General features: G+C 45.2%; 158 protein-coding genes, 2 tRNA genes and 8 pseudogenes (1 of these 168 cut by a window edge). 23 read left to right on the forward strand and 145 right to left on the reverse strand.

Translation table 11 applies throughout. The features are described from left to right. The 4 genes in view from ilvD to ilvB are tightly spaced (at most 21 nt apart) and all read right to left on the reverse strand, a layout consistent with a single transcriptional unit that may run on beyond the window. Positions 1–1,404, reverse strand: the 5' portion of a protein-coding gene (gene ilvD / locus D1151_RS02890; protein ID WP_161907871.1) for a dihydroxy-acid dehydratase. 267 nt of this gene lie to the left of the window's left edge; 1,404 of the gene's 1,671 nt are visible here — the first part of the coding sequence; its start codon is at positions 1,402–1,404; its stop codon lies off the left edge, out of view. Between the two features lie 18 nt (positions 1,405–1,422). Continuing rightward, on the reverse strand, positions 1,423–2,418 hold the full coding sequence (gene ilvC, locus D1151_RS02895; RefSeq protein ID WP_161907872.1) for a ketol-acid reductoisomerase: 996 nt from the start codon (positions 2,416–2,418) through the stop codon (positions 1,423–1,425). Between the two features lie 21 nt (positions 2,419–2,439). Further along, positions 2,440–2,946, reverse strand: coding sequence for an acetolactate synthase small subunit (gene ilvN, locus D1151_RS02900; RefSeq protein WP_160201118.1), 507 nt, complete (start codon positions 2,944–2,946; stop codon positions 2,440–2,442). A gap of 12 nt (positions 2,947–2,958) precedes the next feature. Further along, the gene (ilvB, locus tag D1151_RS02905; RefSeq protein ID WP_160201119.1) at positions 2,959–4,620 is read right to left on the reverse strand and encodes a biosynthetic-type acetolactate synthase large subunit; all 1,662 of its coding nucleotides are present in this window, start codon (positions 4,618–4,620) and stop codon (positions 2,959–2,961) included. Positions 4,621–5,131: 511 nt separating this feature from the next. Between ilvB and D1151_RS02910 the strand changes: the two genes are divergently transcribed. The 8 genes from D1151_RS02910 to D1151_RS02945 all read left to right on the forward strand — a co-directional run bounded on the left by D1151_RS02910 (position 5,132) and on the right by D1151_RS02945 (position 14,368). Further along, entirely contained in the window at positions 5,132–6,841 is a 1,710-nt protein-coding gene (locus tag D1151_RS02910; RefSeq protein WP_161907873.1) for a 2-isopropylmalate synthase, read from the forward strand. A 395-nt stretch (positions 6,842–7,236) separates the two neighbouring features. Further along, positions 7,237–8,517: a 3-isopropylmalate dehydratase large subunit gene (gene leuC / locus D1151_RS02915; RefSeq protein WP_161907874.1), complete on the forward strand. Its 1,281-nt coding sequence runs from the start codon at positions 7,237–7,239 to the stop codon at positions 8,515–8,517. Next, positions 8,517–9,005, forward strand: a complete 489-nt coding sequence (gene leuD / locus D1151_RS02920; protein WP_161907875.1) for a 3-isopropylmalate dehydratase small subunit — start codon at positions 8,517–8,519, stop codon at positions 9,003–9,005. The genes leuC and leuD overlap by 1 nt, the downstream gene beginning before the upstream one ends. 15 nt (positions 9,006–9,020) lie before the next feature. Beyond that, on the forward strand, positions 9,021–10,091 hold the full coding sequence (gene leuB / locus D1151_RS02925; RefSeq protein WP_160201123.1) for a 3-isopropylmalate dehydrogenase: 1,071 nt from the start codon (positions 9,021–9,023) through the stop codon (positions 10,089–10,091). A gap of 266 nt (positions 10,092–10,357) precedes the next feature. After that, the gene (locus D1151_RS02930) at positions 10,358–11,065 is read left to right on the forward strand and encodes a GDSL-type esterase/lipase family protein (RefSeq protein ID WP_160201124.1); all 708 of its coding nucleotides are present in this window, start codon (positions 10,358–10,360) and stop codon (positions 11,063–11,065) included. Then, a complete protein-coding gene (locus D1151_RS02935; RefSeq protein WP_160201125.1) occupies positions 11,065–11,526 on the forward strand; it encodes a DUF4358 domain-containing protein in 462 nt (153 codons plus the stop codon). Before D1151_RS02930 ends, D1151_RS02935 begins: the two co-directional genes overlap by 1 nt. Further along, a complete protein-coding gene (locus D1151_RS02940; RefSeq protein WP_161907876.1) occupies positions 11,513–12,907 on the forward strand; it encodes an MBOAT family protein in 1,395 nt (464 codons plus the stop codon). Before D1151_RS02935 ends, D1151_RS02940 begins: the two co-directional genes overlap by 14 nt. A 312-nt stretch (positions 12,908–13,219) precedes the next feature. Next, positions 13,220–14,368 (forward strand): DHHW family protein, encoded by a 1,149-nt coding sequence (locus D1151_RS02945; protein ID WP_161907877.1) that lies wholly within the window; start codon positions 13,220–13,222, stop codon positions 14,366–14,368. 56 nt (positions 14,369–14,424) lie between these two features. Here D1151_RS02945 and D1151_RS02950 read toward each other — a convergent pair whose 3' ends face one another. The 50 genes and pseudogenes from D1151_RS02950 to D1151_RS03195 form a co-directional block, all read right to left on the reverse strand. Further along, the gene (locus D1151_RS02950) at positions 14,425–15,999 is read right to left on the reverse strand and encodes an amidohydrolase (protein ID WP_161907878.1); all 1,575 of its coding nucleotides are present in this window, start codon (positions 15,997–15,999) and stop codon (positions 14,425–14,427) included. A gap of 93 nt (positions 16,000–16,092) precedes the next feature. After that, on the reverse strand, positions 16,093–16,869 hold the full coding sequence (locus D1151_RS02955) for an enoyl-CoA hydratase/isomerase family protein (protein ID WP_161907879.1): 777 nt from the start codon (positions 16,867–16,869) through the stop codon (positions 16,093–16,095). Further along, entirely contained in the window at positions 16,869–18,065 is a 1,197-nt protein-coding gene (locus tag D1151_RS02960) for a CaiB/BaiF CoA-transferase family protein (RefSeq protein ID WP_202620371.1), read from the reverse strand. The genes D1151_RS02955 and D1151_RS02960 overlap by 1 nt, the downstream gene beginning before the upstream one ends. A gap of 119 nt (positions 18,066–18,184) precedes the next feature. Continuing rightward, positions 18,185–19,588: a sodium:alanine symporter family protein gene (locus D1151_RS02965; protein WP_160201131.1), complete on the reverse strand. Its 1,404-nt coding sequence runs from the start codon at positions 19,586–19,588 to the stop codon at positions 18,185–18,187. Between the two features lie 69 nt (positions 19,589–19,657). Beyond that, positions 19,658–21,262, reverse strand: a complete 1,605-nt coding sequence (locus tag D1151_RS02970) for an amidohydrolase (RefSeq protein ID WP_243151149.1) — start codon at positions 21,260–21,262, stop codon at positions 19,658–19,660. A gap of 1 nt (position 21,263) precedes the next feature. Further along, positions 21,264–22,541 carry a hydroxymethylglutaryl-CoA reductase, degradative gene (locus D1151_RS02975; RefSeq protein WP_161907882.1) on the reverse strand — a complete coding sequence of 426 codons (1,278 nt, stop codon included), beginning with the start codon at positions 22,539–22,541 and terminating at the stop codon, positions 21,264–21,266. A gap of 16 nt (positions 22,542–22,557) precedes the next feature. Further along, positions 22,558–23,526 (reverse strand): hydroxymethylglutaryl-CoA lyase, encoded by a 969-nt coding sequence (locus tag D1151_RS02980; protein WP_161907883.1) that lies wholly within the window; start codon positions 23,524–23,526, stop codon positions 22,558–22,560. A gap of 182 nt (positions 23,527–23,708) precedes the next feature. Continuing rightward, the gene (locus D1151_RS02985) at positions 23,709–25,127 is read right to left on the reverse strand and encodes a sigma-54-dependent Fis family transcriptional regulator (protein WP_161907884.1); all 1,419 of its coding nucleotides are present in this window, start codon (positions 25,125–25,127) and stop codon (positions 23,709–23,711) included. A gap of 24 nt (positions 25,128–25,151) precedes the next feature. Then, positions 25,152–26,000, reverse strand: a complete 849-nt coding sequence (locus D1151_RS02990; protein ID WP_161907885.1) for a bifunctional 5,10-methylenetetrahydrofolate dehydrogenase/5,10-methenyltetrahydrofolate cyclohydrolase — start codon at positions 25,998–26,000, stop codon at positions 25,152–25,154. A gap of 9 nt (positions 26,001–26,009) precedes the next feature. Beyond that, entirely contained in the window at positions 26,010–26,642 is a 633-nt protein-coding gene (locus D1151_RS02995; RefSeq protein ID WP_161907886.1) for a cyclodeaminase/cyclohydrolase family protein, read from the reverse strand. Positions 26,643–27,029: 387 nt separating this feature from the next. After that, positions 27,030–27,596, reverse strand: a complete 567-nt coding sequence (locus D1151_RS03000) for a DNA-3-methyladenine glycosylase I (protein WP_160201138.1) — start codon at positions 27,594–27,596, stop codon at positions 27,030–27,032. Between the two features lie 122 nt (positions 27,597–27,718). Further along, positions 27,719–28,882 (reverse strand): pyridoxal phosphate-dependent aminotransferase, encoded by a 1,164-nt coding sequence (locus D1151_RS03005; protein ID WP_161907887.1) that lies wholly within the window; start codon positions 28,880–28,882, stop codon positions 27,719–27,721. 13 nt (positions 28,883–28,895) lie between these two features. After that, positions 28,896–30,338, reverse strand: coding sequence for a sigma-54-dependent Fis family transcriptional regulator (locus D1151_RS03010; protein WP_160201140.1), 1,443 nt, complete (start codon positions 30,336–30,338; stop codon positions 28,896–28,898). A gap of 115 nt (positions 30,339–30,453) precedes the next feature. Then, the gene (locus D1151_RS03015) at positions 30,454–31,470 is read right to left on the reverse strand and encodes an ornithine cyclodeaminase family protein (RefSeq protein ID WP_161907888.1); all 1,017 of its coding nucleotides are present in this window, start codon (positions 31,468–31,470) and stop codon (positions 30,454–30,456) included. Positions 31,471–31,497: 27 nt separating this feature from the next. Next, positions 31,498–32,901, reverse strand: coding sequence for a YfcC family protein (locus D1151_RS03020; RefSeq protein ID WP_161907889.1), 1,404 nt, complete (start codon positions 32,899–32,901; stop codon positions 31,498–31,500). A gap of 138 nt (positions 32,902–33,039) precedes the next feature. Further along, on the reverse strand, positions 33,040–34,149 hold the full coding sequence (locus D1151_RS03025) for an NAD/NADP-dependent octopine/nopaline dehydrogenase family protein (RefSeq protein ID WP_161907890.1): 1,110 nt from the start codon (positions 34,147–34,149) through the stop codon (positions 33,040–33,042). Positions 34,150–34,492: 343 nt separating this feature from the next. After that, on the reverse strand, positions 34,493–36,169 hold the full coding sequence (locus D1151_RS03030; protein ID WP_202620372.1) for a formate--tetrahydrofolate ligase: 1,677 nt from the start codon (positions 36,167–36,169) through the stop codon (positions 34,493–34,495). A 24-nt stretch (positions 36,170–36,193) separates the two neighbouring features. Continuing rightward, positions 36,194–36,856 carry a ribonuclease HII gene (locus tag D1151_RS03035; protein ID WP_161907891.1) on the reverse strand — a complete coding sequence of 221 codons (663 nt, stop codon included), beginning with the start codon at positions 36,854–36,856 and terminating at the stop codon, positions 36,194–36,196. Continuing rightward, positions 36,853–37,689: a ribosome biogenesis GTPase YlqF gene (gene ylqF / locus D1151_RS03040; protein ID WP_160201145.1), complete on the reverse strand. Its 837-nt coding sequence runs from the start codon at positions 37,687–37,689 to the stop codon at positions 36,853–36,855. The genes D1151_RS03035 and ylqF overlap by 4 nt, the downstream gene beginning before the upstream one ends. A gap of 119 nt (positions 37,690–37,808) precedes the next feature. Then, positions 37,809–38,153, reverse strand: a complete 345-nt coding sequence (gene rplS / locus D1151_RS03045) for a 50S ribosomal protein L19 (RefSeq protein ID WP_160201146.1) — start codon at positions 38,151–38,153, stop codon at positions 37,809–37,811. Positions 38,154–38,540: 387 nt separating this feature from the next. Continuing rightward, positions 38,541–39,593, reverse strand: coding sequence for an IS30 family transposase (locus D1151_RS03050; protein WP_161907892.1), 1,053 nt, complete (start codon positions 39,591–39,593; stop codon positions 38,541–38,543). A gap of 88 nt (positions 39,594–39,681) precedes the next feature. Beyond that, positions 39,682–40,017, reverse strand: coding sequence for a hypothetical protein (locus D1151_RS03055; RefSeq protein ID WP_161907893.1), 336 nt, complete (start codon positions 40,015–40,017; stop codon positions 39,682–39,684). Between the two features lie 3 nt (positions 40,018–40,020). Beyond that, positions 40,021–43,608, reverse strand: coding sequence for a MobP2 family relaxase (gene mobP2, locus D1151_RS03060; RefSeq protein ID WP_161907894.1), 3,588 nt, complete (start codon positions 43,606–43,608; stop codon positions 40,021–40,023). 42 nt (positions 43,609–43,650) lie between these two features. After that, positions 43,651–43,923 carry a hypothetical protein gene (locus D1151_RS03065; protein WP_161907895.1) on the reverse strand — a complete coding sequence of 91 codons (273 nt, stop codon included), beginning with the start codon at positions 43,921–43,923 and terminating at the stop codon, positions 43,651–43,653. Beyond that, on the reverse strand, positions 43,920–44,315 hold the full coding sequence (locus D1151_RS03070; RefSeq protein WP_161907896.1) for a hypothetical protein: 396 nt from the start codon (positions 44,313–44,315) through the stop codon (positions 43,920–43,922). Before D1151_RS03070 ends, D1151_RS03065 begins: the two co-directional genes overlap by 4 nt. Before the next feature lie 48 nt (positions 44,316–44,363). After that, a complete protein-coding gene (locus D1151_RS03075) occupies positions 44,364–44,534 on the reverse strand; it encodes a hypothetical protein (protein WP_161907897.1) in 171 nt (56 codons plus the stop codon). Then, positions 44,531–44,962 (reverse strand): hypothetical protein, encoded by a 432-nt coding sequence (locus D1151_RS03080; protein WP_161907898.1) that lies wholly within the window; start codon positions 44,960–44,962, stop codon positions 44,531–44,533. The genes D1151_RS03075 and D1151_RS03080 overlap by 4 nt, the downstream gene beginning before the upstream one ends. 70 nt (positions 44,963–45,032) lie before the next feature. Further along, positions 45,033–45,341 (reverse strand): hypothetical protein, encoded by a 309-nt coding sequence (locus tag D1151_RS03085; protein WP_161907899.1) that lies wholly within the window; start codon positions 45,339–45,341, stop codon positions 45,033–45,035. A gap of 54 nt (positions 45,342–45,395) precedes the next feature. Further along, complete coding sequence (locus D1151_RS03090; protein ID WP_161907900.1) at positions 45,396–45,635, reverse strand: hypothetical protein; 240 nt, start codon at positions 45,633–45,635, stop codon at positions 45,396–45,398. Between the two features lie 10 nt (positions 45,636–45,645). Then, on the reverse strand, positions 45,646–46,089 hold the full coding sequence (locus D1151_RS03095; RefSeq protein WP_161907901.1) for a hypothetical protein: 444 nt from the start codon (positions 46,087–46,089) through the stop codon (positions 45,646–45,648). A gap of 124 nt (positions 46,090–46,213) precedes the next feature. Next, on the reverse strand, positions 46,214–46,690 hold the full coding sequence (locus D1151_RS17125) for a PC4/YdbC family ssDNA-binding protein (RefSeq protein WP_161907902.1): 477 nt from the start codon (positions 46,688–46,690) through the stop codon (positions 46,214–46,216). Beyond that, the gene (locus tag D1151_RS03105) at positions 46,683–46,829 is read right to left on the reverse strand and encodes a hypothetical protein (protein ID WP_161907903.1); all 147 of its coding nucleotides are present in this window, start codon (positions 46,827–46,829) and stop codon (positions 46,683–46,685) included. Before D1151_RS03105 ends, D1151_RS17125 begins: the two co-directional genes overlap by 8 nt. Before the next feature lie 319 nt (positions 46,830–47,148). Beyond that, complete coding sequence (locus D1151_RS03110) at positions 47,149–47,607, reverse strand: hypothetical protein (protein ID WP_161907904.1); 459 nt, start codon at positions 47,605–47,607, stop codon at positions 47,149–47,151. 101 nt (positions 47,608–47,708) lie between these two features. Next, entirely contained in the window at positions 47,709–48,269 is a 561-nt protein-coding gene (locus D1151_RS03115) for a hypothetical protein (RefSeq protein WP_161907905.1), read from the reverse strand. 47 nt (positions 48,270–48,316) lie between these two features. Continuing rightward, positions 48,317–48,610 (reverse strand): LPD16 domain-containing protein, encoded by a 294-nt coding sequence (locus tag D1151_RS03120; RefSeq protein ID WP_161907906.1) that lies wholly within the window; start codon positions 48,608–48,610, stop codon positions 48,317–48,319. 297 nt (positions 48,611–48,907) lie between these two features. Next, on the reverse strand, positions 48,908–49,411 hold the full coding sequence (locus D1151_RS03125; protein ID WP_161907907.1) for a hypothetical protein: 504 nt from the start codon (positions 49,409–49,411) through the stop codon (positions 48,908–48,910). 9 nt (positions 49,412–49,420) lie between these two features. Further along, complete coding sequence (locus D1151_RS03130) at positions 49,421–50,992, reverse strand: DNA topoisomerase (RefSeq protein ID WP_161907908.1); 1,572 nt, start codon at positions 50,990–50,992, stop codon at positions 49,421–49,423. 8 nt (positions 50,993–51,000) lie between these two features. Then, positions 51,001–51,276: a hypothetical protein gene (locus D1151_RS03135; protein WP_161907909.1), complete on the reverse strand. Its 276-nt coding sequence runs from the start codon at positions 51,274–51,276 to the stop codon at positions 51,001–51,003. Next, complete coding sequence (locus D1151_RS03140; RefSeq protein WP_161907910.1) at positions 51,276–52,448, reverse strand: hypothetical protein; 1,173 nt, start codon at positions 52,446–52,448, stop codon at positions 51,276–51,278. Before D1151_RS03140 ends, D1151_RS03135 begins: the two co-directional genes overlap by 1 nt. A 12-nt stretch (positions 52,449–52,460) precedes the next feature. Then, the gene (locus D1151_RS03145; protein WP_161907911.1) at positions 52,461–53,297 is read right to left on the reverse strand and encodes a hypothetical protein; all 837 of its coding nucleotides are present in this window, start codon (positions 53,295–53,297) and stop codon (positions 52,461–52,463) included. Then, positions 53,297–53,572 carry a hypothetical protein gene (locus tag D1151_RS03150; protein ID WP_161907912.1) on the reverse strand — a complete coding sequence of 92 codons (276 nt, stop codon included), beginning with the start codon at positions 53,570–53,572 and terminating at the stop codon, positions 53,297–53,299. Before D1151_RS03150 ends, D1151_RS03145 begins: the two co-directional genes overlap by 1 nt. A 16-nt stretch (positions 53,573–53,588) precedes the next feature. Beyond that, on the reverse strand, positions 53,589–54,623 hold the full coding sequence (locus D1151_RS03155; RefSeq protein ID WP_161907913.1) for a peptidoglycan DD-metalloendopeptidase family protein: 1,035 nt from the start codon (positions 54,621–54,623) through the stop codon (positions 53,589–53,591). Continuing rightward, positions 54,623–57,145: a VirB4 family type IV secretion system protein gene (locus D1151_RS03160; protein WP_161907914.1), complete on the reverse strand. Its 2,523-nt coding sequence runs from the start codon at positions 57,143–57,145 to the stop codon at positions 54,623–54,625. Before D1151_RS03160 ends, D1151_RS03155 begins: the two co-directional genes overlap by 1 nt. After that, positions 57,114–57,431, reverse strand: coding sequence for a DUF5592 family protein (locus D1151_RS03165; protein ID WP_161907915.1), 318 nt, complete (start codon positions 57,429–57,431; stop codon positions 57,114–57,116). The genes D1151_RS03160 and D1151_RS03165 overlap by 32 nt, the downstream gene beginning before the upstream one ends. Beyond that, positions 57,428–59,431, reverse strand: coding sequence for a pLS20_p028 family conjugation system transmembrane protein (locus D1151_RS03170; protein WP_161907916.1), 2,004 nt, complete (start codon positions 59,429–59,431; stop codon positions 57,428–57,430). Before D1151_RS03170 ends, D1151_RS03165 begins: the two co-directional genes overlap by 4 nt. 7 nt (positions 59,432–59,438) lie before the next feature. Further along, positions 59,439–61,958, reverse strand: coding sequence for a type IV secretory system conjugative DNA transfer family protein (locus tag D1151_RS03175; protein WP_161907917.1), 2,520 nt, complete (start codon positions 61,956–61,958; stop codon positions 59,439–59,441). Next, positions 61,948–62,469 (reverse strand): hypothetical protein, encoded by a 522-nt coding sequence (locus D1151_RS03180; RefSeq protein WP_161907918.1) that lies wholly within the window; start codon positions 62,467–62,469, stop codon positions 61,948–61,950. The genes D1151_RS03175 and D1151_RS03180 overlap by 11 nt, the downstream gene beginning before the upstream one ends. Positions 62,470–62,497: 28 nt before the next feature. Next, complete coding sequence (locus tag D1151_RS03185) at positions 62,498–64,936, reverse strand: JAB domain-containing protein (RefSeq protein ID WP_161907919.1); 2,439 nt, start codon at positions 64,934–64,936, stop codon at positions 62,498–62,500. Positions 64,937–65,028: 92 nt separating this feature from the next. Next, the gene (locus D1151_RS03190; protein ID WP_161907920.1) at positions 65,029–65,895 is read right to left on the reverse strand and encodes a hypothetical protein; all 867 of its coding nucleotides are present in this window, start codon (positions 65,893–65,895) and stop codon (positions 65,029–65,031) included. 139 nt (positions 65,896–66,034) lie between these two features. Next, positions 66,035–67,702: pseudogene (locus tag D1151_RS03195) on the reverse strand (recombinase family protein); the annotation flags it as partial. Between the two features lie 300 nt (positions 67,703–68,002). Here D1151_RS03195 and D1151_RS03200 point away from each other — a divergent pair. The 3 genes and pseudogenes from D1151_RS03200 to D1151_RS03210 all read left to right on the forward strand — a co-directional run. Beyond that, the gene (locus tag D1151_RS03200) at positions 68,003–68,986 is read left to right on the forward strand and encodes a DUF6017 domain-containing protein (protein ID WP_161907921.1); all 984 of its coding nucleotides are present in this window, start codon (positions 68,003–68,005) and stop codon (positions 68,984–68,986) included. Positions 68,987–69,009: 23 nt separating this feature from the next. Continuing rightward, a complete protein-coding gene (locus tag D1151_RS03205) occupies positions 69,010–69,231 on the forward strand; it encodes a DUF5348 domain-containing protein (protein ID WP_002569164.1) in 222 nt (73 codons plus the stop codon). A 637-nt stretch (positions 69,232–69,868) separates the two neighbouring features. After that, positions 69,869–70,273 (forward strand): annotated as a pseudogene (locus D1151_RS03210) (antirestriction protein ArdA); the annotation flags it as partial. Between the two features lie 161 nt (positions 70,274–70,434). Here the strand turns inward: D1151_RS03210 and D1151_RS03215 are convergent. From D1151_RS03215 to D1151_RS03230, 4 genes are all read right to left on the reverse strand, one after another. Continuing rightward, complete coding sequence (locus D1151_RS03215; RefSeq protein ID WP_002585088.1) at positions 70,435–70,686, reverse strand: helix-turn-helix domain-containing protein; 252 nt, start codon at positions 70,684–70,686, stop codon at positions 70,435–70,437. Between the two features lie 63 nt (positions 70,687–70,749). After that, positions 70,750–72,096: a relaxase/mobilization nuclease domain-containing protein gene (locus D1151_RS03220; RefSeq protein WP_161907922.1), complete on the reverse strand. Its 1,347-nt coding sequence runs from the start codon at positions 72,094–72,096 to the stop codon at positions 70,750–70,752. Further along, positions 72,057–72,386: a plasmid mobilization relaxosome protein MobC gene (gene mobC, locus D1151_RS03225; RefSeq protein ID WP_004081247.1), complete on the reverse strand. Its 330-nt coding sequence runs from the start codon at positions 72,384–72,386 to the stop codon at positions 72,057–72,059. The genes D1151_RS03220 and mobC overlap by 40 nt, the downstream gene beginning before the upstream one ends. A gap of 268 nt (positions 72,387–72,654) precedes the next feature. Continuing rightward, complete coding sequence (locus tag D1151_RS03230; protein ID WP_120409699.1) at positions 72,655–73,017, reverse strand: helix-turn-helix transcriptional regulator; 363 nt, start codon at positions 73,015–73,017, stop codon at positions 72,655–72,657. A 179-nt stretch (positions 73,018–73,196) separates the two neighbouring features. On the opposite strand from D1151_RS03230, the gene D1151_RS03235 reads away from it, so the two are divergent. From D1151_RS03235 to D1151_RS03270, 6 genes are all read left to right on the forward strand, one after another. Further along, on the forward strand, positions 73,197–73,844 hold the full coding sequence (locus D1151_RS03235; RefSeq protein WP_120409698.1) for a TetR/AcrR family transcriptional regulator: 648 nt from the start codon (positions 73,197–73,199) through the stop codon (positions 73,842–73,844). 109 nt (positions 73,845–73,953) lie between these two features. Further along, positions 73,954–74,193: a hypothetical protein gene (locus tag D1151_RS03240; protein ID WP_161907923.1), complete on the forward strand. Its 240-nt coding sequence runs from the start codon at positions 73,954–73,956 to the stop codon at positions 74,191–74,193. 14 nt (positions 74,194–74,207) lie between these two features. Then, on the forward strand, positions 74,208–75,893 hold the full coding sequence (locus D1151_RS03245) for an ABC transporter ATP-binding protein (protein WP_161907924.1): 1,686 nt from the start codon (positions 74,208–74,210) through the stop codon (positions 75,891–75,893). Between the two features lie 521 nt (positions 75,894–76,414). Continuing rightward, positions 76,415–76,855: an RNA polymerase sigma factor gene (locus tag D1151_RS03255; protein ID WP_161907925.1), complete on the forward strand. Its 441-nt coding sequence runs from the start codon at positions 76,415–76,417 to the stop codon at positions 76,853–76,855. Continuing rightward, the gene (locus D1151_RS03260) at positions 76,836–77,096 is read left to right on the forward strand and encodes a helix-turn-helix domain-containing protein (RefSeq protein ID WP_161907926.1); all 261 of its coding nucleotides are present in this window, start codon (positions 76,836–76,838) and stop codon (positions 77,094–77,096) included. The genes D1151_RS03255 and D1151_RS03260 overlap by 20 nt, the downstream gene beginning before the upstream one ends. Before the next feature lie 417 nt (positions 77,097–77,513). Next, positions 77,514–77,741, forward strand: a complete 228-nt coding sequence (locus D1151_RS03270) for a transposon-encoded TnpW family protein (RefSeq protein WP_161907927.1) — start codon at positions 77,514–77,516, stop codon at positions 77,739–77,741. Positions 77,742–78,093: 352 nt separating this feature from the next. Here D1151_RS03270 and D1151_RS03275 read toward each other — a convergent pair whose 3' ends face one another. The 9 genes from D1151_RS03275 to D1151_RS03310 all read right to left on the reverse strand — a co-directional run bounded on the left by D1151_RS03275 (position 78,094) and on the right by D1151_RS03310 (position 86,229). Further along, complete coding sequence (locus D1151_RS03275) at positions 78,094–79,722, reverse strand: recombinase family protein (RefSeq protein WP_016221098.1); 1,629 nt, start codon at positions 79,720–79,722, stop codon at positions 78,094–78,096. Between the two features lie 102 nt (positions 79,723–79,824). Continuing rightward, positions 79,825–80,025 (reverse strand): hypothetical protein, encoded by a 201-nt coding sequence (locus D1151_RS16615; RefSeq protein WP_016221097.1) that lies wholly within the window; start codon positions 80,023–80,025, stop codon positions 79,825–79,827. A 26-nt stretch (positions 80,026–80,051) separates the two neighbouring features. Next, positions 80,052–80,585, reverse strand: coding sequence for a type II toxin-antitoxin system PemK/MazF family toxin (locus D1151_RS03280; protein WP_161907928.1), 534 nt, complete (start codon positions 80,583–80,585; stop codon positions 80,052–80,054). 587 nt (positions 80,586–81,172) lie between these two features. Further along, positions 81,173–81,598 carry a sigma-70 family RNA polymerase sigma factor gene (locus tag D1151_RS03285; protein ID WP_016297406.1) on the reverse strand — a complete coding sequence of 142 codons (426 nt, stop codon included), beginning with the start codon at positions 81,596–81,598 and terminating at the stop codon, positions 81,173–81,175. A 474-nt stretch (positions 81,599–82,072) separates the two neighbouring features. Further along, positions 82,073–82,243 (reverse strand): cysteine-rich KTR domain-containing protein, encoded by a 171-nt coding sequence (locus D1151_RS03290; RefSeq protein ID WP_016221094.1) that lies wholly within the window; start codon positions 82,241–82,243, stop codon positions 82,073–82,075. After that, positions 82,240–82,869 (reverse strand): ABC transporter ATP-binding protein, encoded by a 630-nt coding sequence (locus D1151_RS03295; protein ID WP_016297405.1) that lies wholly within the window; start codon positions 82,867–82,869, stop codon positions 82,240–82,242. The genes D1151_RS03290 and D1151_RS03295 overlap by 4 nt, the downstream gene beginning before the upstream one ends. Positions 82,870–82,881: 12 nt before the next feature. Then, a complete protein-coding gene (locus tag D1151_RS03300) occupies positions 82,882–84,315 on the reverse strand; it encodes an ABC transporter permease (protein ID WP_016297404.1) in 1,434 nt (477 codons plus the stop codon). A gap of 128 nt (positions 84,316–84,443) precedes the next feature. Beyond that, positions 84,444–85,565, reverse strand: a complete 1,122-nt coding sequence (locus D1151_RS03305) for a HAMP domain-containing sensor histidine kinase (RefSeq protein ID WP_016221091.1) — start codon at positions 85,563–85,565, stop codon at positions 84,444–84,446. 1 nt (position 85,566) lies between these two features. After that, a complete protein-coding gene (locus D1151_RS03310; protein WP_016221090.1) occupies positions 85,567–86,229 on the reverse strand; it encodes a response regulator transcription factor in 663 nt (220 codons plus the stop codon). Positions 86,230–86,440: 211 nt separating this feature from the next. On the opposite strand from D1151_RS03310, the gene D1151_RS03315 reads away from it, so the two are divergent. Continuing rightward, positions 86,441–86,800 (forward strand): helix-turn-helix transcriptional regulator, encoded by a 360-nt coding sequence (locus D1151_RS03315; protein WP_016221089.1) that lies wholly within the window; start codon positions 86,441–86,443, stop codon positions 86,798–86,800. 27 nt (positions 86,801–86,827) lie between these two features. On the opposite strand, the gene D1151_RS03320 is transcribed toward D1151_RS03315, so the two are convergent. From D1151_RS03320 to D1151_RS03485, 36 genes and pseudogenes are all read right to left on the reverse strand, one after another. Beyond that, positions 86,828–88,654, reverse strand: coding sequence for a lysozyme family protein (locus D1151_RS03320; protein ID WP_161907929.1), 1,827 nt, complete (start codon positions 88,652–88,654; stop codon positions 86,828–86,830). Between the two features lie 38 nt (positions 88,655–88,692). Next, complete coding sequence (gene srtB / locus D1151_RS03325) at positions 88,693–89,478, reverse strand: class B sortase (RefSeq protein ID WP_161907930.1); 786 nt, start codon at positions 89,476–89,478, stop codon at positions 88,693–88,695. Between the two features lie 25 nt (positions 89,479–89,503). Next, positions 89,504–89,908: a DUF6075 family protein gene (locus D1151_RS03330; protein WP_161907931.1), complete on the reverse strand. Its 405-nt coding sequence runs from the start codon at positions 89,906–89,908 to the stop codon at positions 89,504–89,506. Positions 89,909–89,924: 16 nt separating this feature from the next. Further along, positions 89,925–92,258 carry a VirB4-like conjugal transfer ATPase, CD1110 family gene (locus D1151_RS03335; RefSeq protein WP_161907932.1) on the reverse strand — a complete coding sequence of 778 codons (2,334 nt, stop codon included), beginning with the start codon at positions 92,256–92,258 and terminating at the stop codon, positions 89,925–89,927. After that, positions 92,251–92,736, reverse strand: coding sequence for a PrgI family protein (locus D1151_RS03340; RefSeq protein ID WP_161907933.1), 486 nt, complete (start codon positions 92,734–92,736; stop codon positions 92,251–92,253). The genes D1151_RS03335 and D1151_RS03340 overlap by 8 nt, the downstream gene beginning before the upstream one ends. Position 92,737: 1 nt before the next feature. After that, positions 92,738–92,974, reverse strand: a complete 237-nt coding sequence (locus D1151_RS03345) for a hypothetical protein (protein WP_161907934.1) — start codon at positions 92,972–92,974, stop codon at positions 92,738–92,740. A 26-nt stretch (positions 92,975–93,000) separates the two neighbouring features. Next, positions 93,001–93,837, reverse strand: a complete 837-nt coding sequence (locus D1151_RS03350) for a hypothetical protein (protein WP_161907935.1) — start codon at positions 93,835–93,837, stop codon at positions 93,001–93,003. Between the two features lie 105 nt (positions 93,838–93,942). Next, entirely contained in the window at positions 93,943–94,299 is a 357-nt protein-coding gene (locus tag D1151_RS03355) for a glutamyl-tRNA amidotransferase (RefSeq protein WP_120391757.1), read from the reverse strand. A 14-nt stretch (positions 94,300–94,313) separates the two neighbouring features. Then, positions 94,314–94,895, reverse strand: a pseudogene (locus D1151_RS03360) (type IV secretory system conjugative DNA transfer family protein); the annotation flags it as partial. A gap of 116 nt (positions 94,896–95,011) precedes the next feature. Continuing rightward, positions 95,012–96,823, reverse strand: coding sequence for a reverse transcriptase domain-containing protein (locus D1151_RS03365; protein ID WP_161907936.1), 1,812 nt, complete (start codon positions 96,821–96,823; stop codon positions 95,012–95,014). A 607-nt stretch (positions 96,824–97,430) separates the two neighbouring features. Beyond that, a pseudogene (locus D1151_RS03370) lies at positions 97,431–98,642 on the reverse strand (VirD4-like conjugal transfer protein, CD1115 family); the annotation flags it as partial. After that, positions 98,629–98,826, reverse strand: a complete 198-nt coding sequence (locus tag D1151_RS03375) for a hypothetical protein (protein ID WP_016221079.1) — start codon at positions 98,824–98,826, stop codon at positions 98,629–98,631. The pseudogene D1151_RS03370 and the gene D1151_RS03375, both read right to left, overlap by 14 nt. Before the next feature lie 15 nt (positions 98,827–98,841). Further along, positions 98,842–99,705 carry a hypothetical protein gene (locus tag D1151_RS03380; protein WP_161907937.1) on the reverse strand — a complete coding sequence of 288 codons (864 nt, stop codon included), beginning with the start codon at positions 99,703–99,705 and terminating at the stop codon, positions 98,842–98,844. Positions 99,706–99,707: 2 nt separating this feature from the next. Next, positions 99,708–100,574, reverse strand: coding sequence for a PcfB family protein (locus D1151_RS03385; RefSeq protein ID WP_161907938.1), 867 nt, complete (start codon positions 100,572–100,574; stop codon positions 99,708–99,710). Beyond that, entirely contained in the window at positions 100,516–101,928 is a 1,413-nt protein-coding gene (locus D1151_RS03390) for a relaxase/mobilization nuclease domain-containing protein (protein WP_161907939.1), read from the reverse strand. Before D1151_RS03390 ends, D1151_RS03385 begins: the two co-directional genes overlap by 59 nt. Then, entirely contained in the window at positions 101,928–102,260 is a 333-nt protein-coding gene (locus D1151_RS03395) for a hypothetical protein (RefSeq protein ID WP_016297389.1), read from the reverse strand. The genes D1151_RS03390 and D1151_RS03395 overlap by 1 nt, the downstream gene beginning before the upstream one ends. Beyond that, positions 102,208–102,372 carry a DUF3789 domain-containing protein gene (locus tag D1151_RS03400; protein ID WP_161907940.1) on the reverse strand — a complete coding sequence of 55 codons (165 nt, stop codon included), beginning with the start codon at positions 102,370–102,372 and terminating at the stop codon, positions 102,208–102,210. Before D1151_RS03400 ends, D1151_RS03395 begins: the two co-directional genes overlap by 53 nt. Positions 102,373–102,532: 160 nt before the next feature. Next, entirely contained in the window at positions 102,533–102,823 is a 291-nt protein-coding gene (locus tag D1151_RS03405; RefSeq protein WP_161907941.1) for a hypothetical protein, read from the reverse strand. 73 nt (positions 102,824–102,896) lie between these two features. Continuing rightward, the gene (locus D1151_RS03410) at positions 102,897–103,886 is read right to left on the reverse strand and encodes a DUF3991 and TOPRIM domain-containing protein (protein WP_161907942.1); all 990 of its coding nucleotides are present in this window, start codon (positions 103,884–103,886) and stop codon (positions 102,897–102,899) included. Between the two features lie 89 nt (positions 103,887–103,975). Then, on the reverse strand, positions 103,976–104,839 hold the full coding sequence (locus D1151_RS03415) for a hypothetical protein (RefSeq protein WP_016221071.1): 864 nt from the start codon (positions 104,837–104,839) through the stop codon (positions 103,976–103,978). Positions 104,840–105,253: 414 nt separating this feature from the next. Then, positions 105,254–105,583 carry a DUF6664 family protein gene (locus tag D1151_RS03420; protein ID WP_016221070.1) on the reverse strand — a complete coding sequence of 110 codons (330 nt, stop codon included), beginning with the start codon at positions 105,581–105,583 and terminating at the stop codon, positions 105,254–105,256. Positions 105,584–105,662: 79 nt separating this feature from the next. After that, positions 105,663–112,355: an LPD25 domain-containing protein gene (locus D1151_RS03425; protein ID WP_306770843.1), complete on the reverse strand. Its 6,693-nt coding sequence runs from the start codon at positions 112,353–112,355 to the stop codon at positions 105,663–105,665. A gap of 740 nt (positions 112,356–113,095) precedes the next feature. After that, positions 113,096–113,548, reverse strand: coding sequence for a TnpV protein (locus D1151_RS17290; RefSeq protein ID WP_306770841.1), 453 nt, complete (start codon positions 113,546–113,548; stop codon positions 113,096–113,098). Between the two features lie 753 nt (positions 113,549–114,301). Continuing rightward, the gene (locus D1151_RS03430) at positions 114,302–114,760 is read right to left on the reverse strand and encodes a hypothetical protein (protein ID WP_161907944.1); all 459 of its coding nucleotides are present in this window, start codon (positions 114,758–114,760) and stop codon (positions 114,302–114,304) included. Between the two features lie 71 nt (positions 114,761–114,831). Then, positions 114,832–115,056, reverse strand: coding sequence for a hypothetical protein (locus D1151_RS03435; RefSeq protein WP_161907945.1), 225 nt, complete (start codon positions 115,054–115,056; stop codon positions 114,832–114,834). Continuing rightward, the gene (locus tag D1151_RS03440) at positions 115,053–115,259 is read right to left on the reverse strand and encodes a hypothetical protein (protein ID WP_016297380.1); all 207 of its coding nucleotides are present in this window, start codon (positions 115,257–115,259) and stop codon (positions 115,053–115,055) included. The genes D1151_RS03435 and D1151_RS03440 overlap by 4 nt, the downstream gene beginning before the upstream one ends. Positions 115,260–115,270: 11 nt before the next feature. Continuing rightward, positions 115,271–115,969 carry a hypothetical protein gene (locus tag D1151_RS03445; RefSeq protein ID WP_161907946.1) on the reverse strand — a complete coding sequence of 233 codons (699 nt, stop codon included), beginning with the start codon at positions 115,967–115,969 and terminating at the stop codon, positions 115,271–115,273. Next, entirely contained in the window at positions 115,969–116,574 is a 606-nt protein-coding gene (locus tag D1151_RS03450; RefSeq protein WP_161907947.1) for a hypothetical protein, read from the reverse strand. Before D1151_RS03450 ends, D1151_RS03445 begins: the two co-directional genes overlap by 1 nt. Next, positions 116,564–116,740: a hypothetical protein gene (locus D1151_RS16620; protein WP_016221063.1), complete on the reverse strand. Its 177-nt coding sequence runs from the start codon at positions 116,738–116,740 to the stop codon at positions 116,564–116,566. Before D1151_RS16620 ends, D1151_RS03450 begins: the two co-directional genes overlap by 11 nt. Continuing rightward, positions 116,724–116,999 carry a hypothetical protein gene (locus D1151_RS03455; RefSeq protein WP_159751694.1) on the reverse strand — a complete coding sequence of 92 codons (276 nt, stop codon included), beginning with the start codon at positions 116,997–116,999 and terminating at the stop codon, positions 116,724–116,726. The genes D1151_RS16620 and D1151_RS03455 overlap by 17 nt, the downstream gene beginning before the upstream one ends. Further along, complete coding sequence (locus D1151_RS03460; protein ID WP_120438316.1) at positions 116,989–117,309, reverse strand: hypothetical protein; 321 nt, start codon at positions 117,307–117,309, stop codon at positions 116,989–116,991. The genes D1151_RS03455 and D1151_RS03460 overlap by 11 nt, the downstream gene beginning before the upstream one ends. 8 nt (positions 117,310–117,317) lie before the next feature. Then, the gene (locus D1151_RS03465) at positions 117,318–117,623 is read right to left on the reverse strand and encodes a hypothetical protein (RefSeq protein WP_161907948.1); all 306 of its coding nucleotides are present in this window, start codon (positions 117,621–117,623) and stop codon (positions 117,318–117,320) included. Between the two features lie 195 nt (positions 117,624–117,818). Continuing rightward, a complete protein-coding gene (locus D1151_RS03470) occupies positions 117,819–121,967 on the reverse strand; it encodes a SpaA isopeptide-forming pilin-related protein (RefSeq protein ID WP_161907949.1) in 4,149 nt (1,382 codons plus the stop codon). 317 nt (positions 121,968–122,284) lie between these two features. Further along, entirely contained in the window at positions 122,285–123,229 is a 945-nt protein-coding gene (locus D1151_RS03475) for a ParB/RepB/Spo0J family partition protein (RefSeq protein WP_161907950.1), read from the reverse strand. After that, positions 123,183–124,010 (reverse strand): ParA family protein, encoded by an 828-nt coding sequence (locus D1151_RS03480; protein WP_016221056.1) that lies wholly within the window; start codon positions 124,008–124,010, stop codon positions 123,183–123,185. Before D1151_RS03480 ends, D1151_RS03475 begins: the two co-directional genes overlap by 47 nt. A gap of 126 nt (positions 124,011–124,136) precedes the next feature. Next, entirely contained in the window at positions 124,137–124,316 is a 180-nt protein-coding gene (locus D1151_RS03485; protein ID WP_016221055.1) for a hypothetical protein, read from the reverse strand. Between the two features lie 166 nt (positions 124,317–124,482). On the opposite strand from D1151_RS03485, the gene D1151_RS03490 reads away from it, so the two are divergent. Continuing rightward, positions 124,483–126,105, forward strand: coding sequence for a recombinase family protein (locus tag D1151_RS03490; protein ID WP_161907951.1), 1,623 nt, complete (start codon positions 124,483–124,485; stop codon positions 126,103–126,105). A 63-nt stretch (positions 126,106–126,168) separates the two neighbouring features. On the opposite strand, the pseudogene D1151_RS03495 reads toward D1151_RS03490, so the two are convergent. The 33 genes and pseudogenes from D1151_RS03495 to D1151_RS03660 all read right to left on the reverse strand — a co-directional run. Continuing rightward, positions 126,169–126,360, reverse strand: a pseudogene (locus D1151_RS03495) (recombinase family protein); the annotation flags it as partial. Between the two features lie 24 nt (positions 126,361–126,384). Next, positions 126,385–126,906, reverse strand: a pseudogene (gene mobV / locus D1151_RS03500) (MobV family relaxase); the annotation flags it as partial. A gap of 524 nt (positions 126,907–127,430) precedes the next feature. After that, on the reverse strand, positions 127,431–128,456 hold the full coding sequence (locus tag D1151_RS03505; protein ID WP_001170964.1) for an AAA family ATPase: 1,026 nt from the start codon (positions 128,454–128,456) through the stop codon (positions 127,431–127,433). Between the two features lie 154 nt (positions 128,457–128,610). Next, positions 128,611–129,085, reverse strand: a pseudogene (locus D1151_RS03510) (RNA polymerase sigma factor). Between the two features lie 83 nt (positions 129,086–129,168). After that, positions 129,169–129,594 (reverse strand): sigma-70 family RNA polymerase sigma factor, encoded by a 426-nt coding sequence (locus D1151_RS03515; protein ID WP_000323895.1) that lies wholly within the window; start codon positions 129,592–129,594, stop codon positions 129,169–129,171. A gap of 94 nt (positions 129,595–129,688) precedes the next feature. Then, positions 129,689–130,198, reverse strand: a complete 510-nt coding sequence (locus tag D1151_RS03520; RefSeq protein ID WP_105116765.1) for a sigma-70 family RNA polymerase sigma factor — start codon at positions 130,196–130,198, stop codon at positions 129,689–129,691. A gap of 490 nt (positions 130,199–130,688) precedes the next feature. Further along, the gene (locus tag D1151_RS03535; protein ID WP_002779755.1) at positions 130,689–130,862 is read right to left on the reverse strand and encodes a cysteine-rich KTR domain-containing protein; all 174 of its coding nucleotides are present in this window, start codon (positions 130,860–130,862) and stop codon (positions 130,689–130,691) included. 51 nt (positions 130,863–130,913) lie between these two features. Next, positions 130,914–132,833, reverse strand: a complete 1,920-nt coding sequence (tet(O), locus tag D1151_RS03540) for a tetracycline resistance ribosomal protection protein Tet(O) (protein ID WP_000691758.1) — start codon at positions 132,831–132,833, stop codon at positions 130,914–130,916. Positions 132,834–133,199: 366 nt separating this feature from the next. Beyond that, on the reverse strand, positions 133,200–133,574 hold the full coding sequence (locus tag D1151_RS03545) for a TnpV protein (RefSeq protein ID WP_001129922.1): 375 nt from the start codon (positions 133,572–133,574) through the stop codon (positions 133,200–133,202). Beyond that, positions 133,555–138,978 carry an SNF2-related protein gene (locus tag D1151_RS03550; protein ID WP_161907952.1) on the reverse strand — a complete coding sequence of 1,808 codons (5,424 nt, stop codon included), beginning with the start codon at positions 138,976–138,978 and terminating at the stop codon, positions 133,555–133,557. The genes D1151_RS03545 and D1151_RS03550 overlap by 20 nt, the downstream gene beginning before the upstream one ends. Beyond that, entirely contained in the window at positions 138,906–139,259 is a 354-nt protein-coding gene (locus D1151_RS17295; protein ID WP_161907953.1) for a TnpV protein, read from the reverse strand. Before D1151_RS17295 ends, D1151_RS03550 begins: the two co-directional genes overlap by 73 nt. A gap of 562 nt (positions 139,260–139,821) precedes the next feature. Then, positions 139,822–140,007 (reverse strand): annotated as a pseudogene (locus D1151_RS17310) (ArdC-like ssDNA-binding domain-containing protein); the annotation flags it as partial. Between the two features lie 84 nt (positions 140,008–140,091). Continuing rightward, on the reverse strand, positions 140,092–141,531 hold the full coding sequence (locus tag D1151_RS03560; protein WP_161907954.1) for an ArdC family protein: 1,440 nt from the start codon (positions 141,529–141,531) through the stop codon (positions 140,092–140,094). Between the two features lie 181 nt (positions 141,532–141,712). After that, positions 141,713–141,940: a hypothetical protein gene (locus tag D1151_RS03565; protein ID WP_161907955.1), complete on the reverse strand. Its 228-nt coding sequence runs from the start codon at positions 141,938–141,940 to the stop codon at positions 141,713–141,715. Positions 141,941–142,040: 100 nt separating this feature from the next. After that, complete coding sequence (locus D1151_RS03570; protein ID WP_161907956.1) at positions 142,041–143,072, reverse strand: hypothetical protein; 1,032 nt, start codon at positions 143,070–143,072, stop codon at positions 142,041–142,043. A 68-nt stretch (positions 143,073–143,140) separates the two neighbouring features. After that, positions 143,141–149,896, reverse strand: coding sequence for a SpaA isopeptide-forming pilin-related protein (locus D1151_RS03575; protein ID WP_161907957.1), 6,756 nt, complete (start codon positions 149,894–149,896; stop codon positions 143,141–143,143). 155 nt (positions 149,897–150,051) lie between these two features. After that, the gene (locus D1151_RS03580; protein ID WP_161907958.1) at positions 150,052–151,257 is read right to left on the reverse strand and encodes a fibronectin type III domain-containing protein; all 1,206 of its coding nucleotides are present in this window, start codon (positions 151,255–151,257) and stop codon (positions 150,052–150,054) included. Positions 151,258–151,926: 669 nt separating this feature from the next. Continuing rightward, positions 151,927–152,772, reverse strand: coding sequence for a ParB/RepB/Spo0J family partition protein (locus tag D1151_RS03585; protein ID WP_161907959.1), 846 nt, complete (start codon positions 152,770–152,772; stop codon positions 151,927–151,929). Between the two features lie 20 nt (positions 152,773–152,792). Further along, positions 152,793–153,095, reverse strand: a complete 303-nt coding sequence (locus tag D1151_RS03590) for a hypothetical protein (protein WP_161907960.1) — start codon at positions 153,093–153,095, stop codon at positions 152,793–152,795. Between the two features lie 198 nt (positions 153,096–153,293). Continuing rightward, positions 153,294–153,824, reverse strand: coding sequence for a hypothetical protein (locus D1151_RS03595; RefSeq protein ID WP_161907961.1), 531 nt, complete (start codon positions 153,822–153,824; stop codon positions 153,294–153,296). 31 nt (positions 153,825–153,855) lie between these two features. Continuing rightward, a complete protein-coding gene (locus D1151_RS03600; RefSeq protein ID WP_161907962.1) occupies positions 153,856–154,275 on the reverse strand; it encodes a hypothetical protein in 420 nt (139 codons plus the stop codon). A gap of 9 nt (positions 154,276–154,284) precedes the next feature. Then, on the reverse strand, positions 154,285–155,313 hold the full coding sequence (locus D1151_RS03605) for a ParB/RepB/Spo0J family partition protein (RefSeq protein ID WP_161907963.1): 1,029 nt from the start codon (positions 155,311–155,313) through the stop codon (positions 154,285–154,287). 15 nt (positions 155,314–155,328) lie between these two features. Next, the gene (locus D1151_RS03610) at positions 155,329–155,673 is read right to left on the reverse strand and encodes a ParB N-terminal domain-containing protein (protein ID WP_161907964.1); all 345 of its coding nucleotides are present in this window, start codon (positions 155,671–155,673) and stop codon (positions 155,329–155,331) included. Between the two features lie 22 nt (positions 155,674–155,695). Continuing rightward, a complete protein-coding gene (locus tag D1151_RS03615; protein WP_161907965.1) occupies positions 155,696–156,460 on the reverse strand; it encodes a ParA family protein in 765 nt (254 codons plus the stop codon). Positions 156,461–156,475: 15 nt separating this feature from the next. After that, entirely contained in the window at positions 156,476–156,652 is a 177-nt protein-coding gene (locus D1151_RS03620) for a hypothetical protein (RefSeq protein WP_161907966.1), read from the reverse strand. Positions 156,653–156,664: 12 nt separating this feature from the next. Continuing rightward, a complete protein-coding gene (locus tag D1151_RS03625) occupies positions 156,665–157,105 on the reverse strand; it encodes a hypothetical protein (protein WP_161907967.1) in 441 nt (146 codons plus the stop codon). Positions 157,106–157,130: 25 nt separating this feature from the next. Beyond that, a complete protein-coding gene (locus D1151_RS03630) occupies positions 157,131–157,814 on the reverse strand; it encodes a DUF2786 domain-containing protein (protein ID WP_161907968.1) in 684 nt (227 codons plus the stop codon). 38 nt (positions 157,815–157,852) lie between these two features. Beyond that, positions 157,853–158,200 carry a ParB N-terminal domain-containing protein gene (locus D1151_RS03635; RefSeq protein ID WP_243151152.1) on the reverse strand — a complete coding sequence of 116 codons (348 nt, stop codon included), beginning with the start codon at positions 158,198–158,200 and terminating at the stop codon, positions 157,853–157,855. A gap of 4 nt (positions 158,201–158,204) precedes the next feature. Next, positions 158,205–159,035: a phage replisome organizer N-terminal domain-containing protein gene (locus tag D1151_RS03640; RefSeq protein WP_161907969.1), complete on the reverse strand. Its 831-nt coding sequence runs from the start codon at positions 159,033–159,035 to the stop codon at positions 158,205–158,207. Further along, positions 159,035–159,262 (reverse strand): hypothetical protein, encoded by a 228-nt coding sequence (locus D1151_RS03645; RefSeq protein WP_161907970.1) that lies wholly within the window; start codon positions 159,260–159,262, stop codon positions 159,035–159,037. The genes D1151_RS03640 and D1151_RS03645 overlap by 1 nt, the downstream gene beginning before the upstream one ends. Beyond that, positions 159,255–159,398, reverse strand: coding sequence for a hypothetical protein (locus tag D1151_RS03650; protein ID WP_161907971.1), 144 nt, complete (start codon positions 159,396–159,398; stop codon positions 159,255–159,257). The genes D1151_RS03645 and D1151_RS03650 overlap by 8 nt, the downstream gene beginning before the upstream one ends. A 120-nt stretch (positions 159,399–159,518) precedes the next feature. After that, the gene (locus D1151_RS03655; RefSeq protein ID WP_161907972.1) at positions 159,519–160,310 is read right to left on the reverse strand and encodes a zinc ribbon domain-containing protein; all 792 of its coding nucleotides are present in this window, start codon (positions 160,308–160,310) and stop codon (positions 159,519–159,521) included. Positions 160,311–160,393: 83 nt separating this feature from the next. Continuing rightward, positions 160,394–161,284 carry a tyrosine recombinase gene (locus D1151_RS03660; RefSeq protein WP_161907973.1) on the reverse strand — a complete coding sequence of 297 codons (891 nt, stop codon included), beginning with the start codon at positions 161,282–161,284 and terminating at the stop codon, positions 160,394–160,396. A gap of 84 nt (positions 161,285–161,368) precedes the next feature. Here D1151_RS03660 and D1151_RS03665 point away from each other — a divergent pair, with 84 nt between their 5' ends. Further along, positions 161,369–161,899, forward strand: a complete 531-nt coding sequence (locus D1151_RS03665; RefSeq protein WP_161907974.1) for a stage II sporulation protein M — start codon at positions 161,369–161,371, stop codon at positions 161,897–161,899. Here D1151_RS03665 and D1151_RS03670 read toward each other — a convergent pair. Together D1151_RS03670 and D1151_RS03675 are read right to left on the reverse strand one after the other, a co-directional pair. Next, the gene (locus D1151_RS03670; RefSeq protein WP_161907975.1) at positions 161,853–162,407 is read right to left on the reverse strand and encodes an NUDIX hydrolase; all 555 of its coding nucleotides are present in this window, start codon (positions 162,405–162,407) and stop codon (positions 161,853–161,855) included. The two genes, D1151_RS03665 and D1151_RS03670, sit on opposite strands and share 47 nt — an antisense overlap. A 119-nt stretch (positions 162,408–162,526) precedes the next feature. Further along, positions 162,527–162,787: a stage V sporulation protein S gene (locus D1151_RS03675; RefSeq protein WP_160203255.1), complete on the reverse strand. Its 261-nt coding sequence runs from the start codon at positions 162,785–162,787 to the stop codon at positions 162,527–162,529. Positions 162,788–163,058: 271 nt separating this feature from the next. Here D1151_RS03675 and D1151_RS03680 point away from each other — a divergent pair, with 271 nt between their 5' ends. After that, positions 163,059–164,051, forward strand: a complete 993-nt coding sequence (locus D1151_RS03680; RefSeq protein WP_160203256.1) for a ribonuclease H-like domain-containing protein — start codon at positions 163,059–163,061, stop codon at positions 164,049–164,051. On the opposite strand, the gene D1151_RS03685 is transcribed toward D1151_RS03680, so the two are convergent. Genes D1151_RS03685 through D1151_RS03695 form a run of 3 tightly spaced genes read right to left on the reverse strand, consistent with a single transcriptional unit; the run spans position 164,048 to position 166,477 of the window. Beyond that, positions 164,048–165,514 carry a PH domain-containing protein gene (locus D1151_RS03685; RefSeq protein ID WP_161907976.1) on the reverse strand — a complete coding sequence of 489 codons (1,467 nt, stop codon included), beginning with the start codon at positions 165,512–165,514 and terminating at the stop codon, positions 164,048–164,050. The genes D1151_RS03680 and D1151_RS03685 overlap by 4 nt on opposite strands. Continuing rightward, positions 165,514–166,014 carry a PH domain-containing protein gene (locus tag D1151_RS03690; protein WP_161907977.1) on the reverse strand — a complete coding sequence of 167 codons (501 nt, stop codon included), beginning with the start codon at positions 166,012–166,014 and terminating at the stop codon, positions 165,514–165,516. Before D1151_RS03690 ends, D1151_RS03685 begins: the two co-directional genes overlap by 1 nt. After that, positions 166,004–166,477 (reverse strand): HD domain-containing protein, encoded by a 474-nt coding sequence (locus D1151_RS03695; protein WP_161907978.1) that lies wholly within the window; start codon positions 166,475–166,477, stop codon positions 166,004–166,006. Before D1151_RS03695 ends, D1151_RS03690 begins: the two co-directional genes overlap by 11 nt. A 232-nt stretch (positions 166,478–166,709) precedes the next feature. Between D1151_RS03695 and D1151_RS03700 the strand changes: the two genes are divergently transcribed. Next, positions 166,710–167,819 carry a hypothetical protein gene (locus D1151_RS03700; RefSeq protein ID WP_161907979.1) on the forward strand — a complete coding sequence of 370 codons (1,110 nt, stop codon included), beginning with the start codon at positions 166,710–166,712 and terminating at the stop codon, positions 167,817–167,819. A 119-nt stretch (positions 167,820–167,938) separates the two neighbouring features. Here D1151_RS03700 and D1151_RS03705 read toward each other — a convergent pair whose 3' ends face one another. Together D1151_RS03705 and D1151_RS03710 are read right to left on the reverse strand one after the other, a co-directional pair. After that, entirely contained in the window at positions 167,939–174,082 is a 6,144-nt protein-coding gene (locus tag D1151_RS03705; protein ID WP_161907980.1) for a SpaA isopeptide-forming pilin-related protein, read from the reverse strand. A 329-nt stretch (positions 174,083–174,411) separates the two neighbouring features. Beyond that, a complete protein-coding gene (locus D1151_RS03710) occupies positions 174,412–175,197 on the reverse strand; it encodes a hypothetical protein (protein WP_160203262.1) in 786 nt (261 codons plus the stop codon). A gap of 261 nt (positions 175,198–175,458) precedes the next feature. Between D1151_RS03710 and D1151_RS03715 the strand changes: the two genes are divergently transcribed. Continuing rightward, a complete protein-coding gene (locus tag D1151_RS03715) occupies positions 175,459–175,788 on the forward strand; it encodes a hypothetical protein (protein WP_160203263.1) in 330 nt (109 codons plus the stop codon). A gap of 663 nt (positions 175,789–176,451) precedes the next feature. On the opposite strand, the gene D1151_RS03720 is transcribed toward D1151_RS03715, so the two are convergent. Continuing rightward, positions 176,452–176,534, reverse strand: a tRNA-Leu gene (locus D1151_RS03720). Between the two features lie 8 nt (positions 176,535–176,542). Continuing rightward, positions 176,543–176,617, reverse strand: a tRNA-Gly gene (locus D1151_RS03725). Between the last annotated feature and the right edge of the window lie 2 nt (positions 176,618–176,619).

The following is a 176,619-nucleotide window of genomic DNA, read 5'->3' on the forward strand; positions in this document are numbered from 1 at the left end:
TCTACCGTCTGTAATCAGTGCTACGGTTTTATCCAGCTTCATCCCGGCAAGGGCACTGGTCGGATTGAGCATTTCTCGCATGCCCGGACCGCCCTTTGGACCCTCATAGCGGATTACGACTACGTCGCCGTCTACAATCTTTCCGTTGTAAATTGCATCAATGGCGTCTTCTTCACAGTCAAAAACTCTTGCCGGACCACTGTGGGTCAGCATTTCCGGTGCGACTGCACTTTTCTTAACAACACAGCCGTCCTTTGCGATGTTGCCCCAAAGAATAGCAAGTCCGCCTGTTTCGCTGTACGGATTGTCAGAAGGACGCATTGCGCCCGAATCCAGCGAACCTTTTCCTTCAATATTTTCACCTACGGTTTTTCCGTTTGCGGTCAAAAGTGTCGTATCGATGAGACCTTTTTTGGAAAGTTCAGCAAGAACACCCTGCACACCGCCTGCGTTATTCAGGTCATGCATGTGTGTGCCGCCAGCAGGCGCCAGATGACACAGATTCGGTGTCTTTGCACTCATTTCGTTGAACAACTCCAGATTCAGTTCTACCCCTGCTTCGTGAGCAATTGCCAAAAGGTGCAATACGCTGTTTGAAGAACAGCCCAGCGCCATATCGCAGGCAAGAGCGTTTCTGATTGCCTTTTCGTTTACAATATCTCTGGCCTTAATATCTTTTTCAACCAGGTTCATGATTGCCATACCTGCGTGCTTTGCAATCATCATTCTGCCGCTGTGTACAGCCGGAACTGTGCCGTTGCCCGGCAGTGCGATGCCCAGCGCTTCGCATAGACAGTTCATGCTGTTTGCCGTATACATACCGGAGCAGGAACCGCAGCCCGGACAGGTATTCTGTTCAAATTCCAGCAGCCCTTCATCATCGATGATATCCGCTTTGCGAGCGCCGACTGCCTCAAACATCTTGGAAAGAGATGTCTCTACACCGCCTACAAGTCCGCTCATCATAGGACCTCCGGAGCAAACCACAGTTGGAATGTTCAGACGCAGTGCGCCCATCAGCATGCCTGGTACGATTTTGTCGCAGTTCGGAACCAAAACCAGACCATCAAACTGATGCGCATTTGCCATAGTTTCTACGCTGTCTGCAATCAGTTCCCGGCTTGCCAGAGAATATTTCATACCGATATGCCCCATAGCAATACCATCACAAACACCGATAGCAGGCACCATAATCGGTGTGCCACCTGCCATTCTGACACCAGCTTTTACTGCTTCGGTCACTTTATCTAAATGCATATGTCCGGGAACTATCTCACTGTGTGCAGAAACCACACCAATCAGCGGACGTTCCAGTTCTTCTTTCGTGTAACCCATAGCATAAAAAAGGCTTCGCATCGGAGCCTTTTCTACGCCTCTGGTTACGTTATCACTTCTTCTTGACATAATAACTGTAACCTTTCTTTATTTCTTTAACCAGCTCATCATAGCACGGAGTTCAGCGCCAACCTTGCACAGCAGGTGGGAAGCCTCCATCTTTCTGGTTGCAAGGAATCTCGCTTTTCCACCAGCGTTGAATTCCTGAATAAATTCACTTGCGAAAGTACCGTCCTGAATTTCTCTGAGAACGTTTTTCATTTCTTTTCTGGTTTCGTCTGTAATCAGTCTTCTGCCGGTTCTGTAATCACCGTATTCAGCAGTGTTGGAGATGGAATATCTCATCTTATCGAAACCACCTTCGTTAATCAGGTCAACGATCAGCTTCATTTCGTGGATACATTCAAAGTAAGCCATTTCCGGTTCATATCCTGCTTCTACCAAAGTGTCAAAGCCAGCCTTCATCAGCTCAGTTACACCGCCGCACAGAACTGCCTGTTCACCAAAGAGGTCAGTTTCAGTTTCTTCTTTAAATGTAGTTTCCAAAATACCTGCTCTGCCGGCACCAATACCGCTTGCATAAGCCAGCGCATAATCTTTCGCTTTGCCGGAAGCATCCTGATAAACAGCAATCAGAGAAGGAACGCCCTTGCCTTCTACATACTGACTTCTTACAGTGTGTCCAGGTCCTTTTGGTGCAATCATGATAACATCGATGTCCTTAGCAGGAACAATCTGGTTAAAATGAATATTAAAGCCGTGAGCAAATGCGAGTACATTGCCTTCCTTCATGTGCTTTTCAACCTGTTCCTTATAAATCTTTGCCTGCAATTCGTCCGGTGTCAGCATCATAACGATATCGCCTGCTTCTGCAGCTTCTTCGATACCCAAAACTTTGATTCCAGCAGCTTCAGCCTTTGCAGCATGAGCGGAACCCGGTCTCAAACCTACTACTACGTTCACACCGCTTTCGGCAAGGTTCATTGCATGTGCATGGCCTTGGCTTCCGAATCCGATAATGGCAACAGTTTTGCCGTCTAACAAACCTAAGTTACAATCCTGGTCATAATACTTCGTAATCATTTTTATCTATCTCCTTTAAAATTAATTATCTTTTTTTGCGGTATTGCCTTCAATGCCGGTAATACCAGTTCTGCAGACTTCCAGCACATTGTATTCAGCAATAACCTTCATAAACCCGTCGATTTTCTCCGGTGTTCCGGTCAACTCGATAATCATACTGTCTCTGGAAAGATCTACAATCTTGCCTCTGTAAATATCTACGATTTCCTTGATTCCAGCACGCTGTGCCGGTGCTGCTTCAACTTTCAGCAGCAGCAGTTCTCTATAAAGGCTGTATTCCTGATCTAAAATATAGATTTCTTTTACTACCTCCAGCTTTTCAGTCTGGGTGATAATCTGCTGCATAGACTGTTCAGTCGCACTGAATACGATGGTAATTCTGGACAGGGTCGGATCATTGGTTGCAGACACTGTCAAAGAATCAATATTAAATCCTCTTCTGCCGAAAAGGCTGACAACTTTCGTCAATACGTTTGCCTGATTCAGGACAAGAACGCTGACGATTTCTCTCTTTAATGGTTTATGCATTGCGTTCCCTCCCTAGTCAATAATCATATCTTCAACGGTTTTACCGTTTGGAATCATCGGAAGCACTCTTTCCTCTCTGGAAATGGTGCAGTCAATCCAAACCGGGCCTTCTTCCTTCAGAGCCTGCTCCATTGCGGCCTTCAGTTCTTCTACAGAATCCGCACGGAATCCCTTTGCGCCAAAGGCTTCTGCCAGTTTTACAAAGTCGGTCTTCCTTTCCGGTGTGGTGTTGGAATAACGCTTATCATAGAATAGAGTCTGCCACTGGTAAACCATACCCAGCACCTTGTTGTTCATGATTATGGTGATAATTGGCAAGTTCTGACTTACTGCAGTACATGCCTCATTCAGGTTCATATGGAAAGAACCGTCGCCTGTAATATGTATCACTCTGTCATTAGGACAAGCCAGCTTTGCACCGATTGCTGCGCCATAGCCAAAGCCCATGGTGCCCAGTCCGCCGCTTGTTAGGAACTTCTTCGCCTTATTATGTCTGATATACTGCGCTGACCACATCTGATGCTGACCTACGTCAGTTACATAAATGGTGTTTTCATCGGTCATATCGCAGAGAGTATCGATAATATCTTTCGGGTGCAGCTCGCATTCGCCGGATCTGACCACTTTTGCGGTATTTCTCCAAGTGAGAACCTCCTGGTGCCAGGACTCATGTTTCTGTGCCTTTACTTCAGGCAGTGCGCGAATCAAAAATTCCTTTACATCGCCGACACAGCACTTATCAATCATAACGTTCTTGTTGATTTCACTGCGGTCGATGTCAACCTGTACAATCTTTGCTCTGCGGCCGAATTTCTCTGGTGTCAAAGCTACACGGTCAGAGAATCTTGCTCCCAGTGTAATAACCAAATCAGCCTGGTCGATTGCTCTGTTTGCTGCTGCGGTTCCGTGCATACCTACAAGACCAAGATTCAGCTCATGGTCGTAGCCGATTACACCAGCCGCCATCAAGGTGTATGTCGCAGGAATATCTGCTTTCTCCAAAAATTCAACTACTTCCTTCTCTGCGCCTGAAGCAACTACACCGCCGCCAATATATGCAACCGGTCTTTCTGCCTCATTAACCATAGCAACAATTGCATCAATGTCTTCCTTGTCCATCTGCGGCACCGGTTTCAGCTGAAGCGGTGGTTTATTTGTATATTCAATGCTCGCAGCAGTTACGTCCTTCGTAATGTCCACGAGGACAGGACCCTTTCTCCCGCTGTTTGCAATCTTGAAAGCTTCTCGAAGTGCTGGTTCAAGATCTTCTATCCTGTTTACGAAGAAATTGTGCTTCGTAATAGGAAGCGTGACACCGGTAATACTGATTTCCTGGAATGCGTCTCTTCCGATTAAGGAATCGGCAACATTGGCTGTAATGGCAACCATTGGAATACTGTCCATAAATGCTGTCGCTATGCCGGTGACCAGATTGGTTGCCCCCGGTCCGCTAGTGGAAAAAACTACACCAGTTTTGCCTGTGGCTCTGGCATAGCCATCAGCCGCATGGGAAGCACCCTGTTCGTGGGCAGTGAGTACATGCTTAACCCTGTCGCTATACTTATAAAGTTCATCAAAGATATTCAGTGCAGTGCCGCCTGGATATCCAAATACAGTATCAACGCCATGATCGAGCAATACTTCTATCACCACTTGTGATCCTGTCAATTTCATACTCTCTCTCCTTTTCTTTAGAATCTTATGGGCATTCTTTCGCCCTTATATTATTATAGCCGCAAGTATGTAAATGTCAACACTTTTTTTCAATATTTTTTGTTGTAATCCAACAAAAAATATTTTCAATTATTTTGTGAAAACACAAATTTTACTGTTGACAATTATGACTTTATCCTTTATATTATTAAATAGCTGAAATTTACGTCTGCCAAGACGGGAATAAGCTATAATGTTGGTTTTGCAGAGAGCGGCGTTTGGTGAAAGTCCGTAAACCTTTTATAGTGTCTCACCCCCGAGCAGCGTTCAAAGAGTGGGCGCGCACTTTTCTACATTATATATAGAAAAAGCGTGTCAAAAAGAGTGGTACCGCGGAAACAAGGTTCTTACATCAATGTAACAAGTTTTCGTCTCTTTTGCGGTTTGGAAAAATCGTCAAAAGAGACGATTTTTTATGCCCTAACCGCTAAGCTACTTTCCTACACTGATATACAAACGGAGGTATTACAACATGAAAAACTTTGAAAAGTACAGACCCGGCTACTTTACGCCGCCGATGGACATTTCTCAGATGGAATGGCCGAAAAAAGATCACATTGAAAAAGCGCCGATGTGGTGCAGCGTTGACCTACGCGATGGAAACCAGGCGCTGGTCGTTCCCATGAGCCTGGAAGAAAAATTGGATTTTTTCCAGTATTTGGTTTCCCTCGGCTTTAAAGAAATCGAAATTGGCTTCCCTGCCGCGTCCGAAACTGAATATGAATTCACCCGTACTCTGATTGAAAAGAATTTGATTCCCGACGACGTGACCGTACAGGTGCTGACTCAGTCCAGAAAGCACATCATCGACAAAACCTTTGAAGCCCTCCGCGGCGCAAAGAAAGCGATTGTACATTTATATAACTCCACTTCCTTTGCCCAAAGGCAGCAGGTGTTCCGGGCTTCCGAAGAAGAGATTATTCAAATTGCCAAAGATGGTGCAGTGCTGATGAATGAATACGCGACAAAATTCCCAGAGACGAAATTCCAATTCGAGTATTCTCCGGAAAGTTTTACAGGAACGGAAATTGAGTTCGCAGAACGAATCTGCAACGAAGTCATCGACATCTGGCAGCCGACAGCGGATAATAAAGTCATCATCAACCTGCCAGCTACTGTGCAGATGTCTATGCCGCACGTTTATGCGAACCAGATTGAATACATGAGCAAACATTTACATAACAGAGAAAACGTTCTCATCTCCCTGCACCCACACAACGACAGAGGCACCGGCGTTGCCGATGCTGAACTGGGGCTTTTGGCAGGCGGTGACAGAATTGAGGGTACCCTCTTCGGAAACGGTGAACGCACCGGCAATGTAGATATTATCACCATTGCCATGAATATGTTTACCCACGGTATCGATCCTTGTCTGGACTTTTCCAATATGCCAGAAGTTGTAGAGAAGTACGAAGAATATACCGGCATGCACGTTGATCCGCGTCAGCCTTACGGCGGCGAACTGGTCTTCGCGGCGTTCTCCGGCTCTCACCAGGATGCGATTTCCAAGGGCATGAAATGGAGAGAAGAAACAGATCCAAACAGATGGACGGTACCTTATCTGCCAATTGACCCCCATGATGTAGGCAGAGCCTACGACGGCGACGTCATCAGAATCAACAGCCAGTCCGGCAAAGGCGGCGTTGCCTATATTCTGGAACATAACTTCGGGTACGCAATTCCAAAGAATATGATGAGCGAAGTCGGCTACATGATGAAGGATATTTCCGACAAAAGCCACGAAGAACTTTCACCCGAAGAAATCTTTGAAGCGTTCAAGGCAGAATACATCAATGACTTTTCGCCGATCGACATTACAGATGCATCCTTCAGCCACTTCTCCTCTACTAAGGATGACAATGAAGTGTACGGCGTAAGAATGCGTGCTGTGATCGACGGACAAAGCTACAATCTGGAAGCAGAAGGAAACGGTCGTCTGGACGCGGTGAGCAATGCGCTTCGAAAGACCGAATATCACTTTGACTATAAGTTCATCACCTATTCAGAACATGCCATCAGCGCGGATTCCAATTCCAAAGCAGCTGCCTATGTCTGCATCGCTGATGAAAAAGACAACTACTACTGGGGCGTCGGTACCCATGCCGATATCATTCTCGCTTCCGTCAATGCACTGGTCAGCGCACTGAACCGAATGAACAAGCGAATTCATTTCGTGAAGTAATGAACAAGCGATGTAATTAACGATACAGTTCTTGAAGTTGTGCAGATTTGCGAAATACAAGCCATTTTGCACAACTATGAGGCTTACAAAGTTTCAAAAGTTGTGCATATCCCGCAAAATCAGAGCTATCTGCACAACCCAGACGAATCAAAACCCTCAAAAGTTGTGCATTTCATGCAAATACAAGCCATTTTGCACAACTATAAGGCTTACAAAGTTTCAAAAGTTGTGCATATCCCGCAAAATCAGAGCTATCTGCACAACCCAAACGAATCAAAGCGCTCAAAGGTTGTGCATTTCATGCAAATATAAGGCATTTTGCACAACGCAGCAAGAACCTGCACTTCACATCCGAAACCCCAACCCCATCAATTCCACAGGAGGTAATCAGAACAATGGGAATGACAATGACACAGAAAATTTTAGCAGCCCATGCCGGTCTCGACACTGTCGCGGCCGGTCAGCTGATCGAATGTAATCTGGACGTGGTAATGGCAAACGACATTACCGGTCCTATGGCGCTGCCGATCTTCCGGCAAATGGCGGATAAAGTCTTCGACAAGGACAAAGTCGTACTGGTTCCAGACCATTTCACGCCGAACAAAGATATCAAGTCCGCACAGAACGCCAGAGATATTCAGGACTTTTCCAGAGAACAAGGTCTCACCCACCACATGGTTCAGGGAAAATGCGGCGTAGAACACGGTATTCTGCCTGAACAGGGTATCGTTTATGCCGGTCAATGTATTATTGGCGCTGACTCTCACACCTGCACCTACGGCGCGCTAGGCGCATTCGGCACCGGCGTCGGCACCACCGACATCGCAAGAGGTATGGCGACCGGTCAGGCATGGTTCAAAGTGCCTACCGCGATCAAATTCGAACTGAAAAATAAACCATCCCGCTATGTAACAGGCAAAGACATCATCCTACACATCATCGGAAAAATCGGCGTAGACGGCGCTCTATATCAATCCATGGAATTTGTCGGCGACGGCACCTGCTACTTAACCATGGACGATCGTTTCACCATCTGCAACATGGCAATCGAAGCCGGCGCTAAAAACGGTATCTTCCCGGTCGACGAACAGACCATCGCTTACATGGAAGAACACGCACCGGGAAAAGACTACCAGATTTTCACAGCAGATGACGACGCAATCTATGAACAAACCATCGAAATCGACCTTGCTGAGATTAGACCAACCGTAGCATTTCCGCACCTGCCGGGCAACGCCCACACCATCGACGAAGTCGAAGCCGGTGAAAAAATCATGATTGACCAGGTTGTCATCGGCTCCTGCACCAACGGTCGCATGAGCGATATGAGAAAAGCAGCCGCAATCCTGAAAGGCAAAACCGTACATCCAGAGGTTCGTGTCATGGTCATCCCTGCTACTCAGAAAATCTTCCTGCAGTGTATGGAAGAAGGACTTGCGAAAATTTTCGTAGAAGCAGGATGCGCCTTCAACACTCCTAGCTGCGGCGCCTGCATGGGCGGTCACATGGGTGTCATGTGCAAAGGCGAAAAATGCGTATCCACATCCAACAGAAACTTTGTGGGTCGTATGGGCGATGTGGAATCCCTGATTTACCTGGCTTCCCCAGAAGTTGCTGCAGCCAGCGCTCTGGCAGGCTATATCGCAAATCCTGAAAAGATTGGAGGAGAAAAATAATGGACGCAAAAGGCAAAGTTTTGAAATATGGTGATAACGTAGACACTGACGTCATCATTCCCGCAAGATACTTAAATTCCTTTGACGCAAAGGAACTGGCAACCCACGCGATGGTCGACATTGATCCAACCTTTGTGGAACGACTGGAACCTGGCGACATCATGGTCGCCGGTAAAAACTTCGGCTGCGGTTCTTCCAGAGAGCACGCCCCACTGGTACTGAAAACAGCGGGCGTCAGCTGCTTAATCGCAGAGAGTTTTGCAAGAATTTTCTATAGAAACGCCATCAACATCGGCTTTCCAATTCTGGAATGTGAAGAAGCCGCCAAAGACATCGCGGAAGGCGACGCCGTGGAAGTAGACTTTCAGACCGGCGTCATCTATAACCGGACCAAAGGCGCTGAGTATCAGGCACAGCCATTCCCGGAATTTTTGCAGAAAATGATTGGCGCAGGTGGTCTGGTTAATTATGTCAATTCCAACAAATAACAAGGAGAAAGATCAATGAATTATAAAATTGCTGTAGTCAAAGGCGACGGCATCGGACCTGAAGTCATCGCCGAGACGATAAAAGTATTAGATAAAATCGGAGAAAAGTTCGGTCACACCTTCGAATACACTTATGTCCTTGCCGGTGGAAACGCCATCGACGAAGCGGGTCAGTGCCTGCCCCCGGAAACCATTGAGATCTGCAAAAAATCCGACGCCGTTTTGCTGGGCGCTGTAGGCGGTCCTAAATGGGATCACCTGCCGGGTGACGAACGCCCGGAGCGAGCGCTTCTGGGACTTCGCAAAGCCCTGGGGCTCTTTGCCAACCTGCGCCCTGCCATGGTCTTTGATGAATTGGCTGATGCTTCCCCGCTGAAACCGGAGCTTTTGGCGGGCGGTCTTGATATCGCCGTGGTCAGAGAATTGACCGGCGGCATCTACTTTGGAAAAAAAGGCATCATCGAAAACACCGATTTAGGTCCTGCCGCCTACGACGTGGAACAGTACGCAGAAGAAGAAGTACGCCGCATCGCGAAAGTCGCTTTTGATATGGCGATGAAGCGGGACAAAAAGGTAACCAGCGTCGACAAAGCCAACGTTCTAGAAAGCTCTCGCCTCTGGAGACGGATTGTAGGTGAAGTCGCAAAAGAATATCCGGAAGTAGAACTGGAAAATTTCTATGTAGACAATGCCGCTATGCAGCTCGTGCGAAATCCGAAGCAGTTTGACGTCATCGTCACCAGCAACATCTTCGGCGATATTCTCTCCGACGAGGCAAGCCAGATCACCGGCTCCATCGGTATGCTGCCGTCGGCAAGTCTGGCGGAAGGCAATTTCGGCATGTACGAACCAGTCCACGGCTCTGCACCTGACATCGCAGGACAGAATCTGGCAAACCCGATTGCCACGATTCTCTCTGCCGCCATGATGCTGCGTTATACCTTCGGACTGACTGCCGAATCAGACACCATTGAAAACGCTGTCAAAAAATTCTTAGCCAAAGGATACAGAACACCGGACATTGCGGCAGGCGGTTCTTCTATCGGCACAAAAGAAGCCGGGGATTTGATTGCGCAACTGCTCTAGTTCACCCTTTTCGAAACTATCTATTTCTAAAAAGTCTCCTGGTGCAAGTCCCGCACTGCGGGACTTTTTTTTTCGTTTCACCAGGCTTAAGAATTATTAAGAAAAAATCCAACAAATTCCTATTGATTTTCCCTCCGGTTTTGCTATCATTATATATACATCTAATAATAAGGGGACTACACATCATGACAAAAGAAAAGAAAACAAATAGCAAAAAATTTTTGATTTTTATCATAGTCTTACTCCTTTTGGTAAGCCTATTTTTTATGCAATATTTTAAAAGCAACGAAAACGCTGCATACAGCGAAAAGAAAATCAGGACAAATATCTCTACCATTGCAACCTTTGATTATTCCAAGGTTACGACCATCGAGGCACAGATTAAAAATCTGGAAATTACAGAAGCCCACGGTACTTTTGATGTAACGGAAACACTTTCCAAAGACCAGTATAGAAAAATCTTCTCCACAAGCGCCATTCTCGGCGATTCTATCACTGAGGGGCTTGCTGACTACGGCTGGCTAGGAAATGAGCAGGTTTTCTGTAAAATCGGCGCGTCCATTATCAGCGGCGACGACCTATTCACGTCTGCCGCAAATACTTATCCAGGATTTGCATTCTGCTCTTTCGGCATGAATGACATGGGAAATTATAACGGCAATGCGGATGCATTTATTGAGAAATATACCACTCTGATTCAGGAATTTAAAAAAATCTCTCCAAATACAATCATTCTGGTTAATGGGATTACACCGCCGACCAAAAACGCAATTGCCTCTAATCCAATCCTGGGCAATTACAAGAAATTTAACAACGCTCTGAAACAGATGTGCAAGGATTTAAAATTAACCTATATTGACAATACTTATATCATAGAAGAACATCCTGAGTTTTATGCCGGCGACGGTATCCATGTCACAGCCGATTACTACCCGCTCTGGATGAACAATATGATTCTGAAGGCAGGCATATAATGATTAAAAAAGCAGTTTTCGTCCTAATTTTGATTTTATTTCTTGCCGGTGTCTATGAGAGCGCCGGTGCAAACGATATTCCCATGGAGGATATTGAAACACAACTGACCACAGCATGCGATATGACCCACATGACAAAGTGTGATAACCGAAATCTGATGCAGTTTTTTGGTCTGGATTATGAACAGTACGATTCTCACCTCTACTATAAAGGAAAAGAGGCGCTCAGCGTCGATGAAGTACTGATTGTAAAAGCCCATGAAAAATCTGATTTAGATGGGGTCAAAGATGCCGTCGAAAAACGCATCGCATCGCAAACCGCAACCTTTGATGGATACGGTCCTGCGCAGGTTGCGCTGCTTTCAGATGCCGTGATTATCACAAAAGGAAATTATTTATTTTACTGCACTGATCAACATGCAGAAAAATTTGGGGAGGTGTTCTGCGATGCTGTTCAGTAGTATCCTGTTTTTATTTTACTTTCTGCCGGTGACGTTGTTCATCTACACCATCGTCCCCCGCAGACTAAAAAATCCGGTTCTGCTCATTGCCAGCATTTTCTTCTATAGCTGGGGAGAGCCGATTTATGTGATCCTGATGCTGTTCAGCGCTGTCTTCAATTATCTTATGGCAATCGATATCAGGCGTGAACAGATTCATAACAAAACCGGAAAAAGCACACTGATTTTTACAGTTATCGTCAATCTGTTTATCCTGTGCTTTTTTAAATACTACGGCTTCCTCATGGACACCATAAACGACCTGCTTGGTACTGAAATCAAATATACAGCGCTAGCACTGCCCATCGGTATTTCTTTTTATACCTTTCAGGCACTTTCCTATATTTTCGATGTATACAGAGGCAACGTGCACGTACAGCGAAACCTGCTGCATTTTGCACTCTATCTTGCCCTCTTCCCGCAGCTGATTGCAGGTCCTATTGTCAAATACAAAGACATCGCACTACAGCTCGAGGAAAGAACCCTCACATTGGAAAAATTTGGAGAAGGTACACGCCGCTTTCTGATCGGACTTGGCAAAAAAGTCATTCTCGCCAATAATCTGGGGGCAATTCACGCTGCTGTGACTGCACTGCCCGACCAGCAAGTTTCTGTACTCACCTATTGGATCGGCATCATCTGTTATACTCTGCAGATTTACTTCGATTTCAGCGGCTATTCCGATATGGCAATCGGTCTTGGCAAAATGTTCGGATTTGAATTCTTAGAAAACTTCAATTACCCGTATATTTCCAAAACCGTTACCGAATTCTGGCGCAGATGGCATATGTCCCTATCGACCTGGTTCAGAGAGTATGTCTATATCCCGCTGGGCGGCAATCGTGTTTCCACAAAGCGGCATATTCTCAACTTGCTGATTGTATGGTCATTGACTGGACTCTGGCACGGCGCCAGCTGGAATTTCGTTGCATGGGGTCTTTACTATGGCATCCTGCTGATTCTTGAGAAATATTTCCTGGGAAATCATTTAGAAAAATGTCCCGCCTCTGTCCAGCATATCTATACGATGCTCATCGTCGCCATCGGCTGGGTCTTCTTCAGCAGTGAAACCTTAACCGGCGCACTGCAGTATCTGCAAGTGCTCTTCTGCGCAGGCGGCGTTCCCCTTGCAGATACTATGACGCTATACCTGCTGCGCACCAACTGGGTATTCCTGCTGCTTGGAATTCTCATTGCGACCCCAGAACCAATGAAGCAGTTTGAAATCCTGCGCAAACGAAATGGACTGCTCAGTACCCTGCTATTACTGGGACTCCTTGCCCTGTGCACTGCTTACCTAGTATTCAGCAGCTATAACCCGTTTCTGTATTTTAGGTTCTAATGGTTCCGTCCCAAGAGGACGAGCAATGGCGAAGTTCGATTGGTCTGACGGACCTTATGCTTTAAATCCCCAAGAAAGCAAGCCCACGGCGAAGCTTGATTGGCAGGATTTAGTCGTATAATGGTTCCGTCCCAAGAGGACGAGCAATGGCGAAGTTCGATTGGTCTGACGGACCTTATGCCTTAAATCCCCAAGAAAGCAAGCCCACAGCGAAGCTTGATTGGCAGGATTTAGTCGTATAATGGTTCCGTCCCAAGAGGACGAGCAAACTGCCAAACGGTAATATAAATTGCAAAAAAAGGATTATCAATTATGAACAAAAAATCAACCGATACAATATTAGGGCTTTGTTTCATCGCTGTTCTTGCGGGGGTCTTCCTCTGCAATCTGTTCAGCAGTGATCAAAGTTTTTCAGAAGAAGAAAACAGAGTACTACAGGATAAACCGACTTTCACCTTTTCTTCTTATGTAGAAGGTCGCTATGAAAAAAAACTGGAATCCTATGTCAACGACCAATTTCCTGCCAGAAATACGTTCATAAAAATCAAAACAGCATCTGACGTGACCTGCGGCAAGCTGGAATCAGGCGGCGTCTACCGCTGCAAAGATAACTACTTGATGGAATCTATCACGGAACCTTCAGAGCACTGGATGAAATCCACCCTCTCCAGTCTGACCCAGTTCAAACGTCAGTACAAAAAACTGAACATGTACTTTATGCTGGCGCCAAATGCCGCCAATATTCTGTGCGACAAATTGCCTGCAACCGTAATCACTGCAGATCAAAACCAATCTATTAATCAGTTTAATAAAGGAGTCGAAGACTGCGGCATCAAGCCTATTGATGTGCGTTCCATCTTAACCAAAAACGCAAAGCAAAATACACAGCTCTACTATAGAACCGACCATCACTGGACCACCGACGGTGCGTTTCTCGCATATAAAGAAGCTGTTTCCATTATGAAACTGACCGATAATGTAAGCTATAAACGCTATGTCGTAAAAAACGATTTTCGCGGCACCCTGGCTTCCAAAAGCGGTTTCACCAACGGTCAAAATGACCCGCTAACCATTTACTTGCCAAATAAAGACAAAGATTACCATAATTCCGTCATTTACTATGCGGATACCAAAACGAAGACAACGGAGTTTTACCAGCTTGACAATCTGGATACCAAAGACGCTTATACCGTATTCGGCGGCAGCAACCATCCGATGTACACCATCAAAACCCCTACTGCCTCCGAAAAAAAATTACTGCTGGTCAAGGATTCTTACGCTAACAGCATGATTCCGTTCCTTGCACAGAATTTCCGCGAAATCGTCGTCGTCGATCCTCGCTATTTCTTTGATGATATCAACGATATCATTAAATCAGAAGGCATCACGGATGTACTGTTTCTCTACAATGCTAATACCTTCTTTGCAGACAACTCGCTGGAAATGATGCTGACAGCGTAAATACGATAAATAAAAAGAACGCCCTGCATGTATGAACCACAGGGCGTTCTTTTTGTTTATGATATAGCGCGATAAGTCACCTTCCCGCCTGTCATAGTTAGAACAACTTTTGCTTCGGAAATTTCCTCCGCGGGAATTTCAAACAGATTTCTGTCAAGCACGGTCAAATCCGCATACTTGCTGACGGAAATCGTGCCCCGAACGCCTTCGCTGAATCCTGCATACGCCCCTTCATAGGTAAACGCCCGCAGCGCTTCTTCTAAGGTCAACCCGTACTGGGGATACCAGGTCTTGCCGGAAACCGGATCTTTACGGGTTACCGCATACTGCAGATTGGGCAGGATATCAAATTTCTCCACCGGGCAGTCAGAGCCTGCGCACTGGTGCACGCCCAGCTCAGCAAACCTTCGCCAGTTATAACTGGTAGCCTCCAGTTCTTCCCCTACGCAGTCTTCTACGATATGCATATCATAGCGAACAAAAATCGGCTGAATATATGCCAGCAAATTCAGTTTCTGAAACCAATCCTGCTGCTTTTCGCTCATGATCTGGCAATGGACAATCCCGTGGCGAAGATTCGCCTTTGGATTCTCATAATGCGCCCTGCGCAGCGCATTCAGCGTCTGTTCCAGTGCACCGTCGCCGATACAATGAATCGCCATCTGCATTCCGTACTCCTGCGCCAAGGATATCATCTCCTGCAGTTTCTCATCGGTATAATTCAGCACGCCACAGGTTTCCGGCGCGTTGCAATACGGCGCAAGCATAGCCGCCGTATGGGCGCCGAGAGATCCGTCTGTAATAATCTTCAGCGGTCCGATTCTGAAAAAACCGTAATCATCGCCGGTTCTGTGCCCTGCTGCAAGAAATTGTTTCAGCTCCGGCAGGGTTTCCAGATTGCACTGTTCATAAATCCGCACATCCAGCTTTCCTGCTTCGGAAAGCTCTCTGTACGCCTGTAAAATCAGCTTCCCGCAGGTGCCCGGCAGCACCGTAAAATCATCGGTATGAACTTCCGTAATACCGGCTCTTGCGGCAGCGCGCGCCGCATCCTGAATCAGTTCCTTCAGTTCATCTAAATCCGGCAGCGGCTCCGCCTCAGAAATGGCGTTTTGCATCTGTTCTCTGACGATACCGTCCGGACAGCTTTCCAAAAGTCCCGAAAGCGCCAGCGCTTTTGTATTGCAAACGGAAATATGCAGACAAGCTCTCTGCAATACCACCGGCACCTCTTCTGAAATCGCATCTAGATCCGTCCTGGTAGGCATGGTTTTTTCTATCCAGTCGTCCTGGTTGAAACCGCCTGCCAGGAGCCATCCACCCTTCTCGCTGATTTCAGAAACTCTGCCGCGGCAAAGCTCCATCGCTTCTGACAGTGACTTAGTCTCTGACAGATCGATGGTTCTCCGAACCATGGCGTCGTAAATAAAATGCAGGTGACTGTCGATAAATCCCGGCACCACGAATCTTCCGGCAAGGTCAATCCGCTCCGTCCTGCTGCTTGCCAGCGCCAGCATCTCCTGGTCACTACCCAGCGCTGCAATCACGCCGTTTTTCACTGCTATAGCGCTGCATGCAGGATATGCCTGATCCTGCGTATAAATTGTTCCGTTGTAGAAAATGGTATCCATAAATGCAATCTCCTTCTGTGATAATACATTTATTATATCAGCTTCCTTTTCCCACTGTAAACAATAAATTCCAGCAAAATCAGCACAATTTATTTACCACTTCTTCGACGGAAAGTCCGGTTTCCGTTTCTCATAGAAGGCTGCCAATCCTTCTTTTGCGTCTTCACTGGTAAAGGCTTTATACCCCAGCAGCGCCTCCGTCTCAAAAGCCTGTTCAGCCGGCATTTCTCTCAGCTTCAGCACAGATTCCTTTGCCGTCTGCACTGCCCTTGTACTGCAGGCGCAGAGCTTCTTTGCCATCTCCATGGCTTTCCCCATCACCTGTTCAGGCGGTACCACCGCATTTAAAAGTCCATAGTCTAACGCCTTTTGCGCATCGATCCTCTCGCCGCTTAAAATCAGTTCCATTGCTCTGACATAAGGAATCTGTCTTGCCAATCTTACCAGCGTGCCGCCGGCAGGCACGATTCCCAGAGAAACTTCCGGAAGGGCAAATACTGCCTGACTGGAAGCCACTCTGATGTCCGACGCCAGCATAATTTCAAAACCGCCGCCCATGCAAAGTCCATTAACTGCGCAAATAAGCGGTTTAAATAGCCTGCTGTGCTTTAAATGTGCTGCGTCCCACTCGTCGATATAATGTCCCTGTCCCAAATACGGAATGGATTCCGTCAGATCCGCCCCGACACAGAAAGCCTTCTCTCCTGTTCCTGTCAAAATGCATACTGCTACATGGTCATCCTTCTGCGCTTTTTCAAAAGCCTCTCCTAAGTCCTGATACATCTGCAGCGTCAGGGTATTCAGCTTTTCCGGTCTGTTAAACCAAATCACTGCAATCCCATCTTTCACCTCATAAGAAATATGCGTCATCACAAAACTCCTTCCTCTGAAAGCACACGGATTTCTTCTTCCGAATATCCCAAAAACTCTTGATAAATTCGGGCGTTGCCTTCTCCGGTCTCCGGCGCGCGGCCCGAAGTATCACACGGCGTTTCACTCAATTTAATCGGTGTTCCGAACAGCTTGCCGTGAGCATTTCCGTAAGCATAGTCGATAAACATGTCCCTGTGATTCAGCTGCGGATCTAAAAGCACCTGATCTATCGTATGAATCGCTGTCAGCGGTAATTTTTCCGCCAGCGCGTCCTGCAGCTCCTGACAGGTATACGCAGAAAACCACTGATTGATTTTCGGCAAAATTCTCCTATTGTAAACTTCTTCGTCAAAGCGCTTTGCCATGGTATCAATTTCAGGATCCTGCAAAAGCCCCGGTTCGCCAAAGAACTCGCAGGTCGTCTTCCAAAAACGATCTGTATAGCCGCCGAAGAAGACTTCGCCGTCCTTTGCTCTGAATTTCCCATAAGGCCTGCAGAGGGGATGATCATTTCCAAGAGGCTGCTGCACCTGGTCTCCCACCGTATAATTGGAAACGGCATTTTCTGTCAGCGCCAGAGAGGCGTCCAGCTGCGCCACGTCCACCAGCTGTCCCTGTCCCGTTTTCTGCGCGTGAATGTACGCAGAAAGAGTTCCAATCGCGCCGAAAAAAGTTGCCGCCAAATCCCCGATAATCGTACCGATTCTGGTCGGTTCACCGGGCATACCGTTCATGGACCAAAGCCCGCTGAGCGCCTGCCCGCTGTTATCATATGCAGGCCATGTCGAATACGGTCCCGTCTGTCCAAATCCCGAAATTGCCGTATAAACCAGCTTCGGATTGTACGTTTTCAAATTTTCATAACCAACACCCAGCTTATCCATTACGCCGGCGCGATAATTTTCCACAACAATATCCGCTTTTTGAACCATCTGCCGGAAAATATCCTTTGCCCGCGGCTCTTTCAAGTTCAACGTGATTGCCTCTTTATTCCTGTTATACTGGGCGAAGAAAGCGCTCTGCCGCTTATCTCCATCTACAAGATATGGCTCAAAATCCCGTGTATAGTCCGGATCACCGGGATTTTCAATCTTAATCACTCTAGCGCCAAGATCGGCTAATATCATCGTTGCATAAGGTCCTGCAACAACTCTTGTTAAATCCAGTATCGTTACACCTTCAAGTGGTTTCATTTTCTTTTTCCTCCAAAAACTCATACCGGAAAGCCTGACTTTTCAGTGACTTTCCGGTATGGATCCAAAACAAGACAGGTCTTTATTTTACAGAATTCATTTCACTTGTGTTATAATCGTTATTTCGTTTCTTTCTTGGCTCTCTTTGCTTCCATATCAGCAAGATAATATTTACCCGGTGTATGGAAGAATTCATCCTGCAGTTTTACAACCTGTGGTACAAGCCAGATAATCGCGATCATATTTGGTATGATGAACAAAGCATTGACAAAATCGTTGAGCTGATATACAACCGTCAGTTCCATACCGAAGGTTACGATGATCATGGTCGCAATGGCGATAAATCTCCATGCAACGCCGGCCTTTGGCGTTTTAAACAGGAACTCCGCCTGTCTCTCATCGTAGAAAATGACTACGGTAATCGTTGTAATAACAAAGAGCAGTACGCAGATTGCCACAAAATAGTCTCCAGCCGCGCCAAATACTGTATGGAACGCCGCCTGTCCCAAAGCGCCGGCATCTACACCCGGCTGCTTCCATACGCCAGTCGTCAGTACAGAAAGCGCCGTCGCTGTGCAGACTAAAATCGTATCTACGCCTACTTCAAAGACGCCCCACATCGCCTGCCGGATCGGATGGTCAACATCGGCTGCCGCATGGGCTGACGGTGCAGAACCAAAGCCCGCTTCGTTGGAATATACACCTCTTGCGGAACCCCAGCGCAGCGCCAGCGCAACGGTAGAACCGGCAAAGCCACCAACTGCGGCGTGCGGTGTAAACGCATAGACAAAGATACTGCCCAGGGAAGGAAGAATCTCACCAGCGTTGCACACTAAAATGATGATAACGCCCAGCAAATAGATCGCTGCCATGATTGGCACTGCCTTTTCCATAACACTGGCAATTCTCTTAATACCGCCGAAGACAATCAGCGCAACAATTGCCGCAACAATGATACCGAATACCGTACCATTAATGCCAAATACCGCAACCTGTGCGCTGGCGGACAGCGTCTGTGAAGCCACCGACGGAATTCCCGCAATCATGGTAAAAAACGCACAGAAAATCGCAATAGCGCGTCCTGCCTTTTTCCCACCGAACAGTTCCTTGACATAGCTGAAAGCGCCGCCGACCCATTCGCCGTTTTCGTTTTTCGTTCTGTATTTCATACAAAGAGCAATTTCAACATATTTGGTACAGCAGCCGACAATAGCGATAATCCACATCCAGAAGATTGCCCCCGGTCCGCCCAGCGCAATGGCTACCGGAACGCCCACGATATTGGACGCGCCGATGGAAGATCCCAGTGCAGAGCATGTTGCTGCAAAAGGAGATATTTTACCGGCTTCTGCTTTCACAAACATCTTGCCAAAGGTCTGGGAACAGATGTAACGGAGCCTTGTAATCTGTGGAAAGCCTAATCGAAGGCTCATATATAATCCGCCGCCAACGATTAAAATCAGAATGGGAAGTCCCCAAAACCAGTTGGCGCACGCAATACAAAAATTCATAATAGCTAGCATCGTTTTTTCCTTTCTATGTTTCTATGTTTGGAAAAGATATTCTGTAAGGATAAAAATCGGATCTGTGCTTTATTGATCCTTTGTCCTGTCATACACACATTCGCCGTCCATATAGGTTTGCATCACCTGAATTTCAGGAAAACGTTCTGGCGGTACATGCAGAATATCCTCTGACAATACCGCAAAATTTGCCCGGAAGCCTTCTGCCAGCTGACCGATATCAGAAAACCCCGCAATCTCAGCCCCCTCTTTCGTATAGAGTCTGATGGCTGTTTCTATATCGATGCTGCCTTTCTCACCGCAGTCCGTTCCATCGTACGCCGTTCTTGATACCGCGCACTTGAGATTCGGAAACGGATCGGACGGATGCGCCCAGGAGGTTGCCGGCGCGTCCGTTGACAGCGCCACTTTCACGCCGCAGTCCAGCATATGGGAAATGGGATAGGTCTCCTTAATCCAGTCCATACCCAAATTGTTTCGATAACTCTCAATTTCAGCATACAGGAAAATCATCTGCGTTGCAAAGGCAATTTTTCCTGCTGCCGCCTTTTCAATGGCATTCTGGGACGGGTCTGTAATATGCTCCATGCGAACAGACGGCATATCACAAAGCCACGGTCCGGTCTGATATGCAAGATCCACAATCCGGTCGATTGCCCGTTTTCCCATAGTGTGTACAGCCAGCTGGCACTGATGTTTCTGACAAAATTCCATGGCGCTTTCGATTTCCTCGTCGCTGCACACAGAAATGCCACATTCGTCACAGGACCCCAAATAGGGTCTGTCCATCCATGCCGTTCTGCCGCCGATACTGCCGTCTGCAATCAGCTTAATTCCATTTCTGTGAATCTGCCTGGATTTGTCTGCTTTCTCAGCGTCCCACCGGAAATCAGGATTTTTACGAATCAAATCCCAAATATAGTACATGCCTACATCCTGCCGGAATCCTTTTTCTGCCGCTTCCTGATAATAATCGAAATAATCCACTGCATCCAGGTTTCCCATATCCGTCACCGCTACAATCCCCTGAGAAAGCAGCAGCTTTCCCAGATCCACTAGACCATCCACGATAACCTCTCTGGATTTGTCCGGCAAAACCGCGCCGACCAGATGGCGGGCATTTTCTTTGAGAATCCCCGTCGGCACGCCTTCCGCATCCCGTTCAATTTCTCCGCCTGGCGGATCAGGGGTATCCTTCGTAATCCCTGCAAGTTCCAGCGCTTTACTGTTGACACTCCGAATATGAGAGCAGGAACGAAGCAGTTCGATGGGATAATCCGCTGACGCCTTGTCCAGATCATACCGGTTTGGCGCGCGATGTTCCGCAAACTTTTCTTCATCATAGCCCCAGCCGCAAATCCATTCTCCTGGCTTTTTCTCTAACGCTGCGCGGCGAATTTCCTCCTGCAGTTCCTCGATGGAGTGAACCACCGGTGGCAGGCAGGATATCTTCGCCGCGCAGTCTGCCAAAATGACCGGGTGCATATGGGTATCCACAAAGCCGGGAATGACGCGCTTTCCTTTCAAATCCTCAGCTTCACAATCATATTCCGGCAAATCGCTTCTGTCTCCAATAAAAGTAATTCTTCCGTCCTCCACTACAAAGCACTCCGCATAGGCTTGCTTCGGATTTGCGGTGAATATCTTACCATTGATAAATACTTTCTGTTTCAATTCAGCCTTCATCTCCTTGCTTTTTATACTGTTCGAAAAGCTCTGCCGCATATTCCATGCGTACTTTTTTCTCTGCCACCATCTGTTTCACGATTTTCTCCAGCGTTTCACCCTTTGCGCCTACGGTGCTTGCCAGATTTCTCGCATGCAGAGACATATGTCCTCGCTGGATGCCCTCCGTCGCAAGCGCTTTCATCGCCGCCAGATTATTTGCAAGACCTGCAGATGCGATAATCTGTCCCAGCTCCGCAGCAGTTTTTACATCTAAAATTTTCACGGCTGTTTGTGCCGCTGGATGGATTTTTGTAGTGCCGCCCACAAGTCCGACCGCCATAGGCATCTCAATACAGCCGACTAAATCTCCCTCTGCATTCTTTTCCCAGGTGGTTAGCGATGTATATCTTCCGTTTCTTGCCGCATAAGCATGGGCGCCGGACTCAATGGCCCTGGTATCATTTCCCGTGGCCAGCACCACCGGAATAATTCCGTTCATAATCCCTTTGTTATGGGTTGCTGCCCGGTAAGGGTCTGCCGCCGCAAAGGCATAAGCGCTGAGAATTTTTTCCACCACCTCTGCGCCGCCGACTGCTTCCTTTTTCCAAGTTGCTCTTGCCCGCACCACACGCCTGTCCGCCAGATTGGACAAAATCCGCAGCTCCGCAATGCCGCCGGTCAGTTCCTCTATGTAAGGGGAAACCGTTTCTGCCATGGTATTTACCGCATTTGCGCCCATGGCGTCCAGGGTGTCCACCAGAAGATGCACAATCACCATAGGGCCTTCCGCAGAATCTATGATTCTGACCTCCACATCCTTTGCGCCTCCGCCAAAGCTGACCAGTACCGGGTCTTTTTCGTTGCAGATTCGCAAAATTTCCTCTTTTTTCTCTAAAATCATACTCTTTGCTGCAAAAGGCGCAGGTACGCGCAGCATCTGAATCTGCGCAATCATGATATTGCCGGAGGTACTTGCTGTAAAGCCGCCTGCCGCTCTTGCCATCTTTGCCGCATTGCTGCATGCCGCAATGACAGACGGTTCTTCTGTCACCATGGGAATTACCACGTCTTTACCGTTTATGATAAAGTTAATGGCAACACCCATCGGCAGCGCGAATCTGCCGATTACATTTTCTACCATGTGATCCGCCTTGTCCATGTCCAAAGAATCCGCGCTTCTGAGAACTTCCTGTTCTGCGATAGAAAGTCCCGCGAATTCGGCAACCTCCCGCATTCTTGCCTCTGTATCCAGCTTGAAAAAGCCGGAATAGCTACTTGTTTTCATCTTATCATCTCCTCTGTTATTTGATTGCTGCTGTAAAGGAATGCAGCGTGCGTCCTAAAATTCGTTCCATCATCTGCGTAATAACGCCGCATTTTTTCTCATCGATTCCGGTATCAATCCCCATGGCATTTACCATGGAGACAAAGTCGCAGGTTTCCACCAGCCCGGTTCTCTCCGTATCAAAGTAATATGCGCCGATCCCCTTGACAGGTACGCTGTCGACAATATTCGCAACTTGTCCGCCAATGCCGCCCAGGCTGCAGTCAAAGGTTCTGACACCTGCCTCCATCGCTGCACAGTAAGATGCCATCCCCATGCCGCGTATATCATGGACATGGAAGGAATGCATCGATGCATCTGGATACTTCTGTAGGATATGCGAAAAATAGCGGTATACGGTTTCCGGATCTGCGATGCCGTCAGGATCAGAATGTTCAATCTCGTCAAATCCAATGTCAAAAGCCCGATCTACAAATTCGTAAGCCTTTTCGATTGGTATTTCTCCCTGGATCGGACATCCGAAAATCGTTCCAATATTGCCGAAAACCTTCTTGATGCCCAGACTGTGAAGAAATTTTATATTTTTTTCTGCTTCATTAAAAAGTTCTTCATGGGTTCTGTTCATATTCTTGCGGGCATACGCCTCGCTGGTTGCCAGCTGTCCGCACAGTACGCGGTCAATCTGAACGCCTTCTTCAAGGGCTGCAGCCACACGTTCGCAGGCTTTCGTGTTGAGCGCAAGGACGGTATACTCTACGTCCTCTCTTTTCGGAAGCCCTTTCAATACCTCCAGGATATCCTTAAACTGGGGTACATATTTGATACGACTGAACGTGCCGACCTCAATGCGCCGAAATCCTGCTTCCATCAGCCGCTCTGCGATCCAGAGCTTCGCCTCTGTGGGCACGAACATTTCCTCGTGCTGAAATCCATCTCGCAGGGTCACGTCGATGATGTTCACTTTGCCCGGTAATGGTCTTTTCAAATTCTTTCACTCCCTCCTTCAGTCTTTGCACTATACTATCGCAAAGGGCGTGCCAATCCGTTCATTTGAAAAAGAGCAACAAAAAAACGCCTGAATTTCAAGCGTTTTCAGTATTCATCAAAAATTGCGGCCGCACTTTTTTTGATGAAAAAATCTTTATTTAAAAAAATATTTTTATTTATTCAAAATTTTTTATTGGTAATCCCCAGCTTCTTCAGTCTGTACTGCAGCTTCTGCGGAGAGATGGAAAGCCTCCTGGCAACATCAATTAACTTGGTTTCCTGCTCCATCACAGTCTGAATCAACTGGCGCTCATAAGCCGCCAGCATCTGTTCCAAATCAACATGCATTCCCGGCTCTATGGCTGCTGCTTCAGAAAGTAAATCTGCCCGCTGTGATACATTCCGTTCTTCCCTGCTGACCGTCTTTACAAGCTGTGTTCTTCGGAACAGCGCGTCCACACTTTCCAAACTGATATATTCCTTCTTTTCTATATTAAACGCGCTTTCGATGATATTGCGAAGTTCCCTCACATTGCCGGGCCAGTCCCACTTTACAAAAACCTGCTCCGTCAAAGGGCTGATTCCCTTGATATTTCGCTGCATACGTTCATTATAATAGCGAATGAAGTGTTCCGTCAAAAGCAGAATGTCGTCGACACGTTCTCGAAGCGGTGGAATTTCGATCTGTAAAACACAAATTCTATAGTACAAATCCTCCCGAATTCGCTTTTCTGAAAGCAGCTTTTCAAGTGGTTCGTTGGTCGCGCAAATCAGACGTACATCAAAATGAATATCCTGATTACCGCCAATCCGGCGTATTTTCTGTTCTTCAATTGCCTTCAGAAGCTTCGCTTGCATGCCTAAATCCATCGAATTGATTTCATCCAGGAAGAGGGTGCCTCCATTAGCCATTTCAAAAAGACCCTCTCTGGATTCCGCACCGGTAAAGCCTCCCTTTTCTGTACCAAAAAACATGCTTTCAAGAAGATGGGATGGAATTGCAGCACAGTTCTGTGTAATAAAATTTCCGGTACGCCGCTTTCCCTCTGCATGAATTGATTCCGCAACCAGCTCTTTGCCTGTTCCTGTTTCGCCATAAATCAGCACCGGCGAATCACTGTTGCTGGCCTCCAGTATCATCGCTTTCATTTCCAGCATTTTCTTGTTCTGCGTGATGATATCATCTGTGACATAAAGCTTCTGTTTCAGATATTCTGAGGTCTTCAAATTCTGCAGATAAAGAAGCTGCGCAACATTGGCCGCGCCCAAAATCACCCCGTTCTCCACAATGGGATACGTGATGCCGCGCAGTACCATCTGATAGTTTTTCCAGGTCAGCTTCTGGGGTTCATCGATGGACATCTTTCCTGTCTTTAGTGTTTGAAAAACGGTACTGTTTTCCTCTGACAGATCCTCATAAAAATTCGTCAGATGCTCTCCGACAATCGATCTGGTCCAGTCCGGAATGACTGCATTAGACATTCTGCCAAACCACGTGCTGTACTCCACAATGCCATGTTTATTTACAATCAGTACACCATCATATTTGGTATTGTCGATTTGCATAATCTGGTTCAGTTTATCAATCAATCCACTCATTGCACAAAGGTTCCTCCTGCAGAACTAAAGCATGCTTTGTTCTGCCGCTTCCACGACATGTTTCATCAAAAGACTGGTTGTCACACTGCCCACACCGCCCGGTACCGGGGTCAGCCAAAGGTTCTGTTCTTCGCTAATCGCTGCGTCTCCAGTCATTTTGCCGTCTTCATCAAAGTTAATGCCTACATCTACAATGACTTGTCCAGGACTGACCATTTCATCAGTCACCGTGCCCTTGGTGCCTGCGGCAGCCACAATAATATCCGCGTCCTTGCAAAGATACAGCAAATCTTCCTTTCTGGTCTTCGTATGGCAGACAGTAACTGTGGCATTTTCTTTCATCAACATGAGACTGACAGGCTTTCCGATGACCATGCTCCTGCCGATGACCACCGCCCGTTTTCCGCACAATTCCACGTCGTAGTGCTTTAAAATTTCGATGCAGCTTTCCGCTGTGCACGGCGCGAAAGCGCTCTCCCTGGTAAAAAATCTGCCCAAAGCGCCATCCGAAACGCAGTCCATATCCTTTTCCGACGCGATGGCATTTCGTACCTTCTCGCTGTCGATGTGCCTTGGCAAAGGCTGCAGCAGCAGCACACCATGAATTTCCGGATTCTGATTGATGGATTCTATAACCGCAATGAGATCCGCTTCCTCTATCTTCCCATCACAGATGAATTTTTCTGTCTGTACGCCAATCTTCTTTGCCTTTTTCACAGCGCCGTTTTCATAGGCGATATCGCTGCCGTTTTCCCCCACACGAACGATTGCAAGGGTCGGCACGACGCCTTTCTCATAAAACCCTGCCATCTTTGCAATCAACCCTTCGTCAATGGCGTCCGCCACTGGTTTTCCTTTTAGTAATTTTTCCATCTTGTCCCCCTATTTCTTTAGCTGACTGTACACTTTCGCGTACACCTCGTCGGCGGCTACTGTATATTCCATCAGCATCTTCTCAGCTTTCTCATTGAGCGTTTCGGCGTATGCTCTGTCCTGCATCGAGCCTGTATTAATAAAGACGTTCAGTGACGCGCCCTGCAGGGCTGCTTTGGCAAAAATTACGCCGACACCGGCATCACTGACTGCAAGAACGCTGCCCTTTTCCGCAAATTCCCTGTGCAGATCAATCGCCTGGCAACATTTTTCCATAATTTCCAGAGGTACGCTACATGCATCCTTCAGCACAAGCTCCATGACTCGCGCCTTCTCCGCCTTTTCTTCCTTCGTTTCTTTCGGCATGCCATAAGCCGCCGCAAGGGGCGCGAAAACTTCCGCGTCTTTTTCTACCAAGGAAAGAAGTTCTGTCTGCAGCATTTCTGCCTGTTCCATCAGTCCCTTGATTTCTTCTTCCACAGCAGCATATTTCTTCTTTCCTACCGTTAACGCACCCACCATACTGCCAAGGGCTGTCCCGAGCGCGCCCACCAGCGCCGACGCGCCGCCGCCGCCCGGCACAGGCGCTTTGCTCGCCAGCACTTCTGTAAATGCTCTCAAGCTTTGATCAATCCATTGCATAGCTTGTACCTCTCTTTTCTTTTTAAACTGGTATTAGTATAGCACGGGTGCCGCTATTTTTGCAAGCCGCACCCTTTTCTTTCGCGCGGCAAACGCGTGAAAAAGCGATACCCTTTTACACTGCTGACAAAACTGACAATTTCTCAGATTTTTGTCAGTCTTGTCGGTGTTTTATGTAAAAATCCTAACAAAACAGACAGAATCGAAAAAAATTGTCAGTTTTGTCAGGATTTCAGGGGCATACGATGTGATTTCGACACGATTTACTGACAAAATCTTTCAAAATCCAGAATTTTGTCAGTACTATCGTCGAAGACTCCTTTCATGGGTTTGCCATGTTTTCTTTCACTCTCACCTTTTCTTTGATTTACTAGAACACGCAGCCTTTTATTCTTTTGTGCCGCGCGCTTTGAAACAGCCTTCTTCATGAGAATCAATGACGCCAACCGCCTGCAAGTACGAATAAATAATCACCGTTCCGACAAACTTCATTCCTCGTTTTTGCAAATCCTTTGAGATTTGATCGGAAAGTGGAGAACTTACCACATCTGTTTCGTGCAAAACAGTTTCGCAGGTCCAATGCCAGAGATAGTTGGAAAAACTTCCGTATTCCTTTTGGATTTCGCGAAAAATCCGCGCATTATTTACTGCCGCTCGAATTTTCAATTTGTTGCGGATGATGCCTGGATTTTCGCGAAGTGCTGCCATTTTTTCCTCGTCATAATCACAGACTTTGGCAAGATCAAACCCATCAAAAGCAGCTCGAAAGGCTTCTCTCTTATTGAGCACGCACTCCCAGGACAAACCCGCCTGAAAGCTTTCCAAAATCAGCATTTCGAAAAGCTGATGATCGTCATGCACCGGCACACCCCATTCTTCGTCATGATAACGCAGATAGATTTCATTCTTGGGATTCACCCACCTGCACCGTTTTTTTCCATCTTTCCATTCCATTCCGTTTCTCCTTTTCAAACATAAAACGGCAAAAGCGTGCACATTTCTATACGCACGCTTTTCGTCTCTCACAATTTCTTATTGTGTGCATAGGAGCTTTAGCTCCGTCATGCACACTTTTTTTACTGAAACGCCTCGATCTTTTCAATCCGGTCAAATGCTTCTTTCAGGGTATCCACATTGACGGTGCAGGCAATACGCACATAACCTTCACCACAGGCGCCAAAGGCATTTCCCGGCAGCATCAGCACATGTGCCTCCTTTAGGATCAGTTCCGCCGCCTCAGCACTGGTCAGCCCACTTTCCTTAATGTTCATAAACAGATAGAAGCTGCCCTTAGGCGGATCAATCACAGAAAGCTTTGGAATCTTGTTAATTCTCTCCGCTGCATAGAACATTCTCTTCCTGTATTCGGAAATCATCGGCGGCTGAATCTCCGCTCTGTGGCGAAGTGCATAGATTGCAGCACGCTGAGATACTGACGGCGCAGTAAAGACCACATTTTCGTTAATCTGCTGAATCACCTTAATGATGTAGTCTGGTGCGATAATGTTACCCACTCTCCATCCCGTCATGGTAAAGTTCTTGGAGAATGAATTGAGAATAATCGTTCTTTCTTTCATACCCGGAAGTGTCGCAAACGGCACAAACGGATTCTGGTAACTGAACGAGGTATAAATATCATCAGAAATTACAATTAAATCATACTTTACAGCGATTTCTGCGATTTTTTCCATAGTCTCTACAGTCAGGCAGTTTCCGGTCGGATTGCTCGGCGAGTTGATGACCAGCGCCTTTGTACGCTCTGTAATCAGAGATTCCAGACGTTCAATGTTAATCTGAAAATCTTCTTCTTCGTAAGTCGGCAGTTCCACAGGAATCCCTCTTGCCAGCTCCACCTGCTGTGGATACGGGGTAAAGTACGGCGCCTGTAAAATAACTTCATCTCCATCGTCTACGATGGCTTCCAGAGCCAGATACATGCCCAGGCATGCAGATGCACAGACAAAAACTTCTTCATCAGCCACATCCATCTGATACTCTTCCTTGTAGTACTTGCAGATTTCCGTTCTAAGCTCCGGATCTCCTCTGAAGTCCGTGTACTTGGTATGTCCGGCTTTTGCATCTGCAAAGGCATTGTCGATAATAATATCATGAGTGATTAAATCCGGGTCCCCCAAACTCAGATTGATCACGTCATTGAAAGACTTTGCCATTACATCGGACTGTCCCATAGCGGTACTCTGGTCTTTCCAGTACCGCTTTGCAATAAACTTGTGCTTCATTTTTTCTACCTCTCTATACATTAAGTTCTTTTAATCTGCGATACAACGTAGCTTTGCTGATGCCCAGCACCTCCGCTGCTTTCAGCTTGCCTGAAAGTGTATCGCCATAAATTCTGATGGCCTCTAAAATATATTCATCTTCCACATCTCTAAGCGGTTTCAAACAAATTCCGCTTTCAGAAGGTGGTTCCGTGGCGTTGCCCAAAATTCTTTGCGGCAAATCTTCAACCGTAATATAGGAACCAGAAGAAATATTGACTGCATACTCGATGGCATTCTGCAGCTGTCTGATGTTGCCCGGCCACGCATACTCGTACAGCCTGTCCATGGCCGCCTTGTCTATGCCAAAAATATCTTTGTGCAGCGCCTTTGCATAAATCCTGAGAAAATGCTCTGCCAATTCTCCAATATCACTTCGTCGCTGTCTTAGCGGCGGTAATGTAATAGGGATGACACTGAGGCGATAATACAAATCCTCCCGAAACTGTCCGTTGCGCGAAAGCTCCTCTAAATCCTGATTGGTGGCTGCGATAATCCGTACCGACACCTCTATCTCCTTGCTGCCGCCTACTCGCTGAATTTTTTTCTCCTGAAGGGCTCGCAAAAGTTTCGCCTGCAGATGGATTGGAAATTCACCGATTTCATCGAGAAACAAAGTACCGTGATTGGCAAGCTCAAACTTTCCCAGCTTTCCGCCCTTCAACGCACCGGTAAATGCCCCCTCCTCATAGCCGAACAGCTCGCTTTCGATTAAGTTCTCCGGTAGCGCCGCACAGTTAATGGCAACAAAAGGACCATCCGCATTTCTGCTGGCGGTATGAATGGCTCTAGCAAAAACCTCCTTGCCAGTTCCACTTTCTCCTTGGATCAGAATCCCTGAATTCCCCTGTGCAAAACGCCTCGCCTCTTCTTTTACCTTCCGAAACGCGGGACTGCTTCCTACAATGTCTTCAAAAGGCAAATTGCAACTGTTATTTTTCAACTGCTTGACAGTTTCTTTTAATTTCTTCGTTTCAGAAGTCTCTTTTAGTTTCATCACCAAAAGTTCTGACATTCTGTGAATAAACTCCAGAAAATCCTTGTTCTTTTCCATCAGTCTCTTTACATCTTCTTTTCCATGGGCATAAAGACCAATGGCGCCGTAAATATCCTCTCCATCGATAATTGGAATGGAAATCATTGCGTTAACGTCGCACGCATTCTTCTCCGGACAATTTTTGCATCCTGCAAAATCCTTCTTGCTGTCTTCGATCACCATCATTTTTCGTAGGCGAACGGTCTCCACCAGCATGGAATTACCGGTCAACTTATTCAGCGCCCGCTGATTGGTGATGCCGTCTTTGCTGTCCCCAATAATCTGAAACTGCATATCACAGACCAACACCTGCATGTCCGCTACTGTGCTGATAATTTCTGTGGTCTTCTGTGCATATTCTCTGATACTACCTAAATTCATAATTACCTCTGGGAACGAATCACAGCGCAAAGGCTGCCAGTGGCAGCCTCTACTTCACGTATATTTTCATTTTAACAGAAGATTGCACTTATTTCAATACTTTCATTTTCTGTGTCTATTTATCATAGGTTCTGAAAGCAAATACCGGCAGGCTGTCGTCTTCTGCAAAATAATCTTTGTACAGCTGTCCCGCTGTGCCAATGTCGGTGGAACCCATACCGATAATACTTGCACAGATGATTTCATCATCGTTTTCTCTTCCGCTCTTACGCCCCACTACGATATCCGGCATTTCAGCATGGATGTTTTCTTCTGTGATTCTTCCGTCATGAACCAGTTTCAAAAGTTCACCCCTGTGGGCGTTCTGTGCCCAGCTGTCGACAATCAGCTTGTCACAGTGAAGCGGAATGTTTTCATCCAATTCCTGGAAGGAACCCAGAGACATCACAGTACAGCCCTTTTTCAGCCACGCACCCATTACCAGCGGCTCATTGGCGATGGTTACCGTAATGATCAGGTCAGAGCCTTCACAGCATTCCTGATTGGTCTTTACCGGCGTCACCTTTACCGCAAGTTCCTGATTGAGTTCTTCTGCACATTTTACCGCTGCTTCCCAGTATAAGTCAGAAATCTTGATTTCTTCCAGATTTTCACAGGATTCTGCGATGGCTCTTGCATTCATTCTGCCCTGCACACCTGCGCCGATGATGCCGGCAACCTTGGCATCTTTGCGAACCAGATACTTAGAAGCAACGCCAGCAGAAGCGCCGGTTCTGATGTCCGTAATAAAGCTGCCATCCATGATAGCAAGGATTTCACCAGTTCTGGCTTCGTTTAAAATAATTACGCCGCCGATGTATGGAATACCCTTCTTTGCATTATCATTGAATCCCCATACCCATTTGATACCGGAGATATCCACGTCTTGTCCGATATATGCAGGCATTGCATTGTAGGAGCCGCCATATGGCGGCCAGTCGTTGCTTTCGCCGGTATCCAGCGTAATTTTTGCCGGCATATTCACTTCGTTGTGTCCATGGGCTTCATATACCTTTTCAACAAGTTCGATGGATTTTTTCATGTCCAGCACTTTCTGTACATCTGCCTTTGAGATCATCTTTACATTATTCATTTTCATTTCCTCCTATTTTTAGGTTCCTTAAAATGGACCGTAATTTGTCAAAACTGCTGCCGCAAGGATAATGCAAACCCATGCGGACCATTTCATTACCAGTGAGAATGCAAACTTAAACCACTGCTTAAAAGATACGCCTGCAAGTCCCAGTGACGCCATCAGAATCGGATGTACCGGCGTAATCATATTCCAGAATCCATCGCCGCTTTGAAATGCTAATACTGCGGTCTGTCGAGTAATACCAAGCACGTCAGCTAGTGAACTCATAATCGGCATCACCACAACCGCTTGTCCCGAAGACGACGGAATCAGGAAGTTGACAACCCCCTGTGACAAGTACATGCCCCATGCTGCTACCACGCTTGGAAGTTTCGCAAGCGGTACAGAAGTCGCATAGACGATGGTATCCAAAATATTTCCGTCCTGCAAAACAATCAAAATCGCTCTGCCAAGACATACCAGAATGACCGCTGTCGCAATATCTCTGCAGCCAATCATAAACTCGTTGATCGTGTCGTTAAAGCTGCCCTTAAAGTGAATCAGTCCTACGATGATTCCCATAAGGAAAAACAGCGCAGCCATTTCGCCCAGGTACCAGTCAAATTTGATAATGCCGTATACCAGTACCGCAACAGTCAGAACCAGAACCAGCAAAATCACCTTGTCTCTGCCGTTAAATTCGCGTTCCTCTACAGTCTGCAGGTTTTCCGGCAGTTCGTTTAAGTTCACCACCTGACCGCTGTCCTTGAACTTCTTTCCGTGGCGAATGGTGTGATGAATCGCAATGAGAAGTGCACCTACGCCCAGCGCAATGCGAAGTCCTATACCGGAAAACATCGGCAGGTCGCAGATGCCCTGTGCCACGCCGGTGTTAAAGGGATTCAGCGCACCTGCTGAATATCCGCTGTAAAGTCCCACAATTGCCATAGATACGCCTACAATCGGGTCAAATCCCATCTTAATTGCAATTGGCACTAAAATTGCTACCAGTGGAATGACCTCTTCGCCCATGCCATAGGACATGCCGCCAAGGAAAAATGCGCTCATGATGATAATCACCAGCAGACTTTCCTTTCCTTCATATTTGCGAATCAATTTGTTCAGTCCTGCCGCAATAGCGCCCGACTTGGTTACAATGCCAAAGGCGCCACCTATGACAAAGATAAACCAGGCAATATCAGAAGCGTCCACCATACCGTTATAAATAGACATGATAAGCTGCATAAAGGTCGTCGGATTGGACTCTGCGCTGGCATAGGTACCCGCTACTACCAATGTTCTTCCTGTCGCCTCATCCAGCTGCCGCTCAAAGAGTCCTGCGGGAACGATATACGTTAAAATTGCAGATAAAACCACTAAAATAATCAAAAGAGTTCCCGTATCCGGAAAGCGCAGTTTGAACTTCTTTTCTTCTAATTTCGGTTCCATGATATTTCCTCCTATATTTTTTCTGCTGTTATATAAAGCATAAAACGTGCCAACTTAATTTCCATTGAAATTTAAACAATTTCTTGATTCAATGCAATGAAGCTTCTCAAAATGAGAACCTTCGACTGCTATTTGTTCTCATTTTGAGATTTTCTCTTTGATTGCCTCCGCTGACAGACCACCAAGTCCCATCTTTTTAAGCGTTCGTCCGCTCTCAAAATAGTTATCTTCATTATATGCCGATGCTAGCGTTATGCAAGCAAGAATAATCGGCGTATCAACACCGCAAAGTTTTGCCAGTTCATAGCACGGCACCAACACATAAGGCACATCTTCACTGATATATCTGGCTTTCGAGCTATCTGGTGCACCGTTGATTTTTCCGTGTGAAACAGATTTTCTGTTAAAGTCATAAACGCTTTCTTCCTCCATACCATACAGCGCATTCATCGCCTCAAGTTCCGTCCGTAGTGAAAAGCCCAAAGCACTGCCCACCGCCAGCCGCTCTAAGTCCATCTTAGCGGCCGCTCTTGCTGTTGCCGGACTGCAGCAGTCCTTATAGTAATTAAACGCCCCGTTAAAATTCTCCAAAAGTCCTATGTTAATGGTTGTCATCAGTGGATGTCCGCCAAAGTTGATATTCTCAAGGCCTGCAACCAGCGGATTATTCAGAATCTCCACCGGAATCGGTAGCAAATCTCTCACCGCATCCTCTACCTTGCCGCTTTCATCTGACGGATAGATGGACAGCGGCAGGAACTTCTTAATTCCCATGATTCCAGTTACACCCGGCGATAGCAGTCTGCATGCCCAAGGAATGCTGATTGTATCTGCAAAATGTACATCAAGGTCAATTTTTCCCGCATTTTTCAGCATTTCAGTAAATACAAGACTTGCGTAATTTGCCGGCATAGTCACTATAATACTGCCATCCTTTAAATGCGGTATCATCTGTGCAAAGAAAATCTCCTGTGCAAAGGACGGACATAGAATCACATACAGCTGACAGAACTCCATCGCTTCCTTGATATCGCAGGTGGCAAGCTCTATCGGCTCAAATCCTTCCAGGATCATAGAGCAGCCGTGTGTCTCTCCCGCCGCACTGATTCCTCCGCGTTCTGCAATATTTTCTATCTGCGTAGGAAACTGCGAAAAATCGCAGATGCAAACCTGATATCCTGCTCTTGCAAAGTGATAAGCTGCAGTAACACCACCGTTTCCTGCACCAAATACAGTAACTCTTTTCATAAAATTAACCTCCTTTGGTATCTTTTTCTTGCCTGTATAAATCGCATAAATCATGCCAACGTAGAAACACTGCAATTGCAAGGATACAAAAACAGCATTTCTCAAATTGAGAAATGCTGTGCCTTATGTTAAGGTTCTTCTTATGCATCGAATTTTGGTTAGTCGCTACATAGGCAAATGGCTGGGTGGTCGCAACGGAAAATAGCAGCAGTCATTCTAAAAACATAAAGAAAAACCAGGACCCACACGCCCTGGCTTTTCTTCACGGTAAATACCATAAATTTAACTTCTTGTTTTCTGTCGGGCATTATACAATCTCCAGCATCGATTGTCAATGTCAATCTTAGAATAGTCCTGTAATCTTTCCTGTGTTATCTACATCTATTCTTTCTGCTGCAGGTACTTTCGGCAATCCCGGCATCGTCATAATATTGCCGGTCTTTGCAACGATAAAGCCTGCGCCCGCATCGATTTTCAAATCTGTTACTGTAATGTTGAACCCTCTCGGTGCGCCAAGGAGCGCCGGATTATCAGAGAAGCTGAACTGAGTTTTCGCCATACACACAGGCACATCATTAAAGCCCAGTGATTCCAACTGCGCCATCTGCTTCTTAGCGTTGCCCTCAAAGATAACGCCGTCAGCTCTGTAAATCTTCTTTGCAATCATTTCAATTTTTTCCGCAATGGAAACATTCAGCGGATATACAAACTGGAAGTGATTTTCCTGTTCGCACAGACGCAAAACTTCGTCAGCCAGCGCCAGACCGCCTTCACCGCCCTTTGCCCATACCTGAGAAAGCACTACGTTTACGCCCAGCTCTTTGCACTTATCCTCTACCATTTTCAGCTCAGCAGCAGTATCTGTCGGAAATTCGTTGATAGCAACTACAGCTGGAAGACCGAAGTTCTTTGTTACGTTTTCTACATGCTGTAAAAGGTTTGGAAGACCTTTTTCCAGTGCTTTTAGATTTTCAGCAGCAAGGTCTGCTTTTGCAACGCCGCCGTGGTATTTTAGAGCCTTTACGGTTGCTACGATAACACATGCAGACGGAGTTAATCCAGCCTTTCGGCACTTGATATCTACAAACTTCTCTGCACCCAGGTCAGCCGCAAAACCAGCTTCGGTTACGACATAATCGGCAAGCTTCAGCGCCATCTTAGTTGCCATAATGGAGTTGCAGCCGTGAGCAATATTTGCAAATGGTCCGCAGTGTACAAATGCCGGCGTCTTTTCCAGCGTCTGTACCAGGTTTGGCTTCAGAGCATCCTTCAGAAGGGCTGCAGCAGCGCCCTGTGCCTTGATATCTCTAACGGTAACCGGTTTGTCATCATAGGTGTAGCCTACGATAATGCTTGCCAGTTTTTCTTTCAGGTCGTCGATATCCTTTGCCAGACACATGATCGCCATAACCTCGCTGGCTACAGTGATTTCAAAGCCGTCTTCTCTTGGCACGCCGTTGACCTTGCCGCCCATACCATCTAAGATATAGCGCAGCTGTCTGTCGTTCATATCTACAGCTCTCTTCCAGGTAATTCTTCTAGGATCAATTCCCAGCGCATTACCCTGCTGAATGTGATTATCAAGCATAGCGGCGATCAGATTGTTTGCTGCGCCGATTGCATGGAAATCGCCTGTGAAGTGAAGGTTGATATCTTCCATCGGTACAACCTGCGCATAGCCGCCGCCGGCAGCACCGCCTTTTACGCCGAAAACAGGTCCAAGAGATGGTTCTCTCAACGCTGCCATAACGTTAACGCCTTTTTTGTGCAGCGCATCGGCAAGACCTACAGAAGTAGTAGTCTTACCTTCTCCTGCCGGGGTCGGTGAAATTGCAGTTACTAAAATCAATTTACCATCCGGCGTATCCTGCTTTTCCTGTAAAAGATTATAATCAATCTTTGCCTTGTAGTTTCCATACTGCTCAACATACTTTTCATCAATTCCAGCGGATTTAGCAATCTCTTTTATATTTGCCATTTCCACTTCCTGTGCAATCTGAATATCACTTTTGATTTCCATAGGTCCTTCTCCTTTTCATACGCTTTATATAAAATTCTTTAAAAAACTTTTTCTGTGTATCGGTGTCATACCGCATCGGGTAAGGCCTTCGTAGTGGGCTTTAGTGCCGTAGCCTTTGTTTTTCTCAAAAGCATAATCCGGATATGTCTTGCTCCATTCCGCCATCTGCCTGTCACGGGTTACTTTTGCTATAATCGAAGCCGCCGCAATAGACACACTCTTTGCATCACCTTTAATCAGGGACATCTGGGGCTTTTCCACAGCGTCGATTTTCATAGCGTCAAAGATCACGTAATCAATGTCCGCACCGAAGCGCTCTCTGAGCATGATCTCCGCATTTTCGATGGCCTGCGCCATAGCAAGTTTGGTTGCCTCCAAAATATTGATTTCATCTATAACCTGATTGTCTCTGCTGCCGATTCCCACCGCCAGCGCCTTCTCCAAAATCACCTCATAAAGCTGCTCCCGCTTTTTTTCTGATAGCTTTTTAGAGTCGTCTACGCCAATGACGTCAAAGTCTTCAGGCAACACCACCGCTGCAGCAACTACAGGTCCCGCAAGAGGCCCTCTTCCCACTTCGTCAACGCCTGCAATATATCTGTAACCTTCCCCGTAAAGCTGCCGCTCGTAGCTCAGCATTTCCTCCAGCCTGGCTTTCAGATATGCTTCTCGTTCTGCTTTTTTCATATTTGCTCCAATGTAATATTTCCAATTTTTCCGCTTCTAAATTCATCTAACACGGTCCTTGCGCACCGCTCATAGTCGATTCGCTTGCCAGGCAGGATAAAGCCCCGCTTTCTTGCGATTTCTTCCATGGTTTCAAGAGGCATGTCGCACACCGCATCCAACTTATAACGCTCTGCCAATAAGTCCGGATAGGCGTCCTGCAGCACAGTAATCAATTCCAGTGCAAGGTCTGCCACATCCAAAATTTCATCTTTGATAGAGCCGCAAAACGCCAGATTCAAACCTGCCTTGGGATCCTCAAACTTAGGCCACAAAATTCCTGGCGTATCCAAAAGCTGCATGCCATTTTTTAATGAAAGCCACTGTTTGCCTCGGGTTACCCCCGGTCTGTCACCGGTCTGAGCGCTTTTGCGTCCTGTCATTCTGTTAATTAGAGAGGATTTGCCTACGTTAGGCACACCTACAATCATCATGCGGAGAGGCTTGTTTCGCATCTGCCCTGCGTTCTTTGCCGCCTGTTCCTTGTCCAGCATTTTAAAAAGCTGGTTTACACCGCCGCCGCTCATGCAGTTCATAGCAAGGGTCAAATTGCCCTCTGCCGCAAAATGCGCTGCCCACTTGTCGTTCTCCCTTCGATCTGAAAGATCACTCTTGTTCAAAACGATAATCCGCTTCTTGTCCTTTACCAACTCATCGATAATGGGATTTCGGCTAGATATAGGAATCCTAGCATCAATGACTTCTATAACCAGATCCACAAGCTTCAGATTTTCCTGAATCAGTTCTCTGGTCTTCTTCATATGTCCGGGATACCAGTTTATATTTTCAATCATGTTTTACCTCATCTGTGTGTATTTACGCATATACAAATAGTATATCATTTCTTAGCCGTCCCGTCCACACTTTCATTTGCTAAAGAAAAAAAGGGAACCTAACGGTTCCCTTAGAAAGTTTATCTTTCTTTGCTCTTGATTTTAGCAGCTTTACCGGTTCTACCACGCATGTAGTGCAGTCTGGCTCTTCTAACATCACCTTTTCTAATCACTTCGATTTTTTCAACCCATGGTGAATGTACAGGGAATGTCTTCTCAACGCCAACGCCGGAAGCAATTCTTCTAACGGTAAAAGTCTCAGCAATTCCGCCGTTCTGTCTCTTCAGTACAAAACCTTCGAAAATCTGGATTCTTTCTCTGTTACCTTCTTTAATTTTAACGTGAACCTTTACAGTATCTCCCACGTTAAATGCAGGGACTTCTTTCTTTAAGTAATCCTGTGCAACTGAATCTAAAATATTCATTGTATAGTATCCTCCTTCCCTCCAAGACGTTCTTGTCGCTCATTTTCCTTGCGTACAGAGGACCGCCCGTAATTACAACATGAGCATTATACCATATGGGACATGGAATTGCAAGCAATTTTTGTCTATTATTAATCCACCTTGAATGTCAACAGTAAATTTGAATGGTTTCTAAAAAAAAATTACTGCATTAAAAATGCTGTAAACTGTATTAAATTGGTTCTTAAACTCTGTAAATGCACAGGAAAAATGTTTCACACAAGTGTGTAAATCCCTGCAGATTCGTTTCATTGCATGACAAAATAGGGTAAAACATTTTCTTTAATTTACTATATTCTACCCCTAATCCAACTTTTACGCATCAATAATTTTTAATTGCGTATCCCTTTATCCATAGCCCTGTCTTAAAAGTTCTTCTTGATAGCACTGTGCTGCGGTTTTTCCACCAAGGCACTTTCTCGGATAGTTATTTATCCAGTCCTCTGCCTCTTTTGCATTTTTCTTTTCCAGCTCTTTGTCAAAATCCATGCCTTTAGGAAAGAATCGTCTAATCATCTTGTTCGCAACCTCGTTAGAGCCACGCTCATGCGGTGCATGAGGATGGCAATAATACACCGAGGTTCTCTTGCCTTTTCGGTACAGTGCCTTTTCCATAGATTCAAAATCAGCAAACTCGCTGCCGTTATCTACAGTTATCGTCTGAAAAACATTATAAAATGCTGCGCCCATGCGTTTTTCAATTCGGTTTATAGCTTTCCGTACTTCATCAGTAGTATCGGCTTTCAGCACTTCTATAATCTCATAGCGAGTTTTCCGCTCTGTAAGTGCCAGTATACTCTTCCGGTTCGTCTGCTTACCTATGACCGAATCCATTTCCCAGTGTCCGAATTCCTCCCGATCGTCAACAACATCTGGGCGCTTTTCTATAGATGTACCCTTTGATGCTTTCTTTGCCTTTGTTACCTTTTTCTTTTTCTTCTTTTTTCGGCGCCGGTTTGCATCCGGCAGCTGTTCAAGGGTGAGGTTCGGGAATAAACCTTTTTCAATCCCTTTATAAACAGTATTAACAGTCACGCTTTCGCTGAACTTAAGGTTCTGATTTTTTATTTCCATCAAAACTGCTGCAGGAGAATAGGATTCTTCTACAATCTTATGTTCGATATGCTCTCTTAAAGCTTTATCCTTTTTTAACTTTGGTGTTACCCCTTTACGAGAAAGGGCAGCTCTGTATTTTTCTTCTGCCTGATCTGGACAGTATCTTGTTTCTTCTGTTAAATCAGAATTTCTATGTAGATAGGTCGCTCTCTTTATTTCGTTATAGATTGTTGCCGGACAGCAGCCTATCGCCTCTGCAATCATTTTTTTGCTGTGTCCTTTCAGCAACATTCGTTCAATTACAAGCCTATCATTCCATGTCAAATGTTCCCCTTTTTTCCGCATACTATTACTCCAATCCTTACCGCTTCTATACCCAACTATATTGCACTAGAAAAAACATTATATAATAGGTGCGCTGCATTCTCAATCTTCAATCCTTGATGCCGTAATATTCCTTAAAAGCCTCAATCACGCATTTATTTCTATCTCCTATGGGGATATTTAATAAATATCGTTTTGGCATTTCAATAAGAACGACTTCCTCATTTTTATCCCTTGTTTCCATCTGCTCTGCCGGCAGGAAAGAAATTTCGATTTGTTCCTCTTGCATCTCTTGAAAATGAGATGCAAAACATTCCTGAAGTAAATCTTTTTCATAATTCTGAAAGACTTCTTCCGCTGCAGCTGCCAGAGTTTTATTATCCATTCCTCTTTCTTTATAAAAATGAATGAATTCATTTACAATCTCCTTTTTTATATTTTTCATTAGTTACTCCATTTCTATCTCTCCATTACTTTGAATTGCCTGTTGCAGCCGTTCATATTCTCTCAAGTTGTTATATCGTTCATGCTCACGATGCAGTGTTCTTTGCAGCCAGATAAGTGCGCTTTTCAAATCGGCATTTTGCTTATGATAACCGCTTCTTCGTCCCAAAGCAGATTTCTGATTCAGGTAATTTAAGGTTTCCGCTGCATAGGGATTACCTTTCTCCGCAGATTCCTCCAGATAAGCAATCGCTTTCTCGTAATCCATTTCTGTTCCTCGTCCTCTTAAATACATGGACCCAATCCGGTAGCAGATAAATGCGTCCTTATTTTCCATCTGCAGAAATTGCTCTAGTGCCTTTGCGTAATATTCCGATGAACGAGCTAAGTTTGCTGTCGTCACCTCTCCTTTTTCATAAATGCTTCCCAAATCATATTGAGCATAAGGGTTGCCCTCATCGGCAGCTCGCTTAAGGTACAGTAAAGCCTTTGTTATATTTTTTTCAATCCCCTTTTCCGGTATGCCGTTTAAGTAGATTTTTCCTAACTGGTACATCGCAAGTATATGGTCCTGATCGGCTGCTTTCTCATAATAATCAATAGCGGCTTCATAGTTAATGTCAGTACCCTGCCCTTTTTCATACATTTTAGCAATTTGATAATGCAGCCACGCATCTTTATCTTCAACTTCCAGATACTGTGCCAGCGCTTTTTTATAATGGCTGTATGCTTCTTCCAAATCAGCTTCAACAATCTCACCTCGCTCATAAATCTGCCCCAGCTGATATGCCGCATACGCATTCCCTTTTTCCGCTTTTTTTAAGTAAGTAATACCTTTTTCTACATCTCTGTACGGGTTATCCTGGTGAAGATACAGTTGCCCTAATTGATACAATGCGAATAAATTGTCATTCTCCGCCGCTTTTTCCAAATACTCGCCTGCTTTTTCATAGTCAATAGTTGTCCCTTTTCCTTTTAAGTACATAATTCCGATTCGATAACAGGTAATTTCGTCTTTAGGTTCTACCTGCAGAAAGTTTTCCAATGCCTTTTTGTAATTATCATAGGAACGCTCCGTATCGCTTTCTGTGATTTCCCCTCTTTCATAGATGCTGCCCAATTGATACTGTGCATAAGGATTATCTCTTTCTGCAGCCAGGGCAAAATACCGTAAGGATTGTTCTGTATCTTTTTCAATATTTTCGCCTGACACACCATGCAGATAGATTTTACCTAGTTGATACATGGCAAGTGCGTTGTCCTGCTCTGCAGCTTTCTGATAGTATTTGATAGCTTCCTGATAGCTTCTTTCAGTTCCCTGACCATTTTTATACATTGTAGCGATTCGATAATATAGCGCTGCATCTTTATCATCACTTTCCAGATACTCTGCCAGTGCCTTTTTATAATAGCTGTATGTTTCTTCCGGATCAGCTTCGACAATCTCTCCTCGTTCATAAATCTGCCCCAGCTGATAGACGGCATATACATTTCCCTCTTCTGCGGCTCTCTGCAGGTATGCCAGTCCTTTTTCAATATTCCGGCTTGGGTTATTTTCACTGAGATAATGTTTTCCAAGCTGATATATCGCAAGTATGTTATTTAGATCTGCTGCTTCTTCCAAATATTCCTCCGCTTTCGTATAATCAATAGCGGTTCCCTTTCCATTCAAGTACATTGTGCCGATCCGATAAAGCATATTGTCATCCTTGTCTTCAAGAGATTCAAATATCTCCAATGCACTTTTATAATTGGCATAAGACATCTCTGCATTTTTTTCTGTGACTTCTCCCTGGGCATAAATTTGTCCTAATTTATACTGAGCATAGGGATTCTCCTGTGCTGCAGACGCCCTGTAATAGCTCAATGCTGCATCAATATCTCTTTCCACCCCTTTCCCCTGCAAATATAAATTTCCCATTAAATATTGAGCATAAGAGTGTCCTTCATCTGCAGCCGTCTGTAAAAATTCAGCTGCAGTTTCTGCATCTACGGGAGTTCCTTGTCCATATAAATACTGTTTTCCGATACGGTAAGAGCAATATTTCAAATTGCTCTCCAGCAGCGTTGTAAATCCCTCCAGCGAGTGCTTATAATACTCCTGAGCAATTTCTTCATCGGCTTCTATACCTCTGCCAAAGTGATACATATTACCTATTTCGCAAATAGCCAGGACATTTCCTTTATCAGCCAGACGGGACAGTCCCTGAAAAGCCCGCTTATAATCTTTCGATTTATAAATCAATTTCATGACATTGCTATAACCGTCTTTCCAGTCAATATAATAATCCGCTGCATTGATTGTCAGTGTTTTATCTGCAAGGTCGATTTCCTCAAGCTGTTCAGGAAAGTTTTCTTCGGAGAACTCCGGTTCTTGTTCCGGTTCTGGTATATCATCTGCATCAGGCACAAAATCTAGCTCCGGTTCTATTTCTCGTTCAGCTGGCAGATTTCTCTGCTCTTTTAGATAGGTTTTCGCTTGTGTTAAAATTTGATTCCCCATACGATACATCAAATCCTGCAGCTTGTCCTCCATATAGCTATTGTCTTCGCCGCCATACGCCCGCTTATAGTAGTTTTCTCGCTCATATAGTTTTTCTATCAACTCCGCATAATCATCTTTATGATACTTCTCAATATACATCAAACTAAGCTGGTCAATTTCACTTCTTAATGGCTTCATTGCGTTGTTTTTATAGTTGCAGATACCAAGATTATCCGGAAGCGACCTGCAGAGATTTATGAATCCCTCTCTAAAAGCTGCATCATCGTATAAGCTGGTGTCTTTCATTCTTTCCAGTATACGCTGCCTTATCAACTGATTGATTTCTTTATTGACCGTTTTATCCTGGTCTAGTTCCCGAACCACTGCACGCTTTGCAGCCCTTAAACTGCTTTCTTTGAATTTGCCAACATATTCTTCTTCCATTTTGATATTCCCATTTTCATCAAGAATGGGAATTCGCTCCATCTGCCCGGTTTCAGGATTTTCTCTTTTTGCATACTGCCATTTTCCATCAATCTGCGTTTTCTCATATTGGGCGTACAGTTTCTTTCGCCTTTCCGGATACGGCTCTACGGTCCCAACATGGACATGGATATTGTCAGTATTATAATGTATAGCTGCGGTCCACACTCCGTTTGATAATTCCTCTTTTTCAAGCATTTCGTTAATGGCACATCTTGCCGCATTTTTTAATCTTTTTTCATCAAGCTGTCCAGTTTCCACATCGTAAATGTTGACACTCTGCAGCCATTCATTATCGAAAGACAAAACAGTCTGCCACAAAAGGCTGCCATTATCCTGAGCCGTCTTAAATTCAGTTTTTAATTGTGCAACCTCTTCTTCGTCTGCAAGATTTGAATTATTCGTAAACAGCCCCGAGATTTTTTCCGGCTCTGCATAGTTCATCTCCTCTGTTTTTAATGGATTGCCCATGTAATCCATATATCCTGCAAAAATATCAAACTCTTTAAGGTGCTTCTTTTTCACTGCCCCAGGTCTATCCATATATCTTATATAACCCGAAAAATACTTTTCATCAGGCGGGCAGAATGTATTTACCACCACTACACCCGGCGTATTGCTCAACCTTACTCCCTCCTTTTCTCTTTACGACAGAACTTTACAAAGTTAATGTTCAATGGTCTGCTGAAGTTCTTCCAGCACACTGACCAGCCTTTGCATTAACATCTGGAAATCTTCATGGTCCAGCCTGTATAATTTGACAATATCATCTACAAAGTCCCTGTATTTATTGTCGATATTTTCGATGCTGTTTTTATTCGCATGGCTGTCCAAAATAGAATTTATCAGTACATTGATACTTACTTTTTTCCGCTTAGCCTCTGCTTTCAAATAGCTGTAAGTTCTTGCATCAATCTGCTTTATGCAATAAGAAATCATTTTCTTCTATTCCTCCCATCATCTTTTATTTGTTTTGCCCTGGCTATTTTTTTCTGCAGAGCCTCTCTTGACTGATGAATCACCGGCGAGCAGCTGCTGTCTACAGGATAGTTATACGGGTATCCGTACTCCATTAAAATCGTATTAAGGGCATCAAGTATAATCTGCGTATTCTGGTCTGCAGCTCTCGATGCGGCAGCTGCTGCAGCAAGAGGACCGGCAAGCTCTCTCAAAACCCGCTGGGCAATTCTTTCTTCCTGCTCTTCTCGCCGACTGTACTGGTTAATCAGGAATTCTACCGCTGCATTTTCTGTCTTAATCTGCATTTCCTCCATTACCTGACGGATAATTTTTAAGGATTTTTCAGACAGGACATAGTGTTTATGTATCAAAATATCACCTCTTTCCTCTGAATATTGATGTTCAAAAACTGTACATATCTATCTAAAAGTGATACCACCAAAAAACGCCCGGAAATCCTTTGGCACTGCCAAAGTATCACACCTGTGATACCAGATTTCCCTTATGCTCTTTCCACTGCAATCGAAGAAACGAGAGGACGAGTTTCCACCGATAGGAGGAAGCTGGGAGGAGATGGGTTCATACATCATTTCGCAGCCACCTCTCTCATAATGAAGTTAAGAAGATGCTGGGTCAGCGGGATTTCTTTTTGGAATTGAGGACGGTAAACAGGATTCCATCGACCGCCTTCTTCGACCGTAATGACACCAACATATTTGGCATCATCGAGAATATTTTTATAACGCCCCATTATGAGATTTTCCTTTTCTGCCGGAACTACGATCCAGCTTTTATTGCAGTATTTCAAATTTCCTTTTGCCTGCAAAATCACCTTTTTAATGTCATCTAGCTTAAATTCAAAGGCATTGATTTGAAAATTCTCCTGGAATTTTTCTATTGTCAGTAAATCAATGCTGCCGGTTCGCACCGGTGCTTCAAACTGGTAGCGAACCGCCCGATGATTGTAGTTGTAGTTCTCCCAAAACTTATCCCTTAATTCTTTTTCTGTTAAAAACATATCTGCTCCTATTCTTTATTGTTCACTGTACCAAAAGGAGTGCCTTTTCGGCACTCCCAACCATTCTCATTTATTCTGCTGATTCAAACTCTGCATCTTCTTCAAAGTCAAAGATTGTAACATTGACATAAAGCCTTTTTGTTTTTTTGATGTAATTATTTTCGACCTTGCCGCTAGTAATAATAATTCTATCCTTATCTACAAGATTTAAGGCATTTTCATAAGCATCGCCCACAAATCTTGCTCTCCATGAGCAGTAACGATTGTTACCGTCTTTGTCTTTTCCCTCAAAGGTACTGATAGTCGCAATAACGGTATCCTTTCGATTTTCTTCGATTTTTGCATCAAATACTGTTGCTTTTGTTTCTCCTAATTTCATGTTATTCCTCTCTTTCTGCCGGAGATTCACCGCCCCGGCTCGATCTGATTAGTATTAAATGATTTTGATGGCTTCGATACTGTCTATGTATTTTGTTTCCTCGCCGTCTTCGTCGACTTCTACTTCGCTTATAAGTACATACGGGCTATACTTTTCTTTTTCTCTTACTGTAAAATTTCTTGATTCTTCTATCGCTCTTTCGTCGGCTGCAGTTCTTGCTTCTTCCAGCGTGTCATACACTTTTGTGTTAAATCCGTCTTCGCATTTCATCGTACAAATTATGTACTTTCTCATTTTTTACCTCTTATTCTTTCTCCCGGCTCAATACTTCTCTCGCAACAGCTTCTAAACCTTTCAGCGTTATCATTCTTTCATGCCGAATTACAAGGCTTGATAAGTCTACAATGTTTGGATTATTAAATACAACCCAGTCGTTTTCGGATTCATATTCTGCCCAGCATTTCCCTGTTTCCTTGTTCATATATACGGAAAAACTATTTCCCAGCCTTGCAGAACTCCATGCCTTTGCATCTTCATAAGCTTCTTTTAATCCTATAATTTCCATTTCTTTTCCTTTCCGCCGGGGATTCACCGCCCCGGCTCGGTTTAGTATAGCTAGATTATTTCTTGAGCTTTGGACATAATCCCAAGCCACCATCAATTTCAGGTACTCGTCTATAAGCTCCAGCGTGTTTGCACTCTTCTCTCTGATCGCACCTTGTACAGTCACACTGTACATATTCTGCATAAGTCATTTTCCACCCTGTTTTCTCAAACTCTTCCTTAGTCATCTTATTCTCTCCTTTCTGTGAACACTCTACGGCATAAAGTGAAGTCTTGATGTATCCAGCGGGGCAGATGCCCCACTGCTTTTACTCTTCCTTGCGAACCCAGTCACCACAGCATTCCCAATGTACTTCTTTTATTTCTGCATTTGTACAAAAGTGCGTTTCTCTGTCATAGTAAACACAGTTAGAACAAGCTGGTCTATCTTTCTCCATTTTGGCACCACAGTTTGGACAGTAATCGGTTTCTCTATTATTTTTACAGCCACATTCAGAGCATCTGCACGATACTGAACCGTTGTCAAACCAATATCCTTGTCTTTCTTCCGCATCTTTGAAGTATAATTTAAGTGCATTATATAGATTCCAGCCTTCTTCATCTGTCAAAGTAATGCCCCGGCTCATCTTCCGATGATTCTCTGACCATGCTCGTATGTCAAATTTGACCGGTTCGCCATTCCAGACTACCCGATTCAATTCTCTCTGCCAGCCCGATTCGCACTCCTGTAATACCGCTAACTGTCTTTCTACCTCGAAAGTAATTGTCTTGTCCTGTTTACTCATGGTTCTTTTCCTCCTGCTTTTTTTCTTCCAGATCATTTGCTCTTTTTAGTTCCTTAGTCAACTTTTCAATCGCTGATACAAGCTCTGGCACAGTATACTGCGTGAAATTCTGTCCAGCTACAGTATCAAAGTAGTTCATTTTGCCATCTCCTTTCTGCGAGCACCCTGCGGTGTTCACTTTTGATAGTTGCGATAAGAGCCGCCCTGGCGGCGCACGAAAGCGACAATAAGGCATAGGGAGCAGACTTGCCGGTGGAGAAAATATCGCCGCAGGCGATATTTTACAACCGCTTGTCCCTTGCCGTTTGGAGCGAAGTGATATAATGAGCAACCAAAAGTGAACAGCAAAGATAAAAAGCTTCGTGAAGCTACCGTTTTCCCACCTGCAAATCTTTGGAGTTTCCAAAGATTTGCCCGGCTGCAGAACATTCTGCAGCCGCAGCAAATGGGCTATATGCTTATACTGCCATTGAAGATAAAGGGGCAAACCACTCATCATCTCGATAATTTTTTTCAATAATCTCTGACGGAAATATGCCACTATATTCTCTAATAAAATCGTCAATGGTATCTATAGCATTCACATAGCGATGGTGTACTTTGGTAATCAGTTCATCAGGATTTTTACCTAAATTACAGAAACAACTGGCATTCATGATAATAGCGGCAGGGTCATCGTATGTAATATCCTCTAACCATGCACTGTCTTTCGGGAAAATCGTATGGTCCATATCAAGACAAAAATATTTCGCATTCCATAAATGCCCTTTTTGCCAAATCACTACCCGTGCAAAATCATCACTGATTTCACCATCTTTGCTTCCGATTTCTTCTAATTGTTTAATTATGCTTTCCGTAACTTCTCTAATAGAATTCAAATTGAATACTCCATTTTCATTTGTTCTATCTTTTTTCATCGTTAAATTTCATTCCTTTCTGTAAATATCTCGTACTGCAAAATGAAAATTTTTGATGTATACGGCGGACATTTAGCCCGCCGCCCTCTTTACCATTGCTTTTAGGAATGGTATTCAAATTTCACAAGCCACTTTACTTTCGCTTTCTTCTTTTCTTTTAATTTCTCTTCTTTGATTCTGTTGTTATAGCAGTAAATCTTTTTATGAAATGATGCGATGCGTTCCAGTGTGCTTGCCGCTCTTAAATCTGTATGACACAATGGACATTGTTCTCCTCGCATCAGTTCCCTATTAAGCTTAGAGCCACATTGATGACAGCCGATGTACTTTGCTTTTTGATTTCGGATAGAATGACTATTGATATACTCTTTTCGTCTTTCTAGGGTTTCAGATATTTTTTTGCGAAGTTCTGCAACCTTTGCCGAATCTTCAACTTCAGAGTAATCCAGGAATTTCACTGCAATGCCGTCATACCAGCCTTTATCAATTTGACTTATATACTCTTCTGCCATCTCGTAGGTATCAAATACTTTTTCTGTAGGAACTCTGACTTCCTCTGTGCCGTAGCCATCTCCATGGTGTTCAATATAATCTCTAATATCCGCTGTTACCTGTTTCAGTGACCATGTTACTGGATAAGTGTTATGTAAAATATTGTGCATTTTTTCCTCCTTACTGTGGCGGGGAGAATTCCCCGCCATTCCCCCCCTTATGAACAAAGTAGCGTACCGCTTTGACTTTCCGCAAATTGCTCGATTGCTTCTATTTCTTCATCAGTCATAATTTCCACAAAATCAGTTTGGATATTGAAATCTGCGAGAATTTCCAAAGACGCTTCTGCAATTGATGGAGCCACTAATTCCTCCAAAACTCCACCGTCATACTCTTTTTTAGTTGAATCATAGATGGTAAAATCGTAGTTTTTTCCATGGTCACACTCTTCGCGAATATGAATATGGAAGTACCATTCCCCCTTATTGATTCTCCAGTTTAACTTATTCATCTTGCCGTCTCCTTTCTGTGAACACCCTGTGGCGTTCACTTTTGATAGTTGCGCCAAGACTGCCGCAGGCAGTCAGCTGATGCAAAAAATCTACACAGGGGACAGACTTGTCGGTGGAGAAAAATCTTTGATTTTTACAACCGCTTGCCCCTTGTAGATTTTTTCAGAAGCGGGAAAATGAGCAACCAAAAGTGAACAGCAAAAGAAAAAAAGCTTCGTGAAGCTTCCTTTCTTACACTGTTATAAAAAACCTCATGCACACGCTGTCATCAAGCCGTGCATGAGGTCACCTTTTTCTTATCTGAAATTAAACTTGAATTTCCCGTTATCACCATGGTATTCCAAGGTTAAGATAGTCCGAGCAGAATCATTTAGCTGGAACTCAATATAAGAAATATCATTCGCATAATCCTTTGTGATGAGCTTTGTGCAGACGGCTTTTGTGACATCTGCATAGAAGTCATATTTCACGAGAAAATTCTCCATTTCATTCTGCAGACTGTCTTTGTTCCCATCAAGATATAACGCTGCTAATTCATCGGAAATTTCAATTTTCAATCCCATAATCTGCTTTGCTTTTTCCGGATCAATCTCCGCACTTCCATTTGCATTCTGCTCAAGTTCCTGCAGCATAGCTTTGCGCTCTGCATCTTCTAATTCCTGTGCTGGCGGATCGGTTTCCGGTTCTGCTTCCGTAAAAAATATCATTTTTACCATCATGCCAATCAAAAAAAGGGCTAATATGATAATCAAACACCCCAGAACTTTTCGTACCTTTGGACTTTCAAAATCTATTTTCATATTCCTACCTCATAATCTTTCACAGTATTTTGCAATCGCTTCGTTGACCGTTCGCTTGTAGTCCTCAATCCGTACCCCGCTTTTCTGTGCTCTTTGACAGCTGCTGTCTATCAGACTGTAAATCTCCATAGACAGAAGCTCTTTCGGCATATTTTCAACCACCTCTGCATCGTTTTGATGCAGAATATAGTAATTATGGTAACGCCCCACGAACGGGTGCTGCACCAGTTTCTGCATAATCTGTACAATCTCTTCTCTGCTCCCTGCAGCGTGAACTTTCAAAAGTTGTATCAGGCTTTTGGCATGATGCAATACCGGAAGCATTGCCTTAGCTTTGCAAATGCCTACTATCTGAACTGGCTCTTTCTCTATAAACTTAATCTGCTCACTGGCAAGCACTCCGTATTCAATCGCTTTCCAGCCCAGCTGCTTGATATTTTCCGTCTGGACAAGAAAATAGCAGTTTTCAAACCGAAGCAGAAGCTTTAACTTCTCTGCTTTATAAGGTTCACAAAACTGCATCAGCTGTCTTTGCAGGAGCAAATCATAAATCGGTCTAAAATCTGCATTCTGGGAATTCATATATTCTGCTGCAAACTGTCCTTCCGATAAAATCGCAATACCGCCTGTATAATCACTTTCGGCGACAGTGCTTGGTTCACCGTAAATCAATTTTTTAGCGATTTCATCATAAGGCGGAAAATTGATTTCCTCCGGCAGCAGTATCTTCTCTGCTGCTGCAGAAAGGAATTTAGAAGTAGTTTTTGGAAAGGTAATCAGATGATTTCTGTAAAGTTGATATAAATGGTCCATAGCCAGATCAGCTTGCAAAGTGCTTTCCGAAATCACTTCTAAAAGCTCCACATAGTCATAAAGTGGTGGCGGCAAACTCTCATAATCATTCTTCTCTATTTCCACTATTTCACCATTTTTCAGCTGGCGCAGTGCAGAAAGGTTCAGCTCATCTTCTGAAAGTTTTAAGATACTCCCATCTGCATCACATAAACTGCCTTTGAAAACTTGCTCTCCGATTTGAATTTTCGCAGTAATGCAAAACTGATCTGCTGCTTCAATTTCCCTTTCTCTCTTTTCAATTTCATAAAGCAGCGGAAATAACCTGCAGGAATATGGACAATGCAAGCCTTTCTCCGATAACCGCTTTGAAATGGCGTTATCAATCTTCATGCAGATCCAGTTCTTCAGCTCTTTCTTTTCCGCCTCCGGAATGTCAATGGGCAGGAACCGGCTATAATCATCATTTCCGGCGCACGAAAGTTTTAGATTATACACCCGTGCGTTTTTCACTTTAATTTTTTCCATGAAATAAGAGAACCGTTCCTGTCCCTCTGCAGTCGGCTCAAATCCGTTATATAACACGGCGCCTTCCTGTGCTGCAGTCTTCACCCTCGCAAAGTTCGGTTCTTTTTCCAGCTTTTGTGTATAGAAAAAATCGGCTGGAAAATATAAAACCTGCGCTTCCTTTAGTAGAGCTGCTCCTCTCCCTTTTTTCTTCTGCAAGACTTTCTCCTGCAAAAGTTTTCGCAGCTGTGGATTGTCTGTAAGATATATTTGCTCTCCCATAATTTCACCTAAAATAAATTGGAAAATGCGCTGGTCACAGTTTCAATTACCCCACTGCGAAGCTCTGGATAAGACAGAGAAATGATGCCTACTGATGCAAGAACTGCAAGCACAATGCTTGCAATGACCCGAATCAGAATTGCCCCTGTTCTGATTAAAAACTTTCCCATGTTGGAAGTTTCCTTAATCACCACATTTTCTTCTTCCATTCCATATTTCTGTTTAAGCTCTTCCTGCTCATTTTGTGCATCAATCATCTTTGCTTTTTTATCGTAAATACTCATTAGTTCTTTTCCTTTCTCCGAAAAATACCTTTCTTTTTAGGCTGTTTCTCTACCATAGCTGCTTTTGCTTCTTCTGTCGCTTCGATTGGAATCAGTTTCTCATAAATTTCTGCACTGCTAAGAAGAAACGGATCCGGCGTATATGGCGCAAAAACAAGCACCCTGCCGTCTTTTTCCGACCAGTTTTTCATGTGTACAATCGGCTTTAAGACTTCGCTCTGCTCTGTTTCCGGTACAAAACTTAAAACGATACCAGCATCACTATAAGACGGCACTGACAAAAATCGCATCAGATAATCAAATTCTGTTGCTTTTGCCCCTGCTGTGATGATTCTGATGTCGTCCTTTAGAAATGCGGTCCGGTCAAAATCTCTGTCTAAAATATTCCCGTAGTCGTAAACATAAAAGTCATACTTTTCACTTTGTAATTTTGCAAAGGCTTCCTGACCGGCGTACATATCCACTCCTTTATAGGTTAATTTTTCAAAGCTGTTTTTGGGAACATCGTTCCAGATTCGATATTTTTCCACAAGAGTGGCATTTTGCAGCGCACCGCTGCTGCCGGAAGTATCAAGGTACTGCACATGGTTTTGCTCAATGTAGCAGGCTTTGTATCCCTTAAACTTTAGATACTGCACAATCTGCAGCGCCTGCGTTGATGTCCCCACTCTGCTCTGGCTGCCGGCAACACCAATAGAGTGGCTCTTTTTTAACTCCAGCTTTGCAGTTTCCATCAGCGCCTCTGTTTCTGCCGTTTCTTTTCGTTCATTTACATCGTAGTAGCCGCCCATATTCCGTACCAGTTGCTCCTTTAATCCGGCTGCATCGCCGGAAGAAATGAAGTTGCGAATGCCCCGTGAAAGTAATGCCTGCGCCATCACAGACTGTGCAATAAAAGACGGCATAAAAGCAATCGGCATCGCATGAAATGTATCTGCGACACCTCGAATCTCGCTTGCGACTTCTTCCGCATCATCAATAAACATATCTACATCGTAAATGATAAAATCAAAGGTCATGCTCCTCTCAAAGCGAAGTGTCAAAATCTCATTGGTGGTACTGCGTATGCTATGACTAGCCTCTATCTGCATATACCCAAGCCCTTTTTCCTTTGCGACTTCTTCCGCAAAATATCCCTTGGTTCTGCTCCCGACAAAAAGTATATCTGCCATTTTCGTCCTCCCTTAATATGTGCTTTTTAGTTCTCTCTGCAAGGAAATACGCTCTTTCAGTTCTTGCATTTCCTGCGCTGCTTTATCCTTTTTACTCTGATTGTCTGTGATTTCTGCCTGAATCTCCTGAATCTGCGCAAGTGTTTCCATTTTTTCAGCATTGGTTTGATATTTTTCCTCTGCCTTTAAGTCCTCTATCCTTGTTTTTGCATTGCGAATATTCTGGTCAAATTCAGCATTTTTCTCTAAAAGAGCATAAATTTCTTTTTCATAAAAGCCAATCCGAAGTTCGCAGGCAAGTTTGCGATACTGCTGCTCTGTCATACTCGGAATTTCCTCTACCACTTTTACCTCTTTTTTGGAAGTATACAGCCTCATTCGCTGAAATTCTGTATCCTCTCTGCCAGCTGCAGCATCTATACGAAGTGATAATTCTGTCCATCTTGGATGCAGTTTTTTAATCTTAAGTACAACAAAATTTTTATCACAAACCACAGTTTCCACTTCTGCACTGCCCATATTTTTATCCATCACAGAAAAACTGTAAGTATCCATGCCATCAGTTGCGCTGTTATGAATATCCAGTATTACCTCCTGCTCATGCCGCTCTTTATCATAAGTCCAGCTGAGCAAGGTCACCTTTCTATCATTCGCCTCGATACTGCTGCCAACTTTCGTAACCTGTATATTGTCATAACTTACAGGCAGCCACAAAGTAGAGGTAAAGAAAAAGGTATAGCCAAATACAAAAAGCAAAAAGAAACCAATCAGAAGCCGGTTCCCCTGCCGTTTCATTTTTTGATTTTTCTCCTGCAAAATCTGCTCTGTTAATTCACGATTCATCTGCATTATTCCATCTCCATATCAAGCCGCTTTCGAGTTTCTCTTATCTGCATTTTTTTAATCTGTTCTTCTTTTACATACTGAATTTTTGCTCCGTTTTCCTTTGCAATCATTAAATCATGAAACTGCTCATCTTCCAAAGTTCCATCCGGCTTTCTTACAATTAAGAGAATCTCTGCTTCACTGACATCATTTGTATAAAGCAGCTGATACCTTGTCTGCTGCTTTAGGATTTCTTTTTTTATCTCGTCTTTCGCAGAAATATACACTTTTCTGTTCATAGTTTCTTTTCTCCTCCTATGGTTTTTTCACATACTTTAGCGGATCTTTCGGCTCACCGTTGATTGTCACTGCAAAATGAAGATGCGGACCTGTAGATATACCGGTTGACCCCATGCGCCCAATCTTCTGTCCCCTGCTCACTTTTTGACCAATCTTAACAAGGATTCCACCGTTTTGCAGGTGCATATAGGTAGTCTGAATTCCATTTCCATGGTCAATTCTAATCGTATTGCCTCCGCCTCCAGAGTTTCCGGCATAGATAACTTTGCCACCGTCTGCAGCATAAATCGGAGCGCCGCTATAGGCTGCAATATCAATTGCCATGTGACTGGTGCTTGCGCCTGCTGTCGGAGCTTCCCTGTCACCAAAGTATGAGGTTATAGTACAGTTGCCAACAGTTACCCAGACCATCTTTCCTTTTGCAATTCCGCTGCCGTCTATTCTGCCGCCGTTATCGAAGCTGTAAAGGTCATACATTCCCATAAGTTCTATCAGCTTTTGACTGTAGTCTACAGCGGTTGCATAGCCGGCTTTATGTATGGCTTTTGCCCATTCATCTGCAGTTTTACAATTCTGGGTATACTTCTTATATGTTGCAGAAGAAAGCAGCTTCCCATGGTCATCAATGCTTTCTTTGACATTGTGATACTTTCTAAACTTTGCATAGATAACATAGCTTTCTCCATTTGAAGTCTGCTCTCCTGTCTGGTACTCCTTGTATCCGGCAGGTCCGATGCCTTTCATACCAAAGAGGTTATGGCACTCAAAAGCTAGTTTACTAAGTCCTCCCGGATAGTTGCCGCTGCTCTCCAGAATAATTTGCGCTAAGGTTAAACTTGCCGGCACGCCATACTTTTTTTCGCTTTCCATGGCGCCGATTACCATTTCCTGTGTAATAATTTCCGGCAAGTCCTCTATATCTATATTGCCGCCCTTTCCTTGCGAACCAACAAGAACGGGAAGCAGTGCAGCAAAAAACAGCAAAACTGCAAGGAAAGCCGCCACTATCCCTATACCAATTGCTTTTTTTACCCGAAAAAATCCTTTCATCATGCGCCTCCTGCAAAGAGCCTCTGCTCATACTGCTTTGAAAGCCATACCTTAAAATAGATATTTCGGTCGCCGGATATGGAAAGGATTGTTTCGCCCTGTCCCAGAAACGGTATCTTTTCCCGTTGCCATGGGCTGAGCATTCTGCCAAACAATTCATCAATAAGTGGCAGAACCGAGCTGTCCTGTTTGAAGATGAATTTATACTGGGTCAGTTCAAACACTACCTTTAGCCGCTCTACCGCCTCACTGCTGGCACCTTGCGGCGCATAATCTCTAAAGGATTGCGATGCCATCATAATCCCGGCAAAGTATTTTCTCGCTTCGCGCATGATAACAATAACCAGGTCAAGAATGTACGGATATTTGGTATTCACCCAGCGGTGACTTTCATCAATTAAGATGAGAGATCTCACCACATCTTCAAAGGCAACCTTTCCTGTTTCATACATTTCTTTCATCAGGCTGCCGTTGGCAACACAGTTGTCCCAGCAAAAATAGACCATGTTAAACAGCTGGGCAACAAAGATGTTGTCCATATCCTTAATGGTGGATATGTCAAAGGTTACAATCTTTTCATCAACAATATTGTCAATGGTGGTATGCCCGTCAAACATCTGCCCATAGTTTCCAACGAGGGTAGATAACGCCTTTGCAATATCGTGCATCTGATGTACTTCATCTACAATCAGACTTTTTTGTGCATCGTTTGCCGTTTCAGCTTCGTTTGACTTTCTCTCAATCTCGTTTTTGATAAAAGACAGCAGGTCCGAAAATGTTGGATACCGATTTGCAGGCAGTCCTGTAATGCGGTTCTTTCCATTTGGTACCAGGTCGTATTCCTCATAAAGAGAACGCAAAATATTTTCCAGTTCGATGATGTTTCTATCGGTGGCGCTTGGCACAAGGCAGCGATAGAATACACCGACCTTGGAAATGTGTCTGCCGTAATTGGTGCGCTCGTCATCACCAGAACGCAGAATTTCCAATGGATTCAGCATACCGCTGTTTCCGTCGCATTTTATAATCTTGCCTCCGAACTCTCTGGTCAGATTCGTAAACTCTCCGGATATGTCAAAGCACCGGATAAAGTCCCCTCGTTCTGCCCTGCTTCTAAAGCGTTTTTTCAGGAATGTGGATTTACCGCTTCCCATGTCCCCGATTGCAATCGTGTTATAATGCTTTCGCCGTTCTGTCTTTGCAAATTCGTTATATACAACAGCTCCGCCACAGTTTGTAAAGCCCAGCAGGCTGCCGTCTTTATCATCAAGAGATGAAAAACGGAACGGATAACCGCCTGCGATTTGCTCGGTCATCAGGCTTAGACCTTTCATGGCAAAAGGTTCTCGCATTTGCGTTGTGTAACTTTGAAAAATGGATTTCCATTCCCGTTCGCCCTCGTTAAGCATAACGGTAGGCATGAAATCATCACCCTCCATATTTTTCATAATTTCGCCGCATTTCTCCTCGACACCGACAAGGCTTTTACCGGAAACAAAAATACGAAAGTGCATCATCTTGACAACTTCGCCCATAGACTGCACTTCGTCGTACATCTTTTCCAGCTGATGCTGCCTCTTTTTTGCATCGTAAATTTCCTCATAATCCACCGCATTTTTTTCTCGGCTGTATTCCTCCTGTAAAGCCTTGTTGATATTGCGTTTCACCTCGTTTTTATCTCTCGTAGATATATCAATCATAGAGATACAGTCCTGCTGCTGCGTGATATGGGACAACCAGAAATCCTTTAAGGTTGTCGGCAGACGGTATATGTGAACAATCTTTGTGTAGCCATCACCGGTAATGATATAATTCGGCTCCTTAAAGGTAATGCCGCCCTGCGGCTGAATATATGAAAACAGAGGAAGATCTATCCGTTCTTCCTCTGTCTGAGCTTCGACAGATACAGCTTCCTGCATCTGCGCCTCTGCTTCATCCCATGCCTGTTCTTCCTGCTCATTCTGTGTAACTAAAGAATTCATGTTGCACAATTTGTATAAAATCTGGATTTTTTTCTCCATAGAAATTCGTCTTACGCTTTCGCCAAGAATTCGTATCTGCTTCATGTGGTCATAGTGTTCTTCCAGGCTTTTACTTAGAACCATGAAATAATACTCTCTCTTGCGTGTCCCTTTATCCACTTTTTCAAGTTCAGAAATACTTAAACTGTTCCATTTTTTGTGAATTGGATTTGCTGTTTCCTGACGCTTTTTCGCCCAGTATTTTTGCTGGGCAAGCGTGTTAGTCGGAAAGTTCATGGTGATAATCTTCAGGTCATCTTTGTAAAGCTTTAGAAACTTTGCAAAGTCAATCATTAACATCTGAATTTCATCTTCCATCATGTTGTCGATGTCATCGGCAGTTTTTTCAATGATTTCAAGATAGCTTCCATCTTCCAGAACAAAAGCATTTGCGTGGTCATCATAGTAGCGTATCGGTAAAATATCCTTATTGCTCTTTCTTAGCTTTTCTTCTTTTTTCGTGTTCTTCTTAGTTTTCTTTTTCTGCTTCGTCTTCATCATCATCTTCCCCCTCATAAAGCGCATGGTAAATGTTAATATCATGTCGCAGCATTAAAAAAATGCTTTCATAGTTTCTTCTCTTTCGGTTGAAGTTGCTCTTAACCGTAAGAAAAATACAAAGTGCAGCCGAAAAGATATAGTAAAGCACTTTCAGTTTTTCGTGTACGAATGTGCTGAATACAATGCAAACACCCATATAGCCAACGCAAAAGAAAAAGTCAGCAACCTCAATATTTTTTGTAACTTTATTGGGGCTTTCAATTTCTTCTGTTACTAGATACTTCATATTTTATCGTTCTCCTTTCCCATATTCATTTTTTTATCACCGTCTTCTTTATTATCATCTGCAGGCATTCTGTGCAGAATACTTCCTTTATACTGCGGTTTGCTCGTTCTTAGACTGCTTTCTCGCTGCTCAAATTGTTTTTCCTGCATCAGCTTATCCCAACGGTCTTCTTGACGGTCTTCCTGATTTAAGGAAGTATTTCTGCTATCCTTTCCTGGTTTTGCAGTATGGGCGTCTTTGCTTTCCATTTCTGCAAATCCTGATTCCCCGCTCTGCTGAACGCTCTTCTTATCAGTATCTTCTATTGGGTTTTCTACCGCAGCATTTTCCATAAAAGCAGTATCCTTTCCTATCTGCTCATCTGAACGGTCTGCCGGATTCACATGGTCCTCATCTCTCGCCTGCGGGTTATCTTCCATAAATGCAGCGTTCTGCACTTCTGGCTGGTTTTCACCATGTAAGCCGTGCGTATCTTCCTTATCCTTATCATCATCGTCCATAAAGCTGGTATCAGTAAACCCGGCGTCACTCTGCGGTATACCTTTTTCATCACCTTTTACCGCAGCTGCGCCTGCTACTGCGCCCATTCCTGCAGCAGCTGCCATATTTTCTTGCTCGCTGCCTTTTCCATCTGCCTTATGTTCTCCGTTTATTCCGTTATTTTCAGCATTGTTACTGGTATCATTGTCCATAAAGGAAGTATCTGTACCTGCGGCATCTGGCGCACCATTTTTATGTGTATCATAAATTTCCTTGCCTTTTCTGCCAGCCGCTGCGCCAATATGTCCTGCTGCAGAAGCTGCATGACTGGCGCCTCTTAGAATAGATCTTCCGCCATGTGCAGCAGCGCTTCCAAATTTATATGCAGCAATCATTCTGCCTACAGAAGACTGCAGACCAACATCCATGCCCAGCAGTTTTTCTACAAGGTTTGGACCGTCAATCACAGAAAGCGCAATGAATATTCCAATAATCGCAGATGTAAGAGAATTGTCCACTTTTGCTTCGACAAATGCCTGCATCATATAAAAGAGTTTCAGGCATACGGTCGTCATTAAAAGCGTGATATAGCTGTCCCTGATGAATACAAGAATCCTGGCAATTTTCTGCCCGCCGGAAAGTTCTGCAGAATACAGATATGCAGCCAGCCTTGCAAAAAGCAGTTCAAACTCAATTCTCACGCATTTGTATGATAATGCGATGTATATAATCGCCAGCGATATAAGCTGCAGAAGCGCAGGCAGAAAATCCATCTTATACCGATAGTAGAAATTGTTGCCTACATCAGTCCATGCAACGCCGTTATATATTTCTTTCAGACCGTAGGATTCACCATCTCCGCCGGTTGTCAGTTTCTTGGAGAGAATGTCCTTTGCATTTTCATCTGAGAACTCATATAAATCATCATCTGGATCTAGCACTTCGGCGTAGTCAATGATGTTTAGCTTTTCTTTATTTAGAGTTGCATGAGGCAGGTTGTTTCTATTGTCTTGATAGTTAATTGCACTCATGCCTAGCTTTTGATCTAAGTAGTAAATATCATAAAAATGGGAAGACACCATGCTGTAAACGCCGGTATCCGCTACATCTTCACTGACCGTGTCTATCCCTTGTTTCAGGTCTACTGCAATATTGTTCATCTGCTGGAATACAAGAGTTGAACAGGTTACGCAAAGACAGGCGATGCAGATGTTTATGATAATTTTCGGCTTCTTTTCATGGTTGAACATTAGCATGATGCCAAGGGCAAAGAGCGATACTGCCATCAGTGCGATAAAAAGAGGCTTGAAAGAATCCACAAAAGTATTAACCTTATCCCATGTGGAAATATCTACAAGCCCAAATGTAATATCATATAGCTGCTGGCAGGCATCGGTCAGCGTTACAATAAGCTTGAAAAGGAACCACCCAATTGTCCTTAGCCCGCTTACTATGATGTTATTGCCATAAAATAGTTCTGCGTTATGTAGAAAAAAGTCAATCAATTCAGTTTTACTCAAAGTTTCATCACCTCCTGTTTAATTCCATTAAAAGTTCCTGCTTTTGCTGCCTTGTAAAGCTGCTCCTGCAGACCGCTTCCGTTACTCTCGACAAGGTATCTTTTTCTGATATACCGAGATGTTCCTGATAATCTGCATCGGCAGCTTCCAAAAGACTTATTATGGCATAATAATTTTTCATCTCTTCCAAGATGCAGTACGCAGCCTCGGTTTCCTTTCTTCTAGATAGCTTTTTCAGAACTTCCTCCGGATCATAAATCATCTTTGTGTAATCAATATGTTTCCTGGATTCTGTATTGACAGTCCGTAGTGATATGCTGTCCGGATTTGGAAAAGTATCCGTCAGATACTGCCAGCGATATAAAAGAGCCGTTCCTTTTATCTGGATATACCTGCTCTTTCGGATAAGCCATTCTTCATAAAAGGTGGTTTCTCTGTCCTCATCTTCATCAGGATGCAGCATTCTCACTTTCCCAAATACTCTCTCCTTTAGAATCTCTCTTGCAACATGTATCCAGCCGAAAATATCCCAGTCACCGTATTCATTGATAATGGGATAGCTCCGTATTGGGTTCTTAAGCCGGTCCTCTCGTTTAATGCCTCGGTACACAACACACTCTCCTGGTCTTAATACAGTCAGCTCATCGGCATACAGCAGCGGTTCAATCACTGCAGATTCCGTATAATTTTTATCAAGTGAGCTGCGCCCGCCGGAACGCTGCGTTTCTATCTTTGTAGCTTTACCAAGAATTTCCGAAAACTCTTCTGCCGTTTCCTTTCCGACACTCATAATGTATACCTGATTTGCAAAGTTTTCTAAGATGGTCTTAGCTCCGTCCTTATACTTATCAGAGATCTGGTTCAAAGACTGTACATAAATGTCGAAGCTGACGCCAAGTCCAAGGCAGACAGTTACAAAGCCGTCAAAGTTTTCAATCGGCGGGAAATTGCCGAATTCGTCCAGAATAAACCGCACATTCCTGTCCAAAGTTCCTTCTTTCTCGCCGTTTTTAATCTTAACCAGTTGAAATAGAAACTGGTACACCTGTGAGATAAAAGTTGTAACAAGGAAATGATTGGATTTATCCTCTGACGGCAGCCCAATAAAAATAGCTACAGGTTTATCCCCGTAGCCAAGTTCTTCGATGTCTATATTGTTTTCTGCAGTCATTCTTGCAATATTGTTTAGTGAGAAAATTGCAAGGGCTGACTGCATATTGATATAAACACTGCCCTTTGTTCTATCGCCGGCAGTTTTAATTTCCTGATACAAACTCTTTGCATAATCAAGAGGTGGGCGATTGTTGAAATATTCGTCCAGCGCCGTTTCTGCAAGTTTTTCTCTCTCATCTTCGCTTTCTGCCCGCTCCAGTGCCTTTCTATCACAGAGTTCTCTGAAAAAGTTGAGGCACGAAAAGCAGCTGACCTTTATCTCGTTTGGAAAGACTTCGTAAAAATCTTCCGATTCCGGGATATATGCAATACGAGTATTGGAAATTAAATCTTCCTCCATATCTTCTATCCTGATGTTCTCATACTTTTGCCGGGCTGCTGCCTGCACATCTTCTTCAAGTTCAGAAAATGCTCTCACTTTTTCAATCCACAGTTTTCTTCGTTTCTCATTCAGCTGCCTGTCAGCTTCCAGGCAGTCAGTTGTAATTGCTATAATCAGGGCAGTAAAAAGGTCTGTAGCTGTATTCGCCCAGATCGGCTCCTGCGAGCTGTTGTCAGCTCTGAAAACTGCAAAAGCAAAGCTTCGTGCCGCCTGCTGCGCCTTTTCGATACGACCTGCTTTATAATGGTCGATGACAAGCTGCAGCGGGTTATATCCAATAGAGTGCATCGGATCATCAAGATTCAGAAGCTGCACTTTATATCCTCTCGCAAGGAGTGTATTTTTGCTGCTTCTATAAAGTTCCATTTTCGGATCTGAGATAATCATGCTCGGGCGGTTCTCAAGCTTATCTGCTCTGCTGTATACATCAATACTCGGCAGTACATACATTTCACCCTTACCGGAACGAGTTGTACCAATCACCAGCGTGTTGGACTTGCTGGTGTCAATGTACAAATTCTCCCCTTGCCGCTGCACAATCGTTCCGCCCTTTCCCGGATAAAAATAATCCCGGTACGGAATACATTTGTACTGCTGTCTGACTTCTTTTTGTGTTGTCCACTTTGCGCCCTCTTTTTTCCCTGCAAGCAGTTCTTTGTCGCTCAAACTGGTTCTGATTTGATACACAAAAATGCCATCGCAGACTGCAAGTACCAGAATGAAGAATATGTATAAAAGGAAAATGCCGCCTGAGTATCGTGAGGGGTGCGGCAAAATATTTCCGATTCCCAGATAATATCCGATATGTTCTGGATCCTGGGTCATGTTCATAAGGTTGGTACATACATTGATGATATAGTTAAAGGCAAAAAAGCAGCACAAATCAAGTATCACAAGCAGAAACGGTATTACCTTTTTCTGCGCCAGGAAGCGGTTTAGCTTCATGGTTTTATTCAGATTATCACTGCGCATTTTCCTCCTCCATATCTTCCGCAAAATGTTCTTCTTCATTTGCAAGTTTATTTCGTTCTAACTGAAATGCGCTGAAATCCTCATAACGAATGAACAGCGTTTTTCCTTTATATCGAATCATCTTATATCCGTCATTAGAAGCGTTTGAATCTGCTTCAATAACAGCATAGGTGGGCAGAAAACCTACGTCCGCAAATTCTCCCTTTTCATCTTTCGTGTAAACAGCAGTTTTTTTAGTCACTGCAATAGCTTCATCACTGACCTGCTTCTCTTTTAACTCGCTTTGATTCGTCTTGGTTCTTAAATCATAAAGCTCTGCTCTGCTTTTGGCTGAATTTCCTGCAAAACAACCTGCTGCAGCAAGGCAAACAACGCAAAGCAGCAGAACTATGATGAAAAGCTTTTTCCACTTCCCACTCTCTTTTTTCAGTGTATCTCTTTCCAGAAACAGTTTCGTATTATCCTGGCGAAGCTGTTCCAGCTCCATTTCCAGTTCTTTATCCATGTCCATACTTTCAGCCTCCTTTCACTGCTTCACTTTATCCAAGTTCAACACCTTTTTCCTTGCTTTTTTCTTTCTGCCTGCTGAATTTGGATTTCTCAATCTCTGTTTCCAGCTCGCTTCTAAGGTCGTTTCCTAAAAAGCCTGTGTGTTCACTGTCCTGATAGGTTTCATACAGGGTTCTAACAAGTTCTTTATCATGCTCTATCTCTGGAAATTCTTCGCTGAGAAGCAGGCTCCATTTCTCTTCATAGGCAAGATTCTGATACCATTCTTTTCCCCGCTCAAATGAAATCTTGTGTTCCGGAAGTATATCACTCTCAATCAGCTGAATTGCATCGCTTAAAATGTGAATCCGGTCCGCCAGCACTTCTTTGATATATGCTTCTGCAGCATCTCCCGTAAAGCCCTGCAGCGCCTCAAAATCTCTGACTGCCCGTTCGATATTCTCACGGCTTTTTTCATCAAGCTGCGCAATATATACCTGTTCCGGCTCGATTGGGTGTACAAGGGCGGTAATTCGCTTTTCTTCAGATTCAGTAGCTTCTCTTAACACCCTGTCGTTTGCAAGGATTTGTTCCTGCAGGCGATATTCTTCAAAGGCAGTAATAGCTTTTCCTAGCGATGTCAATTTACTGTCATAATAGCTTCCATGGTCCCAGCTGCCGTTTTCTTCATTCCAGCCATGGGCAATCACAACAGCGCCGTCAGAATCTCTGATAAGCAGCAGTCTTTGTTTGCCGCTGTCCTGCTGCATTTCATCAAGAACGGTATAAGCGCTGTTTCCATTTTCAATTTTCCTAATGTGCATATCCTGTCCTTTCTCCTCTGTCAGTAATTCGTCATTTTCATAATAGTAAGCAAGGTCTTCTTCCCTCACACCTGGAAAGATATATGAATCATCTCTTTCAAGCTCTAACTCCGTCTTACTCCAATAAAAAGGATAATAATCCGGATCAAGAAATATTGCATCGGTGATGCTCTTGTTCACATATAAGTTGTCCATTGCTTCGAATACATCTTCATTGGTTGTTATACAGAAAAATGTAATACAACCCGAATTTATAAGGCTTTCCTGATATACCTTTTCAAATTCCTCTGTACGCAAAATCAGTTCATTGGAAACCTCTTGTATCAGCTGAATATTCCCTATAGAATTCGTATAGACCAGATAGCTGATTTGCTCATTTTCATCAATCAGCTTTCGTCCGATTTCCGCCATCTCATCTCGGTTCTTTATTTTTGTATTCAATAGTGGATGCTCCATTTCAGCAGTATGAAATACATCTTCGCCCAGCGCCCCGGAAACATAGCCTTTTTCAACACTTCCATCTGCATTTATAAGAGAGAATTCGGTATGGTCCAGTACAATATGCCCTGCAAATCCATCTGCGGGGCTGGCATCAACTCTCGTCATTAAAATATCCTGCATCGATGGCGTCGGATCTCCTGTAGGGTGATTATGCACAAAGTAATATGAATCAGCTTCAAGAGCTTCCATTCTGTCTTTCACATGAACCTGTAATGGTTTTTTATCATCAAATCCGACATAACATAAACCTGGCAGATGGTTCGACACTCCCTCTGCAGCAATCAGCTTTTGGTCCTTTAGATAAAGGATTCGGAAAGTTTCATACAGTGGATTTCGATAGCACTGAAAAAGCCCTGCAAGCTGTGCAGGACTTTCAATGGTTTCACCTATAAAATTTATTCCGCCTTCCTTGATGTAACGGTCACTAATTGCTTTTCCGATGGTTTTAATTTCTGTGCCACTTCCCATGGCAGCAGAATTTCTTGCGTCTGGTATTCGACTATCTTCTCTCCCGGTTTCGATACTTTTAATCGCCATTTCCGCATAATCAAGTTCCTCCCCTTCTTCTTCATACTCTTTATGGTATTCTTTCAACAACTCTCTTAAATTTGTTGCTTTCATTATATCGAACATTCGTTCTTTTGTCAATAATTCTATGCTATTTGAAAGCTCCTCACAAAATGTTTCCGGCGACAGAAGATAATCGATGACAGCTCCTCTCCAGCTGCCCTTTGTCCCGTTGATTCCATTCAGAAGCTTTATTCCTGCACCGTTTTCATTCCATGCGTGTAAGTTCAAAGAATAATCGTCAAGGAGAATATCGGTGTTCCTGATTCCTCCAGGCACATAGTCTGCTTTGTCCTGTCCGCACGGTGGAAACAGCCGATGCGCTGCATCAATTTCCGGCAAATACTTATCCAGCCATTTTTGTTTTTCTTCCTCTGCATACAGACTATCTGCGAGGACAGAGGAAAGAACAAACACTTCGGTTTCCGGATTTTCACGCAAAAACAACTTTACGCCCTCTATCACATTTTCGTGTGGCGCAAGGTTTTCAAAATACCCTTTCTCATACAGGGTTTCCATCGTATCCACCGGAGTAAACACGGCAAGTGTTCCGTCAATATCCAGAAATAAGCGTGTTTTTTCATTAAATGAATTCATATCTTCACCTCACTTTTGCAAGTTAATCAAGTTCGGCTTTTCTAAAAGACGAACAGCGCTGGGGTTGCAGGGGTGCAGACCCCCTGAACAGATTAGTCCAGCTCAAAGTCTGCCCTTTTTTCTGCCGTCATTTTTTTAGAGTACGAAGACGCCTCTTGTTTGCTGCCATCAAGATTGATGTCTTCTCTACCCTCTATCAATTCTTCTTTTTCCTCAAAATCTTCACTGGTTTCTTCAGAGCTTTCTCTCTTCGTTTCTTTTTCTTCTATCAGCTTATCCAGCTCTGCAAGCCGTGCCTCTTTTATTTTTAGTTCATTCTCATAGGAAAACGGCTCTTCTAACTGTCGTTCCAGCCTTTTCATCTGTTCGTCTATTTCAATCAGCTGATTTTCTGCCTCATTCTTTTTTTCTGAAATTTTCTCTAACACCAGCTGTAATCTATCACAGATTGCAGCTGGTTCTGCGCCTCTTTCAAAATTATAGCTGCCTGCAGCCTGCAGTTGCAGACGGTATCTTCCGTCATAAAAATTTGTCAGAAGCGAAAAGCCCTGCATTGTTCCAATTCGCGTCCAGTCTTCTTTGTCTTTATACTTTACCGTTAAATCATATATTGCTGCGCTTGCCTCTGCTTTATCGGTAAATTCATGACCGAGAATCTGAATAGAAAACGGTTTTTCTTTATGTTCCTCAATCAGCGCCCGATCGCTCTTATACAGTTCCAACTTTTCAGCTGTTTCCTTATAAAGATGAGGAAGCTGCTTATATAATCTGTCCTGCATACGATACTTTTCATTTTCATAATTCATCTGCAGCATACGCAGCTGATTTACATCATTTTCCAGTTCCATTTTTTCCTTAATTTCTGGATTTCCAGCGCAAATCGCTTTGGTAATCGCATAAGACTGCGCAGTTTCGTCTATGTCCTCACAGCTTCTTGCAGGATTTTTACTGGTCATCACCTGACTAATGCCTTTCTGCTTGGTTTCAAGGGTCTGCCAGCTATAGGCATCAAAAGTATTTTCCGTCACATAGCGATAGATATATACAGTGTCATTTTCATTGCCCTGGCGAATAATTCTTCCCTCCTGCTGCTCCAGATCAGTCGGTCATTTTTTGCGGACAGTTCATACATGCTATCCTTTTCTGTTCTCTGCTCCTGCGTTTGCTCTCGTTTGATTTCTCCCTCCGTATCTTCTTGGCACAAGCAGGACAATACCTTGATGCACCAGAGCCCGGGACATATTCAACGCCGCACACCGTACAATTTTTAGCGGGCATTGCTGCCCACCGTTTTGTAGGTATGATATGTAATTCATCGACAAAGCCGATGAATTTATAGTAAATCTTGATTTCCTGCTTCACTGTTCCGTCTGCCATCTTCTCACGCTCCGAAACAAGTATCTTGTCTATGAGTGCGTTTATAACTGTTGCATCCAGTTCTTTTAAGCCTTGATAATTTCGGATAAGGGCGAGGAAGTCACGGATTCCCCGTGATTTCTCGTAGCTTTCATTAAGAGTTTCCGTCACCTCTTTCAGCCTTGCTTCAATTTCAAGCTGCTCTTTCTGGTATTTCCCCGACATCATCTCAAAATTCCGCTCGGTAATACGCTCCATGACCTTATCCTCGTAGAGAGAGGAAAACAGCCTGTCCAGTTCCGCAAGGCGTTTGTTCAGCTTCTTACGTTCTTTCTCTAATGCTTTCGCCCTGCTCTGGTCTGTTTCCGTGAGCCGCTTTTCTATGGCCCTGACCGCCTTTTCATCATTCACTGCCATATCCGCAAAACAGTTGATGTCGGCAAGAACGGCATTGAATAAATCCCTTGCTTCTATATTGTGGGCACTACACTCGCTTCTTCCGTTTCTTGCATAATTATTACATGAATACTGTACACAGTCGATAATCTCTGGGCGTTTCCTCCTGTGTACGTTCATTGCCCGCAGAGCACATCCGCAGTCCACACACTTGATAACGCCTGCAAAAATATTTACAAATCCTCCCTTGTTCTGTGGAAGCCTACGACTTGTAATAAGCTGTTGGACAATATCAAATTCCTCCTGCGTGACTATTCCCTCATGGGTATTGGGTATCACTTCCCATTCTTCGGGCAGCTTAGAGGGGCGTTTCTTGCTTTTCATATTGGCGGCAATCCGTTTGTAGCCTACAAGATTTCCCGCATATATCGGGCTTCTTAAAATGCTCCTCACGCTGTTCCCACTCCAAATATAGCGTTTGTCCTCGTTCCCCTCAAAATGACGTTCAAAGCCTGTTTCGCCACGCTCCGCCGCATAAGCGGCAGGGCGTAGGATATGCTGTTTATTAAGATGTCTGCAAATTTTGGCAACTCCATTCCCTTTTAATGCAAGGTCGAATATCTCTTTTACAACATGTGCCACTTTATCATCTATCAGCAGATGGTTGTGGTCGGCAGGGTCTTTGATATAGCCATAAGGGGCGGTAGTTCCCATGAATTTCCCCTGTTGAAACCTCGCCCGATATGCCGATTTTATCTTAACAGATATGTCAGCGGCATACATTTCGTTTAAAATGTTGCGGAAAGGCGTGATGTCCATAGCAGATTTATTCAAGGTATCTACGCCGTCATTGACCGCTATATACCTCACGTTATGCTCTGGGAAGAAAACTTCCAGATATAACCCACAATCAAGATAGTTTCTCCCCAGACGGGATAAATCTTTCGTAATCACGCAGTTTATCAGACCGCTTTCAATGTCTTTTATCATATTCTGGAAACTTGGTCTTTGGAAAGCTGACGTTAGATAACGATACTTTTGAAAACACTGGAAAATCAAGGTTTTTCGAGCGACGGACAAGCAGGGTATTGTACTAAAAACTGAATACGACGCAGAAGCGGCGTTTCTTACTCTCTATACGGGAGAACAGGAACGCTGCTTTTTTCATGCCCTTTGTTACGCAGTAGGGGCAGAAAAAGCCTTGCTACAAGCGGTTTTCCGGGCGCGTATCTGGCGCGGAAAGGGATTTATACCTTATCCCCCGAAACCGCGCTTCTACTGCGTAACAAATCCAAAGCAAAGGAGCTATGAACTATGGCAGTTTTCAGAGTGGAACGAAACAAGGGCTACACTGTTATGAGCAACCACCACCTACGCAACAAGGAGCTATCCCTAAAAGCAAAAGGGCTGTTGTCGCAAATGCTGTCACTCCCCGAAGATTGGGACTACACTTTGAAAGGCTTATCCCTTATCAACCGGGAGAAGATAGACGCTATCCGCGAAGCCATTAAGGAGCTTGAACGCACCGGGTATATCGTCCGGTCAAGGGAGCGCGACGAGAAAGGACGCTTGCGGGGCGCGGACTATGTGATATTCGAGCAGCCACAGCCGCCTACGCCGGATTTACCTACATTGGAAAATCCAACATTGGATAATCCAACGCAGGAAAAACCAACATTGGAAAAACCTACGTTGGAAAATCCAACGCAATTAAATAAAGATATACAAAGAACTGACTTACCAAAAAAAGAAAAAATAATTACTGATGAACAAAGTACCCATTCCATTCCTATCCTTTCCCCTAACCCCTCACCTTGCAGAGAAGCGGCTACGCCGCCGGAACGGAAAGGAACGGAAGCGGCAGCACAGAGCGCAGTAGAGATATACCGGGAAATCATCAAGGACAATATCGACTACCACATTCTCAAACAGGACATGAAGTTTGACGGGGACAGGCTGGACGAGATTGTAGACCTCATGCTTGAAACCGTATGCACCGCCAGAAAGCGGGTACGGATTGCGGGGGACGACTACCCGGCAGAGCTTGTGAAGTCAAAGTTTATGAAACTGGACGGCGAACATATCCGCTTTGTGCTTGACTGTATGCGGGAGAACACAACCAAAATCCGCAACATCAAGCAATATCTGAAAGCCGCCCTTTTCAATGCCCCGTCCACAATCGGCAACTACTACACTTCCCTTGTCGCCCATGACATGGCAAGCGGCGCACTGTCACCGAAAAAGCCGCAGTACGGCGACCCGGACTATTATTCATACAACGAGGGCGAAAGCCTGTAAAACAACAAAAGGAGGATTTTATTATGGCACAGAAAATGACAGGAGCATTGGTATTTGACGAGCGCACCGACCGTTACGACATTCGCTTTGACTTAAACAGCTACTATGGCGGGCTGCATTGTGGAGAGTGCTTTGACGTATTCGTGCGGGGCAAGTGGAAGCCAACCCGGATTGAGTACGGCGACAACTGGTATCTTGTGGGTATCAGAGCCGAGGACTTGAACGGGCTGCGGGTGCGTATCTGACCGCCGCCCCATAAAGAAACGCGAAACGTCGTATATCGTCACTGACCCGAAATCCGCTACCTTTTTTATTTTCAGAAACTATCAACACAGCACAGAAAGAATGAGGTATCAGAAATGATTGAGAGCAAGATTAAACGGAGGGAGGAAGAAATCAATGGAAATTTGATAGAAATATTGGTGTGATTGTGGTATTATTGTGACTGAACAAATTTGTAAGATTAAGGAGTATTCAATGAAATCAGAAGTATTTTATAAAAGACCGCTTTTTCCGCGAAGATTGCCGCCGCGCTCCTTAAATCCGGCAAGGCGAATGTGAAGAAGCTCTATTCCCCGAAAACAGGCAAGACCTACGACGGAACTATCGTTTTAGCCGATACTGGTGGGAAATATGTCAACTACCGTATCGAAGTACAGAAGAACTAAAAACTTGAATAGCAAGCATAGGAAGCGGGTACCCACTTCCGTAAATCCCTGTCCTGCCGCTGACGCGCCGGACGGGGATTTTGCTTGTTGGGAAGTTTCCCAAACCCTCTAAAAAAATCAAAAAAATTTTTGGCAAAACGCACCGCCCCGCCGTAATAGGGAGCGTACCCAAAAAGCGCGGCGGTGCGCCGCCATTTCAGAAAGGAGCGAATGAATGGAAAAGAAAAAAGGCTACTCCATGTTTGAGCGTGACAAGTTAGACCCGGCTGACAGTATGCGGATAGAGCGAAATATTTATTTTGAGGAACAGACCGCCGACCTTTCCGGGCTTACCGCCCTGCCCTTAGAACAGTTACAGGCATTACGGGAAGAATACGCGGCGGCTGAACAGGCAGCTTTTGAAGCCTTGCAGGAACAGGCGGCGGCCTGGGACGAACAGGCGGGAAAGACGCTTGCCATTGACAAAGCCATTGAGTATGTGAGGACACCCGAAGCCACGCATACCGCGAACCAGTGGGAAGCTACGGACTATGGGAAGCACATCAGCAACCGCGTCTACCAAATGCGCTACCACATATCCGAGAATACCCGGTATGACAGGGAAAAAGAGAAATCCATTGATTTACAGGGCTTTCCGCGCGTGAAAATCAGAAAGGCGATACTTTATACCTTTACCACCGAAAATGGCGTTCTACTGCGTAACATTCACGAAAACAGCACCCATAAAAAGACAGGGCGCGGAAGTCATATACTGGCTTCCGCGCCCTGTTCTTTTTTTGCCTATCTGACATTTCCCTTTTCCATTTCTTCAAGCGGGAACTGCGGGAGGGCTTCTATCAGCTTCTTTGTGATGGACTGGCGCATATCTTCGTTGATTTCCTGTTTCGTGCTTCCGTCCGGCTGTCTGACCGCTACCGTCGATAGCCTGTCGATTTCGTCCTTGTAGCACTCCACGACTTTCTCCACCGCCCATTTTTCCCCGGCAACGGCGGCGCGTATGGTTTCATATTCCGGCATTTTCTGGTTTTCCATGCTCAACGCTCCTCTGCTTTTTGATAGCCCTATCATAGCACAGCGGCGGGGATTTTGCTATCCTTATCCGCGCTCTGTTCCCTTTTCACGTTCCGGCTGCCTGTCTGCCTGTAAAATGCTGTCAATGTTCTGCTTGATAATATCATATTCCCGGACTTTCTTTTTCAGCTTCCCATAGTCGGCGTAAAGGGCTTCTTTCTGCGCTTGGAGGGCTTCATACTCCGATTGCAGCGCGGCGAGGTTCGGGAGCTTTGCAATGCCCGCCGCTTTCAGCGACCTTGCGGCGGCTTCATGTAGGATAATCGCCTGTTCCTGTCCGGCGCGGTATTTCTCCCTGTTCCTTGCCTTGCGGTATGCGTCATAGACGGGCTTTGTCTTTTGGTAGGTGGAAACATTCTTGATAAGCACCGCCATTTCCGCAAGCCGCTTTTCGGCGTTCTTCAATGCGTCTGCCGCCTGTCCGCTTTCCGCTGCCATTTCCAGGGTCCGGCTGACTAAATCCGCGTACTGCTTAATCTTATGTTCCGTCAAGAAATTCATGGTTTTAGCTGCCTGTTTCAGATTGTGGATTTTCGCCCACTGTTCATAGCCCTTACTCTGCGCCGCCTTGATACTGTTCTCAATGTCGATAAGCAGCGACACGCCGCGCTGTTCTCTGGGAGCTTTCGCCGCTTTTGCCCGTCTGCCCGCTATCCGTTCCCTTATGGCTTCCTCTGTATAGTCTGCGCCGAGGGTTTTAAGGCGTGTGAAGCGTTCCTGTCCGGGGGCGCGGCATGACACATATTTCCCCGGCTTTATCTCATAGCCCGCCGCCTGTAACCGCGTTAGCAATTCCTCAAAACTGGAAACTTGGGGGATAAGCGCGTCAAGGGCGGTTTTCAGCTTGCCTTTCCAACTTGTACCCGTCTTTTCTGCCTGGTACTCCGCATAGCTCTTTCCCTTGCTGCCCTTGCCGGGGACGACGACGGACAAGCCATTCTCCCGGCACAGCTTGTCGCTCATGTTCCGTATGCCGTAATAGCTCCTTTTGTTGGAATTGTATTTATGGTGGTCTACAAAATTCACCGCGCAAAAAATGATATGGTTATGGACGTGTCCTTTGTCAATGTGCGTCGTGAGTACATATTCATGCTGCCCCTTTGTTACCGCGTCGGCAAGCTGCTTTCCGATTTCATGGGCTTTCTGATAATCGACTTCCCCCGGCTCAAAGGACTGTATCAGATGAAAGGCTAAATTGTTCCCCTTTTGGAGTGCTTGGGACAATGTATATTCAAACTCAATATCTGCTGTTTCATAGGAGCAGCCGAAAGAGGACACAAGCATTTTTCCGTCCGTCTTGTCCGGGTTTTCGATATAGTCAAGGGCTTTGCTTAGAGTGCTTTTAACAGGCTTAATCTTTGTAACCGCCATATCTCCGCAAGCACCCCCTTTATTTCCTCTATATCCTCTTGGTATGCGTTTCCCGTCGCGTTTACGCGGCGTGCTATCTGGTTGACGTTGACACCGATTTTCTGTATCTCTGCGGTCATTGCCTTAATGTCGCTATGGTCTATCTGAATGATATACCCGTCAATGGCAATCTTCCGCAGATATGCCGCCATGTTCCGGGTGGGTACGAGCTTCATTTTTTCCAGTATTAAATCCCGTTCCGCTTCCGTCACTCTGAATTTGATTTGCACCGTCCTTTTGCGTCCGTCCATGTGTTCGCTCCTTTCCTTTCCGTTCCGAGGGTTTGGGACACTTCCCAACAAGCCATTTTCAACCGACGAGCCGCAGCGCGGGAGGGCGAAAATACGGAAGTGGGTACCCGCTTCCTATGCTTGCTACGAATGTTTTTATCCTTTAGGCTCTTATCCCTTACTACGGAGAAAAAGCGATTTTGCCAAACTTACGCAAAAGAAAAACGCTGCAATCTCAAAAAAGATTACAACGCTTTCTAAATCCTGTTCAGTTTTAAGCCGGACATTTCTATTCGCCCTCTTTTTCGACTTCGGAAATCTCTTTTGCCGTTGCGGTCACAATCCGTATGCCCGTATCGCTCATACCGTCAAGGAGCGCGTCAAGCTGCCGCCGCTTTGTGTCCTTTACGGCGGGCGTGTCTAACAGGAATTGGTCTACGGATATATGGTAACGCTGTATCAGCTCAAAGAATATCTGTAAACTTGGGTGCTGCCCCTTGTTCTCAATGTTCGCAAGGTAGCGCGGCGAGATAAACATTTCGTCGCCTACTTTCTTGCGGCTCTCCTTACGTCCTTCACGCGCTGCCTTTATCGCTGCCCCGAAAGCCTTGAAGTCATATTTCGGTACTGGTTTTTTGCCATAGTTATTCACCCTATTACATTTTACTGTTCACCTTTGCTTTTGAATATGTCTACGCAGTTCTATTAGTTAGCCAAAATAAATCATATTTTTCTGCCGTGCAATTAAATACCGGCTGAATGTATCTTGACAAGCAGACGCAAAAAGAATATAATACATACCAAACGAATGAAATGGAAGGTGGTAGATACATGGCGCGTAATAAATATCCAGAAATAACCGTTGAGAAGATATTAGAAGTGTCACAGCGGTTATTCATGGAAAAGGGGTACGACAATACTACTATTCAAGATATTGTAAATGAACTTGGCGGACTGACGAAAGGAGCAATTTATCATCATTTCAAGTCAAAAGAGGAAATTATTGACGCATTAGGGGGGAAACTCTTTTTTGACAACAATCCATTTGTTACCGTACAAAATCAGAAGAACCTAAATGGTTTAGAAAAAATGCGTGAAGTCATTAAGTTAAACCACGCAGATAATGATAGGATTGAACTTGGAAAACAGAGTATACCTCTTTTGAAAAATCCCCGCTTGTTGGCTGAACTGGCTGATACAAACAGGAAATTGATTGCCCCTCTTTGGTTGCAACTTATTCAAGAGGGAATAGCGGACGGCTCTATCCAAACCGGGTATGCAAAAGAACTATCTGAACTTTTGCCATTACTTACAAATTTCTGGTTAATTCCCTCTGTCTATCCTGCAACCCCGGAAGAACTGCTTTCAAAGTTTGCATTTATCAAATATTTGTTAGATAGTATGAACTTGCCGATTATTGATGATGAAATTTTCGGTATGGCACAGAATTACTTTGAGCACTTAAACATAGGCGAATAGATAAAATTGCCTTGCAAAAGGCAGTTTTATTTTCAAACTATACATTCATTCGTAAGGTATTATTTTTTAAGCATATACATACCGTCTTAATGTATGAAAGGAGAATAGTATGTCAAAATTAGACCAAAAAATTGAAAATGCTGCAAACAAAATTGAAGTTGCCGCAAATGAAGCATGGAAAAAGCGGTCATTCCGCATTGTATCTAAGTCTATATCTGCTACGGCAGAAATCGGACTGATGATAGGGGCTGCACATTTATCCGAAAAAGGCTATAAATCAGCCGGCACCTGCCTGTTTGGTTTAGGGGCAGTAGGACTTGTCTGCGATATACTTTTTAACAGAAAATAGGAGGACACCGCTATATGATACGATACTTAAAACAATACAAATTCTTGCTTTTCCTTACCGCATTATTTACTGCAATCAGTTCTCTATCTTATGTATTTATTGCTATCTTATTGCAACAAGTTATGGATATTGTAGATATGGGCGATATGGACGGCTTTATTAGAATACTACTCTTTTCTTTAGCCTACTTTGTACTTATGGGAGTATTCATGTACCTACAATCTTTGTTTAGTAAAAAATTTGTCTGTAAAATTATGAAAGCTGTCCGTTCTAAAACCTTTATAGGAATTGAACGACACACGATTGAGGACTACTCAAAAAATAATACTGCTGATTATTTATCCGCAATTACGAATGATGTAAAAATGATTGAAGATAGCTATTTACTGCCCCTGTTGCAAGTTATCCAGTATACGATTATTTTTATAGCTTCCCTTGCTGTAATGATTTACTTTGACATTATCGTTACAGTCTGCGTGATTATCGCAATCGCTATCATGCTTGTTGTACCCAGTCTATTCGGAGGACTACTCTCCAAACGACAGGATAAATATTCTGATATGCTATCCGATTTTACAAACCATGTAAAAGACCTGTTATCCGGTTTTGAGGTTATCAAGTCTTATCGAATGAAAAAATATGTCCTCTCACGATTTGAAATAAGTAACGAGGACACTATAAAAGCAAAATATTCTGTTGACAAGGCGATTGCAGCAAATGAAGCGGTTTCTATGGTGCTTGCGCTTCTTGTTCAAGTGGTTGTTGTTTTTCTTTCTGCATATTTCATTATCATTGGTCGTATCAGTGCAGGAGCCTTGTTAGGCATGGTACAGGTAAGCAGTAACCTTGCAAATCCATTATTGATTATTTTTAGCAATATTCCCAAAATCAAGAGTATAAAACCAATTACACAGAAGCTAAATAACCTTTCAGATTACAAGGAACAGAACACAAATACAAAAAAATCACCCTCTTTCAAAAAAATGATTTATGTAGATGATTTGCATTTTTCCTATGATAAGGAAAACGAAGTCATAAACGGTATTTCACTATCCATTGATAAAGGGAAAAAATATGCTTTTGTCGGTAAGAGTGGGTGTGGAAAGTCTACATTTATTAAGCTGATTGCCGGATATTACTCTGATTTCAAAGGTGATGTACTATATGACGCAGACAGTCTTTCCGTTTTGGATATTGATAAAATAACTGCGCTATCGTCGGTCATTCATCAGAATGTTTATATGTTTGATGAGAGCATTTTTGACAATATTTGCCTACACGAAGATTTCAGTAAAGAAGAATTGCAATCCGTATTGTCTGATAGTGGTTTATCACAGTTTATTGAGCAAGTACCAAACGGACTTAAATATCACGTTGGAGAAAATGGAGATAACCTTTCCGGCGGACAGAAACAAAGAATTGCCGTAGCAAGAGCCTTAATTCGTAAGAAGCCACTGTTGATTTTAGACGAGGGTACGTCTGCTATTGATATGCAAACTGCATATGATATTGAAAGTAGGCTATTGGCAATATCTGATTTAACGCTACTTACTGTCACTCATAATATGAGCAGCGATATTCTTACACTCTATGACGAAATTGTATTTATGGCAGACGGAAAAATAATTGAACATGGCACATTTGAAGAACTTATTACTAAACACGCTGCATTTTATGACTTCTACCAACTAAAGAAGTAGGTATCTTTAGAGGAAAGTTTTTTTGAACTGTACACAATCCTTAAATAATATTATCTGCTCCCTTAACGGGGAAAGAAAAAAACCGTTAGAGGAGCAGATGTTTTTGTATGCCTTTTTATGCAATATCTAATCTATCGGCGGTTTTTGAGAAATCAAAACCGCCGTTTCTTTTTGGCTTCTAATGAAATGACGCGGTATCACTGTTAAAAGCGGCGGCTAAAAGGAGGTAGCCGCCATGAAGCGCATACCCTATCGACAAAATCCGACAATCATTGACTTGTCAAAAAAAGCCCGCCCACCACCGGGGGAAACTACGCTTACCTATATGAACTGTCTAATCGTCTAAATACTGCTTACAATACCTATGCGCCCGTCCGGGCTTTTCGGACGGGCGCATTTTGTACGCTCAAAAAATTTTTGAAGAAATTTCAAAAAATCTTCGGCGTTTTTGAAAACCGCCGTATTGCCCCGCGAAAAGGGGGAAGCACCACCAACTTTCCAACGAGAAAGGAGGTGAGAATGTGGAACCTAATAGCAGGGAGTTTTACAAACAGTGTGCTTTTCAGAAGTTTTGTAATACGGTACTGCACAATGAAGCGTGCGACACTTATAGAGAGCTTCGCAGACACAAGGCAAAGGAAGTGACCTTTTCTGACATGACCTTAGACGAAGCGCGGCAGCTTCATACGTTTGACGAATATTTTAAACGGGAAGCCGCCGAAACCGTCTTTGAGAAAGCCGGGAAGAAAATCACGCCAAAGCTGCTTCTTGAAGCAATCCGTACTTTGCCGGAAGAAAAGCGCAAAGCCGTATTGCTGTATTACTTCGAGGGAATGAACGATACCGAGATTGCGGAGCTGTTCAATACGTCGAGAAGCACGATACAGTACAGGCGGACAAGCTCTTTTGAGAAATTAAGAAAATATCTGGAGGAAAATGCTAATGAATGGGACGAATGGTAACGAACCCGGCTACCCGGAAAAAGCCCTTGTTCCTTATCCTGTCATTGTGGCAGCGACAAAGGGCGACCCGGACGCCATGAAGATTGTCTTGCAGCATTTCAGCGGCTACATAGCCCGCCTCTCCATGCGGAAGCTGTACAACGAGCGCGGGAACGTCTATTTTGGCGTAGACCACGACATTCGGGAACGGCTGCAAGCAAAACTGATGATGGCTGTCCTCACCTTTAAGGCAGAGGAATAAACCGCAGCGGCGGCGGGACGCTTTCTCTCTCCCCCTTTTCCGTTCCGCTGCTGACGCGGCAGCAAAGCCATTCTGAACCTTGACAAAGAAAGCGGCGCAAGATAACGGCGGCGCAGCATAGGGCAAATCGGATACGTTCCTTTTGCGCCGAGCCATACGGCGGGTGCGCCATGACGCTATCTGGGTGAGGTTATCCCCGCCCGGACAGCCGAGCGACCAACACCGCGCCGGAAAGCAAGTGTAGCGGCTTGCGGGCAACGACACGCAGAATATACAATGATACTTCCTTACAGCCACAGTCCGAGCGTTAAGAGCGTCGCAGGCAATGGGTAGGGCTGCATGAGAACCATGCCGGGGTGAAATTCCCATGAGGTTATGCTAATAACCGTCCGATTAAAGCCTTTGTTTTATTGAATAGTGGACTTGCTGCTATTCATAGACTGTATTATATGTTTGCGAAAGAAAGGGGGATTTTCTTTGACGCAAAACCAAACGCCCGTTACCACAACGGAGCATAAAATAGGAAAAGTTACTTACCTTGTATGTTCGTCCGCAAGTGAACGCGCAACGGACACACTGGATAAAAAGATAAAAAAACTCATTCGCAAAGACATGGAACTGAACACCGCAAACGCCCGGAAATAGGGCGTTTCTTCACATTTTATACATGACACAGGCAGCGGTATGTGGTATAATATAGACAGTACAAATACCATGCTTGTCTGTCGTCGGAAAGGAGGACAAAATGTTACAGACAGACAAGATTACCGCTTTATATTGCAGATTGAGCCAGGATGATGAGTGTTCATTTTGGTAGAGAGTGTAATTAATTTTGTGTCTACGGAAACAGGATATCCTCGATTATTCAGTCACATCAAAGGCTAGAATATCCAGTATTTACAAGGCTTTGTGGGCTCTGCCCACACCCGGCCTCTGAAATAAGAATAAAAACCAAAAACACAAAATTTAGAACACTACCTTTTGGTATAAAGGGCGTTTACTCTAACGCCCCCACAAACTTATAATAAATCGTAACGATTTTCTCTTTTCCTTTGCGGTAACGCCCCATGTTGGGTGTTTCGTAGATTGTGATTTTCTCAATCAGCTCATGGAGCATGAAGCTGTCGAGTTCCTCAAAACTGGTGTACTTCTGGATTAGCTTTGAGAAACGCTCCACGTCAGACCTTGCGGCATTGGAAGCGTCAATGCGTTTTTCCAGTTCACGGATGGTTCGCTGCAATGTTTCTTTTTCTTCATCGTAGTTCCCGATAAGCATCGTGAAAATATGGTCTGGCAGCTTGCCAGAAAGATTGTCCTCATACGCCCGTCGGAGCTTTGCGTCAAGCCCTGCAAGCTGATTCCTTGAAGCAGTCAGCTCGGATTTCATCTGCGACATTTTCTTCTGGTCGTCAGAGCATTTCTTTTCTGTCAGTTCCCTTACCGCCCGTTCCGTATCCTCTGTAAACAGGACGGCGTTTCTTTTTATGTCCTCACGGACAAGGCGGGTAATCACATCGCAGTTGATGTAATGGCTTGAGCAGGCGAATTTCCCCTGCTGGTGGTGGCGACCGCATACATAGTAAATATATTTCCCATTATGTGTGCGGTGTTTCCGCATTGCCGTCCCGCAGGCTTCGCAGCGGAACAGTCCAGAAAAAACATCGGGGTCTACATGGTGTGGGCTGTCCTTGCGGGGTTGGATTTTGCGGGAGTGGAGTGCTTTTTGCGCCTGCTCAAACAATTCCTCGGAGATAATCGGTTCGTGCATACCCTTGACGACAATCCAATCCTCCCTGTCATTCTTCACCCGTTTTTTTGTGCGGTAGGACGGTGTGTACTGCCTGCCCTGCACCATGCTCCCAATAAACATCTCATTCTGCAGCATGGTTCGGATATACGTTTGACACCAGTAGCGTTTGCGGACAAAAGCCCCGTCTTTCTCTGGGTCGTGGTTTTTAAATCGGTTGTACTCTGCGGGGGAGAGTACGCCCTCATTGTTAAGGGTGGTCGCTATGCTCCTTGAACCCATGCCGCCCGCACACATCTCAAAGATGCGTTTTACGATGGGGGCTGTTTCCTCATTGACAAGCAGCTTGTGTTTGTCTTTCGGGTCACGGACATACCCGTAAGGGTCGAGCGCACCCAGATACTCGCCACGCATCGCTTTCATGTGCAGCGAGGATTTTATCTTTGTGGAGATGTCCTTTGCGTACATGTCGTTCAGGATGTGCTTGAAGGGCGTGATGTCCATGCTGCCCGTGTTATTGATGGTGTCAACATTGTCATTCACCGCAATGAAGCGCACGCCCTTTTCGGGGAAGTAAATCTCGGTGTACTGTCCGCACATGATATAGTTCCGCCCAAGCCTTGATAAGTCCTTTACGACAACCATGTTGATTTTGCCGTTTTCAATGTCGCCTATCATCCGCTTGAAATCTGGTCTTTCAAAATTCGTCCCAGAGTACCCGTCGTCGATATAAATATCCCCGACTTCCCATCCCTGCCTTTTCACATAGTCGCTGAGCATCGCTTTCTGGTTTCCGATGCTCATGGACTCATGCTCGGCAGAATCCTCGGACGACAGCCTGCAATAAATCCCTGCGGTATAATTCTGCTGTTCTCTCATAAAATAAATGCCTCCTTTTTGGGAAACAGCAGGAAAGTGTAACCTACGCTTACAGTATATAAGTCTGTAGCGGCACGGTCAAATGTGCGCCTGCTGTTCCCGTCATGCATACGGGTTTTCGTAGAGGATTTTTTTGACAGCCGCCTGGTGTATGACCTCGCTTGCCGTCCTTGCCCCGTTGAAGATGCTGACAACACGGATGTTGTCTTTTGCGTCAAAGGTTTCCCTCTGATGCGGGAAAGAGCCTGCACCGCTACAAGCCCCTTTGTGGGTAACGTGTCCCCTTTCTGGAATTGTTTCCATGCCATTCCTCCCATCTTTCCTGCGGGTCATTCCCGCCCGTCTGTTTTCGGGATGACTTCATAATCAAAGCCCATCCGCTGGTTGCAGTATGTGCAGACGTCTTTCTCGGTCTGCCCTTTGTCAAGCCTTCGCAGGATGTAAGCACCTGTGCTGTAAAAATTGTCCGCACAAGTTCTGCATAAGCAGAGCTGAAGCCTGTTTGGGACGGGGGAGATAAGACCGATGCTGACCGCCAGCGCATGGTTTACGCCACGGATATGTTTTTTGTCCAGCCGTCCGATATACCCCTCAAGCCGCTGCTTGCTGACCGTGCGTAGCTGTTCAAGAAGCACGATGGAAGGGAGCTGCAAGCCGCATTCAGCGTCGATAAAGTAGTGGGTGGGCAGCTTCGGCTTTACATCAACCTTGCTTGAGATGGATGCGACAATGACGGTAGTGCTGTGGCGGTTGCCTCTGTTATTCTGGATGATAAGGACGGGGCGGTAGCCCTCCTGCTCCGAGCCTATCCCTTTCCCCAAGTCGGCGTAGTACATATCGCCCCTTTTATATGTTCTTTCCATGTTATGTGAACCTCCTGTGAAATTTAGGCGGTATGCGCCGCCTATGTAACAGCCAGACGCAGGGGAGTGTTTAAGGTCGGGAGAGTGTGAAAAAACCATTTTCCATTGACCGCCCTGCATCTGGCTTGATTATGAATAGAGAGCATTTTCTATTTGTCCCCGACACCCCGAAAATGCTGATGCGTGATAACGCAAGGGAAGTCACCAAACGGTCAGCAGCGGACTGACGCCACGGGAGTTGCACCCCAACTGTCGGTCTGACAGAGCCGCCCCCATTGCCTGCGGCGGATTGGTTACCGCTCGGACTGTGGCTGGACGGGAGTATCATTGTCCTCTTTGTGTGTCATGGCGGAATCGGGAGCTGCCCGATATTTTCAGTCGGTATTTTCCGCTTGCCGCCTTTCGGCGGGGCATGGCGTACCGCTGCACACGCTTATGCTTATTACATCCACAAAGAGAATGTATTTGGTGAATGGATATTCGGTTGTCAAAGAGCTGCCCTGTTTTCGCCACACATAGGAAAACTGGGTGAGAGTTTTTTGTCCTCTCACCCAGTAGCCGATGGGAACCCTCTAAATATTAGATGGTTATAAAATATTTTTTAATTTTTCTCTGAGATGCCAGACACGGAAGTTAATTGCACTTACAGATAAGCCGCATTTCTCTGAAATCTCCATGCTGCTGTAACCATCCATTTTCCATAAGGCAATCTGGATGGTAAGCCTGTCCACCTTAATCAAGACTTGATAGAGCCGCTGGTTTTCAATACTGTCCAAAAATTCCTCAACCGTTTTTGCTTCGGGCTGTGCTGTGTCCTCTGCCACTTCCTCAAGATATGTACCTGCATCCTGCAATTTCTCATAGTACCGTCTGTCGGAATTGAATACCGCCCAATCATGGACACGGAGCTTTTCAATATCGTTCTCACTGACACCCAAGCTCCTAAGCTGCTTTTCCTCGGCTTCTTTCCATAGCCGCCATTTTCTTTCTTCTCTGGCTTTGTTGTACGCCATAATCCGTTACCTCCAATCTGAATTTTTTTTGGATAATCCAGATTGAAAGGCGGAGAACGGCATCCCACGCTAGAAACAGCCCTGCGGCGTATTCCGACAAAAAACGACAAAAGAAAAACCGCAAGGGCTGTCGTGCCTTTACGGTTTTTAGATATATTGGTTCTTATATGTAGAGATTTGACTTCTACTTCTTGGATAGAAAGCCCCCTTGCACTGACAAGGATTTTTTTAACAGGCTGTCCACCCATCCCCGATATGATATGTGTAAATAGAATTTGCTATTTGCAGGCAATAAAAATCCCTCCAAACTTAAAACAGGTTTGGAGAGTGCTTGTTAAGTCTTTCGGGCATAGCAATACCGCCCACCAAATCGCCGTTTTTTTTATTTGGTGGACGTATCTGCATTTAATTAAGTAAAATGCAGAGCCGATAAACTGTGGTTTCATTCATTCCACACATTCATCGGCTCTGCATCTATGTGTCTGGCTCTGTGATGATAAATACTTGCATATTTTTTGCGTTAATTATCGTTTCCCGTTTACATTTTGGACAATAAAGCGGATAGTTTTTCAAAACAGTATCTTCCCTAAATTTGTTATGCGTCTTTTTTTTGCAAATCGGACAATATATCCACTCGTATTTCATATTTGAAGCAACCTGCCTTTTTTTAACTGAAAAACGGTATCCGCTTGTTTTACAAGGTCGTTGGAGTGGGTAACAATAATTACACATTTATTCATCTGATGGGCGCAATTTTTCAAAATCCCCGTAATTTCTGCGGCAGTATCTTTGTCTAAATTTCCCGTTGGTTCATCCGCTAAAATAACAGGGGCATTCGATACCAGTGTACGGGCGATTGCCACACGCTGCTGCTGTCCTCCCGACAGTTTCATTACATTTCGTTTTGCTTCATCCTCCGTCAATCCAAGCTGCTTTAATATTGGCAGGGCGTCCTGTTTTGCAGTCAATTTTACGTTTTCAATCGGCGTCATATAATCAATAAGATTGTAATTCTGGAATATGACAGAAACATGATTGCGCCTATGGTATTCAAGTCCCTGCTCCGATATATCCCTGTCATGAAACATAATTTTTCCTTCCTGTGGAATATCAAGACCGCCTATCAATGATAACAGGGTCGTTTTCCCAGAACCAGATGCGCCAAGTATCGCATACATTTTTCCTGTTTCAAATTGAGTTGTTATATGTTCTAAGACCTTTGAGCCTTTTTCATATTGATATGTTACGTTTTCACATATTAGCGTTGTCATCTTTTTCTCCTCCTAACTCATGCGGGATAAAATTTCACGCGGCTTCAAGCGCATGACCGCAATAGACGATATCATAACAGATACAATGATAATTACAAATCCAACAAGATATAACTGTAATAAATTTTCTATGCTTACAGAAACTTCAATATCCGTTTCCAAATAATCTGTATTTTCTGCACCGCTCAATTCTATATTGTCTACACCTCCTAATGCTGTACTTTCAAACGATTCTATCGCAATGTCATCTTGCTGCACGTCATTCGGTTCTTCTATTTTATTCTGTATATCCTGTTGTAAAAGCACATCGGCGATACGGTTTGAAACCATATTACTTGTAAAAAAGGAAATCCCAAAAGCAACGATTGCAATCAGCAATACTTCTGTCAGATATTGCCCTATAATGTCTGTCTTTTTTATGCCAAGCGAGAGGAACACACCTGTTTCACGGACACGTGATTTTCCCCATAGAGTAAGAATAAGCGATAAGATTACAACGCTGACAAGGATAGCCGCAATCAGCAGACCTATCACCAGTTTATCCATACTTTCCAGAGAGGAAGCCGTATTTTCATAAGTTTCATTGTCCGTATCAATCGTAAATCCATCCTCTTTAAATCCAGGCGTCTTTTTCACTTTTTCGATAATTTCATCCATTTCTTCTGGGTCGTTTATGGTAATTGAAACTTCTGAAAATCCCTGAACTGCAGGGGTGTTCTCGATAAGAATTGCCGACGCTATATCTATAAACACCCGATTCTGTATTTTATTATAGCCCTCTATATTCTTGCCGATTTTTTCTGTTTCCATTGCTGTAAACAATCCAACGATTTCCAGTGTCATGCTGCGCCCATCCATAGACCTCGTTTTCAGCATATCGCCTATCCCTAAGCCATTTTTATCAGCCAAATCTTTACAAATAATTGCTTTCCCCGTATCTTTTTCTGTAATATGCCTGCCTTCCGTTAGTTTGACAACACCATTTGTAAACAAATTGTGTTCTTCGGAACGCCATAGACTTACCGTAGTCGTGCTATTCCCTAATTCTTCCTCCAAAGGAATTGTCCCCTTGAAAAAAGACAACTGTTCAAAATCCAGTAATGTTTCATCAAATGCATCGCAATATTTCACTCCTGCTATATCACGGATATTTTTCACCATATCAGAGGATAACTGCTCTGTGGAATACATGATATATCCAGTCCCTCCACTTTCATCCTCGTCCGATTCTTTATGCAGATAGGGGTTATTATCTGTGTAGTCCGTCCAGACATGAAAAGAACCGCCAAGGCTTTGACGCAGATTTTGCTGTGCTTGTTTTGTAGCTTTCCCGATAGACAATCCCGACAAGACAAAGGTTGCCATAATAAGCAATATACAAAAAAGCACTATGCTTTTCCCTTTTTTTCGAGTAACATATAACATTGCCCGTTTTAAAAAATTCATATTGATACCTCCGTTTTTTATTTTTTGAACACAATATTAAAATAACATTCCTATATGGAACGTATATGGAATATCTGTGAAAAATAAACGGAAGAAAAAAATCCTCCGAAACATCGGAGGGTTTTTCATCATAAATATATAGTAAAACACATTCTTTGCGGATTGTCTTTCGCTTGAAATGTATATGGAATAGAAAGTGCAGAAAAAATAGTGTCCACAATATACAAGCCTAAGCCATTTCCTCCTTGCTCTCTGCTTCTTGCATAATCAAGACGGTAAAATGGCTCAAACAACCGGGGGATTTCGGATTGACGAACAGGGACACATTCATTTTCAACAACAAGATTTCTGCCATCCATAGAAACAGAAATCAGCTTCCCGCTTTCTGTATATGCAACTGCATTTGCAAGAATATTAGAAACTGCCTTTTCAAATAAGGAAATGGGTATACTGACTGTAAAATGTTGTGGCAGGCAGACAGAAAAATTTATCTCGTTTGCAGCGGCAATCAGTTTATATGGCTCACAAAGGTTTGTGAGCAGTTCTGGCAAATTTATTTCGGTCGGTTTTTCTTCATTTGTAATATTCATTTTGGATGTTTCTAAAATTTCATGTATCATCTCGGAAAGCTGTTCTGTTATTTCTTTGCACTCTGGCAGATATACGTCATAGTCTTGATATTTTCCTACTCCAAGTATCATATTTTCAAGAGTGGCGTTTAAAGCAGTAACAGGCGTTTTTAATTCGTGGGAAGCCGCACGTAAAAAATCTATTTTCAATTTCTCGCTTTCCTGCACATACTTTTTTTCTAATTCAAGATTATGGATTGCCTTCAGCAAATTCCTATAAAGGCTATTGATATTCTCTGCCAAATCTTCAATTTCATCTCCCGAAGTTACAGAACATATCGCAGATTTATCCATTTTTGTCATGCGCTGCGCTGTTTCTGATAAATGACAAATATTTCGTGTTATGCTTCTGGAAAAAAGTGCAGCACAGACAATGGCAATCACGATACAACAGGAAACAGAAACAGGCAGGGCACGTTTTATCGTAAATGTTACAAACTGTGAGGCATCTACGTCCGTACTGACGAAAAATCCGTCCAGTTCCATTCCTTTCTCGCCAACAAGCCCTAAAGATATTTGCGGGGCAAGAACATACATGATGCCATGTGCAGTTATTACAATAAATATCAAGACGCTCAATGTATATAAAAATGTTTTAGGAAATATTTTTATTCGTGCCATATTAGTCCACCTCATATTTATATCCAATTCCTTTTACAGTAACAATGCAGTCAAGATGCAGTTTTTTTCGCAGGTTTTTTATATAAGTATCTACTGTCCTGTCAATAATAGGATGGCTGTCGCCCCATAAATCGTCAAGTATCTGAGAACGGGTCAGAACCAGTCCTTTATGCTCCACAAACAATTTCAGCAAGTCAATCTCTTTTGGAGTAACGTCGATTTTTCCATTGTCATCTTTTGCTGTATAACCTAAAAAATCTACAATTACATTTCCAAATTCGATTGTATCTGGTAAAATCCCCTTTCCGCTTCTTCTTAAAAGTGCAGTAATGCGCCGCCCTAACAAAATCATGGAAAAGGGTTTTACGATATAGTCATCTGCCTGTCCGTCAAAGCTGGAAACTTGTGTATATTCGTCCCCTATTGCTGTTAGCATAAGTATCGGGACAGAACTTTTTTCTCTGATTTCATGCAAAACAGAAAGCCCCGATATTTTTGGAAGCATAATGTCAAGTACAATTAAGTCAATCCTGCTATTGCTAAAACATTGCAGCGCAGATTCCCCGTCATACGCAGGAATTAATTTGTGTCCCGCTAATTTCAAATACTCGCAAATCGCTTCATTTGTTTTTCGGTCATCTTCAACAATAAGTAATGTCGCCATATAAATCACCTCTTTTTTCAGTTTAACACTCCAATATGGAGCGAATGTGAAATTTTAGAAAGAACATCCATTTATGTGCTAATTTACATCTATTATAACCGCTTATATAAATAGCAACAATTATGCAAATAGGATTTCACATCGTTTAGTAGGATACCACACCTCTGTAAAATATAAGGGTAAAAGTTTTCAGAGTACAGGTGGTGAACGCATGGACAAAAGAAACAACGATTTTGACTTTGATTTCAGACCGTTAGGACTGGCAATCAAAAAAGCCCGTAAAGCTCAAGGCGTGACCAGAGAACAGTTTGCGGAGATTATTGATTATAATCCCAGACATCTTCAAGCTGTTGAAAATGAGGGGCAGTATCCAAGCATAGAGCTGTTTCTTCAACTTATCACAATGTTTGATGTATCAGTTGACGAACATATACATACTGAGGAAAAAGCAAAGAAAAGTTCTATCCGAAGACGTTTGGATGCTATGCTTGACCGACTGGATGACAAAGAACTGTCTGTTGTCGAAGCAACTGTAAACGGGCTATGTAAAGCAAAAGAGCCAGAGGATTGACCTCTGGTTTCCTTTTGCTCCGCCCAACTAATAGTTTGGGCATCCGTAGCCGTATATTGAGCCGCTCCCAACTGGATAGCTCTGCTGTTTGCAGGCATCCCCAGAGTTACCCTCCACGGTGTAAACCGTCCCATTCTCGCATCTCTCCACGATTCCCACATGGTCGATTGAGCCGTTGCTCCCCCAATCAAAGAAAATGAGGTCGCCTGCCTGCGGCTCATAGTTCTTGTCCTGCCACTGTCCTTTGCCCTTGAACCAGTTTACGCCGTCCGAGCAGAGGGAGAATTTCGGCACAATTCCGCTTTCCAGATAGCCGCACTGGTCGGCACACCACGATGCGAAGCAGGCGCACCATTCCACACGTCCGTCAAAGCCGTACCAGCTCCAATAAGGCTGACCGCCCTCGTTGCCGAGCTGCGTCAAAGCAACTTCCACAATGGCTTGATTGCCGCCGCTTGTGAACGCCCGCCCGTATGGGTAGTAGCGCAGTACATGGGCGGGGTACTGCGTGTCGCCGTATTTCTCCCAACCGAGCCGCTGTGCCTGCATAGCAGAAAACTCCACCGCATTTGCATAGGAATAGCCGCCGTAGTTGGTCTTTGCCCATGAGATATACCCGTTCCCAAAGTTGTAGCCCTGCAGGGCGAGCTTGATGCGCTCCATGTCAATCGGGCTTTCCACCTCGGCTGATACAAGGGCAGCTTTTAGTTCCTGCACACCGCACTCGATGGAATATTCGGGGTCTTTGATGCCGTTCGGCTCATGGGGGTATTTCTTGTTGAAGCTCCCCTCCGCCGCCTGCATCGGGTCGCTACCCTTTCCGCCAGATTCCTGCATCATCACCGCCTTTATCAGTTCCACATATTCGGGGATGCCGTACTGCTTTGCATACTTCTGTATCAGCGGCGTGTAGGCTTCGACCTCCGCACTGACAGGGGTATAGGATGTGCTGTCGCTGCCGCCGCCAAACAGGGAAACCGCACATCCAAGCAGGACGACGATAAGGATTATCACAACGGCAATCCAGCCGCCTGCGATAAGGGCAGAAATCAACGCCTTAGTCCCTGCGATAATCGCCTTAACTGCCGCAATGGTCGCCTTGACCGTGCCTTTCGTTGCTTCGGCTGTCGCCTTTGCGGTGGCTTTCGCTGTCTGCGCCGCTTTCTGGGCGGCTTTGGCAGACGCTTTCGCCGTTTTCTGCGCCGCCTTTACGGTCTGCGACCTGGTCTTAATCGCTGTCTTGGATGTCGCCTTTGCGGTTTTCACGCCTTTTTCCGTCGCCTTGACCGTGCCTTTGGCTGTGGTCTTGACGGTTTTTTCCGCATTTCTGACGGTTGTCTTTATCGTCCGCTTTCCCTGCTGTCTGGTCTTTATCAGCGAGTTTGCCGCCGTCTGGGGCGTTTCGGTCTTGGCAGAAGCAGCAGAAGTAGCGGAAACAGCGGGACGGCTTGCAGTCCCTTGTATTTCCTGCAAGCCGTCCTGTCCCATTGTACGCATGGCGTTTTGTCCTGCCTTGTTCCGCATTGTTTTCTGCTCTGCGGCTTTCTTCGCCCGCTTTGCCTTAAAGTCGGCGATTTTATCCTTTGCCTTACCGATATTTTCCCTTGTGGCTTCAGCGTTTTTCTGCCCCTGCTTATTAAACTGGTGGATGCCCTCGTCCTTGATACGCCCCGAAGCATGGGAAACCTTGTCGGCGGCATATTCCGTGGGGGAATTTTCCTCTGCATAATATCCCTGTTCCGCCTTGTCCTTTGTCTTAGCATAAGCGGATTTCATGCGCTTGCCTGCTATGGCGGCTTTGTCTAAAGTCTTAATCGTTCCTTTGACCGCATCTCTGGTCTTTATATCAGCCATAAAATCCGACCTCCTTTCCCAGAAGATTTGCGGTCATGTCAGTTTACCTTTTTTGCCACCACGACAAGCCTGCCGTTCTGTGCCGAGTATTCGCAGGTGGAGAGGGTAATGAGCCTGTCGCCGTATTGGGCTGTCACGCCCGTATCATACAAGGCAAGCTCCTTGCACTTCCCGACAAAGGCATCAAATTCTTTTTCATTTTCCGCATTGACAAAATCATAGTAGCGGTAGCCCTGTGAGCTGTACGCCACGGTCTTAAACACGGCAATGATTTCATACTGCGCCTGCTCCGTGAGCGTGTCGAACTGGATGCTCTTATGCGTTTCATAAAAGCTCTTGGATTTGTAATCTTCCAATGCACCGAACATCCTGCCGCCTTTGATGTGGTGTCCGTAGATAACCAGATTGTCGCTTGTGGGGATGTCGCAGTCCTCTTGGATATACGGCACTCCCAAATCGCTGTATTCCTTTTCAAAGCTGTGCTTCAGATAGAAGTTGGGATTGTTCCTGCTCTGCATGACGGGGTAGTTGATGCCTGTTCCGTCAATGGCAATCCAACCGACCATATCCTCATTCTGCAAATACAGCTTTTTGTATTTCGCCAAAATGTCCTCGCCCTCACTGACGGGCGTATCCTTATCTCTGGGCGGTTCTTCCTCTGGCTCAGCGTTCTCCACAACCTCGGCAATCTCCGCAAAGGCTTCGGTCTGCTCGTCTATCTGCTGGTAATGGCTGTAAATCTTAAAACCGCAAAAAACCGCTGCTCCTAAAAAGGCGACAGCGGCGGCGGTACAGAGAATGGTTTTATAGTTCTTAAAATTCATAGGCTTTTCCTTTCATTTTTAAAATTTAACGTGTATGCTCCGCCTGCTTCTTAGGCGTTGGTAAATCCCTGCAATATTCGGGATACCGTGCCTTGATGCCCTCCATGAAATACGGGGCGAACTCGCAGCAGAACAATTCCTCTGGCGTGAACAGCTTCTCACGCCCTTCCTCGGCGTAACCGTTCCAGAGGTTAAAGGCAAGGTGGCAGACCTTGACCGTGCCGCTCGTCTGCCATCCTGCGTGCATCCCCTCTGGCTTGATGCAGTCCGTCTTAAAATCGAACATGGCGTTGATGTTCTGCCTTGTTTCCCCCGCAATCCCCATCACATAGAAAAACGCCCTGTGGTAGCAGTCGTTTACCCTGCATTTCATCATGCTTTCCAGAAAAAAATCACGGTGGGCTGCGTTGCGAAACCTTATCTCTGACATAAAAATCCCCCCAATCTTAGCACTCCCCAAATTTCGTCGTCATCAGCTTATACAATTCCGTATTGCGTGGAAACTTGTTTACGAACGGCACGAGGGAGCTGCCGACTTTCAAAAGCCCCTGCCCCGCACCGACATTCGTGATATAGCTCATCTGCAAATCGGAGATGTTAAGGAGCTTTGCAAGCTCGATACGGTCTGTGGATGCTTGGTTCAGCATGATGATGAATTCGCTGTTGGCAAGCATCGTCCTCGCCGTATGGCTCTGCAAGAGGTCGTCCACGTTCTGCGTGATGCCCGTGCAGTACGCCCCGTACTTACGCACACGCTTCCAGAGGGTAAAGAGGAAATTTGCCGAGTATTCATGCTGAAAGAGCAGATAAATCTCGTCAATGAAAATAAACGTGTTCCTGCCTTTCGCCCTGTTCTGGGTGATGCGGTTCAAAATGCTGTCAAGCACCACGAGCATACCGATAGGCTGTAACTGCTTGCCCAAATCGAGGATGTCATAGCAGATAAGGCGGCTGTGGGTGTCCACGTTCGTATGCTTGGCAAAGGTGTTGAGAGAGCCGTCCGTGAAAAGCTCAATCGCAAGGGCGATTTCCTGTGCTTCTGGCTCGTCCTGCTTTAACAGCTCCTCACGGAAGTCCTGCAAGGTCGGCGGCGTACCCATATAGTTGCCCTGCTGGTAGTAGCGGTAGACGCTCGCCGTGCAGCGGTCTATGATGGACTTCTGCTTTGCACCCAGACTTGCGCCGCCGATGAGCTGTTCGCACAAGGACAAAATAAACTCTGATTTCAAGATGACGGGGTTCGCACCGTCGCCGTAATCAGAGTTCATGTCCATTGCGTTGATGTGGTTGTCGCTTGTCGCCGAGATGTGGATAACCTCGCCCTGCATCGCCTTTACAAGAGGGGCGTACTCTCGTTCGGGGTCTATTACCAAGACATCGGCGTTGGGGTCGGTCAGAATGATGTTCGTCATTTCCTCCTTTGCCGTGAACGACTTGCCCGCACCAGACACGCCGAGGATAAAGGAATTGCCGTTCAAAAGGTGGCGGCGGTTGGCGATTATCATATTTTTGCTGATGACATTCTGCCCGTAATACACGCCGTCCTTATGGTAGATTTCCTGCACACGGAAAGGGATAAATACCGCAAGGCTCTCCGTCGTCAGCGTCCTCAACGCATCAATCTTCCTCACACCGAACGGCAGGGCGGTGTTCAGACCGTCCATCTGCTGGTACTTCAGCACGGCAAACTGGCAGAGATGCTTCCGTGCCGTCGTAAGCAAAGCTTCCGTGTCATTGTCAAGCTGCTCTTTGGTGTCTGCGGTATGCACCATCGTAAGCACCGCAAACATCATCCTCTGGTCACGGGTCGTCAAATCATCGAGGAACTCCTTGCTTTCCTTTCTCTGCTGCTCCAAGTCGTAGGGGATGACGGCGGAAAAGTTGTTGTTCTGGTTCTGCTTCCTCTGCCAGTTCGTGATGTTGGTTTCCACACCGAGCAGGCGGTTCTCCACCTCCCGCACGGCTTCGTCCGTCGGGACAGGCACGACGTCCACGGAAAGCATCATGTTACGGTTCAGCTCGCAAAGCTCCGCCACCATGCTGTCCTTGATATAGGCGGCGTACTCTCTGAGGAATATCACACGCCCGTAGCGGTTTCCCATCTTAAAATAATCTTTCTCGAACTCAAAGGAGTCGGGGCAGATATAGTCCTTGAAATCGTGACCTTTCCGCATGGTCTGTGCCATGTCAAAGGAGAACGCCGTTTCCTCGCCCGTGCGGTAAAAATCATGGAAGATACGCAGCTTGTCGTTTGCATCCAGTTCCGTACACTTCGAACCTAAGCGGTTGAAATGCCCGATAAGGTCAGCCCCGACACGGGCAAAATAATTCCTCGCTTCCTCGATGTTCTTCTTGCAGACGGAAACGGTTACATATTTGTCCTGCACGGTGGAGTTTGCCCCCGTCGCCTTGTCAAGCAGCATCTTGTTGTATTCCTTACGGTATTTATCCAAATCGTCCTCCGCCATCGGGATTAAGATTGTCTGCTCAAAATCCGCCTTATTGAGCCTGCGGTTGTTTATCGTGATTTTCGTGGTCGCCCCGCTGTCGAGGGCGTTTAAAAGCTCCGAGTATTCGAGGAACATCGCTTCCTTGTCCTCACGGCTCGCCACGGCGTAGTTGATGTCCTCAAACTTGAATGTCTTTGCGTATTTGTTCCTGCCCACAAGGAAGATGCCGTCCTCCCACATGGTCTTTAACGGGATGACCGCCTGCACCGACTTTGGCACAATGAATTTCTCCCTGTCCTGCTTGAACAGCGTTTTCAGCGTCTTAATCATAGTCTACCTCCTTGCGCTTTCTTGATTTCTTATTTTTCTTTCTGGCTTTTTCAGCCTGTTTTCTCCGTTCCCGTGCCGCTTTGCGCCTTGCCCTCCTGCATTTTTTCTTTTTCTTATCCTGCACGGCGGGCAAGCCCTTTTCATGGGCTTCAATGGCGTTCTTCATCGCTTCGTAATAAAGATTCTCTGGGGCAAATAAAATCTTCTTCGGCATCAGAAACTGCGACTTTATCCATGCCCACACAAACTGCTCGGCGGTCATGCCGTTATACCTTACAAAGCCCATGACCGCAAAAGGGGAAGCCCCCAAGATGCACATCCAGCTCAATGTTTCCGTCCCGAACCTGCCACGGAGCAGGAAGAACAAGCCGACCGCCACGCCGCAGGCAAGCACGGAAAACAGGAACTGCCGCATCGACAGCCCAAAGAACATGGATTCCGTGTAGTTGCGGATTTCCTTATTTATCTTGACTTCCATATCAGCACCCCTCCTCCCCGACATCCCCCGTCGAAATAAAGAGGATGCTGCGTTTTGGGATATATGCAAATCCAGAAATGGCATCCCCGATTTCAAATATCTCGTTATCGTCAGCTTTTTCAAATTTTCCGACCAGTCCTTTTTCCGCAGGCAGGTCATAGGCTTCGGAAGCCCCGATGACTTCTCCATTTAGCAAATGGATATTATAATTCTGGCAATACTTCGTTTCTTTTTTCATTTCAATTTTCCTTTCCTGTTGGATAATTACAAGCCCATCATCTCACGCACAACACGGTCTGCCATCTTAACCGCACCGACAAGGACGAGCATATTGAACACCAATTCCCCGATATAGCCCCACACCATCGTGACCGCCGCCGCATCGGGGTTGACTGCGGGCGGGGACGCCGCAAACACCGAGAAGATGATGCAGGCAAGCACGATGATTGCCCCCTCAAGGCAGACGGCGGAGTAGCTCTTGATGAAGCTCTTTCCCACGCTCTGGCTCGGCTCTCCTGCAAACGAGGACAGCGGCACGGGGGCGATGGCGGTATATAAATATAGCTTGAAAAATCTCCCATACACCGACATTATCATAATGAACGACAATACCGTGATAAACAGCCCGCCTATCAGCGTGACTGCCCATAAGGGGATGCTCTCGAAAAAGCCGCAGTCCTCCACGGCTGTCACAATCTCCTGCGGCAAGACGGTCTTTTGCGCCGAGCCAAAACCTGCGGCTTTCATAATGGCGGAAATCACGCCCTGCACGATTTTGAACAGAGCCATCATCAGCTCCAAGCCGTAAGTGACCGCACCTTTCGCAAGGGCGAAGCGGATGAACAGCTTCAAGGCGTGTTCGGGCTTCTTGACCTGTGCGAAGTCGCCGCAGGTACGCATCACGCCCACCACAAAGAACAGCACGAGCAGGGCAAGCCCGATAGCCTGCAACGCCCCGTGGATGTCAACGATGACTTTCCATATCGTACCGCCCTTAAAGGTTTCTGGGGATTGGGTGATGAGCTGCCATATCTCGGCTAACTTTTCATTCCATGTGTCAAGGGCGTTCTCCAAGTTCTGGACTACCCAGTTGTCTGACATTCGACCACCTCCGTTCTTAAAATTTGATAGCGGGGCAAGTTCCGCAGGGCGGATCTGCCCCGTTATCCTGTCTTGTGTCAGTCTGTTATTTCAGTCTGTTTTGGATTAGCCCGTGATGAGGGTCAAAATCTCTTTCGCAAAGGTAATCACTACGCCGCCCGCCAGTGTGAGGAAGCCGTTCGCCCTCTGGGACGGGTCGTGGGATTTCAGCGACAAGCCGACCTGCACGATGCCGAAGCCGAGCATAATCATCCCGACCGCCCGTATCAGACCGAAGATGAAATTGGAAAGGTTGTTGACGACGGCAATCGGGTCATTGGCGGCAAAGGCGGTCATGGATGTGCCAAATACCATCATAACGGCAAGCACCGCCACGCAGTAATGGCGGAAGCCCTTTTTTACCTTGCCTGTCATCGGCAGTTTCTGGGTTGCTTTCTTCTCGTTTTTCTGGAAAAGTTTCATAGGGTAAATCCTCCTTATAAATTGAATATTTCTTCCAAGTCCTCATCGGACAGAAGCTCATAGGATGTGCTGACAGGGTTAAGCGCAACAGCGTCTTTTGGAATATCCCCGCCAAACACAAAGGTTGCGACCGCCTGCGTCGGCTCGCCGTGGATATACGGCGGCTTCCCACCGTCGGCGGTCAGTTTCACATTCGGGTGTTTCAGGATGTCGTACTTCAAATCCATGACGGGGCGTTCCCCACGCACAAAAAGAAGTGCGTAGCGGTTGTCAAGCATACGCACCTCGTCTGGGGTTAAAAGCTCACGCCCCGAAATCTGGTAGTTTGTGGAATAGTTGCCGCTCCGCCCAGAGCTTTTCCCGTAGGTGTTCGTGTCTATCGTGGCTTTTCCAAGAAGCTCACTTACAAACTTATGGGTACTCTGCTCGTTGCCGCCCAGGTAGAGGAACTCATCGGCGTTCCCGACGATGCTTTCCCACTGTTTCTCAAACAGGGCTTTAAGCTGTGCCAGATTTTGCAGGATAATCGAAACGGACACGCCCCTTGACCTCATAACTGACAGTATCTTGTCAAAGTCATCGGGCAAACTGACGTTGTAGGCTAAGAATCCGGCGCCTTACTGTCTCACGACAGCAGGTTTCCGAACCCTCGCCCCGGAACCGCACGTACACCTCTCGATGTATACGGCTCCCCACTATACATCCTCTACATTTATTTATGGATTCTGTCATAGCAGTCTCCACACACTACAAGCGTTTTTCTTTTCTTCTTGTTCATAATCGCTCCCCATTCCGTATTAACATCAAGGTCGCTCATACTTTTTACCTGATATACCTTAACCGCTGGCACATATGCGCCACACATTTCGCAGACATTCGCCTTATATCTGAAAAACAGTTCTTTGGGCTTGTTCATCTGCTCATATTCGGGTATGATGTCTGCATAACTTCCAAGGGCATATTTCACCCTGCGGAATCCCTCATTGTAGAGGACTGCATACTTTGTACCTTTCTGTGTTTTGTACGGCACTTTAAATTCTTTGTTTTTGGTATATTTGAGCTTTGCTTTTGTCATCGTGATACGGTATTTTGCCGCAACGGTCTTGTATAGGCTGTATTCCATGACATAATGGAACTTATTTAATACGGAGACATTACTCGCAAGTCGGTAGTAATTGTAAATCCCCCGAATCTGCGCATTGTACTTCCGTACCATTTCATGCACTGGCAGAAAAATATAGTCGTTCCGCTGTAACGGCTTCCAGACTTCTTTTTCCCCTGCCCTTGACACGATTTTCAGCACACCGTATCCTAACAGTTTCCCCACCCATTTCTCTTTTGGCAGGTACAGCTTGATTTTGCCGGTGTAGGCTTTAACAGTCCCTTTTCCTTTGGCTTTTTTCAGCGCACTGTCGTTGCATACCGTAACGTCATAGCCGAGAAACCTCGCTTTGTTGTCACTGTTCGTGATGAGCGTCTTTTCCACAGACAATTCCAGTTTCAGCGTTTCCTCAAAGAACCTCCCAATATCGGACTTTATCTTTTCAGCGTCCTCTTTGCTTCCGATTACGCCAATAAGAAAATCATCGGCATACCGTACATATTGAATCCGCTTATAACCTGTGTCCATTGGGTCTCCCATAGGGATTTTCTGGAACCCTCTCTTTAACTCTGCCAGTCGGCGTACCGCTTCCTGCTTTTCTGTATCAGAGTAGCCGTCCCATTCTTTTCGGATTTTGGCTTTGCACCTTTGGCGGTATGACTGTTTTCTGGAATACTCATTGTTCCTTTTTCTGCCCGTACCTTTATCAAATCCCTTTTTGTAGCCCTCCATAAATCGGTCAAACTCATTAAGGTAGATGTTTGCAAAGATTGGGCTGATGCCAGAACCCTGGGCTATGCCGCTGAACGTAGCATTATATTCCCAGTTCTCCATATACCCTGCTTTGAGGAATTTCCAAATCAGCTCAATAAAGGCTTCATCTTTAATCCGCCTGCGCAGGATATTTATAAGGCTGTGGTGGTCTATCGTATCAAAATACGACTTTATATCTCCCTCCACAAACCATTTCACACCTGTAAAGTTCTGCTGTAACTGTAAGAGTGCCGTATGGCAGCTTCTGCCGGGTCTAAAGCCGTGGGAATAGTTGGAGAATGTCGGTTCATAAATACTTTCAAGAATCATCTTAATGACTTCCTCCACCAGTTTGTCGTCTGACGATGATATCCCAAGCGGTCTCATTTTCCCATTTTTCTTTTTGATATACTGTCTGCGGACAGGGTTCGGCTGATAACTGTGGTCTTTCACCGCATGGATAATCCGCTCCACTCTTTCTTTACCATAACCGTCGAGTGTCAGCCCATCTATGCCGGGTGTCATTGCGCCCTTGTTGGCGTAGATGTTTTGGAGAGCCTGCAAGTAGAAATCCTCATTATAAAGATTCCTGTACAGTCTCTCATACTTGTAGTTTTCCTCTTTCGAGTGTTTCTGTAGATTCTCCAAAATAATCTTTGGACTTCTCATGATGTCTCACACACCTTTCCTAAATTATTTTAGTCGTATAGCTGTCTCCCTTCGCCATGTGAACGGTATTACCGCCTCGGACTACTATGGAGACTCCGTAGCCATGCAGGATATTCAGACACTGTATGCCATAGCTTAAAATGGTAAGCGTTCCTGTTTAGGCTATCCTCGTTTAGGCTTGTCTGTACAAGCGTGTCATGTTGTCGGCTATGACGTTCGCCGTTTTCCGCTTATTGCGGCTGGCCAGTGCGGAATGTGATGTGTAGACGCAGTTCGCAAACTCTGCGTACACCCTGCACTGCCTGACGTATAATAGCTATCTTCCGTCAGTGCTGACGATAAAGCCCCTCTGGCTGTCATTTAAGCAGTGTAGCTGTTTAACCTCATACATGACATTTCATCTTGATGCCCGTTCACAGCCTGATAACTGGCTGAATAGCACCGTTGCCGACATGCTATACTCCCCGTCGGGTTTCCCTTTCGGATAAGTCGGTTGATGATAGGAATCAGGCTTCAAATGAAGCCCTCACATTGAACCTACTATCTTGCTAAAGATAGATTACAAACAAGCCCGCGCGGAACAAATGGGTTCCGCTTACGAGCGCACGGCAAATTCATCCATAATAAACTGGCAGTGGACGGGCAGACTCCCGCCGTACTTATGGTCGGCGAGGTAGAATAACTGTTGGAATAGCTGCGTGTATAACAGCGACACAAGGAAATTGAAACTGGTGTCGTTGTCTGGTATCAGTGCGAACAGTGCGACTTTCTTCTCCCCCAAAGACGGCAAATCCAATTCATCTGTGGCGGTCAATCCTGCAAGGCTTTCCAGATTGAACTTCTCAAGCCTTGCGGCAAGGGTTATCTGGATGCTCTTTAGCGTTTTGGCTGAACCAGAATGGTAATCTCTGTAATACTTTAATGCGATATGCTCTGGGTTTACCATCTCCAAGCGGGCAAACAATTCGTCAAGCGGGCTTACATAGCCGTCGTCATCTTCCCTTACCTCGCCTGCCCTTAAAAGCTCCATCACCATCGGGAAATTCTGCTCGTCTGGCGGGGCTTCGTATTTCAGATAGAACACGAGGGACAATAGAAGCATACTCGCCGCCGTGTCCCAGAACGGGTCTTGCGACTGTGAGCCTTTCGGCGTGGTCGCCTTAAAGAGATTCGTCACAAGCCGCTGCACGTCGTTGTCGTTCCGAAGATAAACAAACGGGTTGTAACAGTGGCTCTTGTGCATGTTGATTAAATCAAGCACACGCACCTCATAGCCTTTCTTTTCCAGAAGCCCGCCCGTGTCACGGACAATCTCGCCCTTTGGGTCTAAGATTACCATTGACGTGTTGCACTGCATCACGTTCGGCTTACAAAAAAATCTGGTCTTTCCTGCACCAGAGCCGCCCACCACGAGGATATTCAGATTCCTCCTGTGCTTCTTCCCGTCAAGCCCGATGCGGACGCTCTGGGTCAGCAGCTTGTTTTCCGATGCGTCTTTATCTCGGTACTTCTTATTGAGAGTGCCTGCGCTGCCCCATTTTGCAGAGCCGTGTTCCTCCCCCTTGCGGTAGTTCCTGCGTGTGGAGAAATAAACGCCGATTCCCATGCCGTAGGCAAGCAGGAAAATAAGGACAGTCCTTACGCTGTCCCCGCATACCGTTATGGAAAACGGATTTTCGATTGCTGCGGATAAGTTGCCGATTATCTCCACGATGCCGCCGCTGACATAAGGGGCTGTCAGCAGGGCAAGCCACACGACAGGAACAAGCCCGCATAAAGAGAGGATTAAGCCCGCCTTATAATCATCACCGTTCTTCATGGCACTTGCACGGGGCGACCTTTACTTTCTTGGTCGGGGCGAATGCCACCCTGCTTATCAGCTCGTCAACAGGCTCGGTGGGGCGTTCCTCCTGTATCTGCTGTGTCCGCAGGGTGTTGAGGGCGTTGAGGACGATATTCTTGTCGTATTTGTCCAATGCCAGATGGTATCGTTCTTCTTTCATAGTCTGCACCTCCGATTAGCGTTCCTGCTCCTTGTGCTTGGGCGGCTTGTTCTTCTCAAGGCTCTTATACATGTCCGACTGGATTTCACCGAGTACGTCACGCATCGAGCCAAGCTGCCCTTTAAATTCCTGCGTTTCCATGCCCGCAAATTCTTTCGGGAGATTGTCGAAGCGGAAGCCCTTTGTGTCCACGCCGTAGCGGGAGCTTACCATATAGGCGACGCAGAACGACTTGAAATCCGAAGCGTCACGGCTCTCCTTGTGCTTACAGTCAAAGACCGCCGCCGACACTTCCTTTGCCATGCTGACAAAGAGCTGTTCCTCATTTAATCCCGTCTTGATGAAGAGGGTCTGCTGTGCGCTGTCGTAGAACGCAGGCAGCTCAAGGTCGTCCACTGGCACAAAGGAAACGGGGCTTGCGTCAATCATCGCCGACACAAGCTCCCGCATGGTTTTGGCTTCCTGCGGCTGCTGCCTGTCCTTTGCCGAAGTCTGGGAAATGTCGTAGACCACTTTTGCGTTGTAGCCGACCGCCTTTGAGCCGTCCTCCCGCTCGTATTCTTTCCCTGGCTCAAGGATGGTGACTTTCTGTGCGTCCTTGTCCACATAGGCACGGCTCTGTTTCCAACTGCCGTAATCTTTAAGCTGCGTCGCTTCGGGCATCTGTGCCGAAACCAAGATGGCGTTGTTGACGGAGTAGCGGTCAAAATGCCCCTGCACGTCAAGGTACTGCTGAAACGCACCTCCGTCCGCCATCATTTTTTCGCAGGTCGTGTCTATCAGCTCATAGGCTGCTTTCCGCTGCTCCTGTTTCTGCGCCGCCCATTCCTCTTTGTTAAAAGGTCTGCCGCCGCCGCTGAATACGTCATAAATGCTCATGCTTATCTTGCTCCTTTCGATTTTGATTTCCGTTTCCGCTTCTGGGGCTGCTTATGCTCCGTCTTTCCTGCGGGCGGCTTCTTCGCCCTGTCGGGAGATTTCTCTTTGTCAAGGTTCGGGGAAGCGTCCGCTTCCTGCCCCTTGCGGCTCTCCTTGATTTTCCGCAGTTCCTCCCTGACTGACGGCTTCTCCGTCTTAGCCATAGTAGCCCCCTCTGCGGGCTTCCTTTGCTGCTTTAAGGTAGGCTCGGACAGAGGGGATTTTTCTATCTTTGCCACCGAGGGGTTTGGGGCGTTTTCCTCCTTTTGGAGCGGCTTGCCCATAAGGGCGTCCATGAGCCTGTCTTTCTCCGCCTTTTCCTCCACGCCGATGTCTGGCTCTGGCTGACCGTCCTTTGCCCCTGCATCTTTTTCTCCTGCGGTCTTGGCATCTTTCGCCCTTCCTTTTTCCCCTTTCGATTTCTCCGCTTCGGTCACGATGGAAGCAGTATCTACCGACGCAAGGCTGAACCGCTCCACAATGCGGCTGATTTTTGATGCGTCCTCCGCACGGGCAATCACATCCACCTCCGCATCGGGGTCTTTGTTCTTACGGTCTGCTAAAACGCAGTAGAGTACGCCGTATTTCTTCGCTTCCTGCGTGAACTTCTTCAAGTCGCCGCTTTTTACGGTAAAGACTTTTAACTCTTTCCCAGAGCGGAGCATGTTTGTGAGCCTTGCCTTTCCTTTGGTTTTCTGTTCCTCTTTTAAAATGGAGTAGAGCAGGATGGCGATGTTCTTCGCACCCGCCCCCGTAATTCTGGCTGCGACCTCAAATCCCTCCAAGCTCATCCTTACGAGTTGCTCTGCCGCTTCGCCGCCTGTGTTCATGCTTCATCAGCTCCTTTCCTTTTTCTTTGTTCTCATCTGCCCGTATGGTCTGCAACTTCTCTTTGAGAATGTCGCTGCGGGCTTCGATTCCCTCACATAATCTGACCTCCCTCCGCAGTGTTTTCATGCGCCCCGTGATTTCCGACAGCCGAGCCTTGACCGCTTCTTTTTCTTCCCCGACGGATTTTCGGGATTGGGAGTAAAGCCCCTTTCGCTGTTCGGTCAGCTCCTGCATCTCGGATTCCAGAGAGCCTTTATAAGACAAAAGCTGCTCCGCCGTATCTATATGGTTGCGGCAGAGCAGCCTTGTTTCGTTGGTAATAGCTTCCATCTTCATAAGGTCATCCTTTAGGAGATAGTGAAGCCTTGCATAATTCTGTTGTTTCTTCTTTGGCAGGATGCCGAGCTTGTAGCAGTAATGGAGATACAGCCCACGCAAGCCGCCGATTTTCTTGGCGTCCTTTAACGTGCCTTTTACCCTTATGACCTTGACGGGCTTTGTCGGCTCGGCAAATCGGGAGAATTTCACCGCATAAGAATTTTCTTTGATGCGTTCCGTTATCCTCTCGTTGGTGTAATCCTCGCCGAGCTTGTAGAGCCGCTTCGGTCTTTGCCATCCCTTGCCGATTATCGTCCAGTATTTTCTGTTAGGGTCAAAATTGATGCGGTATCCCATTTCTGACAACTGGCGGTCAAAGTCTTTCAGCGTAAATGATTTTGAGATGGCTTCGTCCACCGCCTGCCGTGCCACGCTGTCCCTCGTAGGCAAGCCGTTCTTCTCGGCTTGGCAGAGGACATAGGGCTTCTTCCTGCCGCTTGGGTGTTCAATGACCGATAAGGAATACTCACGGCACAATTCATCCGAACGCTGGCGGAGCAGCCGCAGGTTCTTCTTGTTGTCGTGGTAATGCCTGCCGTCAATATAAGAAACGGAGTTGACGACAAAGTGGTTGTGCAGGCATTCCGTGTTCAGATGCGTCGCCACAATCACTTGAAACCTTTTCCCCCACATCTTCTCCGCCAGCTTCACGCCGACCTCATGGGCAACCTCTGGCGTGACCTCGCCGTGCTTGAAACTCTGGAAGCCGTGATAGCAGACAATTTCGCTTTCATCGTTCCATTGGGCTTTTGCCATCATCATCTCGTCCCTTGCGGTGGCAGGGTCGCAGTTCACTCCCGTGACAAAAAACTGCCGCTCGGTCTTGTCGCCGTTGGTGGCGTACTTCATCACATCGCCCATCGCCTGCAAGTCCGCATCCGTGTATTTTGGGTTGGCGGTCTTTTCTGGGTTCTCGGCGTAGTCGATGGGATGGTCGAGCCTGCCCCTTACGTCCCATATCTCGCAGACCGCCATCAGCCAGATGTCTTCCTCGGAACAAGGTAGCTCCTGCTTACGTCCAGACGGAAGTCCCGCCACCGCTTGGCTTCGTCATAGAGCATCGGCGTGTCCACAAAGTTCAAGGCGTTCGCCTTTGCCGCAAGTTGGTTGATGCGGTTGCCGATGGCGGACAGCTCCCGCATGATTTTATAGAACTCTGGGTCTGGCTTCTCGCATAGGCGGTAGCCCATGACCATCGACTGGAGCAGGGCTTGTCTGGAATGCCCCGCCCGCTCCGCAAGGGAGCAGAGGTATTCAGCTTCTTCCTCGGTCAGTCGGAACAGTATCTGTACGTTTCGTTTCCGCATCCAAATCCCCCTTTCCCTCGGAGAGCCTGTTAATCTGCAGCACGCACATAGCCGCCACGCCGCACATCCCTCCGAGCGTTGCGCCGAGGATAAAATATATAAATTCACTCATTCTTGGATTCCTTTCTGTGACCGCCGTGCCGCACATGGCATGGCGGTATACTTTGGCATTGTTCTTTTTACGGGGTATTAGGGGAGCTTTCCCCTAACAAGCGAATTTTGTTTCCATCGGCAGATGGATAACCAAATTCAGTGCTTGGTAAGACGTGTCTTTAATCCCCGCCCTTATGACAGCATCCTTTACATACCGTTCCAAAGCACGGACATTCCGAACAGCAGCCGTCCTCAAAATCATCTTCCTCGGCTTTGCTTTCTTCCCCTGCGTCCTCTAAGGGAGCGTTAATCTCGGCTTCGCCGCAGACAAAATCCCCGTCGGAAAACCTCACAAGGTCGGTGTCAAACAGGATAATTTTTAACTTCTCCGCCGCCTGTTCGGGGCTGTCGGCATGGATGGAAATGGTCTTTGCATAGTGAGCGACAAGGGTCACTTCATAATTTTTCAATCGTTCTTTCCTCCCTTTCGGTCTGAAATTTTGTTGTGGTTACAGTCATTTCTTGCTAAAAATCTTCATCCAGTCAGCGGGCATCCCTCCTCTCACGGCTCGGTTTCTGCCTTGCAATCCCCAGATAGGACATTAAAAAATCGTTGAAGTCCTTGCCGATTGGCGGCGGTTCATCAACGATTCGGTAGTCTTTCTGCAACAATTCTTTCAATGCAGCGGTACATAGCCGACCTGCCCTGTCTTTATCCAGATGCAGAAATATAGTTTTAATTTGCGGGTTTGCTTTCAAAAAAGTCGTGAGGGCAACGGGGATTTTGCTTTCTTTCAGCTCTTTCTTTGGCTGATACACGCCCGACAGGGAGAGAAGATTCTCCGCTTTATAATCCTTTCCCTCACATTTTAAATAGGTGGCGTAGGATAATAAATCAATGGCGGCTTCAAATAAATGCACGGCATCGGTCGGCTCTTTTGCCAGAAGCCGAAACGAGTACCGCTTGTCGCTGCCCGATGCGTCTCGCTTGAAGCTCCCCACCGTGCCACGGCAGGCGGCGTATTTTGGTGTTCCGCTTTCATCTTTCCCGATAAAAACGGCGTTGTGGTAGTCGGCACTCTCAAATATAATTCCCTCGGCAACGCACTCTTGAATAAGCTGATAGTCAATGCCACGCCCGAAAAGATACTCGGTCACTCTGCCGCAGTCCTTATTCTTCGGCGGCAGGAGCAGCACCTTTGGCTCGTCCTTTTTCACGGCAGGGGGCGGCGGCTTCCAGTCCGCCATCGTCTGCCCTGTGAGGGTTTCCACGGCTTCCACAAAGCCGTATTCCTTGACTTTCATCAGATAGTCGAGGGCAGAATAGCCGCCGAAGCCCCTCGACCACCAGTACCATTTGCCGTTGGAAATCTTCAAGCTGTCATGTTCGGCGGTACAGTAGACGTTCGTCGTGCCTTTGACTTTGACAAGGTTGCTCGGCTCATAGACTCTAAGATAGGAGAGTAAGTCTATCTGCCTTGCCTGCTCAAGCACGTCTGGGTCAATCTGTACATAGGGTTTAGATGCTCTCATTCAATAAAAATCACCTCCAAAAATAGAATTAGCCGAGGGGCTTTCGGTAGGGAAAACCTCTCGGCTATGTAAAAAGTCTGCTTTGTATTTCATGCCATCTTAAACACAAACTCTATAACACTTAATGCATTAAGAAGCTGAACGCATTCAAATCTCTCAATATTTCTTGTGCATTTTCCGTGCAAGAGCCAATTACGGTTAATATATGGCGGTTCATTTTTGCTATCAAGTGTATATATTCCATCTACAAATAATCTATTCAGAAATTCAATCAAAGATGGATACATATCTAAAAACAGAAATCTCTTTGTAAAAACAGAATCTGTTTTTACAAATACTTTTTTTAAATGTTGTTCAAAACCATCTTCAGAGTATTTTTTTGAATAGGACATTTTTCTTGGGTAATTCATATAGTCATTCGTCCTTGATTCTAGTAATGCAACTAAATACATAGCAGCCGTCATATAATCTTCCTTATCATATGCTTCTATACCCTTATTATAGTAACGACAACTAGGTGCTTCTACATAGGACTTTGATAGACCACTTCTGATACTCCTTAGACTATTGCTATTATCTGCATCAAAATATTCTATTATTTCGGCATCCTTTCCTTGAACTATAAGTTGATACCACTCTTTGATTTCTCTTGGATTAGAATGCTCCGATACAACCCAACCTGCTTTCCCAACTGTTTTGCAAATATCTATTTCCTCTCCATATTTATTCAAAAAATCTTCGTGCGACAAATTTTCACTTGCTTTTGCTTCAACAATAAATGCTTTTACTTCCTCTGAAATTGGAAATGTCCTTAAATTTGACATTGTATCCTGTATTGCTTTCATCTGAGGAAGTATGTTGTTCAGTTGGAAGTTACGGGTAATCTCGTTTGCTATTTTCTGCATAGTTTCAGCTAAACGATTATAATCTGCGTCTCTATTTTTCTCGCTCATATTGCACCTCACATTTTTTATAAATTTCGTTGTTATTCAACCTCTAAGCAATATACAAAAACCAAATCACTTCGATGACCTCTTTAGCAATTTCACTCTGTTTTTATCCATAAAGCCTCTGGGAATTTTCATCTAATCATTTTATTGAACCTCCTAAACTAATCAATAAAAAAACACATTCCAACACTTATCAATAAATATATGCACATGTTTTTCGTGCTTTATCTTTAGTGTTTTTAGAATGTGTTCTCTCTGGTATTTTTATCCAGACTAAACCTTTTGCAGAAGCTTGTCAATACTTTTTTACGATTATCAATGAAAAAAATCGGGTTATAGGATTTCTTGTCTGTTTCGGCTATGTAAAAAGACGGCATCTGCACTCACGCCGACACCGCCTTTCCCTTGGTCAGTCCGTTATAAAATCCCTGCCTTTTTCAGATACCCCACGCTGTCATAGCAGCCACGGAAGTAGACCGACTGCATCTCCATGTCCGTAAGTTTGTTTCTAAGCTCCATTACTTCAATCAACGCCGCACATTCTTCCTCGGTCAGTTCCTCCGCTGTTTCCGTGTCAAACACGCCTAAGACTTTCGGATACTTTTCATACAAGCCCTCAATTTCGGCTCTCACGGCACGGTATTCCTCGTTTTCTCTGGACAGCTTTGCCACGACAGAGCCGAGATATTCATTAAAAACATTGTCATGAACATCTACAAAAGTTTCAAATCTGAACGCATCAGACATTCTTCCTCACCTCCGATTTTTTCTAATCGTCCTTATTATAATACCCCAAAATCAGCAGTACAAATGTGCAAACTGGATTTTAACGCTCCCTGTCCGTGCATTTTTTCTCTGGCTGCCCGTCATTTTGCTCTGGCTCATCGTCAATAACAGACTTATCTTTTTCATTCAGATTCAATTCGATATTGAGGGCGTTCAGCCGTTCCGTCTTTTCTTTCAGCTCGTTTTCAAAAGCAAACGGCTTCTTCACTTCCTCTTTTGCGGTTTCAAGCTGTGCAATGGTTTCCTCCTTTCTCGTCTTGGCGGCTTCCAATCTTGCAGGAATTTTGGCAATCTCATTCTCAATTCTCGTTAAATTGCCGAGGGCATCCGTTCCTAAATCCACCTTATATTTTCTCATTCCGCAAAGGTTCAGACAATAGTGTGCATTGACGGTATCATAGAAAACCTCCATCTGAAAGCCACGGTAGCTACCGATTTGTATCGGCTGTGACAGCGGGTTTTCCTTGCAGATGGCAAGCAGCATCCCGCCTGCGTCCGCTTTTTCTTTGTAGGTCACGCCGTTTAAAGTCATCGGGCAGAACTTGTCCTCGCCCTGCGGCATATGCTGGCTTGCAATCTTGGCATCGTTTTCGTAACCTACAATGCGTTCCTCATACTCCTTAATCTCCTGCGGGTAGTGCTTCAGTATCCTGTCCTCAAGGTCGTAATGCTCGGAAAGGTAGCTCTGCTTCAAGACTTTCAGCTTCGCCACCTGCATATCCAAGTCCATTTTTTCCTTGAAACGCTCGTCGCCCGTGGCAAGCATTTTCACCTCCGCAAAAGAGAGGGCGACTTCATCCACGTCCTCGGCAGAACGCACGGGGCTTTTGCTCGTCATTATCTGGGAGATGAATTTCTGCTTTCCCTCCACGAGCTGATAGAGGTACGCATCAAATGTCTGCTCCGTCACATAGCGGTAGACTTCCACCTCTGGAAACATATTGCCCTGCCTTTCCAGACGACCTTGACGCTGTTCCAAGCACGACGGCTTCCACGGGCAGTCGAGGTTATGAATGGCAATCAATCTGTCCTGCACGTTTGTACCTGCGCCCATCTTCTGGGTAGAGCCGAACAATATACGCACCTCGCCGCTCCTCACCTTTGCGAACAGCTCCTTTTTCTGTGCGTCAGTATTCGCTTCATGGATGAAACGCACCTGCTCCGCAGGGATGCCACGCCGTATCAATTTTTCCCTCATGTCATCGTAGACGTTGAACATACCGTCGTTTTTCGGTGTGCTGAGGTCGCAGAACAAGAGCTGTGCCGCCTTTGTGTCGGCGTGTCCCTCCCAGATGCGGTACATATTTTCCACGCAGGCGTTGACTTTGCTGTTCGGGTCGTCTGGCAGCATCGGGTCAATCAATCTCTGGTCTAGGGCAAGCTGCCGCCCGTCGTTTGTCACTTTGAGCATATTATCTGTTTGTGGCTTTACCAGTTTGGCTCGGATTTTCTCTGCCCGCTTCGCAAGCCCCGCCACCATTTCCGTCTGGATTTGGCTCGGCTTTGTCTTGACATTGTGGTAATTGACCTTTGGAACGGGCAGCTTTAACATATCGGCGGTCTGGATGTCCGCAACCTCACGGAACATCTGCATAAGCTCTGGCAGGTTGTAGAACTTCGCAAACCTCGTCTTGGCTCGGTAATTCGTCCCCTCTGGGGCGAGTTCCAGAGCCGTGACCGTTTCGCCGAACGTGGAAGCCCAACTGTCAAAATGCTGCAACCCATTCCTTGCGAGGGTGTCATACTGCAAGTACCTCTGCACGGAGTACATCTCGACCATCGAGTTACTTATAGGCGTTCCCGTTGCGAATACTACGCCACGGTTTCCCGTGATTTCGTCCAGATAGCGGCACTTCATAAACAAGTCGCTTGACTTCTGGGCTTCGGTCTGGGCGATGCCGCCCACGTTCCGCATCTTGGTAAATAAATAGAGGTTCTTATAAAAATGACTCTCATCTATAAAGAGCCTGTCTATGCCCAATTCCTCGAAGTTTATCACGCTGTCTTTCCGTTTGGTGTCGTTTAATTTATCGAGCTTCGCCTTAATCGCTTTCCTCGTTTTCATGAGCTGCTTGACCGTGAACTGTTCCCCGTGGGATGCCTGCACGTCGTCAATGCCACGCTCAATATCGTCAAGCTGGCGCATGAGCTGTTCCCTCTGGCGTTCCTCGCTGATGGGGATTTTCTCGAATTGGCTATGCCCGATAATCACCGCATCATACGCCCCCGTCGCAATCCTGCCGCAGAACTTCTTGCGGTTTCCCGTTTCAAAATCCCGCTTGGTCGTGACAAGGATGTTGGCAGATGGATAGAGCCTTAAATACTCCGACGCCCACTGCCCGACAAGGTGGTTCGGCACGACAAACATGGATTTCTGGCATAAGCCGAGCCGCTTGCTTTCCTGTGCGGCGGCGACCATCTCAAAAGTCTTGCCTGCCCCTACTTTGTGTGCAAGGAGCGTGTTGCCGCCGTAGAGGATATGGGCGATGGCATTCACTTGATGCGGTCTTAGCTGGATTTCTGGGCTGATGCCGCCAAATGTGATATGGCTTCCGTCATATTCACGGGGTCGGATAGAGTTAAATGTGTCATTGTAGTAGCGTACAAGCCTGTTCCTCCGTTCTGGGTCTTTCCAAATCCAGTCCCCAAACGCCTGCTTTATCACCTCCTGCTTTGCCTGCGCCGCCGTGGTTTCCTTATGGTTCAGCACCGCTTTTTTATTGTTGTGTTCGTCATAAACATAGTCAAAGATGCGGGTGTCACGGAGATTCAAGGTGTCCTCCATGATGCGGTATGCGCTCGCCCGCTTCGTGCCGTAAGTGCTGTCCGCCTTGACATTCCCAATGTCGGAACTCTTATTCTCAATGAACCAGTCGCCGTTATATGCCGTGTAGCGTACTTTCAATCTGCCCGCCGCATAGCTTGACGGCGTTAAAAGCTCCACCATGAATTGCTGTATATCCTCCTGCGGTATCCACGTCGTACCCAGACGGACGGAGATTTCGCTTGCGGGCAAATCCTTCGGGATGACCTTTTCCAGAGCCGCCACGTTGACTGCAAGCTCTGGGTCTGACTTTGCCGCTATCTCTGCGACTTTCAGTTTCTCCCGCACGTTGCCCGACAAATATTCATCTGCGGTCACATACCTTGCAGGCTCACAAGACGGGACTTTATAGATAACTCCCTGCAATTCCTTAATGATTTCTTCCTCCGACCTGCAGGTGAGCCGTGCCATATAAGATAAATCGACATGGGCTTTCTCCCCGATGGAGAGGGCGAGGGCTTCGCTGGCGGTTTCCACAAAGGTCACTTCTCGGTGGGGCTTTATCGTCCGTTTCGTGAACATATCAGCCTTGCGTTTGAATTTCCCCTCGTCGTCAAGCACTTCAAGGGAGCATAAAAGGAAGTAGCTTTCGTCTGCTGCAAAAGCGAGGTAGTTCCCCCTGCTGTTGATTAAGCCGTACTTTTTTTTAAAGGCATCGTATAATCGGTTTAGGTTTTCCTGCTCGGTCTGTATCATTTCCTCTGGGCAGTCGTCGGTCTGGTACTGGATGAGCTTCCTCACGCAGTCACGGATTTCCAGCAGCCCCTTGATGCGGTTCTCCGCCGTCATGGACACGTTAGCGGGGGTCATTTCGTTATTCTCTCGGAAGTAGACCTTGCCGCCCACAAGGGCAAACGAGAAGTTCCGCACGTTCGGGTCAGCGGGGATGACTTTCTCCTGTTCGTCAGAGATACGGTCAACCTCATTTTCAATCTCTGGGATTTCGCCGTCTATCCGCTGCATGGCTTCATGGAGAAGCCCCGCAAGCGGCATATCGGGGTAGGCTTTGCAAACGCTGTCCATGCCGAACCTTGTGCTTTCCATCCTCATCTCGCCAAGCACCATCTCTGGATGCTGGACAAAGTAGCTGTTCATCGTGACACCGTTCCCGTCTGTGTCGAGGTGTACCCATTCTGGCTCTATCTCTATCATGCGGTCACGTTTCTGTAAAATAAGGATGTCGCTCGTGACCTCCGTGCCTGCGTTTGCTCGAAACGTGTTATCTGGCAGGCGGACAGCACCTAAAAGTTCGGCTCTCTGTGCGATATATTTCCGCACCTCTGGGCTTGCCTTGTCCATCGTCCCCTTAGAGGTGATGAACATCACAACGCCGCCTGCCCGCACCTTATCCAGAGCCTTTGCAATAAAATAGTCGTGGATTAGGAACTTCTGGGCGTTGTAGCGGCTGTCGTTGACTTTGAACTCCCCGAACGGGATGTTGCCAAGCACCACGTCAAAGTGGTTATCTGGGAGCTTTGTTTCCTCAAATCCCTCAATGGCGATATTGGCTTTCTGGTAGAGCTGCTTCGCAATCCTGCCCGATAACGGGTCAATCTCAATGCCGTGCAGCTTTGACTTTTCCATGCTGTCGGGTAACAACCCTAAAAAATTGCCCGTGCCACAGGACGGCTCTAAAATATTCCCCTGTGAAAATCCCAGACGGTCAAGGGCTTCATACATCGCCTTAATGACAATAGGCGGCGTATAAAAAGCGGTCAGCGTGGATTCCATAGCGGCATGGTATTCCTCATCGGAGAGTGCTGATTTTAATTCCTTATATTCATCTGCCCAAGCCGCATTATTACCGTCAAACGCCATCGACAGACCGCCCCACCCAACATATTTTGCAAGGGTTTCCTGTTCTTTGGGCGTGGCAAGGCGGTTTTCTATCTGAAGGTCGTGGAGAAGCCTTATTGCGGACATGTTGTTGCGGAACTTCTCTTTTGCGCCGCCAACGCCTAACGCATCATCAGTAATGCGGTAGTTGCGGCGGTCATGGGAGAGGGCAGGGGCGGACGGTTTCGCCGTAATAGGCATTTCTATTGTCTGCCCATGCTCTGGCTCGTCAAAGCGTATCTTCTCCACCACAATGTCATAAGGAAGCCCGTTCTCCACGGCGGGATATTCCGCCACGGTTTCCGTGGTCGGTTCAGCGGGGGATTCTGATTTTTCTTCGGGCTGTGGTTCTTTCTCTGCCTGCTCCAAGAGCCTGCGGACATAGCTCACTTTCTCCACACGGTTTATCGGGAAGCCCATGTTGTTCTGAAATGTGATGTCACGCATGGAAACATCGCCGCTGATTTTCCCGACGCTCTCGATAAGATAACGGCGGTTGTCAATCATAAGCTCTTTGCCGATAAGGTCAGAATTATCCTGCTTTTCATCCGTCCCAGACGGGGCAGGCTCTGATTTCTGCTGTTCCTCACGCTCCGCATCTTTCGCTGCAAATAGCTCCGTGATATGCTCCGCACTGTTTAAGGTGTCGGCGTATTCCTGTGCTTCTTCCTCGGTTTCAAAGGTCTGGTAGATGCCGCCTACGTCGTAATATCGGTCGGCACTGTCCTCTGGGGCTTCATTATTCCGTATGATAAATGGGTCAGCAAAAGCATCGGAAGTCTGCTCTACCGTGTAATGGGGCTTCTGTTCTGTTTTATCAGAGATGATGTCTGGGCTTGGGTTTTCAGCCGCCTTTTTGTTTTCCTCCCGATAGAACGGCTCAAGCTGTTCCTCCGTCAAGGACACTAAATCGTGGTAGTACAGATTAGAAAGTGCGTTCTGGATAAGGTCTGCAAGGTCATTATACTGCGTATATTCTGCAAGAACGCCGTCCACATACGTTTCCATGCGATACTGCAAGAGGTTGGCGGATGCCTGTATCCCGTGCAAGCCGTCCTCGGTATTCTGAAAGGCAATCTTGACGTTGGATAAATCCGTATAGTCCACTTCGGCATCGCCGCCAAACTCCGCATCGCAGTATGCGTCGATACAGCCTTTCGCCTGTTCCAGAAGTTCTTCCTCGGCAGGCTCTTTCCTCCTGTGAAACCAGTCATCCTCGATAGCCATTATCTCGCCAAGCCGCTTTTCATCCTCTGGGGACAGCTCGGTGTTTCGCTCTAAGAACGGGATAAACACGTCATGCCCCAGATGCAGGGATTCCATTTTCTCTCGGTAATAATCTTCGCCCTGCCGTTTCCATTCTGGGATAAACGGGCAGTCGGGGGAGAGGGAATATTCATAAAAATTTCGGATATGGGCGATTAAATCCCCCTCGCCGTCGCCGATGTCAAACCGCCCTTCATAATTAAATTCCTCGCCGCCGATGACGGCATGGATTTCAAAATCGGTCTTATGATACCATCCGACATGGTTCTCCTCATTCTCCCTTTCACGGTTCTGTTTTTCGTCCAGAATGCCGAGCAGTTTATTTCCCAGAGCGAAACTCAAATCCGTAAATCGGTCGTTCAGCTCCTTGTCATAAAAAGCGGGATGCTCGGAGAAGCCGATTGAGAGGGTGATGCTGTCGGGCTTTTCCTCGGCAAGTGTTTCTGTTTTCTGGCTTTCGGTGATGACCGTTTTTAAATGGTCGTTCGCAGGGTTCTCCTTTAATTTCTGCTCAAAATCCTCCCTGCTAAACTCTTTTCCGAACAACGGGAACTCCGCATTTCGCAGGGACACGGCGTTCTCATCAAAGGCGGTAATCTCATATTTGTCCGCCCCGATATACACCACGTCGCCCTCGTGGTAGAGGTAGCGGAGAGGGTAAAGCTCTGTAAGCTCCTGCGAGAAACGCCACGCATTGCTGCGGCTGTAAACGCTGGTCGTCTTTTTCTGCACAAGGGAGAGGAAGTCTAACATCTCCTGCACGTTGTCTGGATGCTGTAATGTCTGTTCCATAAGGTCAGCGGGCATATCCGCAAAATCCCTACATCCAATCACGCCCAACAAGTCTTTCTCATAGCCGTCCAAGTCACGGATAAAGTCAGAAAGCCGCAGGGCGAGCGTGTCCCGCTTGTCCGCAGGGGGCAGTTCCCTTTTTTCCTCAATAAAACGCTGCCTTGCCAGTTTCCTCTGGGTGTCGATTTCATACTGCGGGGCAGACACGCTTTCCAGATAATCGGCATAATGGTCTTTTTCTTTGGGATTGAGGTAGCGATTATCCTTAACCAGCTCACGCAGCCGTTTTTCCGCTTTCGACCAGCTCAAAACAAGGTCGTGTTCGGTGGAAATGCCGTCACGGTCAATGGTGATGCCCTTGCCGCTGTACCACACATACCCCTCCGTGCCGTCTGAAAAATCAACGAAAAAGCCGCCCGTGCCGTATTCCCTTTTCAGAAAATCAATGTTCTTCTTTTTATCTTCCTGCTTCTGGAACTGGTGGTAAATACGGTATTTCCCGTTCGCAACGCTGTTCCCTTTTACAAGGACGGCATCAATATCCTCCTGTGAAACGGCAAAAGCAGAGGCTTTCTCGTCCTCTGCTTCAGCTATCCTTTCAATCTGTTCGTCCACGGTCGGGAGATTTGCGGCAACTTCTTCCTCATTGGCAACGCTGCCTTTTTCTGTCTGTCCTTCTGGCTCTGCCGTCTGTGCCGCAGCTGCTTTTTCTTCCTGCCTGCCGCCGTCCGACTGCGGCTCTTGTTCTGAATTTCCTAATTGTAAATCAGTTCGCCCAAGATGGCTTCCTCCGCTTGGCTGCGGATATTGTTCATCATGCCGAGCCACTGCATCGGGGCTTTCTCTTTCAGTTCCTCCGTCACTCCCTGCTCGGCTGCTAACTGCTTCGTCAGAAGCTCCAGCCGCTGCAACGCCGTCTGCTCGGTCTGGTGTAAGTGTGCGTTCAGCCTGCCCGACGTCAGCAGATTGAGATAGGTCACTCTTTTGTGCTGTTCCAGATAATCCCTGTGCATCAAAGCGTACCTGCCAAGCGGAAGCTCTGGCTCTGTCGGTAATGTCAGGTCGGGTATAAGGTAGTCCGCCTGTTTCGTGTAAGTGATTTCGCTCATTATTTTCGCTCCTTTCGGGTTGTTTCCTGCCTTTATCATACTGGCTTGCAATGTTCCTTGCAAATGTGCGGTTCTGACATTTTGCTTCGATTTGCACATTTCGGACTGCCGCAGAGATTTCCCTTAACGCCATCTCGGAAATGTCACTTGTGGCGATGCCGATGGCGTTCAGCGTCTGGGGCGTGTTGAAATTTATAATCTCCGCAAAATCCTCACGCTCAAAATACCCGTCCGCATCCAGTCCGCAGCGGCTCAACAGCATATAAGCGACGCTGTTTGCGGCAAGCCGTCTGTAAATCACTTCTATATTATAGTCGTCCAGCTCCTCCAAAAAGCTGTCTTTCATGCAGTCCTTTAGCTGTGAGAGGTAATCGGGTAAATTGTCCTCCACGGCGTTCTCCGCCGTCCCTATTAAAAATGTGGCAAAATCGCCGCCCTCCGTGCCGCCGAACCTGTCCGCAAGCCGTTCCATGACGGGCTGCTCGTACCGCTTATCCATCCGCCATATCGGGACGGGTCGGCTGCCATAATAGCCCTCATGGGTGTCGGAAACGTCAAAATAATATTTCAGCGTGTTCCTGCGTCCTTTCGGGTCAAAGACCGCTATGCCTTTGCTGTCCTTATTCACCCACCTTTTAAAAAGCCTGTTCCATGTGCCAATCTCGGCTACGGCGGTTGCGTCGGGGCGTTGGGCGTAAATCAAGAGCTGCTCGTCAAAGCGGCACTTGTAATTGTGGCAGGCAGAGGATAAAAAGCCCTGCCAAGCCTGCGGGTTCTTTGCGACCGCCATCCCCGTGCGGCGGTACAGCTCCGTAATAAGCTGGTACTTTGCAGCCATAGGCTTACACCTCCTTATCGTTCCATATCTTTGTTTTTCTGTTTCCTGTCGTATTCCCCGCATCTTTCAGCGATTTCGGAATACATCTTTTCCCGCATGTCCCGCTCATAGGCTCGGTATTCCTTTGCCTTTTCCGTGGGCTTGTACCAGACGCTTTTCTGGTCGGCTTCGTCCATCTGCCCGTAGCGGTCGTCTATCTTATCCATATATTTCTGATAGACGGCATGGGCGGCGGGGGCGTCCTTTGCGTAGCGGTAACGGGCAAGGCTCTTATGAGAGCCACGAAGTTCGGCATACTCATAGAGCATACGGATAACCTCACGGTCAAGCCCTTTCTGCCCCTCGGCATCATAGATTTCCGACAGCCCCTTGCACCTCCATGAATGGTAGGGAGAGGTGTCGTTGGAGCTGTGGGAAGACACATACACGCCGTCTTTCTTTACCGTGATGCGGTTGATTAGCTCGGTACTCACTTCATACCACCGCCTGATAAAACAGTTTGTTCCATAAAAATATCAATCCTCCTCTTTGTCCATGCCCGCCTTTAGGCAGGGGCATAGCTGATTTTGTTTTGTTCCATCCTCCGTGCAAACTCCCGAACGGCGTACCTTACGCCGTCAATCTCTGCATGGGCTTCGTCCAGATAACGGCAGACGGCAAAATAATCCTCCCCGTTCCCGTAAAGCATACGGATGATGCCGCCATCGGGGACAGAAAAAAGCGTCCTGCCTTTGCTGTCCGTCATGCAGACCTGCCTTGCTGCGTTCACTCCGTGCCACCTCCCAGAAATGAGATGACCTTGTTCCCCTTGATGCTTTTTTGCAGCTCGTTGATGAGCGTGATGTCCGCCACCGTGATGCCCTGCATGGTGAGAATGTCGTCCATCGTCATAGCGGCAATGGCTTTTTCCTCGGTAAATCCTGCGTCCAGAACCTTGTTTAAGGCTCTGACGGCTTTTGGGTTGACTGGCATACTAAAACCTCCTATCGTTCATGGTCTTTGTGCTTCGGGGCTTTCTGTGCGGACGGCGGCTCTTGCGGCTTCGGTTCGCAACTATGCCCGTTCCTTTCCATACGCTCGGCAAACTCGCAGATGTGATAGAGGTTGCTGCCCACCTCGGTATGGTATTCGTCAATGAAACGGCAGCTTTTTTCCGCCTTTTCTCCCCAATCATAAGTGATAATGATTTTCCCGCCGTCTGGGATGCGGAACAGCTCTTTGTAATGGGGGTCAATAAAGCGGATTCCCTGTTCTGCTCTGGATACATGCCTGTCGAGCCATTCTTTCACATAGCAGTAGCAGTAAAAATTGTAATCGCCCTTTGTCGGGTTGCAGCGGAGCAGGAAAGCGTGCTTGTCGGTATCCGCACGGAAGCCGTACTCGGTACAGTAATTACCCTTAAAAGCACTTTCGGGATTCTCCCTCGCAAACGCCGCCATGTCATAGCGGTTGTGCAGAAGCCCCTTATCTTCACGCAGGGCATTGATAACTTCGTCCAGCCCTGCCTTAAATTCATCAGTTTTCCATTGCTCCCTCGTATCAGTCCAAGAAGTATAAAAGCCATATCCAGAGGGGGCAAAATCACCTCGGAGATGACCGATACATCCCGTCTGCCCCTCAAGCTGCATACTCTGTGCGTAAGTGTATTTCTGTTCGGATTGCGTCAAAGTCCGTATCTCCATCAGCGTTCCTCCCTGCTCTTTGATTTCTTCGCCTTTTCCTGCGATTGGATTTTTGCAAGTGCTTCCTTTGCCCAGACGGGCATCTTCTCTGGCTTGATTTCCCCAAGCACGTCACACCGTTCCCATCGGGCGTGCTTTCCGTCCGCAAGGGAAGTGCCGAACACCGCCTGCCCCCTGCCGCCCAACGCACCGTGACCGCCGTCTGCCAGTACAAGCTGATAGGCAGAATGACGATATTCATGGCGGTTGACCTCGGCGTTGATGACAACGACCTTGCCCACAATGCTGCCGCACTTATCGTCTGGGATGCAGTCGTCTATGGTAAACGGGGTCATGTCAAACTTGAACTGTGCCTGCTCAGCTCTTACACTCTCTATCTGTTCCCGCACCCTGTCGGTAAACATCTGCATGGCTTCCAGATAGTCGTCAGAGCCGACCGCATCCGTCACCCATTCTGCGGACAGCGGATTGTCGTAAGTGCAATAGCAGACAAGATACGGGTATTCCTCTTTCTCATCTATGCCGAACACGACTTCCTTTTTTCCGATGTGGATGCTCTGCGTGACCTCGTAGGAGCTAATCATCCGTTTTTCTTCATTCTCCATCGGGGTTCTCCTTTCCCTGTTTTTTCTCCCTCTGCCAGTCTAAAATTTTTCTGATACAGACGTCGCAGAAGATGACACGGCTGTCCTTATATCGGGGGTAAGGGCAGTCCGTGCAGTTATATTTCTTGTCATTTTCATTGTTTCCCGTGCTACCGCTCACGCCCATCGTGCTGCTTCGCCTTTTTATCGTGCTGTTGGTTATATGGCATCTGGCACTCAGACTGGTAGCGTTCATTCAGTTTCTCCCTTGCCGCTTCAAGGGTGTTGCAGTAGCAGCCCCAATAATAGTTGTCGCCGCCTTTGCAGTACCAGCAGACATATGGGTTCGGGGCTTTCGGGTGATGCCCGATGACAAGCTCCGTGTTCCCGATAGTGCAGCTCTCTATGATTTCATAGCCCTGATTGGAGCGTGTTTCACCGTTCATAGGCGTTCCTCCTCTCTTTTTGTTTCTCGTCCATATATTGCTGCAATTCATACTGGCAGGGGACGTACAGCCTGCCGTTCTCCACGCAGCGGAAAACATCGCATTTCTTATCCGTGGATGCAGCATAAAAATCATCATAAGAATAAGGGAATTTCTGGCTTCCCCTGCCGTAATAGTCAGCGGCAAAAAATCCTAACTCCGTATCACTCCGAAGCCTGCGGGTAATCTTGAAAAAATCATCTTCCCGCTTTGTGAACCGCCGCTCTGGGATAAAATGATGCCCTCCGTATTCAAAAGACTTATCCTGCACCTTTCACCTCACGATTCTTTCGCATATCTACGGTATGCCTTTTCGCCTTTGGCTCTGTTTTTCTGCATCCGCACACTCCCTAAAAGTTCTGGGTATTTCTCCTGCAATTTGCGGCGTGTCCTGCCCACGCTCTCAAAGCTCGGCAAGCCAAGCTCCTTATGGTTCAAAAGTATTCGGGCAAGCGGCATAGCTCCCGCATCTTTCAGATAAAGGTTGCAGAGGGCAAGGTACAGCACCATATCGTCATTTCTGGCGTCCTCATTTTCTTGCAGGACGGCTCTGACTTTGCCCTCAATGGTTTTCAGACTGTCCATAAATTCCTCCGTTCTGTGTGTTTCTTCGCACAAACACCCTCTATAAATGGAAAGAGGGTGGTCATTCTGAACCGCCCCAATCCCATATCAAAAACCTCCTAATTTATTTCTTCCTGCGGAAATGCAGCCACGCAGCCGCACCGCCGATAAATGCCACAAGCACAATAGCAATAATGGTTTTTTCTCTCATCCTGTTTAATCCTCCTTTTTCTTTCTTCCGCTCTTATAACCGACAAATCCGAAGATTCCTGCACCGACAGTAAATGCCGCCGCAAGGCTTACCCACAAACCGAGGTTAAAGTCATCGCCTGTTTTCGGGGTGTCCCGTAGCTCGTTGTGCATGGTGACGGTCGCCGTTTCGTCTGTTTTGATTGTCACTTTCTGGTCGGCAGGCAGGATATAGCCAGAGGATGCCTTGTCGCTGACCTCGGACACGGTGTATTCGCCGATACGCAAGCCGTTAATGGCGATTTCGCCATTTTTGTCCGTCTTGAATGTCTGGTCGTAATCTTTGCCGATGACACGGAAAGAGAAGCCCTCCACCTTGCCGTCAGAGGAAGTCTTAACGATTTTGAGTGAGCCTTTCTGCGCTTCATTCAAGAAGCCTTTGCCCGCTTCATTCTCCACGTTGTAGGTCTTGCCGTTTTCCTCAATGGATACGAGATAGACGTTCTCATCAAGCACAAAGCCCGTCGGGGCGGTTTTCTCACGGACAAAGTATTTGCCGTATCTGAGGTCGTTCATCTGGTAAACGCCTTTCTCCACCTCGCCCATCTCGCCGAGAAGTTCATCCTTTTTATCCAGTTTTCCGTCGCCGTCCGTATCAGAGTAAACCTCAAATACCGCACCTGTGAGCTTGTTATCGGGATAGTCCTTGTCTACCTTAGTCAGAGCGATATTTCCCGTAATAAAATAATTGACAAGCTCAATCTCCACAACTTTGTCAACCTCGCCGATTGTCACGTTGATTTCTTCCTTGGAGAGTACATATCCTTTCGGGCTTTCGATTTCACGGATAACCCATGTGCCATACGGAACTTCCGCAAAAGAAAAACTGCCGTCATCTTCGGATGTGGCAGTCGCAATCGCATTTTCCTTTGTATATTCTGTTGTACCTGTCTTAAAGATGCCAATTAACGCACCTCCTAAATCTTCGCCGTCCTCGTTGGACTTTTTACCACTGACAGAACCGTAAATCAGTTCGTTTTCAATGGCTTCTCCCTCGTTTGCCGTGATATTCACGATAGCTGTTTCCTGCCCTGCGTACTCGAAGTCAACAGGGTACTTCTCATCGCTGATAAGGTAGGCGGCATTTGTGCTGATTTCCTGCACATAGTAGCTGCCCATCGGCAGGTCGCTGATAGCTTTTCCGTGACCGTTCTCATCAAGGAAAATAACCTCAATCAATCCATCGGCAGGGATAACAGAGCCGTCGGCTGCGGTCAGCTCCTCGGCTGCATACAGACCGAACGTGACGTCTTTGATTTCACCGTTGTTGCCCACGCCGTATGCTTCATCCACCTCAAGGGTTTTGTTGAGGTCGATTTCCACACGCTGACGCTCATTGTAAAATTCCGTGCCTGTTTCCGTCACTTCAATTTCCTGCCCCGCATACACAAGCTCGACCGCATGGATTTCATCGTTTAATACCATGCCAAACGGGGCGGTCACTTCCTTTACCTCATACTTACCGAGATAAAGCTTTTTGCTTTCCGCCGTGCCATCTTCCCCTGTGGTAAGCGTGTCCACGACCTCGCCTTTTTCGGCTCTGACCGTGCCGTCGGTTGTGATAATATCCTCGGCTGCGGTAATCTCATAGACCGCTCCCTCTAAATTATCCACGGCAAAAATCGGCTGGTACAGCCCCTTGTTTCCCGATACCCTGCTGAATACCTCCCCAGACTTGGATACTGTAATCTTGCCTTTCTGTGCCATATTGGAGCGTTCCACCTTGACAATGGTGACGCCGCTTTCTTCCTCGGAATTTTCCTGCTCCACGTCAAAATAAACTGGCTCGGAGTCTAAAACATAGCCGTATGGGGCTTGCACTTCCACAAGCGAATATCCCTTGCCGTATTCAAGTGTCTGCGGCGTGATAAGCCCGCCGTCTGCGGTAGTGTAGAATGTGTCAATCTCCGTCACTTCGGGATAAGTGAATTTCATTGTTACAAGGTTTCCCTCTGGGTCGTAAATCTGGAAGCCTGCACCCGCATACGGGATGACTTTGCCCGTTTCTATATCCTTTTTCACAATCTTGATATAGCTCTCAAAGTTGGCGTTGTTAATAAGGTAGCGGTAAGTCTGGCTGTCCTTGCAGATGAACACGTCAAAATCTTTCATCAACTCCCGACCGTCCCATCCAGAGGTCTGATGCACGGTATAGATGCCGTATGGCATATCCTTTGTCTGGGCAAAGCCGTTTTCGTCACATATCAATGTGTCACGCTCGGTTTCCTCCGCCGCATCGAAACTGCCTGCGGATTTCAGATATACCTCAAAGACAGCCCCCTCCTCTGGTGTTTCAATCTGGGTTTCGCCGTTGTCTGTGTGCTTGATGATGGCAATATTGCCTTTGATGACCTGCTCATTCACATCATTCTTTGCAGAATTATATTCCACGGTGTAAAGCTCTGGCTCTGCGCCTACATGGTGTACGGTCGTGTCTAAGAGATAGCCCTCGGACGGGGTAATCTCACGGACGCTCCAATCGTTTCCGCAGATATAATATTTTGTTGTGAACTGCCCGTTTTCATCGGTGGTGTAGGTGTCCACAAGCTCCTCGCCCTTATAAATGCCATAAACCGCACCTGCAAGGGTGGCGTCGCCCTGCGGCTTCTTGCCCGTTTCCACGTCGGTCTTTAATACCGTGACATTGAATTTCTTTAAAATGTTGTGGAAGCTGCGGTTTGTAACTTTCTTCCACTCAATCGGGGCGGTCTGGGATGCAGGGACAACATAACGGATTGCCGTATCCACTTCCTCAAGAGTATAAGGCGTGCTACCGCTGATAAGGATGTTCTCAAACTTTGCCAATCCATTCTTATCGGTCATAGCATATTCATCAACTGCCAATCCGCTTAAAGAAGTGCCGTAAAGGTGGAACTTCACGCCCTCCACAAGATTATCCTCGGATGTTTTTACAACTTCCAGACTGCCACGTTTTAAGGCATTGCTGAATGTGACCGTTGCTGTTTTTCCGCCGATAATCGTCACGGTCTGGGTTTTCTGCGGCTCATAACGGTCAATGGACTGCTCCGTGATGGTATAAGTGCCAGGGAATAAGCCCTCCACCGTGATGTTTCCGTCTTTATCTGTCTTTACGGTCTTGTTGAAGCCGTCGCCCTTGATGGTAAAGGAAATCCCCGCAACAACGCCGTCCTCGGAAGTCTTTTTCAGTGCGACCGTCCCTGTCGGCGTTTCCACGTTGATATACGCCGTCATGGTGTCCACGTTTTCCACGCCCGTGATAACGTCCTGCAGGTTCGGGTCGCCGTATGCAATCATCTTCGCCCCGCTGCTGACCGTCGGCGTGTTGTTCCTCGTTGCGGTAATCCTCGCCTTGCCGTCAATCGCCTTTTTTGACGTGATGGTGAGCTTGTTCCCAGACTTTGACACTTTTACATTGCTGTCGGAGCTGGTAAAGGAATACTCGGAGAGGGAATTGTTCTTATCCGTCAATGTCAGGCTGTACTTCCCGTCCTTATAGGCAAGTTCTTTTGTAATATCTTTCTTGCCCGCCGACATGAAGCTTGGAATCGTGCTGTGCCTTGTCATGAATGACACAATCTGGTCATAAGCCGACCTTGCCCCGCTGTTTGCATAATTCGAGCCAAAGTGCAGGCTGTAAACGGTCGTGCTTGTCTGGCTGTACGGGCTTGCTGAATTACGGCATCCCGTGACGAACTCCCATACAAGGGTCTGCGTGGCAAGCCATTTCTCGTCATCGCTCCCAGACAGATTCCCGCTGTTCCCCTGATAGCCGTAAAGCAGGGCAAGCCCCACCGCCTTTTTCTGGTCTGCGGAGAGGGCGTTCCATGTGTTGGAAGACGCCTTTGCAAGCGTATTGCCTGTTTTTAAGGGTACGCCCGGCTGAAGGCAGAACGCCGTTTCCCCGTCCACATACATGCGGTACTTATATTCGCCCGTGCCGCCTGCGGTATGACCGCCGATGTTCGCACTGGAATTGTACCTTATGGCGTTCCCTGCACCGTCGTAGGTGTGGGTAAAGCTAATCGTTCCGATGTCGCCCGCTGCGAACGCTGTCGTGGCAGGGACGGCGGACAATGCCGTGACCGCAGCCAAAGCAAACGCCGCAGCCCTTTGAAATAATTTACGAATCTTCATTCGTTACCTCCTGTTCGTTCTCATGTTGATAGTTGCTCATTGATTTACTGACAGAAAAAGCTGCCCCTCTGGACAGCCTTTATACCGAATAACTCATAACAAGGCACAAGTCATTCGGCTGTCGTGGCAGTCGCCAAATGTCCGTGCAAGCACGTCCGCTTGGCTCGTTGCCTACGCATATTTCTTTTCTCGGATAGTTACTGGCAGTATCAAGGGGGAGAGGTGTGGAGAGGGGGAAGCCGAAAAAAATTTGCTGTCCCTCAAAGGGGCAGACTTCTCCCACGGCGTTCCATGCCAAAATCCCCATCTTGCCTGTTCTACCTCTCGTGAGCCTTGCTCCGCTGCAAGTGGCGGTTATAAAACTCCAACGCCTTTACGACAAAATCCGTTTCCTGCCCTCTGGGGATGGATTTTGGTATGAGCTTGGTTATCCGCTCGTCCTTAAAGGCGGGCTTCTCTTTCTGGTTCGGCTTTTCCTCCTGCATGATGCTCTGGATAACCCCGTCCGTGAGCTTTCCCTCCTGCATGAACTTTTTCATCTTGATAGCCTGTGCAAGAGAGGGCGTGGCATCATTGTAGCCCATCGCTTCTAAAAGCGTATATTGCTGTTCCTCGGACAGATAGGAGATTTCCACCGCAGGGCGGAAAGCAATCTGGCGTTCATCTACCATTTGCAGGATTTCGGGTACAAGCTCGGTCAGACGGATATAGCGACGTATCTGGTCTTTGCTTTCTCCAACCAGTTCGCCTAATTCTTTATCAGAACGCCCACTCTGTAACTTAGTCGCCACTGGCGACGAAGTTAAATCACTTCGCTGTCCCTGCCGTTTCATCGCTTCAAGCCGCATCTTATACGCAAAGGCTTTCTCACTCGGCAAGATAGTAGTCCTTTGGAGATTGCTCTCAACCATGACAATGATAGCTTCGTCACGGGTCAGCTCCTTAACCTCGCATTTGAGCATTTCAAGCCCTGCAAGCTCACAAGCCTTTTTCCTCCTGTGACCGCTGATTAGCTCATACCGCCCGCCCTCTTTCTGGCGGACAGTAGCAGGGGTCATTACGCCGCTCCGCTTTATGCTGTCCACAAGCTGCTCCATGTCCTCATCCATCAAGACCTTGAACGGGTGGTCTGGGAACTCGTCAATCTCCGCAATCGGGATTTCCCTAATTTTGCTTAGATTCGCTTCCGCACGGCTCTCGTCCGTTTCAAAGAGGTCATCGTATGCGGTCAGCTCGATTTTGCTTCCTCTGTTTTTCGCCAAGCTCTGCCACCTCCTTTCCGAACTGCTCGTAAGCGGCGGCTACCTTGCCGCCTTTGTCGTAGGCAAAAATGCTCTTGCCCTCTGCGGTGGCTTCCACGGCACGGATGGAGTGGGGTATCTGGGTATCAAACACTTTAATCCTCTGCCCGTAGGCACTTTTAACCGTTGCCGTGATTTCCTTAGAGATGTTCGTGCGTGGCATTACCATCGTCATTAAGATACCGTCAATCCGCAGATGGGGATTGATTTGCCGTTTCACTTTAGACACGGAGCGAAGCAACAGCTCTAAGCCTTTGGCGGAAAGATAATGGGGCTGTGTCGGGATAACCACGCTGTTAGCAGCCGCAAGCGCATTGATTGTCAGCATCCCCAAGCTCGGCATACAATCAACGAGGACAGTATCGTAATTCTTTTTCACCTCATTGATGCAGGTTTTCAGCACGCTTTCACGGCTTATGGCGTTTATCAGTCTTACTTCCAGCCCAGACAGCTCAATGTTGGACGGGAGTAGGTCAACGCCCTCGTCATGGTGCAGGATGCTTCTGGAAACATCAACGGGTTTATCATCAATGATGTCCTGCATGATAGTCGAGAGCGTATCGGGCAAATCGTCTGGTCGGCTGTAACCGAGAGACATGGTTAAATTTGCCTGTGCATCGGCATCAATCAGCAAAACTTTTTTGCCCTGCTGTGCCAGAGCCACACCCAGATTGACCGCCGTGGTGGTCTTTCCAACGCCGCCTTTCTGGTTGGTTAAAGCGATTACTTTGCAATTTGACATAGGGTGCGTCCTCCTTTCGCATAGATTTAGCCACTTTGTCAAGGTGGCTATGTAAGAGTACCAGAGAACGCAAAAAAGCCGCTTACTCTTAAAAAACAACAAGAATAAGCGGCTCTGTGATGTGCCTTAGACATATTCAATTTTCATTCTCTTGACGGGTGCGTTTACGACCTTAAATATCAGTTCGTCAACGCAGTCTGTATATCTGCCCTGCTGTATGAGCTGGTTTTTCAGTTCCACAAGGCTATGTAACAAAATGCTCCGTTCTTGGTTGTCCACATATAAATGATTTCTCTTTTCTCTCATAATCAACACCATCCTTTCATGGTTTGATTATATAGGAATACGGCTTTATGTTCAAAGGTGTAAAAAGAGTGTTATGTGTGGGTATTGATAAAAGGTGTAGTTACGCTTTTCTGCTGATTCTATACGGTTTTCTGCTCTCCACCAAAATGACAACTCCAGAGAAGATATGCAGGCCGGGGAAAGCGAGAGCATACAGAACCAAAAGATGATTTTACAAAAGTATGCTGACGAACACCATTTTTTCAACACGCGCTTTTTCGTAGACGACGGATTTTCCGGCGTGAGCTTTGAGCGTGAGGGGCTTCAAGCCATGCTGCATGAAGTTGAAGCCGGGAACGTGGCGACCGTCATAACAAAAGACCTTTCCCGTCTGGGACGTAATTATCTGAAAACCGGGGAGCTGATAGAGATTGTCTTTCCCGAATACGAAGTGCGCTACATTGCCATTAACGACGGTGTAGACACAGCAAGGGAAGATAACGAGTTTACCCCTCTGCGGAACTGGTTCAACGAGTTTTACGCCCGCGACACCTCAAAGAAAATCCGAGCAGTCAAACAGGCAAAGGCACAGAAAGGCGAGCGCGTCAACGGCGAAGCCCCTTACGGCTACCTTATCGACCCGGATAACCGCAATCATCTGATACCCGACCCGGAAACGGCGCACGTCGTAAAACAGATTTTTGCAATGTATGTACGGGGCGACCGTATGTGTGAAATCCAGAACTGGCTACGGGACAATGAAATACTGACCGTCGGAGAACTGCGCTACCGTAGAACAGGAAGCAAACGCCACCCCCGCCCACAGCTCAACGCATGGTACAACTGGCCGGATAAGACGCTGTACGACATTCTGACAAGGAAAGAGTATTTAGGGCATACCATAACCGGGAAAACCTACAAGGTATCTTATAAGTCGAAAAAGACGAAAAAGAACCCGGAGGAAAAAAGGTATTTCTTCCCCAACACTCACGAACCTTTGATTGATGAAGAAACCTTTGAACTTGCACAGAAGCGGATTGCCACCCGGCAACGCCCGACAAAGGTTGATGAAATCGACCTGTTTTCCGGGCTGCTCTTTTGTGGGGACTGCGGCTACAAAATGTATGCAGTACGCGGAGCCGGGACGCTTGAACGGAAACACGCCTACACTTGCGGCAACTACCGCAACCGGGCAAGAAATGATATGCTCTGCACTACGCATTATATCCGCAAAAGCGTATTGAAAGAACTTGTCCTTGCAGACTTGCAGCGCGTAACGTCTTATGTGAAAGAGCATGAACAGGAGTTTATCGAAACCGCCAACGAGTGCAGCGCAAAGGCAGTACAAAAGACGCTGACACAGCAGCGGAAAGAGCTTGACAAGGCGCAGAACCGTATGAACGAGCTGAACATCTTATTCCGCAAGCTTTACGAGGACAACGCTTTAGGGAAACTTTCAGATGAACAATTTGCTTTTCTAACTTCCGGCTACGACGAAGAAAAAAAGACGCTGACCCGGAGGATTGCGGAGCTGTCACAGGAAATTGACAACGCCACCGAGCGCAGCGCGGACGTGAAAAGGTTTGTCGCACTGGTACGCAAGTACACCGCCATTACCGAACTGACCTACGAAAACGTCCATGAATTTATTGACCGTATTCTTATTCACGAACTGGATAAGGAAACGAACACCCGCAAAATCGAAATCTTTTATAGCTTTGTCGGCAGAGTTGATACAGGCGACAAGCCTACCGAAAGTATCTCCTATTTCAGACAGATAGGAGCCGACGTAAAGAGTTATGCTATCTAACATACATCAAAAAGAGGTAAGATAACGCCCTCTGCAAAAAAGGTTACGTTATCTTACCTCAACAAAATTTGTACCAGAATAACCATCGTCCACATACGTTTTTGCTATGTGCCATCCCTGCTTTTTCACATAATCCGTGAGGATGGATTTCTGTGTCGCAATGCTCGCACTCTCGTTATCCGTACCATCGTCTTTAGATAAGCGGCAATAAATGCCGACTAAATAGATTTTCTTTTCTTCTTTGATTCCTGCCATACTGTAAAACCTCCGTATCTGTCCTATCTGATTCCACCGTGAGGACATCCGCTCATGGTAGGCGGTCTGCCACTCGGATAATGATTTCTGGTTGCCTAAGATAGCTTTCGCTGACAGCTTATTGTCTGGCGTAATCGGCACAAAGCAGAGGTGCATATGGGGCGTTCTCTCGTCCATATGGACGACAGCGGAGAGGATATTCTGCTTTCCAACACGCTCCGAAATGAAGTCAAGAGCCGTCTGGAAATACGCTTTTTGTTCTTCGGGCGGTAACTGGTTCATAAATTCTGGTGAAGCTGTGATGAGCGTTTCCACCATCATCACGCTGTCTTTCCTTGTCCTGCACCCCGCTTCGGCTACCATGCGGTTAATCTCTTTCTTGTAGGTGTACTTTGGTGGTGCTATGAGATGGTAATTGTTTTTAGAGCGTTCCATATCTATATCTGGGTTGCTTTTGTAGGCTTCTTTCTTCCGCTCGTTGTGGCGTTCACAAGCCGCAACGCCGCCCGCTTTTCGTTTCTGGAAACGCAGGATTGCATAAGGCATAGGCGGATTCCTCCTTTCTTTCGGCGGGTGACCGTCCTTTGGGGTGACAGCGGTGACGGTGGTGACAGCAGTTTTGGGATACCCCCTGCCGACTGCCGCAACTGTCACCCTCACCCCCTGCATGACGGTCATGTCGATGATGACGGTGTTTTTGGGATACCCCCCTCGCAAGAGCCGTCACCGTCATGCCGCCATTCTTTTATCCGAAGCCGTAAGGCGTAGGATAGCAGGGCACAGCCCTGCCTTAAGGGAGTCCAGAGGGAACGTCTGGCACACGACTTTGCAGGGCAAAGTGTAGTGTGTTACACCCTGTAAACGCAGTCGGAAAAATCGGAATGATTTTTCTGACCGCAGGGGTGGTTTTACACGACCGAAAAGGGCGAGTAAATCTCACGCCTGCATTTTGCGTTTACGGGGTGTTCTCCCGTAGGGATGACAGCGGCAGGGTATCCTAAAATCACTGTCACCACCGTCACTGCTGTCACCCGCAGGGCAGAGCCGCCAGCTTTACATGGCTTTAAGCGTCAATGACAGTAACAGGGGGGTATCCTAATATCGCTGTCACCACCATCACCGCTGTCACCCGCCCTCCTTGCAAGGGCAATCCGCCTGCCGTCTTTCCTGCGGCTGTACTGGTAGCAGATACGGTTCTCGCTTAAAAATGTGGTGCGGTATTCATTCAGCCATTTCGTAATCACCGTGGGTATGGTTTCCGTTTCCCCCATAGCGGCTAACAGTTCCGTTGCCGTGCCTATCCATTCTTCCTTATCCCTCATAAAATCCACCAACCGAAAAAGGACATCTGGTATCGTTTCTTTCGCAAGCTGCTCCTGCGTTTTCCGCTCCACAAGCTCCCAACGGCAATCACGGAAACGCAGCGTGTATTCCTGATAAGGCGTGTCCCTGCCCGTCACATACAGCTTGGCGGTGTCAGACGCACGTTTCTCCTTTTCCAGAACAAAGGTAGCGTCCGCACTCCCCGTTAATCCTGTCGTCCCAGACACCTTGTTGAACACGTCGCTGTCATTCTGCTTTCGGATGTGGTGTACGACAATGACCGCCAGAGAGTGCCTGTCGGCAAAGTCTTTGATGAGGGAGATGTCCCCATAGTCGCTTGCATAGGCATTGTCTTTTGAAGCTGTACGGACTTTCTGCAAGGTATCAATGACAATGAGCCTGCTGTCTGGGTAATCTTTCAGATAATCTTCAAGCTGCACGATAAGACCGTCTGACAGCTTGCAGCTTGCCACGGCAAAGTGGAGCCGCCCGCTTGCTTCGTCCGTCAAACGAAATAACCTGTCCTGTATGCGGCAGAACGTGTCCTCAAGGCAGAGGTAAAGCACATCGCCCTCCATTGTCGGCATATCCCATAAAGGGATTCCCTGCGACACGCATAAGCATAGCTTCAGCATGAGCCAGCTTTTGCCTATCTTCTGTGAGCCGCAGAACAGCGATAAGCCTGTCGGGATAAGGCTGTCCACCACAAAGGATGGTTTCTCAAGCGGTTCATAAAGGAGCGTTTCGGCGTTGACTGTCTGTAACTTCTGCATGGCTTTCCTCCTTTCGGGCGGTGTCTTTGTTTTCGTTGCACATAGGCGTTGACCTCCTTAAAAATAGATTTACTCCCACGGAAAAAAGTGAGAGTATGTAATGCCGCCAATCCCACACAAATAAAAAACAGATTTCTTTTTCGGGCGGTGTCGGTCACGGTTGGAGATATTTCTTCAATTTCCGCCTTTACTTTCTCCTTTGCAATCGCAACAGATTTCTGTATTGCCGAAGCGGTGCAATGCTCCATAGCGGCGATTTGGTAAAAATTGAACTCATACTCGTAGTAGAGCAGGAAACGCCGCCTTTGTATCTCTGGAAGGCTCCCAACCGCCTTATAGAGCGTTTCATTCCGTTCTTCCTCAACCATGCGTTCATCAAGGCTCTTAGGCACACGCAACGCCCGTCTGTAAAGGGTTTCGTCCCATACCTCGTTAAACTCCCTGTGCCGCTCGTCCCATTAGAAAAGATTCCTGTTCCTGCGCTCCATCTGCCGAAACTCCATAAAGAACTGTTCCGACACTTCCAACTCGTGGGATTTGCCCTGCCCGTCCTTAAAGCTGATAAAATACCTTGTGCCGCTTTCCGTGGATTCCTCCCGAAGCGTGTATGCCTTAACCCTGTATGCCATCCTGTTGTCCTCCTGCAAAAAATGAGTGAGGGGATTTCCATCCCTCACCCAGTAGCCCGCAGGATGGCAGGCTGTTTTAGAAGCTATAAAATTTTCCGCAGCTTCTTCCGCAGATGGTCTAACCTCGCATAGATGGCACCAGTCGTCAAATGCACAAGCGGGGCAATCTCCTTTGTGGAATACCCCTGCATTTTCAGCAGGACGATTTTCAAGGTACGCCCGTCCACCGTGACTAATACTTGATAGAGATTTTCGCTCTCAATCTCTTCCAGTAACTCCGCAACCGTACCCACTTCCGCCTGCCGCTCCCTGCCTGCCATGTCCTCAAGATATTCCGCAACGTCATTCGTCCATCGGTAAAACCGCCTGTTGGAATTGAAGTCTGCCCTGTCCGCCATGCGTATCTGCTCAATGGTCGCTTCATCAACGCCGCACTCACGCAGCAGCTTTTCCTCCGCTTCTTTCCAGATACGCCATTTCCTGTCCTCCCGTCCGTGGTTGTATGCCATTCTTACTTCCTCCAATCAGAATTGATTGAGAGGGCAGAGAAAAGCCCCCTCATCTTCCCAAAGGAAAAAACAAGGGGGCTGAACGCCTTAAATTTTAATTTTCTATTATCTTTCTTAGTTTTATTAGGATTCTGGCTTTGCGTTTGTTTACAACGCTCTGGGTTATGCCCAACCTCGCCCCGACTTCACGCTCGGAAAGTCCGTCAAAAAAGATTGCCTGTATCAGCTCCTGTTCACTATCCGACAGCAAAGGCAGGGCGGCTTTCAGCCTGTCCACCATGACCGCATTGACAACGGTTTCTGCAATGTCCACCGCTTCATCAGTGATAAAGTCCAGAGGATTCCCCTCGCTGTCCGTAAATCCGTCGAGAGATAGCAGTCTATTCTTTGTATCTAATTTTTGCAGATAACGCCACCGTTCCTTGTCACGGTAGAAGTCTGTGTATTGCTCCCTCACGACTTCAAGCAGACAGCCTTGAATGGGGATAAACAGCTTGTCCATATAGGTCTGGTCGGATTCCCTGCAACGGCAGAACTCCGTGTAGGATAATTCCACATAGCCGCCACTTTCTCTGATATATACCTTTCTTGGTGCATATTTCACCATAAATACCTCCCATCTGAATTTTTGAAATGTAAAAAATCCAGATGGAGAGGCGGAGAACGACACCGCATATCAGAAACAGCCCTACGGCACTTTCCAACAAAAATCGACAAAAGAAAAACCGCAAAGGCTCTGTGACCTTTACGGTTATAGGAAATAGTAATTCTATTGTATGGAGATTGTACTTCTACTTTCAAGGTGAGAAGTACCGTTGCACTGGCAGAAATTTTTTTAACTGGTTTCCTGCCGTTCTCTGATATGCTATGTATTGATAAATTTTGCTTCGTATGAGCAGATAGATAACTGCCCGAAAAAAGGACATAAAAAAATCCCTCCAAATTTAAAAACAAATTCAGAGGGTAATTTAGGGTATAACAAAATAACCCACCCGAATATCGTTTTTTTTATTTGGTGAGTTTGTTCTTTCAAATACGAAACAAAAAGAGCCGATGATTCGTGAATTGTTCCACAATTTCATCGGCTCTGCGTCTTAAGCGTCTGGCTCTTTGATGACAGTTATCTTCAAGTTGTCAACTTTAATCAATCTTTCTTGTCTGCATTTTGGACAATAAAGGGGATAATTCTCCAAAACAGTGTCCTTCCTAATTTTATTACGGGTTTTGCTCCCACAAACAGGACACAATATCCATTCGCATTTCATCATAATTAGTCTCTAATCCTTTCAAATCTCATTTTATATGACTTTTGCAAGCTGTTAAGCTAACTTGTGGAACATATGCCGAACCTTATCTATACGGCTATTCGGGCGGCGGGGTTGGCAAATAAATTTACCAATAGCTGGCTGGTATCCTTTTAACTCTGTCAAGCAGACTCCCTGCCCATTTGTGAAATAAGTTAAATCGTTCCTGTATTCTTGAATACATCTAGCAGGGATTTCTCCTTTCAGAATGACCTCGTCATTCTTTATCTGAGTACTTACAATATCTGCACAATACCTTGGAGCATCATGATACGCCCGTGAGAGATATTCCTGCGGTGCATAAATTTCAAAGTGGAGATATGGCTCTAATAGTTCTGTCCCTGCTTTTTTTAAAGCCTGCTCCAATACGATAGGGGAAAGCAGCCGAAAGTCTGCGGGGGTACTTACAGGACTATAATACAATCCATATTCAAAACAGATTTTACAGTCTGTCACTTTCCATCCATACAGCCCCTGCTCGCAGCCATAAAGAACCCCCTCCATAACCGCATTTTGGAACGATTGATTTAAATATCCAAGTGAAACTCTGCTTTCATACTGCACTCCGCTTCCAATAGGGAGCGGCTCTATGGACAACCCGACAGAAGCCCAGAAAGGATTTGGCGGGACTTCTATGTGGATGGTATATTCTGCTTTTCTAAGCGGTCTTTCCATATATATAACAGTAGGCTCTTTTATTTCTGCCTCCACATGATATTTTTCCTCAAGGATGGCACAAATGACTTCCATCTGCACATTCCCCAAAAAAGAAAGTATAATCTCATGCGTTGTAGTATCCACATAATATTTTAAAAGAGGGTCGCCATCTGAAATTTCTGTAAGTGCCCCAAGCAATATTTCCCGCTGTTCAGATTTCTTTACTGCAATCGTTGTTTGGAGCATAGGGAGAGGATTTTCAATAAATTTTCTCTGCGGCAACAGTATTTCGTTCCCCAAAATACTGTTTAGCTGCAAAACATCATTTGGTAAAATTACAATATCACCAGAGCAGGCTGTATCGGATGAATATAATTCACCGTTTGTCGGAACACACATCTCTGTGATTTTTATTTTCTCTTTTTCAGATATTCTAATAACATCCCTCAAATGCAATGTTCCGCTATATATACGCACATAAACAAAACGCCGCCTTTTCTCTGAATATTCAATCTTAAAAACCTGCCCGCATAGTTCAGATTGACCTTCAGGCGTTGATGAATAAAATTTACTGGCAATTACTTCTATAAGCTGCCGAATCCCCAGATTGTTTTTAGCGCTTCCGTGATAAACGGGAAATAACGTTCCGTTTTGGAATCTCCTGTTTTCTTCCTGTTCCAGTTCTGACATTTTAAACGGTTTCCCTGACATATATTTCTCTAATAGTTCATCGTTTCCCATAATTACCGCATCCCACTGTTCCATATCGTCATTGTCCGTTACATTTATATGGGGATGCTGCCCAACCTTTTGCTTCACTATAATTTCCGAAGAAAGCTTTGCTTTCATTTCCCGATATACCATTGGCAAATCAATCCCCTCTTGGTCAATTTTATTGATGAAAAAAATTGTCGGAATCTTCATTATCTGTAGTGCATGAAACAGTATACGGGTCTGTGCCTGTATGCCATCCTTTGCAGAAACTAATAATACTGCTCCGTCTAATACGGATAAAGAACGGTATACTTCCGCCAAAAAATCCATATGGCCTGGCGTATCTATAATGTTGACTTTTACATCCTCCCACTGAAAAGATGTCACTGCTGTCTGGATAGTGATTCCCCTTTGACGCTCCAAATTCATTGTATCTGTCCTTGTTGTGCCTTCATCTACGCTCCCTAGTTCTGCAATTGCACCACTGGTATACAATAAACTTTCCGTTAATGTTGTCTTTCCTGCGTCAACGTGAGCCAGAATGCCTAAGTTAATTATTTTCATGTGATTTTCCTCCTATCAACACCCAAAAAAGGGCATAAAAATACCCAGTGATAAATACTCCTATCACTGGGTAAATAACTCCAATAGCCCCAAAACACTTATATGTTTTCGGGCATATAAAATTACATGATAAAAGTATTCTTAAACTGGGTACAAAAAACTAAGCCCCATATTAAAAGTGAAACGGGACTGCTACTTTTTGTTCCCACTATCAAATTGACAGTTTATTTAAGAATACCTTGCCGCATATTTATTAACTCCTTGTATAATACTGAATCTAATTATATTCCTTAACCCTTTATTTGTCAAGCTGACAAACTAAAGCAGAAAAAGCGGCAGGATTTCCCCCTGCCACTAATCATCTGTTTATGCAAAAATAATTTCCTTTTCCACAATCTCCCTCGCACAAGCCCTTATGTTATTGAGGCATCCTGTCCATTCTAAGGCGTTTTCTGCCTTTAGCTGTTCCGTTATGCCCTGTGCCTGTTTCATACCCTCTATGAGCCTTTCAAAGCGTTCCTGTGCCTGTCTGTTGATGTCGGCAAGGTAGGCGTTTAGCCTGCCGCTTGTAAGAAGATTGGTGTATGTAACTTTACGGTACTGTTTTAGATAATCTAAATGCCGTTGCCCCCAGATGCCTATTGCCTGTTCTTCTTCGGCGGGTACAGTTAAGCACGGTATCAAATAATCCCCTTGCCTTTCGTATTTGCCGCCCAGTTCCTCAAATAATGATTTTGCCATTGTCTGTTACCTCCACATTCTTTTTTATTTTGAATGTCCGCAAAATCCGTCCTACATCTGCCGGTCGCCATGGTACATCCAGATGATGCGCTGCAATGAGTTTATTCTGTACATTCATGCCGGCACCCATCTTTGATGTGCTGCCCATAAGAAACCTTACTTTTCCCTGACGAACCTTCGCAAATAGTTCCTCTTTTGCCGCCTCTGTGTTATAGTCATGGATAAAGGCAATTTCCTTTTCCTCTACACCTTTTTCCATAAGTGCTTTCTGCAGTTCTTCGTAAACAGTAAAGCTGCCGTCCTTTTTCGGCGTGGACATATCACAGAAAATGATCTGCGCAGAACATTGGTCCATGGTATTTCTGTATATTTCCACACATTTTTCAGCGCAGGCGTCTATTTTCGTCTGCCCTAGCGGGTGTTCTTTTGCTCCGGTAAGGATTCTTTCATCAAGAGCCAGTTTTCGTCCATCTGTCGTAATCTTAAGCATATTGTCTTCTCTCGGATCGATATTGCCATTGCGAATTTCATCTGCTCTGTTTCCGATTTCCCTTAATATCTGCAGCTGTGTGCCTGTCGGCTTGACAACAATAACCTCCTGCATTGCTTCCGGCACATCGAGATCGAGCATATCCGCCGTCTGTATATCAGCAACATTTTTGAACATACTCATCAGCTCTGGCAAATTGAAAAATCTGGCAAATTGGGTTTTTTTGTGATATTTCGTTCCCTCCGGCGCCAGCACCCAGTTTGTTGTAATTTCGCCGAAAGTGGAAGCCCATGAATCAAAAGTAATCAGCCCCTGCTTTTTCAGCTCATCATACTGTAGGTATTTCTGCATCGTATAAAGCTCTGCCAAAGAATTGGATACCGGTGTTCCTGTTGCAAAGGTAATCCCTTTTCCCTGGGCTATTTCATCAAGATACCGGCACTTTGCAAACATATCGTAGGACTTATTTGCTCCGGTTGTAGAAATACCCGATACATTGCTCATTTTGGTATGGAAAGCAAGATTTTTGTAGTTATGCGCCTCGTCAACGCACAGAAAATCCACCCCTAGTTCTTCAAAGGTTATGACATTATCCTTTCTGCTGCCCTCGTTAAGCTGCTCCAGTTTCTTTTTCAGCTTCTTCTCCATAGACTGCAGCTGTTTAACAGTAAAGGTTTCATTTCTCTCTGCTTTTAAGGCAATGAGTTCCTTTTGCACATCATCAAGCTGTGATTCGATAAATGCCTTCTGCCTTGGCTTAGAAAGCGGAATCATCTCAAACTGGCTGTGTCCGATGATAATCGCATCATAATCACCTGTAGCAATCCTGCTGCAGAATTTCTTCCGATTGGCTGGCTGAAAATCCTTTTTTGTGACCGCAAGCAGCTTTGCAGTTGGATACAGCTGCATGAATTCCTTTGCCCACTGTCCTGTTAAGTGATTTGGCACTACTAACATCGCTTTGCTGCATAAACCTAATCGCTTTTTCTCCATAACAGCAGCTGCCATCTCATAAGTTTTCCCTGCGCCAACACAGTGCGCAAGCAATGTGTTTCCACCATAAAGCTGTCTTGCCACAGCATTTTTCTGATGCGGTCTTAGCGTAATCTGCGTATTCATGCCAGGAAAACTTAAATACTGTCCATCGAATTCTCTTGTGACAATAGAATTAAAGCGATGGTTATATATTTTCTCTAATCTTTCTCTGCGTTCTAGGTCTTCCCATATCCAGCTCTTGAATTTCTCCTTAATCAAATCCTGCTTTTCGCAGGCAAGTGCTGTTTCTTTCAGGTTAGGAACTTGTCTGACTTTACCATCTGCATCGGTTACAGTGTCGCTGATGCTGACAGATCTCAAATTCAAGCTGTCATTGATAATGCGGTAAGCATTGGCTCTGCTGGTTCCATAAGTGGTATCTGCTAAAACATTACACCGGTCAGCACTCTTATTTCGGATGTACCATATCCCTGTAATTTCGTTATATGATACACCAATGTCCGTCCTTGCATAAGCATTCGTTTCCAAAAGTTCAAACATAAACTGCTCGTAAATATCTGCCGGCACCCACACGCTGCCAAGTCTGACATCAATTTCTGCCGCTGACAGCCATGCAGGCATGACTTCTTCCAGAGCCTTTATATTTGCATGAAATTCAGGGTTCTTTTCCACAAGCAGTTTTGCTTCGGTTAATTTTTGTCTGACATTGCCAGAAAGATATTCATCTGCAGGAATATATACTTTGCTCTCCGGATCTGCTGCATCGGGAAGCCGGAAAATATGTCCCTGCAGCTCGCTGATAAGGCTTTCTTTGCTGCTGCCTTTCAGCTGCGCCATAAAGGACAAATCAACTCTTCCCCTTTCAGAAAGAGATATAGCAAGGGCTTCTAAAGCCGTATCCACAGAAGTAACCACTTCTGCATTTCTTACGGTTCTCTTCGTGAAAATATCAGCCTTGGAAACCAGATTTCCGTCATCATCTATGTTTTCCAGAGAGCAGATAAGCGGGTATCCTGAATCATCACGAAAGGCAAGTTCATTTGCTCTTGCGTTGATTAAGCCATGCTTTTCTGTAAACGCATCGTAGGAAGAGGTTAATTCTGACTGCAAAGATTTCACTTCTTCATCTTCTGCGCCAGCAAGCTGTCTATCAATCAGTTCTCGCAGTATATCCCTGATTTCTATCATGCCCTTTGCTCGCTCGATAGCAGTAGAATTCAGGTCTGCCGGATACATCTTGGCATTTTCTCTATAGTACAGCCTGCCGTCTATCAGGGAATATCCATAATTGGGCAGATTTACATCTGCAGGAAGTATCTCTGCCGTGTCCTCCACATCATCAAAAAAGGTAACTTCTGTAATGCTTCCCTGCACTCTGCGTACAGCTTCATCAAGCCTTGCTTCAAGCTCTTCGCCTTTTTCCAGATGACAGGTGGTTTCACTGCCAAACCGCCCAGAGATTTCTTTCATTTCCCCAATGACCATCTGCGGATTTTCTACAAAGTAACGGTTATATACAAGACCGTTTTTATCTTCCGCAAGCTGCAGCCAGTCAGTGTTTTCATCAACGATTACCGGCGCTTCCCTTTTCTGCAGAATTAAAATGTCACTGGTAACTTCCGTTCCTGCATTTTCCTTAAAGGCAGTGTTTGGCAGCCGGATTGCACCAAGCAGCTTCGCTCTTTCAGCGATGTATTCCCGTACACTGCTGTTTTTCTTGTCCATGGTGCCTTTGCTTGTAATAAAGCAAATCACGCCGCCAGCTCGCACCTGGTCGATGGTTTTTGCAAAAAAATAATCGTGAATTAAAAATCCACGATGGTTATATTTTTTATCATTGATGCCGTAATCACCAAAAGGGACATTGCCGATTGCCGCATCGAAGAAATTATCTCGATAGGCAGTTTCTTCAAAACCACTGTTTGTAATCTCTGCATTCGGATACAGCTTTCTTGCAATCCTTGCAGAGATACTGTCAAGTTCAACCCCATAAAGTCTGCTATCCTTTCGGAACTTTTGCGGAAGCATACCGAAGAAATTGCCTATGCCCATTGCAGGCTCTAAAACATTGCCGCCGCAAAATCCCAGGTTATCCAGAATATCATACATTTTCTCAATAACAAGCGGCTGCGTGTAATGTGCATTTAGCACGCTGCCCATCGCTGATTTATATTCTTCTTCGGTCAGCAGCGCTTTTAATTCCTGATACCTGCTGTGTCTTTCATCGAAATAATCGCTAAGACCGCCCCAGCCTACATAGCCAGATAAAATTTCCTGTTCTTCCTTTGTCGCGGCTCTATCTTCTGTTTCCAGCTGTTTCAAAAGGCTGACTGCTGCAAGATTAGCCTTAAATTTCTCTGCATTTGTGCCTTTTCCAAGATTATAGTCTGTAATGGAAAAATCGGCTGTATCAGCGACTTTTTCTTCTGACGGAGCAATGATACCAGTTCCCCTTGTTTCCTCGGTTTCTGCTGTAATCTGGCGTTCATTTTCTTCGGAAATCATGCGAAAAACAGTATCTATCGTTTCAGCACGGAAAATTGGAAACCCTCTGCTTTCCTGAAAGGTAATATCCTGGAGAGAAACCTTGTTTCCATCTATACTGTCGATGCGATATGTCCGTTCATCATGTGTAAAAACTTTGCCGACTTCAATTTTATTTTCTGTCTGTACTTCTTCAGCCTCCGGCGCAGCAAAAGCCATATCTCTCTCACGCAGGTTTCGCAGCCGCTCGGTAGCAGCTTCCATAAGGTGTACAAATTCATCTGCTTCTTCGTCAGCTAAAATATATCCCTTTTCGTGGTCTATCGCTTCTACATACTGCTGCAGATCTTCGTCTGCAAGCTCAAGTATTCTGTCAATCGGCGGCTTTTCTTCACTGCCTAAATCATATCGGTCTGAAAACAGAACGGTTTCTTTTCCGCCGGCGATTTCTTTTAATATGAAAAAGACTTTGTCATATCCCAGCATCTTTGCATTTATGCAATACTTGTTCAGATGGTCCCCCAAATAGTCAAAATATCCAAGAGGATACAGACGATTCTGTTCATACGCAGGGTTTTCACTAAACTCAATTTCAACATACAGTCCATCAGGAATTGAAAAAGCAGACGGTTCTTCTCCTGCCTCTGCTTCCATTTCTGCTTTGAAAAGGTAATTTTCCTCCTCTATCATCGCTGTGATTCGTTCTGCAGCATCTTTCCAGCTGCAGAAAAATGAATCATCTGGATAATTTGTAAAAGTGATACCCTTTGCATTATAATCTTCCATATAGTCAAGTCCCGAAAAGACTGGCGTCCGTCCGCCAATTCCGTATTTCTTTTTCAGAAACTCAATTTTTTCCTGCGTGGTATGCCGATTTTTGAAAAAGGTATATATTTCTTTTCTGTAACTGCTATGCCTTAAGGTCCGATCGATGAGGCTTTGCCCGAAGGTTACCTGCTCGGGATTCTTTTCCAAGAAACTGAGCTGCGCATCTGTTCCTGGCAAAACTCCCGTTTCTGTGTCTAATGTGAGCTGCCAAAAGCTTTCGATGTACTCGCTAATCTTATCCCATGAAAAAAGAGTTTCTGATTCCCTGTTTAGATAACTGCCTTTCCACAAAAGCATACCTTGCAAAAATGCCTTGTAGCCATATCGCTCTTCTTCAAACAAAATCTCTGTATACGCATCATCTACAATGTCTTTTACAAACTCATTCTGCTCGTCCTTGTCATAATGCGATCCGAAGAACTGGTAAATTTCGGATTCCCCTATCTTTGCATTTGCAACCGCTTCTTTTATTAAAGCTTCCGTAGCATTTTGCTCATAAAATCGCGGAGTATCAGACGATGGTATATATTCAGTTAGATTTCTATCAGTTCTCTGATTACGGTCTGCTCTGCTTCCATTTGAATCAGGCGCATTTCCTGCGCCCATTCCATCGGTTTCTGCTGTTTCATTTCTTCGGTCAGATTCATCTTCGCTTTCTTCTTCTGCATCAGTGTGGTCAGCATCGCTTCGCTGTCCCTGTCTATGTCCAGAAGATGCTGCTTCAGTGTTCCCTCTATGTTCATCAGGCTGTACTTCGCCGGTTTCTCCTCGTACAGAAATCTCTCCCGCAGTTTCCCGAATTTCCCGATTTCTCCCTCCGGCTGGCTGTAATCCTCCTCGAAGTCCGGCAGAAAAATCTTGCCCGCTTTCCTGTATGTGATTTCCATCTTCGCTGCTCCTTTCCATCTCTTTGGATTTATTGTATTCTAAAGTGCGTTTCTGTGTCAGATAAGCCTTTACCTGTTTTTCCATACCCTCAAGAACATCGTCCCCTGCAGCTTGTATGATGTTTCCGATTTCCAGAAACATATCAAAGCGTTTTAACACCGTCGTCTGTAAATCCGCAAACGCAAAATCTTCTTCTGAAAAGCCGGCCACATCAAGACCGCACCTGTTTAATGCCATATATGCCGCAGATTTTCTGACTATCATATATAGCTTATCAAGGTCAGCAGATAACTGCGGTGTACAAAGTTCCGGATTATTTTCAATGATCTGGTCCACAAAAGGAAAATACATTTCACTTGCGGTCGCATACGCAGCCTCTGTAATTCGTTCTCCTATGGACTGTTCTTTTTCGGATAGATTATATGTATCTCTAAGATAGTCTGAAAGCTGCGGTACATATTCCGGCGGCAAAGACCAGATCTGTACTCTCTGCATTGGATTTCTTCTATTTTCGGTATCCGCTGCGTCAAAAACATAGATATATTCGCTAAATTTATCATGTTCCAGTAACCTGATTCCTTTTTTCCCTTTTGAAACTTTTCGTCCCATGCGATTCCACTGCTCCATAGAGGTGCAGGCAGTAGCATCTGGTTTCTGCAAATAGATTGCCAGCTGATTAGCAAATCTGTATTTATATGTATAGCTTGCCGACTGCAGAAAAGAGGTCCAAGATTGCTTTCCTTTCATCACATCGTCCGCATACTGTTTTGTTATTGCGCTAAGCTTTTCATGTTTAATTGCCAATGTTTCATCCTCCCTCCCTGCTGCCGTTTATTCTAATTCAAATCCTGCAACTTTCATTTTCTGCAGCTTTGCATTTTTAGGAATCCCGATTTTGTTTTCTTTACAAATTTCGTTTATTTCTGCTCTTCCGATGGTAATTTCCTTATCCCAGTTTTCATCGAAGAACTGAGCCTTGCACAGCATTTTATATAATTCCCGTTCCATCATAATCAGTGAAAACCGTTTAGGGTCCTTTACTGGATTTAAGCTGCCGGCTTCTTCTGGGAATTTGTCCTGGATATAAAAGCGTGTATTATATGCCGCTTCCGGATCGTTTTGAATCCATTTTCGACATTCTTCTATACTGGCTCTCATTCCGCCCTGCTCGATTTCTTTCTCCATGATTGTACTCGGTAAAAGCCTTGTCTTAATCGCAAGAGGATTTTCAAAATCATAGCTTGCAATCCAGCCTTGCAGATATTCCTTTACATATTCTTTCTTCGAGTTATGATGAAATACCGGTTCAGCTTCACTATAATTTTCCACCTTGTCTTTTGATACCTCAAACGCTTTTGTGCTGCGGCTCTTGTAGATATGTTCATCAATTTCCCCTGCGTGAAGTTCTAAATAGTCTGCAGCCTTTTCCGCATCTTTCATGGCTTTTATCAAAACCTCCGGTTTCTGCTTGATACCGGAAATCCAGCTTTCCACATACTGCTTATGGTTTTCAAAATGTTCATCTGACATTTCAGTCGGCAGATGCAGACTCATAAAGCAGCTGGAAAGTTCGGCAACCAGCTCTTCATACGCATAATATTCGCTTCCGAAGCCGCCGCCTAAATAGCGGTTCAGCCTGCTTGCGTGTCCGGTGGCATGAGAAAGCTCATGCAATGCCGTTGCGTTATATGCGTAATCATCATGAAAGTATTCCTTTTTAGGAAGATGTATTTTATCTTCTGTAATACGGTAAAAAGCTGAATTGCCGCCGTCATGGGCAATCTCTACTCCCATGCTTTTAGAGATTTTATCCAGAATATCTGCAGGGTTAATATCCTTTTCTTCCGGCTTTTCAAGCTCCGGTATTCCTTCAATTTGACTGCCGTTAAATACATAAAAGTATTTGGCGTATATTGTTAAATTTTCCTTATCTTCTCTTTCATAATACTCGTTCCATGTGAGTGTCTTTTTCTGATCTTTATCATACGGATTCCAGCGCTCAATGACAGACGCCTTTTCGCCTTTGCGAATATGCCAGCCCTTTTCTTTTGCCTGCTTAAAAGTACACCATCTTGGGTCCTCTGTCTGAAGAACCCTTTGCATATAACTAAGCCACAGGCGATTGATTCCCCGATAGACTGTGCCATTAACAGGGTTTCTTGGGCTTTCACTAAATGCAGTCCACTGCTGTTTCCATTCTTTTGGAGTTTCATCAAGCGACTTGATAAACGCTTCTGCAATTTTCTCTCTGTACTCTTTTGTATTTATCATCTTATCCACCAGTCATCTTCTATATGTTCATCGGGACATAAGTCTTCCTGCGCTGCTTCTGCATCGCTGATTGTTTCTGTGTCCACAAAAATAGTAATCATATTTTCCATGAGATTTTCTCCTTAAAATAAACAGATTTTTTGAAAATGCACCCGGCTTTTTCCTACCGGGTGCGCTTTGATTAAAACTGAAATGCTCCGGAAATTTCTTGTGCAAGCACAGTCGCCCCAAGTACAATTCCGCAGCCGATTACGACCCACACAATGTTTGCTTTTGCAAACTCCTTGGCTTTTTGTGATGGCACTACAAACATTACGCCAATCCCAATTAAGCAGATTGCAACCAGCATATATACAAGCGGCTGCCATTTGGTTACCAGGTTGTACAAAGATGTCATAAATTGATTCATAATTTTTTCCTCTCTTTCTTTCGTAAAATGAAAAGAAGCAGAATTCCTAAAAAGAATCTGCTTCTTCAAAATCATTTGTCATTTCTATTCAAATTTCATATTAAGCCGCCGATTTTTCTGCTTCTTTATCTCTCTTTTTTCTGATAATCAGCAGAATAACAGCAATCAAGCCTGCCACTACAATCACCGCTGCGCCGGCAATCAGCACGATCTGCAGCAGCGATAATCCAACTCTTTCGTAATCTACCGTCAGCATTACCTTATATTCGGTATCTTTCACACCGTTGGTATAGGTAGCTTCTGCATCGTAAGTAGCCAGCTGCGGACTGGTCGCTGTGACGGTTTCTGTGTAATATGCCGTCCAGTCTGCTGTCTGCTGCAGACCGGAAAACTCTGCATATCGCACAGTTTGTCCATTCTCTTTTTTGTAATCGCTGGTCCATTTGCCGTCAGTGATTTTATAACGGCTCGGATCATAGCCGAGCTGCTTCAGCAGCACTTTCTCATAGCCGTCAAAGACCGGCGACTGCGGGTTGTTTGGAATTTTTGTATTGCCCAGCATATAATAGGCAACATCTTCGTCACCTGTGAATTTTGCCGTCACTGTAAACGGCTTGCTGTAGCTGCTGCCGGTTTTTTCAACCCGCTGCAGCTGACCTGTCACTGTGATGGTGCTGCCGTCTGGCAGCGTGGCAGTAATATCTTTTGTAGCAGGCGCATCAGGCTTTGTATTGGTTCCGCTATAGGTTGCGGTACCTGTAGCTGCATTACGCCGATGCTCTGTCCACGCTACATCATCAAGTGTCAGCTTTTCTCCCGATTTGGTAACAGACTTTTTTACTTTCTTTTCAGTCAGATTTGTATAAGACTTTTTTACTTTAACCGGCTTCTGCTCACTGATCAGCTTTGCCGTTACCCTGACCGCCTTATACTTCCTGCCGTCATCTTCGCTCTTAAACTCCGGAAGAAGCTGTTCCAGCTCGCCTTGCCCCAAATCAGAGAGCGTAACATCTGCATAATCATGCTTTGAGTTAATCGTGTACACCTTTGTTGTCATACTCCCTGCATACACATTTGATGTAAGCGCAAGTATCAACAAAAAGCATAACGCAATTACTCGCTTTTTCTTCATATACTTTCACCTCCAATAAAAAAAGACAGTCTTAAAACTGCCCTTAAAAAACACACTCTCTGGTCCTGTTATTCTTTCTTTTCCATAGCCTCTGCCCTATTTTTCTTCCGCTTATACGCAATCAAAACGGAGATTGCAACAATCGACAGCAGCAAAGCTATAACATACGGCAAGAAAGCAGTCGTATCGCCGGTCTGTGGTCCGTTGGAAGTAACGGTCACATTTCCGTCATCGCCACCGCCAGGATTGTCCGGTGTATCAATATCAACGATGCCGGTCTTCAGCTTGTTCTTTACTGTCACCTTAATGGTTTTGCCGTTATCCGAATCCGTAATAACGAATTTGTGCAGCGTATCATCAAGAATGTATCCTTTTGGCGCTGCAATCTCTCGGTAATAGTAAACGCCTGGCAGCAGGTTTTTAAGCTGCAGCTTTCCGTTTTCGGCTGTTTCTGCAGTATAAATCACATTTTTATTTCCATCAAAGATTTCAAACTTAGCGCCGGCAAGCGCCTTTCCAGTATCCTTATCAACTTTTAATAGCTCAAAATTTCCTTTAATACGGCTGTTGTCCATCGTTACTTTAGCCAGCACTTTTCCGTCTTTCACTTCAACTTGATAATAGCCGTTATCAATTGCATATCCATCTGGAGCCTTAATTTCGTGATAGAAATATACGGCATAACCTAAATTGGACACCGTCATCTTACCGTCTTCTCCGGTAACGCCGGTGTAAATCAGCTTATCTTTCACCCATTTACCGTTGCTCTGCTTTGCGGACCAGATTTCAAATTCAGCGCCTGGCAGGGTTTCACCAGTTTCCATGTCCACTTTGGTAATTTCGATAGCGCCTTTTGGACTTCCGGGTTCTGTTGGTGTTCCCGGTTCTTCCGGCAGTCTGTCGTTTTTCACTTGATTGATAGTGATATTAAGTACCCCTGCGTCGGTGTTGTTTCTTGCATAAGTCTTAGCAGTAGTGTTCTTTAAGTTGATACCTTTCGGCAACTCGGTCTTACCGTCTACGGTTAAAGTTGATTCTGTGTCGAGGTTCTTGTCCACAGCTCCGGCAGCGGTCATGTAGAAGTTTCCTGCTTTGTCAAGCTGCACGGTATAACTTACACCATCGTCAAAGTTAATCACTGCACTTGCTTCCTCGATTTTCACATCAAAGACAAGGTTGCCGTCCTTGTCGGTCTTCTGGATTTCCTGGTCCGGATTATCAGGGTTTTCAATCATTACCGGTGTTCTTACGATTCTTTTTAAGAGAACCGGTTTGTCAAGGTCTGCAGCATCTACAGGCTTGCCGTCTACAGTAATGCTGTTTACGGTACCTACGAATGTCATTTCTGCGCTGCCATATTCGTAGTCTACAGAGGCTTTCACAGCAGATGTGCTTTCCGGTGATGTTAAGACAAGCTGCTTGTTGGCAGGCTGAACGGTTGTAAAGCCGCCCTCGCCGCTTTCGGTATTCTTTGGCGCAGCATACTTGTAGACTGCTTCAGACAGCCAGTTGGTCTTTGTAACTTTCGGCTGATACTGAATAACAGTCTTAGTTCCTTCTACCGTTTTAGTAAGGTTTGTTTCACTGCCAAGCTCCAGTTTTGATGGCGCAGCTCCGTCAAAGGCTGCTGTGTATGCAGTCTTCTCTGCAGCAATCTGCAAAGCAGCTCCGTTTGCAAATGTAACAGTGCTGCTCTGCCCCGCTGTTACCACAATCTTTGTTCTGGTTCTGCCGTCCAGCTTCTCCACAGTTACATTTCCCTTTGCCTCAGATTTCAGCAAATCGTATTCGGTATCATCTACACTAAGATTGTTCATCGGCTTGCTGTACTTGCTTTCAATATCCACGACAGTATTACCGTTTCCGTCCTGTGTAACATAACCGTTCACGCCAATATCCTTGTATGCAAAATCAATCTGGTCTGCAGATAAGACATCAACAGCATCAAAGTAATATTTGGTGCCGTTCAATTTGTATCCGCTTGGCGCAGATATTTCTTTCACATAGTATCTTCCCTGCGGCAGCTTCGCTACTGTAGTGCCGTTTCCATCGCCCATCACAGTAACGGTGCCTACCAGAGTATCTGCTTCAATCTTCTTTTTATCAATCTTCTTCTCGGTTTTGGTTACTGCCTCGATTTCATCAGCAGTAAATATGCCAAAGACTGCGCCACCGCCCGGCTGGTATTCGCCGGTTTCATATCCTGTTTCAAGCAGCTTCTGCAGGTCGATTTTAACTGCTACAGCCTCATTGTCCAGCGTTGCCTCGTCCCAAACAAGCGGCGTATACTGGTCTTTATAGGTCAGGTTGAATTCTCTCCACTGCCCGTTGTTTACATGACCGTTTCCAGACTTTACTTCCTGGATATAATACTTACCCAGCGGTAAATTTGGTGTTGTCGCAATCCCGTTCTCGTCTGTGGTAATGGTTGCAACAGGGCTGCCGATCGGGTGCATCATCGTCCCCTCTGTAGATACAAACATCAGCTTGCCGGCGTCTTTACCCTCGTCCACACAATTTACAGGGCGCAGAACGGTCGAATCCGGATAAGTAACCTTAAATCCCTTTTCCTCGTCCTCATTATCGCTGACAATGGTAATTTCGTAAGCAACCTCGTCCTTGTTATCCGGACTGACTTCAAGGCGCTGCACTTTCACAAAATTACTGTCGTCAAATACTCTCTCAAACTTACTGTTATCCGGTGTCAAGTCTTTACACCATTCAATCAGTTCGGTTTCCTCGGTATTGGTATACTCGATAAGCGGAAAGATTTTTTCGGTTGAAGTCGTATCTTCCGGCTTGCTGTCTTCGCCAAACAGATACAGCTGACTTTGTTTCACCAAAATACTTGTAATGGTTTGACCACCCTGATAAATCATAGAGGTTTTGATACCGCTGTTAGTCTTAAAGTATACAGGTGCCAAATCTTTCGGCTCTGCCTTAAAGGTCGTGATATTGTCCTTTGTTTCATATTCATAGGCTGCAGAGTGTGTAATCTGCGGTTTTGTACCCCACGGATCTGTTACAACTGTCTGCGCCGTCTGCGCTTTGTTATCTGCAAGGGCATCTACAATTAAACCGTCCCAGGAAAATACAAAGCCGTCTGCACAGTCAAAGTGCTGCGCAGCTGTGAAATTGTATTCCTGATGGTAGGATTTATAGAAACTGCCGTCTGCATCGCAGCTGATCCAGCGACCTTTTCCATCTTCCACAGCCCATACCATATAGAGTTCGCCTTTATCTGCATCTGTTTTGCTTACCTGGAACATTCCCTCTTTAGCGGTTCTGGTAAAGCCTTCTGGCAGGTCTTTTGGTGTATTGACATCTTCGAACTTGCCATTTTCGTCAGATTCTACCCATTTCTTTGTGCCGTTGTCATTGACATACACCTGATACCTGGTTTCTGTAATCGGATTTCCGGTATTCTCATCTTCTTTCGGATTTCCATCTTCATCAAGCACCGGTTCTTCTTTGGTTGCCAGATACTTGTCTGCCTTTTTTACTAAGGTCCATTCGTTCGGCGCCTGCGGGTCGGTGTCCTCATCTAGCGGCACTACAATGGTCATAGGCTCCAAAATCTTAGCCGTAATATCGTCTGTACCGTATTCATCGACAGTGTCCTGATTCAGCTTTATCATGTTTTTGTTCAGAAGAATCAAGTCCATAATGTCAACTTCTTCTCCGCCTGTTAAAAGCTTCGGCGTAGTGTAGTCAATCTTTGCTACATAATCATCGGCGGTCATATCTTTCTTCACATGAATATCCGTATAGTTCATGCCGCCTTTCGTGTAATTCATGGAATAATCCACTTGATATGTGGTTGTAATGCCTGTTTCGGCATCTTTTACCGTATATTCAGTAGAATAAGTCGCTCCTTTATCTGATTTTGCGATGTACTCGGTTTTGCACTCGTTATCATCGCCAATATCCAGACCTATCCAGCGCAGGATTTTTTCTCCGGTATCTAAGAGTTTCTGCCAGAAGCTCTTAGCACCGTCTTTATCTGCATGGTCACGAGTAACTTCTTCTAAAGCGATTTCCTTGTCCGTTTTAGAATCAAAAGCTTTGATTCTCTGCACACCGTCCACCTGCAGCACATCTTCTGCAGCATAGACATTAAAAGTGGCATCTTTTAATCTGGTCTTATCCCAGACTGCTGCGTATCCGCTGTTGCCGTTAAACTTAGTCTGCAGCCAACCTGCCAGGCTCTCGCCGTTTTTGGTGATTTCGATTTTCCCTTTCGCAGGGTTATTCAGCATCGGAACGGTCAGATAGTATGTCACATAGTCCTTGCCGTCCTGATGCGGCGTCTGCTCTGTAACCGAAAACTTATATTTATTAAAAATGACCTTGCCGTTTGCGGTAAAATCGGTTACTTTCTTTCCGGCAGAATCATAGATTACGACAGCATCGTCAAAGTCTTTTGGCATATCCGCATTGCTGCCCTCGCCTTTTTCATCATACTCTCCTACAAAGTATCCCTCCGGTACCGTCACTTCTTCCAGCTGGTAAATTCCGTATTCCAGCATATATGGCAGCACAATCTGTCCGTCTGCATTGCATTTGAAGATATAGTTGTTCTTTCCTGCTGCATCGCCGTCTGTATAGCTGCTGCCGTTTGGCAGGTACTTGCCATAGTTTGGTGCTGCAGTCGGGTCCGGCAGATCTGGATTTCCCAGATACTTGATGCGGAAAGCCGCATTTTCGTTCAGGCGAACGGTTTTACCGGTTTCAGAGTTGGTCTTGACAATCTGTACCTTATTTTTCTTCGGCACATTGTCGGTATCTGTCGAAATAAGCTCGCCGTCATAGGTTACAGAGATTTCATGGGATTCTAACACATAGCCGTTAGAATCTGCGGAAATTTCTTTCACCAGATAATTGCCGTATGGCAGGTCGATTACACGAATCTGTCCGAACTTGCTGACAGTCAGCGGATTATTTTCGTCTGCCGGAGTACCGCTGTTATCTCTCACAACCCGGTAGCAGTTTGCGTAGTCATCATATCCAGCCTCGCCCGGTTTGACTGGTACAACCCTGATATATGGGTGGTCTTCATATCCGCCTGACAGCAGCTCGATGGTCCACTTGGAGTTGGTGGAGTATTCCAGCTTGCCGCTGCCGTTATCCGGCGTAAACGGGTCAAGGTCCGTCTTAGTCTTGACAATCTGCAGCTTGCCTCTAAAGTTGTCATTGACATAGGCTTTATCGCCTTTATCATCAATCATCGGCTGCGGATTGTCCGGGTCAATATCTGCCTCATTAGTCAGCGTTCCATTTTCGTATGTTATATTGTAGTCCATCGGACCATCATCTCTGCAGTGGGCATAGTAGGTAATGGTTCCATGGTCACGAGTACCGCCTTTTTCGTCCGGAAATCTGCCGTCCGGCACACCGCTTTCTTCGGTGCTGACCGTCTTGCTGCCACGCCAGTAGTAGTCTGTGTAGAGCAGCGCCCCGCTGTCCGGATCGTAGGTCGGCACTTCCTCTTTGTCGAGTTCCGAAACATCGTCCCATGGCATAAAGTAAAACGGCGCATCACTGCAGCCGTTGACATCTAATGTCATGGATTCCACTACTTCCCCGCCAACAATCAAGTCGATGGTTGCATCCAGCGGCGCATCGCCCATGCCGGTATGAGAAGTTCCACTGCTTTGGTCAAACCCAGGATTCTTGTCGAACTTTTCTACATCTAATTCAAAAGATGGCAGTTTCGGCTCGCCCGGTTCGCCTGGTTCTGGTATATCAGTATCAGCCGTTAATTTGAAATACAGCTCCACAGGGTCATCGCCGCCGGTGGCTACTGTCTGCAGATGGTTGGAATCTGCAACAGGACTGGACTGATTGGTTGTAAATACCAGCAGATCTTTCTTGACCTTTGCAGCCTCTACCACCTTGTTTGCCTTAATCGGCTTGATGATAGTGTTCGGGTCAGCATTGCAGGTGATGGTATACTCGTTGCCGTTACGCTTGATTTTCACATTCTTATTGGTGGACTTAATATCCTGATTCAGCTTATTGGTATCCTTTACTACTGCTTTCCAAGTTCCATCGGGCTGAGCAATCATCGGGATAGTCTGTCTTTTCGTAATCTTATTTGTTCTATCTGCAGTAAAGCTTAATGGTTTCTTATACTTTTTCATCTGGCTTAGCATCCAGTCATAGATTTTTCCTGCCGGTCTGCCTTTTACCGTATCCTTAAACCAGTTGGCGTTCATGGCATACTTTCCGGTGCGGCTTTTCAGTCCGCTGTCAACGGAAGTTCGAAGCCCCTGCTGAAACTCCCAGATGATATTCTGGGTCGCCCAGTACCAGTCGTCCAGATTACAGCCTGCAACCGGCACATCTTTTTGAGTGTGTCCAGGCTGTTTCCCAAAGAGAAGCGCAAGGCGCATACCCTCTAAAGTCTTATCGCTGTATGGCTGCATCCAGCGAAGCTTCATTAAATCGCTCTGTTCATCAGCGCTGTAGCCGGTAGCACCAGCATTCATCCATGCGCCATGCTCTAGACAGTATGCCTGATAGCTGCCTTTGCTTGTCTTGGCTACAATGGTCTTTTTCGCAGATGTCGCTCTCGCTAGACGGTAAACAAAGCCATCTCCGGCTTTGTTAGAGAATTTCGCCCAGTAATATCCGCCGCCTTTGTTATTTGGATAATATGGTTTTCCGTCAGAGCCTTTTAGAGTTGCGCCGTCATACACTGACGCTTTGGTGGCTGCATAAGCTGTCATGGACTGGAGCGGCATATATGCAAGAAGTATTGCAAATGCCAGAAGCAGCACCGCACCCTTACGCAGCCATGAATATGTTTTTTGCTTTCCCATAAGTTCCTCCTTCATTATTTTTTTATCTATGTAAAAACGGCTGCAGCAAAATGCCGGAGCCGTTGAATTTTTTTTGCACAAAAAAAGGAAAGACTGAGTTTCAATCTTTCCTTACTTGCACTTTATTCTGTTTTGATAAATTTATGGTTTGACAGTTAACGCATTACCCAAAAAGAATATCCGTTCTCATACCTAGATGGCGCATAATTTTTTCTAGTATAAATAGTGAAACAGTCAGTTCCAATCCAGCCCGCTGGAAACATATCATCTGCAGGCATCCATGTTAAAGTGTTTGCTCTCATTTGACTCTCTACATCGAATTTCACTAAGGCTTTTGTTCTTTTCAGTGCAGTTTCTTTTGTCCAGTAATATCCAATCAATGCGGGAAAAGCTGCTGTCCATGAACTGTCTTCTGGTGTAGACAGCTCAAAAGTAGGGTCTTTCATAGCTTTCTTATCTCCCCATCTTACACCACGGTATCCAGTTTCCGTGCTTGGATCCTCAACAAATCCAATAATATGTTCCATAGTATAATACTTTCCCTCCGGTCCGGTATATGGCTCAAAGTCCTCTGTCACCGGATTGTACTGCAGGCGCTTACCTTTAATGCTCTCACCGTATGCAATCAGTTCGGGCATCAGGTCGTCCATAGTCCAGTCTGGTACATACTCTTTCGGAGAAGTAAAGTAGCTGTATACTTTCTTCTTGCTCACGGTTCTATATGAACGCACTTTGTATTCGTATTTATACCATTCACGAAAATCTGCTTTTGTACTGTCAAGATAAGATGTCTTTGTAGTTGTTACAACTCTTTTCCACTTGTTCTTACCTTTAATCGTTCTATACACCTCATAGCCGGATGCACCGCTGACAGCTTTCCAGCTTACCTTTGGCGTATGGTCGTATGGCTTGCTGACTGAACCGCCAAGTGTAATCTTTACAGATGGCGTTGCAGGCTGCACCTTGCTGCTCTTAGTAGCGGAGAAGCTGCCCTTGCCAGCCTTATTTACGGCTCTTACCTGGTAGTAATATGTTTTGCCGGTAGAAAGACCTGTATTGGTATATGAAGTGCCGGTAGTCGTTTTCTTTAAGGTATAGCTGCCGGACTTTCCGGTAGTGCTTCTGTAGACTTCATACTTCGTCGCACCGTCTACTTTTTTCCAGCTCACCTTTAGACTGTTGTAGCCATTTTTTAACACTGTAAGGCTCTGCACTTTCGCCGGCTTGGTAACTTTTACAGTTTCGGTAACCGGCGCAGTTGTATCTTTCGCAGACGGAATATCCGCTGCAAACGCTGGTGTAGCCATCGTCAGCATCATCGCTGCGCTTAATGCTAATGCTGTTAAATTCTTCATCTTCATATCGCTCTCTCCTCTTTTCTCTCAATTCCTTTTTATCTCATCAACTTTCTCATAGCTCTTGCATTTTAGCTGTCACTATGGTATATTGTTATTAACAAGGATAACCGCTTTTGGTAGGGCGGTTCAGTCCTAAAAAGTTTTGGAATGAAACCGTCAAACGCTTAGTTTGGCGGTTTTGGTTTTATTTGTCGTTCTTCTTAAGAAGATTGGCAAGTGTAATTAGTACCAAGGTATAGCTTAAAAGCTCTTCCCATGTTATGTACATCATACAACCACCTCCCTTCGTCAAGGTTGGTGGACCAAACCGCCAGCGGTATATGCCTTGGTTATATGAACCCTAAAATGCTGGTTGCACCAAAGGTTTTAACCTGTTTTTCTATACTATATATTATACAGAACATCTGTTCTTTTGTCAAGATTTCTTAAGGGTATTTTGGCTGTATTTTCCTGTAATTTTGAGCATATCAGCGGCAGCGAGCTTCTAATCGAATGGGGGGGGGAGAGCATCGCTGCCGCTAATATACTCTAGGGGTAAAATAAAATACTTCTCCCCTGCGTAATTAGGAAGAAGTATCCGAAAAAAGATGTGCTATAAAGCACGGTACCATATTAGCACTTAAAAACCGCATTTTCAAGTAACATCGCCGATATTTCGTAAAATATTTTTTGTCAAGTGTTTTTCAAAAATTTCTTTATTAAATTTTCAAGAAGTTTTTCTTTTTCTTTCGGTGCTTGGTACTCTGGAGGCAGCCGATCTATAATTTCCTTTGAAATGCCAATCTTCACTTTTTCATTTTGATTCTGGTTTCTTTCTATGATTTGATTGATTTCGGTCGCCGTTAAGGTTTGACCGAAAGGTCTCTTTTCTTGGTAAGCAGTCCTGATTTCTCTAACCGCCTGTTGACTTAGAATCTTTCGACTTCCAATCAGTTCAAAGTAAATTCTATTCTGTATTTCCTCCGGCAGATACGAAGCTTCACTTCCTACACTGATACTGATTTTATGGCAGTCTACTAATTCTCGCAGTCTTGGTACTAAATAGGTCAGCCTGATGCGCCGGCGTTTTTCTCTTTCGTCCATCTGGTTCATATCATCAAAAAGTGCATTTCGGCGGATTCCGCCGTTTTGCACTTTTTCTATATCTTCTACAAATTCATCAAAATATCTGAGCATAAATGCTTTTTCTGTAATCGTGATGTCTTCACGATACCGATTGCTTTCTCCGTAAAGGCAGGTTGCTTTACTATCATTTAGGTTGCAAACCATACAAGGCACAGTTTCCAGTCCAACTTGCTTTGCAGCTGTCAATCTGGTTCTTCCCGCAATCAGTTCATACGCTGCAGCTCCAGTCGGGTCCTTTCTTACAATCAAAGGCTCCAGCACACCTACTTCTGCGATGCTTTCCACCAGCTCCGCTACCTTGCGTTTATTCAAATGAAAATATGCTACTCCATAATCTCCACCAAAGAGACGGATCTCCTGAATAGGAATTTCCTGCACAACACACTCTTGCATACTAATTCCCCTCACTTACTTTATAGGGGCAGCTGCAGTTCTTCTTCTCTCCAGCCGCCAGCTTCGTCCGGATAAAGCAGGGTCATACCAATCCCGTTTTCAATACAGTATTCTTTAATCCAGTTCACAGCTGCTTCGTTCTCTCTATTCACATAGAGGCTGAAATGTCTGCCCCTGGTCAGTCCTGCCATATCCTTGATTACCGTTTTGATAAATCCTTTGATTTCCTTTTCGTCAGTAAAATCTTCTTCACCAGAAAACATATCGTAACAAGTTTCCTCGTTATCATCATCGTAATATAAACTGAATTTCATTTCTAACATCTCTTTCTTCCTCCTTAAAATGTTTCGTCTAATAAAAAATCATTCTTTTACTGTTGTCTTTAGACTTTGAAATGTTGGCATATATCGTATCCGCTCTTTTTCCACTTCTCCTTTTCTCCTGGGTGCGTGAAATAGAATCTTTGCTTTCCCAGCTCATAAATAAGCATTAGCCGGTAGTCAGTTCCGTAAATATGCTTCCTACTTCTTCTCTTCAATATTACCATGTGCTGCGCTTCCTTTCAATCCACCCTCTATCGCATGGATAAGTGCAGATTTTATGTTATACGGTAAGTATAACACAGAATCGTCTAGGTTGTCTTTCATGACTTGGAACTGTAAAAACTCCTGTAATTGATGCAAGCAGGTTACATATTCTCGATTTCTTAACAGCGTTTGGAGTTTTACCACATAATAAATATATGCTATATCGTCACCTTCTTCCATATATTGGCGTGTCAAGTAATTTGTTTTCATTTTAGAAATGCAATCAGGCATATCCTTTAGCATTGCCAGCACTTCATTAGCTGCCTCCTTGCAATTTTCTTCTGTTTCTTCATAATGTGCATAAGGTTCGAGATATACCACAAGTTCTCTTACTGCTGCCAAATATTTGCACTTTTGATTACCAACACCACCCAAAAAGAAAAAATACATAGTCGATCCTCCTAGTATTAAAAGAATCATTAAAAAGATTCTATTTATAAAAATTAACATTTCGGAACTATCCATTTTCTATCCCTCCCACTTTGCTTCTAGGCGTTTATTTCCATGTACATAGCAAGCCTCCTGCCACAATTGGTACAAAAGCAACCAAAGCCATGCTAATAGCAGTCATTATTTTTATCCAACGATCGAACTTTCTGTCACATATATATGCCAGCAGCCTCATAGTTCCATACACTAACACAGCCATAAAAACAAACAGCAATCCAAAATATGGTTTCTCCTTAATAATTTCAAAAAACAATGCTACACTGTTTTTACAGTAATCAGTTCCCGCATAAGCAGTACACTCCTTTATATAAAGCCCCGCCAGTAATACTAGAACAGAGATTGAAAATACCGGCATTATATACCCTGTAAATTTCAGGTTGCGTGGCACCAAAAATGGAAAAATGCCAAGTGAACCGATTAGCATAATCATAGCTGCTTTTTCAATTATATGTAATGCTACTTCCATGCTCGTTTACTATCCCTCCCACTTTGCTTTCTCTTCTGGGTGTCCCAAAAGGTAGTTGTTAAACATAACAAGTGCTGCCTGGGTGTATTCCCTTTTCTGCTCTACACTCTGCTTCCGAATTGGTTCTGGCAGATAATCATTGATAAATCGTTCGTTCAGTTTCGGCTTCGCAGCCTTTACTCTCGCCTGCTCTTTCTTATTCCCCTCAATCATATCCTTAAGCACAGGGTCCTGATTATCAATCCCGAAGATAATGCACAAATAGCTTTCATCTACGGTCCCGCCATTTTTCTGGTTCTCTTTCAGCAGTTCTGCTTGCGCCAGGCTCGGAACTACATCATGCTCCCGAATGAATGCTGCAAGCAGGCTTTGCGCTTCTTTGTCCAAGTAGGACAGTTCCACGCCAGCTCTAAATTTGATTTGGTCAGAATCCACTCGCAGCAGCAATTCCGGTATCAGCTCATTGAGACGGATATATCTCTGAATTGTAGCCCGACTCTCATTAAACTCCTGCGCTGCTTTTTCATCAGTTCGCAACTTCGTCTCCACTGGAGACGAAGTTAAGTCACCACGCTGTCCTTGCCGTTTATTAGCGTCCATATACATCTTGTAAGCCTTTGCCTTTACAGACGGTTTGATATGGGTCCGCTTCTTCAAGTTCGTTGCAACCATCAATTTGATTGCCATTTCATCGTCATACTCCATGACGATTGCCTTAATTGTTGCAAGGGCTTGCTTTCTTGCAACATACACCCTGCGGTGTCCTGCAATAATTTCATAGCGACCAAAGAAGTTCTTATCGGTACGAACGAGAATCGGCTCTAAGATTCCATTAACGGATACATCAGCCATCAGTTCCCGCATATCGTCATCTTCTTCTACTTCAAAAGGGTGTCCATCGCCGGTATGAAACGGTAGCAGGTCTTCCAGTTTGAGTTCTCGCATGATTGCATCAGGCTTTTCGGTTTCGGTTTCTTCTCTATATGTAGCAGTTCCTAAGATTTTTTCAATAGGGCTTGCATCAAACTTTCCTGTCATATTTCTTCCTCCTCTTTACTTCTTACACATCAAGCAGGTTTTCGAGGAATTTTCTTTAATCCTCTGTTTGATTGCTTTTTCATCGTTATACTCCATAATGATTGCGGTTATCCGCTCAAAGCCTAGTTTCTCGGCGACATATACCCTGCGATGCCCGGATATAATCTCATAGCACCCCAATCTGTCTTTATCTGCACGAACGAGAATCGGCTCTAAGATTCCATTAACGGATACATCAGCCATCAGTTCCCGCATATCGTCATCTTCTTCTATTTCAAAAGTATGTCCAGCGCCGGTATGAAACGGCAGCAGGTCTTCCAGTTTGAGTTCTCGCATTGTTGCATCAGACTTTCCTGTCATATTTCTTCCTCCTCTTTATTTCCTACACTTCCAGCAGTTCTTCAATGAACTTTTTGTAGTCTTCTGTAACGGAAGTCTTTTTCTTAGTGAAAAGGCTCTCTTGAGCATACTGCACTTCCTCAATGGCAACACCATTTCGTATTACAGTATTGAAAATATGAATTCCCATTGTGGCAAGCACCTTTTCAATAGCCTCCTTAATATTCCTGCGAATGTTGGTTCTTCCATCGTATTGCGTAATCAAAATCCCCGCAATTTTGTGAGCAGAATTATAATACCCGCTGACAACATCTATCGTCTGCAGCAGCTGCGATAATCCCTGCACAGAATACTTAGATGCTTTCATCGGGATTATAGTGCTGTGTGCAGCCACAATGACATTGATGGTAATAATACCGAGATTTGGCGGTGTATCTATGATGATATAGTCATACCGATCGGCTACCTCGATAAGAGCCTCTTTTAACAAATACTCTCTGCCTGGCTGCGAAAATTCCATATCTGCCCCTGCCATATAAAGACTGCCCGGTATAATATCCAGATTATCGCTCACAGGGAAAATACACTCTGATGCTTTCTTCTCTTTCTTAAACAGCTGATAAATGCTTCTTCCCTGATATTCTGCAATCGAAAAGGTTTCTGTCAAATTTGTCTGCGGATCTGTGTCAATCAGCAATACTTTTTTCCCTCTGTCCTGCAGCCCATAAGCAAGTACATGACAAGTCGTCGTCTTTCCAACGCCACCCTTTTGATTTGCAAGTGCAATGATTTGTGCTTTTTTAGTCATCTTTTTTCTCCTCCTCTATTTACTCATAAGACTGGCAAGCGGGCTTAGTCCCAGCTGCCCTCTTAAAATAGCCAATCTCTGTTTAATCTCTTTCTCTCGGATTCCATCTGCTTCTGTCCAGCCAAGTCCATGGTTCATACAAACCAGTTCATGGCACAGGTCTACATATTCGGTTACTAATCTATCTTTCATTTTCGCTCCTCCTTAGAAAATTTCCACTTCTCCATTTTCATCTATCCACAGATTGACTTCTTCACCTTTCTTTGATATTGGATAGCCGAGTAACTCGGCATAGAGATAAATCAATTTGTTTGCCCATGTTACGACTTCTCCATAATCAAGCAGATAAGTAAGCTCTATTTGACTTTCCACTACTGCTTTTTTCTCTTTGGAAAAAAGATAGTATTTTACTGCAGCAACATACTTTTCCGGAATCTGTAAAAATGCTTCTTCGATTTCCGATATTCTCAAATCAAGGTCAACTTTATTCAATACCCGCTCTGCGAAGTTCCTTTTTAATCCGTTAATTTCAGAAAAGCTTCTTCGAACATTTATCAGATACGGATATGCTTTTATATTCGCTTCACAGGCATCAAATACCGGCTTCGCCAGTTCATACCCGGTGAATTTGATTTTCCTGCCCATCTACTTTTCCTCCTATCCTGCAAGCCTATGTTCTTGTGCTGGTAATTTTATTATGTAGATCTACGCTTTTACCATCTTTATATCCTTGTGTGTAAATCTTCATATCTTCACTGAGATTAAACGCCAGCTCCTTTCCCGCCTGCAGCGTTGATATAAAATCCTGTGCTTCTTTTGGAACAGCCGGAACCAGCCCCCATTCCTGTTCTATTTCTTGCATCTGCTTTTGCAGTAATTCTTCAAGTCCTTCGGCAAATCCTAATCCATATCGGTTTTTTAATCCGTTCAAATAAACATTACTATACTTCCAGCCTTCACTTTTCTTAAAGCTGCGGAACCAGTCCATGATACATTCATCGGCAAAAATTAGAAGACTTTCAAGAATTTCTACATCGTCCTGAAAACCGACTATCATAATGCGAATTTTTTTACTTCCCTTTACGGATTGCTGATATGTCCTGCAACAGTAAAATTCTGAAAGCAGACTGGCAATGTTGGCTCTATAACCATTCTTGTATTCCGTAAAATATAGCGGTGTTTCTCGGTGAACGATTTCTTTCTGCCTTTCCTCTATGTCATGAAGATTTAACTTGTATTCCATCAGCAGTTTTTGAGCCTTTGCCATAGCAACCTTTGCCTCAAATTCATTGCTGCTGTCCGCAAGTGCAAGCAGCTTTTTTATTTTCTTTTTAACCTGTTCTAAATTAGCCATTTACTTATCCCCTTTCTTAGAACTCTTTTTCTATATAACTAGATTTCAGTCAAGTCACATCTGCTGTAATATGAAATGGAGTTTTCGTTATCATCATTCATAACGATTGCGGTTATCCGCTCAAAGCCTAGTTTCTCTGCGGCATATACTCTGCGATGCCCGGATATAATCTCATAGCACCCCAATCCGTCTTTATCCGCACGAACGAGAATCGGTTCTAAAAAACCATTAGTAGAGATGTCGTCTATCAACGCTTGCAGACTTTCATCTTCTTCTAGTTCAAAAGAGTGTCCATCTCCAGTGCGAACCGAAAGTAAATCTTCAATGGCAATTTCTTCAATCGCATTTGCTTCCATATCTGCAAAAATAGTAATCATATCGTCCATGTCATCATTCCATATTTTCTTCTGCTATCTGCTCCAGCTCTGCAAATTGCATATCGGTTAAAATCTCTTTACAATCTGCAGGAGGCGGGAACCCTAGCTGTGCTTCTTTCTTGTATCTCTCATACACACTTTGTCTGCGTTCTCTTTCCGACACTTTCAGTATCCCGCTGCGTTTCGCAAAGCCGAGCAGCGCTGCATAGTCATTGGGATATTCTTTATTTTCTCTCGCTTTGTAAATAGATAAATTTTCAATGAGCACATTTGCATTTTCATATTTATTTCTAACTTTCGTGAGTTCTTCGGGTAGCAGCCATACATTTTTGAAAGTGCCAAAGACTTTACATTTGTCTTTTCTGCTGTTCTCCACATCTTCATGTTTTTCTTCCGGCTTTGGCAGCTGTTCCTGGGCGTGTCTGATTGCTCGTTTCCGGTCTGCCTCTTTGCTGGTTTTTCCGGTCATATCTTTTACTCCCGGAAGAAACACCGTCACTTCTTCCGTGTCGACAGATTCCATCAGTTGCAAAAATTTATGTTTAATGAAATACTCAATCGCCCTTGATACGATTTTAGGCTCATGCCGCAGCATACTTGCCAAAGTCGGAATATCGACTTGTCCATAATCATTCATCGGACACTCCAGCACTCCGCCAGTTCTTACACTTAGACAGTAGAGCTTTAATAAAATGACCACAAATTCATAGCCTCCTGGCTCTGTTTGCATTTTCATCAGAGGCATATTATCGAAGAAATTTTCGTGAAAACGAAAATACCAATACTGGCTTTGTTTCGCTTCATTTCTCTGCAAACCTGTTTCTTGCATTTCACTTTGGCTCATTATTCTTCTCCTTGAATCTGACTAATCTCCTTAGCGATTGCTCTTTCTGCGCTATACTTTACATATCGCCGTTCCCGATATTCTTCTTCAGTCAGCGTTTTTTTAATTTCACCGTAAATCGCCTGGGCGCTGACACCCATTTTTTCTGCAATTCTTGGGACCATGTAGCCCTCTTTCAGATAGAACTCCAGATTTTTTCTGTTCACTTTGGTCCATATTCTAGCCATCATAAACCTCCCATTTTTCTCTTTGTCTTTTGTTTTTTTCTCTGTCTTTTTCTTTAGATGTTGCTATTACTATTTCTCTTATATATGTACGGACAAATGTCCGCAGAGCAGTAATTCGCATAACCTTTTTTTCCATTTTTCCTTTCCCAGAGTTTCCACTTCATTCCAACAAAATCGCTGAAACCGTTGAAATTTGGGTAAAAAAAAATTAAGTTAGAATCAATTTTCTAACTTAATTATAAACTCCAGCCTATTATTAATCCACAATTCTAAAAAACACATCAAGACCATTATCCGGGTGATATGACCAGCTCACCTCAATATCTCCATAAGTTTTCGTCTGTCTCCCCATCAGCGCCGTTGTAGAACACATTTCCGTAAATAATGTATCTGGAAGTTCAAGTTCAGTGATAATAGATAAAATATCTACAGCGGCATCAACATCATATTGATCTTTTGAATCTACATTGATACTTGTCCCATCAGAAGACAATACAGCTTTTCCTGATATACATGCTGTATCTGCGGCTTTAAAGCGAAGTTTTAATTCTTTCAATTCTTTTAAGTGTTCATATTTTTCTATCCTCTCAACAGAATCCTTATATCCATCCAGCTCAGTCAAAATATCTATAGCCTCCTCATAATTTTCCTCTGACGCCAAATCAATTGCTTGATTATACTTTTGATTCGGCTGAATGACAGTAATAAACACTATCACTAAGGCTATTATTGCTACCGCAATAATGCCGCCGATAATCATTTTTTTAGAATTCCCCTTTTTAGGTTCCTGCAGTACCGTGCCGCCTGCTGCCTTTCCGCAATTTGGGCAAAACTTTTCGCCATGCAGTTCATATCCGCAACCTCCGCAAAATGACTGTGAATTAGGTACTAATTCTATTTCGCCTGCGAAATCTAGCGGTTCTTCTTCATTTGGAACTTGCTCCTCCAAACTTTGTGCCTCATTATCTTCCATAGTGGTTGGCTCAGTTTCACTTGAAACTTCTGCATCTGTTCCTGTAATTGTATCTTTTTCTAATTCCTCTTTCATTTCAAATATCCTTTCTTAAATATATTGTGAATTTATTTATTATATCATTTTCATTTAATAAAGCCCATATAGCACTTCGATTTTTACGCCCTCGGGTGGGTTTTGTCATACACATCTTTAATCCGATTCTTCGTCACCGACAGATAAATTCTAGTCGCCATGATATCCTCATGACCCATCAGTTCCTGCAGGGATTTCAGATCTGCACCGTTTTGCACCATATGTACTGCAAAAGAAGTTCTTAGAATATGTGGTGTCAGCCTGTCCTCAAGACCTACCTGCCTGCCGTACTGTTTCATCAGTTTCCAAAACCCTTGTCTGGAAAAAGCTTCACCTAAATAGTTGACAAAGAGAACGCTTTCCGGATCATCGGGCGTACCGTCTTTCATCAGAGCCGGACGACTGCTCAAAATGTAATGATCCAACGCTCTTCTTGCCATCGAACCCATAGGTACAATTCTGGCTCTGCCATGTGCACCGTTTAAAGTCAAAAAACCCATGCGCAGGTTAATATCCTTTAACCTAAGCTCAATGATTTCGCTGACTCTGATTCCAGTCGCATAAAGCACCTCCAAAATCGCCCGGTCGCGTATGCCTTTAATCGATTCGTCCGGCGCGAGCAGCAAAGTCTCCACTTCCTCAATAGTCAGATAATCAAGTTCCCTGCGCTCTATTCTCGGCGACTTAATGTCCTCGGTCGGATTTTCCTTCATCATCCCCTTTTTAATCAAGAACTTATAGTACGTTCTGATGGAAGAAAGCTTTCGATTGATGGTCGCCTTGGACTTTCCAGAATTCTTCAGTTCCATCATGTAAGCGGCCACGTCATTGCTTCCTGCTTTTTCAAGGGCTACGATACCTCTCCTCTGTAAAAATTCCCCAAAGGCCTTGATATCGCGCATATAAGCCTCACAGGTATTGTCAGAACTCTTTTTTTCTTCTTTCAGGTATATAATAAAGCCATAAAGTTCCATATATCTTTCTCCATCTTTCTATCTCATTTTCTTATCATACTTCTTCACATGCAGCATAAATTGAATTATAAAGGAGGCTCGTCTATGCAAAAGAAAATGTTTATCATTCCGCTGATGATACTGATAATCAGTTTTTCTGCCGGGATTTTTACCCAGATTGTCATTCCCATAGAGGGAACTTCTCTCACCCAGGATCTGCCCTCGGTAGGTACCGGTATTCTGGATTATCTAAAAAACGATATGATTACCGTCTGCGCTGCACTGCTTTTTTCCTGCAGTGTGTTTCTTTTGCCGCTGGTACCCTGCATTGTCATTGGAAAAACATTTTCCCTCGGCTTTTCTGCGGCCTATCTTCTTGCGTCCTCTGCAAAAAACGCTTTCGTTCTGACCTCCTGCGTGCTGCTGCCCAGAGGTCTGTTTAAAATACCTGTCTACGTTGCACTTACAGTTATTTCAATAGAAACAGCTGTCTTTGTAAAAAAGAACTATCAGAATCCATCTGCCTTAAAGCACGGCATGCCCAGATTCCTGCTTCAGTTTCTATGCTGTCTCATCTGTCTCATCTGCTCTAGCGTACTGGAAGCCGTCCTTCTTCTAGGAGTCCTTTCACCATAAGAATGGCAACCTGCGACTTGCCGTCCTCGATTTTTCCTTCCATCACCATGCGGTATAGTGTGTCAATGGAATATTCCTCGATGTCGATAGCCTCATTCTCGTCAAAATCTGGTTCTCCCGCCGTAAGGCCTGTGCAAAGATAGATATATAAAGTTTCCTCGGAATAACCAACCGAAGGGTACATTCTGGTCAGAAGGCGAATGGACGAGGCTCTATAGCCAGTCTCTTCCCGAAGTTCCCGCAGAGCAGTTTTTTCTGGGTTCATCTCGCCTTCATCAATTTTACCTGCAGGCACTTCCAGCATAACCCGCTCCGCCGGCTTTCTGAACTGCTTTACCATAACCATATTGCCATCATCTTTTACAGCGGCAATCACTGCACCGCCTCTGTGCTCCACTATCTCTCGAAAAGATTCCCCCTCCATAACAGTCACCTTGTCTCTTCGCAAATTTAGAATTGCACCCTCGTAAATTCGCTCTGTGCTGATGGTCTCTTCTTCAAAAATCATAGCGTGTCCCCCCCTTCGAATTGTTGATATATTTAAGTATACCATTTATTTTTCCGAATTAAAATAGGGAACTTGAAAAAATCAAGTTCCCTTTATGTTTTACGGCTGCATGCTGCCGCTTATCTCGGCTCTACAATCAGCTTGATTGCCGTTCTTTCCTCTCCTTCAATCTGAATATCAGTAAATGCTGGCACGCAAACCAGATCAATTCCGCTTGGTGCAACAAAACCTCTTGCTATGGCTGTGGCTTTAATGGCTTGATTCAGCGCCCCTGCGCCAATTGCCTGCACTTCTGCACCACCTTTCTCTCTTAAAACACCTGCTAACGCCCCTGCTACCGAATTTGGATTCGACTTAGCTGAAACCTTTAATATTTCCATATTGTTTTCCTCCTAATAAAATTATCATTTTCTCTATTATACTGGTCAATATACACAAAAAGGGGCTAATTCGTTCGACAAAAAACTTTCTTTTTTCACTTTTTTTATATTTATGCTTGCATTTTTCTTCAAACTCAGTTATAATTCAATTGTGGTTATCCCCCTGATAACCTCATTAATCTCTAATCCCAATACCCCTTTTGAACAAAGTAGACTGCACCCCTGCGGTCTATTTTGTTTTTATCACATGTATAATTGAAAGAGGCACTTCATGAAAATGATTACAGATACTCTAACATTGAATCCATATACAGCAAAGCTGTTCGATACCTACTTCGGAGAGCGCAGCTTTGCGGTCTTTGATATAGAGACTACTGGACTGTCCCCCACAAAATGCAAGGTCATTCTCACAGGAATCCTTCTTCGCAAAGGCGAAAGCTGTCAGGTCATTCAGTATTTCGCAAATGAAACTGACGACGAGAAAGAAATCATTGAAAAAACGCTGAAAATCCTGAATTCCGTGGACTACATCATTACCTACAACGGAAAGCACTTTGACATGCCCTTTATGGAAACTCGCGCAAAAAAATACGGACTTTCCTTTCAGCCGTCCGTTTATAACCTGGATTTGTTCCTTGTCATCCAGGGGCATTCCAATTTGCGTCAGACTCTGCCTAATCTGAAGCAAAAGACTGTAGAAATTTTCATGGGACTGGCAGGCAGCAGAGACGATGAAATCTCCGGCGGAGAAAGCGTTGCACTCTACGAACAGTACATGCAGACCCATGCTTTTGCGTTGGAAAAGACCATCCTTCTCCACAATCACGACGATTTGATTCAGCTTTACAAACTGCTCCCAGTCATTGCAATGACTGACTTTCACAGAGCTATGTACAAGCTGGGCTTTCTCGCAGGCAATGTGCTGATACAGAAAATTTCCTTTCAGGGACGCAGTCTTTGCGTTTGCGGCTGGCAGCGCAGCACCCCAAAGGACTATATTGCCTTTCCCACTGCTGAAAAACCTTATTCCCTGACCATGGACAGCCATAGCGGCGATTTCGAGCTGAACATTCCATGCACTGCAGAAGCCGGCGCATTATTCTTCGACGCACAGGCGATTCTTGAAGGAAATACGGAACCAATTAAAAAGTACCCGTCTGTTGTAGACGGATACCTCATTGCAGAAGATCGCGGCACCATCAATTATATGGAAATCAACGCATTCCTTCTGACTTTTTTTCAAACTTTGTCCATAAAAGATTAATAAATCAGCTTTGTCTTCACCTCGTCAAAAGCCTCTATGGGCACATTCTTTGCCACCTTGTTGGCAGCAGCAAGAGGTGCCAGATAGCTGACTGTCACGCTGGCAACACCTTTTCTTTCTTTCCATCTGCTTGCTTTTGCCGTAACACTTTCCACATGGGTTGCTTTTACAAAAATAGTTGTCTTTCTAAATCCGCCATAACTCAGAGAAATGTTTTCGAAATTTCCATAGATGGCGGAATTTTTATACTCAAGTACTCTTCCTGTTACACTGTAGAACAAAATCAACGCGCCTAAAATCCAGACCTGCTGACAGTAGTCCACATACATCGTACAGTAGATAGATACACCTGCAGCAATTAGCGCCAGTATAAAGCCCAGACCATAGAAAAAGTAGTGCAGCGATCCCTTTTTCGGCTTGTGATATACAGACTCCTCCAACATCTGAGGCAGAATCTCTGCCATAGCTTGGCGCACCTTATCTGCCTTCAGAAGGGGAAACACCATCGGTTCCTCGCTACTCTCATTATCACCGACGCCATAGCCGATTGCAAAAAGATTCAGGCTTCCCACACCGAGCAGCCGCATAAAGAACGACTGATCGTAAAAAAAACCGCTTATCCTATTTTTCTGTATCGTATATTTTTTCTTTGTCAAAAGGCCATACTGAATCTTTATCGCCTCGCCGTTATCCAGAATTTCAAATCCATAATAACGAATCAGGCTGCCAATCATGCCGCAGATGAAAGAAATTACAAAAGTGATAAGAAGCAGTATCGCAGCCGTCATACCGATTCCCATGGTGTAAATCGTGTCAGCCACGGATTCAGCCAACAGATTGCTCAGCGACACGCTGAACAACGCCAATGCAGAAGTTACTACAGTAAACATCTGCAGAAAAAAAAGTCCTTTGGATTTCAAAAGCCCGAGCAGCATTAAATCACCTGCAGATACTTTAATTCTTTTTCCCTCGGTGCCGGCAAGGGCTGCTCCTTCTTCACCAAGATTAAAGCCATCGAGCCCTTTTCTGCCAGAAATCAGCAAATCCCTGACAACAAAGGCATCCTCCTTTGCAAAAGTCATACGCACCTTCGTATTCGTGTTGGAAATATTGCTAGCATTGTCCACATTGAGCCGGTATACGCCAAAAACCTGATGAAGCACATTCTGCGAAAAATCCACAGTAGTTATGGTGGATAGCGGAAGTTCCAGCTGGTTTTTCTTAAAAAGTCCGCTTTTTACAGTTAATTTTTCACTGTCAACTGTATAATATGTTGTAAAATACTGGACAATTCTCTGAATCGGTCCGAGAAGTACCACCACAAGCACTCCGATATTTTCATAGAGCACTCGCATGTCACCCTGAATCAGCCCAATTACGACAGCAATCAAAAGCAGAGAAAAGTCTTTGAAAAAGTTCTCAACGATAAAAATCGGATGTCCCCTCTTTGGTCCAAACTCCATTATAGAACCCCTTTCTCAGAAATGCGTCGGTACAGCTTTGCTTTCAGGTTCTCGCTGATTGCATCAGCCGTTTCCTTATCCAAACCTTCAATGGAAAAGCTGCCGCTGGCCAGAGCCATCTCCACCTCAAAAAGCCCCAGCTTTCTGTTGATTGGTCCTTGAGAGACCGTAATATTCTGTATTCTGATGATGGGGATAATGGTTTTTTTGATGAAGAAAATACCATGGCGAATAACCACCTTGTCCTCTTCAACGTTATATCCCCACTGCTTGTATTCAATGATAGGAAAAACGACCAGCCCAACTGCCAGATAACAGACGAAAAACCCTATCACTGCCATAATGAGTACTTTCCAGATTGATTCCCATGCCAAAAATCCCAGCGCAATCTCGCCCGGAACTGCCATCGCCAAAACAATCAGAAAGAAAATTCCCCTGCCGATGCGCCAACTCTTAATTGCCTTGGGATCTACCTTGCTGTATTCCATGCTAGATTCCATATTCCTTCCTCCACTTCAAATAACGCTCTTCCTTTTCCGGTCTGTCAAAAGGCATTCCATACTGATAACAATCGATAACATCAGCGTCCTTTACGATTTCCTCGATTATGGTTCCGGTCTCTGTCTTTCTGCTGTGGTTTTTTACCGCACAGGCAATGATCTCGATTTCTTCCGCCGAAAACAGCCTGGTTTCCTCTAAAAATGCTTTAACTGGCTCGTATCCTGCCTCTGCATGTCCACTCTGCTTTCCTGTTAGAATTCTTCCAAAGTCGTGCACACAGGCCGCACAAGCTGAAAGTTCCGGGTCCGCGCCCCGCTTTAAGGCAAGAATCCACGCAATTCTCGCTGATGAAGCCATATGCAGACGCTCCCAATCCAACGTCTCGTCACGTTCAGAAAACTTTCCTTCTTGAGCACAAATCACTGCATCAAGCTTTTGCTCCAGTTGATATAATCTGTTCATGCTGGTTTCCCTTTCTTTATACTTAGTCAAATATCTTCAGTTTAACATTTTTTATTTTACAGAAAATCACAATAAAATGCAACTGTAACCTGTGTAATTTTAGTTCATTCCCATTTTTGCAGATTCCCATAAAAAAGTTTTTTACATTGTTTTCCCCATACTCTCCGTGTATAATGAAACTCCATTCACCTTTATCGTAAATATCCCAAATAAAATTTCAGGAGGTATATTTATGAAAAGCAAACTATTTTCTCTAGCAGCAGTATGCCTGCTCTGCATGTCCATGTGTATCACCGTATTTGCATCTACCACAGTGCATGCAAATGCAGCGAGCAGCGTATACTACCAGGTATCACTGCAGCCAGCAAAAGGCGGAAGTCTTTACATGACTTACGATGATAACCTAAAATTTTTTTATCAGGGCAAAGACACCTACCGAGACAGCTGCCGCATTGACAGCAGTGTAAGTCACAAATTCAGCGCTTTAATCGACCGAGGAATCATCGTAAAGCCAAATGCCGGTTGGTATTTTGACGGTTTCTATGACAAAAGCGGCAAAAAACTTTCCATTGAGGCGTATAACGTGGAGGTCATTCGCATCACAATTGACGGCGTCTATTATTATGACCTGATTCCGTCTTATGACAATCCCGCTTATCGCAATCTCACAGAGAAATACTTTAAAAACGAGATAAAGGATTATATTAAATTCCTCTATGGCACCAGCCGCTACAAAGTCATGGAAAAGTTAGTATATTATCGCCTACCGAAAACCACTGCGTCCTACTTTCCTCGATTTTCCAAGATGGAGACGCCTAGCTTTCCCGGCAACTTCTCATTGACAAAGAAGCTCAGTTCCCCGGACTTTTATGCCGCCGGAAAATCCGGCTTTCAGGCTTCCTACTCGTCTTCTGCCAACAAAGTCATCAAAGTAGATAAAAAGACAGGCCTTTCTAAAATTACCGGTCCCGGCACGGCAACCATCACCATAAAGGTTCCCGAATCCGGTAAATACTGTTCTGTCATCTATAAGGTCAAGGTAAGCGTCACTCCTGCCGCCTGTACCAATCTGTCGGCCTCCCGCACTTCTGATAAGAAATCAGTCACTGCGAAATGGAAAGGCGACAGCCGCAATTCCGGTTATGAGATTCAAATCAGTGATACCAAGAGCTTTAGCAAAATTGTTGCAAAGAAGACAGTCTCTTCCGGCAAAACTGTTGCCGCCAAGATTTCTACTGCAAAGTCTGCCTCTACGCAGTGCAAGTACATCAGAATTAGACCTTTCAAAAAATCCTGCGGACAAAAACTATACAGCGAATATATCACAGCAACCATCAAGTAAAAATCAGCACAAAAGAGCCTTTGGGAAAGAATCCCAAAGGCTCTTTTGCTTTGTAAATATAGTAAGTAAAGGAAATTTTTATTGTTTAGGAAATTTGAATTAAAGAATAAAAAATATGCTTATTTCAATCTTCTAATGCTAACAACTAATGCACTAACACCTGCCAGAATCAGTGCCATGTAAAGCAGAATCCGATTTGTATCCCCAGTCTTTGGACTTTTCCCATCCTTTGGTACAGGATCTTCTGGAAATTCTACACCCACATCGGTTCTTTTTTTCATAGTATTCTTCACAGTAACACGCAGTGCCTCTCCATCCCCCGTGATACAGAATGCGTATTCCCTCTCATCTAGGAGATATCCGGAAGGTGCTTTTGTTTCCCGATAGTAATAAATCCCCGGCTTCAGCTGTTCAATCACTAGAAGACCATCTCTTGCCGTCGTTTTTTTATAAAGAATTTCTCCCTCTTCATTTGAGATGGCAAATTCCGCTCCAGCAAGAACATCTCCCGTCTCACTATCCACTTTCGTCAATCTTAGGCTTCCGTACTTCGGTTCTTCCGGCTTTTCTGGAATCTGCGGCTTTTCCGGTTTTTCCGGCAGCCGGTCATTCTTTACCCCAGTAATCTCGATGGACAACACCTTGGTATCACTGTGATTTCGTTCGTAGGTTTTTGCTTTTGCATTTTTTACCTGAACAGTCTTTGGCAGTTTTTCATTCTCGTCTGCAGTAATTCTGCAAACAGCCGTTTCTTCATTTAGCTCACTGCTGCCTTCGCCGCTTGCACTTAAATAAAGATTTCCCAATCGGTCCATCTCTGCTGCGAAGGTTATGCCGTCTGCAAAATTCCAAAGAATCGACTGTTCTTTCTCTAAAGTAAGGGCTTGCGCCTGAGCAACTTGTTTTCCATCAACCATTGTGCCTGTCAGTCTTCCCTGTGCAATCAGTAAAACTGCGCCGTTATCCTTCGATTCATCGGTCGTCACTAAAATGCCGGAACTTCCTTTCTGTGAAGTTACTTCCAGCTGCTTTGGCAAATTCTCCTGATTTTCTCTAAGCCAGGTCACTTCTGTAATCCAGTTATTCCGAATTACCTTCGGCATATAAGAAATGGTTGTCGTACCTTGATCAGCAGTAACGTCGAAGTTTTCACTTGCCTCTCCTATCTGATACACAGGCATAGGGCCTTCCAGTTTCACCTTATAGCAAAGTCCATCTGCTTTTACCTGCATCACTGCGTCATTTTCCAAACGGAGCACCGCAGTTTTTCCATTTTTTATATGTACCTGCGTATTGGTTCTGCCACCCCGTACAGAGATTTTTACAGTTTCGTTCTCTGCATCTTCATCGAGTCTATAGTCCTTACCATCGATATTTACCACCGCCGACTCATAGCGGTAGAGAGTATCAAAGTCAATAACTGTTCCCAATTTTCCATTTTGGGTAACCGTACCTGAAACACCCATCTGCTGATAGTCAAAATGAAATCGGTCCGCCGAAAAAATATCTGCCACGTCAAAATAGTACTTGGTATGATTTACTTTATATCCTTCAGGCGCTGAGGTTTCTTTAATATAATATTTGCCCAAAGGAAGTTTTATCGCTGCCGACGCTTGACCGTCCGTCACTACCATCTTTCCGACTAAGGTATCAGGCGCAATACCCATATGTTCCGCTGTATAAATACCAAAAACAGCGCCGCTTCCCTTTTGATAGGTACCGCTTTGATAGCTGGTCTCAAAAAGTTTTTCCAAATCAATTTGCACAGTTACCGCCTCATTCTCATAAGTTGCTGTGTCCCAAACCAATGGCGTATACTGATTTTCATAATTTACCTGCATTTGGGTCCACTGCCCCTGATTCACAAAACCTTCTGTCGTAGAAATTTCTCGAACCCAGTAAGTTCCTAGCGGCAGCAGTCCCGATTGTGCAATTCCATTCTCCCCGCTTCGAATCACTTCCACAGGCTTTCCCGCCGGATAAATCATTGTGCCGTCGCAGGAAGAAAAACGTAAAATCCCGCTGCTGCCATTCTCTCCTGTTAAAGCTGTGGCCTCAGTCGTATCGGGATACGTAATATGAAAGCATTCCTCTTCGACTGCTGCATTTGAAACCATCTCTATGGTATAGTAACCGCTCTTGTTTTCTGACCCTGGCGCATGTCTCTTAGCTCTAACATAAGTATTTTCATCAAAGAGACATTCATAGAAACGCTTATTATCCCGCAGCCCTTCATACCACGGTACCACTTTCCCTTTATAGGAAATTTCTGGTAATACTCTTTCAAACTGTGAAACCTGAGATTCTGTTAAAGTTATCTTTGTATGAGTCTGCTTTCCGGAAAGAAACATCTCTGTTCTGATTCCGTCATAGTTCAGAAAATATATCGGTGCCATTTCTATGGGTGCTGCTGTAAGTACCACTTTATCCTTCTGCCGCTTACTGCTCCAGCCCTTTGAAGTTACAATTTTAGGACTGTTTTTCTCACTGCAAAAAATCTCGGTTACAGCAGTCTCCATCTGATGATTTGCAAAAGTTTTCATACCGATTTCTTCATCCCAATTTAAAGTAAACCCATTATCACTTTGATAATGCTGCGCCAACGTAAAAGAGTACTCCTGTGTGAAGGATTTATAGAATCTCCCCTCCTTATCACAAGGAATCCATCGTTCCAAAAGTCCTTCTTTTACAAGAATTTGGTAATTTTCTTTTCCATCGGTTGCCAAGTAAACATCATCTCTGTCAACCTGACTCCAGCCCGCCGGCAGCACCACTGCCGCTGCAAACTTCTTGTCACTGCTCTCTCCGCCATACGCATTTACCGGTTTTGCGGCGATATCATCTATGCCGTATGCACCAAAAATACCGGTAATTTCTTCTTCATCTAAACCCTTTTCGCCCTCAAGTGCATTGACGCGCACTCGATTACCGTCTTCATAATGCATTGTCACAATGCCGACACTCTGGTTTCCGCTTTTCAATACCGGCTCTGTCATCGGAATTTCCGGCAGATAGTCATCCGAAATCGAATCCTTCCAAAGGTGTACATCGGTATAGCAAAATCCGCCTTTGGCATAATTCATCTTATACTCGACTCGATAACGATAGGTCATCTTTTTCTTTTCATCACGTGCAGTAAAACTATCAGTAAAGCTCGCTCCATCTGCTGTTTTTACCTGATATTCTGTCACTGTCCTGTTGGCGCGTCCAAAATCCTGTAAAGTGCCTTTGTCGCTGACTCGCAAAACACTACCGCCCTCCTTCAACGCAAGCTTCCACCTTTCCTTTGCATTATCAACTTCTCCGTGGTCTCGATAAGTCTTTTCAAAGGATAGCTCATGACCCGTTTCAGCGTCGTACACTTTTACAGGCGCAACACCATCTGACTGCAAGATATCTTCCGCCGCATAGATTTCAAAGACTGCGTCTTTCAGCGCTGCCTTCTCGAAGACTGCCTGCCAAAGGCCGCCGTTCTCTTTCCAGCCGGTCAGTCGTTCTCCCTCTTTTGTAAGGCTGATTTTTCCCATAACTGGATTATTCGCAATCTCCAAAATAGCATAGTACTTGATGTAATTCTTTCCGTCTTCATGCGGCGACTGTTCCAGCACAGAAAAAGTATAGGAATTATAGGTAGTTTCACTGTCTCCAGAAAAATTGGTGACTGGCTCTCCCTCCTTATCGGCCACTTTTACCGTTTCAAGAAAAGATTTAGGCGGCTTCACTGACATTCCTCTGTGATCGATGATTTCAACTTTTCCCATATCCGCTACAGTTCCAATTCCTTTTTCATCAAAAGCGCCCACATAGTATCCCTCAGGAACAACCAGTTCCCGCAGCTCATAAATACCATATTCCAGTTCGTAAGGAAGTACAATTTCTCCATTCTCATTGGCATAAAATGTATAGTTCTGACTTTCATCAGTATAACCGATTCCATTTGGAAGCCATCTGCCATAGTTTGGCGATATTGTAGGATCCGACAAATCAGGATTACCCAGATATCGAATCTGAAAAGCTGTCCGTGCTGCGTCCCATCTTACTGTTTTACCGGTCAATTGATTGGTCTTTACCACCTTTATCTTATTCTTTTTCGCCTGATTATTTACAGCGATTGACTCAGCTTGCCCATCCTCCGAAATAATAATGCGAAAGGATTCCAGCACATAGCCTTCACTGTCAGCTGCAATTTCTTCTACCACGTAGGTTCCGTAAGGAAGCCCTTTTACATAAAGCTGCCCGTCCTTAGACAAGGTCAGAGGATGGCTTGAATCAGCAGGTACCCCACTTCCGTCTTTTGCTACCTGATAGGTATGGGTATATTTCTGATAAGAATCCTGCGTCACGCCTTTATCAAGTACTCTAACATAAGGACAGTTCTCAGCCCCCTCTGATTCCAATCGAATGGTCCATTTTGAACTGGTGCTGTAGTCTTTTTTTCCATTATCACCATTTCCTCTATCCGTAAAAGGGTCCAGGTCATCTTTCGTCTTTACCAGCTGCAAATCACCTCTGTAGACATCGTTAGAATAAGCAAAACTGCCTATTTCATCACGCATTTGTTGTGGATTTTCCAAATCGATATCCGCAGAATCTGTCAGTACTGCTCCTTTTCCGTCTTCACCCTCATAAGTAATTCTATACTCAATTTTCCCGTAATCTCGCCGGTGCGCAAAATAGGTAATCACGCCATGGCTACGCGCGCCATTGCCGCCCGTTGCATTTTCTCCATGTCTACCCACAGGAATCCCAGTTTCTCTCGTCATGACCGATTTCTCACCGCGCCAGTAATAGTCCGTATACTGCAAAACACCATCCTCATTGCGAGTCTTCTTTTCCTCAAAATCCAGTTCGCTTACGTCCTCCCAAGGTGTAAACACAAAAGGATTATTTTCTGTAGAACCAAAAACGGTCAGCTGCCTGCTGTCTATCAGCGCATCGTCCAGATACAGCGAAATCTCACTATCCAGTGCAGCATCTCCCATACCGGTGTGTATACCATCGCCATCTTCGTCCCAACCCGGATTATAGTCCTGCTTTTCAGTATCAAAGGTAAAAGCCGGTAAGTTAGGAAGCTCGTCCTCTTCTTTCTCATCATCATCTTCTATTTCCTTCATCTTAAAATAAAAGTCTACTGGGTCATCACCACCGATAGCAATGGTTTGTAGTGGCTGATTACTGGGCGAATTCTGCCAAACCAAAAGTTCATCGGTCACCGATTCAGGAATGCTTTTCTTTCCGTGCAGCACCACGCCTGGCAATGATTTTTCTGTATAGGTAAGCGCGTAACCTCCTTTCTCCACTGTAAAACGATATGCTTTCTGCGTTGAATCTTCTCCGTCTTTCGTCTTTACCACTTTCAACGCCTGCTGGCAGAAATTGCTGTCTTTAAGCAAATAATAATCACTTTTTGTTCTGGCCTCTGCTCTTTCTTCGGCAGTCATCTTCTTTCGATAAGCTGAGTTTACCGCTTTCCATACCACACCACCATCTTTTGTTTCCAACCGCTCCATGTAAATGGTCTTTGTGCGTTCCTTTTCCTTCGCCGTAAAAGATGGAATTACTCTATGCTTTTTCATCGCACGAAGCATTGCAAAATAGATATGTCTGGCAGGTCTGCTGCGAAGAACACTGTAGTGAAAATCATAGCCTTCTCCACCGCTTGGATTCACTGTCCCTAAGACAACTTTTCCATTTTTGGTCTGTCCAAGATTTTCAGGAATGCTTGCAAGACTCTTCCGATAGCCGTCTGTAAATTCCCAAATAATTGTCTGCGTCGCAATCCACCAATCGTCCATATTGCATTCACCCACATGGCTACTGTACTCGCCCAGCAAGTCACTTAAATCCTTCTTAGTCGACTGTGGCTGCTTGCCATAGAGCAAAGCCGTCTTTATCGCCAACTGCACCTCCTCACTGTAATTATTAATTCGCAGTGCCGTATTCCAGGTCTTCGCATAATACTGGGTATTGCCGTTATGTGGATTGTCCATATTTCGCTCTAGGCAATACCCCCTTATAGTCTTTCCTCCATTGATTGGCGCAATACAATAGGCGTATCTATGACCGCTGGTGTGATAGTTATAATATGGCTTACCATCACTACTAACTAGCTCCGATCCATTCTTAAAATACGCTTTATCACCCACCTTCCAACCATTTGCTGCTCCAAAACTCTCTCTCGGAACACAGCTTAACAAAAGAACAAGAATCAGAAAGATTGCAAACCCGCGTCTTCCCTGATAATTTCTTGCTTTTTTTAACATTTTTTAACCTCCTCAAAAATTTTATCTATATAAAAACAGATGTCGCATGACATCTGTTGAATTGTCCCACAAAGAAGGCATACCATCCGATATGCCTTCTCTGCGTAGTGTTTAGTTTTAAGTACAAGTTCCATTTATTGCAAAAGCTCTTCCATCAGATAGCAAAAGCCTCATTCCGTTTGAGCTTCACAGTCTAAAATTGCGATTAAAGCAAAACGCGTTTTCCATAAAAAGGAATAAAATCAATTTAATTACATTTATTTTATGTTATCATACTACCACATATGTGATTCCCTGTCAAGTTCCTTTTTTGTAAATTAATTACTTTTTCACCTTTTAATAGAAGGTATAATAATTTCGTCTTGGTTTATATATAATTCTGCCAAACCTGTTTCTCCTGCTAAAATTCCAAAAAGCGTTTCAGACACCAATGTGATTGCATGGTTTCGCGCAGTGTAGTACTGTTTTTTACTGCAGTGTAAAATCTGATATAAGTCCGTCATCTCCATTTCTGCGTATTCCATCTCCATATATGTGGTTCGTAAAATATTTCCATAGGTCCTGATTTTTTTACGTTCGTCATTATCCATCGACGTTACAACTCTCTCAATCAAACTAGTCAGCACCGCCGTAAGATGAAGTTTGTTGGACTTCACATAATCCTTACACCGTCTTGAAGCAACAGACTCTTGCTCTGCCTCAAACAGCAGATAATAAATATCAGCTTGTGTTCCAATCATGGGTTCCTTTTTTCGCTGAACAGGAATATACTGAAATTGTCGCTCCTGTTCAGTGTATAGATTTTTGTCCTCTCTATCATCCTCATCATAATCAGAAAAGTCATTAAAACGAAAATGATTATTTTTTTTAATAAACTTATAGTCCAGATACTTCTGTAAACACTTCTGTACAATATAATATCCATCTCCGCCAGGTTGGTGAAAACGCTGTGAAGCACTCTCGTATGTTCTAAGACTCGAGAAAAAATCACACACTGCCGCCTCTTTCTCTTCCGAAGAATTGTCCTGCAAGTTCTGCATCAGATTCTCGTTGACATAATTCTGCACTGGTACATAGCCTTTTTCAACCAGATGCAAATGTTCCTTTTTGTCCATAAATACCTCTCCTAACTTTATCCATATAAATATCCTAGAAATATGATTATTATATGGATGTTTGCGGTTATATTCAACCCCTATGTCGAAATTTGACACTTTTTTGTAGGATTTTGATACTTTTTTGTAAAAACCAAAATTTCACAGTGTTATTTTCTCAAAAATTACTCATGAATCAATGTGAAATTATTCCAATTTTTTTATAGTATGTTATAATTAAATTGAATTTATTATTTACACTAACATAAGGAGAAAGAATAAATGAAGAAAAAAATACTATCTGTAACTTTAGTAATTGTCATGATGCTCTCCTCAACAATTTCCGGATTCGCAGAGTATCGCCTAGCACGTCCTGTAATCGAAGATATTGATATTGGAAAAAACAGTATTAAAATTGACTGGGCTTACGTTCCTCATGCTGACGAATATGATATCTATCGCTCCACCTCTAAAGATGGAAAATACAAATATATCGATTCAAATGATGAAAGCTGGTATAGAGATTACAGCATAAAAAAAGGAACCCGCTATTATTATAAAGTCAGAGCGATATCATATAGCGACTATGATAACAGTTATCTAAGTAAATAGCGTTCTGGCAAAGTAAAGAAACCTGCACCAAAAAAATCGGTGTCAAACACTAACAGTCAAACAGTATATATCACCGACTCTGGTGATAAGTATCATCGTTCATGGTGCGGCTATTTGTGGAATAGTAAACATGCGATTTCATTAAGTAAAGCAAAAAGTCAGGGATACTCACCTTGTTCTCGTTGCTGGTAAGTTGTTTTCTTTAGGCAAGTGACCATGAGATATCTATTCTACCTTATCTCAAATACAATTAAAAAGACCAAACTCAACTATACGGAAGTATGCTATACTTATCAAATTGACGCTGGGACATTGTATCTAAAATGTAAGAAAAGATTAGAGTGTATAGAATTTCAAACACATATCACGCATGGAAAGGAATTCGATAATCCCCTCTATTGATATTATAAAAAGTCGAATATGTATCAGCAAAGCAATTTTAATAAGCCTCAGTTTTGTTTTTCGCTGACATAATTAGCGCGAAAGACAAATTCTCAATGTAATGTGGTTGAATGCCTTATATCGAATAGGGGCTAACTTGTAGCCCTTTCACACCACCCTGCGTGCCGCTCGGCATAGGGTGGTTCAATTCAAATAATAATCTACTTATCCGTCATACAAGAAAATCCCAACGTCATAAACGTTGGGATTTCAACAATTTTTTGGTGCGCGATGAGGGACTTGAACCCCCACGGTCGCCCGCTAGAACCTAAATCTAGTGCGTCTGCCAATTCCGCCAATCGCGCATAAGTATTGGAGCGGAAGACGAGATTCGAACTCGCGACCCTCGCCTTGGCAAGGCGATGCTCTACCCCTGAGCCACTTCCGCAT

Origin of the sequence: Emergencia sp. 1XD21-10 (genome assembly GCF_009936045.1) — a bacterium.
GTDB lineage: Bacteria > Bacillota > Clostridia > Peptostreptococcales > Anaerovoracaceae > Senimuribacter > Senimuribacter intestinalis.

What these genes read in the sequence shown, in the direction of transcription:
- D1151_RS02945 (WP_161907877.1), top strand. Translation starts at nt 13,220, where the DNA reads ATGAACAAAAAATCAACCGATACAATATTAGGGCTTTGTTTCATCGCT.
- D1151_RS03395 (WP_016297389.1), bottom strand. Translation starts at nt 102,260, where the DNA reads ATGCGGAAACGAAACGTACAGATACTGTTCCGACTGACCGAGGAAGAA.
- D1151_RS17290 (WP_306770841.1), bottom strand. Translation starts at nt 113,548, where the DNA reads ATGTGCAAATCGAAGCAAAATGTCAGAACCGCACATTTGCAAGGAACA.
- D1151_RS03515 (WP_000323895.1), bottom strand. Translation starts at nt 129,594, where the DNA reads ATGGCATACAACCACGGACGGGAGGACAGGAAATGGCGTATCTGGAAA.
- D1151_RS03710 (WP_160203262.1), bottom strand. Translation starts at nt 175,197, where the DNA reads ATGGACAAAAAGGAACATTTGCATCTGGTTGAAAAAGGCTATGTACCA.
- D1151_RS03715 (WP_160203263.1), top strand. Translation starts at nt 175,459, where the DNA reads ATGAAGAAAAAAATACTATCTGTAACTTTAGTAATTGTCATGATGCTC.
- D1151_RS03175 (WP_161907917.1), bottom strand. Translation starts at nt 61,958, where the DNA reads ATGCGCAGTGATAATCTGAATAAAACCATGAAGCTAAACCGCTTCCTG.
- D1151_RS02965 (WP_160201131.1), bottom strand. Translation starts at nt 19,588, where the DNA reads ATGCTAGCTATTATGAATTTTTGTATTGCGTGCGCCAACTGGTTTTGG.
- leuD (WP_161907875.1), top strand. Translation starts at nt 8,517, where the DNA reads ATGGACGCAAAAGGCAAAGTTTTGAAATATGGTGATAACGTAGACACT.
- D1151_RS03115 (WP_161907905.1), bottom strand. Translation starts at nt 48,269, where the DNA reads ATGCACAATATTTTACATAACACTTATCCAGTAACATGGTCACTGAAA.
- D1151_RS02935 (WP_160201125.1), top strand. Translation starts at nt 11,065, where the DNA reads ATGATTAAAAAAGCAGTTTTCGTCCTAATTTTGATTTTATTTCTTGCC.
- D1151_RS03245 (WP_161907924.1), top strand. Translation starts at nt 74,208, where the DNA reads ATGATACGATACTTAAAACAATACAAATTCTTGCTTTTCCTTACCGCA.
- D1151_RS03015 (WP_161907888.1), bottom strand. Translation starts at nt 31,470, where the DNA reads ATGAATAATGTAAAGATGATCTCAAAGGCAGATGTACAGAAAGTGCTG.
- D1151_RS03285 (WP_016297406.1), bottom strand. Translation starts at nt 81,598, where the DNA reads ATGGCGTACAACAAAGCCAGAGAAGAAAGAAAATGGCGGCTATGGAAA.
- D1151_RS03330 (WP_161907931.1), bottom strand. Translation starts at nt 89,908, where the DNA reads ATGTCAGAGATAAGGTTTCGCAACGCAGCCCACCGTGATTTTTTTCTG.
- D1151_RS03665 (WP_161907974.1), top strand. Translation starts at nt 161,369, where the DNA reads ATGCAAAAGAAAATGTTTATCATTCCGCTGATGATACTGATAATCAGT.
- D1151_RS03585 (WP_161907959.1), bottom strand. Translation starts at nt 152,772, where the DNA reads ATGCAAGAGTGTGTTGTGCAGGAAATTCCTATTCAGGAGATCCGTCTC.
- D1151_RS03300 (WP_016297404.1), bottom strand. Translation starts at nt 84,315, where the DNA reads ATGAATTTTTTAAAACGGGCAATGTTATATGTTACTCGAAAAAAAGGG.
- D1151_RS03080 (WP_161907898.1), bottom strand. Translation starts at nt 44,962, where the DNA reads ATGTTTTTAACAGAAAAAGAATTAAGGGATAAGTTTTGGGAGAACTAC.
- D1151_RS03420 (WP_016221070.1), bottom strand. Translation starts at nt 105,583, where the DNA reads ATGTCTGATGCGTTCAGATTTGAAACTTTTGTAGATGTTCATGACAAT.
- D1151_RS03180 (WP_161907918.1), bottom strand. Translation starts at nt 62,469, where the DNA reads ATGGACATGGATAAAGAACTGGAAATGGAGCTGGAACAGCTTCGCCAG.
- D1151_RS03570 (WP_161907956.1), bottom strand. Translation starts at nt 143,072, where the DNA reads ATGAAGAAAAAGCGAGTAATTGCGTTATGCTTTTTGTTGATACTTGCG.
- D1151_RS03150 (WP_161907912.1), bottom strand. Translation starts at nt 53,572, where the DNA reads ATGAACAGAAAAGTGTATATTTCTGCGAAAGACGAGATAAAAAAAGAA.
- D1151_RS02960 (WP_202620371.1), bottom strand. Translation starts at nt 18,065, where the DNA reads ATGAAACCACTTGAAGGTGTAACGATACTGGATTTAACAAGAGTTGTT.
- D1151_RS03630 (WP_161907968.1), bottom strand. Translation starts at nt 157,814, where the DNA reads ATGGCTAATTTAGAACAGGTTAAAAAGAAAATAAAAAAGCTGCTTGCA.
- D1151_RS03450 (WP_161907947.1), bottom strand. Translation starts at nt 116,574, where the DNA reads ATGGAGAATGAAGAAAAACGGATGATTAGCTCCTACGAGGTCACGCAG.
- D1151_RS03415 (WP_016221071.1), bottom strand. Translation starts at nt 104,839, where the DNA reads ATGAGCGAGAAAAATAGAGACGCAGATTATAATCGTTTAGCTGAAACT.
- D1151_RS03065 (WP_161907895.1), bottom strand. Translation starts at nt 43,923, where the DNA reads ATGATTTCTTATTGCATAAAGCAGATTGATGCAAGAACTTACAGCTAT.
- D1151_RS03365 (WP_161907936.1), bottom strand. Translation starts at nt 96,823, where the DNA reads ATGAGAAGTCCAAAGATTATTTTGGAGAATCTACAGAAACACTCGAAA.
- D1151_RS03125 (WP_161907907.1), bottom strand. Translation starts at nt 49,411, where the DNA reads ATGAAAATAGATTTTGAAAGTCCAAAGGTACGAAAAGTTCTGGGGTGT.
- D1151_RS03085 (WP_161907899.1), bottom strand. Translation starts at nt 45,341, where the DNA reads ATGAAATTAGGAGAAACAAAAGCAACAGTATTTGATGCAAAAATCGAA.
- D1151_RS17295 (WP_161907953.1), bottom strand. Translation starts at nt 139,259, where the DNA reads ATGGAAATCACATACAGGAAAGCGGGCAAGATTTTTCTGCCGGACTTC.
- D1151_RS03620 (WP_161907966.1), bottom strand. Translation starts at nt 156,652, where the DNA reads ATGAAAGATAGATTAGTAACCGAATATGTAGACCTGTGCCATGAACTG.
- D1151_RS03695 (WP_161907978.1), bottom strand. Translation starts at nt 166,477, where the DNA reads ATGAACAGATTATATCAACTGGAGCAAAAGCTTGATGCAGTGATTTGT.
- srtB (WP_161907930.1), bottom strand. Translation starts at nt 89,478, where the DNA reads ATGAATTTTAAGAACTATAAAACCATTCTCTGTACCGCCGCCGCTGTC.
- D1151_RS03440 (WP_016297380.1), bottom strand. Translation starts at nt 115,259, where the DNA reads ATGCCAGTCAACCCAAAAGCCGTCAGAGCCTTAAACAAGGTTCTGGAC.
- D1151_RS03380 (WP_161907937.1), bottom strand. Translation starts at nt 99,705, where the DNA reads ATGAGCATTTATGACGTATTCAGCGGCGGCGGCAGACCTTTTAACAAA.
- D1151_RS03205 (WP_002569164.1), top strand. Translation starts at nt 69,010, where the DNA reads ATGGCACAGAAAATGACAGGAGCATTGGTATTTGACGAGCGCACCGAC.
- D1151_RS03200 (WP_161907921.1), top strand. Translation starts at nt 68,003, where the DNA reads ATGGCAGTTTTCAGAGTGGAACGAAACAAGGGCTACACTGTTATGAGC.
- D1151_RS03095 (WP_161907901.1), bottom strand. Translation starts at nt 46,089, where the DNA reads ATGCAGAATATGTACAGTGTGACTGTACAAGGTGCGATCAGAGAGAAG.
- D1151_RS03090 (WP_161907900.1), bottom strand. Translation starts at nt 45,635, where the DNA reads ATGAGAAAGTACATAATTTGTACGATGAAATGCGAAGACGGATTTAAC.
- D1151_RS16615 (WP_016221097.1), bottom strand. Translation starts at nt 80,025, where the DNA reads ATGGAAACAATTCCAGAAAGGGGACACGTTACCCACAAAGGGGCTTGT.
- D1151_RS17125 (WP_161907902.1), bottom strand. Translation starts at nt 46,690, where the DNA reads ATGAGTAAACAGGACAAGACAATTACTTTCGAGGTAGAAAGACAGTTA.
- D1151_RS02930 (WP_160201124.1), top strand. Translation starts at nt 10,358, where the DNA reads ATGCAATATTTTAAAAGCAACGAAAACGCTGCATACAGCGAAAAGAAA.
- D1151_RS03400 (WP_161907940.1), bottom strand. Translation starts at nt 102,372, where the DNA reads ATGAGTGAATTTATATATTTTATCCTCGGCGCAACGCTCGGAGGGATG.
- D1151_RS03680 (WP_160203256.1), top strand. Translation starts at nt 163,059, where the DNA reads ATGAAAATGATTACAGATACTCTAACATTGAATCCATATACAGCAAAG.
- D1151_RS03410 (WP_161907942.1), bottom strand. Translation starts at nt 103,886, where the DNA reads ATGAGAGCATCTAAACCCTATGTACAGATTGACCCAGACGTGCTTGAG.
- D1151_RS03640 (WP_161907969.1), bottom strand. Translation starts at nt 159,035, where the DNA reads ATGAGCCAAAGTGAAATGCAAGAAACAGGTTTGCAGAGAAATGAAGCG.
- D1151_RS03485 (WP_016221055.1), bottom strand. Translation starts at nt 124,316, where the DNA reads ATGAGAGAAAAGAGAAATCATTTATATGTGGACAACCAAGAACGGAGC.
- D1151_RS03035 (WP_161907891.1), bottom strand. Translation starts at nt 36,856, where the DNA reads ATGAAAAAAGCAGAACGAGAAGCATATCTGAAAGCCAGGCTGGAGGAA.
- D1151_RS03505 (WP_001170964.1), bottom strand. Translation starts at nt 128,456, where the DNA reads ATGCAGAAGTTACAGACAGTCAACGCCGAAACGCTCCTTTATGAACCG.
- D1151_RS03675 (WP_160203255.1), bottom strand. Translation starts at nt 162,787, where the DNA reads ATGGAAATATTAAAGGTTTCAGCTAAGTCGAATCCAAATTCGGTAGCA.
- D1151_RS03465 (WP_161907948.1), bottom strand. Translation starts at nt 117,623, where the DNA reads ATGGACAGTCTGAAAACCATTGAGGGCAAAGTCAGAGCCGTCCTGCAA.
- D1151_RS03650 (WP_161907971.1), bottom strand. Translation starts at nt 159,398, where the DNA reads ATGGAAAAAAAGGTTATGCGAATTACTGCTCTGCGGACATTTGTCCGT.
- D1151_RS03000 (WP_160201138.1), bottom strand. Translation starts at nt 27,596, where the DNA reads ATGGAATGGAAAGATGGAAAAAAACGGTGCAGGTGGGTGAATCCCAAG.
- D1151_RS02950 (WP_161907878.1), bottom strand. Translation starts at nt 15,999, where the DNA reads ATGGATACCATTTTCTACAACGGAACAATTTATACGCAGGATCAGGCA.
- D1151_RS16620 (WP_016221063.1), bottom strand. Translation starts at nt 116,740, where the DNA reads ATGGGCGTGAGCGGTAGCACGGGAAACAATGAAAATGACAAGAAATAT.
- D1151_RS03625 (WP_161907967.1), bottom strand. Translation starts at nt 157,105, where the DNA reads ATGGGCAGGAAAATCAAATTCACCGGGTATGAACTGGCGAAGCCGGTA.
- D1151_RS03565 (WP_161907955.1), bottom strand. Translation starts at nt 141,940, where the DNA reads ATGAATCAATTTATGACATCTTTGTACAACCTGGTAACCAAATGGCAG.
- D1151_RS03130 (WP_161907908.1), bottom strand. Translation starts at nt 50,992, where the DNA reads ATGGGAGAGCAAATATATCTTACAGACAATCCACAGCTGCGAAAACTT.
- D1151_RS03105 (WP_161907903.1), bottom strand. Translation starts at nt 46,829, where the DNA reads ATGAACTACTTTGATACTGTAGCTGGACAGAATTTCACGCAGTATACT.
- D1151_RS03375 (WP_016221079.1), bottom strand. Translation starts at nt 98,826, where the DNA reads ATGAAAGAAGAACGATACCATCTGGCATTGGACAAATACGACAAGAAT.
- ilvN (WP_160201118.1), bottom strand. Translation starts at nt 2,946, where the DNA reads ATGCATAAACCATTAAAGAGAGAAATCGTCAGCGTTCTTGTCCTGAAT.
- D1151_RS02985 (WP_161907884.1), bottom strand. Translation starts at nt 25,127, where the DNA reads ATGAGTGGATTGATTGATAAACTGAACCAGATTATGCAAATCGACAAT.
- leuB (WP_160201123.1), top strand. Translation starts at nt 9,021, where the DNA reads ATGAATTATAAAATTGCTGTAGTCAAAGGCGACGGCATCGGACCTGAA.
- D1151_RS03215 (WP_002585088.1), bottom strand. Translation starts at nt 70,686, where the DNA reads ATGGAAAACCAGAAAATGCCGGAATATGAAACCATACGCGCCGCCGTT.
- D1151_RS03280 (WP_161907928.1), bottom strand. Translation starts at nt 80,585, where the DNA reads ATGGAAAGAACATATAAAAGGGGCGATATGTACTACGCCGACTTGGGG.
- D1151_RS03295 (WP_016297405.1), bottom strand. Translation starts at nt 82,869, where the DNA reads ATGACAACGCTAATATGTGAAAACGTAACATATCAATATGAAAAAGGC.
- D1151_RS03685 (WP_161907976.1), bottom strand. Translation starts at nt 165,514, where the DNA reads ATGGAGTTTGGACCAAAGAGGGGACATCCGATTTTTATCGTTGAGAAC.
- D1151_RS03110 (WP_161907904.1), bottom strand. Translation starts at nt 47,607, where the DNA reads ATGAAAAAAGATAGAACAAATGAAAATGGAGTATTCAATTTGAATTCT.
- D1151_RS03690 (WP_161907977.1), bottom strand. Translation starts at nt 166,014, where the DNA reads ATGGAATCTAGCATGGAATACAGCAAGGTAGATCCCAAGGCAATTAAG.
- mobC (WP_004081247.1), bottom strand. Translation starts at nt 72,386, where the DNA reads ATGGACGGACGCAAAAGGACGGTGCAAATCAAATTCAGAGTGACGGAA.
- leuC (WP_161907874.1), top strand. Translation starts at nt 7,237, where the DNA reads ATGGGAATGACAATGACACAGAAAATTTTAGCAGCCCATGCCGGTCTC.
- D1151_RS03260 (WP_161907926.1), top strand. Translation starts at nt 76,836, where the DNA reads ATGAATGGGACGAATGGTAACGAACCCGGCTACCCGGAAAAAGCCCTT.
- D1151_RS03445 (WP_161907946.1), bottom strand. Translation starts at nt 115,969, where the DNA reads ATGGAGATACGGACTTTGACGCAATCCGAACAGAAATACACTTACGCA.
- D1151_RS03455 (WP_159751694.1), bottom strand. Translation starts at nt 116,999, where the DNA reads ATGAACGGTGAAACACGCTCCAATCAGGGCTATGAAATCATAGAGAGC.
- D1151_RS03135 (WP_161907909.1), bottom strand. Translation starts at nt 51,276, where the DNA reads ATGAGTATTTACGATAAAAAAGCAAAGATGATTGATGCACAAAATGAG.
- D1151_RS03560 (WP_161907954.1), bottom strand. Translation starts at nt 141,531, where the DNA reads ATGATAAATACAAAAGAGTACAGAGAGAAAATTGCAGAAGCGTTTATC.
- D1151_RS03590 (WP_161907960.1), bottom strand. Translation starts at nt 153,095, where the DNA reads ATGTTAGAAATGAAATTCAGTTTATATTACGATGATGATAACGAGGAA.
- D1151_RS03305 (WP_016221091.1), bottom strand. Translation starts at nt 85,565, where the DNA reads ATGGCACGAATAAAAATATTTCCTAAAACATTTTTATATACATTGAGC.
- D1151_RS03335 (WP_161907932.1), bottom strand. Translation starts at nt 92,258, where the DNA reads ATGATTAAGACGCTGAAAACGCTGTTCAAGCAGGACAGGGAGAAATTC.
- D1151_RS02995 (WP_161907886.1), bottom strand. Translation starts at nt 26,642, where the DNA reads ATGCAATGGATTGATCAAAGCTTGAGAGCATTTACAGAAGTGCTGGCG.
- D1151_RS03610 (WP_161907964.1), bottom strand. Translation starts at nt 155,673, where the DNA reads ATGACAGGAAAGTCTGATGCAACAATGCGAGAACTCAAACTGGAAGAC.
- D1151_RS03240 (WP_161907923.1), top strand. Translation starts at nt 73,954, where the DNA reads ATGTCAAAATTAGACCAAAAAATTGAAAATGCTGCAAACAAAATTGAA.
- D1151_RS03390 (WP_161907939.1), bottom strand. Translation starts at nt 101,928, where the DNA reads ATGGCGGTCTGCGAGATATGGGACGTAAGGGGCAGGCTCGACCATCCC.
- D1151_RS03615 (WP_161907965.1), bottom strand. Translation starts at nt 156,460, where the DNA reads ATGACTAAAAAAGCACAAATCATTGCACTTGCAAATCAAAAGGGTGGC.
- D1151_RS03595 (WP_161907961.1), bottom strand. Translation starts at nt 153,824, where the DNA reads ATGGATAGTTCCGAAATGTTAATTTTTATAAATAGAATCTTTTTAATG.
- D1151_RS03700 (WP_161907979.1), top strand. Translation starts at nt 166,710, where the DNA reads ATGAAAAGCAAACTATTTTCTCTAGCAGCAGTATGCCTGCTCTGCATG.
- ilvB (WP_160201119.1), bottom strand. Translation starts at nt 4,620, where the DNA reads ATGAAATTGACAGGATCACAAGTGGTGATAGAAGTATTGCTCGATCAT.
- D1151_RS03490 (WP_161907951.1), top strand. Translation starts at nt 124,483, where the DNA reads ATGCAGGCCGGGGAAAGCGAGAGCATACAGAACCAAAAGATGATTTTA.
- D1151_RS03050 (WP_161907892.1), bottom strand. Translation starts at nt 39,593, where the DNA reads ATGCGGAAAAAAGGGGAACATTTGACATGGAATGATAGGCTTGTAATT.
- D1151_RS03385 (WP_161907938.1), bottom strand. Translation starts at nt 100,574, where the DNA reads ATGAACACAGGCGGCGAAGCGGCAGAGCAACTCGTAAGGATGAGCTTG.
- D1151_RS03660 (WP_161907973.1), bottom strand. Translation starts at nt 161,284, where the DNA reads ATGGAACTTTATGGCTTTATTATATACCTGAAAGAAGAAAAAAAGAGT.
- D1151_RS03645 (WP_161907970.1), bottom strand. Translation starts at nt 159,262, where the DNA reads ATGGCTAGAATATGGACCAAAGTGAACAGAAAAAATCTGGAGTTCTAT.
- D1151_RS03670 (WP_161907975.1), bottom strand. Translation starts at nt 162,407, where the DNA reads ATGATTTTTGAAGAAGAGACCATCAGCACAGAGCGAATTTACGAGGGT.
- D1151_RS03275 (WP_016221098.1), bottom strand. Translation starts at nt 79,722, where the DNA reads ATGAGAGAACAGCAGAATTATACCGCAGGGATTTATTGCAGGCTGTCG.
- D1151_RS03155 (WP_161907913.1), bottom strand. Translation starts at nt 54,623, where the DNA reads ATGAAAGGATTTTTTCGGGTAAAAAAAGCAATTGGTATAGGGATAGTG.
- D1151_RS03235 (WP_120409698.1), top strand. Translation starts at nt 73,197, where the DNA reads ATGGCGCGTAATAAATATCCAGAAATAACCGTTGAGAAGATATTAGAA.
- D1151_RS03575 (WP_161907957.1), bottom strand. Translation starts at nt 149,896, where the DNA reads ATGGGAAAGCAAAAAACATATTCATGGCTGCGTAAGGGTGCGGTGCTG.
- D1151_RS03655 (WP_161907972.1), bottom strand. Translation starts at nt 160,310, where the DNA reads ATGAAAGAGGAATTAGAAAAAGATACAATTACAGGAACAGATGCAGAA.
- D1151_RS03220 (WP_161907922.1), bottom strand. Translation starts at nt 72,096, where the DNA reads ATGGCGGTTACAAAGATTAAGCCTGTTAAAAGCACTCTAAGCAAAGCC.
- D1151_RS03605 (WP_161907963.1), bottom strand. Translation starts at nt 155,313, where the DNA reads ATGACAGGAAAGTTTGATGCAAGCCCTATTGAAAAAATCTTAGGAACT.
- D1151_RS03425 (WP_306770843.1), bottom strand. Translation starts at nt 112,355, where the DNA reads ATGCCCGCTGACCTTATGGAACAGACATTACAGCATCCAGACAACGTG.
- D1151_RS03470 (WP_161907949.1), bottom strand. Translation starts at nt 121,967, where the DNA reads ATGAAGATTCGTAAATTATTTCAAAGGGCTGCGGCGTTTGCTTTGGCT.
- D1151_RS03550 (WP_161907952.1), bottom strand. Translation starts at nt 138,978, where the DNA reads ATGGGCGCAGGAAATGCGCCTGATTCAAATGGAAGCAGAGCAGACCGT.
- D1151_RS03145 (WP_161907911.1), bottom strand. Translation starts at nt 53,297, where the DNA reads ATGCAGATGAATCGTGAATTAACAGAGCAGATTTTGCAGGAGAAAAAT.
- D1151_RS03545 (WP_001129922.1), bottom strand. Translation starts at nt 133,574, where the DNA reads ATGGCAAAATCATTATTTGAGGAACTGGGCGGCAAATACGAAAGGCAA.
- D1151_RS03010 (WP_160201140.1), bottom strand. Translation starts at nt 30,338, where the DNA reads ATGAATTTAGGTAGTATCAGAGAATATGCACAGAAGACCACAGAAATT.
- D1151_RS03140 (WP_161907910.1), bottom strand. Translation starts at nt 52,448, where the DNA reads ATGGCAGATATACTTTTTGTCGGGAGCAGAACCAAGGGATATTTTGCG.
- D1151_RS02910 (WP_161907873.1), top strand. Translation starts at nt 5,132, where the DNA reads ATGAAAAACTTTGAAAAGTACAGACCCGGCTACTTTACGCCGCCGATG.
- D1151_RS02940 (WP_161907876.1), top strand. Translation starts at nt 11,513, where the DNA reads ATGCTGTTCAGTAGTATCCTGTTTTTATTTTACTTTCTGCCGGTGACG.
- D1151_RS03310 (WP_016221090.1), bottom strand. Translation starts at nt 86,229, where the DNA reads ATGGCGACATTACTTATTGTTGAAGATGACCGAAAAACAAATGAAGCG.
- D1151_RS03580 (WP_161907958.1), bottom strand. Translation starts at nt 151,257, where the DNA reads ATGAAGATGAAGAATTTAACAGCATTAGCATTAAGCGCAGCGATGATG.
- D1151_RS03120 (WP_161907906.1), bottom strand. Translation starts at nt 48,610, where the DNA reads ATGAATAAGTTAAACTGGAGAATCAATAAGGGGGAATGGTACTTCCAT.
- D1151_RS03290 (WP_016221094.1), bottom strand. Translation starts at nt 82,243, where the DNA reads ATGAAATACGAGTGGATATATTGTCCGATTTGCAAAAAAAAGACGCAT.
- D1151_RS03705 (WP_161907980.1), bottom strand. Translation starts at nt 174,082, where the DNA reads ATGTTAAAAAAAGCAAGAAATTATCAGGGAAGACGCGGGTTTGCAATC.
- D1151_RS03075 (WP_161907897.1), bottom strand. Translation starts at nt 44,534, where the DNA reads ATGATGTATGAACCCATCTCCTCCCAGCTTCCTCCTATCGGTGGAAAC.
- D1151_RS03535 (WP_002779755.1), bottom strand. Translation starts at nt 130,862, where the DNA reads ATGATGAAATGCGAATGGATATTGTGTCCTGTTTGTGGGAGCAAAACC.
- D1151_RS03025 (WP_161907890.1), bottom strand. Translation starts at nt 34,149, where the DNA reads ATGAAAAGAGTTACTGTATTTGGTGCAGGAAACGGTGGTGTTACTGCA.
- D1151_RS03030 (WP_202620372.1), bottom strand. Translation starts at nt 36,169, where the DNA reads ATGGAAATCAAAAGTGATATTCAGATTGCACAGGAAGTGGAAATGGCA.
- D1151_RS02955 (WP_161907879.1), bottom strand. Translation starts at nt 16,869, where the DNA reads ATGACGCATATTTCTTATGAGGTGAAAGATGGGATTGCAGTGATTTGG.
- rplS (WP_160201146.1), bottom strand. Translation starts at nt 38,153, where the DNA reads ATGAATATTTTAGATTCAGTTGCACAGGATTACTTAAAGAAAGAAGTC.
- D1151_RS02975 (WP_161907882.1), bottom strand. Translation starts at nt 22,541, where the DNA reads ATGAAAACAAGTAGCTATTCCGGCTTTTTCAAGCTGGATACAGAGGCA.
- D1151_RS03160 (WP_161907914.1), bottom strand. Translation starts at nt 57,145, where the DNA reads ATGATGAAGACGAAGCAGAAAAAGAAAACTAAGAAGAACACGAAAAAA.
- D1151_RS03020 (WP_161907889.1), bottom strand. Translation starts at nt 32,901, where the DNA reads ATGGAACCGAAATTAGAAGAAAAGAAGTTCAAACTGCGCTTTCCGGAT.
- D1151_RS03185 (WP_161907919.1), bottom strand. Translation starts at nt 64,936, where the DNA reads ATGAATTCATTTAATGAAAAAACACGCTTATTTCTGGATATTGACGGA.
- D1151_RS03600 (WP_161907962.1), bottom strand. Translation starts at nt 154,275, where the DNA reads ATGGAAGTAGCATTACATATAATTGAAAAAGCAGCTATGATTATGCTA.
- D1151_RS03005 (WP_161907887.1), bottom strand. Translation starts at nt 28,882, where the DNA reads ATGAAGCACAAGTTTATTGCAAAGCGGTACTGGAAAGACCAGAGTACC.
- D1151_RS02990 (WP_161907885.1), bottom strand. Translation starts at nt 26,000, where the DNA reads ATGGAAAAATTACTAAAAGGAAAACCAGTGGCGGACGCCATTGACGAA.
- D1151_RS03350 (WP_161907935.1), bottom strand. Translation starts at nt 93,837, where the DNA reads ATGTCAGACAACTGGGTAGTCCAGAACTTGGAGAACGCCCTTGACACA.
- D1151_RS03635 (WP_243151152.1), bottom strand. Translation starts at nt 158,200, where the DNA reads ATGGACGATATGATTACTATTTTTGCAGATATGGAAGCAAATGCGATT.
- D1151_RS03355 (WP_120391757.1), bottom strand. Translation starts at nt 94,299, where the DNA reads ATGAAACTTTTCCAGAAAAACGAGAAGAAAGCAACCCAGAAACTGCCG.
- D1151_RS03055 (WP_161907893.1), bottom strand. Translation starts at nt 40,017, where the DNA reads ATGAAAAATATAAAAAAGGAGATTGTAAATGAATTCATTCATTTTTAT.
- D1151_RS03340 (WP_161907933.1), bottom strand. Translation starts at nt 92,736, where the DNA reads ATGGAAGTCAAGATAAATAAGGAAATCCGCAACTACACGGAATCCATG.
- ilvC (WP_161907872.1), bottom strand. Translation starts at nt 2,418, where the DNA reads ATGATTACGAAGTATTATGACCAGGATTGTAACTTAGGTTTGTTAGAC.
- D1151_RS03320 (WP_161907929.1), bottom strand. Translation starts at nt 88,654, where the DNA reads ATGGCTGATATAAAGACCAGAGATGCGGTCAAAGGAACGATTAAGACT.
- D1151_RS03345 (WP_161907934.1), bottom strand. Translation starts at nt 92,974, where the DNA reads ATGAAAAAAGAAACGAAGTATTGCCAGAATTATAATATCCATTTGCTA.
- D1151_RS03480 (WP_016221056.1), bottom strand. Translation starts at nt 124,010, where the DNA reads ATGTCAAATTGCAAAGTAATCGCTTTAACCAACCAGAAAGGCGGCGTT.
- ylqF (WP_160201145.1), bottom strand. Translation starts at nt 37,689, where the DNA reads ATGATTGAAAATATAAACTGGTATCCCGGACATATGAAGAAGACCAGA.
- D1151_RS03315 (WP_016221089.1), top strand. Translation starts at nt 86,441, where the DNA reads ATGGACAAAAGAAACAACGATTTTGACTTTGATTTCAGACCGTTAGGA.
- D1151_RS03165 (WP_161907915.1), bottom strand. Translation starts at nt 57,431, where the DNA reads ATGAAGTATCTAGTAACAGAAGAAATTGAAAGCCCCAATAAAGTTACA.